Origin of the sequence: Streptomyces sp. NPDC006259, from assembly GCF_042870975.1 — a bacterium.
In the GTDB taxonomy this organism is placed as follows: domain Bacteria; phylum Actinomycetota; class Actinomycetes; order Streptomycetales; family Streptomycetaceae; genus Streptomyces.
Map to the genome: position 1 here is coordinate 275,423 of NZ_JBIAHY010000005.1, position 228,009 is coordinate 503,431.

A 228,009-nucleotide genomic window follows, 5' to 3' on the forward strand; every position below is an offset into this window, starting at 1 on the left:
CGCGATCTCCTCGTTGGCGAGGCCCTCGGCGACGAACCCGAGCACTTCGGTCTCACGGCCGGTGAGGACGCTCGTGGCGTCGGCATCGGCCCGGGACCGCTGTCCGTGAGGGAGGGCGTGCCTCTCGACGAGCTTGCGGACCCGGGCCGGAGCGACGAGGAGGTCGGCGGAGAGGGTGGCCGTGACGGCGCTGAGGAGTTGCTGCGGCGGCATGTCCTTGAGCAGGAAGCCGTTGCAGCCGGCGCGCAGGGCCGCGTAGACGAACTCGTCGTCGTCGAAGGTGGTGAGGACGACGATGCGCGGCGCCGGGTCGAGACCGAGGGCGAGAATGCGCTCCGCCGCCGCGAGGCCGCTGAGCCGGGGCATCTTGATGTCCATCAGAATCAGGTCGGGGCGGTGCTCGCGGGCCGCGGCGACGGCCTCCTCGCCGTCCGAGGCCTCCATGACCGGGCCCAGACCCTGCACCGTACGCAGCAGGGTGACGATGCCGGAGCGGATGAGGTGCTGGTCGTCCACGACCAGGATGCGGGCCACAGCACTCCTCGCGGATGGTCACGTCAGGGATCGGCCGCTGTCGCGGTCCCGTCCAGGGGAAGACGGAGTTCGATCCGAAATCCGCCCTCCGGGCGCGCACCGGCCGTCAGCGATCCGTGCCAAATCTTGGCCCGTTCCCGCATCCCGATCAAGCCGTGTCCGGATCCGTCGGTGGACGTGGCCGAAAGCGGACCGCCCTCGTCGACGACGGTTACGCGCAGTTCGTCGTCCAGGTAGCGGACGGTCACCTCGGCCGTGACCGAGCCGGAGTGTTTGGCGATGTTGGTCAGGGCCTCCTGGACGACGCGGTAGGCGCACAGCTCGATCCCCGGGGACAGGGGCCTGCGCTCTCCCCGGAACCGGACCTCGACGTGCACGCCGGCCGCCTCCAACCGCTCGGCGAGCGCGGGGATCCGGCCGATGTCGGCCAGCAGGTGGTCGGGGACCGGGCCGGCCGGATCGTCCGGGCCGGGCGCGCCGCCGGGATCGTAGGCGCGCAGGACGACGAGCAGCCGGCGAAGCTCCTCCAGCGACTCCCGTCCGGCCGCGGCAGCGGTGCCGAGCGCCTCACGGGCGGTCGGGGGGTCGGAGAAGAACACGAACTCGGCGAGCCCGGTCTGCAGGGTGACGATCGTCATCTGCTGCGAGATCGTGTCGTGCAGTTCGCGCGCGATGCGGAAACGTTCGTCGAGCACGGCGCGGCGCGCCTCCTGGCGCTGCTGCTCGTCCAGCAGGGCGGTCAGCCGTCGCAGCTCGGCGTTGCGTTCGGTGAGACGGCGCTGGGTGAGCCCGACGGCGAAGGCGACGGCCGGCACGATCAGGGCCTGCACGGCCACGACGGGCCGGGGCAGCCGACCACAGAACCCGCTGAGGGCGATGACCGATGCGAGCAGCACGGCACCGCACACGACGCGAGCACGTGCCTCCCGGGCGGCGACGGAGAGGAACGCGACTGCCGGCACCCAGAAGTTGAGGGAGGGCTGATAGCCGAGCAGCAGATATCCGGCGAAGCCGGCCACCGTGACCACGAGCACGCCGAACGGCCGCTTGTCCCACAGTGCGAGGGGCAGGGCGATCAGCAGGGTGAGCAGATGGGCCCACAGGTCGAACGGCCGCCAGGGCGCCGGATGGTAGAAGGCACCGGCCAGGCAGCCGGCGGCGGCGAAACCGGTGGCGAGGGCGACGCCCGCCGGGCGCGGGGCCGGCAGCGCGGGCATCCGGACATGGTAGACGACACGTCTCAACTGGTCCGCCCCCGGGGGGAGTCGGGGATGGCCGCCCGCCCCGCCGGTGGTGTCCGGCAGGGCAGGCGGGAGCTGGTGACAGGAACGGACGCGGTCCCGGTCGGGGCCGGTTCAGGAATCCATGACGAAGTCCAGGGCGGAGCCGGAAGCGGTCGTCCAGTAGGTGACGCGGGCACCGTCGTCGAAGGCCACCTTGCGCGGCAGGTCCACGCCGATCGGCCCGCTCCCGTCGCTGCCCAGGTCGCGGCCGTGCAGGAGGAGGGTGACGGTGTCCGTCTCGTACTGATCCATGGGGACACCGGAGGCGAGCAGGGCGGCGTACGCCTCGTCGCCCGGAGCGAGCGTGAGGGGGCCCGTCTTCGGGTCGCTGTCCTCGTACACGTCCACCGGGTACCGGGCCTGGGCGTAGTCGCCGAGGAAGATGTACGGGTAGTGGTGGATGGCGCACTTCCCGTCACCGGTGTTGGTGGCGGTGATGAGGAGATGCTTGGGGACCTCGCCCCGCTCGTCCTGGAGCGTGGTGCCGAAGGTGAGGTCCTTCGCGGCGCAGGCGGGGACGCTGCGGCTCCCGCCACCGGAGCCGCTCCCGGAACTGCCGGAACCGCTGCCCGAGTTGCCGGTGCCGGAGCCGGTGCCCGAGTTGCCGGTGCCGTTGGTGCCCTGACCGCGGTCGGGCGTGGCCGAACCGGTCCCACCCGGCCTCGGCGTGCCGACTTCGCCGCCCGTTCCGGTCGGGCTCGGCCGGTCCGAGGCGGTGGATCGCGCGCCGGCGGGCTCGCTCGGCTCACACGCCGTGCAGGCGAGCACCGAGGCGGCGACCGCGGCGCCGGCGGCATACGTCTTCCAGCCCTTTGGACCTCTGGACCTTGTGCGGTGCATGCGGACAACGGTGTTCATGATGTTCCCCCGTGGCCGGTCGTGTCCGGCCGTTCTCGACTCCCGGTCTCCCCGGCGGGGGAAGTCCCGGAAGCATGTCGTGGCTCTCCTGAACGGATCGCGCACCGGCAGGTCGTGCCGGTGACGCCGAGGTTAGGAGAGCGAGGGTGCCGACGGCGTCCGGCAGAGGGCCGGCGTTGCGTCGACTTCGGGCGTCCAGCGGCTCCTGGAGGTAAACCGTGGGCCGACGGCCGGGTCAACCTCCGGTCGACCCGGCGCACGAGCCTGCCTCCGGAACTTCCTCGGCCGAGGCCGCCACCAGGTGCCGACGGGTGCCATCGGATGCCACCGGGCCACTGGTGATTCGGCCGATGGCGCCCGGGTTCCGCCCCATGACTCTGGACGGGTCAGGCACCCGCACCCCGCATCCTCGTCAGGAGTGTTCCATGCGTCGTCGTTCCCCTCGCCGGCTTTTCGGCGTTCTCGCGGCCGCAACGGCCGCGTTCACCCTGCTCTCCTCGGCGTCGACGGCGGGCGCGGCCGACGTCGCGGCCCCGGCCGCCTCCGCGCCGCGTTCGGCGGACGCGGCCGTCCAACCGCTGTCGACCAGTACGCCGGTCGTCTTCGTCCACGGTTACACCGGAGACGCGTCCAACTGGGTCACCGCCATGAGCGTCTTCCGGCTGAACGGCTGGTCCAGCAGCGATCTCTTCGCCTACGAGTACAACTCCTACGGCAACAACGTCACCAACGCCCAGGGCCTCGCCGCCTTCGTCGCCAACGTGAAGGCGCGCACCGGAGCGAGCAAGGTCGCGATCGTCAACCACTCGATGGGCGGCCTGGTCAGCCAGTACTACCTGAAGGTGCTGGGCGGCAACACCAGCGTCAGCCACCTCGCCTCGATCGCGGGCGCGAACCACGGCACCACGTTCGCCGGCGCCTGCCTGATCTACACGACGTGCCAGCAGATGTATCCGGGCTCGTCCTTCATCTCCCAGATCACCTCGGGCGACGAGACACCGGGGACCACCAGGTACGCCACGTGGTACTCGGCGTGCGACGGCATCATCCTGCCGTACACCAGCACCCGGCTGACCGGCGCCACGAACAACAACGTGCTCTGCCAGACCCACATCGGGTACCTGGCGGACACGGTCGTGCTGGGTCAGGTCGCCCGGTTCGTCGCATCCTGACCTGTCGCGCGGCGGTTGACCGCCGGCGCTGTCGCCGGGTACCGGGCACCCCCGGAGCGGCATGCCTCGTCCCCGGCGACCACCGGGGACGAGGCATTTCTCCCCTGCATCCTGAATCCTGGTGCGGGCTGCGGGCTGCGGGCTGCGGGCTGCGGGCTGCCGACCCTGCGGTGGCGCGGGGCGGCCGTCGGAAGGCGCCAGCCCGCGCACCGGGCAGGGTGGACGGTGCGTGGGCGGAGACGGCGGTCGGTCAGCGGTGGGGTACGGCGTCGTGCAGCCGTGCGCGGAGTTCGAGGGCTGCCGGGAGCGGGGTGGCGGGCAGGGCCACCTGGACGGTGCGGCACAGGGCCGGGTCGGAGAGGCGGCGCAGGACGAGGCTGTCGGGGACAGCCGGGGCGGCCAGCGACGGGACCAGCGCGACGCCCAGGCCGGCGGCGGCGTAGCCGAACTTCCCGGCCCATTCCGCGATGCGAATGATCTTCCGCGGGGTGAAGCCGGCGCGGGCGCAGGCGTCGTCGAGCATCGTGGGGCGGTCGCCGTAGGCGCTCTGGAGCCATGCCTCGTCGCGGAGTTCTCGCAGGTCGAGGGTGGTCGCCCCGGCGAGACGGTGGGCGCGGGGGAGGACGACGAGCAGTTCGTCCTCGCACAGGACGGTGGTGGTCACGCCGTCGGCGGAGGGCAGCCCGGACGGGTAGTCGCTGACGACGGCGATGTCCAGGGTCGCGTCCACGAGGCGTCGCAGCAGGGCGTCGGTCGGGCCTTCGACGGCGACGACCTCCACCTGCGGCCTGGCGTCCTCGAGGGCGCGCAGCGCTGTGGGCAGCAGGGAGATGTTGGCGGTGGCGAACGCGCCCACGTGCAGCAGCCCGCCCTGGCCGGCGTGCAGGACGGCCAGCTCGTGCCCGGCCCGTGACAGCCGGTCGAGGACCTCCACGGCGTGCCGGTGCAGCGCACGGCCCGCGGGAGTGAGCCGTACGCCTCGCGGGAGCCGTTCGAACAGCGCGCCGCCCGCCCGCTGTTCCAGCGTGGCGATCCTCCGGGACACCGCCGACTGCGTGTAACTGAGCCGGGCCGCCGCAGCCGTGAACGACCCGGTCTCCGCCACCGTCACGAGCAGTCGCAACGCGTCGACCTCGAACACCGTGCTCCACCCATTCCTGCCGCTCATTGATCCCATGCAATCTAGTCGCTGGTGGAATGCGTCGTGCGCTTCTAACGTCGACCGCACGGCGGCGCCCGGCAGCGGGGGACCGGACGCCGTCGTGCCGATGGCCCGTCACATCCGAGGGGGAAGTGTGCTGTCGACGACGACGATGCTGGCCGATCTGGAGGGACTCGTACGCTGCGAGTCCTTCTCGGCCGACCACGGCGCGGTGGCGCGCAGCGCCGAGGTGGTCGGCGCCCTCGGCGCGAGACTGCTGGGAGCCGAACCGGAGACGATCGTGATCGAGGGTGTGACCCATCTGCGGTGGGCCTTCGGCACGCCGCGGGTCTTGTTGGTGGGACACCACGACACGGTGTGGCCGATGGGCTCGCTGCGGACCCACCCCTGGTCGGTGGCCGACGGGATCGCCCGCGGTCCCGGGGTCCTGGACATGAAGGCGGGCGTGGTGCAGATGTTCCACGCCCTGGCCTCGCTGCCCTCCCCGGACGGGGTGGGCGTGCTGGTCACCGGGGACGAGGAGGTCGGCTCCCCGACCTCCCGGCGGTTGGTCGAGGAAAGCGCGCGGCGGTGTGCGGCGGCCCTGGTGCTGGAGGCGTCAGGGGACGAGACGGGTGCGCTCAAGACGGCCCGCAAGGGCACGTCGCGGTACGAGGTGGTCGTGCACGGCAGGGCGGCGCACGCGGGCCTGGAACCCCACCAGGGGGTCAACGCCGCGGTCGAGGCGGCCCATCAGGTGCTGTCGCTCGCGGCGTGGGGAGCCGCGACGGGTGCCGGGGACGCCGGCACCGCCGTCGACGCCGGTCCGGCCGGTGCCGCCCCTGCCGTCCTGGGTGCCGCGACCGTCACACCCACTCTGCTGTCGGCGGGCAGTGCGCCCAACACGGTGCCCGCGCTGGCCCGGGTGTCGGTGGACGTGCGCGCGCCGACAGCGGCGGCGCAGGACCGGATCGACGAACGCATGCGGGGCCTGACCGCCCGTACGCCCGGAGCCCGGCTGGAGGTGCGGGGCGGCAGGCGACGGCCGCCCATGGAACCGCGGTCCACCGCCGCACTCTTCGCCCTGGCGTGCCGGGTCGCCGCGGAACTGGGCCAGGAGCCGTTGCGGGGGATCGCCGTCGGCGGCGCCTCGGACGGCAACCACACGGCGGCCGTGGGCTGCCCGACGCTGGACGGCCTGGGCGCCGTGGGCGGTGGCGCGCACGCCGACAGCGAGTACGTCGAGGTCGCGCACATGGTCCCGCGCACCCGACTGCTCGCCGAACTCATCACCCGCGCCCGGCGATGGCCGGAGCGTGCCCCCAGCGAAGGCGGTGTCTCGTGAGACAGGACGCGCACGGCCCCGGACCGGACCCGGGTTCCGGTCCGCGCCTCGGACGTGGACCCGGATCCGGCCCCGGCATCGGACGCAGCCTCGGCCTCGGCCAGATGCGCGGAAGCTACCCCGTCGCGGGGCTGATGGGCGGTCTCGCGCAGCTGGCGCGGCGGGCCTGCGTCGCCCTGGCCCTCGTCCTGCTCGGCGCGCAGGCCTACCTCCGGCCACCGGGCGCCTTCCGCACGAGCGCCGTCACGGTGGCCGTGGTCCTCACCCTGTTCGGCCTCAAGGCGGTATGGGCCGGCGCGAGCGCGAGGCTCGGGATCAACCGGTGCTACCTCTACACCGGCGGTCTGGTCCTCACCAACATCTTCGGCATGGTCCGGGAGGCGGTGGCGTGGGACGACGTGCGGGAGGTGAACGCGCTCACCAACCGTTCCGTGCTCCTCGCCTTCCACCGGATCGAGATCGTGCGGAGCCGCTCCGCGACGGCGACGTTCCTGGCCCTGGGGCTCCAACCCGCCCTGGTGGAGGCCCTGATGGGAGAGGTGGCCAGAAACGCTCCCGGACGAGGAGCCCGCCCGCCCGGTCGATGAGCCGGTCCACCGCGCTGCTGCGCCTCAGCGGCAGGCGGCTGACCTGACCCGCGGATCGACCGCGAACCCGGCGTCCGGCCGCCGCAGCCATCCGCCGCCGTCGACGGTCAGCCCCACGGCGGCGGACCCGACGGCGGCCGGGCGGCACCCCAGGGGCCCGGCGCCGCGGCGACGGACCCGGCCCGGAGGTCACCGGAGACCGGGCCGACGTGACGGCGGACGAGACGCCCGGGAAAGGCCAGGGCGCGGGCGTCAGTACCCGCACTCGATCAACTCGGCCAGGGCGCGTCGGTGACGCGCTCCACCATGCTCCCGCGTCGAAAACCCGGCAGGAAGTGCTCGAGTACGTCCGCGTTGACGGTCCCGTAAGTGGTGTCCGGACGATCCTTGAGCCCGTCGACGAACGCCTGGAGGAACGCCTTCTTGAACGCGCCGCGCGGATGGGCGGCGAGGATGTCGTCCACCTGGCCGCCGTCGAGTCCGTCCAGGTTCCATCCGATGGCGTCGGTCAGAACGCCGTAGTTCGTGGCAGCCGTCTCCGGGCCCATGCGGCCGGGAATCCCTGGCGTCGTGTGCAGCGCGATCGCCGTCCAGACCACCTCGGCGGCGCTCGTCGGGAACCCTCGGTCGAGCAGGAACCGCCGCGCGTGATCGGCCCCGTCGAGTTCGAAGCGCTGCTCCTTGTCGGAGAACGGGGTCAGAAGTCCGGTGTCGTGGAACATGGCGGACAGGTACAGAAGCTCCGGATCCGGCCGCAGTCCCAGCTTGCGCGCGTGCAGGGAACCGAAGAGGAAGACCCTCCGGGAGTGATGGAAGAGGAGCGGGCCGGTCGTTTCCCGAAGAAGACCGGTGGCCTCCCCGATCGCCGCGGTGTCGGGAATCTCCACGCCCGCGATGATGTGAGTCATGAGGATCGCGCCTTTCCGAGGTGATGGGGGGCGAACGACAGGGCGTCCGCCCTCCATGCTGCCGACCCCGGAGCCCTCCGCGCCCCATAGGTCCGGCCGTGAACCACTCGAATCCGGACGCGGCCGAGGCCGGGGCCGCCCGTCCCGCGGCCTGGTCGAGGCGCCGCGAGGGTCCCGGCCGCGGCGGGAGGAAGATGAGAGGGCGGGGAGACTCCCGCGTCGGGCGGACCACGCGAGGATGAGAGCACATGGCACCGAAGGCACACACTCTCGGCGTACTCGTCTTCGACGGCATGAAGATGCTGGACCTCAGCGGGCCCGCGGAGGTCTTCAGCGAAGCAAATCGGTACGGCGCGGACTACCGGCTGACCGTGGTCTCGGTCGGCGGGAAGCCCGTGTCCTCGTCGATCGGCATGCTGGTACCGGTGGACGGTGACGTGGCCGACGCGCCCCCCTTCGACACCCTCCTGGTGATCGGCGGCGACCGGCTGCCGGAGGCGCCGATCGATCCTGACCTGAGCGCGGCCACGGGCGCGCTGGCGGCCCGCGCCGACCGGGTCGCCGCGATCTGCACCGGCGCCTTCCTCCTGGCCTCGGCAGGACTGCTGGACGGCAGGCGGGCGACGACGCACTGGCAGCACACCGACGCCCTGGCCCGGCGCCATCCGCAGACGCGCGTCGAAGCCGACGCCATCTTCGTCAAGGACGGCGCCACCTACACCTCCGCCGGTGTCACCGCGGGAATCGATCTCGCGCTCGCCCTGCTGGAGAGCGACCACGGACCCGACCTGGCCCGCCGAGTCGCCCGGTCACTGGTGGTGTACCTGCGGCGTTCCGGCGGGCAGTCGCAGTTCTCCCCCTCACTGCGGGGACCGGCCCCGCGGACGCCGGTACTGCGCTCGGTGCAGGACGCCGTCCAGGCGGACCCGACAGCGGATCACAGCCTCGAAAAGCTTGCCGCGCGGGTCCGGGTCAGCCCCAGGCACCTGTCGCGCATGTTCCGCACCGAACTGAGCACCACGCCGATGAAGTACGTGGAACTCATCCGCTTCGACATGGCGAAGGCCCTGCTGGATTCCGGTCACAACGCCACCGAGGCCGCCACCCTCTCGGGTTTCCCCAGCTATGAGAGCCTGCGCCGTGCCTTCGCACGCCACCTGGGAGTCTCGCCGACCCACTACCAACGCCGCTTCGCCGGCACCGGCTCCGGCTCCCGTTCGCCGGCCCCCTCACCATGACCCTCGTCCGACGGGAACAGCAACGGCCGCGGCCGCGGCACGCATGACCGTTTTCGAGGGCTTGTCGGCCATCGGACAGCGGCGCCGGGGCCCCGGCACGCGGATCGTGGAGGGAGACCACGCCGGCCCCCGCACGAGGAGACCATCATGAGCGAGAAGATCGCCGGTGTCGCGATTCCGGACAGCACACTGGCCCGGGCCGCGACCGAACTGATCCACTCCACCACTCCCGCGTTGATCTTCCACCACTCCCGCCGCGTCTATCTGTTCGGCAGCCTCCAGGCCGAGGCACTGGGACTGCGGCCCGACCCCGAACTGCTCTACGTGGCCGCGCTGTTCCACGACACCGGTCTGGTGGCCCCGTACCGCGGCGACGACCAGCGCTTCGAGATGGACGGCGCCGACCAGGCCCGCGCCTTCCTGCTGAGCCATGGCTGCTCGGAGGGCGACGCGGACACGGTGTGGACGGCCGTCGCCCTGCACACGACCCCCGAGGTGCCGTACGGGATGGCACCCGAGGTCGCCGCCACGACGGCGGGCGTCGAGACCGACGTGCTGGGCCTGCACCTGGACAGGATCACGCGGGCCCGGATCGGCGAGGTCACCGCCGCACATCCACGCCCGGACTTCAAGCGGCAGATCCTCCAGGCATTCGCCGACGGGTTCGGGCACCGCCCGAACACCACCTTCGGCACGGTCAACGCGGACGTCCTGGAGCACTTCGCCCCGGGGTTCCGGCGTACCGACTTCGTCGATGTGATCCAGAACTCCGACTGGCCGGAATAGGGCCTGACCACGGCCCGCGACCCACGCCGTCCCACGACACGGCCCCGCCGATCGCGCGGTACCACCACACAGCGCGGACCGGCGTCTCGGGTGGGCCCGTGGGGGGAACAGCCGACGCGGGGACCGGCTCGGGGTCGCTGCCGGGAGGCGTGCGGCCGGTGAGCGTGGGTACTGCGTAGGCCTGGAAGGGGCCGCGAAATGGTGATTCTGCCCGTGGTGTGCTCGGCGGGGCCGGTGCGTGGTGGCGCTCTGCCGCGGTTCTGCCCGGTGAGGGGTGGGGGGCGTGGTTGAGAGGGTCGCGGCGGCGCCGCTGGTGGGGCTGATGCAGGCCAGCCACACCGTCAACCTGGAGCAGCTACCGGCGTTGATCGCCGAGCACGCCGCCATGGTCGGCATCCACGAGACCGCTGTCTTCGTCGTGGACCTCCGGGAGACGGTACTGCGTCAGCTCACCGGTGAGGGGCTGGGTGCCGATGACGGCGGTGAGGAGTTCACCGTCGAGGGCAGTCTGCCCGGGCAGGCCTATCAGCGCGTGGGCCTGCTCGCCGAGCCGGGCGGAACGGGCGAGGGCCGCGGACGGCGACGGTGGTGGGTGGCGATCACCGACGGCGTGGAGCGTCTGGGTGTGATGCGGGGCGACACGGACACCGACGACGAGGTCGTGCGTCAGGCGCTGCGCGACCTGGCGTCCATGATCGCTCTGCTGGTGCTCAGCAAGCGTTCCTTCAGCGACTCCTTCGCCCGCCTGGTGCGGACCGAGCGGATGAACGTGGCGGCGGAGATGCAGTGGAACCTCACCCCGCCGCCCGCCTACGCCGGTCACGACGCGATCGTGGGCGCGGTGGTGGAGCCCGCCTACCAGATCGGTGGGGACGCCTTCGACTACGCCGTGGCCGGCGACACGCTCCACCTGAGCGTCTTCGACGCCATGGGCCACGACACCACCGCCGGGATCACGGCCAACGTCGCCGTGGCCGCGTGCCGCAACGCCCGCCGCCAGGGCGCGTCCCTCACCGAGACCAGCGAGCACGTGGAGACCACCCTGATCCGGCAGTTCGGCACCAGCCGCTATGTCACCGGCATCCTGGCCGACCTCGACCTCGTCACCGGTCGGCTGACGTGGATCAACCGCGGCCACCCCCTGCCGATCCTGGTCCGCGGCAATCGGTGGACCAGCGAGCTGGCCTGCCCGCCGGCCGGCCCGATGGGTGCCGACCTCGGTCTGCCGGTGACGCAGTCCAGCGACCAGTTGCAGCCCGGTGACCGTCTGCTGCTGTACACCGACGGCGTCATCGAGGCCCGCGACGCCAAGGGCGAGCAGTTCGGCCATGACCGGTTCATCGACTTCGTCCGTCGGCACCACTCCGGCGAGCGCACCCTGCACGAGACCTTGCGCCGGCTGATGGCCGCCGTGCTGAACCATCACGACGGCAGACTGGATGACGACGCCACCGTCCTGCTCACCGAGTGGCACGGCGGCCACCAGCACAGACTGACCCCGTGAAGCGTGGTCCGCCTGGACAGGAGGGGCGATGAGTACCGACCAGCCCGCCCGCGGAAGGGAGCAGGCCAGCCTGGAGGTGCGGGTGCGCACCGTGGCCGCGGGGCGCCATCTCGTGACCGCCGCGGGCACCCTCGACATCCGCACCGCGCCCCAGCTCTCCGAGGTTTTGCAGCCGCTCCTGGAGGCGGACGGGCACACCGTGCTCGCCGACCTGTCGGGCGTCACGTTCCTGGATTCCACCGGCCTCACCTGCCTGATCGCCGGCTATCGCACGACCAGGATCACCGGCGCCCGCCTGGCGCTGATCGCGCCCAGTGAACGGGTGCGCCACATGTTGGCCCTGACAGGGACCGACCAGGTACTGCGCAGCTACCCCACCACGGAGGCGGCCCCCGACTGACGTGTCGGCGGCCGACGGCACCCGACTGACCGGTATCGGCGGCCCGCGGCACCCGTCCCGCGACGGCGGCCCTCAGCGGGCCGGGGCGTCGGGGAGCGGATGAAACAGCGTCCAGGCGCCCTCCTGATCAGCCCTCGTGATCAGACCGGTCGATGCCCACCCGCCCGCCTGGCGGGCAGCAGGCGCACGCGTCGACCGGCGCTCCCGGCGCGGTCCCCCCGGACCGCTCACCCGTCCTGCCGAACGACGGTGGGGATCTCGGCCGGCCAAGCGCCCCGCCGCGGATTCGGGAACACTGAATCCGCCCATCGGGGGTAGCCGGTTCCGGCAACGTCCCTCGCACGAAAGTGATGCCTGTTCCATGACCGAGACCCGAGACGTCGTCGAACTCATTCTCCGGGATCACCGCAGAATGGAGGACCTCTTCCGTCTGATGCGCAGCGTCGAGGCCGACCGGGGCGCCGCCCTGCGGGAGTTCGCCGATCTGCTGATCGCGCACGCGCTGGCCGAGGAGGCCAAGGTGTACCCCGCCCTCAAGCGCTACAAGAACATCGACGACGACGAGGTCGAGCACGGCGAGGAGGAGCACGAGGAGGGCAACGAGGCGCTCCTCGCTCTCCTGGAGGTCGACGAGGTCGGCTCCGAGGAGTGGGACGAGAAGCTGGAAGAACTGGTGCAGGCCGTCACCCACCACGCCGACGAGGAGGAGCGGACCATCCTCAACGGCGCCCGCGAGAACGTCGCCATGGAGCGTCGGGAAGAGCTGGGGGAGGCCTTCCTGGCGGAGCGCGAGCGCCAGTTGAAGGCGGGGCGCGGCACGGTGGACGAGGTGCGCCGCATCGTCGGATCCTGACCGCCCGGTACCCGCGGAGCGATCGGGTCGGGCCGCCGGCCCGTCGGCAGGGCGGTCCCGGTCCTGCCCTGGTGGACCGTGTCCGGACGTGTGCCGATGGACGCCGGCCGCCGCGATCCGCGAACTGGTCAGGCGGGGCGCGGACGACGGCACCGCGGTGGTGCTGCCGGCCGCCGTCCCGCTGGGGACGGACATGATGCGGCCGGGACCGCGCCCATGCCGGCGAGCGCGGGCGGCCCTGTCGTACGCCGCCCAGGACGTCGACCCCAGGAGACCAGGAGACCAGGAGATCAGGAGATCAGGAGACCAGGAGCGGTGAAGGCGTCCACGCCGATCTGGTGACCGGAGTGGCCGGGAAAACTCGTGGGCCGTCCGGCGGCCGGCGCCGTAGCCTCCCCGGATGACTACCGTTTCCGTGACAGATCTCGCCCGTGCGTACGGGGCCGTCGGCGACCTCATCGCCGCGATCCAGCCCGAGCAGTGGACGGCGCCGACCCCCTGCACGGAGTGGGACGTGCGCGACGTGGTCCGCCATTTGGTCGGCATGGACCTCGTGTTCGCCGCCATGATCGAGGGCGGTCCCGTGCCCGAACGCGAGGCGGACCCCCTCGGTGACGATCCGGTCCGCGCCTATCGGGCCTCCAGCGCCGCGCTACTGGCCGCCTTCGCCGGTCCCGGCGTTCTCGAGCGGACCTTCCGCAGTCCCATGGGCAGTGCCACGGGCGCCGAGCGCCTCCAGATCCGCCTGTGCGACCTGCTCGCCCACGGATGGGATCTCTCCCAGGCCACCGGCGTCCCTGCCCGTCTGCCCGAAGACCTCGCCGAGCAGGCACTGGCGTTCGCCGAACCGCAGCTCTCCTCCCAGCGCCGCACCGGACGGTTCGCCGAGTCGCGACCCGTCGAGGAGACCGCTCCGGCCATCGACCGGCTCGTCGCCTTCCTGGGCCGGCCGGTGCCATGGCGGCGGTGAGACCGGTCGGGGGGCCCCGCCGGACCGACGTCGTCCCCAGGAGCCCCGCTCGGGTGAGGGCGCTCGCTCCCGGCGCCGGTGACCTGGGCCGGTCGCGGCGAGGCGCCTTCCCCGCAACGGTGTGCTCCGGGAGGCGCACGTCGCTACCGGGCCACCGTGGGCCGGGAACCGGCTCCGCGGGGGCGGTGGGTTCGCGCCAGATTGGAAGGAGACTGTTTCCGGCCGGTTCTCCGGCCGGTGTCGGACCGCGGTTCCTTACCTCTCGTTCGGCGGGGTAGGGCCCCTTCCGAGGGAGCGCCGGCCTCCTGGCCAGGGGCCGGGGACGACGACGTGGACGCGACGCCGGGCCGTCGGGTCGGCCGTGGGGCGGTCCCGGTCGGCGGCTGGCGTGTGTCTCCGCCGTTTTCGCCCGCGCGGGCATCGGCTTTTCACCGTCTTCCGGGCGCTGGAGGCGGCGGATTGATTCCGGTGCCCCGGCACCGTGCTCCGGTGCCGTGTTCCCCCGCGACGGATCAGGGCACATGGCCCTGGTGCGCGGGGAGCGTAGTCGGCTGCGCTTTGAAACAGCCGCTGACAAGGGTGGGGAAGATGGTTCGCATTCTCGTGGTGCACGAAGAGGCACTGCTGCGTTCGGCGTTGGTGCAGCTGCTCAGATCCGACGACACGCTGGAGGTGTCGTCCATGTGTCCCCGTGCCGACGCGATCGATCACGACGCGTTACCCACGGACGTGTGTGTCGTGGACGGCGAGTGTCTCCAGGGAACGGGGGAGGGGGAGGGGGAAGCGCATCACACGCCGTTCTGGGCGCGGTGCGGAGACCCGCTCGTCGTGCTGACGACGCCCAAGCGACCGGGCGTTCTCCGCAGGGCGTTCGACGCTGGCGCGCTCGGGCTGGTCGACAAGAACGCCCCGGCCCAGCGGCTGATCACGGCGGTGCACACCGTGGCCAAGGGGGAGCGCTTCCTCGACGCCGCCCTCACCGTGCCGCTGCTCGAAGGCTCGGTCATGCCCCTGACCGCGCGCGAGCTGAGTGTGCTGTCCCTGGCCGCCGAGGGGACGCCGATGGCCGAGATCGCGGCCCGTCTCCACCTGTCCCGGGGAACCGTCCGCAACTACATGGCCACGGCGGTCCGCAAGGTGGGTGCCCGCAACCGGGTCGACGCGATCCGCATCCTGCAGGACGCCGGGTGGACCTGACGGGTCGTACGGTCGGTGACCGTCCCCGCGCCGCGTGTCGTCTTCAGGCCTCCCGGCGGGCCTCACCGTTCCAGTGGCCCGTCAGATCACGGTAGAGGGACGAACGGGCCAGCACCTCCTCGTGCCTGCCGCACACCGCCTCCACGCCGTCCAGCACCAGCACCCGATCGGCCCGCACGGCCGACGACAGGCGATGCGCCACGACCAGCAGCGTCCCCGGCCGCCGCGCCAGGGCCTCCTCCGCCTGCGCCTCGGAGGCCGGATCCAGATGGCAGGTTGCCTCGTCGAGCAGCAGCAGGGGGGCGGGTGACAGATACGCGCGCGCCAGCGCGACCAACTGTCGTTCGCCGGGGGACAGTTCGTCGGGCCGGACCGGGCCGTCGAGCCCGCCCAGCCGGTCGACCAGTGACCGCAGACCGAGTGCCCGGACGGTCGCGTCGACATCCTCTCGTCCCGCGTCCGGACGCAGATACGTGAGGTTGTCCCCCACGGTGCCGGAGAAGACGTACGCCTCCTGGGGCACCAGCACGCGCAGCGCGGCGAGTTCGCAGGCGGCGCGCCCGGTCACCTCCCGCCCGGCCACGCGCACCTCGCCGCCGCTGGGCGCGAGCGTCCCGGCGACCAGGCGGGTGAGCGTCGACTTGCCGATGCCGCTCGGTCCGACGACGGCGAGGTGTTCACCCGGAGCGACGCGCAGGTCCAGCGAGTCCAGGACCGGCTCGGCGCGGACGCCGTAGGACAGTGTCACGGACCGCAACTCCACCGCCGCGGCAGGCCCTTCGCCCGCGGGTGGCCGGGAGCGACGGGTGGAGGCGGGGCGCGGCGGGTCCGCCGCCGCGAGAGACGCGCCGCAGCCTCCGGCAACCGGGGGAGCGCGGTGGGCCGGCGGTCTCACGGCGGCACCGTCGCCGCCATGGCCGCCATCGCTGCTGTGGTCGCCGTGGCGCCGAGCGGTGGTGGCCGAGTCGGCCGGCTGTGCGGGCCTGGTCCCCGTGGGGGCCGTGACCGGCGGCGATGCTCCGGGGCCGAGAATGCGGTCCAGGACCACCAGCAGCCGGGCGCCGGCCGCACCGAGGGCGGTCATCAGTGTGTGCAGGGCGGGCAGCAGCGACTGGACGAGGTAGGTGAAGGCGCCCAGGAGCGCGCCCGCCGTCACGCCCCGACCGCGCAGCCACGGCACCGCCGCCAGCAGCGTCAGGACGGGCAGGTGACCCGCCACGCCGAGCGCCGCAGTGCGCACTGCCGCCCAGGCGGCCAGGGTGCGGGATGCGGCGGCGGCGTCGGCGACCAGGTCCGCGCCGCGTCGCGCCGTCTGCGGACCGGTCCCGCAGGCTGTGATGTCGCGCAACGCGGCCCGGGCCCGGGCCGCGTGGTCGCCCAGCGCCTCGTCGGCCGCCAGGGCGCGCCGCTGGGCCGCCGCCATGGGCCGTAGCGTCGCCAGGAACAGGACCAGGCCGCCGCAGAGCGGGGGCAGGACCACCACGACCAGAGCGGGGTGCAGGGACAACAGTCCGAGCAGTGCTCCGGCGGCGGTGAAGAGGAACGAACGCAGGGTGAGGACCAGACCGGCGAAGCTGTCCCGGGCGATCTCGACCTGGTTCGTCAGCCGGGAGACGGCCGCCCGGTCCGTCGCGCCGGGCCTGTCCAGGGCCTGGGCCATGGACCGGTCGACGGCGCGCCTCACCAGGCCGTCGCGCAGTGGCTCGGTCAGCCCCGCCAACTGGGCGAAGACGCCCCGGATCACCGGAGCGCCCAGCAGCACCGCGACCAGGGCGACGGCGAGCCACAGCAGGCCCGTGCGGGTGTCACCGGCGAGGAAACCCTCGTCGACGGAGTGGGCGACGCCGTATCCCACCAGGAAGGCCTGCCCCGCCTCCGCCAGCGACCAGAGGGCGAGCCGCGCCAGCACCCCCCTGTGACGGGCGAGGAAGCGCCGGGCCGGCGGCGCGATCCGGCGCACCGCACCGGACCCGTCCTCCGCGGGCCGCGCACGGTCGTCCACGGCGCTGTTCACGGCCGCGCCTCCTCGGGTTCGGGCAGCCGCGCGGGCCCTCGGCCGGCAGGCGGGGGCCCGGGGCCGTCGACGCCGAAGACCGCCCGGTAGTCGGTCACGTTCCACAGTTCGCGGTGCGACCCGACGGCCCGCACCTCTCCGCCGTCCAGCCAGATCACCGTGTCCGCCCGGCCGGCGACCGACGGGCGGTGCGCGACGACCAGCCGGGTTCCGGGGCGCGGCGATCGGCGCAGCGCCCGGTCGACCTCGTGCTCCGTGGCCGTGTCCAGGCTGGACGTCGCGTCGTCCATGATCAGTAGCCGTCCGGCGTGCGCGAAGGCCCGCGCCAGTCCGAGGCGTTGGTGTTCCCCGCCCGAGAGCGGCGCGGCGGGCAACGGGGTGTCGTAACCCTGCGGCAGCCGGCGGACGAAGCCGTCGGCGCCCGCCGCGTGGGCGGCCTGCCGGATCCGCTCGCGCGAGACCGGCCGCACTCCGGTGGCGACCGCTTCGGCGACCGTCCCCTCGCCCAGCGCGGGACGCTCGAAGGCGAAGGCGACCTCGGTGCGCAACGCCTCGCGGGTCAGGCGGTCGAGGCGCACGCCGTCCAGCAGTACATGTCCCTCGTCGGGGTCGATCAGCCGTCCCGCCACGGCCGCCAGGACGGATTTCCCCGCTCCGCTGCGGCCGACCACCGCGGCGGTGGTGCCGCCCGGTATCCGCACGTCGTCGGCGCGCAGCACCTGCCTGCCGTCGCGCACCACCCGTACGCCGCGCAGTTCGAGAGCGCCCGTGCCGTCCGGCGGCACGTGCCGTGTTCCGTAGGTCAACGCGGGCAGCCGTTCCAGCGCGAGCGTCCGGGCCCGCGCCTCACGGCCCCGTACGACCGTGCCCAGCAACGACGCGGCGCCGCCGACGCCGGCCGTCAGCTGGGCGTACCGGCAGGCGGCGAGCAGGCCGCCGACGGTCAGGGCGCCGGAGGCGAGGCGCAGACCTCCGACGGCCGTGGCGGCCAGGATCAGCAGGGGCACCAGGACGCCGCTCCTGCCCAGGGCCCGTCCGTGCAGCGTCCACATACGACGGCCCAGGACCGCGAGTTCCGGCAACGGCGCGAGCACGCGGTCGCGTTCGCGGGCGCTCGTCCCCGCGGCGGCGATCGTGGCGGTGCCGTCGAGCGCCTCCAGCAGGCGGGACGCGATCTGCGACTGGGTGTGCTGGTAGGCGGCCACCGACGCACCGCTGTCGCGGGCGAACGACCTCAGCACCAGTGCCAGCGCGGGCAGCCCGGCCAGCACACACAACGCCACCCATACGTCGACGAGGGCCAGCGCGGCCAGCGCGCCCATCGGGGTGACCAGCGAGGCCGCCAGCGCCGCCCGGGCCGCGGGGGCGCCCCCGGCGTCGGCGGCGTTGAGGGTCAGCCGGGTCCCGACGTCCCCCGGGGCGTGGGGTCGCGCGCGGTCCGGTGCGGTGCCCAGCAGCCCGGCGAAGGCGCGGGAGCGGATGGCAGCCGTCCACATGGCGTTGCAGCGACCGGTGAACAGGGCGGTGAGGCTGTCGAGCAGCATTTCGCCGACGAGCAGTCCGGCGCTGAGCGCCAGCCAGCCTCCCGCGTCACCGTCGCGCAGCAGGAGATCGAACGTGCGGCCGAGCACGAAGGGCTGGGCCACCGCCGCCACCGCCGCCCCGGCCGAGCAGAGGAGCACCAGCAGTTCGGGCGTACGCCCTGGTCGCGCGCCGTCGGCTCGGTCACCCGCCGCGGGCACCTGCCGTGTCCGTGGCTCGCTCGTCACCATCGCGCGCATCCCCCTCCGTCCGTCCGGCCGTGCCAGGACACCGCCGCGCACCGAGCGGGGCGCGTGGCCGAGGTGTCCGTGCGCGCGGGCACCGGTGCCCCGGGCGAAGGCCCGGGGCACCGGTGCCGAGCAGCGTCGCTCACCGCGTCGCCGCGGCGGTCGGCTCAGGCGTCAGTTACAGGTCGTGACGCTGAGGCTGCTGTCGCCGCAGAGCAGCAGGCTCGCGCGGCTGCCGGTCTCGACGTCGCCCATGGCCTCGTCCTTGGGGGTCTCCAGCGACTGCAGGTCGAGCAGGTTCATGACAGTTTCCCTTCGTGTGGCAACGGGTTCTGTTCTTTCATCACGACCCCGGGTGGGGCCGAGTCCGAGGGCCGCCGCCCGGTGGACAGCGGCGGAAGGAACGGCAGCGAGGCGGGCGGGTCGCCGTGGACGGAGGCGACAGCCAGCAGGCACCCGGCCGTTCCAGTGGAGAGGTCCATGGACAGGCGCATCATCTGCTCACCGGGAAAGGCGAGCCGGCCGCGGTAGGACATGGCGTGCCAGGACAGCGCGTCGAGCTGGCGTCGCAGTGCCTCGGGCCCGGTGCCGGGCACCTCGGCCGTCGTCCGGCCGAGGTACAGCACCATCCCGGACACGCCACGGTAGAGGCCCGGCTGGGCGTAGAACATGGCCTGTGCGGCGGCCACGATCTCGTTCCTGGCCCGCGCGAACCCGTCGTCGTACCGGTGCGCCAGGTAGTCGTCGAGCACCATGCCGATGCCCACGCTGCCCGCGCCCAGGTAGGGCATGGTGCGCCAGCCCTCGTCCACCTGCAACGCGCCGCCCGCGCCCCGGACACAACGGGCCAGGTCCCGGCGGAGCGCGTCGCGCGCCAGGTCGAGCAGCGCGGAGTCCCGGGTGCGTTCGTACAGCCGCAGGAAGAGCAGGGCGCTGCCCGCCGCGCCGTGCAGCAGGCCCGCGCGGCGTCGGCCGGAGTCCTCGCTCCCGGCCGGCGTGCCGCGGGCGGTGAGCTCGGCACAGCGCAGGGCCGCCGAGTGCAGCGCGGCGTCCTGGGTGGCGACGGCCAGCGAGTCCAGGGCGAGGCCCAGTCCGGCCGTGCCGCTGTGCAGGTCCGGGGACAGGTGGTCGAAGGACTGGTCGAGGAGAAGGTCGGCGAGGTCGAGGGCGCGGTCGCGATGGCCGAGGTACTCCAGCGTCCAGACGATGCCGGCGAGCCCGTCGTGGAAACCGAGCGGCATGCCCGACGGCGGTTGCTTCGTCCGCTCCAGCAGCCACTGTTCCTCGTCCTCGTCGCGGTCCGCGCCGCTCTCGGCGAGGGCGTACAGCACGCCCGCCGCGCCGTGGCCGAAGGCCAGCCCGCCGCCGGCGGTGGCGAACTGCGCGATGTCGCCGGGGAAGAGGCGGTCCGTGCGGGACGGTGTCGCGGACGCGTGGATCGCCGCGGCCATGGACTCCCGGCTGCGCGGCCAGTCGCCCGGGAGGATCGCCACCGGCGGATCGCCCGCCCCCCGCGCCGCCGGCACACCGGCGGCGTCGGCCGTGATCTCGTCGACCGCCGCGTCCAGGAAGGCACGGTCCACCGGGAACTGGCTCGCCACCACCTCGGCGAGATGCGCCGCCTTGCGTCGGTCCAGCACGAGGAGACTGGTGAGCGGAAGGAACAGCGCCAGCCGCAGACAGGCCAGTGCGTACCGGTCCACCGCCACCCCCCGCCGGTCGGAGGGCGCCACGAACGCCGGGTTGGCGACCGTCTGCCGACCGGGTTCGTCGATCCGGTGCGCCGCCTCGAAGTCCAGCAGGGCCACGCTGCCGTCGTCCCGGAGCATGATGTTGAACAGATGCAGGTCGTTGAAGACCACGCCCCGGGCGTGGACGGCCTCGACGGCCTGTTCCACCCTGGCGTGGACGTCGAGGGCCCAGGCGGTGTACTCGGCCAGCCGCTGTTCACCGGGCGCGGCCTCGATGAGCGGGTGACGGCGAGCGAAGAACGTGTTCAGCGGCTTGCCGTCGATGTACTCCAGTACCAGGAAATGGTGTTCTCCCACCGTCAGGTGATCGAGCACCTCGGGTGTGCAGTCGAGACCCGACAGGGCTTCGAGTGCCCGGCGTTCGCGGTGCAGCCGGGTCACGGCGTCGGCGCCGTCGGCCGCCAGCCCGGCGTGCGGACGTGCCTCCTTGAGGACGACCCGCTCTCCGGTGCGGGTGTCGTGGGCGAGGTAGACACCGCCGCCGTTCGAGAAGTGCAGCGCCGACTCGATGGTGTAGGGGATGTCGGCGACGGTCACCGCGGAGCGGGCGTCCAGGTGCGGGCGCAGGAAGTCGGGCACCTTCACCCAGTCCGGCACCCGGAAGACGGGGCCGCGGAGGTCGGGCACCAGCACCCCGTCGGGACCGGTCACGGCGGGCCGCAGCTCGCCGTTCGAGTCGTAGCAGTTGCGACGGGTGAAGCCGCCGTAGCGCACGTGCACGGGGCCGTCGCCGAGCCGCAGGTCGCTCAGGATGTGCGGCCCGGGCTCACCGGCCAGCAGGTCCGACAACTCGGCCGCCAGGTGCTCGAACCGCGCCTCGTCCGCCGGGTACACGGTGATGAACTTCCCGCTGCCGGCCCGGTCCGCGTACTTGGCGTTGCGCTGGTGCAGCAGATAGCGGCTCGGAACGAACTTGAAGGCGGTGCCACCGGCGACGCAGTGCCGCCACACGCGCTCCAGCACGGACTCGGCGTTGTCGAGACAGGCGGAGACGTGGATCTTCCAGCCCTGGTCGGGCAGGTCCGCGTCCACCGGGCGCAGGGCGAGCCAGTCCCCGCTCTCGTTGCGCTGCCATCCGTCGGGGACGGGCAACGAGGCCGCGGCGTACCGGGACCGTGCTGAGCCGGTCCGGACGTCCCTGCGGTGCGGAGCGTCGTAGAAGTACGGATCCGCGTCGCAGTACACGGCGTAGCCCTTGTTCACGCCTTCTCCCTCCCACCGATCGCTGACGGGTAAGACGCTGTCACGCGGCTCACGGGCCTGCACAGTTGCCGCTGTCATCAATCCGACGTGCGGAACGCACGGGTAACTTCACGGGGCGGGCGGCCACCTTCCGGCAGGACGCCGAGGCGCGGCAGGCCGGCACCGAACTTCCAGGTACTTCCAGAAACGCTGCACTTGAAGTGAATCAATATCTGTGCCCGCGAGATGAGAGTTTGACTAACCAGCCGGTGAGAGATTGTGTAGCGATGAGCGGAGTGGGATAATTCAACGCGCACAGGCCGTCCCGGCGTGCTACTGTCTATCTCAGTTGCAGTTGTGGTTCCCAAAAACTTCAAGTGCCCCCATCCGGATACTGCCGGGTGGGAGCGCTTTTGTATGCCGGTCGTCTGCCGGGCGGGGTAATCATCACGGCGACACGGTATCCGCGCAGTGCGGATCCCGATGTATTGCCCCAAAGGAGATATGACATGGCTGCTGGTACCGTGAAGTGGTTCAACGCGGAAAAGGGCTTCGGCTTCATCGAGCAGGACGGTGGCGGCGCTGACGTGTTCGCCCACTACTCGAACATCGCCGCCCAGGGCTTCCGCGAGCTGCTCGAAGGCCAGAAGGTCACCTTCGACATCGCGCAGGGCCAGAAGGGCCCGACGGCCGAGAACATCGTTCCGGCCTGACGTCGGCGCACATTCTGCAGCTGGGGCCCGCATCCTTCGGGGTGCGGGCCCCAGCTGCACGCGTCTCCCGCGGCGGTTCCCCGCGCGGGACGACTCGGCGAAACCTCCTGAGTCCCACCCTGCGCGGCTCCTCCCTCCGGGTGCGGACGCCTCCCGAAAGGGAATTCCCGGAGTGGACGCCCAGACTGACGCCCTCATCGCGTCACCCATTTAAGTAATTCCGCCCGCATGCATTTCAGCCGGCCGGATCTGCTCTCTTTTACCATCGGTCCATACTGGTGAATCTCCATGCCGCTCATCGCTGCGGGAATTCCTTGATATGCGCCGCATCGAGGAAGGTTCCCCATGGACCGCACACGTACGTACGACCGTTCGTCCCGCACTCGGCACGGCAGTGCCGACGCCGGAAAGCGCGGCAGCCGCTTCGACTCGGCGGCACCGCGCCGTTCCGGCGGTTACGGCCGCCGACCCGCCGCCGTGCAGGGTGAGTTCGCGCTCCCCGAGACGATCACCCCCGCGCTGCCCGCCGTCGCGGCGTTCGCCGATCTGGCCATGCCCGAGCAGCTGCTGGCCGAACTCGGCAGGCAGGGCGTGACCGCACCGTTCCCGATCCAGGGCGCGACGCTGCCGAACACCCTGGCGGGCCGTGACGTCCTCGGCCGCGGACGCACCGGCTCCGGCAAGACCCTCGCCTTCGGCCTCGCCCTGCTGGCCCGCACCGTCGGACAGCGTGCCGAGCCCAGGCAGCCGCTGGGGCTGATCCTCGTACCGACGCGCGAACTGGCGCAGCAGGTGACCGACGCGCTCACCCCGTACGCCCGCTCGGTCAGGCTGCGACTGGCCACGGTCGTGGGCGGGATGTCGATCGGCAGGCAGGCCGGCGCGCTGCGCACCGGCGCCGAGATCGTCGTCGCGACCCCGGGCCGGCTCAAGGACCTCATCGACCGTGGCGACTGCCGGCTGAACCACGTGGGCATCACGGTGCTGGACGAGGCCGACCAGATGGCCGACATGGGGTTCATGCCGCAGGTCACCGCGCTGCTCGACCAGGTGCGTCCGGAAGGACAGCGGATGTTGTTCTCCGCCACCCTGGACCGCAATGTCGACCTGCTGGTGCGCCGCTATCTCACCGACCCGGTCGTGCATTCGGTCGACCCGTCGGCCGGCGCGGTCACCACGATGGAGCACCACGTCCTGCACGTCCACGGCGCCGACAAGCACGCCACCACGACGGAGATCGCCGCCCGCGACGGCCGCGTCATCATGTTCCTGGACACCAAGCACGCCGTCGACCGGCTCACCCAGGACCTGCTCAACAGCGGAGTCCGCGCCGCCGCGCTGCACGGCGGCAAGTCACAGCCGCAGCGCACGCGCACGCTGGCGCAGTTCAAGACGGGCCACGTCAGCGTGTTGGTGGCCACCAACGTCGCGGCGCGCGGCATCCACGTCGACAACCTCGACCTGGTCGTCAACGTGGATCCGCCGACCGACCACAAGGACTACCTCCACCGCGGCGGCCGTACCGCCCGTGCCGGCGAGTCCGGCAGCGTCGTCACCCTCGTCACCCCCAGCCAGCGGCGCGGCATGGCCCGCCTCATGTCGGACGCCGGAATCCAGCCGCAGACCACCCAGATCCGCTCGGGCGACGAGGCCCTGAACCGCATCACGGGCGCCCAGACGCCTTCGGGCATCCCGGTCGTCATCACCGCACCGGTGGTCGAACGCGCCAGGCGCGGCGACTCCTCCCGCGGCCGACGCCGCCCCGCCTCCGCGACCCGGCGCGCGCCCGTACGCCGGCCCGTCGCCGGCGCGGCCGCCTGACGCCTCGTGATCAGGAAGCCGACCCCACTCCGCAGGAGGCACCCTTGACGCTGCTCGAGACCCAGCCCCACCCGGCGAGCGCCAACCCCCTGTCCGGGACGGTGGCCGAGATCCTGAGCGCGGCCGACCCGCAGGTCTGTGACGACATGAGCGTCGAGGTGGCGCTTGCCGTCATGGCCGCCGCCCGCACGGACCGACTGGTCGTCGGTGACCAGGACGGCCAGGGCACCGGTGTGGTGACCAGGGACCAACTCACCGCCGCCCGCGACGACTTCGCGTACACGGACCGGGTGCGTCTGCGCGACATCCTCGGCGAGCACGGAGCTTCCACGCCGGTCGTGACCACCGCGACCACGACCGACCGCGCGTCGCGCGTCCGTCGGCTCGGTGTCCCGCCGCTGGTCGACGAGCAGGGCGGCGTCCTTGGCGTCCTCGCCCCTCCCCGCTGAACGGCCTCACCTCCGGTCGGACCGTTCTCCCCCCTTTCTCTGTGAGGTCTCATGCGCTGTGTCATCGCCCGCTTCCCCTTCGAACTCACCAAGAACGGCGTGCTGGAGACCATGAAGGGCGTCAAGCCCGAAGCGGTCACGGGCGAATCCGTGATCATCGGTCGCCGCCACTACCCCGTCAAGCAGGTCGGGCAGGTCATCACCCGCCAGGACCGCCGTGACTTCAGTGCCGCCGAAGTCCTCCGGGCCATGGCGCGGCTCGGCTTCACGTGCCGTACCCTCCCCGCGGCCGAGCCCGTGCGCGTCCTCAGCCCGCTCCAGGAGGCTTCCGCGATGCTGGGCACCCCCATGGCCGTCTGACCCGGGGACGGAGCAGCTGACAACCGACCCGCGATGTGGGCCCGACCGGTGCGCCGGTCGGGCCCACATCGCGTGCTGCACTCCTGACGGGCAGGGCAGTAGGCCGTCGCGCGCACAGCCACAGCCATAGCCACATTCACGGCCACAGCCACGGCGCCCAGCGCCGCTGCCCACCCCGTATCGCGCTGACGTGCGGCTCGCCGCCTCTTCCCGCACCAGGGGTGGGGGAGAGGCGGCGGCGCCGACGGCCGGCTCGCCTCAGCCCAGGAGGTCCGGTGGGGCTGAGGAGCGGTTGCCACCGGCGGGGGAGGGGCGTCGTGTCGGCAGGCCGGGCAGGGGCGGAACCGAAGCGGCCGGCGTCAGCCCGGAGGGCTTCCGGAGCGATGCGCGCCGGTCGTCCCGCAGGCTCACGGTGTCGGCATCCTCCGGGACCACGTATCCCGCTGCCGGCTCCTCGGGGTAGCGGGACTCAGCTCGAACCGGAACCGGGCCGTGCCTCGTCCGCGAGCTGTCGGCCGGAGTCACGTGCCTGCTCCGTGACCTGGCCGGCCTGGCCGCGGGCCTCCTCCTGTGTGGAGCGGGCGGCTTGCGCGGCACTGTCCTTGACCTCGGCGGCCGCACTCTGCGTCACCTCCCTGGCGCCTTCCTTCAGGTGCTGCGCGGACTCGCCGGCCGCCTGCTTGACGGGCTCCAGTGCCTCGCTGTCCATGAGGGCGGCGGCCTTCTGCTGCTCGGCCTCGGAGGCGGGAAGCAAGGAGGAGGCCAGCACGCCGACGCCGAAGGCGACCAGGCCGGCGGCCAACGGGTTGCCGCGGGTCTGACGACGGGCCAGGTCGGGCGCCTGCTGGACGGCTTGGCCCGCCTGGCCGGCGGTGTCCCGCACCGAGTCGGCCGCCCGTGCGGTGCCGTCCTGGAGGGAACCGGCGGCGGACTGCGCGGTGTTGGTCACACCGTGTGCCGTGTCCGACGCCGTGCCCATGACTCGCTCACGGAGGCCCGACATGGTGCCGCGCATCCTCTCCTTGCGGCGGCGTACCGCCCGTCGAGGACTGGTGTGATCGGCGAGCTGGTCCACGTCCGCGGACAGCCGGCCGCGCGTGGCCTCGATCTCGGCCCTCATTTGGTCGGGTGACGTGCCCATTCCGCGTTCTCCTTCATGGTCTCGACGGTGCGCTCGGGTTTCGGGGAGACGGTGTTCATCCGTTCGCGGCCCTTCTGGTACAGAACGGCCGCGACGACCGCCCACACGGCGGTGACGATCAGGGCGGCCCAGCCCCCGTCCATGACGTTGGCCAGGCCGAGCACAGCGGCCAGCGACAGGAACAACAGGACCATGTAGCCGGCGAATCCGGCACCGCCGAACATCCCGGCGGCCTTGCCCGCCTTGGTCGCTTCTTCCCTGATCTCCGTCTTGGCCAGTTCGACCTCCTGACGGAAGAGGGTCTGGAGGTCAGCGGTCACCACGGAAAGCAGCTGCCCCACGGACCGGTCCTGCTCCCGCGGTTCGGCCGGGCCGGGCCTGGGGGAGATCGAAGCCATCTCACACCTCCGGCAGCGGACGACCCGTTGTTCCCGCCGGCGGCGTACCGGTCATCGGGGGGAGCGGCGGAACGGGAGGCGCCTCGGGAGGTGCGCTGGGGACGCTCTCCGTCGGGGAACCGGTCGGCAGAGCCGGGGAGGCCGGGGCGTTCAGCGTGCCCTGGTCCGGCGCGGCGGTGGTCTGCTGGCGGCCGTCTCCACCCGACCGGGCGGATCCTGCCGCCCGCGCCAGGCGTCCGACCGCCAGGCCGGCCAGCACAGCGCCCCCGAGGAACGCGCCCGGTCGACGGCGGGCGAAGCCCTGCAGGTCGGAGACGAGGCCGTCGACGCCCTGCTTGTCCAGGTAGTCGGCCGCCCGGTGGCCCTTGTCGGCCGCCTGGGCCGCGAGGCTGCGGGCCGGGGAGTCGCTCTGGGCGTTCTCGGCCAGGCCGGAGAGGTCGCTCGCCCACTGCCGGAGCGTGTCGGCGGCCCGCTTGGTCTGGCCCTCGGCCTCGTTCATCGCACGGTGCCGCAGCTCCTCGATGACAGTGCCCGCCTGCTGCCGTGCTTCACCTACCACGCTCTGTGCCTGCTCCGCCGCGGTTCCCGCCACCTGGGTCGCGGCCTCCTTGGCCCGGCCGGCCGTGGCCGAGGTCTCCGCCTTGGCCTTCTCTCGGGTGGTCCCGGTTCCGGTTCCGGATCCGGTCTGTATGGACTCAGTCATCGGCGGCTTCTCCTCATCGGATGTGCTGCGGATACGGGAGGCGGTACGCCGGACATCACGTAACCGTCCGTTCTCACCCCGAGTGGCCCTTTATCCATGTCTGACACATCTTGAGGACGTCAAGGAAGAATGCGTCCCGGCTCCTCCCCGCGCCCATCGACCGGGCGCCGTACGCCGGACGGCCGTCCGCGGTGCCCGGCGGCCCCGCTTCTTCCGCATCGCGGCGGATGCCTGTTCCGTGAACGTCGAACGTCGAGAACGTCACCGGGCGGTGGAACGCGGAGCGCTCTGGTCATGGACGGGGAGACGCCGACGGCGAGGGCCGACGGAAAAGCCCCTCCGGGCCGATGCTGACCTCGGTGTCGGACGTCTCGCAGCGCGACGCGGCCGTGACTCCCACGCCTGCTCGGCCGCTCGTGACGGCGGTGGTGCGGAGGCGGGTGCGCCACCCGCTACGCGTCGGCGGGGCCGAGCTGGACGCAGCACTCCCCCGGGCGGGGTGCGAGGACGGCCGTCACGCCGGTGATGCCCATCGCCTGGAGGTAGCCCGTGATGAAGGCGTGGTTCATGCCGCACACCAGGTCGGGGGCCTGGGCCGCCAAGGGGTGGAAGGGGCAGTTGTGGAGGCGCAGCCGGCCGGGGGATTCGCGGTAGGGCTCGAAGCCGTGCTGGTCGAGCATGCGCTCGCAGGAGGTGAGACCGCGCTCGGCGCCGATCCGGCCGGGGCGAGTCCGCTCGAGTTCGGCCTCGCCCCGTTCCCGGCCGCGCTGCCCGGCGGTGCGTACGGCCGCCTGCGCGGCGGTCTCGTCGTCGCCTTCGGTCAGGACGGCCTCGAGGAGCAGGTCGGCCAGCAGTTCGTGGCGTCGGTCGGGGATGCTCACGCGGACTTCGGTGTCGGTGGGCTCGTAGACCTTGGGCTGCCGTCCGACTTTGCGGATCGCACCCGGCGCTCCGTAGCGGGCGCGCAGCAGGCCGACGTCGACGAGCTTGTCGAGGTGGAAGGCGGCGAGCTTGCGGGATATGCCGACGCTCTCGGCCGCCTCGTCCCGGGTCACGGGCCGGCGGGCGCGACGGATGAAGGCGTACATCTGCCGTCGGGAGTCCTCACCGAGGGCGCTGAGGGAGTCGATCGCCGCGTCACCCGTGGAGGGCGGCTCAGTCATGTCGGAAGCCACCTTCCCAAAGTAACCCCCGGACCGGTGGGTGGAGGGGTTTCGCCGGCAGGCTCATCAGGCCTACTTGACCACCGCGCCGAATAACGGAAAGATTCATTGGTGAAACTGGAGGTGGTTCGGCATGGATGATCCCCTGCACCAGCAGTCGAAACGGTCGGTGAGCGCGCCGTTCTTCCCCGTACCGGTGGTCGCCGGACACGGCCTGTTCGCCGTCGTCACCGTCGTCCTGGTCCTGCCGACCGCTCTCGGGATCGGCGGCAGCTGACATGACCCAGTCCGCCCGCACCCCCGTACCCGTCCCTTCGGACGCTTCGCCGATACCGACTCCGGCGGCCACGCCGCTGCACGTCGTCCACGAAACGGACGGCGTCGACCTGGCCGCCGCCGAACACGCGGCGGGTCAGTTCCTGCGGGCTCTCGGCATCAGCACGACCTCCGAGAGCCTGCGCGGCACCCCGGGCCGGATGGCCCGCGCCTACGCCGAACTGTTCAGCCCCCGCCCGTTCGAGCTGACCACCTTCCCCAACGACGAGGACTACGACGAACTCGTACTGGCCCGCAGCATCCCGCTGCGGTCGGTGTGCGAACACCACCTGCTGCCCTTCGTCGGCACCGCCCACGTCGGCTACCTGCCCGGCCGGCGCATCCTGGGCCTGTCGAAACTGGCCCGCGTCGTCGAGCACTTCGCCTGCCGCCCCCAGGTCCAGGAGCGCCTGACCAAGCAGGTCGCCGACTGGTTGCAGACGCATCTGGAACCCAAGGGCGTCGGTGTCGTCATCGAAGCCGAACACACCTGCATGACGCTGCGCGGTGTGCGGGCCACCGGTGCCAGCACCCTCACCTCCACCCTCCTCGGCACCCTGCGCAGCGACGCCCGCTCCCGCAGTGAGTTCCTCGCCCTGACCGGACTGCGTTCCTGAGCCACCCGCGCCTCCGCGCGTACGCCACCTCGCACGGACGAAAGGCTCGGCACCCCCGCGGACAGGGGCCCTCCCACCCTTGCCGCTGTGCCGCTGTGCCGCCGCGGAGTGGGCAGCGGCTCAGCGGTGCTCGAACAGGGCGACGGTGTCCGCGTCGGCGCGCTGCGGCGTTTCCGCTTCCGCGACCATGAGGGCGGCGATTCCCGCGCGCGGTGCCATGGGCGGGATCATTCGAGGCCTGAACTCCTGGGCGGGGACGAGGCGTCCGTCGTCCCGGTACGGCCTGCCGGTCAGCGGCCCGGCATGGACGGTGGTTCCGCCCGCGTCGCGGACCGCACGGCCGGCGAGGCCCTTGGCCTTCCATTCGTGGCGCAGAATGCGCCTGAGGAGGGCGCCGTTGACGACACCGAGTGCTCCTTGGGTGGCGCCCATGCCGAGGGACGTGAGCCAGATGACGCGCGGTGCGGCCGAGGCGATCTGACGAGCGCCTTCCACGAGGACGGCGGGGTCCTGTCTCTTGGTGATGCCCAGGGCGCTCACGACGACGTCAGCGCCCTCGACAGCGGTGGCGACACTGCCCGGAACGGTCACGTCCGCCCTGACCACTCGAAGGTTTCCGGAGGCAGGCGCCTCGACCTGCTCCGGTCGGCGGGCCAGGGCTATGACGTCGTGCCCGCGTGCCAAGGCGCGCGCGAGCACCAGGCGGCCGGTCTGTCCGGTCGAACCGAGTACGGCGATCTTCACGGTCATCTCCAGTTGTGGCGCGGGGGAGGGGGGCGCGGGGAAGGGCGACGGGGAGGCACGCACGATGGAGTGCCTGGCGGCCCGGGCCGGCCCGGGGTGGACGCGGGCGGGGCGGCGCAGGTCAGTCCACGTCGGACAGGATGCCGACGACCCGCGTGTGCACGCCGGGAGCGGAGGCCAGGAAGTCCGCGCCGGCCAGACTCCACGGTTCCCCCCGTGTGTCCGTGACGGTGCCGCCGGCCTCCGAGACCAGCAGCGCACCGGGCAGGAGGCCGGAGCGCACGTCGGAGAACTGCCAGAAGGCGTCCATGCGGCCGGAGGCGACGTGGATGAGCTGCATCGTGGCCGGCACCGAGACCCGCACGACCAAGGCGTTGATCAGCATGGCGGTGACCGAGGCGCCCATGCGGCGCAGGGCCTGCTCATCCTCTCCGGGCTTGGCCTGGCCGGTGCCCACCAGCGCCGCCCCCAGGTCGGTCTTGGCGGACGCGCGCAGCACCTCACCGTTGAGACGAGCGCCCCTGCCCCTCACGGCGGTGTAGGTGTCGCCCGTGAGCGGGAGGTGCACCACGCTCAGCACCGGAGCGTTGTCCCGCACCAGGGCGGCGGTCACCGCCCATTCGTCCATGCCGTGGATGTGGTTGATGTTGCCCTCGGCCGTGTCCACCACCCACCAGTCGCCCTCGGGCAGCACGCCACCGGCCAGTTCGTCGTCCACCCACCGGGAGCCGGGCAGCGCCTCGAGCAGCGGCTGCCTGACGAGTGGCAGGACCGCCTCGTCATTGGCGTGGATGGCGCGGACGATCTCGTCGAGGTCACCGGGGCGCGCGCCGACGTCGTAACGCTCGAGCAGATGGGCCGCGGCGGTCTTCACGATCGTCACGGCCCGCTCCAGAACCGCTTCGAGCCGCGCCGTAGCAGAAGAAGCCTCGGCGGACTCGGCGGGCGCGGCGGACTCAGGGATCTCGGCGGAGACGGTGCGGGCGGCGGATATGGCGTTCATGAGCGCTCCTGACGGAGGAAGGGAGTTGCACGGCCTCGGACCGTTCGCCTTCGACGTTAGGACCAGGCATCATTAACTTCAAATGCAATCTAGTTACGACTGGATTTACCCATATGCAATTGGACTTGAATCTGCTCACCGCCCTCGACGCCCTGCTGGAGGAGGGCAGCGTGACGGACGCCGCCGCCCGCCTCCATGTCTCGGCCCCCGCGATGAGCCGCACCCTGGGCCGGATCCGCCGGATCACCGGGGACCAGATCCTCGTGCGCACCGGCCGAACCATGACCCCCACGCCCCACGCCCTCGCTCTGCGCGCCACCGTGCACGACCTGGTTCAGCAGGCCCAGAGGGTCCTCTCCCCCCAGGCGGAGGTCGACCTGGCAGCCCTGAAGCGGACCTTCATCCTGAAATGGCACGACGCCCTGTCGGCGGCAGCCGGCCCCGCCCTCCTCCACTCCTTGCGCGCCGAGGCACCCGGAGTGCGGCTGCGCATCCTGGCCGAAGCCGGCACCGACACCCATGACCCGCGACGAGGGGACGTCGACCTCGAAGCCGGATCCAGCGAACCGTCCTCTCCGGAGATCCGCCACGAGACCGTGAGCCACGACCGGCTCGTCCTCGCCCTGCGCCCCGCCCACCCGCTGTGCCGCGGACCGCTCACGCTCCAGGACTACGCGGCCGCCGACCACGTGACCGTCTCCCGCAGGGGTCGGCTGCGCGACCCCATCGACGACGCGCTGGAGGCCCAGGGCATGAGCCGACAGGTGGTGGCCGCCACCCCCACCAACGCCACAGCCCTGCAGTTCGTCCGCCACCACGACCTCGTCGCCGCGGTCCCCGAACTCATCAGCCGTCCCCTCCTGGAGGCTTTCGGTCTCCGCACCCGACCCCTGCCGCTGACCATGCCCGCCGTCCCCATCCACCTCGCCTGGCATCAGCGCTACGACAACGATCCTGCCCACGCGTGGCTGCGCGGGCAGGTCCGCACCGCCCTGCGCCTGGCGTGCGGCGTCACCGACGAACAACCGACGGGCGCCGCACTCCTGTGACGTGTCGGAGGGCGCCTGACCCAGGGGCCGGCTGCCAGAGGTCGGTTCGCGCGTGGCCGCGCGGTCGGCGAAGCTCGTCGACCGCGGGTTGTTCGTCAACTCGGACCCTGTGCCCCTGGCGGGACGGAGGCTCCTCTTCTGGACGCTTCGGCGTATACCGGTACGTCAACTCCCTCGCGCGGGGCAGTCGGATATCGCCGACCGCGGGAGAGGGCGCCGATAAACCCCGTCGCCGCGGAAAAGAGCGCGATGAGCCCCGTCGGCCGCGGAAAAGAGCGCCGGAAATCGCCTTCTCGTCTCCGTCGGATGCGGAACGTGCGGGGTTGACCGACTGGTACTGCACGCACGCGTCGATTCCCCGCCCGGCAAGGGAAAGGGACTTCTCAGGGGACTGCGGGATCGGCGCCTCGCGCACCCCGATTCAGCTCGATTTCATGGCGGCGGATGACATGGATGTTCCGGTGTGGAATCCTGGGCATTGACAGCGGCGGCCGTGCGGGTGGCCGTGAGGCTGTGCGGCGTATGACGCATGTGACGAACCTGTCGGGGTAACCGGGAGAATTCCGATTCATCCGGCCGAAGGAGTGCCATGGACGTCGCTGACCCCGGTACGGGCTGCTCCGTGCCAGGCCACCAGGCGCGGCCTGGCACGCTCCTCGACAGGATGCTGGAGGACATCGACACGTGCGCCATCGCGGTCAACGACGACGGCGTCATCGTCGCGGTCAATAGCGCGGCCCAGACCTTGCTGGCCAGAGACGCCAAGGACCTTCTCGGGCAGGACTCCCACGATCTGCTGCACCGGGACAGTCACGGCAATACCGTGCCCCGGACAAGCTGCCGGATGAGAAGGGCACTTCTCACAAGGAGCACCGCGCACGACGACATCGGATGGTTCTCCTGCGGGGACGGCGCCCTCATCCGGTTGTCATGGCTGGTCACGCCCTATGCACTCACTCCAGGGGTGAATGGCGCGCTGGTACTGATGTACGAGTTCAGACCCGAGGAAACGCACCACAGCGGCGAGGCGACGACCACGGCGCTGACCGAACTCGATCGCCTGGCCCTGTTGGCGGAGACGACCACACGGCTCACGTCGACCCTGGACGTGAACGAGGCGCTGCACCGGCTGGCAGCCCTGACCGTGCCGCGGCTGGCGGACTGGGCGGTGTTCGACCTGCTGACCGAGAGGGACGAGGTACGACGGGTCCTGGTGATGGAGCACAAGGACGGCACTCTGGTCGAGCGGGGCGACCTTCAGGGCCCCATGCCGCCCGTGGCGGAGGAGTCGCCGATGCCCCTGTCGCGTGCTCTGCGCGGTGCCGCCTCCTCCCTCGCCGGCCCTTCCACGTATCAGGGCCCGCCAGATTCGGGTATCGCGGTCGAGCAACGTCGTCTCTTCACCGAGACGGGCATGCACTCCGCCGCCATCGCGCCCATCCGCGGTCTGCGCGACGTCCTGGGCGCCCTGACCCTGGGCCGCTCACAGCGCCAGGACGCCTTCACCGGCGCCGACCTGCCACTGCTGGAGGACCTCACCCGCCGCGCGGGTCTGGCGCTGGACAACGCGCGCCTCTACCAGCGTCAGCGCAAAGTCGCCGAAACCATGCAGCGCCACCTGCTGCCCCAGCTCCCCATGGTCCCCGGCCTGGAGATGACGGCGCGGTACGTGCCCGCCCCGCACGCCTCCTCGGTCGGTGGGGACTGGTACGACGCGTTCGCCCTGGCCCCCGACGCCCACGCACTGGTCATCGGTGACGTCGTCGGACATGATCTCGACGCCGCGGCGGGCATGGCGCAGGTCCGCAACATGCTGCGTGCCTTCGCGTGGTCCCGGCCGGAGGCCGCCCCCAGCGCTGTCGTCACGCAGCTCGACGAGGCCGTGAGGCACATAGTCGAGGTGCCCATGGCGACCATGATTCTGGCCAGACTCGCACTCGGCGACGACAAGCTGTGGCGACTGTGCTGGACGAACGCCGGCCACCCACCCCCGCTGCTGATCACCCACGACGGGCGGGCCCACTACCTCGACGACGCCTCGGGCATTCTGCTCGGGACCGGAGTCACCCGTCCTCGTCCCGACACCGACATCGTGCTGCCTCCCGAGGCCACGCTCGTGCTCTACACCGACGGCCTGATAGAGGCTCCCCGCCGCTCCATCGACCACGGACTGAGCCGGCTGCGCCGGCACGCGGCCTCCCTCGCGCACCGCCCCCTCGAATCCTTCTGCGACTCCCTGCTGGACGAGGTCCGCCCCAGGGACAACGACGACGACGTGGCCATGCTCGCGGTGCGCATACCCCGCCCCGCATGAGGAGGGCGGCGCCGGAAGTCCTCGCACCGCGCGGTTCCGCCGCCCTAGCGGTACGTCGACCGGGACGGAGCACCAGGGTGGGCGACGGCCACCGGTAGGCGCGGCGGCAGCACCCCGGTCGTCGGCGGGGAGAGCACCGGCCACGGAGCACGCGCGGTGAGCGAACACCTTCCGGCTTCCCCCCTCGCCTCGCGGTGCCGTGAAGGGCCGCCCCCGCGACGGCCCCCTCGTGCACGGCGCCTTGCCCGTCCCGTGCCCTGGTGGCGTTACGCGGCCTCGGTGCGGGAACGCCGTGCGGCGCGTCGCCGCAGGCGCAGGGGCAGCACGTACCAGCAGAGGCCGAACCACAGCATGACCCCGGCGACGAGCACCTCGGCGAGGACGCCGGGCACCACGACGCGAAGAATCAGCAGGAGGGTGCAGCCGATGGTGAGCGCGAGGAGGACCATGCCGCAGATCATCAAGCGGCCGGCGGCTTCCACCACCTCGTCCTTCAAGCGCTGACCGGACAGGAACCGGTGGATGGAGACAGGTGCTATCAGCGATCCGGTGGCCGCCGCGCCGAGCACCACGGTGATCACGTAGATGACGCGGTCGAACGTCTCCAACTCCCGGAACAGGGGGGTGAAGGCCACACTCAGCAGGAACCCGAAAAGGATCTGCACGCCCGTCTGGGTGACCCGCGTCTCCTGCAGGATCTCGTGCCAGCGCCGGTTGACCCGCTCGCGCGCTGATTCCGGCGCTTCCGCTTCGGGCCCCGGACGGTGGCCGTCGTGCCGTATGCAGCAAGCGGTGTCCTCCCCCGCGAGCTCGACCGGCTGCTCCATCATGGTCATGACTTCCTCCAAATCCCAGGGAGACCGTTTGCCCCGCTCAGGCTCCTTCCATGCAGGTCCCAGGCCTATTGATCACGAGCGTCGCCGACGCTGAACGAGCGGCGAACTGGCGCGGATCGCGGGCGTGGTGGGAGGTGTCGAGCCACTCGCCGCTCGGCGGTCCTCGTGTCCCACCGTGATGCCCGGCCGACCGTCTTCGGGAGGGACTTATGCATCGAGTGTGTCGTATCCGGCCGTCCGATGGCTCACGGGACCGCCGAACGGGTGCCTCCCGAGCCGCGGCCCACGGTGACACGGACACAGACATCGACACGGAGACTGACTGAGGTTCGGACTCCGACTGCGGCCGGGCGGTGCGGCGGTACGGCGCTCCGCGCGCCGGTGTCGGCGTCGTTGACGCCGGTGGCCCATGGGTGGCGCCGCTTCGGGGCAAGTCCTCGACGCCGCGTACCCGTGGCACGCGCAGCGGGGACAACGCAAGCCTCGTCGGCATCCGCGGTGGAGGATCGCGGCGGCGGGACGGCGGCAGAGGTGAGTGCCTGTCAGTCAACTCCCGTCCGGCGGGGCCGGGTTGGCCAGCCGTCGACCGGTGGCGACGCCGGTCCCGCGGCAGTGGTCCGGGGGAACCCGCTCACCCGGAAGGTGCTGCCTCGGCCCGCACAGCAGGCAGAACGCCTCGGTGAGCGGCATGTCCCGCGCGCGCCGCTCGGTGCGGGCATGACGCCGCATGCCGGCCCGGCGGGTCCTGTGGACTCCGTTGGGCGTGTCCGTGTCCGTGGCCGTGTCCGTGCCCGTCGCGCACGGGCCGACCGTCTCGCGCCCCGTCGAGACGCTCACCCCGACCGGTCCCCGCCCGCTCGCGGCCGTGTGCCGGACCCGGGCGTCGTCGCCATGCTCACAACCGTCGGACGCGCAGCACGCCGGTCAGCATCGGGAGTGTGAACGCCCCGCGGGCGGTCTCCGGCCTGCCGGAGAGGTAGGCGCGGATCCGGTCCAGCGTGGCCTGCCGTTCCTGTTCAGGCATGACCAGCATGCCCGCGCGGGTGGCCAGGGTCGCGACGAGGGAGTCGGCGGTGCGGCGCTGCCCGTGCGGGAACTCGGCCTGCCGCGGCGAGGCGAACCGGGCGGCCGCGCCGGTGCGTGGAAGGTGTGCGTCGGCCGTTTCGGCACGCCAGCTGGTGGGCGTGTCACGCGGGCCGATGGCAGCGCTCCCGCTGACCTGCGCGAGCCCGGCCACCCACTCCACTCTGTCGTCCATGACGTTCCACAGGCCGGCCAGAATGCCGCTGGGCGTGAGGACCCTGGCGATCTCGGGTCCCGCGACGGCCATGTCGAACCAGTGCATGGCGTTGCCGGCCAGCACGGCATCGACGGACGCGTCAGGCAGCGGGATCGCTTCGGCACTACCGGGCAGGGCACGGACAGCCGGCAGCGAGCGGCGTAGCTCGGTCAGCATCGCCGGGTCGGGCTCGACCGCGACGACCTCGGCACCGAGCGCGACCAGCGTGCCGGTCAGTTTGCCGGTTCCGGCCCCGAGGTCGAGCACGCGGGGGCCGGGCGCGGGCTCGAGCGCCCAGCGCACCGCGTCCCGTGCGTAGCCCGGACGGTGCTCGGCGTACGCGACCGCCGCCGCGCCGAACGACGAGGCGTGGAGCAGCCGTTGGCCCTTGTCCATCCGCTGACGATACCGGGGTCGCCGCCGGTCGACCAGGACACTGTGCCCCTCCGGCCCGCCGGGGCGGCTCCCACGAACGGCCCGCCCGGAACCTGATCGCTGCCGGACGGTTCTGGCTCAGGAGCCGGGAAACCGTGTCGAGGCGTGCGGTGGACGGGGTCGCGGACCGCCGGGTGACCTCTTGCGGCGGTCGGGACCGGTGGGGGAGTACGTCGGCGACGGTGGCGCCCGGCGGACCGTCCAAGCCTGCCTGCGGTCCCACCCGTCCGCGTCGACGGCTGCTCGAACGTCTTCGACGGCGGTTCACGTGCTCACCGGAGGTCACGCGGACCGGATCGGTGGTGTCGAACGGCCGTAGCGGTCCGCGAGTCGGCGCAGGTGGGCGACGAGTTCCGGCGGCTCGGTGACGTCGAAGTCGAAGTCGAGCATGCCGAGATGGACGGCGAGGGTCTGCACGGTGTCGGCACCGGTGACCAGGACACAGCTGTCGGCGTCGATCGCCTCGACCGCGCCGACCGCGGAGGTGATCCGTTCGGCCACCGCCGTTGCCGGGGCGTGCACGGTCACCCGTGCGTGGTACCGCCAGGCGGCGCTCGACACGCGTGTGGAGACGTACGCGGCGATGTCGCCGTCGGGTGGTTCGCGGGGCGTGAAGCGCGGCCCGGTCGGGGTGCGGGGCCGCATCCGGTCGACCCTGAACGTCCGCCAGTCCTCGCGCTCGACGTCCCATGCGACCAGATACCAGCGCCGCCCCCAGTTGACCGCCCGATGCGGCTCCACGACCCTGCGGGTGGGCGATCCCGCATGGTCCAGATAGTCGAAGCGCAGCTGTTCCCGGTCACGGCAGGCGGACGCGACGATGCTCAGGACGTCCGCGGAGACGCTCGCGGCCGGACGGTCGGCCGGCACGGTGACGGTGTACGCCTGGAGCGCCCGGACCCGTCGGCGCAGCCGCGAGGGCAGCACACACTCCAGCTTGGCCAGCGCCTGGAGCGATGTTTCCTCTGTGCCGGGAACGGTGCCCTGTGCGGCGGTGCGCAGGGCGATCGTCACCGCGACGGCCTCGTCGTCATCGAGGAGCAGCGGCGGCATGGCCGCCCCGGCGCCCAGCCGGTAGCCACCGGTGGCTCCGCGGGTGGCGTCCACGGGATAACCGAGTTCGCGGAGCCGGTCGATGTCGTTGCGGACGGTGCGCCCGGTGACGCCCAAGCGCTCGGCCAGTTCCGATCCGGACCAGCTCCTGGGCGTCTGCAACAGGGACAGGAGGCGCAGCAGTCGCGCCGAAGTGGCAAGCATGGAAAGGAGCCTGACGTGTCATTAGGAACGTACCGCACCTATAGAGGAACTACTGTCCTACTCATGGAGAGCAAGAGCAACACCGAGGCCCTGATCCACCCGTTCCGCATCGACATCGCGCAGGACGCCCTCGACGATCTCCGTGATCGTCTGGTGCGGACCCGCTGGGGCAGCGAGATCCCCGGTGCCGGCTGGAGCCGGGGTGTGCCGACCGACTACCTCAAGGCGCTCGCCGAGTACTGGGCCGACGGTTTCGACTGGCGCAAGGCGGAGGCGGAGCTGAACGAGTTCCCCCAGTTCACCACCGAGATCGACGGCCAGAACGTGCACTTCATGCACATACGTTCGGAGAATCCGGCGGCCTCCCCACTTCTCCTGGTGCATGACTGGCCCTGCTCGTTCGTGCAGTTCGCCGACGTCATCAGGCCGCTGGCGCAGGACTTCCATGTCGTGGTGACCTCCACCCCCGGCACCGGCTTCTCCGGCCCGCTCGGCGCCCCCGGCTGGAACACCGGACGCATCGCGGGGGCGTTCGTCGAGCTGATGGAACGGCTCGACTACGGCGCCTACGGCGTTCAGGGCACGGGCGGCGGCGCCTGGATCGTCGCCGAGATGGGGCGGCAGGCGCCGGACCGGGTGCGCGGCATCCACGTCAACGGCCTGGTCACCTTCCCCTCCGGTGACCCCGCCGAATTCGAAGGACTGACCGAGGCCGAACAGGAGCGCCTGTCCCGACTGGAGACCTTCCAGCAGGACAAGATGGGGTTCAACGCCATCCAGTCGACCCGGCCCCAGACCCTCGCCTACGGGCTGCACGACTCGCCGGTCGGCCAACTCGCCTGGATCGTCGAGAAGTTCAAGGAGTGGACGGATCCCGCCGCCGAGCTTCCCGAGGACGCCGTGGGCCGTGACCGCCTGCTGACCAACGTCAGCGTCTACTGGTTCAGCGGTACGGCAGGCTCATCGGCGAACCTCTACTACGAGGCGGGTCACGACGCCGGCGCCTGGGCCCCGAAGCCGCGCGGCACCGTCCCGACCGGAGTCGCCGTCGCCCGCGACACCGATGTGGCGATCCGTCGCTTCGCCGAACGGGATCACCACATCACCCACTGGAGCGAGTTCGAGCGCGGAGGCAACTTCCTCTCGATGGAACAGCCGGAAGCGTTCGTCAGCGACGTCCGTGCCTTCTTCACCACCCTTGAGGCCTGACAGCCGCACCTGGACGCCTGACAGCCGCTTCCGACCGCGCGCGGCGTCGGTCGTAGCGGCCGGGGGGCCGTTCTCCGGACCGCGCGGGCCGGTCGCGGCCACCCGCCACGGACGCCCGATGTGGAGTCCGGGGCAGGTGGCCGCGGGCAAACGCCAGTGACGTCGACGGATTCCAAGCGGAACGGGGAGACCTTCCCTTTCCGCGGGCGTGCACGCCGATGCCGTGTCAGTTCTCACCACCCGCAGTCGATGTCGGCCGATCCCCCCTGGAGGACCGGATCGGTGCTCGTACCGCTGATCCGCAGGAGACCACCGTCCCGCGCCCAGTCCAACTCGTAGGTCCCTGCTTCTACGGGCCGATAACCATCGTCGACCGTCCAGGACCCCGACTCGGCCAGGGCAAGACCCGTGCGCCCCACCGCGTACGCCTCGCCGTTGCCGATCACGAGGAAGGACGTCTCGCGCACCACGACCGTGCAACCGCCTGGCCCGGAAGGGCGCAGCACGTGGTAGGCGGCGCCCGAGACCAGGTCGCTCACCGCTCCCCACACAGTGCCGAGCAGCGCCGCGACGATCAGCAGGACGCTCGCCCGCCGCGGCCAACCGGATCGCTTTCGCGTGAGCCCCGGAGCATCCGCCGGGCGGACGACCCGGTTGAGGGCCCATCGGGGAACCAGCGACAGGACGAGCAGAACAGCACTCACCCCCCAGCCGGGCACCACCCGCCCGTGCACGACCAGCAAGAGGCTGCTCCAGCTCGCCAAGGCGGCGAGCGCCTGACTCCCGAGGCCCGCCGCCACGGGGACGGCGGGCGACAACCTCACTCCGTGATGCGTACGTGTTTCGATCACGGCGGGTACGACTCCCCGAACGCGCCGACGGTTGCGGTGTGGGGCGCTGAGCGAGGTGTGGGGCCCCGAGGTGCGGTGTGGGGCGCCGGGCAGGTCGCGGAAGTCGCCTCACTGCGCCACGACGAGTGCGCACAGTCCCAGGACCGCGCACAGCGGCGAGTAGGCGATGAGGTTCCATCGGGCGAACCGGCGGCCCGCGCCCCTGTTGAGGAGCGGACCCGCGATGCCGCGCAGGAGGAGGGCCGAGGCCAGGACCCAGATCCCGACGTGATAGAGCCAGTTCGGCCCGACCCGCGGCCAGAGGTCCGCGACGGCGAGGACGCCGTAGGCCGCGATCAGCAGAGCGCCTCCGACGGCCAGGCACGGGGTCCGGGACGGCATCTCCGGCCCGCTGAAGACGAAGCTCGCCAGTTCGTCGCGGTCCCGTGCCGGCCAGGGGCTGAACCCCCAGACCACGTGCAACACCCCGATCGCGGCCAGGACCACCGCGCAGATCGTACCCACCGCCTCATGCCACATACGTCTTCTCCCCACTCCGCCGAGCCGCGACCAGCGCGAGCCCGCCGATCCCGATGACGAGCCATCCGCCGGACACCGGTTGGAGCGCGACGATCAGCGCGCCGATGGCCGGCAGCCAGAAACCGAGTGGCGGCGGGAGACGGTCGACGGTCCGCACGATCCACTGGGTGAGCGCGCCCAACGCGGCGAGCGCCAGGCCGCAGACCGTGAGCCACAGCACGGAGGCCCGGTCGTCGTGGGAGCCGACCGCGCCGATGACGCCGGCCTTCATGATGTCGCCCCAACGCTGAGGGCGCCGACCACGGCGATGATCGAGTGCATCCCGGCGACGAGCAGGAGTCTCGGCACCCACCTCAGCATGCCGTTCGCAGCCGGGTCCGGGGATTCCGGGTAGAGCGGAGGAGGCATGGTGCTGATCCTTCCAAGGGGGCCGGCGGATCAGCCGATTTCCGGCCGGCCGGACGACAACAAGAGTTCGTACATGCCGACGACCTCGGCCGACGGGAGCGGCGGTGTCAGGTGCCCGGCCCCGATGAGGACCACGTACAGCAACTTCGCCATGCGGTCCGGATCGGCGAAGCCGGCCTGCTCGCACAAGGTCCGCAGGTACGCGGTCCTGGTCGCGTCGACGCGCGCCTGGACGGCTTTGGCCTCAGGGTCCTGCTTGGCCCAGGCCCGCATGGCGATCTCCAGCTCCGGGCCGTCCCGCAAGGCCACCTTGAGCAGGAGTCGTTCCAGCTTCTCCCGGCCGGATCCGGAGCCGGACCGCTCGACGGCATCGATGATCGCGGCGGTGTACCCGGCTTCGAAGTGCGCGAGCAGGCTCGTCCGGTACTTCGGCACCGAGCCGAAGTGGTGGTAGAAGGAGCCTTTGGTCTTGCCCAGGCGCTCGCAGAGCCGCTCGAGCGTCAGTGCTTGGGCGCCCTGCTCCGCGAGCAGGGCGAGCCCCTCCGCCAGCCAGGGTTCCTTACCGGTGTCCGTCATCGCCCACTCCATACCATACCGTTTGGTATGGAGACTCTAGCAGGCCTCGGCGTCCTACCAAGGGGGTCCCCGACTACAAGCTGCTGCGCGGGTGTGGGAGGCGTACGCCTTCTCCGCGCGGACCCGACGGGGGTGGACGCCTGGCCGAGCCGGCCGCACGCGGGGCACGCGGACCTTCGCCGGCATGGCCTGCCACGTCAGGCGCACGGCCGACAGGGCAGCCCCTCGACAACATCCCTGCCCACGCCGGGTCTTGAACGACGAGTTGCGTTTGCTAGGGTGCGCCGATGTCATCGGTCAAGCAGGTTCAGATCACCTTCGACTGCGCGGAACCCGAGCGCGTCGCTCGTTTCTGGTGCGAGGTGTTGGGATACGTCGTACCGCCACCACCGGCGGGTTTCGCCACGTGGGACGAGTTCAACCGGTCCCTGCCGCCTGAGCGGCAGGGCGCGGACTTCGCCTGCGGCGACCCCTCGGGCGTGGGCCCGCGGCTGTTCTTCCAGCGCGTCCCCGAGGGCAAGGCCGTCAAGAACCGGGTACATCTCGACGTGCGGGTCGGCACCGGCCTCGTGGGTGAGGAGCGCCTGGCCACGCTCGAGGCCGAGTGCGCACGACTGGTCGCCCTCGGCGCGGTACGCGTGCGTCTACTGGCTGCCGACGGCATCGAGGAGTCCTGCATCGTGATGCAGGACATCGAGGGCAACGAGTTCTGTCTCGACTGAGCACTCCACCACGCCGGGCGCGGGTATCGCCCGCCCGCACAACCTCGCCTCGCCTCGCCGGGTGATCGGAACACCGGCAGGCGGCCGGTCGGCACCCCACACACCATTGACGTCGTCAGTGCGGTCGGTGCGACGGGGCGGGGTCTCCGTCGTCAGTGGGGCCAGTCCGGGGCGGGGTCCTCGTCGAGGAGCGGTCGGACAGCGCCCAGCACGGCGCCGATGCACACGTCACGCAGTTCGGCGGCGGTGCAGGTCTCCTCGGTGAGCCAGTCCACGCAGAGGACTTGGACGAACACCAACCAGCTCTTGAGCACCCCCGACACGGCCTCGCGGGTCCTGTCGTCGTCGAGTGGCAGCACGCCGAGCAACCGCTCGCGCAGGGAGTCGAGTTCACCGGCGATGATCGTCTGGATCACGCGGTCGCCGGCCAGTACCCGGTTGGCCGCCAGGACGGTGTTGCGGTTCTGCGCGAAGTACTCGATATGGGCGTCCAGACCCTCGGTGAGCTGCTCGACCAGCGAGTCGGCGGGGTCGAGCCGGGTCTGGGCGAGCAACTGCTCGGCAACCTGTCCGTAGAGGGCGGCGAACAGGTCCCGCTTGTTGGGGAAGTGCCGGTAGAGCAACGCGCGGGAGACTCCCGCGTGATCGGCGATGTCCTCCATCAGCACCTCGTCATAGGGGTGCGCGGCGAAGAGTTGCGCGGCGACGGCGAGGAGCTGGGCGCGGCGTTCGGCGGGTTGCAGTCGCTGACGCGGGGACATGGGTCCATCTTACTTGACACATGTCTACTAGTCGGGAGTAGCTTAGTCGACACGCGTCTACTAGGGGGGTGGCCGATGGTGGGCAAGGCCAAGGTGCTGCGGGGGTTAGCGTGCGCGACGGGCTACGCGTGCGTGGCGATCGGGCTCTTTCACGTACTGCTCGGGAACGCCGCCATCCCGGGTGCGGGCTCGGCGGGCGCGACGGTCGACAGTCTCGGACGGTTCTTCGGCGCGACCTTCGCCGGGTACGGCCTCGGTTGGCTCTGGGCGGCCCGTCGGTCGCCGATTCCCGCGACGGCCGTGCGGTGGCTGGCCGGGGTGCTCCTCCTGGGGGCGGTCGGGCGGCTGCTGTCACTTGCGGTGGACGGGTGGCCGCACGCGTTCCAGGTGGTGCTGACCGTCGTCGAACTCGTCCTGCCGCCGTTGTTCTTCTGGCTGGCCGACTCGGAGGAGAAGGCCCTCCGCGGCCAGGCCCAGCGACCTGCCGCTTCGTGAGGTCAAGGGCGCGAGCATGCGGGCGCGCGCCGAACCGCACCGTCCGAGGAGGTCGCCGGCTCTTGCCGAGGGCCTCCTCGGGGGATCCCACCGACGCGGGCCACCGGCATGGCCGAACCTCCGGCCCCAGCCGGAGGGGAAGTCACCGTCCGGGCCGTGGCGATTCCTCGAGCGGCTCGGACCGAGGCACCTCCGGCCACCGGCGTGGGTCTCTCAGTTCCCGCTCCCGTCGCCGCCGTCGCCCCTGTCCGTCGGCTCGCGGAACTCGGGCGTGAGCGGGCCGTCGTCGTCCGCCTCCTCTCGGACGAAGGCCGGGGCGCTCGTGTCGTCCTCCATTGCCTTGCGGACGGAAGGGTCCTCTTCGAGGGCGTCGGAGGTTCCTTCCGGCACCGCATCGCCTTCTGTCCCGGTGTGCTGTGGCCACCCGGCGTCGGGTTCGGTGAGGTGATCCTGGTGATCTGCGCGCATGCCGGACGCCGGCGCCTGCTGGTGATCATCACGGTCGGTCATGAGGTTCTCCCGGGTAGAGGTGGGCTCGGCGTCCCGGCGCGGGGGCTCGCCCGCGGTCGCGGCCGACGTTCACCACACCAGCGAACGCGGCGGCTCAGCGCCGCCTGCGGAGCACGGCGACGGCAACGGCCGCGGCCGCGGAAACGAGCAGTGCGGCCAGTCCGGCCAGTCTCTTCTTCACCGTCCCCGCGGCACTGCCCAGCCCGAGCGCGTCACGTGCGCGGTCGTAGAGACTCAGAGGTACGCCCAGGATCGCGTTGCCGGGCGGACGCCGTGGAATGACCGGGTGGGGATGGGTGGGCGCGGTCCTGCGCACCGTCTCCCAGGCCGTGCCGAGCTGCCGCAGCCGGGAGGTGTCCAGCGCCTCCTGCAACCGGGGCAGGAGGAGATCCTCCTCATCCCTGATGTCCTGCCGTATCAGCGCGAAGGCTCGCCGCACCTTCTCCTCGCGTTCCGGATCGCCGGGAGCGAGCCGCTCGATGTCGGCGACGAGATCGTTGATCTGCTGATGTTCCTCCTCGACACGGGCGGTCAGCTCCTCCCCTTCCGGGACCGAGCGCCGTACGGCGGGCCACAGCACGCTCTCCTCGGCGAAGGCGTGGCTGAAGACGAGCTGGACCGTTTCCTTCAAGGCGCGTTCTCGGTCCTCCCCGTCGCCCAGAGTCTGGTACCGGCTCATCAGCCGGTCCATCTCGGCATGGTCGCGGCGCTGGCGCGCCAGGACACTGTCCGTACCGCCCAGCTGGTCGACGGTCTGTTCCGCGATGGTCCGTGGCATGACGGCTCCTTCCCTGCGAACGGGCGACGAGGCCGACCGGAACCCCGTCCCCCGGGTGCGCGGCTGCACCGGGTACCCGCCTGGGGCCCGTCCCACCGGCAGGAAGTGCTCACAGTAGGAAATGCTCACCGGGCCGACGGCGTGCTGGGTGGTTCACCGCGTGCTCCGGCCCGGCACCGTGCGCACTGCGGCGGTACGTCCCCCCGGCGCTCGACGCGACTCCCGGCACCAGGGAGGTGCCCGCCTCCTGGTCAACCGGGCTGGCGGAGGACGGTGCGGGAGCGCACCGACAGCAGGCGGGAGGGCGGCACGCCGGGGCACCGGGGGTCCGCCGGCGTGCGAGGCGGTTCCCGGTTCTCCGCTCAGTCCGCGCCGGCGGGCAGATAGTAGGTCTGCCTCAAGAAGGCGGCCACGTCGCCGAGTGCCTGCACGTATCCGGCCTTGTAGTGGCGACCGGTGTCGGTACGTCCGTTCTCGGCCTTGGCCCACTGGTCCAGGAGGAGGGCCATCCGCAGGTGATTGCGGTACAGGGCGCCGTCCGCACCGTCGAGGGCGACCCGGGCCCGCTCCGCGTCCCAGTCCTCGAGCGCACTGGTGTCGAAATCCAGCAGTTCCTCATCACCCTGCCGCACAGGTGCCCTCCTTACCTGGACGCACTGCCTGACACGGACAACCGAGGACGCCCGCGGCCTCGGGGCGCACGGTCCCGGTTGCCGTTGCGCCCGGAGCCGCCTGGTGTGTCCCTGAGCACCCCCTAACCGCAACCGTCAGCCGGTGGGCCGAGGCTGGGCAGGGTTCTCGGGCGCGCCATGCGACGGCGGGTTCATCGGTGGTCCCGTGGTCTCCGGCGAGACGGGCGATCCGCCCGTGGGGGGAGGGGCGTGCTCCGGTGCGGGGGCCAGAGGCGACCCACCCGAAGGTTCGGCGCCGTTCTCGAGTTCTCGCAGCCTGGCGCGCATCATCTCGATGACGGGAAGACGCTGACCGTGTGCCTCCTCGTAGGAGAGGAGTTGCGCGAGATCCGCCTGCGCCAGCGTCCGAACGCGGTGTTGCAGACTGCCCAGCGGCAGGTGGTCGTAGTCGGGCAGTGGCAGATCAGCGTGGTCCGGAGTGGCTCGTGACCCGGTGTTGTCGCTCATCGTCGTACCCCTTGCTTCCGTTCTGGTTCCTGTTCCCGTTCCTGTTTCCGTGAAGGTGAGCGTTGCCGAAAGGCGGGCTGTCGGCGGGCCACGGGTACCCGTCTGCAGGTCCGGCACACGAGCCCCTCAAGTAGCGGAGGTGACGGACGGGCGGTCGCCGGGGCGGCGGGGCAGCGAGGCCATGACGACCGGCGGGCGCCGTCTCGGACCGGCCTCCGCCCTGGTCCGTGGGCTCAGCGCTCGCCCCCGTCCCGGTGGGCTCGGCTTCCTCGCCGTACGGCGCGTGGCTGCCGTCGTGGGCGTGGACGAACGGCTCGGTGCGTCGCGGCGGCGCTCATGACGGCAGTAGGGAGGGCGCCGCGATCGAGCCTGCCGGGCCGGCGGGCGGCAGGCCGGTGGAAGGCCGCTGAAAACCACCGCAGCGTCGGCCGCACCGCAGCGTCGGCCGGTGCCGCGGTGCCGCGGTGCCGCGGTGGCGACGCGCACACGGGCGCCGGGCACCGGACGCCTTCTTCGCCTGTCGCCGCCCCCGCGGACCTCCTGTCCGCCCTGCCCGACGGTCCGCGATGCGTCCGCCGCCGCGTCCGCCAGGCCGCGCGGATCACCTGGGAGTCCTCATCCGGTTCGGCCGACGACCGCGACTGCGGACGGCGATGCAGGACTCGGGCGCCTCGACCGGTGCCTGCTGTGACAAGCTGTGCTTTCCACCGCCGAGTTCCAGGAGGTCCCCATGACCGCAGAGTCTCCGTCGCCCGAAAACGCCGAGCCGGTTGACGGCGAGAACCCCGCCCTCACGCCCGACGCTGACGGCCAGTACGACCTGAAGCGCAAGTTCCGGGAGGCTCTGGAGCGCAAGCGGGGTAAGCAGGCGGACGCCGCCGACTCCACCACGAGCACCGACCCGTCGAAGATCCACGGCGCGCACGGCCCGGCCGCGAGTCAGCGGTCGTTCCGCCGGAAGAGCGGCGGCTGAGTCCCGCTGAGTCCCACGGTCTCCAGTCGGAACTCGGCAGGTGCGGAACGCGAGAGCCGGTGCCAGGTTTCATGAACCCTGGCAGCTCGGCGACCGAATGAACGGTTGCTTGTCGGCGGTGGTGGAGGCAATGTCCGGCATGGTCACCCGGGTGCGCGCGTCACGGCGAGATGAGATGAACGCGTACTGCCGGGCGGCCTCGCCGCGCTGCGATCCCGGCGGCCTGCGGCCGAGCCGTCACTCGGGAGACGCCGACGCATGAACACGCCACCATCGCTGTGGGGAACAGACCGGACGGACGGGTCGTCCGTCCGGATCGGCGCCCTCGTTCCGCTGACGCGGCCCGGCTGGGTCGAAGCGGGCCGACACCTGCTCGCCGGACTCCGGCTGGGGGTTCGCGACGCCAATGACGTCGGCGGGATCGGCGGAAGACCACTTGAGCTGGCGGTCCGAGACACCGCGGCTGATCCGGAGAAGGCCGCGACGGCCGTGGACGAATTGGCCGGCCTCGGTGTGGCCGCCCTGGCGGGGGAGTATCACAGCGTCGTCGCTCGTGCCGCTGCCGCTCGGGCCGACGCCCTCGGCCTGCCCTTCCTCTGCTCGTCAGCGGTGCTCGACGCGCTCACCGAACAGCCCACGGAATGGGTCGCACGCCTCTCCCCGCCGCAGTCCCGCGGCTGGCGGGCCTACGCGGACCACCTCCTCGGCGCGGGCCACCGTCGCGTCGCCGTCGCGACCCAGACGAGTGTCTACTGGGCTGCCGGGACCCGCATCCTGCGGGACTGTCTCGCTCCACGCGGCGGCACCGTCATCGAACTCGACATGAGCGTGCTCACCCCCGCGGCCGTGTGCGACGAGCTGGCCGGCAACGGGGCGACAGCCCTCCTTCTTCTGGTCGGCCACCCGGATCCGGCCGTGTCGATCGTCAAGGCCGTCCGCCGCGACGCGCGCCTCGCCGACGTCCTGATCGGTGCTCCGGCCGGGCAGCCGGAGTTCGCTGCATGGGCGACGTCGCTGGGTGACGACGGCGCCGCGATCCCGTTCCTGCGTTACCTGCCCGAGCGCTTGAGCCCGCTCGGCGCGCGAGTCGGGACGGAGCTGCGCGAGCGGTTGGCCGGAGCGCCCTCCTTCGTCGCCTTCGAGGGCTACGACACCGTCGTCGTTCTCGCCGAGGCGCTGCGTTCTCACGGCGTGGACCGGGCGCGCACGGCCGGATCCTGGCCGCACGTCGCGGTCGAGGGCACCCGTGGACGGATCCGGTTCTCCCGCATGCCAGGCATCAGCGTCCGGCAGTGGGCATCGCCGCCGATCCAGGTCGTCGATCGGGATCCGGCGGCGCCCGACCGCTTCCGCGTCCTCCACACCGGCTGACGGAAGGCAGGTGGCCGACCGCTTCGAGGACCACGTGCGTGCCATGGCCGCCGGTGGGTCCGGACACCTGGGCGACTACTCTCCGACTGGCCAGCCACCGTTCACGACCTCCGGCACCGGCGAACTGAGCGCCACAGTCATGGCGACCGCTGACGGTTACCACGGCAGTGCGTCCATACTCACAGGAGGAGCGGTGCGGGGCGGAGTTGTGGGTAGGCGCGCAACTGTGCTCGTCGAACGGCATGGCTAAGCAGTCGAAACAAGGCAGGAGCGCATTTCCAATGCTCACGGTGCGGATGCGGCACGGGGACACAGCGGTTGCCCAACTGCCGGAGCAGGTGGACTACGACAACGCCATCCTGGTGGGCGCGCAGTGTGAGGACCTGGTCAGACAGGGCTGCGGCACCCTGGTGCTGGACGCCTCGCAGGTGGAGTACCTCGACTCCTCGGGCATCAGCATGATCATCAAGCTGTCCCACATCCTCGATGATCATGCCGGCACCCTGCGCGTCGCCGCTCTCAACGCCCACTACCGGCAGGTGTGGCACATTCTCGGCCTGGACTTCCTGTTCCCCGCGTTCCCCACCGTGTACGCCGCCCTCGACGCCGCCGCCCGTGCGAGTCGTCCGCCGGCGCCCGACCACACCCATGTGCCCGGCACATGAGCGACGCGACTGCCCCCGCACGCGGTGCCGGTGTCCGAGAAGGAGGCCGGTTCCGACCCGGCCGCCGCGCGTCCACCGACCACGGCCGGCCACCAGTCGTGAGGCCGTAACGGGCGCAGCGGCCGTACCGCCGGGTGGGGAGGAGGCCCGCGTCGGAGGACAGCGAGACGGCCGGAAACCACCGGGGTGAGAACTCCCAGAGGTGGCCGGCTCGCAACCGGATGGCGGGCGACGTGTCGGTCGACGGTGTCCGTCGACCGACGCGGCCGGCCCGCGAGCACGCCCCGGCCGTCGGACGCCTCCTCTCCGTCGGCCGGCACTCGCCCCCGACGACCACGAGTCCGTCCGCCTCCCGGACTCCGGAGTCGGAGCCGGGGCGCCTCACTTCGTCGGCCGTTGTCAGCCGGAACGCGACATCACCGTGAAGGGCAAGGGTGCCGTCGCAGACGTGCCAGCCACCTCGCGATGGCACCTGCTGAACTGATCACGAGACGCGCTGCCTTCCACAGGACGGAACGCCATGTCGGCAACCACCACAGCTTCGGTCAACGGCACCCCCTTACCCCCTCGGTCCCCGCTGACGGGATGGCCGGCCGTGGTCTCGGTGATGCTGGGAATCTTCGCCGTCGTCACCACGGAGATCCTGCCGATCGGTCTGCTGACCTCGATCGGCTCCAGCTTCGCCGTCTCGGACGGGATGGCTGGACTGGTGATGACCATGCCGGGCTTCCTGGCGGCGATCGCCGCTCCACTGGTCACCGTGGCCACGGCACGCCTCGATCGCCGACTGATGCTGTGTGCCTTCATGCTCTTGCTGGCACTGGCGAACTTTCTTGCCGCCGCGGCACCCGCCTACTGGCTCGTGCTGATCTCCCGAATCATGGTCGGGATCACGATTGGCGGCTTCTGGTCGATCGGAGCCGGGTTGGCCGGACGACTGGTGCCCCCTGCCTCGGTCGGCAGGGCAACTGCTGTCATCTTCTCCGCCGTCCCGCTGGGATCCGTCCTCGGCGTACCGGCCGGCACCCTCATCGGCAACTACGCCGGATGGCGAACGGCCTTCACCGTCATGGGAGTTCTGACGCTCGGCGTACTGGTCATGCTGCTCCTGTGCGTCCCGCCGCTTCCTCCGGTGCGGGCCACACGACTGAGGGTTCTGGGCGGCATGCTCCGCGGCGTCGACACACGCTTCGCACTCCTGCTGACGTTCCTCGTCGTGCTGGCCCACTTCGGCACCTACACCTACGTGACGCCCTTCCTTGAACAGGTCACCCACGCCGACGCCGGTCTGATCACCACGTTCTTGCTGCTCTACGGCGCCGCCGGCATCCTCGGCAACTTCCTCGGCGGCGCCTGGACGGCCCGGTATCCGCGCAGCGTCTTCGGGCTCGCGGCCGCCCTGATCTCCACAGCGACGCTCCTGCTTCCGGCGTTGGGCCGCTGGGAGACCGGCGCGGTGATGCTGCTGATCGTGTGGGGCATCGCGTACGGCGCCGTGCCAGTCGCGTCGCAGACCTGGTTCTCCAAGGCTGCCCCGCACGCCCCTGAGGCGGCATCGGTCCTGTTCACGGCTTCTTTTCAGGCGACGATCTCGGTCGGTGCACTCGTAGGAGGAATCGTCCTTGACCGCACCTCTCCGTCTGCGGTCATGCTGCTGGGAGGGTGCACCGCAGTGCTCATGGTCCTGGCAGTAGGGGCGCACCGGGTGGGGCAGGGCCGCGACGAGCGGTCCTGAACACACGGGGGATCGTCCTGGCCTACGCGGGCGTGATCGTGATCGTCATAACGGCCTCCCGCGATGCCGACGGCCTGCCCAGGGCCACGTCGGAACCGTGGTGGGGGCGGCGGCGGGGTGTGCTCCCCCGTCGCCCCCACCCGTCCACGACCGACTGGTCAGGCCTGCTGGCTCGTGCGGCCCGTCGCGGAGGCGAAGCCCAGCCAGGTGTGCCGGTTGCCCGCCCAACACCAGCCGACCTTGGGCGCGTTGCGGCGCTCGCGGCCGTCCCGCCCGGTGCCGTTGCTGATCCAGATCGCCGGTGTGCGGGCGTCCAGGGAGTCGTTGGCCTTGCGCAGCCGGGAGCCGATGGTCATGAAACAGCGGTTGCGTTCCAGGACGGCGGGCAGTTGCAGCACCCAGTGGACGCCCTCGGTGAGCAGCAACGGCGTGCGACCCTCGGTCGTGAGGGCGGGCAGAGCCTCGTCCGGGCTCCAGTTGGCCATGTGGTCGCCGCGATCGATGCCGGTGACCAGGTAGAGCGGGGTACCGGGCAGCACGACGGTGTCGAGCGGAGCGAAGAGGTCGACATCGGGCATGTCGGTGACGACGAAACCCGGCTTGTCTTCGCGGCGGAGCAGCGGTGCGAGGGCGGAGGCAGGGGCCAGATCCGGGTGAACGGCGAGCAGAGCGCCATCGTCGGCCGAAGAGGCCTCGGCGGACCGGGCGAACGAACGCAGCCCGTCCGCGGACAGGCCCGCGATCTCGTGCACCCCCAGCTCGATCAGCCGCTCGGCCTGCATGCTCAGGGCCGGAAGTGCGGGGAGAGCGGTGGAGGTGGTCTGCGTGGTTTCGGGCACGAAGCTCCTAAGAGTTGATGTGGAGGTCCCGCGGGGCCCGCGGAGACGGCGAAGCCGGCCGCCGGACCATGCCGCCGTGCTCCCTCGCCACCGGCTGTGGCATGCGGGTGCTCCGGGTCCGTGGGCCGGGCTGCGAGTCGGTGAGGAGGGTTCCTGGCTCAGTCGCGGTGCGTCGGACCGTCGAGGATCTGCTCCCGAAGAATGTCCGCGTGGCCGCAGTGCTGGGCCAGTTCACGCACCGTGTGGAGGTAGACCCAGCGCAGCGGCAGCGGGCCCCGGCGGTTGCCCGGCAGGAGGTCGTCGAGCGTCAACTCCGCCGTCGCTCGGCGGGATTCCTCGCAGGCCTGCCGGTAGTCACGCTGGACGGAGGCGATCGTGTCGCCGTCGTGAAGATCGAACGACTCGTCGGGGGAGGCGGCGATGCCGATCTCGGCACGGGACCGGCAGGTGATCGCCTCGTCGAACCAGACCTTCTCGACGAACGCGGCATGCTTGACCAGGCCCAGCAGAGTGGTCTTGGACGGGACGAGCGACCGGCGTGCCTGCTCCTCGGTCAGTCCGTTCAGGCTGTCGTGCAGCGCTGATCGATGCTCGTCCAGGAACGCCTCGAACTGCTCGCGGATCGCTGCGTGGAACACGTCGGGTTGCACTGACGGATGGGAGACCATGACGGTAACGATAATCTGCCGGGCCCGTTTCATGACGCCATATCGGTGGGGGCAGTTGAGCACCTCAGCGGCGGACTGCTCCGGCGCGTCGAGGACGCGTCCGCTCGCCGCGTCCGGGCGGTGGCCGCGAGCCGGCGCTCACCGCTGGGGCCGGTAGTGGTCCTCGATGGGCGTGCGTGCCTCCTCGAACAGCGCGGGGCCGTCCTGCGTCACGGTCGGCCACGTGCCCGACTCCGGGTTCAGGGCGACGAGTTGCTCGGTGGAGAGCGCGTAGACGACACGGCCGAGTCCGGATCGGACGATGCCGCCCGCGCACATGCCGCACGGCTGGCAGCTGGTGTACATGGTGGTGCGGGCGGCCGTGGCGGGGTCGAGTTCACGGGCCGCCCAGCGGGCGAGTTTCAGCTCCGGGTGGGCGCTGATGTCGTTGTCGCGGCGCACCGTGTTGTGCGCTTCACGGAGGATCGTTCCGTCCGGCCCGGCGAGCAGGGAGCCGTACGGCGCGTCGCCCAGAGCCGTGGCGTGGGCTGCGATGGCGATCGCCCGTCGCAGGAGCTTCTCGTCGGCAGTCGTGATCACGATGATGTCCTCCAGTGTGCGGCCACGGCGGTGAGCGCCTCCCACGCCGCGTGGGGTCGGCGGGTGTCCTCCGGGTCTCCGTGGTAGGGGTCGAGCACGACGGTGCCGGCGCCGAGACGGTGCAGTTGCCGGAGGTCGTCGAGGACCTGATCGAGCGTACCGGTGCCCGCGAGCCGTTCGGGATCGTCGATCGGCGCGGGGGTCAGCCGTAGGGCGATGCGGGGCGCGAACCCCGGCAGCGAGTGGCCCGTCACGACCGCGCGCATCCAGGGAAGGGTGCCCCGCAGCGGATGCCAGGCGTCGCCGAAGCCGATGGCGCGGCGGATCCCCGCCTCGCTGTTCCCGCCGACCCAGACGGGGATCGGAGGGTTGTGCTCAGGGCCTTCCTCACGCCACGCCCGCCGCAGGGCGACGAGGTACTCGTCGGTCAGCTTGCCGCGCGAGGTGAACGGCACACCGAGCGCGTCGAACTCCTGTCGTGCCCAGCCGACGCCCACTCCGAGCACGAGCCGGCCCCCGCTGAGCTGGTGGAGGTTGGTGGCCATGCGGGCCACCAACAGCGGATGCCGGTAGGGCAGTACGAGCACGGTGGTACCGAGCCGAACCCTGGTGGTGACGCCGGCCAGCCATGACAGTGTGGTGAACGGCTCGTAGAACGGCGCCGGATAGCGCTCGGCCACGTCCGCGGTGACGGCCACGTGATCCGACACCATGAGGAGGTCGAAGCCGAGCCCTTCCACGACCCGCGCCCAGTCGCGCAACACGCCCGGGTCGGTCCCGGGGCCGAAGTTCGGTACGTTCACACCAAGTTGCATGGGCGGAGGCTATCCCGATCACCAATCGGCCTGGAAGAAGTTTCTCCCGGTCAACGGCGTAATCTGCCGTCGTTTTCCCGCTACGATCGCGATATGACCGGGAAGCTGGACGACATCGACTGGGCGATCATCGACGAGCTGCAACAGGACGCGCGGATCAGCCTCAGTGAGTTGGGGCGGCGCGTGGGTCTCGGTTCGTCCGCCACCACGGAGCGGGTGCGGCATCTGGAGACGCTGGGCGTCATCACCGGCTACCGCGCCGTGGTCGACCTCGCCAAGGTCGGCTACCCCGTGCTCGCGGTCGTCCGGCTGAAGTACCCGGGCAACCGTCACCAGCCCCTGCGCCGGCTGCTCGCCGAGCGACGGGAGATCCTGGAGTGCCTGCGTACCACTGGCGACGACTGCTACACCCTCAAGGTGGCCGCGACCTCGATGGAGCACCTGGAGACGCTGATGGACGAGTTGGCCGGCTTCGGCACCACCACCACCAGCGTCGTCTACAGCCGGACGCTGCCCTACCGCGGGCCCGTCCGGCCCTGACGAGCAGCGGACCGGCGTTCCCGTAGGTTGGCGCGAAAGGAACGGTGATCGCGGCGGGACCGGCCGCCGTGCCCCCACTCGCCGGGGCATCGGTCCCCTCCGACGATTCGCTCCTGCCGCCCTCCGTCCGGGAGTCGGGCGGTCCGCCCGCTCAGCGCAGCAGCGCGTCGAGGAACGGGCTGGACAGGACGTGGTGGGGGTCGAGCCGGTCGAGGATCGCGACCGCCTCGTCCCAGCCCGGACCGCCCCCGGCACGCTGGCTGGCGGGGATGGCGCGGGTGAGGACGTCCGGGTCGGACCACGCGGCGGTGTCGCTGTAGGCCCAGCCCTTGGACCACTCCACGCGGACGGTCGCCCGGTCCCCGTCCAGGGCCAGGAGGAACCGCTCGATGTCGCGGTAGAAGCGGTGCAGGGTGGGAGTGGTGGGCAGGGAGAGGATGTCGATCCACACGGCGGTGTCGACGTCCGGCCGGTCGGGACGCGGGCGTAGGGCGGACAGCAGCGGGGGCCGGGCGCCGGGGACCCCGCACACGGACGGGTCCTCCAGGCCGGTCACCCGGATCTCCACCTGGCCGTTGACCGGGTATTCGCCGCGTGCCGCGTACTGCGCGAGCAGCTTGCGGTAGAAGTCCGCGAACTGGCTGACCACCCACTGAAGATCGGCGCGGCGGGTGAGGACGGCGTAGCCGTTGGCGGTCTCGCGCAGCGTGGTCGGCCGCACGTACTCCAGCAGATTGCGGGAGGCGCCCCACAGGTCCGACCGCAGGCCGCCCGCCAGCAGGTGGGTGAGGACTTCACCGGTCAGCACGTCCCGCACGAGGGGCCCCGAGAGCAGGACGTCGGTGATGTCACCGGTCAACGCGACCTTGGCCAGCAGGTACTGGACCCGCCCGAAGAGCGGCGCGCTCGCCCAGGCGCCGGAGACCAGGTCCCCGGCGAGCCGGGCCACCGGCTCGGGGAGGGAGTCGGAGAACGGGTAGTTGTACGGCTCGGCGACCGCGCGGGCGGCCAACGGCCGCTGGGGGGTGACGCTCCAGGTCTTCAGCCAGGGGTTGTCGGTGAAGGCGAACCAGATCGCCTCCACGCGGCCCGTGCGGTCCACGAAGCCGGCCAGGGTCCGCGTGCCCGCCGGAGCGCCGGGGGCGGCGAACAGCTCGGTGGCCGGGATGTCCAGGAAGGACTGGCAGCGCAGGTTGTGGTCGGCGCCCACCCGCAGGACGGCCTCGGTGACGAACGAGCGGCCGACGTGGGTGAGGAGCGCGTCGCAGTCGGGCTCGGCCCGGCTGACGGTCCGCAGGACGTAACGGCCGGCGGTGTCGTCCCAGACGACGGCGGTCAGCTCGGTGACCAGGTTGCTCAACGAGCCGTAACCGTGGCCGGGCGACGGCCTTTCCCCGACGGCGGGGGTGGCCGTGCCGTGCGCGCCGATGGCGAGCGCGCCGCCGACCGACAGGTCACCGGGTGCCGGCGCGGAGGTGACCCCGTACCCGCCCGCGCCGGCGAACGCCAGCAGCGTCTCCAGCGAGGCGCCGGCCTGGACCCGGACCGCGGCCGACCCGTCGGCGGCCCGGCGCTCCAGCGACATCGCGGTGAGATGCGCGGTGGTGTCCACCAGAACGACCCGGGTCGCGGCGGGTGTGCCGTCGGCCACCGTGAGAGGGGCCCAGCCATGCCGCATGCCCTGCGCGCGAGCCGTCCAGCCGGCGCGGTGCGCCCAGTTGACGACGTCGAGCACCTCCTGAGGGCTGCGCGGCGCGCACGTCCACAGCTGGTCGGTGTGAATCTCGCCGACCCAGTTCTCGTAGACGCGCTGATAGACGTCGAGCCCGGCCGGGAACCCCGACGGAGGTGGCGACGCGGCGTAGGCGCTGCCCGGCCGGACCAGCCCGCGCAGCAGCCAGACCCCGCCGCCCGCGGCGGCCGACGACGCGAGCAGCCGGCGCCGCGACAGCCCACCGCCCTGGTGCGAAGGATCGTCCGTCATCCCTGTAGCCCTCCCCGTCGCCCGCTGTGAACCGGCCCCGCCAGGCCGGTCGAGCACGCACGTTACCCGGCGGGGGAGACCCGCGGTCATATGTTCGTCGATTCACGTGACCGACGGCCTCGGGGACCTGTACGGCAATGCGCCCGAGGGGGAGGTGATGCGCGCGGCGGGCGAGGAAGCCGCAGACCAGGGCCCCGGACTCGTCCCAGCCGGTGCCGGTCTCGTGCGGTGCCGTCCTACGAGTCGCCGTTGCCCGCCAGCGGATCGTGGCCCCAGTTCATCAGCGAGTGCCGCCACCGCGTATCGCGTACGTCTCCGTCCGGGCGCTGCGCCAGATGTCGGCGGAGGTAACCGACGACCTTGCGCATGTGCTGATGGTCGGCGTCCGTCAGGTCGTCCTTGCGCGTACGGAGGATGCCGAGGATGCGGCGGCCCGAGGAGTGCCCGGTGGACTCGCCGCCGTCCTTGTGCTGCCCCGCGCTGAGGGACTCCTCCGTCTCCAGCCACTTGGCGAGTTCCGACGGCCTCATGGTGACCAGCTCGCGGAACTCCTGCCACGTCTGCTCCTGCTGCTCGTCCATCCGCGGCTCACTTCTTGCGCTTCTTGAGAGCGGACGGCTTGTGGACGGCGGAGCGTCCCGACTTGTCGCTGCGTACCTCGTACTGCGGCTCCTCGGGAGAGGCGTCCACCGTGCGGCCCGCGGCCTTCGTCCGCTCGGTGATCTTCTTCTCGACCCGTCCCGTCGTCTCGCTGCCATGGCTCTTCCAGGCCACGTGATCGCCCTCGCGAGGGGCCTTGTCCCGGCTGTCGTCCTTGGTCATGGCGTACGCCTCCCGGTGTCGCGGCACGGCCCCGAACGTCTCGCGTCGGGGTTGCGGCCCGTGCCTTCCACCTTGGCGGGCGGTCGGGGGGACCGCATCCCGGACACCGGGATCATGGCCGCCCCCGTACTCCTGTCCGGCCTCCTGCCCGGCCCGAACGCGACGCGGACACAGCCACGCCGTAGCCGGCACGCCGAATGCCGGGCCGTTCGGGGCTCCCGCGCCCCCGGCCGGCCCTGGGGCCCGGCCGGCCCCGCAACAAGCCGGACAGCGTCGCAGCCGATAAGGCCTACAGCAACGGGCCTTGGCGTCAGTATTTGCGGCAGCGCGGCATCCGGCACACCGTCCCGGAGAAGGCCGACAGCCAGGCCGCCCGCCTGCGCAAAGGATCGCGCGGCGGGCGACCACCGGGCTTCGAAGAGGACCGGTACAAGAAGCGCAACACGGTCGAACGGGCCATCAACAGGCTGAAGAACTACCGCGCAGTGGCCACGCGCTACGACAAGCGCGGCTACGTCTTCCTCGGCACCGTCACCGCAGCCGCACTCGTCATCTGGATCCGGTCGTGACCACAGCGCCTGCCCGAGCCGTCAACATTGCCTGTGCTTCGCTTTCTCAGTCTGGATGAACGCCCTTGCCCGCTCACGCACCATGTGGAGCCAGCCCTGCGGATCAGCATCGTAGAGAGCGCAGTTCTCCTGCCACCGGATGAGGCCGCCGGTGATGTCATCGAGCGAGTGGTACCACGAGCCCTCACCCGACGTGCCGTGCCAGACGACACCGGGACGGTCTGGATCCTGGCAAAGGTCGAAACCGTGCAGGTGCTGAAGAGCCGTTCCGACCAAGGGGTCCTCGAAGTCAGCGAGCGCTCCTTCTCCCTCCACCCATAGAACCGCCCACGCATGCATCGCTTCGCGGGTCACCTCCCCCTGCGCCAGGGCATGCCACTGAGCAGCCACCTCCACACGGCCGGGCGGAGCTGACGTCACATCCAGATCGCTCATGCACCCACCCTCCCAGCCGAGCTGTCCAACGGGCCACACCGATTCGCCTCTAGATCGGCCGGACAGCTCCTACTGCTGTGACACACAGACTCGTTGAGGATCCAGGGGCACGGGCAACCCACCGCGACGATCCCGTTCGGGGCACCGGCGGCGCGGGTATGCCTGCTCTGCCGCGCACATGGCAGGGGCGCGGATCCGGCTTCGACCGAGGGACGTCAGTGCGCAGCAGAGTGGCTGGTCCGGGGCTCGGTGACATCCGCGGCGACTACGCCGTCATCAACCCGTCGATGGGCGCGATGACGCAGGTGCTGCGGGGGTTCCTGCTCCTGCTGTGGATCGCCCTGCTCGTCACGACCGTCGTCAACCCGTCCGCGGTCGACGACAATGCCGCTGTCATGACGGGGGTGGTGGCCGCGGTGTACGGGCTGAAGTTCGGATGGCGTCGGCTGACCGCCCGGCTCGGTGTGAACCGGTGCTACCTGTGCGCGGACGGCGTGGCCGTCACCGACCGGTTCGGCCGGATACGCGACTCCGTGATGTGGAACGAGGTGACCGGGGTGCGGGACATGGCCGTGGTGAGCCTCGTCCTGGGCTGCCACCGCATCGAGATCTCCAGAAGCCGTACCCCCGTGCCCCTGTGGTTCGTGGCCCCCGGAGCGAAGTCCGCCCTGGTGCAGGCCCTGCTCGACGAGGGCAGGCGCGCCGGCGCCCTCCAGTGACCGCGCGCAGGGCATCGACGGCGACTCCCACGGTAACGACGACACGTCCGGGGGCCGAAACCGTCGACGCCGGGCGGGAGGCGTGGTGACGGTCGGCGTCCGACCCGTGCCGTACACGTCGGGACCGCCGCGCGGTCGCTCCGGCGCCGTGGTGACGGCGGGACCACGTGTCTCCGTTCCCCGTGGGGCGGCCCGTCACCCCACGGGAAACGGGCGCCCGCCCGGCGTCGGAGCCGGGACGAACGACGTCCTCGTGGCAGCGCGTCGGCTCCGCTCGGCGCCTTACCGTTCCAGCGCCCGTCGGATGTCCGGTCCGAGGACGGGGCTCGTACGCCCGATCAAAGCCGGCCGCGTCATTGCTGATCGAGGGACGCCTGCCGGGCAAGGAACTCCTCGAACGCCGCCTTCTGCTTCGGATCCATGAAACCCTGGCGGACATTGCGGGCCTTCTCCTGGAGCCAGTGCGCCTCGTCGGGATGCAGTAGTTCGGCGACCACCACGCCCTGGCGAGCCACCGCCGTACGCCCCCCTACTCGGCGGCGGAAGAGCGTGAACGGGCCGAATTCCGCTGGGTGGGCCAGTTCCGGCGCCTCCGCCACAGCCTGGTCCTGTTCCCCGGCGTCAGGCGCCGGGTAGGCGGTGGGCGCCCAATGCTCCCAGAGTGCCAGCGTGGCCGCGGGCACCAGCACGGCGCGTTCCGCCTCTTCGCGTCCCTCCCACAGGAACGCGACAGTGACGGGCTCGCCGACCGCCTCGGCCAGCCCGAGGACTCTCTCCACCTCATCGTTGATCGGGTAATCCACCACTACTTTGATCTCAATGCCCATGGTCCCCGAGGCTACTGGTCGACTCGGGACGGTCCCCCCGCGCGATGGACGCCGCCGTAGGGCTCCGCGACGACCGGCCGCGCGCGCATACTCGCTCCCCGTCGTGCGCACGAAGCGCGTTCCTGCGCCGTCGCGCCACCACCGCTCCGGCTCGCTCCCCGCAGGTGCGCGGGAAGCGGGAACCGCCCATGCGTCGGGGGGAGTCACGCCGACGGCGACGTGCGCGCGAAGCGCGAACCGCCCACGCGTCAGGGGGAGTCACGCCGACGGGCGACTTCCCGCGGCACCCGGCCGACACGCCGGCCGTATCGGCGGGCCGGCGTGTGCAAGGCCTCCTTCGGCACCCGCTTCCACTCCGAGAGCGGGTCGTCCGGGCGGTCCCTTGCGGTCCTGGCGTGCCGTCCGAAGGAACACCCCTTCGCGGTCGGTCCTCGTCTCCGCGACGACCGGCCGCGGACGTCCGCCGGGCCGCGTGGCCCGGCGGACGCGCGGTCCGTCCAGGTCAGTTACGGCGCTCCGCCGCATCGGGCGCGGCCGTCGCCGTACCGCCGTCCGAGTCCGCCGGTGCGAGGCCGGGCGCTGCGGCGCCTGCCTCGGCCGTCGTTTCCGCGGCCCGGTCACCGTGGCCGGGCCACCAGGCCGCGTGGCCGATCAGCGCGGTGAGACTCGGGGTGAAGAACATGGCCATCACGAAGGCCGCGACGGCGATGCCGAAGGAGACCGCGAACCCCATCTCCGTGAGCAGCGAGTTGCCCGCCAGCATCATGGTGGCGAAGGTCGCCGCCAGGATGAAGCCGGCCGCGGCCACGGTCGGCCCCGCGTGCCGGACCGCCATTCCGGCCGCCTCCCGTGGTGACCGGCCCGCGCGGGCCTCCTCGCGGAGCCGGGCGATCATGAGGATGTTGTAGTCGGTGCCGATGGCGACCACGAAGAGATACATGATCACCGGGAGCATGAACATCAGGCCCGGGTGTCCCTGTCCCTCCTGGAAGATCCACACCGTGGCGCCGAGGGTGGCGCTGAAACCGAGCCCGACGGAAGCCATCAGGTACCAGGGGGCGACGACGCTGCGCAGCAACAGCCCGAGAATGACCATGATCAGGGCCGCGGCGACGGGGAAGACCGTCCGGTAGTCGTGGTTGACCGCGGTGTCGATGTCCTTGAAGATCGAGGACATGCCGCCGACGAGGGCCTCGGTGTGCTCCGGGGCGTTGGTGTGCGCGACGTCGCGCACCCGGCCCACGGCCTCGATCGCCTCGTCCGTCGACGCCTCGTGGGCGAGGGTGACGGTGAAGTCGGCGGTGGTGCCCTCCTTGTTCACCTGGGTGAGGCGGGCGCTCGCCACCCCGTCCACGGCGCCCAGTCGCTCGGCGTACGGGGCGAGGGCGGACCGGTCGAGCCGTCGGCCGTCGGTGCTGGAGAGGTAGACGTCGGTGGGGGCGGCAGCGCCGGCCGAGTACGCCTTCTGCATCTCGTCCTGGACGACCATGGACTCCTTCGTCTTGGGCATGGAGCCCGACGCCAGGTCGAAGGTGGCGTGGTAGCCAAGAGTCCCGAGCGACAGCACGACCAGGACGAGGCCGGACAGCGCGGCGGTCAGTGCCGGGCGGCGACGCACGCCACGGCCCAGAGCCGCGAAGCGGGCGTTCTCCGGCTCCTTGCGCCAGGACTTGGAGGGCCAGAAGACCTTCGGTCCGATGAGCGAGACGACGGCCGGAATGAGCGTCAGACCCGCGACCAGGGTGACGGCGACCGCGATGGCGAGGGCGGGCCCCATCTGCTTGAGGAAGCCCAGCGTGGACAGCACCAGCGCGAGGAAGGCGATGATGACCGCTCCGGCCGCCGAGGCGATGGCCTCGCCGACCCGGTCGACCGCGTTGACCATGGCCTGCTTCGGGTCGTCACCGAGGCGCAGGCGTTCGCGGTAACGGAAGATCAGGAACAGGAAGTAGTCCGTGCCCACGCCGAAGAGCACGACGATCAGGATCGAGGAGACGGAACTGTTGGCCTGGAGGTCGAACAGTTCGGTGGCGAACGCGATCAGCCCGTTGGCGATGACGGAGACCACGCCGATCAGCAGCAGGGGCAGGATCGCGAGGATCGGCGCCCGGAAGATGATCAGCAGGGTCACCAGGATGATGACGAAGGTGCCGATGCCGATCAGCGCCTCCCCGCGTTTGGAGGAGTCCTGCTGGTCGAGGGCCTGCGCGGCGGAACCCCCGAGCTTGACGTCGAGATCCGTTCCCTTCGCCAGCTCCTTGACGCTCTCGCGCAACTCCTTCGCCGCGTCCGCCTGCTTGGGCTGACCGGCGTTCTTGCTGTCCATCTGGACCAGGGTCAGGGCGTACCTGCCGTCCTCGGACGGCTGGCCGGCAACGACGTTCTGCACCTCGTCGATGTGCCGCTTGCCCAGCTCGCCGGTGATCCGTGCGACGTCCCGCTGGTCGGCGGCGGTCAGCCTGCCGCCGTCCGTGCGCTTGTACAGCGCGATCGCGGACGGGGTGAAGGTGCCCGGGAACGCCTTCTGCTGGAGTTCCGCCGCTTTGATGGACTCGTAGGATCGAGGGAGGAAACTGCTCTCGTCACTGCTCGAGGGCAGGCTCGGAGCGGTGGCCACGATCGCCACCGCCGCGATCAGCCATGCCACGATCGTCCAGACGGGATGTCGGACGACGCTGTTGCCAATACGTCGGAACATGCGGGGGAGTCCTCCTATACAAGGAAGATCACCGCAGCCCGGGGAGCGGACCCTGGCATCGGCGACCCTGACCGGCCCTCGGGGACGAGCCGGCCGCACAGTTGTCTTGAGCTCCTATCGTATTGACTACGGCAGTTCGATCCACCGCCGCGGTGTCGCCCCGCGTGTCTCCTCGCCTGTCACCGGCTCCGCGGCACGGGGGACCGACGCACCGTGGGCGCCGGGGAGTTGACCACCGACCGCTCGCGACGGAGCGCCCGGCCCGGTTGCCCGGCCACGACACCCCGGTGCCCTCGTCGCACGGTGGCGGCGGGGCACGGGTCGGGCCACCGTCACACGGTGGCGGCGGGGCAACCGGGCCGGGCCGCCGTCACGGCTGTGCGGTCGGTTCCCGCTTCCGAGGAACTGGTTGTGGTACCACGGCCGGTCGTCGGCCTCGGTCGTGAAGGCGGCGACATGAAACCCCAGTCACCGCGGAGCACGTCATCGAGGCACCCAACACCGCGAACGTCCACTTCAGATACATGGTGACCGTGTCCCCGGGCGGCACCTTGTCGAAGGGTCGGACGCGTGTCCCACCCGCTGCCGCCGCAGGGGCGAGCCAGCGGTGAGCCCTGTGAATCCGTGGCGGTCCGTCACCTCGTCGTGCCTCGGTCAGGCGTGCGAGAGAGCGAAGGAGACCAGGAATCCGCACACCGTGATCAGCCCGATCGCCAGGTGGGCGTCCTGGAACGCCTCCGGGATCATCGTGTCGGCGACCATGGCGAGGATCGCCCCCGCGGCCAGGGCGGTGACAGCCGCGATCACGGCAGGGGAGAACGCTCCGACGACGGTGTAGCCGAGAACGGCGGAGACGGTGCTCGCCGCGGCGATCGCCGTCCACACCCCGAAGACGTACTCCTTGCCACGCCCGGCCCGCTTCATGCCCGCCGAGCTGGACAGTCCTTCCGGGACGTTGCTGATGAACACCGCCGCCACGGTCACCAGGCTGACCGCCCCGCCCTCGAGCAGGCTGACCCCGATGACCGCCGACTCCGGGATGCCGTCCAGAAGCGCTCCCAGCGCCAGCGCCATGCCGGATCCGCCCTGCTGGTCCTCCGACGGCTGCGACTGCGTCGGATGACCGCCCGAGCGCTTGCGGTGGCGGGCACCGCGGCCGGCCAGCCAGAGGTTGCCCGCGGTGTAGGCCATCGCGCCGACGAGCGTCCCGATCGCCGCCGGGACGATGCCGGCCTCGTCGTACGCCTCACCGACCAGTTCGAAGGAGACCGCCGACAGCAACACCCCTGCGCCGAAGGCCATCACGGTGGCGATCACCTTCTGTGGCACGCGCAGCCCGTAGCCGAGCCCGGCGCCCAGGAGCAGGGCCGAGCCCGCCAGTAGTCCCCACAGTCCCGCCTGTACCACTTCGCTCATGCGCTACCGGTACCCGGAGCAGGGGGGACGTCACTCCGCGAGGCATCCCAGATGCGCCCGCCGGCCGCTGACGGCCCCGGTAGGAGGTGCGCCCGTCGGCCGCCTGGCGGCACCGACAGCCGCGGATGCCGCGCACCATCGCGCGTATTCCCGAAGCGGCCTCCGTGCGGCACCACCTCGACGCGGGAACTGCTTCCCTCAGTGGCTTGGGCACTCAGTCACTCCGGATGGGCCACTGCCTCCCTCTGTAGTTGCACCGCCGCCAGCAGGCTCAGTTTCGGCTCCGCCTGACGCAGCGCTCTCACCGCCGAGACCGAGGCGACGTCCCCCGTGAAGCCGACGGTGTCCAGCCGGGAGCGGACCCAGCGGGCGCGCAGTCCGGCTTCGGAGGCGGCGGCGGTGGACTCGACGAGGGCGGCGGCGCGCTCCAGACCCGGACGCTCCTCCGGCGAGGCATCGGCCAGCGCCTGACGCAGGGCAGCCTGGATCAGGTCGGCGTCCCGGAGAAGCAGCACGAAGTTGTTCTTCTTGTTCAGTTCCGCGAAACCTTTCATATGGATCACCGTCGCTGCCATACCCGTGCGCCACAAGGCACTTGAGCGTTTCCAGAGACTCCGCACCCGGCGGATCGAGCATGCCTGCCGCGAGAGGGAACGGGTGAGGCCGTTCGCCTCGCCGTCCGCACCGGTGTCTGCGCCGCCTGTGACCGGCATGTACGCAGGTCGACACCCACCTGCCGGTCCGCCGTTCGGCACATTGACAGGCGACGGTCGGCATGTTGCTATGAGGCGCTGCTCAGCCGGACCTGCGTCGTGTCGCATACCGCTCGGGCACGGATTGACGGCCACTTGACCGGGGGCGGCGCCCCCGAACGCGAAGCGAGGACCAATGCCGCAGCGCGCCGCGACCATCGTCGGCGGCGGAATCGGCGGGATCGCGGCAGCCGTCGCCCTGCACCGCCGGGGCTGGCGCGTCGAGGTGCTGGAACAGGCCCCGGAGTTCACCGAGATCGGCGCCGGGATCTCCCTGTGGCCGAACGCCCTGCACTCGCTCGAGCGGCTCGGCCTGGCCGACGCCGTCCGGGCACTCGGCGCCGTCGAGACCGCGGGCGGCGTACGCGACCGCCAGGGCCGCTGGCTGTCCCGTACGGAGAACGGGGAGCTGGCGCGCCGCTTCGGCCATCCCCTGGTGGTCCTGCACCGCGCCGACCTGTTGCGGGCGCTCACCGAGGCACTGCCCGCTGACAGCCTGCGGTCGGGCAGTGAGGTGTCCGCGGTCCGCGACGAAGGACACCGCCCGGTGGTCGATCATCGTGGGGGCGAGTCCCGGCCCGACCTGGTGATCGGCGCCGACGGGCTGCGCAGTGTGGTCCGCCGCGCCCTGTGGCCGCACGCGGCCGGGCCCCGGTACGCCGGCTACACCGCTTGGCGGACGGTCACCGAGCCCCTCGCCGAACCTCCCTCCGAGGGTGCGGCGACCTGGGGCCGCGGGGCGAGGTTCGGCTACACGGCGCTGCCCGGCGGGCGGATGTACTGCTTCGCGACCGCGTCGCTGCCGGCGGGAGCCGCCTTCGACTCGTCCGAGCACACGGAACTGCTGCGCCGGTTCGGGTCGTGGCCGGATCCCATCCCCGCCCTGCTGGCCGCCGTACCCGCGGACGCGGTGCTCCGGCACGACCTGTACGACCTGCCGCCGCTGCCCTCCTTCGTCCGCGGCCGGGTCGCGCTGCTGGGCGACGCGGCTCACGCCATGACCCCCAACCTGGGCCAGGGCGCGTGCCAGGCGCTGGAGGACGCGGTCACGCTCGCCCACTGCCTCGACGGCACCCCGGACGTGGCCGCCGCGCTGCGCACGTACGACCTGCTGCGCCGCCCGAGGACCCAGGCCATCACGCGCCGCTCCGCCCGGCTGGGAGCGATCGGCCAGTTGTCGTGGCCGCCCGCGGTGCTGCTGCGCGACACGGCCGCGCGGCTGATGCCGGCGCGGGCGACGCTGCGTTCCATGACACCGGTGCTCGGCTGGACCGCGCCCGGTGACCGGTGACCCGGTGACCGCGACGAAGATCGAGAGACCCTGATGCCGGACTGGACGTATCACCCGCTGCGCGGCCCTGCCGCCGCCGTGCTCGGCCGGCGCCGCTCGCAGCGAACCGCACTGCGGCTGCTGGCCTCGATCGGTTCCCGTCCCGCCGGCGCCCGGCTGATCTCCCGGGGGTTCGGCCACCGCCACCCGCCCGAGGACCTCGCCGGCGAGATCGCCGGTGTGCCCGTGACCGTGCGCCTCGGCATATCCGTCCCGCCCGCACTCGCCCGCGAAGCGGTACACGCGCTGCCCCCGCTCGGGGCCGGTGTCGTCGAGGTGTCGCCCGTCTCCGCGGCCGACGCGGAGACCGTGCGCGAGGCCGCCGCCGGGCGCTCGATCCCGCTGGTCGTCCGCGCCCGGGACCCGGAGACCGAGGCTGCCCTCAAGCCCCATGTCGACGGCTTCACGAGCAGCGACGACCCACACGTGATCCATGTGTCCGACGCGTCGGTCACCGCCGCGGCCGCCGCGCTCGAGGAACCGGGCGTCGTCGTGCTCGCCCGGCCCGGTGTGCTGGTCGAGGCCGGACCCGGCTGGTTCCAACGGGTCACCGAGGCGGCCACGCCCACCGCGCCCGCTCCGGTACTGCGGGACGTCGGGCGCGACCCCCGCCGCTGGCCCGCCTGGTGGTGGGCGCTACTCGTCGGACTCGGTATGACGGGCGCCGGACTCGGCGCCGCGGCCATCACGCTGGGGCCGGTGCTGCTCTGGTACGACCGCGACTACCTCGGCATGACGCTGCACGAACTGCACGCCGCCAATCACCACCTCGTGCACTTCCTCCAGCACGACCGGATCACCATGGCCGGCACGATGGTGGCGATCGGCGCCCTCTACACCGGCCTCGCCGTGGGAGGGATCAGACGCGGCTGGCCCTGGGCCCGCGAGGTGTATCTGCTCTCCGGGGCGATCGGCTTCCCCACCTTGTTCTACTTCCTGGCCACCGGCTTCGTCGAACCCCTGCACACGGCCACCGCCGTCGTGCTGTTCCCGATGTTCGTGGCCGCGGTCCGTGGGGCCCCGCACACACCGCGATGGCGCCTGGCGCCCGAAGGGCCGGAGCCGGAGCGTCGACGGGCGCTGCTCGGCCAGTTGCTGCTGATCGTCACGGGAGCGGGGCTGTTCGTCGGCGGAGCGGTGATCTCCATGGTCGGCCTGACCGGCGTCTTCGTGCCGACCGACCTGACCTTCCTGGGGGCCGACGCGCAGACGCTGGAAACCGTCAACCCCCGGCTTGTGCCGTTCGTCGCCCACGACCGGGCCGGGTTCGGCGGTGCCCTGATGGCCGCCGCGGTGGCCATCACCCTGCTCAGCGCGTGGGGCTGGCGCCGGGGCGAGGCCTGGGTGTTCTGGACCCTGACCGCGGCGGCGGCCGCCGGCTTCCTCCCGGCTGCGGTGGTGCACGGCGCGATCCACTACACCGACTTCATCCACCTCGCGCCGGTCTACTTCGGCATCGCCACGACCGGCACCGGCCTGCTGCTCGCGCGCCCGTACCTCTGCGCCAAGACGTCGACGGAGCCGAGCAGCTGACCCGGCCGACGGTCCTGGCGAGGCAGAGGAACCGACTCGGCCGACGGTCCCGGCGAGGTCGAGGAGCTGACCTCCCTGAGGCCCCGACGAGGCCACGGGACCGACCTGGCCGACGGCCCTGGCGAGGTCGAGGAGCTGACCTCCCTGAGGCCCCGACGAGATCGAGGAATCGACCTGGCCGACGGCCCCGGCCAGCGCGCCACCGTACGCGACGACGCCAGCGGCGGCCGGCCGCGCGCGGCGACAGGCGGCAGACTCATCCCCACGGCCTTCGGCCCGGTCGGTCACGTGCACCTTGGTCGGAGCACGTGATCTGACGAAGGCTGCCCCGGCGTCCGGCGAGCACCCGGCAAAGCAACCCAGTTCGAGACGCTGTTGGGGGCCTGGTGGAGAGCGGACTCCATCAGATAGCGCCACGGCACGGGCGCTGATCGATGCCTCAGCCGGCGAGCAGGGCCTGCATCCACTGGTCCTCGCGTCGCTCGATGTATTCGGCGTCGTTTCGCCAGGCGTCACCGTGGCCTTCAGCCCACAGCCTTGCCCAGGGCTGGGCTCCTCGGGTCGCCTGGTCGCGCAGGAAGTCGTGCATGGAACGCGTACGGCGCCCCAGTAGAGGGACCACACGACGACGTTCGGGCTCAGCGAGACCGTAGGCGTCGGCGAAGACTCGCAGTCGGTCCGCCGCGTCCGGACTCTGCCAGTCCGGATGCGCGGACAGCGGGATGAACCCGTGCATCGCGTAGGCGACATCCCACAGACGCGAACCGGGACCCGCAGCGTCCCAGTCGATGAAGGCCCACCGCGCCTCGTCTGCCACCACGAGGTTCCAGGGGGCCAGGTCGTTATGGGCGATGATGTCACTGCCCTCGGCGGGGATCAGCGTCTGCCACCGCGCATCGGACGGCGGCGTGAAGTCCTGCACGGCGTCGTGGAAGTCCCGGATCAGCCGTGCCACGCGAGCCAGTTTTCGAGCGGGTTCCATCAGAGAGAACCGGTCGGGCCAGACCACATCACCCGCCATGAAGGTCAGGACCTCACGCCCCTGTTCGTCAATGCCGAGCGGACGAGGCGCCGCGCCGAATCCCACCTCGTGCAGGTGGGCAAGCAGAGCGTGCACAGCGGGAGTCCATGGTCCGGCCGGACGGCGAACGGTGTCCCCGACGCGAACGACACCATCACTGACGTTGCCACCGGACAGAGGCTGTTCATCTTCGTGCCGCATCGAACCAGTGTGTCGGATCAGCTCGTCGTGATCATTCCATTAAGGAGGAAGGTCCGAGTGGAGACTTGACCTCAACTTGAGTTGAGTTCCTACGGTGCTCGCATCAGCGATCATTCACAGGGAGCGCCGCACATGACGAGCCAGCACATCTCCGACACCGATCTCGCCGCACAACCGGCCGCGTACTGGACCGGAGTGGCCTACGAGGCCCTCATCGCGTTCACCCGGGCCCGGCAGGCCGAACTTGGCTTCACCCAGCCCCAGTACTGGCTCTTGCGCAACCTGTCGAGGAACGACATCTCACCCGACGGCCACGGCATGACCCTCCTCGAACTCCAGCAGGCCATGCACTCCTACCTCAGGCCCGAGGACGATCTGAAGGCCGAGGCGGAGGTCCTGGTGGGGCGCGGCTGGCTCACCCGCGACGGCGAGGGACGGCTGTGGATCACCGAGGTGGGAGACGAAGCTCGGGCCGGCCTCAAACAGCACGCCCCGGCCATCCGGAACCGTATTCATCAAAGTATCGACGACGCTGACTACGTCACCGCCCTGAAGGTGCTCCAGCAGATGATCCGGAACACCGGCGGTGCTGTGGACTGACAACCGACGTGGTGCCGTCGCCGTCCGGAACGGCGACCCTCGACGCCCGACGGCGCGGCGGGCCGGAGTCGTGCCGCCCGGCCCGCCGCGCCCGCAACGCCGGAGCGGACTTACGGGTAGAGCCTGATGCTGTTGATCGGCGTGATGTCCGCCACGCCGACCGTGAAGCTGTTGATGACCAGGCCGGTGCAGTTGGCACCGCTGTACCCGTAGCAGAGCTGGGCCTTCGCGCCGGAGTGCTGGTTGTTGAACACCCACTTGGTGCCGTACTGGTTGCTCAGGTTGTGGGCGCCGTACTGGGACCAGCGGTGGCTGGGCCGACCGGCGTTCCAGTCGGCCTCGTTCTGGTACATGCAGACGTAGCCGAGCTGACAGCCCGCGTAGTCCCCCTGCTGCGCACCCTGTTCACCGGCCTGCGCGGTCGCGGCGGTCGCGGCGAGAGTGCCGGTGGCCAGTGCCAGTGCCACGGCGGTCCTCTTGATCTTGTCGAGCATTGGTTTCCCCTCGTGTACGAGTACCCGGCGGCGCGGTGTCGCGTTTCGGCGCGCCGGTTGCGTAAGCCACATCCTCACAAGCGGTCCGTGTCCCGTGAACCTGACATGTGTGAGGTTGACGAGCGCGCTCCACGGCGATCCTCTGGTGGCAGACAACGCCATCGAGGCACCGCATCCCCTCACCCGACGTACGGCAGCCGCCCAGGGCAAAGGCGTGCCGCACCACGGCTGGGGATCCACGGTGCGACTGCGCCCGCTCGGCAGCGACCCCTGTCCCGGCAGGCACCCGGCCCGGATCCGGCAGCTTCACGAGCGCGAGCGACCACGGCCGTGATGCCGGTGATCCGGCCGTCGACGACGGTGTTCCGGCCGTCGACGACGGTGAACGGCGACGCCGGCACCGGCGTCAGCGATCTCGGGGACCAGTACTCGCTCGGCCACCGGCACAGCATCCCCGCCGCCCGCTGCCGCCGAGTGTCACTCCGCCGGCATGTCGATCCGTACCCGGTTGCCGTCGGGGCCGCACGGTTTCGAACCCGCCGTGGGCAGCGCGCGGACCCGGGAGTCAGCGCCGGCGGTGCCGACCAGCGGGTCACACGTCGCACCGCTTGCTGCACCTTGACCATCTGTTCAGCTGGCAGGAGTGGCGGTGACCAGCCATCAAGGACAACGATGTGTCATCCACATCTGCACCAGGAGCAACAAGTGAACGTCTCGCTGACCGTTTGGCTGCTGACCGTGGCGGCCCTGTGCGTGCTCGTCGCCGTCGACTTCTTCATCGGCCGCAAGCCCCACGACGTGTCCCTCAAAGAAGCCGGCACGTGGACCGTGGTGTGGGTCTTCCTGGCCGTGCTGTTCGGGGTGGGCCTGTGGTACTTCGGCGGGAGCGGGTCAGCCGGCGAGTTCTTCGCCGGATACATCACCGAGAAGTCGCTCAGCGTCGACAACCTGTTCGTCTTCGTCCTGATCATGGCGAAGTTCGCGGTGCCGTCGCAGTACCAACAGCGCGTGCTGATGGTCGGCGTGGTGATGGCCCTGGTGCTGCGCACCGTCTTCATCGCGGTCGGCGCGGCGGTCATCTCGACCTTCTCCTGGATTTTCTACGTCTTCGGCGCGTTCCTGATCTGGACCGCCTGGAAGCTGGTGCAGGACGCCCGCAAGGAGGCCCACGAGGACGAGTACCAGGAGAACAAGCTGCTGAAGATGGCGGAGCGGCGCTTCGGCGTGGCCGACCGCTACCACGGCACGAAACTCTTCGTCGTCGAGAACGGCAAGCGGATCATGACCCCGATGCTGGTCGTGATGCTCGCGATCGGCTCCACCGACGTGCTGTTCGCGCTCGACTCCATCCCCGCGATCTACGGCCTGACCCAGGACCCGTACATCGTGTTCACCGCGAACGCCTTCGCCCTGATGGGCCTGCGCCAGCTCTACTTCCTCATCGGTGGCCTGCTGAGGAAGCTGGTGCACCTCTCCTACGGCCTGTCGATCATCCTGGGCTTCATCGGCGTGAAGCTGGTGCTGCACGCCCTGCACGAGTCGGGCGTCCACGTCCCGGAGATCAGTATCCCGTTCTCGCTGGGGTTCATCGTGCTGGTCCTGGCGGTGACCACCTTCACCAGCCTGCGCGTCTCGAAGAAGCAGGAGACCGAGGAGGCGGCACGGCGCGCCACCGGGTCCCGGTAGCCCCCGCGGCACCGCTGACCGACGACCGGCGGACGATGCCGTCCGCATCCTGCGCCGTCACCTCCGCGCCCTGACCGGTCATCACCGCGTCGGCGCCCATGGCGTGACGGTCGCGGGGATCGTCGACCGGACCACGAGCAGCGGTCCCACCCGTCCTGGCGGAGCCGGGTGGCTCCGCCAGGACGGGTGGGACCGTACGGCCGTCCGCGTGTCCCGCATCCCGACGCCTTCCGGCCGCCCCGGCGGCGTCCGGCCCGACGGCCGGCGGCGCCGCGGTCGGGAGTCGCGAGGCGAGGGATGGCGGTTCCTCAGGAGCGGTAGGCGGGTGGGTCAGCGGGTCTGCGTGGTCCGGTGCTCCTTGAGCGAGGCGCAGTTGGAGCCGGTCACCTGCACGGAGACGTTGGCGATGGCGCCGCCCCAGTCGACGCAGAAACCCTTGCCGATGACGTACGAGGGTCCTGCGTACGAGGTGTAGCGCCCGTAGTCGCTGTCGCCTTCGTTGGTGGCGGGTACATAGATCCACGCGGACATGTCCACGGCGGTGCCGGGGTTGTTGCGGATGGTGACGACGCAGTTGTTGCCGTTGACGGCGTTGTAGGCGAGGTAGACGGTGCCCAGTGTGCCGACGGCAGCGGAGTTCACGGTCTTGTAGCCGCTTCCGCAGACCTTCTGCGCAGTGGTGTTGGGTGCGGCGGAAGCGGGTGCCGCCAGTGCGGTGGTGGCCCCCACCGACAGCGCGGCCAGTGCGGCAGCGCCCAACATGGAATGACTGAATCGCATATTTCCCCCTTGTGTGTTTAGGAGTTGGTTGCTCCTGCCTTATGTGACGGGCGGGGCCTTCGGATGGTTGTGCCTGAGTTACTGGCATTTTCGGTCATAACCGAGCGCCCGATTGGCTGAGTTGGTACGCAACCAGGAGGCCTGGGCGGTGCGGTGCCCGGCGGCCGTCGTTCAGAGGATGACGCGGGGCCGGTGGGCGGGGGTGCCGTGCCGCTCGTCCGAGCTCCCCGGAGTCCGCAGGTGACCGAACCCGGCCGACCCGGGCGCGCGGAGGCACGTCGACGCCGTGGGTCGACTCGGGGGTGGTTCAGTTCCCGGCCGGCGGGGCGGTCGAGTTGCGCACCACGAGCTGGGTGGCCACCTCCATGTGGTCCATGAGGAGGTGCTGTCCCTCGATCAGGGACAGCAGGGCGCGGGCTGCCTTCTGGCCCATGTCGTGCAGCGGCTGGCGCACGGTGGTGAGGCCGGGGAAGCTCTGCGCCGCTTGCGGAAGGTCGTCGAAGCCGACGACCGAGAAGTCGGTGGGCACGGTGAGTCCGCACGACCTCGCGGCGTCGATGGCGCCGAGCGCCATCAGATCGGCCCCGGCGACGATCGCGGTCGGGCGCTGCTCGGTGATGAGCTGCGAGGCGGCGCGGAAGCCGCTGGCGTAGGAGAAGTCGCAGGAGGCGACCAGTTGTTCGTCCACTTTCAGTCCGGCGAGTCGCATGGCGTCCTCGAAGCCCTGGAAGCGGATGGAGGTGCTTTCGAGGTCCTCCTCGCCGCGTAGGTAGGCGATCCGGGAGTGGCCCAGGTCGATCAGGTGCTGGGTGCCCTGGCGCATGCCGTGGTAGTTGTCGACGCTCAGCCGGGGGAGGGGTACGTCCAGGCGCCGGGGGTCGATGATGACGCACGGCAGTTTCTGCCGGCGCAGCAGCTCGGCCGTCTCGTCCTCCAGGACGGGCGCGATCATGAGGACGCCGTCGACCAGGCCGCGTCCCAGGAACTCGATGCGGTCCTTCTCCCGCGCCGCGTCGTGGTACGAGGCGTTGACGAGGAGTTCCTGCTCGGCGCTGGCCAGTTCGTCGGCGACACCGCGCAGGATCTCCAGGCCGTACTGGCTGGTCAGGTCCAGCGCGATGAGGCCGACGAGGCCGCTGCGGCCGGCCTTGAGGTTGCGGGCCGAGATGTTCGGCCGGTAGCCCAGTCGCCCGGCCACCTCCAGGACGCGGCGACGGGTCTCCTCCGATGCCCCCGGCTTGCCGTTCATGACGTTGGACACGGTCATCGCGGAGACGCCGGCCTCCTCGGCCACCTGCGCGATGGTCACCCGCCCTGCCACTCGAACTCCTTCTGCCTGACGGCGCCCGTCGAACCGGACCCGCTCCCGGACCCGCTCGTCGGATCGCCGGGTGAGTACCCCCTCGGGCCGCGCCCGGCCTGGCCGGCCCGCGAAGCCTTCTGGAGCCCACCCCTGCTCACCGCACCGCACATCCAAGAAAACTTTATCGATAAGTTGCGTGGGGCGTCAATCGCTGCGACGGCGGGCGTTGCCCGGTTCCGCGCCGGTCTCCCCGTGCTGTCGCGGGGCGGAGGGGCGGTGGCCTGGCCGCGGCTCCCTGACGGGCCGGGGCCGGTTCGGTGGTAGCGGGCGACCACGGAAAGTTACGTATAGATGTCCACTAAGTTTTGCGTTACAGTCCCGGCCATCGGCAGGAGACGTTCGCCGCAACTCGGGTTGACCAGGCCCTTTCCATACGAATCAGCGCTGCACCCACCCGGCACAGGCTGTTCGATCAGAAACCCCTTCAGACATGACAAGTCGGTCCCTACCGACGGGTGAGGTGTGCAATGAAGCGCTCTGGGAGATGTCTCGCGGTCGCCACCACGGTCGCCGCCATGGCGATGTCGCTGGCCGCGTGCGGCGGCGAGTCGTCGGGCGCGGCCGCCGACGGCACGGTGACCATCCACGTACAGGCTTGGAAGGGCGGCGGCGCGGAGCCCGCCAACGTCGCCGAGATCAACAAGGAGTTCGAGAAGACCCACCCGAAGATCAAGGTCGACTTCGAGTACATCACCGCGAACGACACCTACACGCAGAAGCTCCAGCCCGAGCTGCTGGGCGGCAAGGCCGGCGACGTGATCATGGTCGACACGGACCGGATGAAGAAGTGGGGCGCCTCCGGCTACCTCGCCGACCTGTCCGGGGAGTCGTGGGCGAGCCGCATCACCCCGGACGCCCAGCAGTTCGCGCAGTCCGACGGCAAGACCCTGGCGATGCCGATGGAGCTGATCGGTATAGGCCTGTACGCCAACATGGACCTGCTGAAGAAGGCCGGCATCACCGAAGTGCCCGCCGACTGGCCGACGTTCCTCGCCGACCTCGCCAAGGTGAAGAAGGCCGGCATCGATCCCCTCGCGCTGCCCGACAAGGCCGGATGGACGGGCAGCTCGGTCCTCCAGGCCGCCGGATCGACCCTGGTCTACCAGAAGAACAAGCAGTGGGACGCCGACTTCCTGGACGGCAAGGCGTCCTTCGACCCGGACTGGAAGGAACCCCTGCGGCAGCTCAAGTCGCTGGAGGACCAGGGATACGTCGACTGGAAGAACGAACTCGGAGTCGACGAGTGGTCCCAGGGCCCGCAGGACTTCAGCGCCGGCAAGAGCGCCTTCTGGTACCAGGGCGCCTGGCAGGTCTCCAACGTGAAGAAGGCCGGCTTCCCGGTCTCCTTCGCCCCCTGGCCGGGCGGCGCGGCGGGCACCAAGCCCAACGGGATGCTGTTCTCCGGCACCATGTGGGGCGTCAACTCCCAGTCCCAGCAAGGTGACGCGGCGCGCGAGTACGTCAAGTTCTGGTCGCAGAACAACAACCTCTCCAAGTACCTCGAGGCCGAGCACGCGGAATCCCCGTTCATCAGCGGCCTGACTCCGGAGAGCCCCGAGACCACCGCGTTCACCACGGCCTTCCAGGAAGGCCGTTACCGGATCCTGCCCTCCGACTCCTGGTACGCCGCCGCGGCCGAGACCACCACCGGCTCCAAGATCCAGGCGTACCTGCTGGGCAAGGCGTCCGCCGCGCAGACCCTCAAGGACATCCAGACCGCGGCGTCCGCCAAGTAACCCGGCCACCCCTGGTCAGCCGTGGCGGGGGCGTGGGTCAGCAGCTCACTGACCGCCCCCGCCACGGCCCTTCCGGGCAAGAGGAGGATCCCCGTGTTCCACCGACGGCGCGCCACCATGGCCGCCTTCCTGCTTCCGGCGATCGTCGTGTACGGCGTGTTCATGCTGTATCCGCTGGCCCGAGGCGTCTATCTGAGCATGACCGACAGCCTCGGCGGCCCGATCGCCCACTTCGTCGGCACACAGCAGTACCGGGCCATGGCCGACGACCCGGCCGTCACCGACGCCATCTGGCACACCGTGCTCTACGCGGCGGTCGTCGTGGTCGTGCAGAACGGCCTCGGTCTGCTCTTCGCGAGCATGCTGTTCCGCCGCCCGAAGGTCCGCAAGACACTCAACGTCGTGCTCCTCACGCCGACGCTGATCTCCCCGGTGATGGCCGCCTTCATCTGGTCGTACCTGTTCGCGCCGACCGGCGGCATCAACGCGCTCCTGGACCTGGTCGGCCTGCACGGCCTGGGCCACGTGTGGCTCGGCGACACCTCCACCGCGCTGTACTCGGTGGCCGCCGTCAACATCTGGATGTTCACCGGCTACTCCTGCGCGATCTTCCTCGCCAGCTACATGAGCATGCCGACCGAACTGCTGGAAGCGGCCGCGCTGGACGGCGCGAACGGCTGGCGGCGCTTCCGCAGCATCGAATGGCCCCTGCTGGCCCCGGCGCTCACCGTCAACGTGACGCTCAGCCTGATCGGCTCGCTGAAGGTCTTCGAGTTCCCCCTGGTCCTGACCAACGGCGGCCCCGCGGGAGCCACCGACACACTGACGCTGATGGTGTACCGCAACGTCTTCGGCGGCGGGAAGTTCGCCTACGGCGTCGCGCTGTCGGTCGTCCTGCTGGTGACCGTGGTCGTCCTGTCCAGCGCCACCTCCTCCCTGCTCCGGCTGCGCGAGCGACGAATCTGACGGAAGCTGACGGATCGCCACCATGACTTCACACATCACTTCGCCGCCGGTCGAGGCCCGTCCGGCCCACGACGACCCGCGCCGGACACCCACCCGGCCCCGCGCGACGTCCCCGACCTCGCGCAACCCGCTGCGCCGGCTGGCCGGCGGCCTCGGCACCGCCCTGCTCTGCCTGGGCACGCTGCTGTTCGTCCTGCCGTTCCTCTTCACGGTCATCACCTCGCTGCGTACCGCGGCCGACGTGGCCCGCTCGCCGCTGGGCATCCCGCACTCACTGACCCTGAAGAACTTCACCGACGCCTTCAGCCAGATCCACTACGGGCGAAGCACCCTCAACACCCTCCTCATCACCGGCCTTTCGTGCGTGGTCATCACCGTGATCGGCTCGCTCGCCGCCTATCCGCTCGCCCGGATCACCCAACACTGGTCCACCGCGGTGTACCGGCTGTTCATCCTCGGCACGTCGGTCCCCGTGTTCGTCGTGGTGGCGCCGCTCTACCTGCTGATGCGCGACCTGAACCTGCTGGACAGCTACGCGGGGATCGTCCTCATCTACACGGCCCTCAACCTCCCGGTCGCCGTGTTCTTCTACACCAGCTTCATCCGTTCCATCCCGGCCGACCTGGAGGAGGCGGCGGCACTCGACGGCTGCGGCGCCTTCCGTACCTTCTTCACGATCATCCTGCCGTTGCTGCGCCCGGTCACCAGCACGCTGCTCACTTTCATCTCCCTGCAGATCTGGAACGACCTGCTGGTTCCCCTGGTGTTCCTCCAGGACCCCGGCAAGCGGACCGTCATGGTGAACGCGTACTCCTTCATCGACCCGCACACCGTGCAGCCGACCACGCTGTTCCCCGCCGCACTGCTCGGTGTGCTCCCGCTGCTGCTGATCTTCATCTTCCTCCAGCGCCAGGTGGTCGCCGGCATGTCGGCCGGGGCGGTCAAGTCCTGAGCCCGGACGCGCCGGACCTGCCCAACACCTCGTGAACCGCCTGCCCGGGCGTCCGCGCACGCGCCCGCCACCCGCGGTCGAGACGCCGCACGACCCACACGACCCACACGACGACCCCACCGTCCAGGGGCACCCGCGCCCCGACGTCCCGGAAGGACCATCCCAGCGATGTACGTGGTCTCATACTTCACCGACGCCGACGAGGCGCTGCACCTGGCCTACAGCCATGACGGCGAGGAGTTCGCCGCGGTGAACGAGGGGCGGCCCGTCCTGCGGGGCACGGTCGGCACCGGCAGACTGCGCGACCCGTTCATCGGGGTGGGCCCCGACGGCCTCTTCCACCTGCTCGCCACCGACGGCTGGACGAGCCCCTTCATCGTCCACGCCACCTCCGGCGACCTTCACACCTGGTCCGAGCAGGAACTCATCCCGGTCATGGCCGGGGTGGAGGGAGCCCACAACGCCTGGGCCCCCGAGTTCTTCCTGGACCGCGGCACCGGGCTGTACCACCTCATCTGGTCCTCGGTCGTGGACTCCGGGACCACGGCCGAGGGCCGCGACTACGAGCACATCGGCCAGGACCACCGCATCTGGCACTGCACCACCGAGGACTTCACCACCTTCTCGGCCCCCGGTCTCTTCTTCGACCCCGGCCACTCGGTCATCGACGCCACCGTGCGGGAGGTGGACGGCGGCGGATTCCTCATGGCCTTCAAGGACGAACGCGGCACCAACGACCTCGCCACCGCTCACAAGGACATCCACCTGGTCGCCTTCGACACTCCCGGCGGTCCGTACACCCGCGGCACCGGACCGGTCACTCCTCCGGTGGTGGAGGGCCCCTCGATCTTCCGCCGCGGAGACGAATGGATCATGATCTTCGATCATTTCCTCGAAGGCAGGTACGGAGCGGCTCGCAGCAAGGACGGCCGGGACTGGGAGCCCGTCTCCCTGGCCCTTCCGCCGAGGATGCGACACGCCTCCGTCCTGGAGCTGTCCCCGCCCGCGTCGCTCCCACCACGGTGAGGCACCGGCTCGCCGAAGCGGTCCCGTCCGGCAGGTGCCACCGGGTCCGCGACCGCGCACAGCGCTCACGAGCCGCTCGCGCAGGGGCGGGTGCCACGGTCCCGCCACAGACTCCGGGCGAATCCGTCGGATCCGCCCGGCGCAGGAAGCCCCGGGTCGCAGCCCGCGACCCGGAGGACACATCCACCCAGCAAGGAGCGCCGCAATGAAGCGTCGCAGATCGACGAGCCCGGCCCGCCGGGCACCTCGCGTCCTGGCCCTGCTCGCCACGCTGGCGGGCGCACTCCTGGTCCCGGCCCACACCGCCATGGCGGCAGGCACCTCCTACTACGTCGACTGCTCGGCGTCCGGCAACGGCAGCGGCACCCAGAGCAGCCCCTGGAACTCCCTCGCGGGCGTCAACAACACCACCTTCGGTGCGGGCGACACCATCCTCTTCGCCGCCGGCACCACGTGCTCCGGCCAGCTCGCTCCGCGGGGGTCGGGTGCCCCGGGCAGCCCCGTCACCATCGGTTCCTACGGCACCGGCGCCAAGCCGGTCATCAACGCGGGCGGCGCCACCGGTCCCGTCATCCACCTGCTCAACCAGCAGTACTGGGACATCGGCGGCCTGGAACTCACCAACCCGGCCGCCTCACCCGCCTACCGCTCCGGTGTGCTCGCCGAGAACAGCTCCGGCGGCGTCCTGCACCACATCCGGGTGCACGACATGAACATCCACCACATCAGCGGCTGGTCGGGCGGCTGGTACTCCACCAACGCGGGTGTCGGCGTCCAGACCGACCACACCACCCCCGTCTCCACCTTCGACGACGTGGTGATCGAGAACAACACCTTCGACCACGTCGACCGCATCGCCGTCGCCGTCACTCCGGACGGGGACGGCCAGGGCACCGGCCAGACCACGGGCACGGTCATCCGCGACAACACGATGACCTACGACGGCGCGGACGACATCCTCGTCGTCAAGAACGACGGCGCCCTCATCGACGGCAACAAGGCCGGCTACGGCGGCGCCAAGGCCACCTGCCCGCCCTCCGGCCAGTACTGCAACGGCGCCTCCGCCGGCATCTGGATGTCCGGCAGCAACGACACCGTCGTCCAGAACAACGAGGTGTACTGCCACGTCAACGGCGCCGACGGCACCGGCTACGACGTCGACTGGGGCAACCACAACACCACGTTCCAGTACAACTACAGCCACCAGAACCTCGGCGGCTTCATGCTGATCATGCCGCCCTTCTCGATCGCCAACGAGCCCACCTCGACCGTCCCCAGTGACGGCACGGTGATCCGCTACAACATCAGCGAGAACGACGGCACCAACGCAGGCTGCCCCGCCGCGGGCACCCCGACCCACGGCACGGGCGTCTTCCACCTGGTCGGCAACGTCCCCAACAAGAGCGGCAGTTCGGTCGCCGTCCCGCAGATCTACAACAACAGCATCTACGTCAACAAGAGCGGCCTGAACACCCCGATCCTGTACTCGCGCCGGGGCACCAGCATCACCGGGACCCTGTCCTTCCGCAACAACGCCGTGTTCAACTACGGCACCGGCGGCTACTTCACCACCAGCGCCGGATCCGTCTACTCCAACAACCTGTTCTACGGCACCCACCCGTCCTCCGAGCCCGCAGACTCGGCGAAGGTCGTCACCGACCCCGAGTTCCGCAACCCGGGCAACGCGGGCACGTCCTCCTCGTACACCGGCACCGGCGCCTACCAGGTGCACCCCTCCTCCCCCGTGATCCGGGCCGGGGCGGTCATCAGCGGCAACGGCGGCAAGGACGCCTTCGGCAACACCGTCTCCGCGACGGCCGCGCCCAACATCGGCGCCGACAACGGCACCGGCGGCAACCTCGTCTCCAATGCCGGCTTCGAGTCGGGCGCGATGAGCCCCTGGACCAACAGCGGCGCCGCCCCCTCCGCCACCTCCTCGGGCGCCCGCACCGGCACCTACGCGCTGACCACCCAGGCCAGCGGCAGCGGCGCCAACCAGAACATCACCGGCCTCAGCCCCAACACCACGTACCTGCTGACCGGTTGGGCCAAGGTCGCGAACGCCGGGGAGACCCTCGCCATCGGCGTCAAGAACTACGGCGGCACGGAGACGTTCACCAACATCGCCACGACGTCGTACTCCCAGGCGGCGGTCCTGTTCACCACCGGCGGCTCCAACACCTCCGCGCTGGTCTACTGCTGGAAGAACACGGGCGGCACCGGTGCCGGCACCTGTGACGACCTCGCGGTGGAACGCGTCTCCACCGCGGCCAACGCCCTGACCAACGCCGGCTTCGAGTCGGGCTCCCTGAGCCCCTGGACCCGCAGCGGCAGCGGCGCCCAGTCCAACGCCGTCGCCTCCAACGCCCGCACCGGCACCTACTCGCTGCAGACCGGTGCCGCCACCAGCGGCGTCGAGCAGTCCGCCACGGGCCTCGCCTCCAGCGGCACCTACCTCCTCACAGGCTGGGCCAAGGTCGCGAGCGGCGGCGAGCAGGTCTCCGTCGGTGTCAAGAGCTTCGGCGGCACCGAGACCTACCTGCGCACCTCCACGACCGCCTACTCCCAGCAGCCCGTCTTCTTCACCACCGGGAGCACCAACACCTCGGCCGCGGCCTACTGCTACAAGGACGCCGGTTCCTCCGCCGGTTACTGCGACGACTACACCCTGATCAAGCTCTCCTGACGACGTCCCACCCCAAGGAGAAACCTTCCTGCACGGCGGGCGGGCCGGACTCACCGGGCCCGCCCGCCGTGTCCCCGATGTCTCACAGCAGGAACGTGAGCGCGGTGACGCCGAACGCGAGGAAGGCGAGCGTCGGCCAGTACAGAAGCTTGGGCGCCAGGTTGTCCCGCCATTCGACCAGCCCGAGGTGTGGACCGCGGGACAGAAGGAGGGCGTTCCACACCACGGCGATGATCATGAAGTAGAGACAGAAGTAGAGGTAGTCGATGTACGCGATGCCGTGCGAACCGGTCTCCTGCCGCGTCGTGTTGTGGTCGACCGTCAGCACCAGCAGGAGCGCGGCCGCGAGTTCGACGACCGTCAGCCCGTCGAACCCGGCCAGTGGATGGCGTTGCGTGTTCTTCGTGGTGACGAAGAGCGAGGCGAACACGAGGATCGCGATGAAGGCCAGTGGGATGATCCTGCCGAACAGCGGCGAGACGAACTCCCGGGCCATGTGCATGTTGAAGTACAGCTCGGGAAAGGCCTCCTCCCGGTACTGCCGACCCTGTCCGAAGTTGGCCGAGTAGGGCGGGGTGTCGTAACTGAAGGCCGTCGCCTTGACGTCCCAGTTGCCGGGGACGAAGCCGGAGTCGAGACCGTACGCGGCCTGAGGGTGCCACGGCGGATAGGCGGTGAGGTCGGGCACGAGCACCGCGCGCTGGCGGAAGTCGGGATGCCACAGGCGCAGCCAGACATCCTGCTCGTCGAGGGGATAGGTTCGGTAGTCGAAGATCTGGCGCAAGGTCACGTGGAAGTACCAGCCGACGATCTGCTCACCGTCGCGGCGGAAGTCGTACACCTTCTCCGGCTGGTAGGAATCGTCTGCTTCCGGCAGTACGACCCCGCGCTCCAGGTCGTCCGGGAGTGAGTCGGCGTAGCGCTGCCACAGGTATCCGCTCACCTCGACGTCGTAGGCGGCGGTGAAGCGCAGTGCCTGGACGAACACCCCGGTGGGAACCGTGAGAACCGGGGCGCCGGCGGGCATGTGCCGGGCCAGGTAGGCCTGGGCCGAGCGGGGACTGGTGACCGCGGTGCCGCGGGTCAGCGTGTGCGAGACGTCGGCGATCTGGATGTGCCAGACGGCCCCGGTGCCGGTCAGCAGAACGGCGCTGGCCCAGGCGCTCGCCAACCACAGCCGGTGGACGGGCAGTCGCCGGATGGCGGCCAGCCCGCCGAGCAGGAGCAGCAGCAGACCGAGGGCCGTGACGAGCCCGAGCCGTGCGCTCGGATGGCGCACGTCCAGTCCGTGGGGGTGGCGCAGGGCCACGAGCACGACGACGGTGAACACCACGGCCGTAGCGAGGGCGAAGACGTCGACGATCCTCGTGGCCTGCCGCAGATGCCGCTGCGTGAAGGGGGCGTTGTCGTCGGTTGTCACGGCGCGGTCCTGAGGGGGGGCTCAGCCGAAGTGGAGGACGTAGACGAGCAGCACGGCCGAGCAGAACAACGGATAGTAGACGCGGGAGACGCGCGCGAGCCGGTTCCAGGCCCGGATGTTGTCGTGTTCCTGGAGCCATGCTCCGGCCAGGGAGATGAACACGCAGGTGCCGACCAGGAACATGAAGGCGTAGTAGGCCCACTCCAGGGCCACCGAGTAGCCGATGTCCGGCAGGGATCCGGTCACGTTGGTGAGCAGGACGGCCGCGCTGAGCATGGCGGTCACCTCCAGGGAGACGCGGGTACTGGTGTAGCGGGGATCGCGGGGGAAGAAGAGCGTGGCGTAGGTGACGGCGACGCTGAGCAGCAGCGGCAGGAGGTTCTTGACCAGGAACGGACCGACGTCGCGGTCCACGGTGACGTCGGCGACGTACTGGGCGAAGTGGACACCGGTCTGCCCCCGGGTGAGGTCGGGGTCGCCGAGACGGGCGGTCGAGCCGACGGCCGCCGTGTACAGGGCGAGATCGTGCACGGCCCAATTCGGCAGTCCGTCGATGGAGTCCTCCACGTTCCGGCCGCTGCGCAGTGCCTCTGCCCGGTCCTGCGTGACGAGGGGGCGGTCGACGACATAGACGACACGGGACGAGGGGTGCGTTCGGTTCTGGACGACGATCGCGAGGTGCTGTCGGTCGAACGGGAAGCGATGGAAGTCGAGTGGGGCGCTGAACGTGGTGACGATCTGGTAGAGGCGGTACTTGACGCCGTCCTTGACCGACTGGCGCACAGGTTCGGGAAGCGTGAACCTGTCGTCGGCGAGGTTGGCGAAGTCGACGGCCGAGGCGTCGTCGCTGCCGGTGTAGCGCAGCCAGAGGAAGAAGTCGGCCTTGAAGGTGCCTTCACGGGTGTCCAGGGCGCTGATCCGGTTGACGTTGATGCCGGTGTGAACGACCTGCTGGCGGGCGAGCACCTTGTCCCGGTAGCGCACGGCGTTGCCCGCGGCCAGTTCCTCGTCGACGTCGAGCCCCTCCGCGGGCCTGTACTCGGTCAGCTGGACGGGAGCGGAGACGACCCTGCCCTCCCGCACGAGACCGAGAGTGACCGGCTGGTGCAGGGACCGAGTGGCATCGAAGTAGACCCGTCCGTACAGGCCCGGGATGCTGCGCTCCGGGGTGTTCAGGGCGGCCAGGGCCTCGCGTACGGCCGTATGCTGCCGGGCTGTGACGCGGCCGTGGGGTGCCTCGGCGGCGCGCAGGGCGTGCACGGCGAGGTCGGCGGCCGTCTGCCCGGACATGGCCTTCCAGGAGGGAGGAACGCCGTAGTGGTCGCGGTAGTCGGCCGCCCACTGCAGCCCCTCACCGCTCAGGCTGTCGGCCAGCTGCGGAGAGGCCGTGTAGAAACGGCCGGTCATCGAGCCGGGCTTGGCCCGTTCCTGGGACGAGCCGGCCAGCGCCGAGGCGAAGCGGTCGTTGGACAGGTCGTCACCGCCGATGACCACGTTGGTCACGCCGTGCGAGCGCAGGTACGTCAGGGTGTCCAGCGCCGGATCCTCGGGCATGGCCAGGATCACCGGCCCCTTGGCCTCGTCCAGGCGCACGGCCTTCAGCGCCTCCTCCAGTTGCCCGGAGGAACGAGGGCCGACGACACCGTCGAGGGAAACCGACCGGTGGACCCGTCCCCCCGTCGCGAACGCTTGGCCGAAACCGTCCGCGAGCGACCGACCGTAGGCGGTGGCGGAGTGCAGCACCGTGGCGCTGCGCGCCCCGAGCACCTCATGGGCGTACGCGGCCATGAAGCCACCCTGGTACGAGTTGGTGTAGGTGGCGCGGAAGCACCAGGGACTGGCGGTGATGCCGTCGGCCGTGGCGGTCGGAGTGATGAAGGGGAGGTGCGCGGCGGTGTAGACGGGCGCCGCCGACATGGCCGTCGGACTGGTGGTGTTGCCGATGACCAGCGCCACCCGTTCGTCGCGGACGACGCGTTCGGCCGCGCGCCGTGCCGCCTGCGGGTCGGCGCGGTCGTCGTAGAGCAGCAGACGCACCGGGTGGCCCCGCACACCTCCGGTGCGGTTGATCCGGTCGAGGTGGAAGCGGACCCCGCGGGTGATCTCCTTGCCGCGCGGGGCGCCGGGGCCGGTGTGGCTGGTCACCAGGGCCAGGTACACGGGTGCCGGGGACGGGCGCAGCAGAGGGGGCAGGACCGCCGTCACCGCGACGACGACCGCCAGGACGAGGACAGCGAGAACACGGCGCCTGACGGGCGGGCCCCAGTGCGGGCGGAGCCCGGCCGCGGTGGCCCCGGTGGGTGACAGGCCGTACCCGGGTGCCGTCTTCGCGGCACGGCTCGGACCCTCATCGGGTCCGCCGGTCTGATCCTCGTCCGTCACCTGGTTGCTCCCTTCGGTGGCGTCATGGCGCACGGGCGGCCCGCACCGGACAGCCCGTCCCCGTCGGCGAGGGCTGTCCGGTGCGGTCGCTCCGTCTCAGGCGGACTCGGTCAGGTCCGTCTCGTTGCGGAAGAGGGACAGCTTCGCGTCCTGGGCGACGAAGTACTTGTCGACCTTGTACGCGATGGTCGCGAAGTCGAGTCGGCCGTCTCCGTTGAAGTCCCCCACCGCGATGCGCGCGGTGGAGTCGGAGGACACCCGCCACTTGGCGAAGACGCCGGCCCGGATGTCGAGCGCCTTGTAGTAGAAGACGCCCTGCCAGGGCCACGGCCCGCGCAGGGCGACGAGGAACTCGTCGTCACCGTCGTTGTCGAAGTCCGCGCAGACGATCTGGTGTCCGGGCCCCTCACCGAGTTCGTTCGGGTCGCCGAACACGTCGAGAACGACGCGGCGCCAGGTCGCCTCGTGGACCGGGGTGCCCGGCTCCTCCTTGACGTACACGGCGACCGTGTTGCCGTGGAACGGCTCCGTGGCCGCCACATAGGCGTGCGGGTCGTCGCCGATACGGCCGGCACCCACGTCCCCGCTGCCCTTGAAGCCGGTCTGCTCGTACTGGGAGTGCTCACCGGAGCCGATGTGGGTGGTGGTGAACCGGCCCTCGCGCTCGTCGTAGTGCAGCCAGTTCACCCCCTCCTCCGAAGCGAGGAGGATGGAGTCCAGGTGCTCGCAGCCGGGCAGCGGGTTCTGCCGCTTCTCCGCGCCGTGGATCATGCGGAAGTGGCTGTCGTCCACGACGCGCTTCTCCCACGGCTTGCGGACGTCGTTGTTGGGGCTGAACAACACGACCGGGATGAGGCCGTGGACGTGCTTGGGCCCCACGCACGGGACACCCATGATCTCGGGTTTGCGGGTCTGGGTGAAGTGGCCGACGCGCAGGCGGTGCATGCCCGTCTCACGGCCGACGTAGTGACGCTCCCAGCGCACGTCGGCGTCGGATTTCCCGGTGTTCTCGATCCAGTCGATCTTGCCGCCGTCGAGGTCCGGGTCGTCGATGCGGCCTCCGGAGCCATAGAGCTCATAGCAGACGACGATGTCGGGATGGCCGTTGCCGGAGATGTCGGCGCAGTGGGCACCGATGGGCATGTGGAAGCCGTCGGCCACCAGCTGCCGCTGCCATCCGGGATTGCGGTACCAGTAGATCTCCCCGAGGGACAGGCCGTAGCCGAACAGGTCGGGACGGGTGTCCCCGTCGATGTCGGGTGCCTCCACCCAGTAGCCGTCGTTGAGCTGGTCGGCCACAACCTCGCGGGTGAAGCGGGGGGTGCGGATGTTCAGGGGCGTGTCTGCCGCCATGGGGTCGCCTTCCGTCGGTGGTGGGGCGGGTCAGCCCAGGGCCTGCGTGAGGTAGGCGTGAGCCGTCTGGGCGTGGTAGAGCGGCGGGTGACCGCCGCTCGGATCCTGCTCGGCCTCCACGACCAGCCAGCCGCGGTAGGCGTCACCCGGGCGCAGTGCCTTGAGGAGGGTGTCGAAGTCGATGTCGCCGTCGGTGTCGCCGGGGACGGTGAAGATGCCCGACTCGATGTACTCGCGGAAGCTGCCGGCGGCCAGGGTCCGGTCGGCGCGCACGCTGCTGCGGACGTTCTTCAGGTGCACGTGGGCGATGCGGTCGCGGTGGCGCTCGATGATGCCGGTCACGTCGGCACCCGCCCAGGTGAGGTGGCCGGTGTCCAGCAGCAGGCTGACCCGCTTCGGATCGGTGTGCGCCATGAGCCGGTCGACGTCCTCCTCGGTCTGCACGCCGGTGCCCATGTGCGGGTGGTAGGCCAGGGTGAAGCCCTGGCCGGCGGTGATCTTCCCGATCTCGTTCAGGCCGCGGCACAGGTCGTCCCACTGCGCGTCGGTGAACTCGGGCTTGTTGCTGCGCAGGCTCAGCGACTGGAGGTGGACGGAGTGCCCGAACTCGGCGACGCCGATCGTGGTGGTCTTCACCGGCGGGTCACCAGCGTTGAACTCCTTCAGGAACTCCAGCACCCTCAGCAGGTCGGAGGCGGTGCGTTCGGCGCCGTCGGGCACGGTGAAGAACGTGCTCACCCAGGGTTCGCTCACGCTGAGGTCACGCAGGTGCATGGCGGCGATGAGCGCGTCGACGTCAGTGGTGAAGTTGTGGCCGATGCTGCATCCGTCGAAGCCCGCGAGCGCGATCTCGCTGAGGCACTGCTCCATCGGGATGTCGTGCCCGATCAGCGGGAAGTCGTCGTTGGTCCAGCACGTGGGCGTGATGCCCAGGTGGACGCCGTCCGGGCGGGGGGCGGTGTGTTCCCTCATGTGGCGGTCCCGCATTTCTGGTCGGAGGAGGGCGGTCAGTGACCGGGGTGGCCGCTGATGATGGTCTTGGCCGCGTGCACGGCCATGGCGACGCTGGTGAGAGTGGGGTTGGAGGCGTTGCCGAAGGGGTGCAGGCCGTTGCCGCCGAGGTAGAGGTTGTCGATGTTCCACACCTTGGAGTACTCGTCGACCACGCTGTCCAGCTCGCTGGTGCCCATCCGGGTGGTGCCGGCGATGTGCAGGGGCAGGCCGGGGGTGAGGAAGACCGGTTCCGAGCCGGGCATGAACCCGCCGAGCGCGGTGGCGGTGCGCAGCATGTGCTCGTTCATGCGGTCGGTCGCCTTCCGTTCGGCCTCGTCGAGGCGGAAGTGGAAGGTGGGCTGCGGCAGGTCGAAGGTGTCGCGGATCTTGCGGGAGAAGGTGAGCTTGTTCTCCGGACGGGGTCGGGAGATGCCGAACCAGCGCAGGTCCACGATGAGGCGGGGGTCGACGTTGGGCGGCACGGCGCCGTAGGTGAAGGCGTCGCGGTGGATCTGGCAGTGCCAGGGCCGCTCCTCGGTCACCAGCAGCGCCAGGTTCGGATCGCGCTCGCCGGGCGGGAAGGGCACCGGGTCGGCGGTCTTGTCGCCGCCGTGGAGCCGCTTGAGCTGGGCGGCGCGGTAGTCGGCGACACGGTCCGCGGCGGCCGCGGACCGCTTGTCCTCGTCCTGGTCGGTGCCGCACGTCTCGCGCAGGACGGTCTCGATGCCGTCCATGTGATCCTGCTGGAGCACCACCTGGCAGAACGACATGGGCTGCTCGGTCAGGTACCGCCCCAGTGCGGGCAGTGTGACCCCGGAGTTGAACAGCAACTGCGGTGTCGGTACGGCACCGCACGCGACGATGTAGTTGCGGGCACGCAGGTGGATGTCCTGGCGGAGGTCGCGCAGGTTGCGTACGACGGCGTACTCGACCTTCTGGCGCCGGCCCGCACCGGTGATCTCCAGCCGCAGGCACTGGTGCTCCGCCAGCAGCGTGAACGAGCCGGCCGAGGGCCGGTGCTGCGGTTCGGCGAGGTCACCGAGGACCGTGTCGGACGCGGCCCACTCGACGGCGGACGTCCGCTCGGCGTCGACGCGTTCGCGCACCGCGAGCGGCAGTTCGGTCACGTCGTCGTACTCCTGCCCCGACCGCTGCAACAGCCGCTTGACCAGCAGGTGCCGGGCGGAGGAGGCGAAGACCGACGTGCGCCGGTCGAGCAGCGCCTCCGCCTCGTCGTACAGCTCGTCCATCTTCTTGTCGTCGATGGGGTATTCCTCGTCACCGTTGCGCCGTTCGACCTGGGCGTGGAAGCGGGGCACCGCACATGTCCAGTGCGTCGCCATTCCGCCCACCGCGTACGTGGCCGCCGCGGCGGGGAGGTTGAGGTGCTTCTTCTGCTCCGGGTTCTGGTTGCGCATCGAGAAGCCGGCGTACTTGTCCGGATCGTAGGAGAACGCCGAGGGGTCCAGGGTGAGGACCGGCTCCTTGTTGGTCGCCGTCGACAGGGGCAGCAGGTGGCCCTTGATGACGGAGACGAACAGGTCGATGTTCTTCTGGTACAGGTAGCTGTTCTTGAGGTGCTCGCCGTAACGGCGGGACAACTGCGCGCCGGCGTCGATCATCAGCACGTGCTGGCCCGCGTCGACGAGTTTGCGGGCGAAGGTGCAGCCGACCGGGCCGCTGCCGATGATGAGGGCGTCGTACTCGGTGTTGAGCACGTCGTTGTCGGTCATGGGAGTCCTTTCGCGGACGGGTGGGAGGGGAGGCGGCGGTCGGGCGGGAGGGGTCAACTGCCCGGCCTGCGGCCTGGACCGTCGGCGTCGACACGTACGCCCGAGTGGGCTGACCGGCCGTCGACGGAGGTGATGTCGCTGGAGCCGCTGAGCCACAGCGCGGAGTTGACGAGGCCGACCATGCTGAACGCCTGGGGGGTGTTGCCGAGGTGGCGGCCCGTGGCGGGGTCGTACTCCTCACTGAGCAGGCCCACGTCGTTGCGCAGGTCCAGCAGCCGCTCGAACAGCTCCAGGGCCTCACGACCGCGGCCCGTGCCGTGCAGGGCGTCGGCCAGCCAGAAGGTGCAGACCAGGAAGGTGGCCTCGGAGCCCGGCAGGCCGTCCACGCCGCCGTCGGCCTCGGGCCGGTAGCGCAGCAGGAAGCCGTCCTCGCTCAGTTCGCGCCGGACGGCGTCGACGGTGCCCCGCACGCGTGGGTCGTCCCAGGGCAGGAAGCCGACTCGGGGCAGCAGCAACAGGGCCGCGTCCACGCCCTTCGATCCGTAGAACTGAGTGAACGTGTTGCGTTCGGCGTCGTAGCCCTGCGCACAGATCTCGGCGTGCAGGCGGTCGCGCAGGTCCTCCCAGCGGTCGAGGGGGCCCCAGCGACCGTGGTGCAGCACCGAGCGCACCGCCCGGTCGAGGCCGGTCCACGCCATCACCTTGGAGTGCACGAAGTGGCGTGAGTCACCGCGGACTTCCCACAGGCTGGCGTCCGGCTCACGCCAGTTGCCCTCCAGGAAGTCCAGCAGCGCGGTCTGGACGTTCCACGCGGCGTCGCTCGCGGGCAGCCCCGCCTCGCGGGCCACGTAGAAGCATTCCAGGACCTCACCCCAGACATCCAGCTGGAACTGTCCGGCGGCCGCGTTGCCGACCAGGACGGGGCGCGAGTTCTCGTACCCGTTCAGCCAGTCCAGTTCGTACTCGGGCAGCCGCCAGGTCCCGTCCAGCCCATACATGATCTGCAAATCGGCGGGGTTGCCGGCGACCGCCCGCAGCAGCCATTCGCGCCAGGCCGAGGCTTCTTCCAGATAGCCGGTGCCGATCAGCGCCTGAAGGGTGAAGGTGGCGTCACGGAGCCAGCAGAAGCGGTAGTCCCAGTTGCGGGGACCGCCGATCTGCTCGGGCAGCGCGGTGGTGGCGGCCGCGAGGATGCCTCCGGTGGGCTGGTAGGTCAGACCCTTGAGGGTGAGCAGGGAGCGTCGAACCGCGTCGTTCCACCGCCCCTGATAGGTGCAGCGGCTCATCCAGCTGCGCCAGAACCGCTCGGTGTCCGCCACGGCTGGCCCGGCCTCGACGGGCTTGGGACGACTGGCCAGATGGGAGGCCCTGTGGGTGAGGACGAACGGCACCTGCTGGCCGGCCTCGACGGTGAACTCCGCCCGCGTCGACATGTTCTCGCCGTACACCTTCACCGGCGTGTGCAGCCAGAACGCGTCGGGGCCTGCCACGGCTCGCAGACCGCCGCCGGTGTGGGTGACCCATGGGATGATCCGCCCGTAATCGGGGCGCAGTCGAAGGTCCATCCGCATGGTGACGCGGCCGCTCAGACCCTCCACGATCCGCACGATGTCCGCTGCCTCGCCGCGCAGGGGCATGCAGTCGACGACACGGACACTGCCGTCGGCGGTGTGCCACTCGCTCTCCAGGATCAGGGTGTCCTCGCGGTAGCGGCGACGCGTCGCGGGCCCGGCGCCCGCCGGCGCCAGCAGCCAACGGCCGGCACTGTCGTCGTGCAACAGCGCGGCGAAGCACGCGGGTGAGTCGAAACGGGGCAGACAGAGCCAGTCGATCGATCCGTCTCGGCCCACCAGCGCACCGGAGTGCAGGTCACCGATGAAGGCGTAGTCCTCGATGGCACCGGCCATTGCGTCACTCCCTCGCCCGATGTGGGCACACCGTTGCGCCCGGACCGCGTCTGGCGAACGGTCCGGACCGGCATGCACCACTACCGGAATAGGCGCACCGCGCCCAGGTGGGCTTCCGGCCCGACGAGTATCTGCGGGCACCCCGGACACCGGGTCGGCACGTCACACGGATGGATGTCGCCCGGCATGCGCACGACGGTGCGCTTGCGGGCAGCCGCCGACCAGATGCGCTCTCAGCTTCGGCGTGCCGAGGCGGAGCGCGGTGGGCGGGCCGTTCTGCGGAGCACGAGCCCTTCCGTCCTCAACCCTCACGGCGGGGTCTTGGGACGCGGCAGCAGTCTGACGTGTCCGGCTGAGCGGCACTTCCAAATTCGCACGGTTCATGCACACACGCCAGTTGGCATATGTAGCCGGCATGACGTGCGTGGAAGATTGCCTCTTGAACTGCTAAAACGATGGGTGTGGAGGGGAGGCAGGCCCTGCAAATATGCGAAAGGCAAATTTTCAATCATCGGCGCATCGGCTCGCGGTGTCCCCAGGCCCGTACGTCACGGGACCAGTCGACCCAGGCCGCACCGAGCCCGTTACCGCCCACCGCCGCGCGCCCCACCCTCGCTACGCGTCGCTCCAGTTCACCGTGGCTGCACGGGCGATGAGCCGGAGGTCCGAGCGGTCTGCGCATCGGAGCAGTGTTCCGGTCCGCTCGCGTCAGAGCGGTGTTCACCGACCTCACTGCCGCCGGGGGGAGTGTGCTGCGTGCTCCACCCCGAGAGCGACACCTCGCACCGTCGCCGGCTGAACGGTCTGCCTCTCCAGGAGCCGGTTCCCGGCCCTCGTTTCGCGAGCTACCGCGACCTCGTGGCGACTTGGCCCGGTGGAGACCGGTGACGACGCCGGGGGCAACGGTCGGAGGGCCGCCCGGCCGCGGCTTCGACCCACTCGGTGGCCTGTGGGGGGTGGACCGGTTCCCGGGCACGTGAAGGGGCTTGTCGGAACGTCGCGATGGCGGTGGCGGGCCGCGGTTCAGCGCGCCCAGGAGATCCGACCCGTGCCCGTAGCAGACAGCGATGGCCTGCCGCCGTATCGCCGGGCCGCCGTACCACCGGGCCGCTGGAGCCCGTCGCCGGACGGCCGCGGCCGTAGCGCGAGCCGGGAACTCGGCCGTGCCGTCCAAGGCGCCTCGCTCGCCCGGGAGTTGCGGCAGGTGCTCGGTCACCCAGGTGAAGTGACGTGCTCGGTCACCAAGGTGAAGTGACGTGCTCGGTCACCAAGGTGAAGCGGCGTGCTCGGTCACCCACGTGAAGCGGCGCTGCCGAGGTGGGCCGTCCCCGGCACCGGTTCGCCGGAGTGAGACCGGCCGCCGGTCGTGGGCTTGCCGGATCACTCGCAGGCCCGAGCGTTCACGGTGGGGCGCGTGTCAGCGCTGTCCGTACCCAGGCCGGCGAGCAGGCGCAAGCCGTCCTCGGCGGGGCTGCCGGGCGCCGCGGACAGCACCAGCAGTTCCCTGCCCGACTCATCCGGCAGGGCGAAGTTCTCCTGGTGCAGTTCCAGCAGTCCGACCAGCGGGTGCCGGTACGCCTTGCGTCCATGCCCGCGGGCGCGCACGTCCGCACGGGCCCAGAGACGCCGAAAGCGTTCGCTGCCCATCGCCAACTCGCCGATGAGCGAGGCCAGGCGGGGGTCCTCGGGGTACTTGCCGGCGGCCAGGCGCAGGTGCCCGACCACGTCGAGGGTGCAGGTCTCCCAGTCCGCGTACAGGCCGCGCTCGGTCTCCTCCAGGAAGATGTGCCGGGCGGTGTTCAGGCCCGGCACCGGCCGGCCGTAGAGGAGTCCGGCGAGGCGGTTTCCGGCGATCACGTCCAGACGGTGGTCCATGATCAGTGCGGGTGCGTCGACGACCAGGTCGAGAACGCGCAGCAACTCCGGCCGGACCCGCCCGCCGGGTGCCTTCGCACGGCGGCGGCGCTGCCGGGCGAGCCGGTGGAGATGCCCGCGTTCGATCTCGTCCAGGCCGAGGACGCGGGCGAGCGCGTCGAGGACCTGTTCGGAGGGCTGGGTCGCGCGGCCCTGCTCCAGACGTACGTAGTAGTCGACGCTGACTCCGGACAGGTGCGCGACCTCTTCGCGGCGCAGCCCCTCCACCCGGCGGCGGCTGTCGGTGGGGATGCCGACGGCCGCCGGGTCGACCCGGGAACGCCGGGTCCGCAGGAACCCCGCGAGATCGTCCATGCCCCCAGTATGGCCTCGGTGCCGCCCGCGAAGGTGGTCCTGTCATTACCAGGAAGTCCCGTCCGACGGAAGTGAAGCCCCTGAACACCGGGCGCCGCGACGCCCAGGATCGAAGGCATCCGATCCGAAGGAGTTCCCGTGAAGACGCTGATCGTCCACGCCCACCCGGAGCCGAGGTCGCTGAACGGCTCGCTGAAGGACCTCGCGGTGTCCACGTTGGAGAACGCCGGGCACGAGGTGCAGGTGAGTGATCTGTACGCGATGAAATGGAAGGCGGTTGTGGACGCCGCGGACTACGGCCCGCACGCCTCGAGTCCCCTGAAGGTCGCCCGGGACTCGGGCAGGGCCTTCGACGCCGGCACGCTCACCCCGGACGTCCGCGCCGAGCAGGCGAAGCTGCTGTGGGCCGACACGATCATCTTCCAGTTCCCGCTGTGGTGGTACACGATGCCCGCGATCCTCAAAGGCTGGGTGGACCGGGTGTTCACGTACCACTTCGCGTACGGCGTCGGCGAGCACAGCGACACCAAGTACGGCGAGCGCTTCGGCGAGGGCACCCTCGCGGGCAGGAAGGCCCTGCTGTCGGTGACCGTGGGCGGACCGGAGCCGCACTACGCGGCTCGCGGGATCAACGGCCCCATCGACGACCTGCTGTTCCCGATCCACCACGGCATCCTGTACTACCCGGGCATCGAGGCGCTGCCTCCGTTCGTGCTGTACGGCAGCGACCGGGTGACCCGCGAGGACTATCCGGACGTCGCCAAGGCGTGGGAGCAGCGCCTGCTCACCCTGGAGTCGACCGAACCGATCGCGTTCCGGCGGCAGAACGCCGGTGACTACGAGATCCCCTCGCTGCACCTGAAGGAGGGACTGGAGCCCGCCGGGCGCACGGGTTTCGGGCTGCACGTGCGCGACTGACCGCCGTCCGCCCGGCGATGGACGAGGCGAGCTGAAAGACACGCCCCAGAGAAGCAGCTGGCGGCCGTGGCAGCGGCCGGTTCCCGCGAGGGATCCGATCGCGGCCAAGTGCGCCGGCCAGCTCCCACGGCGGCCCGACCGCGGCAAGGTGCGTCCGGCGGCTCCCCATAGCGGGCTCGAAGGCCGGGGCCAGGCGTGGCAGTCGGCTCAGACGGTCGACCCGAACGCGGCCAGGCGCGGCGGTCGGCTCCCACGGCGGCCGAACGCGGCAGGGTGCGTCCGGCGGCTCCCACGGTGGGCCCGAACGCCGGGGCCAGGTGCGGCAGTCGGCTCCCCGCGGTGGAACCCGACCACTGGCACCTGGCCGCGGTCCCGCAACCCGGTCCGGGCGCGGGACCGCGGGCTGCGGTCCGGTCACGGCTGGCTGGGCCGGGTCGGGGGAAGTGCGCGCCGACGATTGATTACGGGTGTCACGCCTTCTGCGGCGCGGGGAGGGGGAGTTCGCCCGAGCCCCGGACGATCAGCCGGGTGGGAACGGTGATGGTGCGGGCGCGGGTGCGGTCTCCGTCGAGTCGGGTCAGGGCGGTGGTGGCCGCCGTCCTGCCGAGTTCTTCCGCGTCCTGGGCGACGACGGTCAGGGCCGGTTCGAGCGCCTCGGCGAGCGCCACCTCGTCGAAGGCGACGACGGCGACGTCCTTGCGCCTGCTGCGGGCCAGTTCGGCGACTATGCCCAGCGCCATGATGTTGTTGCCGGCGAACAGGGCGGTGGGGGGATCGGCCAGGCCGAGGAGCCCGGTGGTCGCGGTCTCGGCGCCCTGCTGGTCGTGGGCGTTGGTGACGAGTGAGCGGTCGTAGGGGATGTCCGCTTCGCTCAGCGCCGAGCGGTAGCCGGCCAGACGTTCGCGCCGGGTGTACAGCTTCGGCGGCAGGTCGCCGACGAAGCCGATGCGCCGGTGTCCGTGGGCGATGAGGTGGGCGACGCCGTCGTGGGCTCCGGCACGGTTGGAACTGACGATGCTGTCCGTGGCGAGACCGACTCCGGGTCGGTCGAGGAAGATCACGGGCAGTCCCGCCGTGCGGTGCGACTTGAGGTGCGAGTGGTCGGCGCCGACGGACGGAACGACCATCAGGATGCTGACGCGTCGGGCGAGGAACTTGTCCGTCAGGGCGCGTTCGCGCGCGGGGTCGTCCGCTGAGGAGCCCATGAGCAGCGTCAGACCGCGTTCGCGGACGGTGTCCTCGATGGCGCGGGCGACGGCTCCGAAGAAGGGGTTGGCGAGGTCGGGGATGACCAGGCCGATGGTGGTGTCCGGGCCGCCGACGCGGATGTTGCGGGCCATGAGGTTCGGCTGGAAGCCGAGCTTGGCCACTGCGGCGAGAACCTGTTCCCTGGTCTGCGCGGAGGCGGGTCCGTCCTCGTTGAGGACTCGGGAGACCGTCTTGGCGCTGACGCCGACTTCTCGGGCGACGTCGGCCAGGGTGGGGCGGCGGTGCGCTGCCATGGAGGAAACCGTCTCCTGAGGGCGCTCGGGTTCCGGCCGCGGCCTCGGCCGGAAACCGCGAGAGCGGGGTTGTGCTGTCAAGTGGCCTGGACTCCGGCGGCCTTCGCGGCCTCCGAGTCCGCTACGACAGTATCTCCGGCCTCGTCGATGCTGAGCGCGCCGGTCATGATGGCCACGACCTCCGCCATGGAGTAGTCGGAGGGCTTGATCAGGGCGGCACGCCTGCCCAGCCGGTGGACGTGGATCCGGTCGGCGATCTCGAAGACGTGGGGCATGTTGTGACTGATCAGGACGACCGGCATGCCCTTGTCGCGGACGCGGCGGATGAGGTCCAGGACCTGGCCCGACTCCTTGACGCCGAGGGCGGCGGTGGGTTCGTCCATGACGACCACGCTGCGGGCCCAGGCGACGGAACGGGCGACCGCGACGGCCTGCCGCTGTCCGCCGGAGAGCGTCTCCACCGACTGGGTCAGCGAGCGCAGGCCGATCTTCAGGTCGGCCATGTGCTCGGCGGCCTCCTGACGCATCCGCTTCTTGTCCAGCATGCGGAAGGCGCTGCCGAGGATGCCGGGGCGACGCAGCTCGCGGCCGAGGAACATGTTCGAGGCGATGTCCATGGAGGCGGCCACGGCGAGGTCCTGGTAGACCGTCTCGATGCCGTGGGCGCGCGCGCTCTGCGGACCCGAGAAGGTGAGGGGTTCGCCGTTGAGGCGTATCTCGCCCGCGTCGGGGACCACCGCGCCGGTGAGGGCCTTGATCAGGCTGGTCTTGCCGGCGCCGTTGTCGCCGATGACGGCGAGGACCTCACCGGGCAGCAGGTCGAAGTCGGCGCCGTCGATCGCGGTGACCTGGCCGTACCGCTTGACCAGGCCGCGGGCCTGCAGAACGGGCGGGAGGGCGCTGGTGTCGGTCATCGGGCCTTCCTCCGGGAGATCTGGTCGACGGTGACCGCGAGGATCACCAGGACGCCGGTGATCAGGGTCTGGTAGATGGACGCGACGCCCATCAGCTGGAGGCCGTTGCGGAACACCCCGACGATGAGGACGCCGATGAAGGTGCCCAGGACCGAGCCGCGCCCGCCGAAGAGGCTGGTGCCGCCGAGGACCACGGCGGTGATGCTGTCGAGGTTGTCGGTCTGTCCGGCCTGCGGGTCGCCGACTCCGGTGCGGGAGATGAGCAGCACGGCGGCGATGCCGTACAGCAGGCCGGCCACCGTGTAGATGCCGATGGTCAGGCGGGAGGTGCGGATGCCGTTGAGCCGGGCGGCCTCGGCGCTGTTGCCCAGGGCGTAGACGTGCCGGCCCCAGCCGGTGCTGCTGAGCGCGTAGGCGAGGAGGAGGAAGAGGGCGATGGTGACCAGCGAGCCGTAGGTGATGTCCGTGTGGCCGAGCGGGAACGTCTGCCCGAGGGCCGTCAGCGGGCCGGGCAGGCTGGTGACCGTCTGCTCCTCCGAGTAGATGTGGGTCAGCGCGAACGCCACGTTGAGCATGCCGAGGGTCACGATGAACGGCGGCAGCGGGATCTTCTGCACCAACAGGCCGTTGAGCAGACCGAAACCACCGCAGACGGCCAGACCCAGCGCGATCGCGACGAGCGGGGGTAGCGAGCCCTCGGCCGCCGTCTTGGCGATCACGATGCTGCCGAACGCCATGACCGCCCCGCACGACAGGTCGATGCCCGCCGTGAGGATGATCAGGGTCTGCCCGATGGCGAGGGTGCCCACGACCATGACCTGCTGCACGATCAGCGAGAAGTTCCCGCCGGTCAGGAACTGTTCGGACGAGAAGGAGAAGAAGGCGCAGGCCAGGAGGAGGGCGGCCAGCGGGCCCGTGGTCGGCGCCGTCAGCAGTCTGCGGGCCGTGCTGGGTGCTTTCAGCTCGGCGTACGGCGTGGTCGTGGCTGTCATGCGGAATCCTTGTCGGAAGACAGATGTCCTTGTCGGAGAACGAGGGCACGAGCCCCGTCACCGGGACAAGGGGGCGGTCGTCCCCGGCCGGGGAGGCGGGCCGACCGCCCGCTGACGGGAGTGGCGGTTCGTACGGTGTGCCGTACGGTCCCGGGGCGCGGCTCAGCCCCAGCAGTTGTCCAGGCCGTAGGCGGTGTCCTTCGACGTGACCCCGTCCTGGGCCTTGTCGGTGATCAGCGTGACGCCGGTGTCGGTGTAGCCGGACGCCTTCTTGCCGTCCTTGGCGTACGACACGACGGCCTTGACACCCTCGGCGGCCATCTTCAGCGGGTACTGCTGCGAAGTGGCGGCGATCTTGCCGTCCTTGACGGCCTGGGTGCCGGTGCAGCCGCCGTCGACGGAGACGATCAGTACGTCCTTCTCCCGGCCCTTGGCCTTCAGCGCGGTGTACGCGCCCAGGGCCGCCGGTTCGTTGATGGTGTAGACGACGTTGATGTCGGGCGCCTTCTGCAGGCAGTTCTCCATCGCGGTCTGACCCTTGGCCTGGTCGCCGCCGGTGTCCTGGGCGCACACGACGTCCTTGTCGGTGGCGCCGAAGCCCTTGAGGAAGCCGTTGTGGCGCTGGACGCCGACGGAGACGCCCGGGGCGAGGTCGAGGGCGGCTATCTTCGCCGTCCTGCCCTTCATGGCGGCCTTGGCGTACTCGCCGATCAGCTGGCCGGCCTTGAGGTTGTCCGTGGCGAAGAGGGCGTCGACCGCGCTCTCCGGGTCGGTCGGGGTGTCCAGGGCGATGACCACGACACCCTTGGCGCGGGCCTTCTCGAGCGCGGGCACGATCGCCTTGGAGTCGCTGGGGGTGATCAGGATGCCCTTCACCCCGGCGGCGACCATGTTCTCGACGGCGGTGACCTGGCCGGCGTTGTCCCCGTCGAACTTCCCGGCCGCGGTGGACAGTTCGGCGCCGTTCTCCTTGGCCGCCCGCTCCGCGCCCTCCTTCATCTTCACGAAGAACGGGTTGGTGTCGGTTTTGGTGATCAGGCCGACCTTGACACCGCCCGAGCCGGAGCCCGAGCCGGTGGAACCGGAGCCGGAACCGCAGGCCGTCAGGGTGAGGGCCGCGACGCCCGTGACCGCGGCGGCTCTGAGGAGGGAGGAGGACAGACGAGTGGTGCGAGACATGAACGACTCCTGTGGGATAGCGAGCGGCAGGGGTGGTGAGCGGAGCACGCCGCCCGGGAGTGTCATCGTTGACTTATGTCATCGTTGACACCGCCTGGCGAGGATGATGGACTCCGCGTCCCGGCAACGTCAATGCCTTCTACCTGTCACGAATCGGCAACGTCCGTGGCGGTCGTCGCCGCGCGGCTGCTCAGCGGCCGTGCCGACGCGGCGGCCCTGCCCGAACTTCCCGAGCCTTTCCGAAGCCTGTCCGAGCCCGTCAGAGCCTTTCCGAAGCCTTTCCGAGGGAGAGCAGCCCATGAGCCCGCGCCAGATCACCGTGTTGGGAGAGTGCGTCGCGGACGCCTTCACCGAACCGGCGAACGCACCGAACGAACTCGCCCTGCGGGTGCTGCCGGGCGGCGGACCTGCCAATACGGCGGTGGCCCTGGCCAGACTCGGTACCTCGGCCCGTTTCCTGGCCCGGCTCTCCGGCGACGTGTTCGGCCGCCTGTTCCGGGCCCACCTGGAAGCATCCGGCGTCGACCTGGCGGACGTCGTGTCCGCCGCCGAGCCCAGCACCCTGGCCGTGGCGGAGCTGGACGCCGCCGGGCAGGCCGCGTTCTCCTTCCACGCGCAGAACACGGCCGACTGGCAGTGGACTTCGGCCGAACTGGCAGGGGTGGATCTCTCCGGGACGGTCTGTGTGCACACCGGGTCGCTGGCGCTGGTCCGTGAGCCCGGCGGGGCGGTGGTGGAGGAGTTCCTGGCGGGAGCGGCCCCGCGGGCCACCATCAGCATCGATCCCAACGTCCGGCCGCTGCTGGTGCACCCCGACGCCTACCGCTCCAGGCTGGCGTCCTGGTGCGGTCTCGCCGACATCCTGCGCCTCAGCGCGGACGACCTGGAACTGTTGCTCCCGGGCACCCCGCCCGAGCAGGCGTGCGACATCTGGCACGCCGCGGGGGTGCGGCTCGTCGTGATCACGCTCGGCGCCGGCGGTGCCCTGGCCTCACTCGACGGCGAACGGCTGCGCGTGCCCGCGGCGGCCACGCGGGTGGTCGACACGGTCGGCGCGGGCGATTCCTTCACGGCCGGCCTGTTGCATCACCTGGGCGCCCGCGGCCTCCTGGGCGGCCGGCTGACCGACCTGGGTCCCGACGACGTCGCGGAAGCCTGCCGGTTCGCCGCGCGGGTCGCGGCGCTGACCTGCTCGGTCGCCGGTCCCAATCCGCCGTGGCAGGACCAGCTGGCACGGCTCACGACCGCCGCCGGCGCCTGACGGACGGGCGGGCGGGCGGACGGGCGGGCCCTTGAGGCGGGCGCTTCCGCCCGAACCGTTGACGCTTGCGCCGCGTCGCGCTCATTATCGGGCCCAGAGGATGTCATCGATGACACAGGTCGACGATGACACCCGAGGGAAGCTGTACGTCGACGCACCCACTCCGGCGCCGTCGACTTCGACAGCACGTTCCCTGGCGTCCAGGCGCTCCGGAACGCCGGGAACGGCAAGGTGAGTTCAGGAGCCTCGTCGACCGGCAGTCCGCCGAGGCCTTCGGCGGCAGCGGCGAGGCCGCGATCACCGACCACATCTTCCCCGGCGCCCCAGCCGGAGAGCGCAGGTCTGCGCCGAGAACGACTCGGTGAGGCCGGACGAGGTCGTCGTCCGGCACCTCGGCTCGGCTCACAACTGACGCGCACCACCGCCACCCATGACTGACAAGGACACGAGAACGTGAAGAAGACCCTGCTCGCCGAGTTCACCGCCCGCGAGGGAACGCGGGACGAGGTCGCCCGCCTGATCGGCGACTACGCCCTGAAAGTGCGTCAGGAGGAAGGCAACATCACCTTCGACGTCTACACCAAGGCGGCCCACCCGCGGTCCTTCTGGATCTTCGAGGTGTACCGGGACGAGGACGCCTTCCAGGCACACCTGAACGCTCCGTACGGCGGCCCGTTCAACGCCGCCCTCGCCCCGCTGATCGAAGAGGACGCCTCCGTACTGACGTTCCTGAGCGCGGTCGCCGTGCGTCCGTAGCTGGCCGCCGGCACGGGCCCCTCTCACCGCCGCGGGAGTCGAGGAGGAGGGAAGCGCCCCGTCCGGCTGCGGACGGGGCATCACGGGGCCGGCTATTACCCACATCGATACTGCGTTCACGGGTCTCACCTCCTCGGGGATGCGCGGACTGCCGAATCGCATCCTCGAACACGGAAGGCGGCCTCCGGCCGGCGGATTCTTCGCCGATATCGACAAACCCCGCTTGCTGGAGGAGTACGCGACCACCTGGGGGCGCGGCGCCGAGGTCGCCCCGGGGGGAGGAACGGAACCCGACCTCCGAGTGGCGACCGGAGGCGGCGCGGGAGCACCGGGGAGCGGATCGGCGCAGGTGGCCGTCGGTTCGTCCGACGACCGGGGAGATAGGCGTGCGGCGGGGCGGAGAGGGCGTCGCCGGACCCGATTGACAAAGCGGAGCGCTGTTCCGGATACTAAACGGAACGTCGCTCCGCTTCGGGTCGATCGCAGCGGGACGTCCACCCGCCATGCCCCTCGCCAATCGCCGGTCGCAGCAGACCGGCGGACGGCAGGTGCCGCCGAAAGGGAACGCACATCGTGAGCACTTCCACCATCACCAGCGCCGACGCCTCGGGGACGCCCGTCCCGGTCCTGTCCTTCAGCCCCGTCGTCCTTCCCGTGCCGGGACGTCCCGTCGACCTCCAGGTGCGCGTCACCGCACCCGCGACCGGAACCGGTCTTGCCGTCATCCTCCTTTCGCACGGTCAAGGCCCCTCGCACCACCTCTCCTCGCTCAACGGCTACGCGCCGCTCGTCGACCTCTGGGCCGCCCAGGGATTCGTCGTCATCCAGCCCACCCACCTCACCTCCAGGACGCTGAGCCACCTGGTCGCGGACGCCCCCGGGGCACCCTTCTTCTGGCGCTCGCGCTCCGAGGACATGTCGCACATCCTCGACCGACTCGACATGATCGAGAAGGCCGTGCCGCTGCTCGCTGGGCGGATCGACCATGCCAAGGTGGCCGTCGCCGGGCACTCGTTCGGCGGCTTCACCTCCAGCCTGCTGCTCGGTGCCCGGGTCACCGATGCCGACGAAGGGGGAGTCGTGAGCCTTCTCGAGCCCCGGATCAAGGCCGGGGTGCTGCTCGCCGCGCCCGGCAGGGGCGACGTCCTCAACGGACCGATGGCTGACGCGCTGCCGGTCTTCCGGACCATCGACTTCTCCACGATGGCCGCACCCGCGCTGGTCGTCGTCGGCGACGAGGACGACTCCCGGCACTTCACGGACATGGGGCCGGACTGGCACGCCGACCCCTACACACTCGCCCCCGGGCCGAAGGCCCTGCTCACCCTGTTCGGCGCGGGCCACGGACTCGGCGGCATCGCCGGATACGACGCCGCCGAGACCACCGACGAGAACCCCGAACGAGTGGCCGTTCTGGCCCGGCTCACCGCGGCCTACCTCCGCACCCGGCTTCAGGCCGGTGCCCCCACGTGGCAGGCCGCGTGCGAGGCACTGACGGCCGACGCCCATCCGATGGGACGAGTCGAGTCCAAGTGAGCCATTCCCCGCCCGGCAGGTCCCACATCGGGACGGTCGACGCGGTCGGCGCACGGGGTCGGCCGGCAGGTTGGTGGCCGACGGCGGTAGGTGTACGGCAGCGGTAGGTGTACGGCGGCGCGACTCGGGCCGGTCGACAACACGTCGGCCTGGAGGCGCGGAGGTCCGGAGGCGTTGGAGCGGGCGGCGTGGCGTGGCGTGTAGGGACGGTGCCGCGTCGGCTGGGCCCGGTCAACTCTCATGCAGGGTGGTATGAGTGGTGCGTACCCTCAGTGGCATCGCCCCCACCTCACGCGGGGGCACGCGACATCGAGGATTGTCTTGTGACTCCGCACTCTCTGGCGTTCTACGTGGACGTCGTCACCGCCGGCGCCGTGCTCGGCGTACGCCCTGGGGACTCGCCCGAGCACGCCACCGAGGTCTTCGGACCGGACTTCGCCGAGAACAGTCACAGCGGCCACACCATGTGCCGTGACTACGGCCTCGTCGAGTTCTACTGGGACCGAGCCCGCGCCGACCACCCGTGGTCGGGTCATCATTTCTCCCTGCAGGTGCACCGGCTCGCGTATCGGGACCGCACCCTCGTCGACGGCGTGCTCCGCGCCCGGTACGGGCGGTTCACGCCCAGGCTGCGATTCGAGAAGCTGCAACGCCTGCTCGTGCGGCGCGGCGTTCCCCTTCGGGAGGTTCCCGAACTCCGGGCGAACGCCCCGTACTTCCGTACGTTCTGGCAGCCGGGTTCCCTCGTGGCCATCTCCGTCATAGGTACCTATGGCGAGTACAGCACGCCGGAACGCCTGAGGGTCGGCGACGTATACAGGATCCATGCCCCGATGACCGCCGAGGAAGTGGAGTGGCGCCGGGCACAAGTCGGGTAGGCCTCCAGTCCGCCCGCCGTACGCCGAGTCGACCCGGGCATCGACTCGGCGAAGTCCGTCGGCCGACAGCACCGTCACGTCCCAGCCGGACGGGATCGGCACGTCCTGCCGCCGGCCGGCCTTCTCAGGCCGCCGAGCAGGTGGCCGTCACCGAGGGCGTGCCCGGCGCGGTCGGCGTACTCGCGAGGAAGCCGAAGGTGGTGCTCGCCCCCGCCGCCACCGTGCCGTTCCACCCGGTGTTGCGCACCGTCGTCCCGGTCGGCGCGCCGTTCCAGACCTGGGTGAGCTGGGTGCCCGTCGGGAGTGTGAGGGTCACGGCCCAGGAACGGATCGCCGCTGTGGAGGAGGTGTTGGTGACCTTGACCTCGCCCTGGTAGCCGCCCTGCCACACCGACACCGCCCGGAAGGACGCCGAGCAGCCACCGCTTCCGGGGTCTCCGGGGTCCCCCGGAGTGCCCGGGGTGAGCAGGGCGGACAGCGCCGGGTACCAGCGGGCCGCCATCTTGGCGTCGCCGGAGGCGTTGGGGTGGACGCCGTCGTAGGTGTCGGTGGCCGTGTCGAAGCCCGTCCACTGGTCGACGACGGTCACCGGCGACTGCGCCGTGCTGATGCCGCGGGCCCAGGCCGGAATGCGCTGGTTGAGGGTTGCCGTACGAGTGGCGCACTCGGCGCAGTTGCTCGGGTTCATCGGGATGAGCTGAGCGACCAGCACCTTCATGGCCGGGTTGCTGGCGCGCATCTGGCCGACCAGCTTCGTGTACGCGGCGAGGATGGTGTCCGGTGCGATGTTGCTCCAGACGTCGTTGGTGCCGAAGTGCATGACAACGATGTCCGGCGCCGTTGTCGCCAGCCATCCGGGCAGCAGGTTCTGGTCGGCGGTGGCGGTGGCCTGGAAGCCGCCATGGCCCTCGTTGTCGGCGTCGTGCGTGAGGGCGCAGCTCTGGGCGTTCAGGGTGCCGACGAAGTCGATGTCGGTGTAACCGGCGTCGTGCAGCCGGTTCCAGAGGACGGAGCGCCAACAGCCCGGGGAGCCGGTGATGGAGTCGCCGAGCGGCATGATGCGTACCGGGGACTCGGCGGCGGCGGCGACGGGCGGGGCGGCGGCCAGGCCTGAACCGGCGGCGAGGGCGAGCAGGCAGGTCAGGAATGCGGCGACGAGGGAGTGGTGTCTGCTGCGCACGGTGTGTCCTTCCTGAAGGGGGAGCAGGAGTGCGGTCCACCTTGTGGGAGCGCTCCCACAAGGTCTGCCGGTCCATCAAGCCACCGTTGACGGTGACCCGTCAATATGCCGGACGGACTCGGACCCGTCCCGGACCCGGACGGACTTGGACCCGTCCCGGACCCGGACGGACTTGGACCCGTCCCGGACCCGGACGGACTTGGACCCGTCCCGGACGGACCCGGCCCTCGGTGCCTGTGCTGCCGGCGCCCGACCCGAGCGCCGGAACCCAGGCGTGCCGTCCGCCTGCGTTCCCGGCACGCCCACCCCGCCGCCGAAAGCCACGGCTCACCGCAGGAGATCAGCCGGGCCAACCCGACTCGAACGGGAGCCGGGTACCTCTCTGTCCCGGGTTGACGGGCCAGGAAGGGCGCCGACGACGCGACAGCCTATGCGCGCGCCGGGCCCGGCACGCGCATAGGCCTCGGCACGCGCACCGGCCTCGGCTCGGTGTTCCGGCCCGTCGACCGATTACGCGTCGACCGTCGGCCGGAAGGCCGCCCTATGCGCCGGTCGCCGATGAGCCGGCCGCCTACGGGTCGCGCCTACTCCTTGTCCGGTCGTGCCGGACCGAAGACGGGATCCGGGTTGTGGAAGCGGTGGTAGCTCTCCGGCGGGGCGAGGTAACTGACCGGCAGGCCACCGGTGTTGACGACGATCTGGTCCACGGCGATCGCGGGGTCTCCCATGAACAGGCGCAGGACGTGCTCACCGGGCTGGGTCACGGTCACCGTTCCGGTCAGCTTCTCGATGCCCTCCTCCACGTTGCGGGCCCAGGCGTCGCCCCGGTTGCCGGTGGCCACGGCCTGACCCGTCAGGACGGTGACCGGACCGTCGTCGAGGCCGACGGCCACCCGGCGCTGTCCTCGTTCGTCCAGGGACGGCAGACGGAAGACGGTCACCGGGAACGTGCCGGTTCCGGTGAACCGCACCCGGTACCGCAACTCCGGTGCCCGCGTGGGGTGGTCCGAGGTGACGGGGGGCGCGGTCGACGGCACCGCCTCCACCGCGGCCGCGTGCCGGCCCAGCCCCCGCACGGTCCGCCAATGCGCGCCGCCGCGCGCCACCCGGCCGTCGAAGTGGGCGGCGACGATCGAGACGTACCCGTGCGACTCGACGTATCCCCGAGCCCGTCGGCGCGCCCGCTCCCCGTCGGCCCGCACCCGCAGCGGTACGTCGACGCTGCCGCCGGCACCGGTGAACGTCACCGTCGCCTCGTGCGAGCCCTCCGGCATCCGCTCCCAGTCGATCTCCACCCACACCCGTTTCTGGTCGGTGATCGTGCCGCCCGAAGCGCTCAGCCGGACCCACGGACTGCTTGTCGTCGCGCTCCAGTCGAACGGCAGGAAACCGGTGTTGAAGACGTCGGCGAAGCGCCGGTCGCGGGTGTAGGAGGAGAAGGAGAGCGGTAGGTCGGCCCCGGTGTCGTTCCCTTCGGCGGCCACGCCCAGCCCCGACGTGTCCTGCGCCGCGACCCGGGACACGCCGGGGCGGCCGGGTGCCTTGGGGATCTGCGAGGGGTAGGGGTTGACGATGCCGTCCCATTTGCCGTCGGCGATCTCGGTGTTGTAGCGCCTCGTGATCGCCTGTTCATCGGCGTGGGCGGCCTCGGCGAGATCCGCGAAGCGGTTCGTCCCGGCTCCCCGCCCCTGCCGGACGGCGAGCGCGTTGCGGTCCGCCCAGTAGTACTTCAGATTCATCAAGTACGCGCCGTGGACGGGGTATTCGACCAGCTCGTAGAAGGCGTCCCGGTAGGCGCCGGGCAGCTTGGCGCCGAGCGTCCGGGTCCGCTCCAACAGGCTCTCGTAGGCGGCCAGCCGCCGCCCCGCCTCATCACCGTGCTGGACCGTCGAGAAGACGCCCCGGTCGATGAATTCCGGACGCCGCTCCGCCGCGAGACGGTAGTACTCCGTACGGATCGCGGCGATCTCCCTGCCGTGGCGCCGGCCGAACTGCCGCCCGGTCCACTCGACCAGGAACTCCTCGACGTTGTCAGGCCCCCAGCGGTCCACGTCCCAGGCCATGTCGAGACAGAACGACAGCCCGTGCTCGATGGACTTGATGTCACCGACGTTGAAGATCCACATCCGGTCGGCCCGATGGTCGTACACCCGGCGCAGTTCCTGCCACACCTTGCTCAACTGCGTGGTGTCCAGCCAGAGATAGCTTCTGGGGCGGCCCCAGTAGGACAGGTGGTAGTAGATGCCGTTGCCGCCCGGGCGCCGTCGCTCCGCCTCGTCGGGCAGCTGGCGCATGTTGCCGTGGTTGTCGTCCGGCCAGATCAGGGTGACGTCGTCGGGGACCCGGACCCCCGCGTTGTACAGCTCCAGGACCTCCTTGTACGGGATGAAGATCTGCGGCGTGACGGCGGCGCCGACCTCCTCGGCGAGGATCCGGCGCTGGTCCGCGATGATGTCGTTCATGACCACGACCTTCTCCGGGATCGTGGTGGCGTGGCGGGTCTCCAGCGCGCTGTCGTGCAGACCGCGCATACCGAGCGTCCAGCTGCTCTCGTACGCGGCGTTCTCCCGTGCCCGCGCCCGCCAGTACGCGGAGATGACGCCGGGGTTCACCGTGTAGTCGTACACCGGCGGACCGCCGTCCGTGCCCCGGTGCTCCTCGGCCCAGGGCTCCCACTCGTGGACGCCGTTGCGCAGTACGGCCTCCGGGTGGCTGGAGCCGACCACGATGCCGTACTGGTGGGCCAGCTCGGGATTCTCGCGGTGCTTGTTGAAGAAGTCGGAGTAGGGGTGCATGGCCGGCCACAGGTAGTTGGCCTTGAGGCGGAGGAGCAGCTCGAAGACGTGCTTGTACGTCTCGGGGCCGATGTTCTTGTCGGGCTCCTGGGTGCGGCGGGACCAAGTGGTCAGGTTCTGCTCGTCGTTGATGAAGATGCCCCGATATCGGACCGACGGCTCGTATCGCTTGAGAGGGCCGGCTGGGACCGTCACCGTGTCGCGGTGCTCGACGGGCACGTCGGCCCACCAGTACCAGGGCGAGACGCCGATCCGTTCCGAGGTGTCGTAGATGCCGTACACGGTGCCACGCCGGTCGCTCCCGGCGATCACCAGGGCGCGTTCCACCCCCGGCAGCGGTCGGTCCACGACCTGGGTCACCGACGCCTCCCAGCGGCCCTTCACCCGGGAGGTGTCCAGGCGGCCCTCCTCGACGAGCCGGTCGATGACCGGGCTCACGCCGATGGTGCCCATGAGAACCAGGTGCTCGGTCTTCTTCGGCAGGGTGTGCAGCAGCCGGGGCTTCGCCCCGCTGACCCGTTCCACGTCCGCCCGCAGATCGCCGGCCGTGCGGATGACGGCCGGGTCGTCCGCCGGGTCCACGAACAGGTCGACGGCGACACCGCCGTGCACCAGGGGGAAGGCGGACCGGTCCGAGGAGGGTGCGGCATGCGCGGCGGCGGGAAGCGCGCCGGGGAGCAAGGGGGCCACTCCGGCGGCCGCCACGCCCCGGAGGAACGACTTTCGGGTCCACGACCGCGGTTGTTCGCCCCGCGACCGGCCGTATGGCTCGTCGTGCGTCGGCCTGTCGGGCTCGTCGTGCGTCAGCCCGTCAGGCCTGTCGTGCGCCGGCCTGTGCGGTTCGTCGGGGGACTCGTTGTGCGGCACGAGGCACTACCTTTCCGATGCGCTGGCATGAGCAGGACAGAAAGCGCTTACCGTGCGGCACCCTAGGGCAGGCCCGACCGGGCGTCCAGACGACCGCGCTCTCCCCGCACCCATCCGGCGCGCTGTCCGAACGGCCCGCGCGGAAGGGGGCCTGCCGTGGCCCGGCTACAGCCGGAAGGCACCGCCCTCGACGAGGATGAGCAGTCCGAGGGCGATCAGAACCACGGGCAGCAGGATGTGGCCCCAGCGACTGAGTGCCTTGGCGACGACAGGGCGGGTGGCGAAGAACTTCCCCGCGAAACACCACACCGCCACCAGGACGAGGAAGACGACCGCGTACGCGCTCATGCCGCCGACGCCGGCCGTCGCGAAGACGGGGACATAGACGCCGATGTTGTCGCCTCCGTTGGCGAAGGTGACCGCCGCCACCTCCAACGGACCGGGGCCGCCTCCCTCGGCCACGGACCCCTCGTCGTCCTCGTCGCCGCGGTGTTTCCACCCCTGCCAGGCGGCCTTGAGACCGAGGGCGAGCGGCAGGAGACCGAGGTAGGGGATCGCGGACTCGGGCAGGAAGGTCGCACCGAAAGCGGCAGCGACGGCAACGACCAGGATCGCGGCGAACCCGAGGTACTGCCCGCACACGATGCGCCGAGTGGAACCACGGTTCCCCGCGCCCTGGGAGAAGAACAGGGCCAGAATCAGGATGTCGTCGATGTTGGTGACGGCGAACAGGCCTGCCGCCCGGCCGATGATGCCCAGATCCACAGCAGCGAGGTCCTCTCAGTCGACGCGACCCGGCGACCGTATCCCGGCGCCGACCCAGCCCCGCGCGCGGCCGTCGAGAACCGCGCGCCGACCGACACGGCAGGCGGCTCGATGAGAGCCGTGCCGTACGCGTGCGAGCCCGCCCGTCCACAGTGACGAGACCGGACACCTGACGAACGACGCACGCCCGCGCCGGTACCCCGCCTGCGGACCGGGGACGAACCAGGACGGCAGGTTCGCGTCGGTCGATCCTGGAGAGCCGGTGCCGCGCCTCTCGCCGGCGGATGCGTGGGCGGTACGGGTCCCGGACGTCGCACCGTCGCGGAAATCCGTTCGGCAGCAGGTCACAGCGCAAGGCACAGTAACCGCATGGATGAACGAGGACTGGACCCCGACGGGACGATCGCCCGCGAAGGCGCACTGGACCGGGTGCCGGCGGGGTTCGTTCCCGTCGTCGAGGCCGCCCGCGCTCGTATCACCGAGACGTTCGACGGTACCCGCCTGCACAGCGCCTACCTCTACGGCAGCATCCCTCGTGGCACGGCCACCCCCGGAGTCTCCGACCTCGACCTTCAGCTCGCCCTTCACGGGGAGCCCACCGAAGGCGACCGCGCTGACGCCAGAGCCGTCGAGGCCGCGCTCGACCGCGCGTTCCCGCAGATCGACGGCGTCGGGATCCTGCTGACCAGTGCGCGGTTCCTGCTCAGCGAGGTCGACCGGCACGACGGCGGGTTCTTCATCGCGTGTCTCTGTACTCCGTTGCTGGGTCCTGACCTCGCGGAACAACTGCCCCGGTACCGCCCCACAGCCCTGCTCGCGCGGGAGACCAACGGCGACCTTGCCCGCGTGCTGCCACGCTGGCGAGCCAAAGCGGACGAGGCGGAGACGGACGCCGATCGCCGGACCCTCAGCCGGTTCGTCGGTCGTCGCCTCGTCCGCACCGGCTTCACCCTGATCATGCCCCGTTGGGGTGGCTGGACCAGCGACCTTGAGCAGTCCGCCGAACTCTTCGGCCGTTACTACCCCGAGCGCGGCGAGCAGATGCGTCTCGCCGCGTCCACCGGACGTGTGCCCTCACCCGATCCGGCAGTGCTGGAGCGGCTCATCGAGGACCTCGGCCCTTGGCTCGCGGCCGAGTACACGGCCGTGCATGGCGAGAAGGCTCCGCGTCCCTGACAGGCGTCCCACACCGTGATCGCCCTTCTCACCACCACGCGGATGTGCCCGGCGGCCGTGTCCACCGCGGGCTTGCGGCCGTCGCGTGACGCGGCACGGTAGTGAGCCCCAGCCCCAGCCCGGTGCCGGGCGACGGCCCTGCGTGAGTGGCCTGTTAGCGTACGCGGATGGAAGGTCTGCGAGCCGTGGCCTGGCCGCCTGAGCCGATCCGGACCGAGAGGCTCGTGCTTCGCGAGTCCGAGGCCCGGGACCGTGCGACGTTCATCGAGCTGCTGGCGTCGCCGGAGGTGCACACCTACCTCGGTGGTCCCCGGCCACGAGACGAACTCGAGCGCGAGATGCCCGGAACTCCCGAACGGTGGCCCGGGAGCTTCGTCGTCGATCTCGACGGGTCGATGATCGGCCAGATCCTGCTGAGGAGAACGACGGGGCACCGTCGCCCGGCTGCCGTGGGGAAAGCCGATCTCGGCTACCTGTTCCTGCCGCGGGCGTGGGGACGCGGGTACGCCGCCGAGGCGTGCGCGGCGGCACTCGGCTGGCTCGCCGGAGCGCTTCCCGGCGAGCCGGTGGTGCTCACCACCCAGACCGCCAACGTCGGCTCCATGCGTCTCGCGGCGAAACTGGGCTTCACCGAGGTGGAGCGGTTCGAGGCTTGGGGCGCCGAGCAGTGGCTCGGCATGTGGTTCCCGGTCGCTCCCTCAAGTTGACTTCGCGACGGGACCGCCGGCGACGACGGAACCGCCGTGGAGCACTCGCCCGTCCGCGCACGAGCGGCCCGCAATCCCGGCTTCCGCCTCGGTCATGCGGGTGTCACCTTCAGGCCTGGAGTGGATCGGACCGCTTCGGAGCAGAAGGGTTCAGTGCTCGCAGAGGGAGAATTCCCGTTCGTAGAGCTGCTCGTTGTGTTCGTCGACGAAGAACTTGCGTTCCCGCATGAGTTGTTCGCGGTAGTTCCTGGCCTGTTCGAGTGTCATGGTCGAGGTGTCGGACCAGGGTTGTTGCGGTGGCACGTCGGAGGTCGAGACGATCGTCTCCGACGGGTCGACCAGGAAGAACGCGAGAATTTTGCGATGTCCCGGACGGGTGGGGTCCGTCAGGCGGAATGAGCTGACGCGGTGTTGCAGGATGTTCGGGAAGGCCAGGCAGCGGCCCGCCGGGGTCGATGTCGAACCCAGCATCTGGTTCAGTGCGTCTTCGTTCTCCAGGCCGTAGACCTCGCGCAGGCCGTTGTCGTCGTTCTGTTCGTAGGACGGGTCGTCGAGTGCGGCACGGAAACTCAGGCGGCTCTCGGTGATGTTCTCGCTGTCCCAGTAATAGAGGCCCGTCGAGACGATCCGCTCGTTCATCATCCCCTCGACATGCCAGGAACCCCCGGGGTACTCGGGCTTGTCCGGAGTGAGGTGAATGGTGGCGAGCTTGACGATGACCTGGAGGCGGCGGCCCCGGAGGTCGACTCGGGCGGACTCATCGGGCGACTCGGGCCGGGTGAAGGCCGGGGCGTCCGGGATGACCGGGCGGCGGTTCTCCCACCAGTCGTCCTGTTCCTCCTCCCATTTACGGACGGCCTCAGCGTGTGCCCCGTCATCACCGTAGGAGGCTCTGTCCGGATACTCGGGCTGCGACGCGTACCACCCGTAGGGATCTGCCTCGATCCGCAAAGGCCGCGGGTGGCGCAGATCGGTGAGCACGTTCTCCAGCAGCGGGCGCATGGAGGCGAACAAGTCCGGCAGTACGGAGACCAGTTCGCGATGAGTTTCGGGATGGACGTTGTTGACGTACGAACGGAAGGTGACCTCGCCGTCGTCACTGATGTCGACGTCCGTGGGAAGCCACTGGAACTGCTCGGAGAATTCGTACTTCGAGTAGCGGTTGGTCGGGTTCTGCCAAGCCCTCTCGGGCGCACCGCTCACCTCTCTCACCAGACAGAACAGTGAGGGATGAACCAGATCCAGTACCTGGCCGTCGGATCCGGGATGCCAGTCCTGTTCGGCTACGGGGACCTGCTCCAGAACCCGGACCGCCTCGCGCAGCCGGGATCTGAGCGCGTCGTCGACCAGTGTGTCCGACTGCCACACCCCGTCGACGGCGGACACCTCGACGCCGGTTCGTTCGTCCCGCAGCGCGGCGTAGTAGCGGAGTTCGGCAAGCACGTAGGTAATCTGCGCTTCGGTGAGGCCCTGGGCGGCGGCTTCTCGCGTCCACCTGGCGACGATGTCCGCATCGTTCATCTTGTCGAACCACCGCGGCTTCGCCCGAATGAGCGAGCTGCACTGCATCATTTCAAGTTCCCGCAGGGTTCGGGGTGTTGCGAACGATATGAACCCGGAAGCGTGAAACGGCAGCGGGAAAGCGGACAGGCCAGTCAATTTTCTTGGTCCTCCCAGTCGATGTGCGGTGGCGGGAAGGATACTTCAGCGGACTGACACCGCCGCCGTGGTCCGTGTCCTCACCGGCTCGGCAACCGCTCCGCTGAGCGCACCAGTTCCTCACGGACCAGGCCCGGGGCGGCCGGACGCGCCCCTTCGACGACCAGGACCCGCACGCGGCCGGATCTGTCCCTCCCTACCGAAGATTCAGCCCGCCGTCCGCCGGGCCGGTATGTCACGCCGCGCGGGGGATGATGGACCTGAAATGACGGAATGCGAGGTCAGGATCTTCTATGGCGAAGCTGCTTCATCAACCCCGTGAGGACGCGGAGTTCGATTTCATCCTGGGGATGAGCGGAGTGCCGATCCTCGCCTACTTCACCGGGACTTGGCCCAAGGCGATCGAGCCGTGCCGGGCGATGGACGTCGTCGTGAGTGCCGTCGCCGAGGACTACGCGGGCCGCCTCACGGCCGTCCGCACCGACATCACGCGCTGTCCGGCCGCGACCGAGCGATACGGCGTCACCGGCGCCCCGTCCTACGTCCTGCTGAAGGAGGGGGAGGTGGTGGCGCACGGCACGGGGCCTATGACCATCTCCGAGGTACGGGAGTTCCTGGACGGCCACCTCTGAGCGGCACGGTCGGCTGTCGGCGGCCGAGTCGGGTTCGGCGCCATCGGTGCAGGCCCCGCAGGTGAGTGGGGACCCGGCCACCGTCACCACCTGCGGCCGCTTGGCGGACGGACGCCGTGCACCAAGAGCGACCGCGAGCGGGCCCAGCGGTCGGCGCCGCTGGGCAAGGTGAGACAGACCCAGGGGTAGAGGAAAGACCCGGTCCGCAATGCTCATCGGAGGCTGCGGGCGACGCTGAACACGCGAGCCGGGAGTGGCGCGCGCACCCCCAGCCGCACTGTTGAACACGTTCAATAGATCTGGCAGGGTGTCCCTCCGCGGCCCACTCCTACCGGTTGGGCGAGGTGGGCTGAGGGCGGGAGGCCCGGGTGGCGGGCGAAAGTGGGCTGCGTGCGCGCGGGGCGGTCTTCGGCGTGCTCATGGTGGTGTGGGCTGTTCTGACGGCGTGTGCCAATCCCTATCAGTACTACGAGGGAACAGGGCTTCATGACGCCACGAAGGCCGAAATCGCCGGGGGCTGGGAGAACGTCGAGGGGACCCGGGTGGTGCTTCGCGACGATGGAACGGCGATTTTCGAGAAGCTCGACGGGCAGGACTTCGACTTCGAGGACGGTTGGCGTCTTTCCGGTACGGGAACCTGGCAACTGACCGACGCCGACGGGGGACAGGTCGTCCGGCTCGCGCTGACAGCCCGGACACGAGTGGAGAGACGTATCCCTGCGACGGCCACTGCCACCTCGACCCCTGAACCCTCATCGACCTACGCGTGGTCGTTCTACGTGGACCGCGATCAGCAGGACGGGTTGAAGCTGTTCTTCTTCTACGGAGATCCCGACATCGGGAACACCTACGTGATGACGCGCGAGACAGGGTCATAGCCATGCGCTGATGGCCGCGACCAGCACGGTTGCCTCGTAGCGGACCTCCAGTTCGCCGTACCGGAAGGCCACGGCGCGGTGCCGCCTGAGCGGTCGATCCCGCACTCGACCGCATGCCGCTCCGGGTGGTCGACCGGGGCGAAAGGCCAAGGACGGGAACCGGGGGAGGAGCCAGTGCCGGGCGCCGTTCCGCTGCCACCGGAGAAGCCGGTCATGGATCCGACTCGACGGACCGTGCTCGACGGGCAGATGAGCCACTGGCGGAAACCCGCGTGGCCTCCGCGCGTGATCCGGGTAGGGTCGGGCGATGTCCGAGCTGAAGCCGCTGCACGCCTGCCACGCCCCGGCGGTCCTGGCCTTCGAGCTGGCGAACCGCACCTACTTCGCTGCCTCGGTCCCCGACCGCGGCGACGACTTCTTCGACCGGTTCACCGACGTGTACAGCGCCGCCCTGGCCGAGCAGGAGGCCGGCGTCTGCGCTTTCTACGTGCTCGTCGCCGAGGACGGCTCGGTACACGGCAGATTCAACCTGTACGACTTGGAGGACGGCACTGCCAGACTCGGTTACCGGGTCGCGGAGCGCGTCGCCGGCCGCGGCGTGGCCACCGCGACCGTCCGGGAGCTGTGCCGCACGGCGACAGTGATGCACGGCCTGCGCACACTGCGGGCGGCCACCTCCCACGCCAACGCCGCTTCCCAGAAGGTCCTGACCAAGGCCGGGTTCGTCCCGGTCGGCCCGGCGGACCCGGCCGATCTCGGCGGCACGTCGGGCACCTGGTACCAGCGTGACCTCCAGCCATAGGCCTTGATCTTGTTCGTGGGTCGGCTGCGGGAAGGCTGAGGCCACCGCTGGTCATCAGACCACGACCTTCTGATCGCCCCTCTGTTGGCGGCGTCGGAAGGGACTACGGCAGAGTCTTCAGCTTGAGGGCGCACCTGCGCCGTACGCCTGCGCGGACCGGTTCCGCCGCTCCAAGTAACGTCAGGACGTCCAAGTGTCCCTTCTCGCGTTCTTCGGCCCGCCCGCGATCACACTCCTCCTGTTCGCCGTCGGGGCGTTCCCGTACGCCTTGTGGGTGACCAGGCGGAGGCCCTCGCAGCCGGCCCGCTGGGCTGTGATCGGCATCGCAGCAGCGATCGCCGCATATGGGGCCGGAACCGTCTACGGGCTCGCCTTCACCAACCCGCTCGACGTGTGCGGGGACAAGACCGGCGACGGCGTGTACATGGATGCCGGCCGGGACTTCGGCCTGACACGGGTGAGCGTGGACAGCTTCCCCCCGTCCATCACCTGTCACTGGACCGGTGGCCACGACACCGAAGCGGTGTGGTTCTGGACTTCGCCCCTGCTCTTCGCAGGAGTGGCCTGCTCCACCGTCTGCTTGGCCCTCATGTACCGAACACGAAGAAGCTGAGCGCTTCCCCCATGCGTCCGGTCATCCTCGTGGGCAGGGTGTCCGGGTGCGTGCTGACTAGGGTGGACCTCGACGCGGACCATCAAGGGAGGGGCCCATAGGTGTGCCCGTAGCGCGGAGCGGGGGCAGGGCGCGCCCGTGGTGCGGAACAGGCCAAGGTCTCCGCGGTCACCGGCGTGCTGGGCGCCCGGCTTGATGGCGGGGCGTGCTCAACAGGGCTCGCCAGCGGGGTAGTTCGGTGAACGGCACGACCAGGCACAGGACAGTCACCGTGGCGCCGATCCACGTCCCCCACAGCGCCCACGCGGAGGCTGCCGCCGCCACCAGGTGAAGCACGACCAGCAGGACGGTGACGATGCCCGGCACCGCAACGGGCGCGTCTGCACCGGGCCGGTCGCCCGGGGTGCTGAAGACGGCAGGCAGCCCGATCAGCAGCAGGACGGCGCCGATCGCCAGCGGGACGGAGTGCGGCCACAGGGCCCAGGGGGTGCACACCCAAGCGGTCACCTCCCCGGCGACGCGTATGCCGCCTCGGACGTAGTCGTGTCCCGGCGGCCGTTGCGTCCTGGTCCTCACGGTGCTCACGGCGGCCTCCTGACCTCGATCGGCGAAGGGCGCCTCGAGCAGCGGCTCGGCCGGAGTCTTCCCGTTCACAGGCTGTCGGGTGGACGGGGAGGGATCGGGGGCGGTCATCTCATCCTTCGGAGGCATGATCAGGAAAGTCGGCCTGGAAACCGGCGATCAGGGTGTCGATGAGGAAGTGGAAACTCCGTGTGACGTCGTGGGGCATCCCGAAGGCGCCGGAGCCCTCAAGGGTGACGAACCCGTGAAGTGCTGATCGCAGTACCCGTGCGGAGTCGACCACGCGCGCGTCGGGCAGGCCGAAACCCGCGAGGACGTCGAGCAGGACCTGCAACGCCTCTTCGCTGACGCGGCGGTCCTCCTCGTCACCGGCCGCCGGCACGGGGACGGTGGCGGCGTAGCGTCCGGGATGCTCCAGAGCCCAGCGGCGGTAGCTGTCGGCGAACGCCCGGACCGCGTCCGGACCGGAACGGCCGACGGACTCCCGGGCCAGCCGATGGGCGAATTCGCGCTTGGCCCGGACGGAGATGCCGTGCCGCAGTTCGTGCAGGGAGCCGACGTGCTTGTACAGGGACGGCGGCCGTACGCCGAGCCTGTCGGCCAGCAGACCCATGGTCAGGCCCGCCAGACCGACCTCGTCGGCGAGCGCCGCTCCCGCCGCGACGACGGCGCTCGTGTCGAGGCCCGCCCTAGGCACGGGCGTGTGCTTCCAGGAAGGCCAGCATGAGGGAGACCGTCTCCTCGGGGTACTGGTCGTGCGGGTAGTGGCCGGCACCCTCGACCACCGCGAGCTTTCCGACACCGGCCGGCATCGCGGCCACGATCGCCGCGCCCTCGGCGCGCGGATCGACCCAGTCGGGGTCGAGCGAGCCCTGCACGATCAGGGCAGGGCACCGTACGTTGCCCAACTGGGCGCCGGCGTCGGTCGGCGCCGTCTGCCCCATCTTCTGCATCGCCCGCATCCGGCCGGGCTCGCCCAGCATCGCCTTGATGCCGGCCAGCCGGTCGGTCCAGTCGGCCGGCTTGCGGCCCGGGTAGGCGTGGTCGAGATAGCGGGACCACAGTCCCACGCTGCCGAACAGGCTGGAGCCGAGCAGCCGGAAGGCACCCTTGCGGTAGCTCTGCGAGCGGAAGTCGCCGAGCTTGATCGACTGCGCGCGCGTGAAGGGGCCCAGCTCGATGATGCCCTTGACCAGGCCTGGATCCTGGGCGGCCGCTATGGTGGCGGCGCCGCCGGAGATCGAGTGGCCGACCAGGACGGCCGGGCCGCCTCCTATGTGGCGGATCACCGCGAGCAGATCGCCCGCGATGTCGGTGCGCGAGTAGGAGGGCCATTGCGCGCTCGACTCGCCACAGCCCCGCAGGTCGACCGCGGCCACTCGGTACCCCGCCGCCACCAGACGCGGCAGGACGAACCTGTACGCCGTGCGGCTGTCCCCCATGCCGTGGGCCAGGACGACCAGCGGGCCTTCTCCAGCGGTTTCGTAGGCGATGGTGCCGCCCGGGACGGAGACGAACTCAGCCATGACATCTCCTGCTCGTTAAGTGCAGTAGCTACAAGCTAATGCGACTAGCCAAAAGCTAAGGGGAATAGCCAAGGGTGTCAACTCCGGCCGGGCGCAAGGTGAGGGCGCGGGGGGAAGGGTCAGCTCGGTTCGGGGTGGAGTGACAGGGAATGGGCTGACGCGCGGCTCGACCGGCTCTGCGTCGTCGTCGCTCCCGTGATGGTGGGAACGGCGCAGGGGCGGTCAGCTCTGAGCGGCCCACTGCTTCGGCCGGGACATCACGTCACGCAACTCCGGTTCGTCGTACATACGTTGATCCGGCCTCGGCGCCGTAGCGACGGCTGTGGCTGGGATCAGCAGGGGTGTCAGGGATCGCCAAGTAGGCTCGCGGCCATGGGTGCGCTCCTACCGTTCCTGATCCTGATCGGTGTCCTGGGCGCCTTCGGGTGGCTGGCATCACGTATGCGTCGCCGAGGTCCGGCCGGCGGAGCTGTGAGTGCGGCCCTGGCCTCCTACGAGGAGGCGTTCCGTGTCACCTCTCACGAATCTCACGTCGAGATCCAAGCTCAAGCGGAACGCAAGGCGCCGATGCTGTCGCCTGACGATGACTGGAGGCGGAGCGTCGGCGAAGCCGGCCAGGCGGGCGCGGAGAATCGTCAGCCGCTTCAGCCGCGTCCTGGACGCTCACGACGAGGTCTTGGCCGCTGGGTCGATCGACTGAGGCGCGGTCGCTGACCGGTGGGCACCCCTTGCCGACCGGGGGAGTAGTCGTTGCGCGGAGCGGCGCCCGTTCCTGGCGAGTCGGGTACCCGGTGGCGATGGCCGCGCGGGGCTGCATCCGCCGGCGCGCGACCACGGGCCTGTCGTCCATCGGCGTCGGCCTCATCCGGGAAGGCGACCTTGAGGCCCAGGCCGTCGATCGCGGGAGGGAGAGGGAACAGGACGCGTGCGCGAGAACGCCGGCCGAACAGAAGGCCCGCCCGGCAGAGAACGTGCCCGGTCCTTCGACTCGTGCAACAGGCGCGGCGCGCGACCGACGGCCCGCTGAGCGAGCCGGCCTCACGGGAGTCTGGGGGGGAAAGGCACGTGGCGCGGCTCGCGCCGGCGGCCGGTACGACCTCCCGGGTAACCGCGATGCGCGCTCGCCGTGGACGGAGGGGCGTCGAGCGGTGCCGGCGTCGGACGTCGGTCCGGCGTCATCGGTTCGGTTCCGGCAGCCGGCCGCCGGACACCGACGCGTTCACGCCTGGATCGCCGACCGATCGGATGATGACCGCTTCCCGGGCAACCCGTCACGTGGGCGACGCGCGTTGAACCAGCCTGGTCAGGGGGTTCGGACGGAGACCAGGCTGGCTCGGTGCTCGGTGCTCGGTGCTCGGTGCTCGGCGCGTGGGCGGGGAGTGGTCGCGGCCGCATCAGGAGCCCGGTGCGTCTCGTCGCGAGCCCGTACCCGTCATCGACGCCTACCCGACACCTCTGACTGACTCATGCACGCTACTGGTTGGACTTGGCCGCGCTGATGTCGCCGAGTGCGGACTCGGCGTCCCGCTCGATCGCCATGTCGCCGAGGGAGACGATGCCCACGGGGTGACCGTCCTCAACGACCGGCAGGCGGCGAACGGAGTGCTCACGCATCAGCTCCACCGCACGGTCGAGGTCTTCATCGGGAGTCACGGTGACGAGGTCGTCGCTACAGGCGGAGGAAACGGCCTTCTGCTCCGGATCGCCACCCTCCGCCAGGGCCCGCACCACAAGGTCCCGGTCGCTGACCAGACCACGCAACCGGTCGCCCTCGGTCACCAGGACGGCTCCGATGTCCTCGTCACGCATCTTCTGAGCCACCGCCGTCACCGACGTCTGGGGTTCGACCGTCACCAGCCGGCTGGTCATGATGTCACGTACATGCTGACTCATGGCGCCTCCCTTCTCGTTCCTGTGCTGAGGCCCTCCTGGGCTGCGTCGGCCGAGTACCCGACGGGCAGGGTCTCGCACCCGTTTCCGATCCGCAGCACGTCGACCGCATTCGCTCCAGCCCGCCGGCGACGAGGCACCCGCAGGAATGCCGCGCGCTCGGCACGGGCGTCCGCCGCGGAGGCGATGGAGGTCGACCCAAGCCGGTCGCACCGCCTCCGGGGCGCGAGATGTCGGGTGTGAGCGACGGTTCAAGGTGGGTGAGCAGCGGCGCCTCCAGCTCGGCGGGGGCCACCTGGAAGCCCTTGTACTTGATGAGTTCCTTGACCCGGTCGACGACGAAGCGACCGGCTGATCAAGCAAGCGGCTTGCGGTAGCGGACGTACTCGTTCTGCCGCCGGAACCCCACACTCTCGTAGAGATCGTAGGACCGGTGCGGATTCGCCGTGCCCGTGAACAGCCGCGCAGTCGTCGCCCCCTGCTCCCGAAGACTCCGCAGCCCGTCCAGCAGCAGGACCCGGCCGATTCCTAGGCGTCGTCGGTCCGTCCGGACACTCAGCTCCGCGACCTCGCCCACAGTGCGGTGGGGACGGCGGATGGAGCAGAGGGCGACGCCGACCATGTCCTGCCCGTCCCACGCAGCTCTCCAGCATGCCGGGTCAGCGGTCGAGACGAAGTCCTGAAAAGTCCACCTCTGAGTGAAACTGGTGTCCGCATACGAATCGACGACCGTTCTCCAGGCCGCACGGTAGTGGCTTGTTCCGATCGGCCCCGTCCGTATCCCGGCCGGCGGTTCGCCGCCCAGCTCGGGCAGCTGCCGGAGATCGCCCAGTTCCAGCTCGACCAGGCTGAAGACACGTCGGTAGCCGGCTGCGAGCAGGAGCGCCGTGGCGTCCTCTTCGGAGGCCGTGGCGTTCGCGCCGATCACTGCCGATCGGGCCGTTCCATGCTCTTCGACGAGCCGGCGGATCCGCTGCTCGGCCCAGCACAACATGGCTGAGCCGATGCCCTGACGGCGCTGTCCGGGCAGGAGGAAGCCGCGGTGCAGGTACAGCCATGTGTCGTCCCGCTCCTGCCACCACCGGATCGTCGAGTAGCCGACGACGCTCCCGTCGTGCACCACCAGGATCTGGTTCAGGAACGGCTCCTCCAGCTTGGCGGAGGCTTCGGCGATCTCGGCCGCCGTCGGGACCCCTTCCACAACCGAGTGGGCGTCGATCCGGTCCCGTTCGGCACAACCCAGCCGCACCGCGGCCATGGGACCGTGGTCCTCGTCGCCGCGATACGGCCGGAAACCGAAGCCGACCGGAAGCATGTGTCCTGGAGCGTCATCCGACATGGTCGGATGATCTCGAACTTCCGGCGAGGCCCGCCACCCTGTTCAGGCCGCAGTCGTCATGCCACGGTCAGTGAGGTTGAGCCGATGCCGTCGAGGGGCGCGAGCGTGAGCCAGGAAACCGGGTCGACGTCAGTCGGTGCGGTACTTGATCATGTGTTCATGTCCCGCCTTGAAGCCCTTGCCCGAGTCGACGCCGACCTGTCCGCCGGCCGGGTTCCCGTCGCGCGCCAGCGCCTGCGCGGTCTCGTCTCGTCCTTCCCGCAGGACCTGACGCTCCGCCGTCGTCTGGCCGAGGTGTACCGGCTCTACGGCGACGCCGCCGAGGCCGGACGCTGGATGTACCTCGAAGAGGACCGGAACGCCGATGAGACCACTGCCTTCGAGGCGCGTTACGCGTCTCCCGGACGGCGGATGAAGGCCCTCGCCTGGCACGGCTCCGAGGCGAACGCCGCCACTCCCTTCGCGGAGAGGCAGCTGCTCGCGGTGCGGACCGCCTGCGCCGATGAGCTGGGGCACCCCGTCGACCGGGACGACCCCGCCTCCTACCGGGACGGCCTGGAGGAGAAGGACGAGAGGGTGCCCTTCGAGCCGTGGACGCTCGGCGGTGTCCTGGCGGGCGTCGGCTGCCTGGCGGCGGTCCTTGTCTTCCTCGGAATCTGGATCTACGGGCTCGTTGCCCTCTTCGACTGAATCAGGTCACCGGAGCATCGAGGGGCGTCGCTCAAAGCTCGGTGAGACCGTCCGGGATCCCGGTCGCGTCGTTGTCATGCGCCGACTACGCCTTGTGTCTCCAGTGTTCTGCGCAGGGCGCGTATGGCGTAGAAGGCGCGGCTCTTGACGGTGCCGGGTGGGATGCCGAGGTACTCGGCCGCCTGGGCCACGCTGCATTCCAGGTAGTACATGAGCTGGATGACGGTCCGCTGCTGCTCGTTCAGCTCCCGCAGCGCGTCCAGCACGACCTGGGAGGTGAGGGTGGAGTCCGCGCCGTCGCAGACGGCGTCCAGTTCCTCGGCCGGCACCAGCTCCAGGGGGCGGACCTGACGGGCTCTGTGTTGGTCGATGACCAGGTTCCTGACCACGGTGAACAGCCACGGTCGGATGTGTTCGCCGCGAGGGCCCAGGAACCGGGCGTGCTTCCAGGCGCGGGCCGCCGTCTCCTGGAGCACGTCCTCCGCCTTGTGCCAGTCGCCGTCCAGCAGTCGCGCGGCGTACCGGACGAGCAAGGGCCCGTACTGGTCGTAGAGGTCTCGGATGAAGGCGTCGCAGTCGGTGTCCGACGCGGCGTGCCGGGCATGCGCCCGGGCTGGACCGGGGGTGGCGGTTCTCGCGTCCAGGGTCCCGTTCATAGGTGGCGCTCAGTCCTCTTCAGTGTTGGTGGCATGTCTCCCGCACGGGCGGGAGCGTGGGGCCAACACTGTCCGGCTTGCCTTGGCCAAACCTTGTCGTCTTCTTGTCGTGCCGGTCCGGCGCTCCTTGTCGCCGTCCTTGCCGCGTCGTCGTGCTGCTCCGGCCGGAGCCGAACCTCGGCGGGGGAGAGGACCGAGCGGATCGTGGGGGTCCCCGCCTGACGAGCGGATCGTGGGCGTCGCCGGCGCGGCTGACCGGAGCGGTGAGCGCACCGTCGTCCACGTCCCGCACACAAGGTGTCCCCGCGGGAAGGGGTGCGCGACGCCCCGACGTGGAGAAAGTCGACCGCACGGTGAACCGGAGGCCGTCGGGCCCCGTTGAACCGATCGGACGCACGTGCTTCCGGTCGACGGGGCAGGACGAATCCGGTCGACGGGGCAGGACGACGACTTCCTCATCCCGCCGCTCCGTGCCTCGGGGCGCGACGGCGGCCACGGACCGGGGCGCCACCCGTTCGCTCCCTTCGCATCATCCGGCTGTCCCCGCGCGTGAACGACGGGGACGCCGGTCGTCAACCCCGCTGCTCCGCAGCACAACGGAAGGAAAGTCTCAGTGAAGCGCACCATCTCGCGTATCGCGCTCGTCGTGGCGGCGGGAGCCATGACGGCTCTGTTGCCCGCCCTCCCGGCCGCCGCGATCAACCAGACGGGCTGCGGCGACCGGACGGACTTCGTCAAGGTCTGGTACGACGGCGGCCGGACCGCGTGCTTCGCCAACGCGGGAGTCATGGCCCCTCAGCTTCCCCACGTCATGAGGGTCACCTCCGGGAACAACAACGTCGAGCTGATGCTGGGCGACAAGGTGAGGACCATGCCCAAGTGGTCGAGCATCGTGGATGTCGAAGGGCTCGACGCGACGCTGTACATCCTGCAGATCCGCTGACCCGTCGCGTCCGGTGCGGACAGCGCTGCCGGGACCGCCGCCCGCGGTGCACGGGCGGCTCGCCCCGCGCGCGCCTCGGGAGAGCCGGTGGCTCCGTTCCCGGTGGTGCCTCGCCCGTTTCGCCGGCCCTCGACGACTGAACTCACACCAACACCCCAAAGCAAAAAGGGACTTCACCATGCGCATCACTCGCCTGACCCGCCCGAGCCGTCGGCTCGCCCTGCTCGGTGCCGCCGCGGCCGCCGGCCTGTCCGTCACGGCCATCACCCTTCCCGGTGCGGCCGGCGCCGCGCCCCGGCAGCAGGAACGGCCGACGATCGTGCTGGAGCACGGGGCGTTCGCCGACGCCTCCAGCTGGGACGGCGTCGTCCAGCGGTTGCAGCGCGCCGGCTATCCGGTGGTGGCCGCCGCCAACCCGCTCCGCGGCCCCGCCACCGATGCCGCCTACCTCCGCAGCGTCGTCGAGAACATCGACGGACCGGTGGTCCTGGTGGGCCACTCCTACGGCGGCACCGTCATCAGCCAGGCCGCCGCCGGCCTCGAGGACAAGGTCAAGGCGCTCGTCTACATCGCGGCGTTCCTGCCCGAAGCGGGCGAGAGTTCGCTGGGGCTGACGAACAAGTTCCCCGGCAGCACCCTCGGCCAGGCGATCGAACCGGTGACCTACGCGCTGCCGGACGGCAGCCAGGGAGCCGACGTCTACATCAAGCCGGACAAGTTCCACCAGCAGTTCGCCGCGGACGTGCCGAAGGACAAGGCGCGGCTCATGGCCACCGGACAGCGTCCGGTCGCCGCGGCCGCGCTGGAGGAGAAGTCCACGCAGGCCGCCTGGAAGACGATCCCTTCCTGGTCGCTGGTCACCACCGAGGACCTCAACATCCCCGTGGCCGCCCAGCGGTTCATGTCGGCCCGGGCGCACGCGCACACGACCGAGATCGACGCGTCACACGCGGTGTCCGTCTCCCGCCCCGACGCCGTCACCCGCATCGTGGAGAAGGCCGCCCGCACGGTCCGCCGACCGGCGTGACCAGCAGCCCGCCCCACCCCCGTACCGCCATCTTCCGTCACCCTTGACGTCACCTTCACCCACCACTGTCACCACCAGTCGCGTACTTACCGAAAGGCAGCAACCACCATGGCGTTCATCACCGTCGGCCAGGAGAACTCCACCTCCATCGACCTCTACTACGAGGACCACGGCAGCGGACAGCCGGTCGTGCTCATCCACGGCTACCCGCTCGACGGCCACTCCTGGGAGAAGCAGTCCGCCGCCCTCCTCGAGGCCGGCTACCGCGTCATCACCTACGACCGGCGTGGTTTCGGCCGCTCCAGCCAGCCCACCACCGGCTACGACTACGACACTTTCGCCGCCGACCTGAACACGGTGCTGGAGACCCTGGACCTGCGCGAAGCGGTCCTCGTCGGATTCTCCATGGGCACCGGTGAAGTCGGCCGTTACCTGGGCACCTACGGCTCCGCCCGGATCGCCAAGGCCGCCTTCCTGGCCTCCCTGGAGCCGTTCCTGCTCAAGACCGACGACAACCCCGAGGGCGTCGACGGCGGCATCTTCGAGGGCATCAAGCAGGCCGTCACCGCCGACCGCTACGCCTACTTCACCGCGTTCTACCAGGACTTCTACAACCTGGACGAGAACCTCGGCACCCGCATCAGCGAGGAGGCCGTCCGCAACAGCTGGAACGTGGCCGCCGGTGCCTCCTGGTACGCCTCCCTGGCCTGCGTGGCGACCTGGACGACCGACTTCCGCGCCGACCTTCCCAAGATCGACGTACCGACGCTGATCCTGCACGGCACCGCCGACCGCATCCTGCCGATCGAGGCCACCGCCGAGCCGTTCCGCCGGGCGCTTCCGCAGGCCGAGTACGTCGTCGTCGAGGGCGCCCCGCACGGCCTGCTGTGGACCCACGCGCAGGAGGTCACCGACGCCCTGCTCGCCTTCCTGGCCAAGTGAGCTGCGGCGGCCGGTCGCTTCCCGCGGTGACGTGAGCGGCGGCCGGTCGCTTCCCGCAGGACGGATGTGGCGGGCCCGACGGCGACCGTCGCCCGCACCCGCGCCGCGAGCGCGCGGTCGGCCGCCGAACGGGCCCCCGATGGTGCCCGCCATGCGTATCGGGGACGGGGAGCGGGCGGAGACGGTCACCGGAGCCCGTACCCGGCCGGTGACCGGGCGCCGCCCGGCGACGTGCTAACCCCGTGTCGGGACGCGGACCTTGCCGGCGGGATCGCCCTTCGCCGGAGTCGGCATCCGGTGGTTTCCGACGGCCCTCTCCGGCGCCACGGGCGCGGGGCCCGCTTCGGTGTCCAGGGCGGTGAGCCGGTCCCGGGCCTCCTGGGCGCTGCGGGACAGCGCCTGCCGTTCGGCGTCGGCGAGCGCGCGGACCCAGTGCGCCCGGGCGGCCTCCCGGTCCCCCATGGCCAGCAGGGTGTCGCCCAGGCGCATCAGCGCGCCGACGGCGTTCCGGTGGTCGCCCAGCTCCCCGAACGCCTCCACCGCCCGCCGGTAGGTCGCCACCGCCTCCCCGTACCGGCCGAGCATACGGAGGGTGAAGCCCAGGACGTCCCAGCCCTGGGCCTGCTGCCACGGCGCGTCCAGGCGCTGGTAGAGGGCGAGGGCCTCCTCCCCGTACAGGAGGCTCTTCTCGAGCTGTCCCAGGTTGGAGTGGAACCAGGCGAGTTCGACGAGGCATTCGGCCGTCCACAGTTCGTCACCCGTCGCCCGGGACAGCGCGAGTCCTCGCTCGGAGAACGCCACGGCCTCCGGGATCCGGCCGAAGAGATACAGCGCGCACGCCGTGCCGTAGTGGGCGCGGGCCTGTTCGGCGACCGCGTCGAGTTCCTCGAAGATGCTGGTGGCGTGCCGCAGGTGCTCCAGGGCCTGGTCCTGGTGGCCGAGGTAGCCGTGGACGCTGCCGATGTGGCGCAGGCAGCGGCCTTCCTCGAGGCGGTCGCCCCGGCGCCGGGCCACCTCCAGGGCGGGAACCAGTGCGGTGATCGCCTCCGGCCAGTACTCCTGGCGGTTCAGGTATTCCTTCAGCGACCAGGCCAGCCCGGTGACGTGGCGGTCCAGCTCGTGGCTGACGGCGGTGTGCAGCAGGGCGGCCAGTACGCGGTGTTCGGCCGCGAGCCACCGGTTGGCCTGATCCGCGGTGGTGAGGTCTTCCGGAGTGACGGCCGGGCTCGGGGAGCCCAGGTCGAGCTCGGGCAGTGAGTCCTGTTTGAACAACCGGTTGGCTTCGTACGCGGTGAACATGTAGTGGTCGAGGACGCGGAGAGTGGCGCGGTGGCGTTCGTCGGCGTCGTCGTGGGTCTGGACGAGTTCGCCGGCGTAGACGCGCAGCAGGTCGTGGAGGGTGAACCGGCCGGGCAGGGGCTGCTCGACGAGGCAGGAACGGGTCAGCCGGGCGAGCAGCCGGCGAGTCAGGGGGAGGGGAAGTCCGGCGAGGCCGGCGGCGGCCGGAGCGGTGATGTGGGGTCCCGGGTGCAGGGCGAGGAGTCGGAAGAGGCGGGCCGCGGGCTCGTCCAGGGACCGGTAGGACCAGGAGAACACGGACCGGACGTCGGTGACGGCGTCGAAGCCGCTGAACGCCTCCAGGCCGCCCTGGGCATCACGCAGATCGTCGGCGATGGCTCGGAGGGGGAAGGCGGGGTCGAGTTCGGCGCGGGCGGCGACGACGGCGAGGGCCAGGGGCAGCCGTCCGCACAGCCGGATGATGTCGGCCGCGGCGGCGGGCTCGGCGGCCAGGCGCTCCGGTCCCAGCCGCCGCGCCAGCGTCTCGTGGGCCTCGGCCTGCGAGGGCAGCGGGAGGGCGAGAGGTCTGGCCGCGTCCGTCGCGATCAGGCCCGGCAGCTGGTTGCGGCTGGTGACCAGGGTGAGGCACCCGGTCCCCGCGGGCAGCAGGGGACGGACCTGTTGCTCGTCGCGGGCGTTGTCCAGGACGAGCAGGACACGTCGGTCGGCCAGGAGGCTGCGGAACAGCGTGCTGCGGGCGGTGGTGTCCTCGGGAATGTGCGGGGCGGGGACGCCGAGAGCGGTGAGGAAGCCGTGCAGGGCGTCGCCGGGTTCCACCGCGGGCGCGTGCGGGTGGTATCCGCACAGATTGACGAAGAGCTGTCCGTCGGGGAAGGACGACGCGATGTGGTGGGCGTGGTGGACGGCGAAGGTGGTCTTGCCGACACCCGGAGCGCCGCAGATGACGACGACGGGAGCACCCGCCGGTCCCGGACGCCCCGGCGCGCCGCGCGCCGCGGACAGCCACGCGCCTTCGGCCGCCCGCCCCGCGAACACCGGCAGATCACCTGGCAGCTGCGCCGGGCGCGCCACCCGTGCGGACCCGCTTCCGGCACCGCCCGCGACCAGGTCGTCGTGCGCGCCGGACGGGCTCACCGAGCCGGCGGGCGTGCCGGACCGGGGCGCGTCGGCGGTCGGCTCGCCGGACCTGGCACCGGGGACCGCCACCACAGGACGTACGCCCGGGGCCGCGGTGTCGCCTCGACCCTCCAGGACCTCGGGTCGGCCTTCCACCGCCTCGACCTCAGCCGGTCGGCTCGGATCGCGGCTGTCCACGGTGGCGGCCGCCGGGCCCGTCGCCGGTGCCGTGCCCGGCAGCGGGAGGGACAGGGGTGGCAGATCGTGGCGCAGGATGCCTTCGTGCAGGGCACGCAGATGCGGGCTGGGTTCGAGGCCGAGTTCGTCGGCGAGGTGCCGGCGCAGGTCCGCGTAGCGCTGCAGGGCCTCGGGGTGCCGGCCGGCCAGATACAGCGCGCGCAGCAGCAGGGCCCAGCCCGTCTCCCGCAGCGGGTGCTGCGCCGTCAGCTCCTGCGCCGACGCCACGGCTTGCGGTATCCGTCCGCCCAGAAGCAGGGCGGTGGCACGGATCTCCCGGGTGGTCTGGCGCAGTTCCTCCAGGCGTGCGGCTTCGTGGACGGCGAACAGGTGGTGCGCGGCGTCGGCGAGCGCGGCACCGCGCCACATGCCCAGGGCCCGCTCGGCCTCCCGCACCACGTCCGAGGGCCGCCCCTGCTCCAGGAACCGGTGCGCCAGGGCCACGGCCCGCTCGAAGCGCACGGTGTCCCGGCACTCGGACGGGACCCGCAGGGCATAGCCACCGGGCTTCGTCACCAGTACCTCGAACGTCCCGCGCCCGCGCAGGCGCTGGGGCTCCAGGACCGCGCGGACCTTACTGACGTGGGCGTGCAGAGAGGCCATCGCCCCGCCCGGTCCCCGCCCCGGCTGCTCCGACCACAGCTCCTCGCACAGCGTCTGGGCGGCGACCGCCCGCCCGTCGGCCAGCAGCAGCCGGACCAACAGCACACGCTGCTTGCGCCGCCCCGGATCCAGCACCGCACCCGCCCGCCGCACCACCAGCGGACCCAGCACCCCGAAGTCGAACTCATGCTCCACAGTCATCACCATTTTCCCCCGACACCCCGTACGACAGTCCTATCACCCGCACCCGCCGGGCTCAGAGCGGGCGAACCGCCGGTGGAACCGTTGGCCGGTCGCTTTCCGATGTGTTCGAGACTATGGCCGGGGTACGGCGCGGTCCTCGGGCCGCCGGATGATTGCCACGTCTAACCAGAGATGGAGAACGACTGCGGGCATCCGCCGGCCGGACACTGCCGCGTGTGCGCCCCAGGGAGGAGCGCCGGATCCACCCGACGATCCTCACGTACGGCGCGGGGCCCTCTCGCGCACCGGACCACCAGCTCCCACCCCGCCCCGTCGTCGGGACAGTGACCACCATCACGACCGCCATGACCGCCACCACCATCAAAACTGGCCTGACCGCCACCGCCACCGCCATCACGACCACTGCGACCGCCACCACCGCCACGACTGCCACGATTCAGGAGCCCACCCCGCCGTGACCCAGATCAGTCGATTCCTCTCCCGCCGCCTGCGCCAGACCTTCGGCAGCGTCTCCGCCCTCGTCTACCTCGCGCTCTGCGCCGCCCTGTTCGTGTGGGCGATCGTGGTGAGCGTCGGCGACGACTCGGGAGAATCCATGGCGATCATCTTCCCGCTGCTCGCCACCGCTCCGACCAGCCTCGTGCTGCTCGTGCTGCCGGGTGGCCTCGCGATGGTCACCGTCGTCGTCGTCCTCGCGGCACTGGTCAACGCCGCGATCATCGGCTGGTGCGCCCGCGTACTCCGTCGCGGCGGCCGCCCCGACCCGGCTTCCTGACGTCCGGTCACACCGGACGAACGGTCACTCGGCGGCCTCCGCGAACGGCCGGTGCCGGAACGCGGACCGTACGGCAGGCCCGCCGCCGCACGGCCGGGGGAGAAGGCGTCCGGCACGCGCTCCCGCCGGTCGGCGCGCGACGCGGGGCCGTCCGTGGACCGCCCCAGTCATCACTGCGGGCGATCCGGCGCAGGAGAATCCTCCCTGGAGCACCCCTTTGAGCTGCCACGACGTGAACCGAGGCGCCGGTCGTCCCGTTGAGTCATCGAACGATGCCGTCCAGAGTGGGGAAAACCATGGTCACCGTCGAAGGAACCAGTACCGCCCGGTTCGAACCGGTTCGAGCAGCACTGGAAGCACACCTGGAATCCGGCGAGGAGCTGGGAGCGTCCATCGCCATCGACGTCGACGGCGTACTGGAAGTCGACCTGTGGGGCGGACACGCTGACGCGGCACGGACCCTGCCGTGGCACCGGGACACCGTGGTCAACCTGTGGTCGACCACCAAGACCCTCGCCAGCCTGGCGGCGCTGGTCCTCGTCGACCGCGGAGCGCTGGACCTCCACCGTCCCGTCGCCCACTACTGGCCCGAATTCGCCGCCCGGGGCAAGCAGGACATCGAGGTGCGGCACATCCTGGCCCACACCTCGGGGCTCTCCGGCTGGCAGCAGCCCTTCACCATGGACGACCTGTACGACCGGCCGACGGCGAGCGCCCGACTGGCCGCACAGGCACCCTGGTGGGAGCCGGGGAGCGCCTCGGGCTACCACATGCAGACCCAGGGACAGCTGGTGGGAGAACTCGTCCGGCGGGTCAGTGGCCGCACCCTGACCGAGTTCGTCGACACCGAGATCGCCAAGCCGCTGGAGGCCGACGTCCAGATCGGCGCGCGGGAAGCGGACTGGCAGCGCATCGCTCCGTTGGTGTCGTCGCCGCAGCTCTCCGGAGTACCGGCCGGTCTCGATCCCGAGGCGGTCTTCACCAAGACCCTGCTCGGCAGCCCCGCCCGGGACGAGCACGTCGACACCCCGCAGTGGCGCCGTGCCGAACTCCCGGCCGTCAACGGGCACGGCAACGCCCGGGGCATGGCCCGCGCCCTCTCCGTGATCTCGCGACGCGGTGAGGCGAACGGCCTGCGGCTGCTGTCCCCGGAGACGGTGGACCAGATCTTCGACGTACAGGCCGACGGGATCGACCTGTTCCTGGGCGTTCCCGTGCGGTGGGGCATCGGCTATGCGCTCGCCGATCCCAGGACGATGCCGCACATGCCCACCGGAACGATCTGCTTCTGGGTCGGCTGGGGCGGTTCGATCGTCATGATGGACCTCGACCGGCGCATCACGTTCGCGTACACGATGAACCGGATGGGCGAGGGGATGCTCGGCTCGGAGCGTACGCACAGTTACGTCCGACACGTCTACGAAGCGCTCGACGCCACAAACTGAAGCCGTCCCCTGAGGGTCCGTCAGATCCCGAAGGGTGGGCGGTCGGTGAGGAGAGCGCGGACCTCGCCCTCCAGGGGGAGGCCTCTGCCCCGACGCCTGGGCGCACACCGCCGCCGGACTGCCTCGGCGACACAGGTACCGCCACCGGGCGCACCCCGACAGGGCTGACGGGAACCCGCCTACGGTTCGACGATGTGCCGCAGGTAGCTGTGCGGATCGGTGAGATAGCGGCGCCAGTGATCCACGATGCCGAGTTCCCGCCAGGTCACCCTCCGCATGCCGTGCTCACCGACCTCGATGATGTCCGCGCCCGGCAGGGCGGTCAGCAGCGGAGAGTGCGTGGCGCAGACGACCTGGCCGCCCTCCTTGGCCAACCTGTCGATGTGCCCGATCAGTTCGAGGCAGGAGGAGAAGGAGAGCGCCGCCTCCGGCTCGTCGAGAACATAGAGTCCGGCGTGCAGGAACTTGCCGCGGAACGCCGCGAGGAAGCCCTCACCATGGCTGACACGATCCGGCGAGAACCCCTCCCTGTTCAGGGCGTCCAGCGCGGTCTCGGCACGCAGGAAGAAGCCCTTACGGGCCGACCAACTGGTGGCCATACGACGCCCACGCCCCGGGGAGGCGTCGAACCGCATCCGCTCGCCGAGGGTCGACTTGGCGCGCGGGGAAGCGTAGCGCCAGTCGTGGGAGCCACCGTAGGAGTCCAGACCGAACCCCTCCGCCAGCGCCTCGACCAGGGTCGACTTCCCCGAGCCGTTCTCACCCACCAGGAAGGTCACCGGCGCGGTGAACCGCAGCCCTTCATCGAGCAACTGCCGGACGCAGGGCACGGACCACGGCCAGGTTTCCTCGTCGTACGAAGAGAGATGGACATACGCGCGCTCGATCATCACGCGACCAGTGTCGCCTGTGGTCGGGAGGCGCACGTGCTCCGTGCGGCCGGCGTCAGTACCGCGTGCTCGTCGCGGCCGGGGATCCGGTCGGTCGTGCCCTCGTCGCGACCCGCCGACCGCGCAGTGGAGACCGCCGTCGTGCATCGGCCTCCCAGCGGGTGAGGCCGAGCGGGCTGTACCCCCATCAGCCGCGACCGCGCCCTCTGCGACAGAGGGACGACGACCGGCCCCGGCGCACCGCAGACCGCTTGGAGCGCCGAAGCCGGCGATCGAGATCCAGCGGGACCGGAGTGATCGGCACAGCTCGGCGACCGTCGTCGCCGACCGGCGGGCAGCTGCCTCGGCCGGGTCGGGCGAGGAGCGTCCGGCCGACGCACGGGGTCGCCGGGCGTGCACGAGCCCTGTTCACCCCACGGTCTCGTCCACATCATCCGCATCGTCCGCATCATTCTGGGACTCGTCCGGGAAGATCATCCGCACCCCGCCGCCGATCACCGGGAAGCAGGACAGCAGGAGGGCGAAGCGCATGATCCTCGCGGCGCCCTCCCAGTCGGACGAAGGCCCCAGAGCCAACCAGAAGGCGAGAGCCATCCCCGCCATCACCATCGTCACGCCGAACAACCGACGCACCCCACGATCCCTTCTCCTCGTGATCTTCAGGCATCCGTCTTACTCTACGCACCGGTAACTACGGTTCGCCGCAGGGCAGATGGTCGGCCGGCCACATCAAGCCGCAGGCGCGGCGCCACTCGCCCGAAGGCCTCGCAGAGAGGCAGACCTCGGAAACCGACCTCGGAAACCGACGTCGATGAACGGTCGTCGGAGTGGCTGTCGACGATGTTCCTCGGTTACTGCCGCACCTCGACCGATGCCTCTTGGCTACTGCGGCCTTCGACGGCCGAGCGGGTGGAGGCGTGGTGGCAGAGCCCGTGTGAGTCCGCGGGATGACCGATCAGAAAGGGGAGTGGTGTCAGCAGATCGTGCGCGGGGGCAGTACCGACTCAGGGTGACCTCAGGAGGCGGACGGCTCGATCTCCCCGGCGAAGACGATGACCTGGTCGATGAGGTTGCGTCGCAGATGGACGACGTCCGTTCCCGCCAGGCGGGGGCCTCCGTCCGGCGTGGTGAAGACCCACTGGTACCGGGCCCACTCGTCAGGCATGTCCACCGCCGAGCAGCGCACCATCGTGCCGGTCCCCGCCGGGTGGCGCCGGATGTCGAGCACGAACCGCTCGACTGCCCCGATTCCTTCGCTGCGGCCCAACGGCCCCCAGAAGACGACGTCCGAGGTCAGGGACTGGGAGAGGAGTGCGGTCACATAGCTGTCGTCCGAGGCGTTGAACGCGGAGATGAACGTGTCGATCGCGGACCGCGCGGTGTCTTCCTGCATGCACCAGTAATAGCAGTCGTTCCGCGGAACGCGCTCGTCCCGTGAGCCGTCTTCCGATCACGGTGAACGGTCCCGGTCCCGGTCCCGGTCCCGGTCATGGCCCTGGGCGGTGGGCTACGTCTGCTGGGAGGGCGCGGGCTGGGTGTGGGGTCGGACGAGGAGGAGGGCGCGATCGTCCGGGTAGTGGGCGCCGGGCTGGTGGTTGAGGAAAAGCCTGCACAGGTCGGGCACGTTCAGGCCGGTACCGAGGCGGGCTGTCTCGGTGAGCCGTTGCAGGCCTGTGTCCAGGGGTTCTCTGCGGCGTTCGATCAGGCCGTCGGTGTACAGCAGGACCGCGTCGCCTTCGCCCAGGATGGTTCGGCTCTGGCGGTAACGGGTGCCGGGGACGGGGCCCACGGGTGGGGAGATGAGGCCCTGGAGGTAGCGGCTGGAGCCGTCGGGGTGGATCACGAGGGGTGGGGGGTGCCCGGCTTTGACGTAGGTCAGGGTGCGGGTGGGCCGGTGGTAGAGGAGGTAGGCGGCGGTGGCCATCTGGCCGTGGTGGTAGAGGTGCAGGTATCTGTTCAGTTCGTCGAGCACCGCTTCCGGGCGGGTGCCCAGGCGCAGGACGATGCCGCGCAGGGCTGCGATGACCTGGGCCATGACGGCGGCCTGGGGGAGGCCGTGGCCGGCGACGTCGCCGATCGACAGGCCGATGTGGTCGTCGTCGAGGTCGTACACGTCGTACCAGTCGCCGCCGACCATGACCAGGTCGCTGCCGGGGGCGTAGCAGACTGCGGTCTCCAGGTCGGCGATGTCCGGCAGTTGGGGCAGGAGGCTGAGCTGGAGGCGTTCGGCGACGCGGTGTTCGTGCTCGTACAGCCCGGCGCGGCGCACCGCCTGGGCGATCTGCTGGGCCACGGCGGTCAGGTGTTCCGGATCGGGTACACCCTCCGTCCGGGGACTGACGCTGAGAGCGCCCACCACGACACCGTCGGCCTCCAGCGCGACCCGTAGCACTCCGGGAGCCGTGGGGAGCGCGTCATCGCGAGGCTGGTCCAGGTCCTTCCAGTGGGTTTCCGTCAAATCCCGTAGGTCTTCGCCCGGTTCGAGGGTGGGGACCAGGCGCCGGGAGTGCAGCTCCAGGGTCACGCCGTCGACGTCCAGCACCCGGGCCGCCGTGGCGGCGACGGCCTCCACGACCTGCGCGAGGGTCGCCGACGAGGCCAGCGCGCCGGTCAGTTCGTACAGGTGTTGGAGGCGGGCGCGGGCGGCCTGCTCGGCGAGCAGGAGTTCCTCACGCTGGGCTTCCGCGGTACGCCGGATGGCGATTTCCCGGTTCAGGGAACTGACCTGTCGGCTGAGGACGGCGAAGCGGTCACTCTGGTCGAGGCGGTGCAGGTTCAGCTGCACCACCGCCTGCGGCCCCTGCCACCAGGTGGCGCGCACGCCATGGCAGCGGAACCGCACCTGGTGGCCGTCGCCGTCCTTGAGGACGAGCGCTCCCGGCAGCGGACTGCCGCTGCGCAGCCAGTTGCGCAGATGGGTTCCCAGGACGCTGGCGTCGTCCTGGGTGAGGGCGTACAGGCTGGCGCCCGCGCACAGTTGGGGGATCGAGGCGGTGGCGGCCGGGTTGGCCGCCAGGATGGCGCCGTCGGCCGTGCACAGGAGGACGGGATGGGGCAGGGTGCGGATGACGGCCTCGAACAGGCCAAGACTCATGCAGGCACCGTACCCGTGCCCGGACCGGTGGCGGGCAGTTCCGCGTCGGCGAAGTACTCCCGCCCGCTCGCCGGACCGGCACCGGGCACCAGGTGCACGACGACGCGGCAGCCGGCGTCGCCGCGGGCGATGGTCTCCTGCAGTTCCACGCTGGCGTACCCGAGGTTACGGGCGGCGATGGTCCCGAACACGTTCGACGTCATCATGCACATCGACTCACGGCCCAGCACCTTCTCCGCGAACGGACAGGCCCGGTTGCCCAGGACGATCTTCGTGTCGTCCTGCTCGATGACATAGAAGTCGCCCTTGATCCGCCGCTTCAGATCGACCAGGGCCTCCGCCACCTGCTCCGGTGACAGACGGTCGGTGTCCAGCGCCTTGAGGTACATGTCGTCGATCTGCGTGCCCACCGCCTGGCCCACCAGGCTGATGTAGCCCGACGCCTCCTCCAGACCGATCACCGACTCCAACGACGTGGCCAACTCCCGCACCAGCGTGCGCAGGAACACGTCACGATCGAGATCGATCCTCACATCCCCCGGGTGGCTCATGGCGGACTCCTCTTCTCCACGTTTCGCGGACCGCGCAGGCGCCCGGCACACACCCAGACTAGAGACTGCGTGGAACTCGCAACCACCTGCCCGACGGATACCTGTCATCAGGACAGGCGAAGGCAGAATGAGGCCGCTGCCGAAGCAGAAGGGCGACGGTTGCCGACGTCGGAGCCGGTGCCCTGGCCACCGCGGCCGAGAGCGGCCCGTCCCGCGGCCTTGGTGGTGGAAGCAGTGCGGGGGGAGAGAAAGGGCGGCGTCGATATCACCCGCCCCGGCCGGCCGCGGGCGCCGTCCTGCCTTCCCCGCCGTCACGTGGCGTTGCTGGTGGCGGACGACATCCAGGCGGCTGCGGACGCACCGGATTCCTCTTCTCATCCGAGGACATCGACACCGTCCCGGAACATCGTGTGCCTGTCGACCCCAGGGGCGGGTACCGGACGCCCATGGTTCTCACGCTGACGCGCCCCGAGTGTTCGACGTCTGCAAGCCGGATGAGCACAACGGAACGCTTCCGCGGGTACGGCCCGGCGTTCGTGACCGCCGACCGCAACCCACCATCCGCGCCCTGGAACCAGTCTCGTCCGACGGAGGCCTGGAGGCCTGGAGGCCCGGACGACTGCGATGGGGGAGAAGGCCCGCGCGCTCACCGACACCGCCCGGCAGCCACGGGCGCCGGTGTCGCGAGGCCGCTGCCTGGCGTGGGTGCTGCCCTTCGACCGTCCGGGCGCGGCAGAAGGCGCGTGCGAGGCGGGCTTACCGGCGCGGCCCGCCGGTGGAGACGGCCGGTGCCGACGACGAGGTGGCCGAGATCCTTCCTCCGCTGACCGTGGCTGAGGCGAGGCGAGGCGAGGCGGAGGCGCAGGCGGAACAGGAACGGGGGCCTCGGCATCCTCGACGAGGCAGTGGCGCCGGTGCGCCAGGTCCTCCCCTGGCAGCCTGACCGGGTCTGGGCGCTCCGCGCGCCCGGACCGCAAGACCAACGGGTCCCGGCCGCGCAGGCCTCCGGGACGGACGAGCGGAGAGCTGATGTCGGTCGACCTGGTCGGATTCCTCGGTGTGGTCCTGGTGGCGTACGTGGTGCCCGGCCCGGACTTCCTGGTGGTGGTGAGGTCCGCCGCCGAACATCCGTCCAAGGGGCGGGCGGCGGCGCTGGGAGCGCAGACGGGGTTGTGCGTGCACATGCTGGCGGCGGCCGTGGGGCTCTCGGTGGTCGCGACCCGCTCGCCCGTGGTGTACCAGGCGATCAAACTGGCGGGTGCGGCCTACCTGCTTTACCTCGGGGCACGCGCGGTGTTCGCCGCCCGCCGGGCCGCCCGGGAGCGTAAGGCGGACGGCGAGGAGGCCCGCGCATCCGACGGCTGGTCCCACGACCCGGCCGGAGAGCCCGTGGGGGAAGCCGGGCGGACCCGGGCCCGCTGGCGGTCCGGCTTCACCCAGGGGCTGCTCACCAACGTCCTCAACCCCAAGGCGGCTTTGTTCTTCCTCAGCATCCTGCCGCAGTTCGTCGACGGCGGCGGATCCATGACCCGTCAGATCTTCCTTCTCGGCATCCTCGACATCCTCGTCGGCGTGGTCTACTGGTTCGCCCTGGTCGTCGTGGCCGCGCGACTGGGCTCCCTGCTCGCCCGGCCCAAGATCCGCCATCGCTGGGAACTGACCACCGGCTGGCTGTTCATCGTCATCGGCCTCTCGGTCGCCGCTGTGGCGTGAACCGGGACTGTCCCGCTCGCTTCGGGGGCCACAACCCCTCTCCCTCTCCGTGGACGCTTCGCTGACGAGCCGTCGAAATCCATGTGGGCCCTGCGGAAATGCGGCCCTCGCGGCCTGAACCGGTCCGCGAGGCGTCCCCATGTTCCGTAGTCGAGCAACAACCACCGCAACAGGATCCCGCCCAGGCCCGAGCGTCGTGGCGCTTTCCGCGGCCACACAAGTTCTGTCAGCGGATCGGTCAGTTCCATTGACGTGCTGGTGGCCGAAATCTATCTTCCTGTCGAAGTTACGCACGGTGTTCGAAATTTCGACGCCATGGCCGTTACCGCTCGATCCCGATCGTGGCACCCGTAGTACGACAGGAGACGCACATGGCCAGGCTCCTCGGCCGGCTGGCGGCGATATTGGTCGCCGCCTGCCTCCTCTTCACGTCCCAAGCCTTGACCACACCGGAGCGGGCGGCTGCCGCAGACCCGGGCTACCTGATGGTGCACTTCACGGGGGAGGGGTCGACCAATCAGCAGATGTACCTCTCGCACAGCACCGACGGCGTGCACTGGAACGACCTCAACGGTGGAGGCATGGTCCTGCGCTCCACGGTCGGCACCAAGGGGGTGCGCGACCCCGCGCTGGTGAGGTCCCCCGACGGCAGCAAGTACTGGATCATCGCGACCGACCTGTGCATCGGCTGCGGGCAGGGATGGGGTGACTCCCAGACCAACGGCAGCCGAAACCTGGTGGTGTGGGAGTCGACGGACCTGATCACCTGGTCGCAGCCGTGGCTGCTCAACGTCGCCGGCGCGATCCCCGACGGCCGCAACGCGTGGGCACCGGAGGCGATCTGGGACCCGGCCACCAACGACTACGTCCTGTACTGGGCGACGAACGCGACGCTGAACGGCGTGCTGAAGCACCGCATCTACTACGCCCGCACCTCGGACTTCCGCACCATCACCACCCCCCAGCTCTACATCGACCGCCCCGGCACCCAGGGCATCATCGACACCCAGATCATCGAGGTGCCGTCCGGAGTCGGTAATTACCGTTACGTGCGGGCCTCCGGCGACGGCCAGATCACGCTCGAAGGCAGCAACTCGATCCTGGGAACGTGGACCAACCTCGGCGATCTCTCCGGCATCGGCCTCACCGGCGCCATGGTCGAGGGCCCGATGTGGATGAAGTTCAACGGCAGCGACAAGTGGGCCCTCTACCTCGACCAGTACGCCTCCGGCGGCGGATACATGCCGGTCCTGACGACCGACCCCTCCGACCCCGCCGCCTACCAGAAGCAGGCGTCCGCGAGCTACAACATGGGCGGCACGAAGAAACGCCACGGCTGGATCCTGAACATGACGGCCGCCGAGGAGAGCCGTGTGCTCGAACGCTGGCCCAACACCACGATCAACCGGCTCCAGTCGTTCAACTTCCAGGACCGGTACGTGCGCCACACCAACTTCGACGTGCGCATCGACCCGAACGTCAGCCCCGTCGACGACTCCCAGTTCCGGCTGCGGACCGGCCTGGCCGGCACCGGCACCGTCTCCTTCGAGTCGGTGAACTTCCCCGGATACTTCCTGCGGCATTCCGCGTTCGACTTCCAGCTGGCCTACAACGACGGCACCACCGGGTTCGCCCAGGACGCCACCTTCCGTAAGGTCGCCGGACTCGCCGACTCCACATGGTCGTCGTTCCAGTCCTACAACTATCCCGACCGGTACATCCGCCACTACGCCTACCAACTCAGGCTCGACCCGATCACCACGGCGACGGCGCGCGGCGACGCCACCTTCCGCGTGACGAGCTGACCCGACAGGGATGCCGGCGCCCTCAGGGTGACCTCCGACCCGCCCGCCCTCGGCGGGGGAGGCGCCGGCATCCCGCTCACGGGTGGTGTCGTGAGCGAAGGATCGGCGCCCGGCGACCGCCGTGACAGCCCGGTGGTGGTCGCCCGGGCGAGCCGGCCCACGTGGCCTGCCGGCGTTCTCGCTCGGGCTTGGTCGTCATGGGGCCGGCGGCCCTGCCGACCGGCGAGGCACCGCCGACGCGGATGCAGCTCATCCTCGGGGACCGAGCGCGGCACCCCATCGGCCAACGGTGAACCGCTACCCAGCAGCACCAACCGGAATGGTCGCGCGCCGCATTGGTCAAGGTCTGGACGAGCACGCCCAGGAAGGCGCGAGGCCGGCCGAGTCGCACCGCGGAGTCGCGGACCGGGGCGGACCAGCCCCTCCGCCCGGGGTCAGCCCAGGCCGCAGCGGTCGAGCGACGCACGGACCCGGTCGAGCCCCTCCGTTCTCCAGTGGTCCCGGTCGGGCATCTGGTCCGCCCGCCGCCAGCGCCAGGCCGAGAACATGGCCCAGCCCACGGCGCGGCACCGGTGAACCAGGTCCGGGTCAGCGCCCGCGTAGTGCTGTGCCACTGCGTCCGGCGCATGGGCCAGGTCGAACTCGACCGGCCCACGGCAGCACGTGGCGAGGTCCACGAAGAGCGGCCCTTTCGTGGTGTTGAGGAGGTTGCCCGGATGCGGCTCGCCGTGCAGCAGCTGGTCGCCGACCTTGTTCGCGCTGATCGCGGCGCTCAGGTCCCTCAGGGTGCGGCTGAGGAGTTCCCGGTCGGCATCGGGCAGTTCGGGGGACCGCTCCCGGTCGTTCACCTCTCTCAGTGCCCCGGCGACTCGGTCGGTGAAATGCGGGGCGTCCAGATCGACCTGGCGCAGGGCGGCATGGTGCCGCAGGAGCGCGTCCGCGTAGGCGGCGGGAGCGATCTCCGTTTCCACCGGTTCGTAGTACGTCCACAGCGAGATGGCGAAGACATCCCGCACATGGACGCGGCGGTCGAGGCGAGGGTCCAGTTCGGCCAGCGGAGCGTGGACAGCCGCGAGACGGCGAGCGACCTCCACTTCGAACTCGGAGTCGGCCAGATGCGCCGCAGGCGCGACCCGGGCCAGCACATCGCAGGGGACCAGGCGCAGCACGACGCGGTCCGAGTTGTTGACGACGACCACGTCGTCGACCCGAAGTCCCAGCTCCGAAGCGGTCGCCCGGCCCGCCTCGACTGCGCGACGGAGTTCCGAAGGCTCCATGTCGTTCTCCTCATGGTGACGATCCTGGGTCCGGGGAGTGCCCCCGGCCGGTGAGCTGCTTGCCGTACTGCGGAGGGGAGAGCGACGGCCGTCCACGCGGAGCGACGCGCCGACCCGCGAGCCGAGCAGCGCGTCGACGACCTGCTGCCGGCGGGGTCGGAGAGAGCGGACCGCCCGTCACGCATCCGCAGCCCGGCCGCCTCATCCGCCTACGCGCTCCAACTCCCGCTGCAAAACCCTCTTGTCCAGCGTATTGACTTCTTTTCGGGCCTGTCATTACTGTCTCGCAGCATTTCGAACACCGTTCGCCATTTCGAACTGTCGAACCGCCGCATGAGTGCCCAATGGAGGACACCTCTATGCGTTACCGCCTCAGACGTAGCAGCCGCGCGCTGGCCGCCCTGTGCGGCTCGGTGTTGTCCGTCAGCCTCCTGTCGGCAGGGCCGGGGGCGACCGAGGCCCTGGCCGCCGACGACCCCAACGCGGTCGCACTGGACAAGGACGCGATCCTCGCCGCCAACCAGCTCGACGAACGCAAGTGGTACAAGGACAACATCCCGTTCCTCGACACCCCCGACAACGACATCGACGACGTCTACTACTACCGGTGGAGCACCTTCAAGCGCGCGCTCCGCTACACGGTGCCGGGCACCGGGTACGTGTCGACCGAGTACGACGTGCCGATCGGCTATGCCGGCAACCCGTACACCGCGCTCCCGGACGCCACCGGCTACCACCTGCTGGACGGACGCTGGCTGCACAACCGCGACTACGCGGGCGACTACCTGGACTTCTGGCTGCGCGGGGCGGGCACTTCGGGCGCGCGGAACTTCAGTGAGTGGATCACGAGCGCCGCGTACCAGCGCTACCTCGTCACCGGTGACGCCGCCCAGATCAGGTCCGCGCTTCCCCACCTCATCGCGCTGTACAAGAAGTGGGACTCCAACTTCACGAACGACATCACGGTCAACGGCACGCAGTCCACCGACGACCTGTACCACCAGACGCCGCTCTCCGACGCCACGGAGTACACCGAGACGTCGATGAAGAGCAGCAACTGGTTCAGCGGCGGTGCCGGCTACCGGCCCACGATCAACGCGTACATGTTCGGTGCCGCCCAGGCGATCAGCCGGATCGCCACGATGGACGGCGACACGGCGACCGCGAACGAGTACGGCGCCAAGGCCGCTCAGCTCAAGGCGGCCGTACAGAACTCGCTCTGGGACCCCCAGCGCAACTTCTTCATGCAGGTCTACAACACGGACGGCACCAACGGCGCGCTGAAGCAGACCAGGACGACCTGGCGCGAACTCATGGGCTACGCCCCCTGGGCGTTCAACCTGCCCGACGCGCAGTACTCGACGGCATGGAAGTACCTGACGGACGCGAAGCGGTTCAAGGCGCCGTTCGGGCCGACGACGCTGGAGAGGGTGCACGACTTCGAGGCCGAGCAGGCCACCCGCAACCACGCCGACCTCTTCAGCTCGTCGACCGCCTCCAACGGGCAGTACATCGGCAAGATCGACTTCGACGACAGCTACGTCACCTTCACCGTGGACGCGCCCGGCGCCGGGACGTACCCGGTGACCGTGCACTACGCCAACGGCACCAGCGGTACGTCGACCCACAAGCTCATCGTGAACGACGACACCGCCAACCCGATCACCGTCGGATACGCCCCCACCGGCGCCTGGCAGAAGTTCTCGGAGTCCCAGGCCGTCACCGTGCAGGTCCCGATGAAGGCCGGGGCCAACACGCTGAAGTTCGCCAAGGGCACCGGTTTCGCCGAACTCGACCGCATCACGGCGAATCCGTACTTCAACTACCAGGCGATACCCGCCGTACAGCAGCGCGACGACGCCAACTGCTGCCACTGGAACGGCCCGAGCTGGCCCTACCAGACGAGCCAGGTCCTCACCGGCATGGCCAACCTGCTCCAGGACTACCCCGCGCAGAGCTACGTCACCAAGGCCGACTACGCGACCATGCTCGCCCAGTTCGCCGACCTCCAGCACAAGGACGGCAAGCCCTACATCGCCGAGGCCGCCAACGGTGACACCGGTGACTGGATCTACGACGGCTTCAACTTCAGCGAGAACTACAACCACTCCAGCTTCAACGACCTGGTGCTCACCGGCCTGCTGGGCATCAAACCGCAGGCGGACAACACGCTGGCGCTGAAGCCCCTGGTGCCGTCCGGCTGGGACTACTTCGCGGTGGAGAGCGTGCCCTACCACGGGCACAACCTCTCGATCCGCTGGGACCGGGACGGCACCCACTACGGCAAGGGCAGCGGCCTGCAGATCTTCCAGGACGGCCTGCGCATCCACCAGTCCCCGACGCTCGGCGACACCACCGTGAACGTGGCCGCCCCGGTCACCCCGGCGCAGCCGGCGCGGATGGCGAACGTGGCGGCCAACCCGCTCACCGCCGAGCAGGACTGGCTCGGCCGGACCATCACCCAGCCCTACCCGAAGGCCTTCGCCTCCTACACCAACACCGTCTCCAACGGCCCGCACTGCCACAGCGGCCAGACCTGCAAACCGACCACGTTCGACGCCCCGCTCCGGGCGACCGACGGCTGGATCCGCTACGACAAGATCCCCGACGACCGGTGGACCAACTCCGGCTCGCCGAACGGCACCGACCACCTCGGCGTCGACTTCGGGGCGCCGCGCAAGATCAACGAGGTGAAGTTCTACACCTACGACGACGGCGCCGACATCCGGGTCCCGGCCGGCTACACCGTCCAGTACCTCAAGGACGGCTCGTGGCTGAGCGTCCCGGGCCAGACGAGGAGTCCGGCCACGCCGGTGGCCGACAACGCCAACGAGGTGACGTTCCCGACGATCACGACCGCGCAGTTCCGGGTCGTCTTCACCCCGCAGGCGGGCAAGTTCGTCGGCGTCACCGAGCTGGAGTCCTGGTACCCGGAGACACCACAGGTGAAGATCACCAACAAGAACAGCGGCCTCGAACTGGGTGTCGCCGGCTCCTCGATCGCCCCAGGAGGCGCCGTACAGCAGCAGACCGCCAACAGCACCGCCAACCACTGGTGGAAGATCGTCCCCGCCGAGAACGGCTACTACAAGATCTTCAACACCAACAGCGGCCAGGTGCTCGGCATCACGGGCGCCTCCACGACGGCCGGTGCGACGGCGGTGCAGTGGGGTGACACGCTCACCGCCGATCATCTGTGGTCCGTGGTGGACGCCGGGGGCGGCTACGCCAAGCTCGTGAACAAGAGGAGCGGGATGGTGCTGGGGATCGACGGGATGTCCAAGTCGTCCGGCGCACAGGCCCTGCAATGGGACGACAACGGCACCGCCGACCATCTGTGGAGCATCGTCGCGCAGGACGGGTCCACACCGTTCACCACCTGACCGCTCGTCCGCCGCGGTCCGCCCCGAGGACCGCGGCGGACGCCTTCCGACGTCGATGAAGGATCGTTGCCGGCGAGGCTTGAGGCGCACGCTCCTGAGACCCCCGGCTCCGCGGCCACGTGGGCGATCGGGCGGGACCCGCAGCGTTCGACGAGGCGGAGTCGGCCTTCGACGGACGGCGGGGCGTTGCGGTGGGGCGACGGTCTCTTCACGGTGCTACCGGAGCGCACACCCCCGCACCCATCGCATGAGCGTCGACCACTCATGACCCGCGACAGCTAGTCGCTGAGCGTGCCGGCACTCAGGCGAGACCTCGCTGCTCCCTGGGACAGGCGCCCGAGCAGCTGAGCCGCACCGACGCCGACGTAGAGGACGACCAGAACCCCGAGTGCCAGATCGACCCAGTCATAGGTCGTGCCCCTGAAGAGCGCGCCCCACGCCCGGACACCCGCGACGGATCCGGCGACCACCAGCAGCACCGACGTCACGGCCTGCAAGGCCTTCGCGGCCGTGGGCCGCCGCTCCTTGAGCAGCTCACCACCCGCACCGAGCGCGACCAGCGCGACGAAGGCGTCGTGGGGCTCCAGGCGCCCCGTCCCGATCGCGTCCACGACGTTGATCAGGACTCCGATCGATCCGACGACCAGTGCACCCTGAGTCATACGGCGGCCCATCAAACCCTCGCTTGCAGTCAAAATTCGGCGGCGATGGATCAAACTACGCCAATGACCGCGCATGACAGGCAGGGGTGGGCTCACCCGGTGGACCGGGCGAGCTTCCACGCGCCATCCGGTCCGAGCCGGGACCGGCCGGCAGCTCAGGGGGGCGTGGTGGCCGGTTGGCCGGCGATGGCGGCGAGCCGGAGCTTGGTCTCGTCCTCGCCGCCGGGCGCGGCAGTCATGATCACGATCTTGAGGTCGGAGTCGCCGTCGGTCAGGACGTCGCAGTCCACGGTGACAGGGCCCACCGTGGGATGAGCGATCGTCTTCTGGTCCTCACGGTGTGCGGCCACTCTTCCGGTCGCCCACAACTCGGCGAACCGTGTGTTGTCGCTCAGTTCACGGATCAGCGTGGCAAGACGCTTGTCCTCGGGGTAGCGGCCGGTCGCGCGGCGCAGGTCGGAGACGACGGCGGCGTCGGTGGCTTCCCGGTCGGCCTCGGTCACCGGCCACAGTGCGAGGCGGGCGGGCCCGTCGTCCACCGGGAACCTGTCGCGGGCGAAGTTGCGCAGTCGTGTCGGCGACGCGGAAGGGGAGCCCAGAAGGCCCGCCCATCCGCGGTTCCACCACACCAGCTGCCAGTCCGCCGCGAAGACGGCGACCGCGACGTCCCCGAGCCGGGCGAGTACCCGTTGCACTCCGGGCGGAAGGTGGTCGGAGATCGTGTCGTCCGCCGGAGGGGCGAGGCGCGCCAGCCGGAACAGGTGGTCCCGTTCGGCGGTGGACAGCTGCAAGGCGCGTGCCAGGGACGCCACCACCGGCGCCGAGGGCGTGGTGGCCCTTCCCTGCTCCAGACGCACGATGTAGTCGACCGACATTCCGGCGAGGTCGGCCAGCTCCTCGCGCCGCAGTCCGGTGGTGCGGCGCCCCGAGGTCGCCGTCAGCCCGAGGGCCGACGGCGGCAGGCGGTCGCGCCACGTGCGGATCATCGCGCCGAGGCCGGTGCCGGGTGTTGTGCTCATGATGGCCATTCTTCCCGCACTGCCGGTCGGCCGTGCGGTGCGAGGGTGGTACGGCTCTTCCTACCGTCGAAGCGTCTCTGGCCGGTACGCCACGGCAGCGTCAGCATGGATGACGTGACGAACACCGGACGGGCCTTCTCGGACCGCCCGGCCGGACCAGCCATTCACCATGCGGGAGAAACCCATGACCACGGCCCATGTCGAGAACGCCCTGTCCCGCCTGGTGGACGAAGCGTCGGTTCGGGACACCGTCGCTCGTTTCGCCGACGCCGCGACCCGAGGCGACGTCGCCCGTTTCCGCGCGACCTGGGCCGAGGACGCGGAGTGGACGATCGGTGAGCGGGTGCACGCCGTCGGCGTGGACGACATCGTCTCCACGTTCCGGCGCCTGCGAGACGAGCGGGACTTCTTCGTGCAGTTCGCCGTGCAGGGCCCGATCGAAATCTCCGGTGACGAGGCGACCACCAGCATCCTCTGCCACGAGGCCGCGCGCGGACCGGGCGAGACGTACTACCGGAACCACAGCGTCACCGCGGATCGCCTGAGGCGCTCGGAGAAGGAATGGGTGTTCACCAGCCGCTCGTTCCAGTACCTCTGGCTCGACACGTCTCCCTTCACCGGCGACGCCTTCAAGCTGCCCGCCGGCTTCTGATTCCGGTCGGCATCCGCCGTTCGACCAGCGGACCACGGTCTCCGAGCGAGCCGGCCCCGCTCCTGCGCGCGCGGACACCACCGGCCGGACGACCGGATGGGCTCCCAGCTCCCCGGCCGGAGCAGATGGGCTCCCAGCTCCCCGGCCGGAGCGGATGGGCTCCCAGCTCCCCGGCCGGAGCGGCGTCGGGCGGGCCCGCCACACTGGTGAGCCTCCCGCCCGGCTTGGCGCGTCCAGGGACTTCACCGGCGTCTCGCCGCCGAGCGAGTCGAGGGCGACGTCGTAGTCGCGCGGGATCGTCTCGAACGCCTGCCGGCGGAATGCGCGCCCGCCCCACCGGCACCGGCCACGAGGTCAGGGCGAGGAGGGGAAAGGATGCTGCCTCCTCCTTGGTCGGCTCGGCCGGCTTGATCGCTGTCGCAGGGCGCGGCGTAGACCGGGCTCGACCGGACCAACTTGCGAGGGAGGTCGGCCGAGACCACCCGGCGGATGGGGTCGTGAGGTCCGGGTACTCGTGGAGCCCTGCGCACGGGTTTTCTGGAAGGAGCACCCGCGCGGAGTGGAGAGGTGACGTAGTCACTGCCTTCGGACGAGAGTGGGAGATGCACCAGATGAACGAGCAGACGCCTTCCGCCGAAGAGCCGGACAGGTATGCCCGGGCGCGGAGCGACGAGGAGCCGGGGGCTCATTCCGGTGGGGAGAGCCAGGCACGGGACCGGGTCGTGCGTGGCACGGCGAGTGCGGCGGAGGGCTACTCGACGCAGGGCGGAACGGCGCAGGGCGATCCCCCCGCGGGAGTCGAGAAGCCCGCGCAGGAGGGCGAAGCGCCCGGGCCGGTCACGCGGCAACATGTGCGGGAGTTGCTCGAAGCGCGGGACGACGGGCCCACTCTCGTCGTTGTGGAGGGCCGGGCCCAGGTGGTGTCCGCCGACGACCTCCGGTCCGACCGCTACGCCGGGGCCCTCGAGGTGGCCTCCGGGGAGGAACTCACCCGCCGGGCGACGCCCAGTCCCGACTCGGAAGGGGAACTCGACGCCCTGGCCGCCACTTTGAACACCATGGTGGCGAAGCTCGGGGCGTGACACCCGGCGTCTCAACCCCTCCGGTCCTCGGTGCTCGGTGCCGAGCAGGTCGATGATCCGGGGCACCTTCCGACGGGGCATCCCCATCGGGAGGCATGAGTATCGCCTTCGGGCGCTCGGGCGACCGGAGCCATGAACGGAGCGGGGCGGCCGAGGGCATGCCCGGTGCGCAGTCTCGCGGCCTGAGAGAAGACCTCGCTCCGACTCATGGCCACCCTCAGTATCGAAGGCACCGGGCCGGGCCTGGACCTGGACATGCCCGGGCCGGGCCGGGCCGGGCCCGGGGCGCGGCTCCGGTCACCGCCGTCGGCGAAGGCCGGGTGGCGGAGAAGAGCGTCGACGACGAGGTGCTGCGCCTGGCCGCCCGGCTGCCGGCGCCCTGGCCGCCGAGTATCACGGGGACCTCTGCTCCATCTGGTGGAGCATGCGTTGGCAGAGGTGGGCGAGGGTGTCCAGTTCTTCGGTGGTGAGGGGGTCGATCACCACGCTGCGTACGGTCGCCACGTGGTGCGGGGCGGCGGCTTCGATGGCCTGGCGGCCGGCGGGGGTGACGACCACGTAGACCCCGCGTCCGTCGTCGGGGCAGTCCTCGCGGGTGACCAGACCGCGTTTGGCCATGCGGGCGATGTGGTGAGACGCCCGGCTCTGCGACCACTCGACCGCCCTGAGCAGCGCCTGGAAGCGCAACCGGCCGTCGGGGGTGCCGGTGAGGGCGACGAGGACGGCGTAGTCGGCGCTGGACAGGTTCGCGGTGGCCTGCAACTCGCGCTCGATCCTGCTGAGGAGTTTCTGATGCACGCCGACGAAGGAGCGCCAGGCGTGTTGTTCCTTCGGGGCCAGCCAGTGAGGTTTCTCGTTCATGATGCACCAGCCTACCGGGTAGTTGACACGTCATGGATAGATGATGTGTCATGTTCCTCGGCGGGGGCTTCCCCGCAGAATTGAAGGAGATCCCCATGAGCACGTTCGCGAAGACCGGCCTCGCCGCGCTGCTGACCCCGCAGGAGAGCGTGCTGGTGTTGATCGACCACCAGCCGTTCCAGTTCGCCAACCTGCACAGCCACGAGCCGACGATGATCGTCAACAACGTGGTGGGACTGGCCAAGGCCGCCAAGGCGTTCGAGGTCCCGACGATCCTGACGACGGTCATCGAGGAGCGCGGCGGCAACATCCTCCAGCCGCTCCAGGAGGTCTTCGCGGACCAGAAGCCGATCAACAGGACCACCATCAACACCTGGGAGGACCCGCGGGTGGTGGACGCGGTGAAGGCCACCGGCCGCAAGAAGCTGATCATCGCCGGTCTGTACACGGAGATCTGCGTGGCGATGCCCGCCCTGCAGGCGGCCGGCGAGGGCTTCGACGTCTACGTCGTCACCGACGCCTCCGGCGGCGTGTCCGCCGAGGCCCACGACATGGCCGTGCGCCGCATGGTCCAGGCAGGCATCACCCCCATCACCTGGATGGCCGTCATCGCCGAATGGCAGCGCGACTGGGCCCGCGAAGAGACGGCCGCCGCCATGGGTGCGGCCGTGGCACCCCACGGCGGCGCCAGTTCCGTCGCCCTCGCCTGGGAACTGCAACTCCTCGCCACCCCCACCTCCGCGTAGAAGCACGGCAACGCCACGGGGCGGCACCGGGACCGGTGCCGCCCCGTGGCGAGGCGACGACGACCAGCCGGCGCGTTCGACAGGATCCACGGCATCAGGTCGCGATCCAGGGCATCGGGTCGCGACCGGCGGGAGGGCCGGACCGGCGCGGACCCGGGAGCCGCCGCCGAACACCGCGGAGCCGTCCTGGGCCCGTTGCTCTCCTCTCTGATCGCCGTACCAGTCGACCACTCACGCTGACGTGGGGAAGGGCGCCCGGTGACGCCGGCCGTCGGCCGCCGCGGCACAGCTGCTCATCGACTGTCGTCCGGGTGGTAGACGCTGAGGTTGCCGTAGGGCGACAGAACGCCGGCCAGGTCACCGGGTGTGTGCCGCAGGGTGGAGTCAAGGAAGGCGAGCGTGGTCGCGGCGACGACCCGGGGGCTCTCGGTGCGGCCCAAGGAGCCGACGATCGAGGGCACGGGCGGCAGGTACAAGGGGCCGTCCGTGAAGGTGAGGTGTGCGGCGCCGGGGATGGTGAGCCGATAGCTCGTCAGGGTGTTGAGCTTGAGGGCCGCCGTGAGGCGGGGGAGGTAGCGCGGGTCGGTTCCGGGGGTGATGGCCTGGGTGAGCGCGAGCGCCGGCTGGTGGAGGGAGGGGGAGAGGGGACCGTGGGGATAGCCGTCGAGATCTATGACGGCGTCGAACCGACGGTCCTGCCGGGCGGCCCGCAGAGCGGCGGCACCACCCATGGAATGGCCGGTGACCGCCACCCGACCGGCGTCCAGGCGCCCGGTCAGCGGGTCGGCGATCTCACCTCCGCCCAGACGGTCGAGCTGGGTGAGGACGAAGCTGAGGTCGGCTGCCCGAACAGCCGTCCAGCCGGCCGACAGAGCGGTGTCCTTGTCCCGGTCACCGGTGGACGCGGTTCTGGTGCGAATCGCCCGGCCGTCGGTGAGAACGACGGCGGCGGAGTCGTACGGGTGGTCGAGGGCGGCGACCACATAGCCGTGGCTGGCCAGTTCCTCCGCCCAGGCGGTGTTCTGGGTGCGCACTCCGCCCGATCCGGGAGAGAACAGCACGACCGGGAACCGTCCGCCCCTGTCGGACACCGGGGCGTTGAAGACCGCATGGGTGTGCGCACGCGGAACGCCGTCGACCAGGAAGCCGGGCAGGCCGACCTGGCGGGCGAGGGCGTCGGAAACGGTGCGTGCCTCGTCCTGCGTGCGTCCGAGGTACTGGGCCCGCCGCGTGCCTGCGGGGCTCTTCCGCGCGGGATACCAGAGCTGGACCACGACCGTGCGCCGGTCGTGCGGATCGGCGGTGAAGGACTCGGGGCGGCGTGGGTCGGTCCACTGCGCCACGCGGGTGCCGACCGGGAAACCGCCTGACGGCTCGGGGAACACGGGTACGGGAAAGGCCCAGGCGGCCCCCGGACCCGTGGCGATCAGGCCCGCGCAGGCCACCGACCCCGGCAACGCCAGCCACCATCGGGCCCGCCGCGCCGGCCGGCCGGTACGGCTTCGCAGCAGGGGACAGAGCGCGAACGGCAACGCGACGGCACCGCCCGCCAGTACGGGCAGCATCTGCCACCGGAGTCCCACCACACCGAGCACGATCGCGGACAGGGCGAGAACCCCCGCCGCCGCGATCGTGACGGGTGGGCGGGCAGCGGGCGCAAGCCAGCGCGCCACCACGAGCGCGGCGGCAGCCGACAGGGCAAGAACTTCCGGAGGGGACATGTACAGCCCCGCGATGATCTCGGTCATCCGGCCATCCTCGGGGCGTGGCAGGTGAGGGCACATCGTTCCCGGCTCGCCGACGTATACGACGGGAGTGGCAATCCGCGGCAGGTCCCCTGTGCTACCGGAGTCTCATCCAGGCAGCTGGCCCGTGCGACCTGAGTCGCAATCGAGCACGCCGGACGAACGGCCGCTCTGCGACCGCGGAAGACGGGCGACTCCTCCTGCGGTCGTACTCGGGCGCTCTGACATCAGACGTTGGACTCATGTGCTTCGCGGGCCCGCGGCCTACCGTGACAGAGCCGCGTGTACGCCGGGGAGTTCCGGGTGCGCTCCTCGGTCCGACGCGGTTCGGGCCGTACGCGGTGGTGGCCCCGGCCGGGGCCACCACGATGCCGAATCGACAGGGATGCGGGATGACCGAGGCGGCCGCAGAGCCGGTCGATGACCACCCGGTGCGCCGCCGGTACCGCGTACGGCGGACGAGGGAAGCCGTACGTCTGACGGACCACGCCGACCTGGCCTTCGTGCGAGCGGCCCGACTCGGGAGAGCCGCCCGGCGCAGCGGCCTCCGGCTGCCTCCCATGGTGGGGGACTCGCTGTTGCCGGCGCTGCTCCTGCTCAACATCACGACCACGCGCCCTCTGTCGGAGCTGCCGGTGGCCCTGGCCCTCACCGCCGCCCTTGCGCTGCCCCTCGTGTGGCGGCGCCGGGCCCCGCTCACGGTGTTCGGCACCGTAGCCGTCGCGGCCTTCGTCCAGTGGCTGATGGACGTCCCGCTGCCGGCGGACATCGCCTTGCTCGTGGCTCTCTACACGGCCGCCGCGAACTCGGGCCTGCGCGCCACCTTTGCCGCCGGTGCCGCCGTGGAGGGCGGGGCCCTGCTGGCGTGTCTGCGCTGGGCCACGGAAGGCGCGTTCCTGACCCCCTTCGTCGCGGTGACCGCGATGGTCGTCGCTGCCGCGGTCCTCGGGGTGAACGTGCGCACCAGGGGCGACTACCTCGCGGTCCTGGAGGAACGGGCGGCACGCCTGGAGCAGGAGCGGGACCAGCAGGCCCGGTTGGCCGTCGCCGAGGAGAGGACACGTATCACCCGGGAGATGCACGACATCGTCACCCACAACCTGTCCGTCATGGTCGCGCTCACCGACGCCGCCGTCTACGCGCAGCACCGCTCGCCCGACAGAGCGACCACCGCGATGCAGCAGATCTCCGAGACGGGCCGGCAGGCCCTGACCGACATGCGGCGCTCGTTGGGCATCCTGCGGACCGACGAACCGGAGGCGGAGCGCCACCCGTTGCCCGGCATCGCGCAACTGGAGCCCCTCGCCGACCAGATGTGCGCCGCCGGGCTGCCGACCCGCGTCGAGGTCCACGGCGGATACCCCCACATACCCGCCACCGCGCAACTGACCGTCTACCGCCTGGTACAGGAAGCCCTGACCAACACCCTCAAGCACACCCCCACCGGCACGCGGGCGAAGGTCCGGATACGGTGCTCGACCGACACCGTCACCGTGGACGTCACCGACAACGGCCCTTGCGCGCCACCTCCCGACGCCGCACCTTCCGGCCACGGCATCACCGGCATGCGCGAGCGCGCTGCCACCTACGGGGCGAAGCTGCTGGCCGGACCGCTTCCGGGCGGCGGCTGGGGAGTCCACACCCGCCTCGTGCTCGGCACCAGCGGTCCGGCGTCCGCATGACGATCCGCATCCTGATCGCCGACGACGAAGCACTGCTCCGCATGGCCTTCGGCACGGTCCTGGAGGCCCAGCCCGACATGGCACCGGTCGGGGAGGCCGCGGACGGAACGCAGGCCGTACGCCTCGCCCGGGAACTGCGCCCCGATGTCGTCCTCATGGACGTGCGGATGCCCGGGACCGACGGGATCGAGGCGACCCGTGAGGTCATCCGGATCTCCCCGCGGAGCAGAGTGCTGCTCCTCACCACCTTCGACCTGGACGAGTACGCCTTCGCCGGACTCAACGCCGGAGCCTCGGGTTTCCTGCTGAAGAACACCAGGCCCGAGGAACTGCTCACCGCGATACGCAGCGTGGCCGCGGGCGACGCGGTGGTCTCTCCGCGTATCACCCGCCGCCTGCTGGAGAGCCTCCGCCCACACCTCCCCGACGGCGGCAGCACCGACCGCGACGAGCGGCTGAGCCGACTCAGCGCCCGCGAGCACGAGGTGCTCATCCAGGTGGCCCGCGGCCTGTCCAACACCGAGATCGCGGCCGCCCTGTACCTCGCGGAGGGCACCGTCAAGTCCCACCTGGGGAGGATCCTGCACAAGCTCGAACTCCGCGACCGGATCCAGGCCGTGGTCTTCGCCTACGAAAGCCGCCTCATCCACCCGGCATGACGCTGCCGCCCGGAGCCCACGGCGACGTCCTCGGCGCCGGGCGTCACCGGCGCGTGAGACCCCGGGGAACCTCACCCGGTGACACCCTGTACACCGGGCGACGCCCGACCCGCCGCGCGGACGCACGGCTGACCGCGGGACGGCCCCGTGTCCCTCCCTCACCCACGAGTCCCACGGCGGCACCGACCGCGCCGCTGTCGGCGCTCATGAACACGTTCGTCCGGCGGCAGCGGGCACCGCTTGTCGGCGGTTCCGGGACAGCGCTCGGCGATCGGCCGGCTCGACGATGTCGACGAGAACGGACCACGACGGGAGGGCGCGGGCCCTCGGTGTCGCGCGCTGTTCAGCCGATGTCGGAGCCGCGGTACTCCCGCACCGACTCCAAGTACCCGGCCACCGCGTCCCGGTTGCGGGTCAGGCACTCGATGCGCCGGTTCATCTGCTCCAGCTCCGTCTCCAGGGTGGTGAGCATCTCCGGGGTGGCGTCGGGGAAGTAGATCACTCGTGGCTTGTCCAAGCACGGCAGGATCTGCTTGATGATCCGCGTCGGCAGCCCGGCGTCGAGCAGACCCCGGATCTGCAGTACCCGATCGACGAAGCGCTCGTCGTATGCGCGGTAGCCGTTGGGACAGCGCTCTGCGACGATGAGGCCCTGCTCCTCGTAGTAACGCAGCAGCCTGCGGCTGGTGTTCGTGCGATCCGACAGCTCGCCAATGCGCATGTGCCCCACCCCCACGACATGTCAGCTTGACCTTCACATCTATGTGAGGGTTCGAGCATATCGGCATGACGACACAACAGACGCCGGTCGGCTCCGACGCGCAGGACCGGGGACAGAAACAGAAACTGCCGCTGGCGGCGCTGCTCGCGTTGGCGACAGCGGTCTTCGTCACCAGCCTGACGGAGACGCTTCCCGCCGGACTCCTGCCCGAGATGAGCGCCGACCTGCACGTCGGCGAGTCCGCCACAGGACAGACCGTCACGATCTACGCCCTCGGCACCGCGCTCACCGCCATTCCGCTCACCGCGGCCACCGCCGGGTGGCGCCGCAGGCACCTGCTGCTGACCGCCATCGCGGGGTTCGCCGTCGCCAACACCGTCACGGCCCTGTCGGCCTCCTACCCCCTCACGATGATCGCCCGCTTCGTGGCCGGTGTGGCCGCCGGCCTCGCCTGGGCCTTGCTGGCCGGCTACGCCCGCCGCATGGTCCCGCCCGGCCTCGAGGGCAAGGCCATCGCCATCGCCATGGCCGGCATCCCGGTCGCCCTCTCCTTCGGCGTCCCCGCAGGCACCTTCCTGGGAAAGGTGGTCACCTGGCAGGCGGCCTTCCTGGCCATGAGCGCTCTCGCTGTCGCCCTGATCGCGTGGATCGCGGCTGTCGTGCCTGACTACCCCGGGCAGCGCCAGGAGCACCGCGCCCCGATGCGGCACGCGCTGCGCCTCCCCGGTGTCGCTCCGGTGCTCTTCGTGACGTTGGTCTTCGTCCTGGCCCACACCGTCCTTTACGCCTACATCGCCGCCTTCCTCGCCCACGTCCGCATGGCCGACAGCACCGACCTGGTGCTGCTGGTCTTCGGCGGCGCCTCACTGCTGAGCATCTGGGTCACCGGCGCCCTCATCAACCGCTGGTTGCGCGGCCTGGCGATCGCCAGCACGCTCCTGGTCGGTGCGGCCGCCGCCGTTCTGGCGGCCCTGGCCGGCAGCCCTGCCCTGGTCTACCTCGCCGTGCTGCTGTGGGGCCTTGGGTGGGGCGGCGTGCCGACGCTCCTGCAGACGGCTGCCGGGCAGGCCGGCCGTGACCAGGCCGACTCGGCGCAGGCGATGCTCGTCACCCTGTGGAACGTGGCCATGGCCGGTGGCGGTGTCGCAGGCGGTGTCCTGCTCGACACGTTCGGCGCCGCTTCGTTCCCGTGGGCCGTCCTGGCCCTTCTCGTGCCGGCACTGATCGTCGTCGGCACCCGCACCCATGCCTTCCCGGCCGAGCGACCGAGCTGAGCCGTAGGAAACCCCCGGCCCGGCCCGGTCCGGTCCGGTCCGTCGATGCTGACCGCCGTCCGCACCGCCTCGGTGCGGACCGCGGTCCCCATGCGCCGACTGCGAGCCTGGCCCTTGCCGCCCGGCGGGCCGCAGCGCTTCCGCAGGCGGGGTGTTGTCGATTAGGTGAGCTTCTCGCCGAAGCCTCCCGCGCCAGAACGGCTGTCCCTCACACCACGCTCACCGGATGCCGCACCACCCCGTCGAACAGATAGCCCTGCGTGTTCGGCACAGCGGCATCCGGCTGAGTGCGGTCCGCCGTGTCCGTGGCGCGGGCCAGCAGATGGGTGACGCCGAGCGCGTCGGGCCGCCAGCCCAGGGACCAGCGGGTCCAGGTTCCGGCGCGGGGACGGTCGTGCAGGTGGGCGGGCAGCCAGTTCGCCCCTCCGTCGGTGCTGACGTCGACCCGGGTGACGGCTCCCGCGCCCGACCATGACCGACCGTGCAGCACGTGCCTCCGGCCTGCGGTGAACGTGGCCCCGGCCGCCATCTCGAAGGCGCTCTTGACGGCCTGACGGGTGAGCGGGGCACTGCCGCCCTCCGGATGGGCGGAACCGAACAGCCGGTAGAAGGTGGTGTTCCAGGGCGAGTACAGCGGCTGCGCGGACACCTCGATGTCGCCGACCCACTTGACCGACGCGATCCCTATCCAGGAGGGAACCAGCACCCGCACCGGATAGCCGTGGTCGTAGGGCAGCGGCTCACCGTTCATCTCGTAGGCGAGCAGTACGTCGTCCAGCGCCTTGGCCAGCGGCAGCGGCCGGCGTACCCGCCCCAGGCTCTCGCCGCCGCTGACGTACTCGGCGTCCAGGCCGCGTGGCTGCACGTCCACGGCGTGCGGGGACAACCCTGCCCTGCGCAGTACGTCGGCCAGGCGCACCCCGCGCCAGCGTGCGACACCGATCGCTCCCAGGGTCCAGGAAGTGCCGGTGACCGTCTGGCCCTGCTGGGTCGTGAAGTAGGAGCGCCCGTTGCCGGCGCACTCGACGAAGGCGGTGCGGGTGACGGCCGGCAGGGCCCGTAGATCGTCGTATCCGAACTCCCGCGGCCGGTCCTCGCCGGGGGAGCCGCGCAGTCCGCTTCCCCACAGCCGCAGCCGCCAGGCGTCGGCGTCCAGGACGGGAGTGGCCGTGTGGTTGCGCACGAAGAACAGCTCGTTGGGGGTGTGGTGGCCCGTGCCGCGCAGCGCTTCCCAGCGGGTCTCGGCGTTGGTGCCGCGCTCGATGAACCACTGGGGTGGCAGGGGCTTGACGATCGGCCGGTCGGCCGCGTGGGCCGACCGAGGGGTACCGATCGCGGTCCCGGCGGCCGTGGCGGCCAGCAGCGTGAGCAGCCGACGGCGGGTGACTCCGTCGGCCCTGGCCTCACCGGTGAGCCATTGGCGCAGCCTGCGACGGTCGTAGTCGCTTTCGTAGTGGTGGCCTGCGGGAGTGGACGAAGGCATGACGGTCCTCGCTATGAGAGGTGAAAGCACGGAAGAGGTCTGCGCGGGCGCGGGTGCGGGTGCGGGTGCGGGTGCGGGCACGGGTCCGCACGGGCATCCCGTCGGTGCGGTCGCCGCGCGAGGGAAGGGGCCTGCCGCGAAAGGCAGTTGGCAGAGGCTTCAGGAAGTGCCTGATCAGCCGGACGTCCGACACAGCGCTGCGGCCACGCGGACGAGGTCCACGCTGCGGCGGCGGGTCAGAGGCTCAGTCAACGGCATGGCGGGATGCAAACACGCGGGGAGGACGGTGTCAACGGAGCCCCCGGCAGGCGGCCCGGGTCTCGATGCCGACCTTCGTCTCGCGGCCGACCCGGTGCTCGATCCAGGCGCATCGTGAACCACCCTGCCCGCGTCGTGCTCCGCGAGATGGTGGTGGCTGCACGCTCGGGTCTTCCTGGGCGGCGACCAACGCGACAGCGCCGTCCCGTGCAAGCAGCGCGCCCGTTCGAGCGCAAGACCGACGGTCTCGCGCGGGCTCTGATCCGCCCGTCCCATGACGGTGGGCCGACCGGGCCGCGGACAACGATGTCAGCGTCGGCGGGTCGGCATTCCGGTGATTCGAGGACCCTGGGAGGGGCACTCGGGGGCGGTGGTGAAGAAGACGCGACGTTACGCGGTGGCGGCATCGAGTCGCTGGTGGGACGAGGAGGACGGCCGCTGGTTGCCCGGCGGTGAGGTGCATGCCTGGGAGCAAAGCACCAACCAGTCGGTGTGCGGACTGTCCCTGCACCGCTCGCAACTGGCCCGCTTCGCCGGTGTGGCCTGGCCGGACATCCTTCCCGAGTCCGGGGGCGCGGCCGACGCGGTGCGCCGTGTCTGCCCGCGATGCGCGTCCGCCGCGGGAGGGCGCGGTTCGGACGCTCGCCGAGACCGGCGAAGGGTGAACCACCGGCCGTAGCGCGGCACACCCCCGGCGCGACTCCTCGCTCGAGCCCGCCCGGAGGTGAGGATGTGAGAGGGCGGGAGGGGCGGCGCGGACGCAGCCGGATCGCGGCGCGCTCACCGGTGTCGCGCGTCGGCCGAGGCCTCCCGCGCTGCCGGGTCGTGACTGCGGCGGCGACGTCAGGGGAACGTCGGCGGGCGAGGGCGGGGCGGGCATGGTGCGGATGTGTGGGGTGGCCGGCCGAGATCGACGCCGACCTCGTTTCCGGGTGCCCCACCCGTCGCAGAACGATCTCCCTGTCCACGATGGGCTACACCGGCCCGGGGCGAGCGGGCCGGGGCGGGGCGAGTGAACCGCCGACCGCCTGAGAGCCGCCTCCACCACACGGCGAAGCGCATGTGAGGGTTTCTTGGCCCAATGGTGACGTTGACGATGCGATACCGGGGCACATGGACCCGGCACGGTTCGTACGGGTGTCCGGCAGGAGGAGCCAGTGGCCGGTCATGAGGTCTATGCCGCCAGCGCATTGTCAGCGGTGGCGGCGATACTGTTCGCGCGCTGGTGCCTGACCGGCCGAAGGGGCAGGCCGCGCATTGCTGCGGTCTCCCGCTGGACGGCGCTGAGGGGTGTCCGGCGCACGGGCTCCACCACGGTCCGGGCCGAACGACGCCTGCCGACGGACGCGGCATGCGCTCAGCGGGCGGTGCGGGAGGCCGAAGACCTCGTGCACGGCTACTGGCGCCGGCTCGATCCCCTCTACCTGTCCACACACGACCCGCATCAACACTGAGCCGATCGGCCAAGGCGTAGCCGGTACGGGAAATCGCTCAGTCGCCGGGTGCTCGGCGAAGGGCTTCACGGCAGGCGATCACCGCGTCGACGCCGAAGATCCGCAGGGTGTGCGTCACGGCTGCGCCTGGTGCGGCCAGACGTATCCGGTCACCGGCCTCGGCGAAGGTGCGAGGGGCCGCGACGAAGTCGTCGATGCCGGTGGAGTCCATGGAAGTGACCGTCCCGGATCGACCACGACGGCCGTGCCGATACCGACCGGCTGCGGCAGGCGCTGGCCGGTCCGCCCCAGCCCCGGTTCCCCGACGGGCGGCTGATGCGGTGCCACGCCGTCGGTGGAGGGGGAAGCCCCGCCGGGCCGTGTCAGCACTCGTGCCAGAGGGCATGGTGGTGGAGACAGGAGCGGGGAGGGAGCGGCCGTGGCGGGGGCGGAGAAGAGGGGGAGCGGGGCGCTTCCAGGGCGTGTGCTGTTCATGCTGTTCCGTTGTGTGATGGTGCTCCTCGTCGCCTTCTTCGCCGTGCGGACGTATGAGGAGACCGCGATCGCCGTGGCCCGCACCACCGGAAAGCTGCACACCGTGCAGGCGACCGTGGCGGAGATACGGCACATCTCCCACGAGCACTGCTCCGGAACCGGCCAGGCGACGGACTGCGGTGAGAAGGTCACCTCGTTCGGCGAAGACGTGATCGTGCGGGGGCAGGGGGCCACCAGGACGGTGTCGGTGGACGATGACGGTCCCTCCTTGAGCGAGGGGCAGCAGGTGCGGCTTGGACTCTGGCATGACGAGGTCGTGGAGATCGACGGATACGCCGCCCACAGCGCCTGGACCGGCGACGGCTTCTTCTTCGTCGCGCCCTTGCTGCTGTACCCCGTCGCCATGGGCTACGTCATCGCCGTGGCCACGGCGATGCTGGCGCGGGTACTCAACCGGGGCGGACGAGCCCGCTTCGACGTGGGGGAGCGTCTGGCGGCCGACAGCTACGGTGTCCTGATCGGTCTGGCCGTCTGCCTGTTCCTCGTCCTCCTCACGGCGGTCCGCGACGTCGGCTCCCCGCCGTGGTGGCCGATCGCCCCGGTCGGCGCCGGAACCGCCGTCGCCGCACTGGCGCTCCTGCGCGGCGCGCGAGCCGCCGCCGAGCCGGACACGGCGGCGACCTGAACTCGTCAGCCCGCCGGCCAACGCCACCACGGCTCCGAGGACATCGCCGACGCGCTGCGCAACAGCCCGCACTTCCTCGGCGCCGACGGCCGTCCAGACGCGGGGCCGCAGTCCGCTACCAGCTGGTCCTGGACTACGGCCCGTCGCCCCACAGCATCGGCGGGTCGAACGACAGCGAGCCCTTCCCCATGGTGCGTCGACCCCGGCGCCGAGGAGGTGCCGACCCCGGCGTTGTGGGCGGACAGTCCGAGGGACAAGGCGAGTGAGGCCTTCGAGCGAAGCGACCACCTGGAGAAGACGTCCCACCACGGCCGCTGTGTCTCGTTCCTGAAGGAGTCACATGGACAGCAGTAGCTACCCGCAGGTCCTCGCAGGGATGGACAACGGTGCCCTGCGCGGCTGGTGGTTCGGCGTAGTCGTGATCGCGGTCTTCGTGATCGCGGCGTTCGTCTGGAGAGTCCGCGACAGGCGAGCTGCCTAGTTCCGCGGTGCCAGGGTGCGAAGAACGCAGAACTCGTTGCCCTCCGGGTCTTCCATGACTACCCAGCTCCGGCCTGAGCCTTGGCCCACATCCGTCGTGGTGGCGCCGAGGCTGAGCAATCTGGCCACCTCGTCCTCGGTGCTGCTGTCGATCGGACTGACGTCGAGGTGAAGGCGGTTCTTCACGGTCTTGCCCTCGGGCACCTGGACGAACAGCAGGGTGGGCGCCATCTGACGGGCCCGAACATCCTCGACGGTCGGCACCCAGGAGCCGATCTCGACCTTGCCCTCGCTCCGGTCGATCACCTCGAAGTCCAGGACCTCGCACCAGAAGGCCGCGAGTCTCTCCGGATCGTGGCAGTCAACGGCCAACTCGGTGAACCTGCTTGTCATGACTCTCCCCGATAGTACGGACGGAACCCAGCGTATTGACCCGTGCCGACCTCGTTGTCCACGCGAGGCGGAACTCGTGCCCGTGCTTCCGCACGCCCCGGTTCCGCCCGCCGACCCGGAGGGCGAAGGAGTCGTGGACGAGCGGTGGCGGAGCCGGTCCCAGCCGACTCGCCGCGCTCGTCCGCACCGGCCTTCATGCGCCGCTCATCCATGGGCTGCACCGCAGGCGTGATTCCCCGGGGCGTTCCAGGTGTGCGCCGACCACCCTCATCGTGCGGAAGATGCCGGTTCTCAAGGTCGAGTTGCCGCAGGACGAAGGAAGAAGCATGACGTCAACGTGCTCGACCCCCTCGAATCTCCTGGCAGGGCTTCTGCCTCCCGACCGCCGGGACAGGTCACGTACCACCTCGGTCACCCCCGTGCGGCTGGCCGTATTGCTCGTACCCACGCTGGCCCTGCTTCTCCTCGGATATCGCCGACGATGGATGTCCGACGACGCCTACATCTATGTACGGACAGTGCGCCAAGTCCTCGCAGGCAATGGGCCGGTGTTCAACGTCGGGGAGCGTGTGGAGTCGTCGACCGGCACGCTGTGGCAGTGGTTGCTGGTGAGTGCGGGGCTGAGCGGTGCTGACGTCGCATCCGCCGCGGTGTACGGCGGTCTGCTGCTGACCGCGGGCGGGTTCGCTCTGGCAGGGATCGGGGCCATGCGGCTGTACGGGGGGCGACGGGTCCTGCCGCTGGGGTCGCTCGTGCTGCTGGGCCTGCCGCCGGTATGGGACTTCGCCACCTCCGGTCTGGAGACCGGGCTCAGCACCTGCTGGATCGCGGGGGCGTGGCTGGCTCTGACGATGCGGCCCGCATCACCGTGGACTTCGATGCTGCTCGGTCTGGGGCCGCTGGTCCGGCCTGACCTGGGACTGGTCTCCGTGGTGTTCCTCGGCGCGCAGTGGCTTGTCGCACGTCCGTCGCTGCGCTGCCTGGCCGGCAGGGTCGCAGCCGCGGGGGCACTGCCGACCGCGTACGAGATCTTCCGTGCGGGCTACTACGGGCATCTCGTCCCGCTTCCCGCTGTCACCAAGGAAGCGTCGGACAGCTTGTGGGGGCGTGGACTGGTCTATCTGGGCGACTTCGTGCACCCCTACGTTCTGTGGGTGCCCGCGCTCCTCGTGGTCGCCGCTGTGCTCTCCCAGCGATCCGCGCGATCCCTGCGATCCCTGCGATCCCTGCGATCCGTGCAGGCGGTGGTTCTCGTTCCGGCGCTGGCACCGGTGGTGGCCGGGCTGCTGTCCTGGGCGTTCGTGATCAGAGTCGGCGGCGACTTCATGCACGGACGCATGATGCTGCCGGGCCTCCTGCTGGTGCTGCTGCCTGTGTTCGTCGTGCCGGTCACACGGGTGTGGGCACTCACCGCGGCCGGGGTGGGGGTATGGGCCGTGGTGTGCGCGGCGGTCCTGCGGGTTCCCTATCCGGGGCAGATCGGGCCGGCTGGCATTGCCGACGAGCGGGGCGTCTACGCCCGGTGGAACGCCAGTGCCCATCCGGTGCACCATCACTACAACTGGGAGTACGTGCGCAGGGTGCGGGATGCCGCGCACTCGACAGCGCCGACACTTCTGCTGGGCAGTTACGCTCGTACGACCGCAGGCTCAGGTTCGATCACGGGCAGTTACACGGTCCTCGGTCTGAACGGCTCGGTGGTTCCCTTGGATGGAGTCGCGCTCGACCCGATCGGACTGGCCTATCCGGTCGCGGCACACTCCGAGCGGAGCAGTGGTGGGCGGCCGGGACACGACAAGCGTCTCCCGGCCGCATGGCTCGTTGCTGACAGGGGCGATGGCGAGCATGTGCCACAGGGAGTCGATTCCTCCGAGGTGACAGCGGCCCGGCGAGCCCTGCGGTGCGGAGCACTCGCCGAACTGCGTCACGCGACGCGGGACCCGCTCACCCCGAACCGATTCCTGCGAAACCTGTCCGGGGCTTGGCGACGCACCTCATTTCGATTCCCGGCCGATCCGGCACAGGCGCGGCGAGAGCTGTGCCGACCGAGTGGGAACAGAGAAAAGTCGCGGTCAGAGGTCACGCACGCCCTGGTCCGGCCCGCATCTGCGGGGCTCACTCCGTCCACCGATTGAATGGCGAAGGCACCCCCGGTTCGCCGCGACACCGGCTGGATGCTCGTCCGTGGGTCCGTGGGTCCGTGGGTCCGTGACTCCGTCGTCCGCTTCCTCGCTTCCACGCTTCCCCGGTTCACCGTGAGTCGTGGGAGTGGCGACACGTGGTTGGCACGCTGGAGGGCGGGGTGGCAGTCGGCCGCAGCATCTGGCCGGCGGCCAGTTCGCGGTAGGGGCTGATGGTGAGCAGCTCCTCGTGACGACCGCAGGCGACGACAGCGCCCTCGTCCAGGACGACGATCCTGTCGGCGTTCTGGACCGTGGACAGGCGGTGCGCGATGACCAGGACGGCGCATTCCCGGGCCACGTCACGCAACACGGTGGTGAGCGCTGTTTCGTTGACGGCGTCCAGGTGTGACGTCGGCTCGTCGAGCAGCAGGAGGGAGGGGCGGGCGAGCAGAGCGCGGGCCAGGGCCACCCGCTGCCGCTCGCCTCCGGAAAGGGTGCCGCCGCGTTCGCCGAGCATGCCCGAGAGGCCGCCGGGCAGCCGTTCCACGACGTCCGTGAGCTGGGCGAGTTCGACTACCCGACGGACTTCGGCCTCGGAGGCGTCGGGCTCGGCATAGGTGATGTTGTGCAGCAGCGTTCCGTGGACGACGTGGGTGTCCTGGTCGACGACGGCGATGCGTGAGCGGCACTCCGCGCGGCTCAGCTCGGTGGCGGGACGGCCGTCGAACAGCAGGGTGCCGGAGTCCGGTTCGTAGAACCTGGCCACGAGGGCGAAGACGGTGCTCTTGCCCGCACCCGAGCGGCCGACCAGGGCGGTCTGGCACTGCTGAGGGACGGTGAAGGAGACACCGCGCAGCACAGGCCGGCTCGGGTCGTAGCCGAACGTCAGGTCCCGCAGGGCAAGGGCGGGCTTCTCGTACGAGCGCGTCCGCTGGGCCGGTTCACGCAGGCCTACCCGGGCTGTCGGCGTACGGATTTCCGAGGGTTCCGCCGGTAGGGACAGTGCCTGTTCGATGCGCTGATAGGCGCCCATGCCGCGCTGGATCAGGCCGACGGCGCGGAACACCGAGGACAGCGGCAGGACCAGGTAGGAGGCGTAGAGCAGGAAGGCCACCAGGTCGCCGAGGGAGTTGGCGTGGCCGTTGACGCGCAGGCCGCCGATGACCAGGACGATCAGGAAGGAGCCCTGGACGGCGAGTTCGACGGCCGGGCTCATCACGGAGGCGAGTTTCGCGGTCCGTACGCCGGCGTCGTACGCCGATTCGACGCATCCGCCGATGCGGGCCGCCTCACGGTCCTCCGCGCGGTGCACCCGGACCATCGGCAGGGCGCCGAGCGCGCGTTCCAGGTCGGCGGCGATGGCGCCGATGGAGGTCTGCATACGTTCGGAGGCGGCCCGGATCCCCTTGAGCAGCGAGGCGACGATCACGGCGGCGGCGGCCACGGTCGCGGTGACGAGGAGCAGCAGGAGCGGGTCGATCCACAGCATCAGGACGATCGCCCCGGCGGCGACGAGAGCGCCGGTCACCAGGTCGACCAGTGCCTGGGACACCACCTCCCGCAGCAAGGTGGTGTCGGCGGTGACCCGGGAGATCAGGTCGCCGCCGCGGTGCTTGTCGTACTCCCGCATCTCCAGTCGCAGCAGCCGTCCGACCAGGCTGTGGCGCAGCCCTCGTACGACGCGTTCGCCCATACGTTCCAGGACGAAGCGGCCCACCGCGCCCGTCGCCGCCTCGGTGACGAACAGCGCGGCCAGGAGCAGGAGCAGCGGCCCCAGTACCTGTCCGCGTCCGCTCGCGTCCACGACGTGTTTGGCGACGAGCGGCTGGGCCAGGCCCAGGGCGGAGCCGACCAGCGTGAGTACGGTGGCGACGAGGACGGAGGCACGGTGACCGGTGGTGAGCCGGTACATCGTGGCGACCGCGGCTCGGGTGGAGCGGTCGTCCTCGGCGGCAGGCTGGGGCCGATCCACGACGGTGTCGGTCATCGGCCAGTTCGGCTCGCGGCGGCGACCGTGATGAGCCGGGTGAAGTAGTCGTCGGGTACGCCTTCGTCGACGGGGCGGCCGTCCGCCTCGATCCAGGCGTGTGCCGTGAACGGCGGCACCACCCGCACGCCGGTGCACCAGGTCGGCCAGCTCCCCGTCAGTCGGCACAGCAGTGCGGCTCCCAGGGAACGGGGCAGGCAGCCCTTCGGGCCGGCGCAGCGCAGGCTCACCGCGCACATGGCGTTCCGCGCGTCGACGGCCTGTGCGGCCGTGGCCGGCCCGGCGCCGCGCCGGACGCGGTCGAGGACCGCGCGGATGCGGCGAGGCGGCAACAGGGACAGCATCAGAGCGGGCAGCAGGACGAGGCGGGCGGCCATGCGGCGTGCGAAGGGGACGCCCGTGGGCCGCTCCAGCGCGCTGGGTGTCGTCATCGGGCCAGCCCCGAGGTCCGCAGCTGCCGCACGAGGGCATCGACATCCTGCCTCGCCCGGGCGGGGTCGATGTCGAACTCGTCGGTGAGGGCGGCGACCGCGTCCGCTTCGTCATGGCCCGCCATCAGCGTGCCGACCACCAGGGTGGCAGTGGGATTCAATTCCCAGTATTCGCCGGCGTCTTCGTCGAGGAGGACCGTGCCGTAATCGGTCTGGGCAGTGGAGACGTGGGCGCCGAACCGCAATGCCATCCTGTGTGCCTTTCCTGTAGTCGAGTTCAGGGCTCGGTCTAGTGACTGGCCCGCGCGTTGGGCTCGGGCTTCCGGTCGAGGCCGCGCAGCCAGACTTCGGCGGCGATGGTCGAGTAGAGGATCGCGTCGCGCAGTTCGGGTGTGCCCGGCCGCTGAGCGAGCCGGCGCAACGCGTTCCCGTCGACCAGGCCCAACCGCTCCAGCCGGGAGTCCGTCCACAGCGCCAGCAGATCGGCGCGGTGTTCGCGCAGCCCGTCGGACGCGTCCATGGAGGCGGCGGCCTTGTTGGTGCGCCGCAGGCACGCATCGGGCACGATCCCGCTCATCGCGGCGGTCAGGAGGGGTTTGTACCGCCAGGGTGTGACCCGCTCGCTCGGGCGCACCGCCAGGCACGCCTCGATGACGCGGTCGTCGAGGAACGGTGATGCCATCGGCACGCCTGCGCGTGCGGCCATCCGGTCCCACTGGCGGATGATGCGAGTGCAGGAGCGGATCTGGTCGAGGTCGGCGTGCAGACCGCGGTCGGGGTGCAGCGGGACGGCGTCCGCCACCGCGCGCAGCGCCCGCCGCGCCGCCCGTTCGGCATCGGGGGTGACCCAGTCGAAGAGGCGTGGCGGCATGCCCCAGCCGAGGCTGGTGCTGACGGTGGCGGGCAGTGGGTCGCGCAGGCGACCGCTGGAATCCGCCAGCCACCTGCCGTACGGCCGCGAGTCGGCCAGCGCCCGTGCCGTACCTCCCAACGGCCACTGCCACAGCGCCCTGAATCCGCGGAGTTGGCGCAGGGCGAACAGCGGGCGGGTGCGCAGCAGTCGGTGGTAGTACGCCTCGGAGCACCAGGCCACATGGTCGCCGCCGATGCCGGTCAGATGCAGCCTGCTGCCGCGCGCGGCCATGGCGGGCAGGTGGTGCAGGACCCGGGAGCGGTCCATGACGCCGATGGTCGGCTCGTCCAGCAGGTCGTCGATGGTGAGCAGGTCGTCGTAGACCAGCGGCGAGGCGTGGGCATCCCAGACCACATGGTCGATGTCCGGCAACGAACGGGCCGCCTGCTCGGCCCAGTACAGATCCGTGTCGGCGGGATCGCGTCCCGGCCAGGTGCTGGCCACGACACGGGCCGGTGAACGGTCGGCCAGAAAGCAGATGGAGGTGGAGTCCAGGCCGCCGGACAGGTCACTGCTGACCACACCTCCCTGCCGGGTACGGGCATCGACGGCCGTGGCCAGTGCTTCACGGACCAGGGGTGCGCCCTCGGCGAGCGTGCGTACCGGATCCGGCGGTGTCCACCAGCGCGAGTGGCGCGCTGTCCGGCCGTCTGCCGCGACGGTCAGCGCGTCCTGGGGGGAGACGGCGGTGATGCCCCGCCACATGGGTGCTTCGGCGAGCGGATGCGGAACGGGCCACAGCAGCCGGACGGCCAGTTGCTCCTCGTCCGGTTCGCCGCCGAGCGCGGCCGCCAGTACGTCGGCGCGGCTGGCGGCCACCCGCACGCCGTCGACGGGTGCGTGAAACACCAGCCGGAGCCCGGAGGCCGTGCCCTGCACTCGGAGCCGTCCGTCGAGAGCGGCGAGGAGATGGAAGCTGCCGGGAAGGCGGAGGGCCAGTGCGTCGAGTTCGGCGAGGTCGCGCAACCGCCCGGCGCGGCGCTCCAGTTCGGCTGCGTCGATCGGACAGCAGCCGATGAGAGCGAGACCGGCGTGGCCGGCGTGTGCGGTGACGATCTCGTCGTCCTGCCAGTGGCCGACGATCCAGGGACGGCCTGAGGCGTGGGTGAGGGTTCGGGTGCCCGGGCGGGAGAAGGAGCGGGCCACGGCGGCCGCGTCCTCGCGGTCGGTGAAGACCGTGAAGTGCGCGTCGCCGGGGCCCGTCCCCACACTCTCGTGCAGTTCAGTCATGACGTCGAGTCAGAACCGTCCCTCGTCAGTTCTTGCTCAGGATGAGCCGGTCGTTGCCGGACTGCTGGAGGAGACCGGTCTTCTTCCGGAACGTCCCCAGCTTGGCGAGCGTCGGCGCTTCGTAGGCCTTCTTCATGATGTCTCCCTCATGTGCAGGATTCACGACGCCTCCCTGAGCGGCTGCACACCGGAGGCCGACTCGCAGGCGCTCTGTCCGGGACTCGTCGGGAGCCCGGAACGAGGAAGCGGGTGCATGTCAGAGATACCTGCATCACCGGGTGCCGCGGCAAGACGGCCAAAGAAAGTAGGACTGTAGACAAAAAGCGCATGCGGCTGAAAGGTCCCACTGCCGGTTGGGAGCCTCACCGAAAGGACGACATCAGATCAGCGCGAGGTCTTCCGAAGCGGAGGAACGTTTCGACCTGCGCCTGCGAAAGCCCACTGCGGGCTTGTCGACGAGGGCGAGCCGGCGAGGAGGGGTCGGAGCCGCCGGAGCGCACCCCGCTGTCGCGGCCGCGCTTCCTCGCCTCGAAAACGACCGCAGGGCATCCTGTCGGCCGGCCCGATCAACAACCGCTGCGGAGACGACCAGTGGCAGGAAGGCCCGCGAGCGATTTCACGGCCCGCGAACCGCAAGCCCGCGGGGCGCCTGAGAGGGGGCGCGGGAGAGAGGCGCAGGTGGCGGGGCCGGCCGTCGGGCCGGGGCCGCGTGGTGGCGCCGTCAGCGCGCCTGCGGAGCGGCGCGGATCAGCGGACGGGAGCCGGGACGGCTCTACATCGTTCCGGGCCGGGCTCAGGGCGCCGAGCGCGGCCGTTGCCGCGAGCTGCGACGAACTCCTGGATGTGCCGACGGAGTTGCCGCAGATGTGGGGTGCGCAGGACGCCGAAGTGGTCGGTGTCCAGGGAGTGGACCGAGACGTCCGCGAGGTGCGGCGACCAGCGCAGGGCCTGCCGCGGGTCGTCACTTCCGGTGCAGATCAGCAGAGTACGGCCGGGATGCCGCCCCTGCGCGCGGTGGCGGATGCGGGCCCCGAGGTGGGCGTCGACGGTGCGCTCCGTGCGGACGAGAGCGTCCGCGTCCATGTGGTCGGCCGCCTCGCTCAGCACCTGGCGGCGGGCGTACGGCATCGTGAGCCTCGGGTTCCTCGCCGATCGGTGCCGGACTGCTGTCGACGAGCACCAGGTCGGGCGGGTGTCCGCCGGACAGGCGGCGCGCCGTCTCGAAGGCCAGCAGCTCGCCGAGGGACCAGCCCACGAACAGGTCGGCCGGAGGATGCCCGGCCGACCGGACATGAATTCCGCTCAGTGGGAACACCTGTCATGTCCGACGCCATCCCGTATCCGTTCGGATCTGTCTCCCGCCGCCGCGCGGCGAGGAAGGGCCGCAATGTCTCACCTCCTCTTCGTGGAGACCACAGGCCTGGGTGTTGAGGCACTCGCCCATGCGAAGCGAAGCGGTCACACCGTGGCCTACCTGCACTGCCCCCTCTACGACTTCACCGCGACCCCGGCCCAGCGCGGCCGAGCCGTTCAACTCCCCGACCACGCCGCCCCGTTCGCCGCCGCTCTGAACGGCGACGCGGTGTACGCGGCACCGCTCGCCTCCGGCGCGGACCCCACAGGCGTCGACGACGGCTTCCCGCTGCTGGCCGAGCGGACCCCGGCTCCGGCCGGGTGAGGCGCGACGGCGGCCGGCGGACCACCGCGGGCACGAACAGCGACAGTGCGTCCGGACACCGCGGCCGGACCTCACCGAACGGAGAAGACGTGCCCCACCGCCGCAAGCGCGCCGACGACGACGCCACGTCCGGCACCCTGCGGACACCACACCCGACCGCCGTACCGACGGAACAGGGACCGACCGCAGCCCCGCAGGCGCCGGACCCGGCAGACGGCCCGCCGACGCCGGAACCACAGCACGCACCGGGACGGTCACGGCAGCGGCGAGGTCTCTCGCTCGCGGTGTACCTCACCTCGGCGACGCTCGTACGCTCGGCGAGCGGCGGCGCTCCCGTCGCCCTCGTCGCGCTGACGCTGGCCCGGCCCGGCCACGGCGGGGCGGCGCTCGGCGGCCTCCTGGCGGCCCTGCTCACCCTGCCCAACGTCGCCGGGCCGTGGATGGCACGCTGGCTGGAGGAGGCCCGCGACCCGAGATTCCGGCTGGCGGCCGCATTCATCGTCTTCGGACTGATGCTCGCCGCGACCGGTCTGACGCTGAGCCGTCTGCCCGTCGCCCTCGTGGGTCTGCTCGTCGTCATCGGCGGTCTCTGCGATCCGCTGATGACGGGAGGGCTCAGCAGCCGGCTCGCCCTCATCGTCGGCGAGGACACCCGCGCCCAGCGCCGGGCCGAGGGCTGGGACTCGGCCACCTACGGCACCAGCAACATCCTCGGTCCGGCCGCGGTCGCCGCGATCACCGCCCTGAGCGGAGCCCTGACCGCGGTCGTCGCGCTGGGCGCGGCCGGCGTGGTGGCCGGCCTGCTGATGCTCGCGCTGCCGAAGGAGCACCGGACCGCCGCCACGAGGCAGCGCTCGATGCCCGTACGGGACGCCCTCGCAGTGATCGTCCGGCGGGGTCCGCTGCGGCGCGTCATGATCGCCACGATGATCACCTCGGTCAGTACCGGCGGCGTGATGGTGATCGCGGTGGTCTTCGGCCGCAACCTCCAGGGCTCGGCAGGCGCGGGCGCCGCCCTTGGCGCCGCCTACGGCGTCGGCAACCTCTGCGGAGCACTGCTGACCGGCGCGTTCCCGCTCACCGGAGAACCGGAGCGCTGGGTGCTGCGGCTGATCGCCGCGAACGCCGTGGCCGTCGGCCTCTGCGCGCTCGCACCCGGCTATGTCCTCGCCCTGGCGACCTTCGCCCTGGCCGGAGCGACGAGCGCGGTCCTGTTCACCGCGTCCCTGGCCGTTCGGTCGGTGTACTCCCCGCCCAACGCCCGAGCGCAGGTGTTCGTGACGATGGCCGGGCTGAAGATGGCCGCCGGTTCGGCCGGCACGGCACTGGCGGGCACGCTGGTCGGCATCGGCCCGCGCCTCGCCCTGTGCCTGAATGCCGTCGTGGTCGCCTCCGCCGTCACCGTCGCCCTGACCGACCTCCGCCTGACCCGCCCTCGATCAGCCGCCGCGGATCAGCAGGACACCTCATCGCCGGCGAAATGACGAGGACGGGGAGTGGACGGCCCGCGTCGGCGCCCCTGACGCCGGCCGAGGGTCCGCCTGGCTCTGGACACGCGGCACCCTGGTGAGCTGGTCGCGGTCCTCTCGTAGCGGGTGGTGAGGCCGCGCGACTGCTTCAGGTGGTTGACGCGTCGCTCCGACGGTGTGGCGTGTGACGTGGCGTTGCCTGTATGCCTCGCGGTCGAAGGCGGGCGGTCTGCGGCCGGCCTGTCGGCGCCGCTTCCGGTCGGTCCGCCGGCCGGCGGTGAGAACGAAGTCCAATGGCCGGCATCGGCCGTCGGCCGCGAGGTGGATCCTCGTGGCCGGTCCGCCGCGGGAGCGGCCGACAGTGTGGTCGTACGGCTTCGCGGCCGGGCCCTTCTCCGCGAGCCCCCGGCCGCAGGGTGGTGAGCCCGCACGATCGTGGAGTCCACCGACGCGGCCCAGCCGACGTCCTCGAACGCGTCGGCCCACGTCACCAGGGTGGTGAACACCGAAGTCGGGCGGCGGTCGCAGACCCTTGATCATTCGCACGTTGTTCCGGAACAACACGGACCACGGCTCACCCGGTTGTCGAGGCCCTGGTGCGCGGGGTGGCGGCCCGGCAGGCTAGTTTGCTCGGGTGAGTCTTCTTGATGATGTGGCTGAGCGCGACGGCTGGCGATGCTGGGTGTGCGACGAACCGGTCGATCCCGACAAGTCGGTGAACGACCCGCAGGGGCCCAGCGTTGACAGCCGGACCGCCGACCGGAAGGCCAAGGTCGCCGAGCGGCTCGCGCACCGCGGCTGCAACTCCCGCAAGGGGGCGGTGAAGGTCGTCATCGCCTGGCCGGATCGCCTGTACGTGGTCGAACCAGCGCCGCTGCTCACCGTTGCCGCGAGGCTGGAGCGCAAGGGCGGCCGCGAGATGGTGGGCCGTTGCCCGACCAGGAAGGACGCGCAGGAAGCGGCGGATTGGCTGGTGGACAGGTTCTCCCGCCTGGTACCGGGTCTGCCGGTGACCGCCGACGTCGAGGCGGGCGGCGGCCAGTTCCTCGTCGTCCTGGCCACCGGCCGCCGCTGACCGGGGATGACCAGCACGCATTGGCGCCGGTGAACCGCCGGCCCACCTCGACCTGCCCTGGCGCGAGCCGGCCCACAGGCGCGTAGCGGGGTGCGGCCGGGTGACCGGAGGGGCGGCCGGGCCGGTCATCAGGGGCCGGCGGCCGGGCAGCCGAAGCCCGAGGTGCCTGGGACATCAGCACGGCACGCGGGCGAGGAACGGTGGCGACACCCACCCACAGCGGTCGCCGTGACGCTCCCACACCGGTCGAGGAATCCGATCGACCGAAGGAGGCGGCGGGGGAGTTCGCTCCGACTGACCCGTCTGTCGGCCGGCCGCCACCCAAGGACGGCCACCCGCAAGTGAGGCAGCTGGGCAGGCAGGACACGGGGGAGTTCGGTCGGCCGCTGTCGGCGGCGGGTCCTACCGTGTGCGCACCTTGTTTCTGCCTTGATCTGTCGCCAGGATCGCGGATTCGTCGGGCGGGAGCCGGCGGAGCGTCGGGACGGGGCGGCGGGCTCGGGCTTGGTGGCGGTGAACCTCCAGGTGTGCAGCTGCGCGTCGAGCGGCTTGCCCGAGGCCGGCGAAGGCCCGACCGGCCGACCGGCCGACCGCGAGAGTGGTGAGGAGCTGCCCCGGGGCGGCGGTGCCGCACGGCTGCACGATCGAGGACGGGCGACGGTCAGCATGATGGCGCGTGCGCCCGGGCCCGCGGAGGGCAGCCGCCGGACTGCTGGCCGGGATGGCCGCCCCGGGGCTCAATGGCGCGCGGGTGGGCGCCGGTTCGCTGAGGGCGGCCGGCGCGGTGGTGCCGCCGGAGACGGACATGCCGCCCGCTTCGCTGATGCCGGGCATCCCGGCCGAGGCCAGGCGCGAGCTGGACGGAGGCGGAGCGTCTGGGGCATCAACGCCGACGACGAGGGCCGATTGCTGCCCGCCCGGGCCCACTCGGAGCTGTTCCAGCGCGGCGAAGCGAATCTCGACCGAGCGGGCTCTTTTCGGATCAATGCCAATAGGAGGGCGAAGACGATCCGGAGTCGTTCCAGGAGAGGACCAGGAAAATGACGATGACCGCCAACGGGATGGCGATGAGCAGGGCGCACCCGATGGCACCGGGCAGGTTCTCCCTGCGGAGGCGCCGATCGAGCAACTTGGCCTCGGGGGTGTCGTTCCGCCAGTGCGGCTGGAGTTCCGCGGTGCCGTCGGCGATCGCCCCGGCCACCCGGGCGACGTCTCCGGGGTGGAACAAGCTCCACCTGCTCTCGCCCCAAGTGGAGTTCGCTGTGAGGAGGGTGTTGCGGACCCCGTTGGCGTTCGCGGTGGCGTTCAGACAGGTCGCCCGGATGGTCGGCCAGGCTCGGGCCACCTGAATCTCGGTCAACCAGGCGACGTGCTCCGGTTCGGCTGCTGCCATGGGCGCACCTGCTTTCGGCTCGCAACCAGTTTCTCCCCGTTCCGGCCGGATGGGCAACACCCTTCTCGCGTAACCGACTTGTGTCCTCGTGCTGCCAGTCTGCGGTGCGGTGGGGAGTGTTGGGCGGCTGACGCCGGATGAGTTGTGGGGGTGGTTCCAGCGGGTGGTGCCGGAGGCGCCGTCACGGCCTTGAGGCGGAGGTCGCCAGGGGACGGCGAGGAACTGCGCACGGCGTGAACCGGGCGGGCGCGGACGCCGTTGACAGGACAGGCGCGCCCGCGCACCGAACGGCAGGGCGCGACCTGTACATCCTTTCCACCCCAAGGGGACCCAATGCCTCACTTCCGTCAACTCTCCAGGCTCCGCAGAAGGACGGTGACCACCGCCGCCCTCACCGCCGCCACGGCCTCGCTGTTGGTCTCCGGGACCGGTCCGGCCGGAGCGGTCACCGCCTCCGGGCAGGGAGCCGTCAAGCAGTACGTCGCCCTCGGTGACTCCTACGCCGCGGGCACGGGTCTGTCCCCGCAGACAGACGCGGCGTGCAAGCGGTCCGCGGGCAGCTACCCGTCGTGGATCGCCCAGACCTACAAGCCGGCCGTGTTCAAGGACGTCACCTGCAGCGGCGCCACCACGCGTTCGCTGTGGAACAAGGAGGGATCGTCCGCCCCGCAGGTCAATGCGCTCAGCAAGGACACCGACCTGGTGACCGTCACGCTCGGCGGCAACGACCTCGGCTTCTCCAACGTGCTCACCACGTGCGTACTGGCCGGATTGACGACCAGGGAAGGCACTCCCTGCCGCGACGAGCTGCTCCGCAGCGGCAAGAACCTGGACGCGGACTTCGCGAAGCTGAGCACCCGCGTGCCCGACATGCTCACCGACATCAAGCAGCGCAGCCCCAAGGCGCGTGTCGTCGTGGTCGGCTACCCGAACCTGTTCCCCGCCGACGGGAGCACCTGCGGTTCCTCCGTGCCCCTGGCCAAGGGCGACGTCACCTGGCTCAACCAGGTGACGAACCGGCTGAACCTCCTGCTGGAGACGGCGGCTTACCTCAAGCAGGCCGAGTTCGTCGACACCAGCTCCGTGTTCCGCGGCAAGGACATGTGCCGGCCCGCGTCCGAGCAGTGGATCAATCCGCTGCTGCCGCAGACGCCCGGCTCCGCCCACCCCAACGCCGTCGGACACCTGATGATGGCCTTCGAGGTGTACGGCCGACTCGGCACGTAGTCACCCTTGGCCCCGTTCCGCCGGGTCGCACCCATACGCGACCCGGCGGAACGGGGCGCGGTCCTGCTGCCCGAGCCGCCGGGGGATCACCGGGACCAACCGCTTGGCTGCCACCGCCCGCGCGTCACCGGCCGGATTGCCGTCGGGGTCGCTGTCGCCCTGCGCCGCGCGCGAGGCCGCGATGCCGGGCACGTTCCGCAGGCGGTAGATCATTGTGGAGGTCGAAGCACCACAAGCGTAGGAACAGGCGTACGTAGAAGGGATGTACCTTTGCGGCACGGCGTGGGATCCCGGCGAGATCCTCATCGGGGCGGAGGGCAGATGACGAGCAGGCCGCCTTTCCGCGGCCCGGCCGGCACGGTGGGCACGTTCACCGTCGACGCCGACTCCACCGGTACAGGTCGGGGAACGTGGGAGCCGTTCATCGACACCTGGAACGACCGCATGGGAGACCTGTACCCGCTGCCGGAGTTCAGCGCATCCACGGTCGACGGCTTCCAGGGGACGATGCGCTCGGTGGCCCTGCACGACACCGCCGTCAACGAGCTGTGGGCATCCTCGTCCGTGAGCACCCGGGCAGTCGGGACGTACGAGCACGATCAGATCAGGCTGTACGTCGGACTGCGTGGCGCGGTGGCCCTGCGGGACCCGCACGATCAGGGCGGTGACGCGTACGTCTCGGCCGGCACCTACTTCATGCACCACGTCGTGACGGAGAATCACTTCCACACCACCCCCGTGATCGGTACCCGCATCTTCATCTTCCCCGGCGACACCCTGCGGCCCCTGATCGCCGGGAAACCGCGCACCGGCCAGGCCACCTCGCCCGCGGCACAGATCCTCATGGCACACACCAGCATGGTGCAGCGGACCGTTGGCGACCTCGGCCCGGCGGGGGCACACGCGTCCCGCAACGCCCTGCTCGAACTCACCAAAGGGCTGATCCTCGACCACTTCGACGACCGCGAGCCCACCTTCACCCCGGCGCTGGCGCAAGCGGCCAAGGACCTCGCCGACGCCCGGCTCAGCGATGCCGAGTTGTCGCCGGCCACGATCGCCGCACGACTGCACGTCTCCGTACGCACCCTGCAGCGGGCCTTCGCGAGTCTGGACGAGTCGTGCAGCGCCTACATCCGCCGCCGACGCCTGGAGGAAGCGGCCGAGGCGCTCACCACCTCCGGATCACGGCTCAGCGTCTCCGAGGCCGCCGCACGCTGGCATTTCACCGACAGCAGCCACTTCATCCGCGCCTTCAAGAAGCAATACCACGCGACACCAGCACAATTCGCACGCCGCCGGACGTGACGCCTCACGCGGCCGCCCGCGGAGCAGCGCCGGGAAGGCCGTGACGCTGTCCACCACGTGCTCCGGTGTGACCACGCGGCCACCCGTCAAGTGCCGGCCGGCGGGCCGTGCCGGTGACCGAGGCCGGCCCATCCGCGCGATCACCGACCAGTCGGCTGCGGCGCGGCGTGGGTGGGACCCCCCGGTTCGAAGGCTGTCGCGAGCTGGTCCAGCAGGGCCGCTGAGGACGGGTGCGGGTCGCGACGCGGTGTGATCGTGTAGATGCCCCGGGTCGGGGGATCGATGAGAGCCAGTGTGGCGAGGTCGGTCCGCAGCGCACACGTCAGCACACCGGGTATGAGCGCGATGGCGTGGCCGGTGGCGACCAGGGCCATCTTGCCGGGCAGATCGGCTGCGGTGAGGTCGATGCGGGCGGTGACCCCGGCGCGGGCGGCGTGCCGGCGCAGCAGCGCTGCCGAGCCGTCGTTGTCCTCGACCCAGGTCTGGTCGGCCAGCGTCCGGATGTGCACCGGGCCGTGTCCGGCCCGCGGATGGTCGACGGGCAGCACGACGACCATGTCGTCCGTCCCCAGGAAACGTCGTTCGACACGCGGGTCATCGGGCAGTCCTGGTGGCGCATCGGTGACGACCGCGATGTCGAGATCGCCCGCGATCACGCGGTCGTGCAGGTGTGAGCTGAGCCCGGGCACCAGGCTCCACCGCAGGGTGGCGTCCTCGTCCAGCAGGCGGCGGATGGCCGCGGGCATGATTCCGGCGGCCAGAGACGGCGTCGCGCCGATGGCCAGGGGCCGGCCGAGCGACCCGTCACGGGCGTCCTGTACGGCACGCAGGGCACGGTCGGCGTCGTTGAGCGTGGCCAGGGCGTGGTGACGGAACACCTACCAGGTGCTGGACGTCCTCGAACTCGGCCAGCTCGGCGGGCTCGTCGCCCGCAAGCGAACCTTCCTCGACGACGAGCCGACCGCTGTCACGGCCGACTTCACGATCGGTGCACTCGCCAAGGACATGGCGCTGCTGGCCGCCGCGTCGAACTCGCCCCTGCGCAGCGCAGCCGGGGTGGCCGACACCCCTTCCGTCCCTGAGGCGGACATCGCCGTCGCCGCCACGGTCCCCGCCGTGGCGGACGCCGTGCTGGAACCACTTTGTGCCTACATCCGCGGACACGCCACGGGCGACGCCTCCCACTTCCGCGACGCGTTCCTGCCCACTGCCCATATCGAGGGCATACGGGACGGCGCGTTCGTCTCGTGGTGCCTGGACGAATACCGCGCCCTCTTCCACGGCCGGCCGGCCCCGGACGAACCCACCCGCTCCCGCAGCATCGACGCCATGGACGTCCACGGCACCGTCGCGACCGCGACCATGACGCTCCGGCACGGCGAGGACACCTTCACCGACGTCTTCCTGCTGGTCCACGACGACGGCCGCTGGCGCATTGCCAACAAGGCCTATCACCGGCACACCTGAGAGGGCGGAAAGCGATCCGGTGGACGAAGGTACGGGGATGGAGGTCCAGTCACAGCGAGCGGACGTCCGCCCCGCGTCGAAGCCGGAGGAGACGTGGTGTGCTGGTGGCAGCGGTCACCGGGCGCTTTCCGTCCTGGACGTGTCGAGGGCGCGCATCGTGGCGAACTCGACGACCTGCGCCGCTATTTCCTCCAGCTGTCCTTGGATCTGGGCGTCCTTGCAGCCTCCGGCGGGTGAGAATCCTGTTGCCGAGGTGTTGATCGCGGCGCCCAGCGGTGTGGGCCAGCCGCGCAGCGCGTGGGTCACGTCGCGCAGCGCGGCCAGGGTGGAGACGGCACCCTGCCAGCCTTGGGCGACCGCCACGCACCCGACGGCCCGATCGCTGAAGTAGGGCCGTGCGTCCTCGCGCAGTTCCTCGACGTGGTCCAGGGCGTTCTTCACCAGACCGGAGATCCCGCCGTGGTAGGCGGGGCTGGCGAGTACGAGGGCGTCAGCGCCGGCTATGGCGGACAGGAGCCGTCGGGCCTGCGGTGCGGTGGCGCCGTGCCGGGGGTCGTACAGGGGCATGGCCAGTGAGGGCCCGCTGATCAGTTGTACTGACGCGCCGCGTTCCTGCGCCGCGTCCAGTACCGTCCGCAAGGCCTGCTCGGCGGTTGATCCGGGCCGGCTCGAACCGCCGACACCGACCACCTTCACGATCCGGTGCACTGGGGTTGCGCCTCCTTCTCTTTCGGGTATCCGGGGGGTGTTTGCGGTGCGGGCTTCGGGGTGGCCCGGTCCGTGCCCTGGGGGTGCGGGGTCGGAGGTACGCCCCTGTCCGGGCTGTCGGTGAGCACGGTGTGACGGCGGTGGTGAACAGGCGCTGTCGACATCGGTGTGGGCCCAGCGCCTCAGTGATTACGTGTCCCTCGACCTCTCGTCGAGCCTTCATGGGGGAGAGGGCTGCGGATGAGTGAAAGTTGATCCCACCCGTGCGTGGTGAACACGAAGTGGAATCAACTTCTCGGCACTCATGTCAGGTCAGACGGCGGACGTCACACCGTCCTGTCGTTTGGGCTCCTCGACAGCCGGAGCCGCGGGGGTGCGCCTGAAGTTCAGCGCGGTCAGCATGATCAGTACGATGCCGGCCACGGTGGCCCACATGGCGGCGCGCACACCGTCGGCGGTGGCGACGCGCAGCGCCTCACCGGTCAGTCCCTCGTGACCGGAGTTGGCGAACGCCACTAGAACGGCGAGGCCGACCGCGGCACCGACCTGCTGGCCGGTCGAGGCGACACCCGAGGCGATGCCCTGGTCCTCGGCCGCGACCCCGGTGGTCGCCGCCGCGTACATCGCGGTGAAGATGGTGCCCTGACCGAGGCTCAGGATGAGCACACCTGGCACCAACTCCCAGTACGAACCGTTCGGCGAGACGGAGAAGGCGAAGGCCACGGTGCCGGCCACACCCATGAGGAGCGCGCCGAGCAGCGTGGCACGCACCCCGAAGCGGGTGGCCAGCTTCCCGCCGGACAGGTTGCCGATCAACACACCCACGCACGGCAGGAGGAAGGCGAGACCACTCTTCGTCGCGGAGTAGCCGTGCACGGTCTGGAAGTAGACGGTGAAGAAGTAGGGCAGCGCGCCGAACGTCCCCATGAAGATGAAGGTGACGACGGTTCCGGTGCTCAGGTTGCGGTTACGGAACAGGCGAAGCGGCAGCAGCGGGTCGCGGCCTCGGCCCTCGATGACGATGAACGCGGCAAGCACGGCCAACGCGATGGCCGCGGTGATCAGGATCGTCGGCGAAGTCCAGCCCGACACCGGCCCCTGGACGAGGGCGAACACCAGCAGCGTCGCACCGACGGTCGCGGTCAGCGCACCGGGCAGGTCGAACTTGCGCCCGGAGGCCTTCTGGTCGGTGTCCTTCGGGATGACGGCGAACGCGAGCAGCATGGCGCCACCGGCGAGCGGGACGTTGGCGAAGAAGATCGATGCCCAGCCGAACGCGCCCGTCAGCACGCCGCCGAGCAGCGAACCGAGGATCATGCCGCTGCCGCCGGCACCGCCCCAGATCGCCAGTGCGCGGTTGCGCTCAGGGCCTTCGGCGAAGGTCGTGGTGACCAGGGAAAGCGTGGCGGGGGCGAGGAAGGCGCCGCCGATACCCTGCACCGCACGCGCGATGATCAGGGTCGTCGGGTCTCCCGCGAGTGCTCCGGCGAGCGAGGAGACCGCGTACAGGAACAGACCGAAGGTGAACATCCGGCGGCGTCCGAACAGGTCTGCCGCACGGCCGCCGAGCAGCAGGAAGCCGCCGAAGGCGACGGCGTAGGCGCTGACGACCCACTGGAGGGTCTGGGCGGAGAAGCCGAGGTCGGTACGGATCTCGGGCAGTGCCACGAAGACGATGCTGTAGTCGATGGCGTAGATGCACTGGGCAAAAGCCAGCAGTGCGAGGATTAAGCCGAGGCGTCGGCGGGGCGGCGCCTCGGCGCCGGCGACTGCAGAAGGCATTTTCTGTGCCGTCCCTTCTGGGTTTTTCGTGTCCTGGTCGGTAACGCAGGGTGTAGGACGGGCCGGTGGCGATCGACAGCGCCTGGGCGGTCGTGGTCCTGCCGCCCGCATGTTCTGGCTATCGGTGTTCGGTAGCCGTTCTCGCGCCGTTCGGGCACGGTTCGAGGTGATCGCGGAACCACTGCACGACAGCGGCGTCGAGTTCCTCGCGTTCCTTTCGGTCGTCCGGGAGATGACCGCGGGAGAGGCGGATGAACCGCACGGTCTTGCCCAGTTCGGTGAGCGTCTCGTACAACTGCTCGGTGCCGTTGATGACGACCGTGGTGTCGCCTTCCGCGTGTGCCAGCAGCAGCGGCGCCCGGACGTCGGCCGCGTGGGTCAGCGGACTCGCCGCTTTCAGCCTCGCCAGATCCTCCGGGTCGTCGACGTCCCCGATCCACTCCACGACCCGCCGGCTCCACGTCGGCGGCAGGGCCCGGACGTCCATTTCGAGATCGGCCGGCCCGCAGATCGCGACACCGGCCCGCCAGTGGCGCGGGAGCCTCGTCAGGCAGCTGAGCGCCGCGAACCCCCCGTAGGACATCCCGTGGACGCCGAGCCGGTCGCCGTCCACCCAGTCCAGGCTTCGGAGGAACCATGCGGCGGCTTCGAAGTCGGCCAGGTCGCCGCCTCCCCAGTCCCGATAGATCAGCCGCTGATAGGCCAGCCCCCGTCCGGTCGACCCGCGCACGTTCGGCGCCAGTACGGCGATGCCGGCTCGCACCAAGCGCTGGATCAACGGGTCGTGGACCGGCAGCGCGGCCCACTCAGGACCGCCGTGGATGGTCAGCACCGCGGGGACGGGGCCGGCCGTCGAAGGCGGGCGGTACAGCAGCCCGGATATCTCCAGCCCGTCCGCTCCGGTGAACCAGACCGTTTCCGGCACGACGAGGTCGTCCGGCATCCCGTCGCTGAAGTCGGTGAGCCGGTGCGACTCGCCGGATGCCAGGTCCACCAGGTGGAACTCGGTCGCCCGATCGCCGGCGCCGACCTGCACGAGCAGACGGTCTCCGGCGAACCGCGGCACGAAGCCGTCGTAACCGAACGGTTGGGAGGCGAATCCGGGCAGTTCGACCGCGGTCTGCGAGGTGCACAGCATGGTGCGCTGGTCGTGGGGCGAGGCCCATACGACCTGCGGACCCACGATCACGTTCTCCACGTCGGCATCCGGCGTGGCGATCCACTCCAGCGGCCGGCCGGGCACGAGCAGGGCGACACCGAGGAAGTCACGGCCCTCGGTGGTACACACGTAGATCCCGTCCTCGGTCCACCCACCCGGCTGGTACTTCGCCGGGCCCTCGTGCGGGGTGAGGTGCCGAGTGCGGCCGGTCTCGAGATCGCAGGCGAACAGATCCTGGTCGGTGTTCTGATGGAACTTCAGGACGAGCAGGTACCTGGAGTCCGGTGAGAAACATATCGGCACGTACCGGTCGTCGCCCTCCATGACCATCCTGGACGCACCGGTCGTCAGGTCGCGCACGTGGACGTCGAGGCAGGTGACGTCGCGGGCGCTGGTCGCGTACGCGAGCAGACGGCCGTCCGGGCTGTACGGTTGGCTCCCGCTCGAATACGGCACGCCTATCTCGCGCCGGACGCCGGGTTCGGCCGCCAGCCACTCCACCTCGCCGGTGACCGGATCGAGTTCGGCCAGCCGGTAGTCCTGGCCGCCGCTCACGTCCGTCACGACGAGGAGACGTGTCTCGTCGGGCCGCCACGCCAGCCGGGTGACCGCACCGTCGATCGGGAACATCCGCCGCTCGCCTGCCCAGGTCTGGAACCACGGCTGCGGCCGGCCGGACTCGTCACCGACGTACGCGAAGCCCTCCTTCACGGGCCAAGCGCCCCAGACGGTCATGAGTGCGCCGCCAAGGCGAGCTGGATCGTCGCCGCGGCGACGATCCCGCGGCGGAACCGGTCGAGGTCGAGATTCTCGTCGGGGGCGTGGTTGGCCTCGTCGGCGTTGGCCAACGGCACGCCGTAACAGGGGCACGAGAGCCCATCGCTGAGCACGGCCATCGGCAGGCTTCCGCCGAGCGAGGGAACCAGCAGCGGCCGTTGCCCGAGTTCGTCCTCGACCGCCTGGAGAATCGTCGCGGTATAAGGGGTCTCGGGCAATGTGGTGGACGGTGCCATCGCCGCGCCGGGAAGGAACTCGACATCGGGGGCGAACCTCGCGACGTGCCGCCGGATGGCGTCGGCGACCTGGTCCGGTGTCTGGCCGCCGACCAGCCGGGCCTCGCATCGGGCGACGGCGACGTCGGGGATCACCGCGCGGTGGTCGCCGGCGTCCTCGCAGCTCAACGAGTTCACGGTCAGGGTGGGCGTGGCCAGGCGTTCATGGAACCCCAGCCCGGCCGGCGGCTCCATGCCGGCCGCCCCGATCGCTTCGAGCGTTCCGGCCACGTCCACCGGGAGATCCTCCAGTGCGGCACGCTGACCGTCGGTCAGCGGCGCCACATCGTCGGCGAAGCCGGACACGGTCACGGTCCCGTCCGCCGACCGCATGGTGGCCAGCAGCTGCACCAACGCCCACGCCGGATTCGGCGCGACCCCGCCCCAGTTCCCCGAGTGCAACGGCCGGTTCGCGCCTCGCGCCCGCAGTTCGAACATCAGGATTCCGCGCACGCCGAGGACCACACACGCCCGGCCCGACTCGTGCACGGGGCCGTCGCTCCAGATCACCAGGTCCGGCTGTTCGACCTGGCGTACCGCCGCGGCCAGGTTGGGGCTGCCGATCTCCTCCTCGCCGTCGAGCAACACCGTGACCCGGCAGGGGAATCCGCCTGTCAGATCCCGCAGGGCACGCAGTCCCAGCAGTTGCGCGAGATGCTGCCCCTTGTTGTCGCCCGTGCCGCGCCCGTACATCCGGCCGTTACGGATCGAGGGCACGAACGGCGGCGTCGTCCACAGTTCGAGCGGCCCGGCCGGTTGCACGTCGTAGTGACCGTAGATCAGCACGTGCGGCCCGGCCCCGTCCGCCGTCCCCACCAGCGCGGGCCAGCCACCGGTCTCCACTTCGCGCGCCTGCAGGCCCGAGGCCCGTAATAGCCGAAGACCGTGGGCGGCGGCCTCGGCCATGCCCTCGCCGGTCCGGCTCACGCTCGGCCGGGAGATCCAGTCCGCCAGCTCACCATCCAGGTCCTGGGCATCAACCCAGTCCCGGAGCTGCTTGATCACAGACCCTCCAACCGATTGCACAGAATGAAATCGATAGCAGTTAAGCAAACCGGCACCGGCTTCGCAAGGTACAGTCACGGACGTGGAAGCGACGATCGAAGACCTCAAAGCACTCGGGCACCCGGTCCGCTGGCGCATCCTGCGGCTGTGCCTGGACCGGGCATTCACCAACAAGGAGCTGTCGGTCGAACTCGACCTCGCTCCCGCGACGACCCTGCGCCACGTCCGCGCCCTGGTGAAGACCGGCTTCCTGGTCGCCGAACCGGTGTGCACCGGTGAGCACGGTGCTCTGCAACGGCCCTATCGCGCGACCGCACGGACCCGGGGCCTGATCATCCCGCCCGACGACTCCGGCCTGGCGCAGCAGGTCGACCTTGCCGTGCTCGGCGCCCACCGCACCGAACTGATAGCTGCGGGCAAGGACTCGGGGCGTGGCGCCAAGCGGGGCGTCCTGCGGTTGCGACCCGAGTCCGTGAAGTCGCTCCACCGCCGGATTCAGGACCTGATCGCCGAGTACCCCGACGAACCCGATGGCGAGCCGCTGAGCTACCTGTGGTCACTCGCCGCCCGGCCCCCGCTCGACCTCGGCCCCCGGGAGGACGACGGAGGCACGATTGACCAATAGGTGCGACCGATGCTTGACTCATCAGCCATTCGATTGATGCCCCTGAGACCGCCATGGCGGTCGACAGGACGATGGCATCAGTTGCTTGTCGGTAAAATCTTCGTCAATGAATGGGCCGGACCTCTCCGGTACTGAATCATTCGGCACGGCGCAGGCAGAGCGGGACAGATCCGCACGCCTGCAGCACCGACTCCAGGTACACCCGAAGGACCGAATCCGGGGAAACCCGAAGTACCGAATCCGGAAAATGGGTATCGAATGAAGATTGTCATTGCCGGCGGCCACGGCAAGATCGCCCTGCGGTTGACCCGGCGCCTCGCCGAACGCGGCGACTCCGTCGTGGGCATCGTGCGCAACCCTCGCTACGTCGACGACATCAGGAAGGCGGGCGGGGAGGCCGCCGTGCTCGATCTCGAGCGCGCAACGGTGGACGAGGTGGCCGCGGCCCTGGTCGGCGCGGACGCTGTCGTCTTCTCGGCCGGCTCGGGCGACAGCGCCACCGCCGCACGCCGGGACGCGATGGACCGGGCCGCTGTCGTACTCGTCATGGACGCGGCGGAACAGGCCGGTGTGCGACGGTTCCTGCACGTCAGCTCCATCAACGTGGGCTGTGCCGACGAGCCCGGCATCGGTGAGGGGTACTCCGTCTACCTGCGGGCCAAGCACGCCGCCGAACAGCACATCTTCGCCCGGACCAAGCTCGACTGGACGGTGCTGCGGCCCGGCGTGCTCACCGACGGAGGAGGCGACGGCACCGTCGAACTCACCGCCGGCAACAGGGTGGGGCCGAAGCGCGCCCGGTTCGACCAAGTCGCCAGGGAGGACGTGGCCGCCGTGCTCGTGGCGCTCATCGACCGGCCCGACACCGCCGGCCGCGTCTACGTGGTGGTCGGCGGCAGGACTCCCGTCGAAAAGGCCATCGACGTCTAGAACGTGTTCCATGAATCACGGTTGTGCGACCCGGGACGGGTACGGATTTCTGACGGCACCGCAGGAATTCCGCCGATAACGGTCGTAGTTCGGGCGTCCCGAGTCGGATGCGGATCTCGAGAGAGCGATTCGGGACGCCGCCAAGAATAGTGACGTCACGTCTTTCCGCCCGGGCGACCGGGTGGGGGGGACGTCATTCAGTCACGCACGGTCCGATTCCGGACAGTGGGCTCAGCACGAAGGGTCTCCTTTTACTAAACGGGGGTTACTTGTTGTGCAGTCAATTGCCAAGGTAAGGCCGGCGGCTCGAGCCGGCGCCGTGATAGTCGGCAAGTTACCGGCGAACGAATCGGCCGAATACCGATTAGATTCCGTCACGGTGGCCGATCCGCCGCCCCACCAGCCACCGGGCAACACCCCGACAGCGCGCTGCACCCACTGGGCGGTGACCGCGGCGTCCATCCCCTACTGGGCAGCGGGCAACGCCGAGGCCGCGCACCGGGGGCCGGGCAACGTCGGCAGTCCGCTGGCCGAGGCACACTGGGCCGACCTGCTGCTGGACGGCTGTACCCGCGCGACCCCGGCCGGACGCGAGAAGGTGCTGCGCGACCGGCAGGCGCCCGACGGGGCGATACGTCCGGCGGTGACCACCGTGGTCGTCGCCGCCAGCCCGGCCGGCTGGTTCGACCAGGCATCGGCGGCCGTCGACCGGCGCGAGCCGGGCCGGCCCTGGTTCGCCGAGATCGGCTACGCGTACCGCTTCGTGCTGCTGATGGCGGGTCACGTACGGCACGCGTGCCGGATCGCCGAGGACGGGTACGGGTACGAGGCGGCCGCCGGGAACTTCGCGGTGGCCGACGGCTGGCTGGCGCTGCGCGGCCAGGTCGCCAACGTGGCCACCGCCACCGCCATCGCCGACGCGGAGACCGCTTCGCGCCTGTTCGACGGCGGCACCTCGCGTCTCATGCTGGCGCCGCGTCTGGCGGAACTCGCCGTGTTCGGCGATCGGGCCGACACGCAACAGACCCGGCAGCCCACCGACCGGGCATCCGAGAGTCGCCTGTTCGTCCCGTGGTCGACCCTGAGCCAGGCGTGGACCACGGCGGCCGACGGGAACACCACTCTCGCCGCCAGGCAGGCAATCTCCGCGGCCGACACCGCCATGGCCCTCGGCCAGTACGCCGTCGAAGCAACGGCAAGCTACGATGCGGCCCGTCTCGGCAATCCCCACGCCGTACGCCATCGCCTCGCCGCGCTCACCGACCTGGTGCCGGGACCGGTCGTGCCCGCCATGGCCGGCGCCGCGGCCGCGTTGGCCCGCTCCGATCCCGCGAACCTGGACGTCGCCACGGCGACGTTCACGGAACTCGGGATGGACCTGCTCGCCGCGGAGACCGCCACCGCAGCGGCCGCGTTACGGCGCACCTCCACGCCCCCCGGCACCATCGCGTGCCCGACCGCGACCACCCCGCTGTTACAGCTCACCGCCCCGCTGGTCGATCTCACCAGCCGCGAGCGGGACGTCGCGCTGCTGGCCGCCAACGGATTCACCAGCCCTGCCATCGGACACCGGCTGGGACTGTCCGCCCGGACTGTCGACAACCACCTGGGCCGCGCCTACCAGAAGCTTGGGGTGACCAGTCGGCGCGATCTGGCCCCGCTCGTCGTCGGCGACCGTCCGCAACCGCCCATCTCCACCGAAGGGAAACAGCGATGACCTCCATGAGCGACCTCGACAAGATATCGGCCAACCGAGAAGGCTTCAACCTGCGAGCACGCGCACATATGCAGTCCTCGTACTACGACGTCGAACGGTTCAAGCAGGGACACAACATGCTGCGCAACCTGGAACAGGAGGAGTTGGGCGACGTCCGCGGCCGGTCCCTGCTGGAACTGCAGTGCCACATCGGCGTCAACTCGCTCTCGCTCGCCCGCATGGGCGCACAGGTCACCGGCACCGACATCTCGGACGAGGCGATCGACATCGCTCGCGAACTCGCCGAGGAGCTGAGTCTCGACGCGAGTTTCGTCCAGGCGAACCTCTACGACTTACCGAAGGTGCTCGAGGGCGAGTTCGACATGGTGTTCACCGGATACGGCACCCTCTCGTTCCTGCCCGACATCACCGGCTGGGCCAAGGTGGCGGCGCAGTACGTCAAGCCGGGCGGCACCCTCACGGTCGTGGAGATCCACCCGATGCTCACCCTCTTCAGCGACGTCGACGGCGAACTGAGGGTGACCCGCTCGCTGTTCCAGTCCCGCCAGGTGCACCACGAGATGTCCAAGAGCTACGCCGACCGCATCGCCGACGAGGTGGAGGTGGAGAAGCACAGCCTCTACGGCTGGCGGTGGAGCGTGGAGGAGGTGGTGAACGCCCTCATAGGCGCCGGCCTGACCATCGAGCGCGTCCGCGAGGTCCCCTACGACGCGCGGCAGCGGCTCCCGTTGATGGTGCCCGACGGAGACCACAACTGGCGGATCCCCGGCGACCCGATCCCGCTGTCGTTCTCCTGCACCGCCAGGCGTCGGTGAGCCCCGGCATGGCAGACCAGATCGTGGCGACACCGGAAATCCGCGAGTACGTTCGCGCCGTGTCCCTGCGGGAGGACCCGATCCTGGCCGAACTCCGGGAGCAGACAGCAGGGTTACCGGGCGGCTCGGCCATGCAGGTGATGGCCGAGGAGGGCCAGCTGCTGGCGCTTCTCGTCGGCCTGTCCGGTGCCGGATCGGTGTTGGAGATCGGCACCTTCACCGGCTACAGCACGCTGTGCATGGCGCGTGCGCTGCCACCGGACGGCACCGTGGTCACCCTCGACCTCAGTGGGCGGTGGCCCGCGATCGGCGCCGATTACTGGAAGCGCGCCGGGGTCGCCGAACGCATAGACGTGCGCATCGGTGACGCGACGCGGACGCTCGCCGCCCTCGCGGAAGAGCGGGGCGGCGGCAGTTTCGACCTCGTGTTCATCGACGCGGACAAAGCCAACTACGGGACGTACTACGAGGCCGCGCTCCACCTCACGCGGCCGGAGGGGCTGATAGTCATAGACAACACGCTCTTCTTCGGCCGAGTGGTCGACCCGGACAGCCATGACCCGGACACCGCCGCGGTCCGGGAGCTCAACGCGTCCCTGCGCGACGATCCGCGCGTGGACGTCTCGATGCTCACGATGGCCGACGGGATCACACTCGCCCGGAAGAGGTGACGTACCCGGTCGTGGCCAGGGGAGCGGCGGTGGGACGCATCGTGCCGGCCACCGGCCGTCGCCGCCTCGTTCTCACCGACCGGTCCACCGGGACAGCTCACCGGCGATGGCCCGGCTGATCTCCATCATGGGATCCGACGAGCGCAGGGGTCCTCCGACGATCCGTCGGAGGACTCCTGCGCGGCGGGGACCACAACCGGCGGATCCCGGGGACCCGGCCCCTCTGCCGTTCTCCCGCGCCGCCGGGCGCTGAGCCGCGGGATGGCGGATCCGAGCGTGGCGACGCCGGAATCTCGCGGGTACGTCCGCCCCGTGTCCCCGGGAGGACCCGGTACCGGGCGAACTCCGGTCACCCGCCGCGGTGTTGCCGAGCGGCTGTCGTCCTCGACCTCGACGGGCGGTGGCCGGCGAACGGCGCCCCGGCGGCGCGCCGAAGTCGCCGAACGCAGGGGAGTTCCGCATCGGTGACCCTACGCGGACGCTCGCCGCCCTCGCGAACGAGCGGGGCGGCGAGCGTGTGGGTCCTCGGGTGCACCGACGCGGGCACAGCCGGCCACGGGACGTGCGGCGAGGCCGACGTCCCGATGCGTACGACGGCCGACGCCGTCACACATGGCCGACGGGAACGACGTGTCAGGTCGTGGCCAGTTCGACGGTGGTGAGACGGATCGTGCAGGGTGCCGGTCTCGGTGCCGGTGTGATGTGCAGCCGTTGCGTCTGCCCGCCGTCCGGCGGCGGCAGCTCGGCAAGGCATGCGCAGAGTTCGTCGGTGAAGCCGGCGAACCGGTAGGCGACTTCCATGACCCGGTTGCGCGCGGTCGGACGGAAGTCCGCGACCAGATGGGCTCCGGCCGTCGCCGCCTGGCCGACCAGCCAGTTCAGCACGGTGGCGCCGGCGCCGAACGAGACGACCCGGCACGAGGTGGCCAGGAGCTTCAGGTGCCACACCGCCGGGCCGGTCTCCACGAGGGCGACACCGACCGCGCCGTGCGACCCGAAGCGGTCGCTCATCGTCACCGCGAGGACCTCGTGGCGTGCGTCGTCCAGGAGCGCGCGCAGGTCGGCGTCGGAGTAGTGCACACCGGTCGCGTTCATCTGGCTGGTGCGCAGTGTCAGCTCTTCCATCCGGGACAGGTCGTCGGCGGTGGCCCGGCGGATCTCCATCGCGAGGTCCAGCGAGCGCAGGAACTCCTCCGACGGGCCGTCGAACGACTCCTGCTCGGCCTGGCGCTGTGCGTTCGCCTGGTACATCTGGCGGCGGCGGCGCGAGTCGACGGTCACCGATGCCGGGGTGAACTCGGGCAGTCTCAGCAGTTCGAGGGCCGACTCGGCCGGATAGCAGCGCACCTCCGGCAGGTGGAACGCCACCTCGGCACGTTCGGCCGGCTGGTCGTCGACGAAGGCGATCGTGTCGTGGGCGAACTTCAGTTCGTCGGCGATCTCCCGTACCGACGACGACTTCGGGCCCCACCCGATCTTGGCGAGGACGAAGTACTCGGCGATGCCGAGGTCCTCGAGGCGCTGCCAGGCGGGGCCGTGGTCGTTCTTGCTGGCGACGGCCTGCAGGATGCCGCGGGAGTCGAGGCCCACGATGGTCGCGTGGATCTGGTCGTCGACGGCCACGTCGTCGCCCTCGAGGAGGGTGCCCTTCCACAGGGTGTTGTCCAGGTCCCAGACGACACATTTGACGGTGGCGATCGGTTCGTTCGGCGATAATGGTCCGCTCACTGCGCCTCCTCCTGCCGCACTGTGCTGTTCCCGGTCGCCAGGGCGTGTCTGGCGAGTTCGAGCTGGCATATCTCGCTGCTGCCCTCGATGATCTCCATCAGCTTCGCGTCCCGGTAGGCGCGGGCGACCACGTGGCCGTCCGACGCGCCCGCCGAGGCCATGATCTGCATGGCCGAAGCGCTCCCGTGCACGGCCTGGGTCGCGCTGACGTGCTTGGCGAGGACGGTGGCGATCACGAGGTCCGGCGAACCCGACTCCCAGCGCTCGCTGGCGTGCCGGCACACCGCGGTGGCGACCTGCTCGGCGGCGTAGAGTTCGGCGATCCTGCGGGAGACCAGCTGGTGCTCCGCGATCGGTTTGCCGAACTGCCGCCGCGATCTCGCGTGTTCGGTCACCGCGCCGAGGCAGCCGCGCAGGATGCCGACGCAGCCCCATGCCACCGACATCCGGCCGTAGGCCAGGGCCGTCGTCACCAGGAACGGCAGCGACAGTCCGGTGCCGCCGAGGACGTTGGCGGCCGGCAGGCGTACGCCGTCCAGCCGCACCTGCGCGTGGCCTGCCGCACGGCAGCCGATCGGGTGCGGGATCTTCTCGATCGTGACGCCCTCGGCGTTCGTGGGCACGACGACCGCTGCCGCGTTGTCGCCCGCCCTTCCGACGACGACGATCAGGTCGGCGTAGGCCGCGGCGGTGATCCACGTCTTGCTGCCGTCCACGATCACCGTGTCACCGGCGAAACTCAGCTCGGTCGTCATCGCGCCGAGGTCGCTGCCGGCGTCCGGCTCGCTGAAGGCGACGGCCGCGAGCCGGCCGCTGGTCAGTTGCGGCAGGAACACGGCCCGCTGGTCACGGGTGCCGAGGCGTTGCACGGTCCACGCCGCCATGCCCTGCGAGGTCATCACACTGCGCAGAGAGCTGCACAAGCTCCCGGCGTGGGCGGTGAGCGTCCCGCTCTCCTGGCTGCCCAGGCCGAGTCCGCCGTACTGTTTGCGCACTTCCGCGCAGAGCACGCCGGCGGCACCGAGTTCGCTCAGAACCCTTCGTGGGATCTCCCCGGCGACGTCCCACGCGCCGGCGTGGTCCCCGACAAAGCGCCAGATGTCCTCGTGCCCCGGGGAGAGTGCGTCAGACATCGCTGTCTGCGGCAGACTCTGCCTGGAGTCGGCCGACGAGCGCGGCCATGCTCTTGACCGTGCGGAAGTTGGACAGCTGCAAGTCAGGTCCGGCGACCGTCACGGAGTAGGTCTGCTCCAGGAAGACGACCAACTGCATGGCGAACATGGAGTTGGCGACCCCGGTGGTGAAGAGGTCCTGGTCCGCCTCGGGACTGGTCCGGGTCTGCTCGGCCACGAACCTGGTGATCTCGTCGACGACGGCGTCCACGTCGAAGGGCGCCTTGTGGGTCTGCTGTTCCCGGGTCATGACTGTGCCTCACTGTAGTTGTAGAAGCCACGGCCGCTCTTACGGCCGAGTTCGCCCCGCCGGACCTTCTCGAGGAGAAGGTCGCTGGGACGGCACCGCTCGTCCCCGGTCCGGGCGTACAGCGCCTCCAGAGCGTCGACGAGGTTGTCGATGCCGATCAGGTCCGCGGTGCGCAGCGGGCCCGTCGGATGGCCGAGGCAGCCCTGCATCAGGGTGTCCACGTCCTCGACGGTGGCGGTGCCGGCGCTGACCACCTGGGCGGCGTCGTTGATCATCGGGTGCAGGAGCCGGCTGGTCACGAAACCGGGGGCGTCACGGACCACCACCGCACGCCGGCCGACCCGGGCGAGCAGCGAGAGCACCGACTCGACGGTCTCGTCCGCGGTCTGTGGGCCGCGGATCACCTCGACCATCGAGATCAGGTACGCGGGGTTCATGAAGTGCGTTCCGATGAGGTCGCCCGGGTTCTTCACCCACGCGGCCATTTCGTCGATGGGTATGCCGGAGGTGTTGGAGATCAGGGGGGTTCCGGGGCGGACCAGCGCCGATACGCCGGCGAGGACTTCCGCCTTCTTGTCGGGCAGTTCGGTGACCGCCTCGATGACCACCGCGGCGTCCGCGACGTCGTTCAGCGAGAGTGTGGTGCGCAGTTTCGCCGGGGTGCGCCCCGTCGGCAGGGCGCCCGCCAGCTGTGCGTGCCGCAGGCCGTTGGCGGCCGCGGCGGCGGCACGGTCCAGGACGCCTTCGTCGACGTCCACCAGCACGACGGGCAGTCCGTGTCCTAGGGCGAGCGTCGAGATTCCGGTGCCCATGACGCCCGCGCCCACGATGACTACGAGTGGCTCGTCCATGACGCCTCCTCCAAACCCAGTGGTGCGTAACTGCCGGAGTCGGGACCGATCCAGTACCGGCTGCGCTGGAACGGATAGCCCGGCAGGGACACACGCCGCGGTAGCGATCCACCGCGGAAGGTGTCCCAGTCGATGTCGACGGTGGACTGCCAGAGCGCGCCGACGGTGTCGAGCAGGGCGGCGAGGTCGGATCCGCTCCCGTCCGCCGGTGTCAGCGACGGCAGCGCCGTCAGCCGCTTCGCCGTCTCCTGCCGGACGACGGTTTCGGTCAGTACGCTGCCCGGTCCCACCTCCAGCAGGATCCGGCCGTCGTCGCCCGCCAGTTCTCGCAGGCCGTCGACGAAGGGGACCGGTTCGCGGAGGTGGCGGGCCCAGTGGGCCGGCTCCGTGGCGTCCTGGGGGGTGATCCAGGTTCCGGTCGCTCCGGAGATGTACGGCACCTGCGGCGGTTTCAGCTCGTGGCGTGCCACCTCGGCGGCGAACCGGGACGCGTGCGCGTCGGGCACCCCGCCCGTCCCGGCGTGGCGGCGGGACTCGGCGCCGACGGCCGTGATGGTGAGGGCGTCCGCCAGGTCGACCACGCCGGCCAGGCAGGCTGCCACGTACTCTCCGTCGCCTTCGCCGATCGTCGCGGCGGGGTGCACTCCCCACGACTGCCACAGCCGTGCGAGGGCCCACTGCAGGCTGAAGGCCGCGGTCGGCACGCCGCGCGGGTCGTCGTGCCCGGTCTGCGGGCCGTCCCAGGTGGAGGGGAGGAGCAGCCCGCGCAGGTCGTAGCCGAGCAGCGGTCGTGCCAGTTCGGCGCAGCGGTCCACTTCCTGGGCGAAGACCGGTTCGCTGCGGTAGATCGCCGTGGCGGCGTCCGGCCGGTGGGAGGCGCTGCCGGGGAACATGAAGACCACCTGGCGGGCTTTCACGTCGTCAGCGGTATCCACGGTGCCGGGCTGTGCCAGTGCCCGCAGGGCGGCTGTCGCCTCGGCCCGGTCGCGGCACACCAGGTGCCGGCGGAGCGGGAACGCACGGCGGCCGACCTGAAGGGTGTAGGCGACGTCGGCGAGGTCGAGGTCGTCCTGGAGGTCCAGGCGGTCGGCGAGGTTCGTCGCGGCGTCCGCCAGGGCCTTTCCGCTGCGTGCGGACAGCACGAGCAGGTGCCGGTCGCGTGCGTTCGCCTCGGCGGCCGGCGGTGTCGGGGCTTCCTGGACCACCAGGTGGGCGTTGGTGCCCCCGACGGCGAAGGCGCTGACTCCGGCGCGTCGCGGCGTCGCGCCCCGTGGCCAGGGGCGGGCGGTGGTCGGGACGTAGAACGGGGTGCGGTCCAGCAGCAGGGCAGGGTTGGGCGCGTCGAAGTTGATGCTCGGCGGGATCTCGCCGTGTTCCAGGGCCAGTACCGCCCTGGCGAAGCCCGCCGCTCCCGCGGCCGCGTCCAGGTGGCCGATGTTGGCCTTCGTCGAGCCGATCGCGCAGAACCCGCGTTCGCTGGTGTTGAAGGCCTTGGTGAGGCCGGCCACCTCGATCGGGTCGCCGAGCGGGGTGCCTGTGCCGTGTGCCTCGATGTAGCCGATGGTCTCCGGCTCCACGCCGGCGACGGCCTGCGCGGTGGCGATCACCTCGGCCTGTGCCTGCATGCTCGGCGCGTTGAATCCGAACTTCGCCGAGCCGTCGTTGTTGACCGCGCTGCCGAGGACGAGTGCGCGGATGTGGTCGTTGTCCGCGAGCGCGTCGCTGAGCCTGCGCAGTGCCACGACCGTGACGCCGTATCCGGGGACGGTTCCGCTGGAGGCGGCGTCGAAGGGCCGGCAGTGGCCGTCACGCGCGAAGATGCCACCTGCGACGACGGGGTAGCCGCCGATCAGCGGGACGGGCAGAGCCACTCCTCCTGCCAGTGCCATGTCGCACTCGTGGCCCAGCAGTGCCTGGCAGGCGAGGTGAATGGCGACGAGCGACGTGGAGCATGCCGATTGCACGGTGATTGCCGGGCCGCGGAGGTCGCACAGGTATGCCGCCCTGGTCGCGAGGAAGTCCTTGTCGTTGTAGGGGCGTGCGGAGAAGGCCGACAGCGATCCGCGGAACCGCGCGTTCGCCAGGAGGTTCAGTGGCAGGTACTTGTTGGCGAAGCAGCCGGCGTAGACGCCCACGGCGCCGTCGAACCGCGACGGGTCGTGTCCGGTGTCCTCCAGCGCGTGCCAGACGCATTCGGCGAAGATCCGCTGTTGTGGGTCGCTGATCCGCGCCTGTTCCTCGGTGTATCCGAAGAACTCGGCGTCGAAGTGGTCGGCGTCCTCGATGACCGCGGCGGCGGGCACGTAGTCGGGGTGGGCGACCATTTCCTTCGGCCACCCCGCGTCGGCCAGTTGCTGGGTGCTGAACCTGGAGACCGATTCGACGCCGTCGCGCTGGTTGCGCCAGAACGCCTCGATGGTGGGGGCTCCCGGCAGCCGTCCGGCGAGGCCGACGACCGCGATCGGCTCCATTGCGTCTTCCATCCCGGTACTCACCCAAGGCCCCTCTCGGCTCGATGCCGTGTCGAAAAGTTCGCTGGCACGCTCACGCCCCCGTCCTGCCTGTGCGGCGCGCGGCGCCCTGTCCTGCGACACGGCGGGCGGCGGCCCGTGCGGCGCCCGCGCTGACCGCCTCGTCGGGCCCTTCGTCCGGCTTGCGGTCGATGGCCTGGGCCAGTGCGCGTGCGGACGGGTAGCGGAACATGTCCACCAACGTGAGCCCGCTGTCACGGTGTTCGAGCAGGCGGGCCCTGGCCACGACGACGAGCAGTGAGTTCCCGCCGAGGGCGAAGAAGCTGTCGTCGAGGCCCACCCGGTCCACGCCGAGTACCTCCCGCCACACGTCGGTGACCAGCCGTTCGGTCGCGTTCGTCGGCGACGCGTACGCGGTCGTGCCCTCGGATGGTGCGTCGGACAGGTCGGGCAGCGCCCTGCGGTCGACCTTCTTGTTCGGGGTCAACGGCATCGCGTCGACGGGATGGAGGGCGCTGGGCAGCATGTAGCCGGGCAGCCGGGTGGCGAGGAAGGCGCGCAGTTCGGTGCCGGTCGTGGGCCGGTCGGTCGCCGGAACGTAGTAGCCGGTGATCCGTCGATCCGCGCCGGTGCCCCGGACGACGGCGACTGCCGAACGGACTCCCGCGTGTTCGGCGAGCGCCGTCTCGATCTCGCCGAGTTCGATCCGGTGGCCGTGCAGCTTGACCTGGTCGTCGAGCCGACCGAGGAATTCGAGTGTCCCGCCGGACGTCCAGCGGGCCAGGTCGCCTGTCCGGTAGACGCGTGCGCCGGGCCGGCCGGCGAACGGGTCGGGCTGGAAGCGTTCCGCGGTCACCTCGGTGCGGTTGAGGTATCCGCGGACCACGCCGTCCCCGCCGAGCAGCAGTTCTCCGGGTACGCCCGTGGGGCACAGCCGCGTGTCGCGGTCGACGACGTAGGCCCGGACGTTCGCCAGCGGCCGCCCGATGGTCACCGGGCCGCCGTCGGCCGGGATGTGGGACGTCGTCGCCCAGACCGCGGCCTCCGTCGGCCCGTACATGTTGTGGACCGTGCCTGCGACCGTGTCGGCGAGTTCGCGGGCCAGGTCGGCGGGGAGCGCCTCGCCGCCCACCAGCAGCCGGTCGAGCCGGGGCAGTCGGGCCCGCGCGTCCTGGTCGGCCAGCAGGGCGCGGGCCAGTGAGGGCGTGCACTGCAGGTGCGTGACCGCGTGCTCGCGCAGTTGTTCGGCGATCGGTTCCTCGGCCTTTGTCAGCGCGGCGGTTCTGCGCTCGTCGCTGATCTCCCGGACGGTGGTCAGGTGGGTGAGCGCGTCGAGCGCCGCCTTCTCCTCGACGCCGAAGTCGATCAGGCAGGCGACCTCGTCGACGTCGGCGGCCTTCATCCGGTCCACCATGTCGGCGCAGACCTCGGGTGTGCCGAGCAGGCTGGCGGTGGCGAAGAACCGGTCGAATGCCCGGTCGACCAGTTCCCGCAGTTCCTCGGGGGGCAGCGCCTTGAAGTCCTCGGCGCTTCCGGTGGTGGTGCCGAGCGAGGCGATCAGGTCGAAGGAGGTTTCCAGATACCGGCTCATCGGTTCCCGGACCAGCTCGCGGACCTCGTCGAGATCCGTGCCGACGAACGTGTGGACCATGACCACCACGTGGCCGTCCCCGGGTCCGTGCCCGTGCTCGCGCCAGGTCCTGCGGTACAGCGCGATCTTCTCGGCCAGTTCCTCCAGGCTGTGCCCGAGGAGGTGGGTGAGCACTCCGGTGCCGGCCTCGCCTGCCATCCGGAAGGTTTCCGGGTGCCTGGCGCTGGTCAGCCACACCGGCAGCTCCGGCTGGACGGGCCGGGGGAAGACGCCGACCTCCACCTCGGCGCCGACGCCGTTATGCCGTGGCACCTTCTCGCCGCGCCACAGCTTCCGGACCTCGGCGAGGCCGTCCATCATCAGCTGCTTGCGCTTGTCGTACCGGTCCGGTGCGAGCGTGAAGTCGTTGGCGTGCCAGCCGGACGCGAGGGAGATGCCGACCCGGCCGGCCGAGATGTTGTCCACGGCGGACCACTCCTCGGCCACTCGCAGCGGGTCGTGCAACGGCATGACCACGCTGCCCGCGCGCACCTGGACGCGCTCGGTGACCGCGGCGACGGCCGCCGCCATCACCGAGGGGTTCGGGTACAGCCCGCCGAACCGGTGGAAGTGGCGTTCGGGGGTCCACACGGCCGTGAAACCGTTGCGGTCGGCGAACTTCGCGCCTTCGAGCAGCAGGCGGTAGCGGTCGTCCGAGCTGGCCTCGGAGTCGCTGCCGAAGTACAGCAGGCTGAAGTCCATGTGGCGGGCGCGGGCCTGGAGCACCGCGGCCGACTGCGCGGCGGCCGGGGCCGAGGGCAGCGGCGGATCACGGCGCAGCACGATCCGGTGCCCGTGTGTCAGCGCCCACAGCAGCTCGACCACGGAGATGTCGAAGGAGACGCTGGTCACCGCGAGCCAGGTGCTGGGCTCGTCGGCGCCGAAGACGTCGTTCATCCCGGCGAAGAGGTTGGCCACGTTGCGGTGGGTGACCATGACGCCCTTGGGCTGTCCGGTGGATCCGGAGGTGTAGATCACGTACGCCAGGTTGTCGGCGGTGACGGCCGGGGGCGGGCTGTCGGCCCGGCCGTCCGGTGTTCCGGCCAGGTCGGGGACCACGACGTGGGCGGCGCCGAGGCGGCCGGCGGCCGCGGCGGAGCCGGAGTCCGCGACGACCAGCCGCACACCGGCGTCGCCGACCATGAACGCCAGTCGGTCGCGCGGGTAGTCGGGATCCAGCGGGAGGTAGGCCGCGCCGGCTTTGAGGATCCCCAGCAGGGTGACCATCAGCAGGGACGTGCGGCCGAGGTGGACGCCTACCGGCTCGTCCGGTGCCACGCCGAGTCGGCGCAGCTGGCCGGCGAGCCGGTCGGCGAGCCGGTCGAGTTCGCGGTAGGTCAAGGTGGCGTCGGCCGCGACCACGGCGACCGCGTCGGGTGTCGCCGCCACTCGCCGCGCGAGCAGTTGGTGCACCAGGGCGTCGGGGGTCTCGGCCCGGGCGCCGGTCTGCCAGTCGGCCAGGGTGGTGAGTTCGCCCGCCGGCAGCACCGCCAGTTCGTCGACGGGGCGGTCCGGGGCGTGCGCGGCGGCGGTGATGACGTTGACGTACCGTTCGGCGATCCGCTGGGCGGTCGAGGCTTCGAACAGGTCCGTGCTGTACTCCAGCCGGCCGGTCACGCCGGCCGGGGTCCGCGTGAGGCTCAGTGTGAGGTCGAACCTCGCCGCGCCGGTGTCGCCCAGCACCGGGTGCACCTGGCAGCCGTCCAGGCGCAGCCCCGCTCCTTCCTCTTGGTACCGGTAACTGAACAGCACCTGGAACAGCGGGTTCTGGGCGAGGTCGCGGTCGGGGTGCAGTTCTTCGACGAGTTTCTCGAACGGCAGGTCCTGGTGGGCGAGGGCTCCCTTGACTTCCGCCCACAGCCGCTGGATCAGCTCCCGGAACGTCGGGCCGGAGCCGAGGTCGCAGCGGAGCACCAGGGTGTTGGTGAAGAATCCGATGAGGCGGGCCAGTTCGGGCCGTTCCCTTCCGGAGACCGGGGTGCCGACGACGACCTCGTCCTGGCCGACGTGTGCCCGCAGCAGTACCGCGAAAGCGGCGAGCAGGACGCTGTAGAGCGTGACGCCTTCGCTCCTGCCCAGCTCCTCGAGCCGCTGGACCGATGCCGGCGGCAGCTCGAAGGTGACCGCGGCGCCGCGGTAGCTCTGCACCAGCGGGCGGGTGTGGTCGGTGGGCAGCTGCTGGGCGGGCAGGCCGGCCAGCCGGTCCCTCCAGTACGTCAGCAGCCGGTCGAGTTCGGGTCCGGCCAGCGTGCTCTGCTGCCACTCGGCGAAGTCGGCGTACTGCATGGGCAGATCGGGCTCGCGGCGTTCCTGGCCGGTCAGGGCGGCCCGGTAGTGGACTTCGAGTTCCCTGCCGAGGGTGCCGACCGATGCGGCGTCGCAGGCGAGGTGGTGCACGGTGAGCAGCAGCCGGTGGTGCTGCTCACCCAGGCGCAGCAGGCGGGCGCGGATGACCCGGCCGGCCACCAGGTCGAACGGGGCGCCGGCCTCCTCGTCCGCGAGCCGCGGCGCCTCGTCCGGCGTCCGGCCGGGTGCGGTCAGGTCGATGACGGGTAGGGACACGGCGGCGGGCGGCAGGACCACCTGGTGCGGGGTCCCGCCGGTGGAGCGGAACGCGGTGCGCAGGATCTCGTGGCGCCGTACGACTTCGGTCAGCGCCTGTTCCAGCGCGGGGCGGTGCACCGGGCCGGTGATGTCGTAGCCGAGCGGGACGTTGTAGACCGAGCTGCCCGGCTGTAGCTGGTCGAGGAACCACAGCCGCTGTTGTGCGTACGACAGCGGAGCCGAACCGCTCTCTTCCCCGGCTTCCGGTTCGATGGCGCCGCTCACTGCTGCACCTCGGTTTCCTGCGCGTCGCCCGGGAGCGACTCGCCCGTCTCGCCACTGGGCTGGTCGAACTCGGACACCGGCCGTACGGCGGTGCGGCGGCTGCGCGGCGTGATCGGGGCGGGGCCTGTTCTCGTTCCGGTCATGGCGGCGGTCACGGCGTCCGCCAGGCTCGCCACGGTGGGTTGCTGGAGGAACGTGGAGATCGGGACATCGACGCCGAAGGCCTCGTTGACCTGGGCCACCAGCCGGGCCGCCAGCAGGGAGTGGCCGCCGGCGCGGAAGAAGTCGTCCGCGCGCCCCACCGGCTGGTCGTGGAGCAGCGCCGAGGTGAGCTGGGCGACGCGTTCCTCCGTCGGTGTCCGCGGCGCCTGCTGCGCCTGGGGCTCGGCCGGGGTGCTCGGTGTCAGGGCGGCCAGCGCGTCGTGGTCCACCTTGCCGTGTTCGGTGAGCGGCAGGGCGGGGAGCAGCACGATCCTGTCCGGGACCATGTACGCGGGCAGCCGGTCCCGCAGGAACGCCAGCAGCTTCTCCTCGGGCGTGCTCTCGCCGTGGCCGTCGGTGCAGGCATAGGCCGTGAGCGAGGCCTCGGCTCCCGGCGCGAACGCGCGGGCGACGACGACGGCGTCCCGTACGTCCGGGTGCTCCCGGAGGGTTGCCGCCACTTCTTCGGGCTCGATCCGGAACCCTCGGATCTTCACCTGCTCGTCCGCGCGGCCGAGGAACTCCAACTGGCCGTCGGGGCGCCAGCGGACCAGGTCGCCGGTGCGGTACAGGCGTGCGCCGGGTCGGGCGGGGAGCGGGTCGGTGGGGAAGCTCTCGGTGGTGAGTTCGGGGCGGTTGACGTAGCCGCGGGCCACTGCCGTGCCGCCGAGGTACAGCTCGCCGCGGACACCGGTGGGCACGGGCTGTCCTTCGGCGTCCAGCACGTGGGCGTCGACCCCGCTGATCGGCCTGCCGATGGGCGGGCGCAGTCCTGCCGGGTCCGGTGGGACGAGGCCCGCGGTCGCCACCACGGTGTTCTCCGTCGGCCCGTAGTGGTTGAACAGCTGGAACGGCAGGCCGTTGGAGGGCGCTGCCGGCAGCACGTCGCCGCCGGTCAGCAGCGTGCGCAGCGCGGTGTCGGCCGGCCACGGTTCGGGCAGTACCGCTGCGGCGACGGGGGTGGGCAGGAAGGCCGAGGTGATCTTCTCGTCGCCGAGCCAGCGCACCAGTTCCGCCGGCGCGGCCCGCACGTGCGGCGGAACGACGTTCAGCGTGGCGCCTGCCGCGAGGGTGGGCCAGATCTCCCACGTGGACGCGTCGAATCCCGGGCTGGCGAACAGTGTGGTGCGGTCCTCCGAATCGAGCGCGTACTCGGCTATGTGCCAGGCGACCAGGTTCGCGAGCCCCCGGTGCTCCAGTGCGACGCCCTTGGGCCGGCCGGTGGATCCCGAGGTGTAGATGAGGTAGGCCAGCCGCTCGGGGGTGAGCGGGTCCGCGTGGACCGGCTCGTCGGCGGTGTCGGCGTCCAGGTCGAAGACGTGGAGGTCCTGCGTGGAGGCCGGCAGTCGCAGCCGCGTCCGGGCCGTGGTGAGGATCCTGCGTGCGCCGGCGTCCTGGAGGATGAACGCGATGCGCTCGGCCGGGTAGCTCGGGTCGATGGGCAGGTAGCATCCGCCGGCCATGATCACCGCGAGTTCGCCGATCACCAGCTCGGGGGAGCGGTCGGCGTACACCGCCACCGGTTCCTCGGCGGAGATGCCGGATTCGCGGAGCCGGTGGGCCAGTGCTCCGGCGCGCTGCCACAGCTGTCCGTAGCTGAGCTGCCCCTCGGGCCAGCGCACCGCGGCGGCGTCCGGTCGCGTCCGCACCTGTCGTGCGATCAGCTCGGTCACCGGCTGGGTGTCGGCCGCGGCGGGCCCGTGGGCCCAGCGGTCGAGCTGGTCGGCTTCCGCGTCCGGGAGCAGGCGCAGGGTGCCCACGCGCGTCTGCGGCCGGGCCACCGCGTCGGAGAGCAGGGTCAGGTAGTGCGTGACCATCCGCTCCATGGTGGCTTCGTCGAACAGGTCGGCCGAGTGCTCCCAGATCATGGCGAGGTCGTCGTCCTCGGGGCGGGGCGCTCGGCCCAGGCGCTGCTCGGCCCGCGGGATCACGATCACGTTGAGGTCGGCCTTGGCCGAGTTGTTCGAGCGTTCGGTGACCCTGCCGGTGAGCCCGCCGAAGTCGATGTCGGGCACCGCGGAGTCGTGGAAGCTGAACATGACCTGGAACAGGGGGGTGCGCGAGGGGTCGCGGGCCGGGTCGATCGCGTCGATCACCGCGTCGACGGGGGTGTCCGACCAGGCCAGTGTCTCGGCGACGCTCTGGCGCACCTGCGCCAGCAGGTCGCTGAACGACTGGTCGGCCGACACCTCGGTGCGCATGACCAGCGTGTTGACGAGCATGCCGAGGAGCGGCTCCAGCTCGGGCACGTTCCGGTTCGCCGCGCCGGTCCCGACGAGCATGTCGCGCTGCCCGGTGTAGCGGTACAGCAGTGCGGCGAAGCCGGCGTACATGGTGGAGAACAGCGACACCCGGTTCTCGCGGCTGAAGGCGCGCAGTCGCCGGGCCAGTTCGGCGGGGATCCGGATCCGCGGCGCCCGGCCGCGGAAGGTCATCACCGGCGGCCGCGGCCGGTCGGCGGGCAGCTCCAGCGTGTCCGGGGCGCCGGCCAGGCGGGCGGTCCAGTGGTCGACGTGCGTGCGCAGCACTTCGCCGCGCATCCAGTCCCGCTGCCAGATGGCGTAGTCCGCGTACTGGACGGCGAGTTCGGGCAGCGGTGAGGGCTGTCCGGCGGCGAAGGCCGGGTAGAGGGCGCGGACCTCGGACAGGAACACCGAGAGCGACCAGCCGTCGTGGACGAAGTGGTGCTCCACGTGGAGGAAGGTGTTCTGCCCGTTCCCGTGCCGCAGCAGTACCCAGCGGGCCAGGGGCGGTTCGGTCAGGTCGAACGGCTCGCGCAGTTGCGCGGCGACGACCTCGTCGGCCTGTTCGGCCGGGACGTCGAGCACCCGCAGCGACGCCTTGGCCTCTGCGAGCGGGCGCTGGTAGCCCACTCCGTCGACGGAGACGAAGGCGGTGCGCAGGACCTCGTGGCGGCGGACGATCTCGTCGAGCGTCGCGCGCAGGGCGTCGACGTCCACGTCGCCCTGCAAGGACACCGTGGCCTGGAAGTTGTACGCCAGGTTGCCGGGCGAGAGCTGTTCGAAGAACCAGACCCTCTCCTGCGGCAGGGACAGCGGGATCGGCCGGTTCCGGTCGGCTCGGCGCACCGGCGGCGCGGTCGGTGCGATCACCGGGGCCGCGGGTTCGGAACCGTCGCCTTCGGTCGCTGCGGCCCGCTGGTCGATGATCGCCGCGAGGTCGGCGACGGTGGGCGCGCCGAACAGCTCGGGCACGCTCACCACGGCGTGCAGCTCCGCGGTGATACGGGCCGCGAGCCCGGCGACGAGCAGTGAGTTCCCGCCGAGGGCGAAGAAGTCGTCGTGGACGCCGACTTCCGTGCCGCCGAGCAGCCCGGCCACGATCCTCGCCAGTGCCGCCTCGGTCGGGGTGCGGGGCGGGACGGCGATGTCGGCCAGGCCGGCCGCTGTGCGGTCGGGGGCGGGCAGCGCGGCGCGGTCGACTTTGCCGTTGGGGGTCAGCGGCAGCGCGGGCAGCGCGACGACCGCCGCCGGCACCATGTAGCCGGGCAGCCGGGCCGCGACGAACTCGACCAACTCGGCCGTGGGCACGCCGGTGACCGCGTAACCGACCAGGCGCGCGTCCGGGCGGCCGGAGTGTTCGACCGCCACGAAGGCGTCCCGGACGCCGGGGTGCTGCTTGAGGACCGTGGCCACCTCGCCGGGTTCGATCCGGAACCCGCGGATCTTGGCCTGGTCGTCGTAGCGGCCGATGTACTCGAAGACCCCGTCGGGGCGGCGGCGGACCTTGTCGCCCGTGCGGTACATGCGCTGTCCGGGGGCGCCGATGTCCGGTACGAACGCCGCCGCGGTGCTCACCGGGTCGTGCAGGTATCCGCGTGCCACGCATGCGCCGGCCAGGCACAGCTCGCCGGCCTCGCCGTCGGGCACCGGGTCGAGCCCGTCGAGCACGTAGCAGCGCACGCCGTCGACGGGCACGCCTATCGTCGGCGGCACGGGTCCCTCGGGCGGGACTTCGCCGGCCGTCACCTTCACCGTGCCCTCGGTCGGCCCGTAGAGGTTGATCACGGTGAACGGCAGCCCCTCGGGCACGCCGCGCTGCATGGCGGAGCCGCCGGTGTGCAGGTACCGGAGCGCGGTGTGCGCGGGCCAGGTCTCGTCAAGGACGGCCTCGGCCAGCGGGGTGGGCAGGAAGGTGACGGTGATCTGCTCGTCGGCCAGCCAGGCCGTGAGCGCGGACGGCGAGGTGCGCACCTCGGCGGGCGGCACCACCAGTGTGGCGCCGGCGGTCAGGGTGAACCAGATGTCCTGGACGGACACGTCGAATCCGGGACTGGCCAGCAGGGTCGAGCGGTCCTGGCGCCGCGTGCGGTAGGTCTTGTGGTGCCAGTGCATCAAGTTGGCCAGGCTCGCGTGGGTCACCGCGACGCCCTTGGGCCGGCCGGTGGAACCCGATGTGTAGATCACGTAGGCCAGTGCGGCGCCGTTCGGGCGGGGCGGTGTGAAGGCGGTCGCCTCGGACGGTTCCTTGGTCAGATCGACCAGCAGGACGTCGTCGCCCAGCGGTGCCCCGGCGGACACCAGGGGCGCGGTGCTGAGGACCGCGGCGGCGCCGGAGGCCTCCAGCAGTTGGCGGATCCGCGCGGCCGGGTGGGCGGGGTCCAGCGGCAGGTAGGCCGCGCCCGCCAGCAGGACGGCCAGCTCGGCGACCACCAGTTCCGCTGACCGGTCGGCGTAGACGGCCACGACGCTGTCCTCGCCCACCCCCCGCCCGGTGAGTTCGATCGCCAGAGCGGACGCGTGCGCGGCAAGGCTTCGGTAGGTCAGTTCCAGGTCACCGTCCTGCACCGCGACCGCATCCGGTGCCTCGGCTACCCGGGCGTGTAATTCGGAGAGCACCATCTCGAACGTCATCCTTCACTGCTGAGAGTGGGTGGCTTAAACAGCTTCCTGCGCGGCTCGGCGCAGACTCAGCGGGCGCATGTCCGTCCAGGCCTCGTTGATGTGGGCCAGGCATTCCGCCTTGGAACCGCTGACGCCGCCGCTGCGCCAGCCGAGGGGCAGGTCGCGGTCGGCGGGCCAGATCGAGTACTGCTCCTCGTCGTTGAGTACGACCACATAGGACTGGGTGTCGCCGTCCATGGGTTCCTCCGGTTCGGCGGGATACGGGGGTGGTTCGCTGCTGGTCGTGCCCCTGCGGTCGTCATGCCGGGCGTCGCGGCCGTGGACGCGGGGAGACGGGTGCGGGGGAGACGGGTACGGGGGAGACGGGTACGGGGGAGACGGGCGCCGGGTAGACGGCTACGGGGGCGACGGGTACGGCGGGCGCTCGCGCCGCGGGAGGCCGTGAAGACGGAACTCTCGTGCGGATCCTCACCACCGAGTTATCCTTCGCGTGAGGCCCGGAAGCGGCCGGCCGCCTCGGCACCGTCAAGGCAACCGGGCCGCTCCCGCACTCGGAGACCGGCGAGCACCGGATACGTGCGGACCCCGAGACCACGGCCGAACTACCGCCCCCCATGCGTTCCATTCCGACAGCATGGGTCGCATTGGTTCGCGCCGATAGAGTATGGCAATTACTCCGGTAGTCCGTTGAATCAAGGATTGGGCGGATAGGAGGCATTCGCCGGCGGGGCCCATAAGAGGTCGGTGACAGCCGGAGCGAAGCTGCCCCCCCGGGCGCGTCGGTGCCCTCGGCGCCGGCTCCTGCTAGGCGTGAAGTCCTTGCCGTCAGCGGCCCGCCACTCGATGCGTCCCGTACCGGGTGAGCCTTCGCACGCGCTGCGGGACGCCACCCTTCCACGGGCCCGAGGACAGGGGGGCGCCTTCCTTCCGTGTCCTCGGGCGGCGTGGCGACCGTCGAGCGGGAACCTGGAGTTCGGCGGCGTGCCGCCCCGCGAAGGTGGGCGAGAAGGGCCGGGCCCGGTCCAGGCGCGGGGTGCGCCGACGGGCCCCGCACACGCTGACGAGCGGCCTCCGGCACCCCGCACACACGCCGACAGATGGGCGGCCGACCTCCGGGCCGCGGAGCGGTACCGTGCCCGACGGCGGCCGGGAGCGGTACCGTGCCCGAGGGCGGTCGGGAGGGGTTCTGTGGGACGGTCCGGCCGTGCGTAGAAGGCCCGCACGAGACGGAGGCGGCTCTGAGCGCAGCGGCCGTTCTGGGCGGGCGTCCTGGAGTCTCAGGCCGGAGCATCCTGCCGTTGACGACACGAACGGTGCTCGGGCCTGCCTTGCCCGCGACCTGGCCGCCTACCCCGAAATCCTCGCCCTCGCCCTCTTTCACGACGGTGCGACCCGGCAGGCCCTCGTCGTCCTAGTCCGGATCGCGTACGTCGGGGGCCGGGGTGCGCATGACGCGCCAGCTGGTGCGCGACGTAGGGGCACCCGTCACCCGGCACGGTGGATGGGCATCCATTGCCAAACCATGAGTCCTGCATTGCCAACGGCGACCCAGGCGTCCTGCGGTGACGGGCGGGCGTTGCCTGTCAGGTGCCGACGGCGGTAACACCGAACATCAAGGTCCGGCGGCTGACGTCATAGTGCACGGTCGGTGTGCTGCGCAGGAGGTCCTGCAGCACGTCGGCGTCGTCGGCATCGACGGTCAGCACCTCCTCCCAGGCACCTTCGTCCAGCACGAGTTGCAGGGTGAGCGTGCCCCGGGCAGCGGGCTCACCGGCGACCCAGCTGAACTGGTAGTGACTGAGCTGGCGCACCTTGATGCTGTCGTCCGTAACGGGTTGCGTCACCTTGGTCGTAGCAGCTCTGGGCATGACGGCTCTTCTCGCGTCGGGGGATGCGGGTGCGGGCAGCCGACGGCTGGAGGACAGGACACGGATGTCTCCGCGGCCGCGGGCTACCGAACTCAGACTGAAGGTGACCGGCGGCGCCCGCCAGGCGAGGTGCCCACTTGGCCGAGTCCCGTCCCCCCGAGCTGCTGACAACAGCACCGGTCCCGTTCTCGAGCCCCTCGTGAGCGGCGCGGCGCCGCGTGCCAGGCCGTCACCGCCGCCGGCGCCGGGTCGAGGAAGCGCTTCGGGGCGTCCAGCAGTCCAAGTGGCGTATCACGGCATGCGGGTGGAGGCGGACGCTGGTGGAGTTTGCTGTGTCCCTGACCTCCACTTCCTGGAGATACACCATGCTGTCCTTCCGTAAGACCTTCGCGGGCGTTGCTCTTGCCGCTGCCGCGGTGATGGCCGGTCCCGGCATCGCCTCGGCCAACGACCACTCCGAGCGGGGCGAAGGGCCGGCGCCCTACGGGCAGTGCAACGACTTCACCACGCAGCTCGGAGCGGTGAACGTCAACCAGGGCCCGGTCTGCATCGACTTCGGCCCTCTCGACGAGGCCGGTGAGACCAAGGGCGGTGGCGACGACGTGAGCTTCGACTGCAACGCCGCCGTCACCCAGGTCGGCCTGGTCAACGTCAACCAGGGCCCGGTCTGTATCGACTTCTGAACCGCACGCTGAGCAGCGGGCTGCCCCCAACCGTCGTCGACATGCTCGTGTCGACAACGGTTCGGGGCAGCCGCATGCGGTCGGGAAGGCGACGTGCGCCCAGTTGATCCTCAGGGCGAGATCTGGATGCGTTGTGTCGCCACCTGGAAGACGGCACCGGTCTCCAGATTCTTCAAAAGGGCCTTCACGTAGATCTCCTCGCCGCCCAACTCGGTGTCCAATTGATCGCTTGTTTTCCTGAACGTGGCAGTCAGCGTGGTACCGGAAACGGGCGAAACGTTGGAGGCGCGAGTACGGCCGATGAAGTCGTCATCGGAATCGTCCTGCTCCCACAGTTCGGCCCATGCCTGGAAGGGGAACTGATTGCTGATCTCGAACGAGGAGAAGTTGAGGGTACGTGAGAACTTGATGGTCCAGTTGTCCCCTGACTGCTGCGCTGTGAAACTGCCGGGGACGATCGACGCGGCGGGGAGGGGCAGGCCAGGCGCCGTACGACTGAGGGTTCCGATCTCGGAAGGCGGCGTGGCTGTGGCCGCTGAAGACGCAGGAATGCTCCCGGCCAGAGCCGCTATCACTGCTGCGGATGCTAGTGCCATTCGATTACGCATGATGACCTTCCAACCCGTACAGGGGTGAACAAAGCCGATCAGTTCGCCAGTCTGCCAACTTGCGATGCGTGACCATGCGGTCCGAAAGTGTGGCCGGCACATGCCTTGAGGAATCCCGCGTGCGGCCCGTTCGTCACGTCCATGAACGCCGGGTGAATTCGCGGGTCGTTGGCCGACTGTGATGGGCCGTTTTCGAGGACTCCGGCTCAGGGAGTTCTCTGTGAAATCATACTTCCAGGGCCGGTCCGTGTCCCTTTGAGGGGTCGGTCAGTCGATCGGATGTATCCGTCCGATCAGTGATCGCTCCGATCTCCGGGAACGAAGGCGCCGGGCCCGTGCCCCGCCGTGAGTGCCGCACTGTTCGGCCCGCGTCGACGAGCACCAGGCCCCGCCACCCGTCCCCCTTGGGCCGTGCGCTGTCGAACCGTCCGTGGGATACGGTCCGCGCCATGTCGATCACGGGATGGCGGGTGCACTTCCCTCGCAGGGAGCGCGGCGACCAGGCGAAGTGACGCCGTTCCTGCGAGAGTTCGCCTCGCTGTTCGCCGGACTCGATGAGTGGCTGGACGAGGGGGAGCACCGGAGGGGCAGCCGTTCCCGCCCAGGCCGAAGGGCGAGTACGACGTCGAGCTGAACCGGTACTCCTCGGTGTGGCCGGTGTCGTCGTCGTGGAACAACGCAGGCTGCCCACCTCGTGATCTGCGCACGTTCTTCGACTCGTCGTGGTGCGCGCGAGCGAGTGCAGTTGGCGTGACGCGACCGCGAACGACCGCGCGGCGTACCCGTGGTGGCGCCGGCGGGACGAACACGGGCCGCACGGTGAAGACGGCGCCTGGGGCCGGGAGGTGTCCACGGTCACCCAGTTCCGTCTGTGGGCGATCGAGCACCCTCTTGTACGGGCGAACCCGATCCGACGGCGCGCCGCGGCCGCGTGGTCGCCGTGGACCGCCGGCGCCGGGCCGGGGAGCCGTGCGACAGGTCCCGGCCGAGGCGTCGCACCGGTACGGCAGAGAGCGCTGAACCGATGGTGAGAGTCAGGCGGCGACGAGTTCCCGCTCGCGGTCCGGGGTCTCGACCTTGGGCTTCTTGTTCGGCAGCGAGAGCCGGAAGACCTTGTGCCAGGCGGAGAACACCTGCTTGGGCAGCGGGCCGGTGACGTACTCCAGCTCGTACTTCTCGAACAGCGCGCGCACCTTGACCGCGACCTCGGCGTACCGGTTGCTCGGCAGGTCCGGGAAAAGGTGGTGCTCGATCTGGTGGGACAGGTTGCCGGTCATGAAGTGCATGGCCTTGCTGCCGCTGATGTTCGCCGAGCCCATCATCTGGCGCAGGTACCACTGGCCGCGCGTCTCGCCCTTGATCGACCGGCGCTCGAAGACCTGCACGCCCTCCGGGAAGTGCCCGCACATGATCACCGAGTGGGTCCACAGGTTGCGGACCAGGTTGGCGGTGAACGTGGCGCCGAGCGTGGTGAGGAAGGACGGGCCCGACAGCAGCGGGTGGATCACGTAGTCCTTGAGCACCTGCTTGCGGATCTTGCGGCCCACGGCCCTGGCCCGCGCGCGGAACTCCGGATTCTTGCGGCGGCGCTTGTTCAGGTTCTTGCCGAGTTCCAGGTCGTACGCCGCGATGCCGTACTCGAAGAAGCAGGCGTTGAGGAAGTTCCACAGCGGCTGGCCGAGGTGGAACGGGTGCCACTTCTGGTCCTCGTCGACGCGCATGATGCCGTAGCCGAGGTCGTTGTCCTTGCCGATCACGTTGGTGTACGTGTGGTGCAGCTCGTTGTGCGAGTGCTTCCACTGCTCGGCCGGCGAGACGTGATCCCAGTCCCAGGTCGTGGAGTGGATCTTCGGGTCCCGCATCCAGTCCCACTGGCCGTGCAGGATGTTGTGGCCGATCTCCATGTTGTCCATGATCTTCGCCACGGACAGACCGGCGGTGCCGATCAGCCACGCTGGCGGGAAGATCGAGAACAGCAGCACGCCCCTGCTGACCAGCTCGAGCTTGCGCTGCGCCGAGATGACCTTGCGGATGTAGGCGGCGTCCTTCTCGCCGCGGCCGGCGATCACCTCGTCGCGGATCGCGTCCAGCTCGCGGCCGAGCTCCTCGATCTGCTCCGCGGTCAGGTGGGCGGTGGGGTCGATGGCGGTCAAGTTGCTCCTACCGTTCGATGTCGCAGGGGCCCGCCGCGGCGGACACACAGGTCTGGATGAGGACGCCCGGCTCGGCCTCGGTGATCTCGCCGGTGCGCAGGTCGCGGACGGCGCCCGCCTTGAGCGGCGAGACGCAGCCGAAGCAGATGCCCATGCGGCACCCGGACGGCATGAGCACGCCGGCCTCCTCGCCGACGTCCAGCAACGGCGTGGCGCCGTCCGCGTCGACGGTCTTGCCGGTGGCGCTGAACGTCACCTCGCCGCCGTCGCCGGCGACGACGATGCTGGGGCGGAAGCGTTCGGTGTGCAGGCGCTCTTGGACGCCATGCTCGGTCCAGTGCTTCTCGGCGGCGTCGAGCAGGCCCGCGGGCCCGCAGGCCCAGGTCTCACGCTCGGCCCAGTCGGGCACGAGTTCGTCGAGACGGGCGATGTCGAGCATGCCGTCCGTGTCGGTGTGCACCTCGGTCAGACGCAGCTTCTTGTCCGCGACCAGGTCGTGCAGCTCGTCGCGGAAGATCACGTCCTGCGGCTGGGGCGCGCAGTGGACCATGACGACGTCGTCGAACTCGATGTCGCGCAGCATGCCCATCACGGGCGTGATGCCGCTGCCGGCCGTCAGGTAGAGCACCTTGGCGGGCCTGGCCTCCGGCAGCACGAAGTCACCGGCCGCCTGGTCGAGCTGGATCAGCGTGCCCGGTTTCACCCTGCGGACCAGGTGGTTGCTGACCTTGCCGTCCGGGATGGCCTTCACGGTGATCGTGACGCGGCCGTCCCGGCGGTTCGTCGGCGAGGTGACCGAGTAGGCACGCCACAGGCGCACCCCGTCGACGTCGACCCCGATCCGCACGTACTGACCGGCCGTGTGGCCGCGCCAGCCCCGTCCCGGCCTGATCACGACGGTCGCGGCGTCACTCGTCTCGGGGAGCACGGCCTCGATGCGCCCACGCAGGTCGGCGCCCGCGCGCAGCGGGCTGACCAGGTCGAGGTAGTCCGACGGCAGCAGCGGCGTCGTGACCATCTCCAGCAGTTTCCACGCCCTGCTGCGGAGGGCTGTACTCGTCATGACTCCAGCTTGCTGCGCCTCAAGGCGTAAAGTCCTGACCGTAGGACGTGAATCTGGCTGGCTGAATTGTTCGCAGGGAATAGAAACGTGAGCCATGCAATCCAGAGGGCCAGCGAACTGGCCCTGGATGAGACGACGGTCACCGCACTTCGGGCGGCGCTGAAGACGACCGCCGACGAGGTCGTCCAGGCGATCATCGACGAGGTCCCTCCCTACGCCAACGCCCTTTCGGGCAACATGGGCGGCACCATCCGTCGAGCCGTCCGCACCGCCCTGGGCCACTACCTGGATCTCGCGAGCGGAAAGACCCGAGGCGTCGACGCCGGTGACGCAGCCTACGAGCTGGGCCGGGGCGAGGTGCGCGACGGCCGTTCGATGGACGCCCTGCTCAGCGCCTACCGCGTGGGCGCCCGCGTGGCCTGGCGATGTCTGGCGGCGGGCGCCGTACCCGCAGGTCTGCCCGCCGCCGAGGTCGCCAAGTTCGCCGAGCTGACGTTCGCCTACATCGACGAGCTCTCCGCCGCGAGCGCCGCGGGCCACGCCGACGAACTGGCCGCGCGCGGCAGGGACCACGAGCGCCACCTGGAACACCTGGCCCGCGACCTCCTCGCCGGCGCGAGCCCGGACGTGCTGCTGGCCTCCGCTCAACGGGCCGGGTGGCAGCCTCCGGTTTCGCTGACCGCGGTCCTGCTGCCCGCCGCCCAGGCCCGGCCTGCCTACCGCGCGCTCGACCCGAGCAGCCTCGTCCTCGACGATCTGCCGGACGCCTTCGGCGTGCTGCTCGTCCCCGATGCCGACCGATCACATCTCTTGAGGCAGCTGACCGACCGCACCGCAGTGGTCGGCCCGGCCCGGCCATGGACTCGTGCGTCCGACTCGTACGCCCGAGCGGTACGCGCGCGCTCCCTCTCCTCCGATATTCGCGACACCGAGGAACACCTGCCCGAGCTGGTGCTGAGCGCCGACGTGGACGCGTTCGCAGACCTGCGTGACCGAGCCCTCGCACCGTTGCGGACCGTGCCCGCCGCGACCGCGCGGCGGCTGGAGGAGACGTTGCGGGCGTGGCTGCTGCACCAGGGCAGGCGGGACGAGGTGGCGGCGGCCTTGTTCGTCCATCCCCAGACCGTCCGGTACCGGATGTCCCAGCTGCGGGGGCTGTTTCCGGATCTCGCATCGCCACAGCGGGTCCTCGAACTGACGCTGGCGGTCGGGCTCCGGGTCGGCTGACGCGTACTTCGACAGGCGTACTTCGACAGTCGCGCTTCGACGGTCGTACGTCGACCGTCCACGACCGCGCCGGCGAGCGGTCCGGGGCAGGGCCGGCTGCGCCTCAGCGGCATCCCTGACACATCTCCGCTGACCATGAAACTCGTCGGGTCGGACCAGGTCATCGACCTGTGGCCCACCCTGGTAGCCGCGCTCCGGACGTAGAGGGCTCCGCGACCCGCACGGGCCGGGTCGACCGGCGGCGCCCAGGCTGCGACGGCTCGGACAGTCCCGCCCCGCTCACCTCACCGAGGCGTCCGGACCGTGCCACTCGCAGAACAGCACGGTGGCGTCGTCCTCCAGCTGTCCCTGGTGGTAGTCCATGACGGCGTGCATGAGACGGCGCAGGGTCTCGTCGACGGGGAGGCTGTCGGCGTGGTGGCGGATGATGAAGTCCGTGAAGCGCTCCACGCCGAACTCCCGGCCGTCGCTGTCGCGGGCTTCGGTGATGCCGTCGGTGAACATCAGCAGCCGGTCGCCGGGCTCCAGCTGCTCCGTGCACTGTCTGATCGGCAGGTCGAGCCCGCTGCCCATCGGCCCGGCCGGCGGGCAGTGCAGCGTGCTGGCCCAGCGGCCGCCGCGGATGAGCACCGGCAGCGGGTGGCCGCGGTTGACCCAGCTGAACTTGCCGGTGTTCAGTTCCAGGTCGGCGAGGATGCCGGTGGTGTAGCGGCTGTGCCCGAACTGCTCGACCAGGGTGCTCTCGATGGCCTCGCTGGCCTGGGGGATGGTGGCGCCGGCGCGGCGGTGGCTGCGGCAGGTGGACATCGACAGGGCCGCGGTCAGGCCGGCGGAGGTGTCGTGGCCCATCGCGTCGAAGACCGCCAGGTGCAGGGTGTCATCAGCCATCGCGTACTCGAAGGCGTCCCCGGCCACCTGGTAGGCCGGTTCCATGAAGGCGCTCACCGTGACCCGCTGGTCGGAGAAGGTCCTCGGCGGCATCAGCGTCCACTGCAGCTCCGCCGACACCCCCATCGGCCGGGTGCGGATCAGCCGGGCGTGGGAGTCGCTGTTGGCCCGTTTGGAGACCAGCAGCAGCCCGGCCACCGACGCCAGCGCCCGCACCACGTCCTCATCGGGCTTGTCCCCGTCGCCGGGGCCGGACTCGACGAGCAGGACACCCAGGCGCTCGGCGCCGTCGCGCACCGGCACCCAGCACACCCCGCCGCGCGCCGGCACCTTGATCTCGGTGAGCTGGTAGGCACGGCCCGGCAGCGTGCCCTCGATCCGGTACTCCTCGCCGCCTTCGCCCGCGCTCAGGCCGATGCCGGTGACCTCGCGCAGCACTTCCTCCTGAAGGTCCGCCACGAACAGCCGCGCACCGCCCACGCCGGCCTCCTTCGCCGCGGTGTCGAGCAGGCGCGGCAGCTGCTCGAAGGGCGCCGCGTGACTGGCCTCCAACAGCCCGGCCAGCGCCCGTGCCAAGTCCTGCGCCGTCATACCCGCCTCCGCAACCCAGGACCCGTCAAGCCGACATCCCGCCCTTCCACCCTTCCGCACTCCGCACTTCCGCACTTCCGCTATGACCCATTCCCCATAAGCGCGAGATCACAGGGGGTTCGTTCGTGAGCCGACGAAACATGCGCGACCGGCACCTACAGGAGCCCGAAGGAGGAACCATCGGCGCGACCAGCCGGCCCCGGCCCCTTTGGCGGGTGCAGTCATGTCGACGGTCTTCATCGGCAACCTACTACGTGCGCCCAGCACACATCGTGGGGTCGCCGGAGGCCGGTGCGCTCCGGCGGGCACCACCTGGTGCTCGAGCTGGACGGCGTGGCCCCGTCCGGTGGGACAGCTACGGCGAGCCCGGCCCGGTCGCCGTGGTCCACGTGGCGCCGCAGACCTCGCCCGTCGGCAGTCCTCGACGCCACCGGCCTGACCGACGCCGACGGCTGCCCCCTCGACCGTCACCGCTACGGGGCCGAGGGCAGCCGGCGCAGGGACTTCCGACCCCGCTTGCTCAGGTTCGGGTCCTGGACCAGCTCGTCGCGGACCGGCCCTGCCGACGGATGGCCGACCTTGGCCAGCGTGTGCACCGTCGCCACGCGCAGGCGCTCTTCCACGTCAGGATCGCGGGCGAAGCGCAGGAGGTCCTCCGCGCCCCGGGGATCACGGTGGAGCGTCATCACGTAGGCCGCGTTGATCCGCGTCCGGGTAGGGCAGGCGGGATCGTCGGCGATGGCCTTCATCCGCGCCACGCCGTACGCCTCCTCGATCTCGACCGCCATGAGCGCCGCCTTGAACCACAACTCGCCTCCGGCCCGGGCGTCGATCCAGCTGTCGAGAAGGGTGAGGCCGAGTGGCCGGTGCAGATGGGTGAGCTGCCGAACGATGCTCAGCCGGACGTCGTCGTCCCGCCCCGGATCGGACGCCAGGTCCACGATCAGGTCGAGGCCGCTCTCGTCGTCGGCGCGGACCATCGCCGTCGCGGCCGCCACCCGGCCCTGCAGACTGGTCAGCCGCGGCGAGCGGGCCAGTTCCCGCAGCGCCGCCAGGCCCTCGGACCTGCTCTCGGCGAAGGCGAGCAGCGCGTCGGCCGCGTCGACCCGGGAATCGTCGATCGCCAGAGCGGCGAGGGTCTCGGCCAGCGGTACGGAGCCCGGATCCAGCTCGTTCACCGTGTCGATGTCGATCGAGGCCCCGAACCGGGCCCGTCCGCCGACCTTGATGGCCCGCTTGAGCTTCTCCACCGCCGGCGCCTGCACCGAGGCCGGGAGGTAGGTGCCGAGCCGTTTCTGTGCGGCGAGGAATGTGCAGCCGCTGATGCCGGCGGACGACGGCAGCTCGTCGAGATCCGCCGCAGCGGCATCGGTGAGCCGGTCGATGAGGAAACCGAGGTAGGACATGTTCTCGCCATCGGCGACGGCGGCCGACCAGATCCGCCGGCCCCAGCCGCCCCCTGGCTGGTAGCCGGGAACCGGCCGCCACGGCCAGTGCCGCCGCCGGTGAGTGCGGAGGACGCGGCGCAGCTCCGCCACGCCGTCCTCCCGGGCATCACAGACAGCACAGGCGGCCAGGAACTCCTCGTACGTGCGGTGCGCGAACTCCAACTCCTCGCCCCGCTGCTGAAGAACCCCGCTGCGCCGGAGGCACGCGACGAGCTGTTTTTTCCACCGCCCGTCCGGCACTCCGGCCGGCGACTCGGTGAGTGGTTCCTCCAGCAGGACGTCCGTGACCGAACAGGCAGGGCTGCTCCTCCGCCGACGGTCGGCCACCCGCGTCAGCAACGTACGAAGTTTTGCGGGTGACATCGTGGACAGGGCGACGACGCGCTCCGCGACCGAGGGGTCGAACCAGGCCGGTGCCCAGGTCTCGCCCGGTGTGCCCGCATGATGCTCCGGCCGGGTGCCGGTGGACGGCGTGGGCGTCATCAGCAGGGTGACGACGTCGTCGTACACGGCCCCACGGGTGCTGCCCAGAGGCCGGTCCGGATGGGCCTTGTACAGCTGGCAGACGAGGGCACCGATCATGGGCAGCTCGACCAGGTCGGCGAGACCGGCCTCGTCGATCGCAGCCATGAGGCCGTCGACCTTGTCCGGGCCGAGCCGCGCCGCGGCCAGTTCCCGGACGTCACCCGCTTCGAACCGCAGAAGTTGGAAGCAGACGGGCGCCGCCTCCTCCAGATCACTCCGCTCCTGCTCGGACAGCTGCCGCGTGGCGACCACAAGGCGGTGGGTGTCCGGCCGTTCCGCGACCCATCGGACCGCGTCCCGCAGCACGTTCCGGCGTGCTTGGGCGTTGGTGATCTCGTCGAGGCCGTCGAGCAGGACCAGCCAGTGGGCGCCGGGCGCCGGCGCGTGGGCGAGGAACGGTTGCGCGAGGTGCTCGTCACCGAACGACGGGGCCGGGACACGGACCGGCAGCGCACCGGACCGGACTCCGGCCTCCCACTGGCGGCAGACGTCGAGCTGGTGACGTCGTAGCAGCTCGGTCTTGCCGCCACCGGGATCGCCGAGCAGCACCACGAGCGGTCCGGCGGTGAAGACGGCGGCGCTCGCCGGCCGGGCCGTCGAACGGTCGGCAGGACGCCCGTCCTGCCAGCTCACCACGGACTGGGCGACGTAAGGCGCGGAGGGTTCTGCGTGGCGGCAGACATCGGCGAGGTAGTCCCCCAGCGGGGAGCGCTCCTCCTCCACGAGGACTGCCTCGCGATCCCGCCCGACCGTCCGGCTCGGGGGCCGATCCGCAGCCGCACGCTCGGCGTACTCGTACGCTTTCCGCCGGACATCGGCCTTGGCCTCCAATGCCCGTGCGATCGCCTGCGCCGTCTCCGGGCTGGGGAGTTTGCTCCCGCTGAAGATGCCGCTCAGATGCGCGGGCGACACTCCCGCCCTCTTCCCGATCGTCCGCAACGACGGCTCACCCGCGTCATGACGTAACCGCTTCAGCAGGGCCACAAGGTCGCCGTGGCACCCTGCTGGGCCCTCCGATGCACTCATCCGAGCCCCCTCGCATCCTCGCGGGCAGCGTATCGGTGGCAACCGCGCTGTTCACCCAGTTCACTGAACACGGCGTGGTCCTCGTCCGTTCGGCCAGGTCAACCGCCCTGATGCGCATACGGCGTTCGATGTTCTGCCGTGCACACCGCAGGTTCGCCTTGGCTGGAGCCGCGGCAGATCAGCCGTTCCCTCAAGGCCTCAGGAGACGCCATGAGCCGTAAACCGTTCACCCTGCGCCAAGCCGTCCTGTGCGGCGGCGCCGCGGCGGCCGGCACGAGCGCCGGAACCGTCGCCGAAACCATCGCGAGCCATGCTCCGGGCGTCGGTCCGCTCGCCACCGCCGTCGTGGCGCTGTGGGTTCTCGACAAGCTGAACGCGCTCATCGACGACACGAAGCCGTAGACGATCGGTCCGGCGCCGGGGCCTGAAGGGCGGGTTGGCTCCGCGCGATCTGCGTTGGCCGCCCGGAGGAGACGTCGCAGACGACGATCGCCGCGTCGAGGATGAGCCGTCGGCGACACGGCCGGCTCACAGAGGTACGGCCCAGCCCCGGGGGAGGGGAGCGGACCGCAGTTGATCTCCACGGTATCCATACCGGCTCGGACCCACCGACCGGGCGGGCACTCATCGGCTGCACGACCGCATGCCGCGCACCCCGCCGAAAGTTTTTCGGACAACTCCGTCCGATGGCGATGAGTTTCGTAGATCCGACCCGTCTGACCTGGTGAAGCAACCACGAGTCCGGAGGAACCTCAGATGCGTACCTTGATCAGCACTGCCTTCATCTCCCTCGACGGCGTCGTGGAGGCCCCGGGCGGCGAGCCCGGTTACCGGAACTCCGGGTGGACCTTCAAGGACGTCGAGTTCCTTCCCGAGGCGTTCGACATCAAGGGCCGGGAGCAGAAGGAGGCCACCGCGATGATGCTCGGACGCGCCAGCTATGAGGCGTTCAGCCCGGTATGGCCCGACATGGAGGATTTCGCCGACTACAAGGTGATGCCGAAGTACGTCGTCTCCACCACCCTCACCGAGGACGACCTGGTGTCGAACTGGGGCGAGACGAAGATCCTGCGCTCGCTCGACGAGGTGGCCGCACTGAAGGAGACCGAGGGCGGCCCGATCATCGTTCACGGCAGCGCCGCCCTGAACCACAGCCTTTCCGACGCCGGCCTGATCGACCGTTACCACCTGCTCGTCTTTCCGCTTCTGCTCGGTGCGGGGAAGCGTCTGTTCAGCGCCACGGACAAGGACACCCAGAAGCTGAAGCTGGTCGAGCATGAGGCGTACGCCAACGGCCTGCAGAAGAACGTGTTCGATGTCGTCCGCTGACAGGGCGCCCGCACTCGCCCTGCCGTCACGTCTGCGGACGTGGCACCCGCCGGAATCGGGCAAGAGGATCACTACGACATGACAGGCAGGACATCGCACAAGACCGCACCAACGAAGGGCCCCGCCGGCTGGTTTCGTCGATCGAGAGGAAGCGCGGCCGGCGGATCGCGAAGTGGAAGGACCCTGTCCACACCTCGGCCCTGACCAAGCACAGGAAACTGGTCACCCGGCTGACGGCCGAGCACGGACTCGGTCATGGACGCGCCAAGAGGTACGGGATCGAGGGCGAGGCAGGGGTGGACGGGCGGCAGCTGAGTGCAGGGTTCCCGGTGCTCAGCTGTAGTAGGCGATCTTCTCGTCGAGTACTTCCATGGCCCGGGAGAGCGCTGCCGCCCGCTGTTGCAGGGTGGCGCGGCGCTCGCGGAGGAAGGCGACCCGGTCCTGCGGAGAGTGCTCGGCGCGAAGAATGGCGACGAACTCCCGTAGGTCCGCAATGCCGAGGCCGGCCTCGCGGAAGCACGTGACCAGGCCGATCCAGAAAAGGTCGTCCTCGGTGTACTCCCTGCGCCCGCCGGCGGAGCGACGGATCGGGCCGATCAGCCCTTCGCGCTCGTAGTAGCGCAGCGTGTCGATGGAGACACCCGTACGGTCGGCGGCCGTTGCCGGGGGGACGGTGGTCATGAGGCTCCTTCGGCAGGTGCTACCGCGCTTCGTCGAAGCGCGTCAGGTGCTCGTCGCTGAGCCGCACATGTCGTGCGGCGAGGGCCTCCTCGATCTGCTCCACCCTGCTGACGCCGACGATGGGATCGATGCCCTGCCGCATCAGCCACGCCAGGACGACCTGGTTCCTTGTGGCCGACAGCTCGGCGGCGACGTCGGCCAGGACCGCGAGCGCCTGGACGGTGCCGGGATGATCATAGGTTCGCGGAAGCGGCTTGTCCGCGCGCACGTAGGAACCCCACATCAGTGCGCTGTACGACCACACGGCGAGCCCGTCGGACCGCCCGAGGTCCAAGTCCTCGGCGGTGAGCATGCGGTGGCCGGCCTCCGCGACGGGGGTGAGCGGGCGCGGCTGGACGAGTGAGTGACGCAGTTGCAGGGCCGTCCACGGCTCAACGCGCTGCTCCCGCGCCAGTGACCGGGCGCGCTCGACGCGCCAGGCGGCATGGTTCGCCGCCCCGACCCGCAGGGCCAGCCCTTTCGCGACCAGCTCGCCGAAGGCGCCGACCGTCTCCTCCAGCGGCACGGTGCGGTCCTCGGCGTGGGCCCACAGCAGATCGATGTGATCGACTCCCAGACGTTCCAGGCTCCCCTCCACACCGGCGTGGACGGCGCGGGCGGAGAGTCCCTCCGCGCTGTTCGGCCACGAGTGCGGGACGAGTGGGTTCTGCCGGACCTTCGTCGCGATCCGTACCGCTTCGCGCGCGCCCGGGCGGGCCCGGAGCCAGGCGCCGATCAGACGTTCACTGGCGCCGCCGACGCCACTGGGGTCGGCCCAGAAGGCATAGCAGTTCGCGGTGTCGAGCCAGCCACCGCCGCCGGCGACGAAGGAGTCGAGGATCGCGAAGGCCCGGTCGGGTTCTACCCGGGTGCCGAAGTCCATTGTTCCGAGGACGATTTGGGGGTCGGTGGTGTTCATGCGGCCCATGCTCGTACCTGGAGCGCGCTCCAGGTCAAGAGAGGGGTTGGCCGGACGGTCCGGGGAACGGGCCCCCGGGGCGATCCGGGTGATCCGGTGGTACTCGGCGTACTGGTTCGCGGTGCTGCTCACGACGGGCGCGCCGGCGACGGTGCCGGGAGTGCGGGAGCGGCTGCGGTCCCGGGACGTCCCGCCGAACCTGACGAAGCGAGGTAGAGGGCGAGGAGGGCGACCTCACTGCTTCGGCCGGGGCCTGCTCCTCCGGGGCATCCTCTCGCTATGGCCTGCGGCGTTCCCATGGGGGCTCGGGACGGGGGAGACAGCGCGTGGACGGATCTCCCGCCCTCCACGTCAGGCGGAGACCAACACGATGACCACCATCAGGAACGCCACCGGAAGCACCGTGACCACCAGTGCCGCGCAGGCCGCCACAACGCGCAGCGTCCGCAGAGACCGACGGTGGGGCAATGCCCAGGCCAGGGCCAACAGGGCCAGGGGCGTATGGATCCAGCCTCCGTACTGCCCCATGGCCCCGTGGGACCGGACCGCGCCGTACTCCAGCCAGAGCAGTGGCAGACCGAGCAGGGAAGCGATGAGCGGGGCCTTCCACCAGGTCTGGTGAGTGCTGTGAAGGCGGTTGGCTTCGGTCTCGTTCGTCATGGGATCCACTGCAGCAGGGGCCGGCAGTGTGGAGCATCGGGGCGCGTACTCATGTGCGCTGTCGACCGTGCCTGAGTAGCACGTGCCGTGGAGGAGGGATGCGAGCCGGGCCCGTATGCGGCGGGTTGACGGGAGCGGCGCTCGCCGTGCCGTCCTGGCCGGCCGACAGAGTCCGACCACACCAGGAAGGGGCCGCCCGGCCCCCCTGCCGGGCACGCACGCAGCGCGCCCGGGCGCGACCTGCGACGCGTTCTGCGCCCACGCCCCTACGCACGTACGACCCGGCGGCCGAGGTTGCCCGTGAGTCCGAGCGCGCTTCCGCACCCGCCTGAGGTAGACGGTCGCCGCGGCGGGGAGCGCGAGTCAGTAGACGACTCCTGGAGTGCCGCGCCTCGTGGTGGAGTGGGCTGGCGGACGCTGCTGTCGAAAAGGCGTGGCTGCCCGTCAGCCGTGATGCGAAAATCAGTCCGCGTCTTGATCCAAATCCGCGTCCCGGAGGTCCGCATGGACATCGCCTCGCTGCTGCCGATGACCACGCCTCGGTTGTCGCTGCGTCTGTTCACTCCCGGTGACGCCGACGACCTGTACGCCTACCAGAGCCTGCCGAGCGTGGCGCGCTACCTGTACCGGCCGGCGCACACGCGGGAGCGCAGCGAGCAGCTTGCGGCCGAGCGCGCGGCGCACTCGGTCTGGTGCGCCGACGGGGACAAGCTGGCGCTCGCTGTGTGCCGACGGGATGAACCCGGCGTCCTTGGCGAGGTGACGCTCACCCTGGCCGATGCCCGCGCCGCCCAGGCCGAGATCGGCTGGACTCTCGACCCACGTCACCAGGGGCACGGCTATGCGACCGAGGCGGCCGGGGCGCTGGCCGGGTTCGCCTTCGACACGCTGGGCGTGCACCGGCTCTACGCACGGCTGGATGTGGAGAACACCGGGTCTGTGCGGGTCTGTGAGCGCCTCGGGATGCGTCGGGAAGCGCACCTGGTCGAGAACGACCTCGACGGGGATCGCTGGGGCAGCGAGTACATCTACGCGGCGCTGGCCGCGGACATGGGCGGCCAGTCCGGCAGTTGAGGCCGACGCCGCCTTCTGTCCGTGATCTCGGAGCCCGCGCAAGCGCCCTCTTGACCAGGCCGGACAGCGAAACACTGCTGGGGTATTAGGCTGTGCGCCGGTCGGGCCCAGGTGCAGGGTCCCAGGGGCGGGGAACAGGATGTCCGTAGAACGTCACATAGCGGGGATGCTCCGGCAGATCGCCCGTCAGCAGGCCATCGTGGAGATCGCCCCCCAGGGCTCCACGCGGAAGGCGGCCGCCCTGGCGCACGTGGCGGAGCAGTACGGCTACACGTACGGCATGGCGTACAGGACCGGGTTCAAGAACTCGCTCGTGCAGGTCCGGATGTACCGGGACCCGCGACCCGGCGCGCGCGTCCGCGAGGCGGCCACCATCGCCACCCATCCGCAGGCGGGCAACGGCGGGACAGTGCCGGGCCTGGGGCAGGGATCGCTGAAGCCGCTCCCCGAAGCGGTCGGCTCCGTGGCCGTGCTGAAGGACCTCATCACCTTCGACGTCATGGCCCTGTACGTCGCCGACCGGGCCCAGAAGGTGCTGGGTTACCTCGCCTGCGCGGTCCTGACCGTCCTCCTGCTCATCGACAGTTCGCCGGTCGAAGCGGTCGCCTCCGGCGGGGCGGTCGCGCTGCTCATCACCGTGGCGTTCGAGGTGGGCGCGTTCCGCCGCGGGAAGATCGCACAGCGGCTGACGGACGCCGGGTTCCTCGCGGTACGCGACGAACAGGGCGCCCAGCGGTTCCTGCGTCCGGGGCAGCAGTTGCCCGGCCACACCGGCCCGTTCGCCGCCTGAGGCCCTGCCTGCGGCGCAGGCAGGACTGGGACACGGCGCCCCGCCGGAAGCTGCTGCCGGCCGAGCCCGCCCCGGCTGCTCGGCCCCGCGCACCGAGTTCCTGTCGCCGAAGTGTCACCTGATGACCACCGGGTGACTGCTGTCCGCTCGGCCATTCACCGGAGTCCGGGGAATGCTTGAGGAGCGTCACCGCGAGCGATCAGCCGCCGACACGCCGACCCAGGAATGAGAGTACCGAAAACGGCTAGTCGGCCAGGAGGCCGTACGGCCCCGCCGCCGATGCCGGCGACGGTGGCGTCCGCAACGGGCGCCTTCGCACGCGACCGGTAGGAGGAGACAGTGAGCCAGCCCGCACAGCAGCAGTCGCCGCCCGGAACCACCGAACGGATGCGTCCCCGGCCGGACCACGGTGAGGAGAGCTACGCCGGATCCGGACGCCTGTCAGGCAAGACCGCGGTGATCACCGGCGGTGACAGCGGCATCGGCCGCGCCGTCGCGATCGCCTTCGCCCGCGAGGGCGCCGACGTCCTGATCTCCTACCTCGACGAGCACGAGGACGCACGCGAGACGGCTCGATGGGTCGAGGAGGCGGGGCGCAAGGCACTCCTGGTCCCCGGCGACCTCGCCGACCCCGCGCACTGCCGGGCGGTGGTGGACCGGGCGGTTGCCGACTTCGGCCACATCGACGTGCTGGTGTCCAATGCCGCCTACCAGATGACCCGTGAGGCGCTGGAGGACATCCCCGACGACGAGTGGGACCACACACTGGCGGTCAACCTCAGCGCGCTGTTCCACCTGTGCAAAGCGGCGGTCCCGCACATGCCGCGCGGGGCGTCGGTCATCGCCACCACCTCCGTCAACTCCGACATGCCTCCCGCGCAGCTCCTGCCCTACGACGTCACCAAGGCGGGGATCGCCAATTTCGTGGGCGCCGCGGCGCAACTGCTCGCGGACAGGGGCATCCGCATCAACAGCGTGGCCCCCGGCCCGATCTGGACGCCGCTGATTCCGGCGACCATGCCGGAGGAGCAGGTGGAGAGCTTCGGGCAGGATGTGCCGCTGGGCCGTCCGGGACAGCCCGCGGAAGTCGCCCCGGTCTATGTCCTGCTCGCCTCCGACGAGGGCAGCTACGTATCCGGAGCCCGCATCGCGGTCACCGGTGGACAGCCCGTCCTCTAGGGGCGTTCGATGGACTGGTATCCACTGCGGCTGACCACCCCCGTCAGGCAGCACGTCTTCGGCGGCCGGGCCATCGCCGACCGGCTGGGGCGCACCGGGCTGCCGCCGGGCCGGATCGCCGAGACCTGGGAGGTCAGCGACGTCGACGGCGAAGGCGCCCGGGTGCGCGAGGGCCCGCTGGCCGGGCTGTCACTGCGTGAGCTGACCGAGAGAGATCCCCAAGGGCTGGTAGGCCGGGACTGGCGAGGCCCGCGGTTTCCGCTGCTGACGAAGTTCATCGATGCAGCCGGCCCTCTGCCGGTGCACCTGCACGCCGACGACGAGTGCGCGCGCAGGCAGGGAGAACCCAACGGCAAGACCGAGGCGTGGCACATCCTGGAGGCCGAGCCGGGGGCCACCGCGCTGGCAGGTGTGAAGCCCGGAGTGGACCGCGCAGGACTGCGGCGTGCGTTGCTGGCGCAGGACTTCGACGCCGTGATGCGCCGCGTGCCGGTCCGCGCCGGTCAGACCCTGTACGTGCCGGCAGGTACCTTGCACAGTTTCGGACCCGGCACGCTCGTCTACGAGATCGAGCAGACCTCCGATGTGCAGGAGCACGCCATGCGTCACCGGATGGAAGACGGGTCCGCGCTCGACGACGAGCAGTGGCACACCAACATCGAGGCACTTCTCGATCAGTGGAAACCCCACTCACGGCCCGACTTCGTCCCCGGACTGCGCCTACCGGTCGAGGAGGGTGTCGACCGGGTGATCCTGTGCGCCGGGCCCTACTTCGCCCTGGAACGCTGGCATGTACGGGCCGGCGCGGCGCTCGGCCAGGTCTTCGGCACGGCTCAGGTCGTGAGCAATGCGGGGGGACCGGTCCGCTTCGCCTGCGGGGATGAGCAGGCGGAACTCGGCCGGGCCGAAACCGTCGTGCTGCCGGCCGCCCTGGGCCAGGCACGGTTCCACGGTCCCGCCGACCTCCTGGTCGGCTACCTGCCCGACCTCGAACACGACATCCGCCGACCGCTGACGGACGCCGGCTACGGCCCGCTCGCCATCTCGGCGCTCGGCGAGTGCCTTTCCTGATCCCCGCAGCTAGACCGGCCTGGCTCCGCGACATGGTTTCGCTGTCGATGGCGGCCCGCCCTGTCCGCCATGTCCACCATGCGTTCCGACCATGCCCGCGGACCCATGGCCTCCGCGGCACAAAGAACGGGGCCCGGTCGACCGCCCCTGCCCCTGCCCCTGCCCCTGCCCCCGCTCCGGCCGCGACCAGCGCGGCCCGGCCGGCGGCCTCCGGCTCGGGACGCGCGGTACTCGTTGCCTTCAGCTGTCCGCCGGCGAGGGGATTGCGGGACGTCCATCTGGGTGGTGGTGGAGGAACACGCTCAAGCACCGGTGCACGCAGGCGCGAGTATGCGGACATGCCTACATCGAGTGACCAATTCGGCGTTGCCCGGCGCCCGTTCGTTCGGGCCGGGCACCACAGCCGGGACGGCACTGGGTCGCTGAGCCGCACCCGGTGACCCTTCCGGAACGCCACCGTTCTCAGGAAATCCCGATGACCGAGCACTCCCCGACTGCCTCCCCTTGGTCTGCGATCCTCCCCACCCCCCGGACCACGAGCGCTGTTCCGCGGAGCATCTGACGATCCTGTCCGCCGACGGCCTCGTGGACCACAGCGCCATCGTCGCGCTGCGCCGCCGTCACGACATCGAGCAGCTCACACCGCTACGCCAGGACCAGCCAGCGAGGAGCCAGTAATGCAGGACGTACCCGCCCCCTTGTACGAGGTGTCAGACCTGCCTGCCCTCGAATTCGACCCCTTCCTCCGCGAGGCGCTGGCCGAACCGGTCATCCGGATCCGGCTGCCGCACGGAGCTCCCGGCGAATGCTGGCTGGCGACACGGCACGACACCGTCCGGTTCGTCACCTCCGATCCACGGTTCAGCCGCGACATCGTCGGTCGGCCGCTGCCCAGCATGAACAGATACCTCATCCCGCTCGACCGTGCGGTCAGCTTCGTCGACCCGCCCGGCCACAACCGGATCCGCACCGTGGTCTCCTCGGCCTTCAACCGCTTCGCCATGGCTGCCCTGCGTCCCCGCGCCCAAGCCGTTCTCGACGAACACATCTCCTCCATGGTCGCAGCCGGACCGCCCGCCGACCTCGTTCAGTACGTGACCTCGCCCTTCCCCATGCACGTCATCGGAACTCTGCTGGGCGTGTCGGAAGCCGACCGGCCACGGCTGTGCGCATGGGCGGACGCCATCCTGACCCGGGCGAAGGACGAAACGGAGGTCGAACGCGCACGGCAGGCCAAAGAGGAAGCCCGCGCCTTCTTCCGCGAACTGGCCCGCGAGCGCCGGCTCCAGCCGCAGGACGACCTCATCAGCGAACTGGGAGCCGCAGTCGACAGCGACAGGATCGAGGAGGAGGAACTCCTCGCCATGGCCACGCTGATGGCGCTCAACGGCTGGCACGCGGTACGCAACCACACCTCCAACATGGTGTACCTCCTGCTCACCGACGACAGCCTGAGGAGTCGGCTGCACTCCGATCCGCATGCCGTACCGGCGGCCGTGGAGGAACTGCTGCGCTGGATTCCGCACAAGCACGGCCTGGGTCAGGCCCGCATCGCCACCGAGGACGTCGAGGTGGGAGGTGTCCTGATCCGCCGTGACGAGGTCGTCTACGTCTCGTACGTGGCAGCGAACTGGGACGAACGGTGCTACCCCGCACCGCACCGGATCGACATCGACCGCAAGGGCCCGCCCCACCTGGCCTTCGGCCACGGCCCCCACCATTGCCTGGCACCGCTGCTGGCCCGCATGGAAGCCGAACTGCTGCTGACCACCCTCATCACACGCCTCCCCGACCTGCGGTTGGCCATCGATCCCGGAGACGTTCCCTGGCAGAAGGACGTACTCATCCGAGGACCGGTGGCACTGCCGGTCGCCTGGTAGCGCTGGCCGTCCGCGACACGTGCGGCAGACAATCGTACGAGGACTCGGCGCGTCAACCATGCAGGGACCGGTCCCGTCCGGCACCACCGGTCATGGCGAGCACGCTCGTGCGGGCGCCGTGCAGGTACCGGTCCCTTCTGGCGCCACGGTCATGGCGAGCACGCCCGAGCGGGGCACCCGCGACTGTGTCCGCGGTCGTTGCTCTGCCCGAAGTCGCCGAGGGGGGGGCCGGGGCGTACCGCTCGATCGGCAGGGCGAGAGGGTGCGTGCGCACACGGCGCAGGCGCGGAGCCCCATGCCTGCGCCGCACATGGCGCACGCGCGGAGCCCCACGCCTGGGGGCTGGAACGGCGCCGCACCGTCCCTCCGGCGCAGGAGGCAGCACGGCGGAGCCCGGGCCGACGTTCACGAGTGAGTAAAAAACATACCCTCCCGGAGGTATGAACAAGTACTGTGCTCATGCTGGATCCGCGTGTCGACGCAGACGTGCGCCAGCGCTCTGGACCTCGTGTCCGATACAAAATCCATGGGGGATGGAAATATGAGCAACCGGACCGTATCGGCGCGGTTGAGTACAAGACAACGAAGCGTGGCGGACGCGCTGCACGAGGGGGACCTGACCCGCCTCTCGCCGGTGCAGAGCGTTCCGGTGAAATCCCTGCTACCGGCGGATTCTCCCCGTACGGCGGGCGAGAACGCCGAACACGTCCAACTCCTCGCCCAGTCCGCGGCCTTGTTGCCGCCGATCACCGTCCACCGGGCCTCGATGCGGGTCGTGGACGGCGCGCATCGTCTGCGGGCCGCCGTGGAGCGGGGCGAGGAGTTCATCCAGGTCCGCTTCTTCGGAGGCTCCGAGCACGACGCCTTCCTCGTCGCTGTACGGGAGAACACCGCACACGGGTTGCCGCTGTCCATGCAGGACCGGCTGGCGGCCGCCGCACGCATCCTCAGGACCCACCCGCACTGGTCCGACCGGGCGATCGCCGAACTCGCGGGCCTGTCGCCGAAGACCATGGGCGAAATCCGGCGATCCGCGCCGGACGCGGACGCGCAACCGACGGCACGCCTGGGACGCGACGGCAAGGTCAGGCCGGTGGACAGTTCCGCCGGCCGGCTTCTCGCGGCCCGTCTCGTCAGGGAACTGCCGGACGCCTCGCTGCGGGACATCGCCAAGAAGGCCGGCATCTCTCCCGGCACGGTGCGGGACGTCCGCGCTCGGATCGGTCGCGGCGAGGATCCGGTGCCCAACTCGGCCGGGCGCAACCACGCCGTCGCGACGTCCGCGTCGTTGGCGGCCGCGGCTCCGGGAAGCGCCGCACCCGACGGATCCTCCTCGCTGGTCACCGTGGAGGAGCCGGCCGCGCCCGGCGGTTCGCCGCGGCGCACCGCCGCGTTGGCGCACCAGCGGTGTGTCGTCGTGGGAAAGGCGACGCGGACCGCCGCGCGTCCCGCGGCCTCCCGGGAGGATGCCGCCGGGCTGCTGGCCGCGCTGGGCAAGGATCCGTTGCTCAAATACGCCGAACAGGGCCGGCTCATGCTGCGCCTGCTCAGCGCGGGGGCTCTGCCCGCCCGCCTGTGGAACGACTTGGACGACGCCGTTCCCGACTACTCCGTCAGCTCGGTCAGTCGGCTCGCCCGCGCCTCCGCCGAAGCGCTGACGCAGTTCGCCGACCGCCTCGAACTCAGGTCGGACCGGAGTGAGGCGTGACGGGCGTCGGCCCCGCGCCTGTGCAACCGGTGCCCGGTCCGCGGTTGCCCACCTCGCCTTCGGGGCGGCAGGGCGATGCCCTCACCCGGGGCGGCCGGGCGCGGTCCCACCCGCCGGGTTGTGATCCGCGGCCGTTGCGGCTGTTCACCTTCCACCATGCCGGGGGAAGCCCGTCGGCCTTCTCCGGCTGGCGGAAGCGACTGGCCCCGGAGACGGAGGTCGTACCGGTGAGTCTGCCGGGACGGGGACGGGACGGGCGCAGTCCGCGCTACCACGACATGACGTCCCTGGTCGAGGCGCTCGCCGAGGATCTCGGCCCCGACCTCGAGGGACCGCACGCGTTCTACGGACACAGCATGGGCGCGCTCGTCGCCTACCGGTTGACGCGGCTGCGGGCCGGGAGCGGGCGGCGACTCCCGGCCCGGCTGATGGTCGGGGCGTTCGCGGCGCCACACCTGTTCCACGGGTTCCACCACACCCGGCAGCCCGACGACGACGAGTTGAGGGACTGGCTGGTCGCGGTGTCGGGGAGATCCACCGCCCTCGCCGCCCTCATCGACGACGGTGACGACCTGGGCGACTCCATCCTCACGCGCCTCAGGGAGGATCTCAGGCTGTGCGCGGGCGCGTGGGAGGGCGATGCGCCGTCACCGCTGGCCTGCCCCGTGGACGTCTTCACCGGCATCGACGACCCGCTGGTCCCCGTGGCGGACGCCGCACGCTGGAGCTTCTATTCCAGCGCCGGCACGACCGTGTACGAAATACCGGGCGGACATTTCTTCCCAAGAGAATCAAAGGCGGATTTCTTCCGCGCGCTCCGTTCCGCGCTCCGCCCCGTGTGCAACTGCTGAACTTCCCTGGCTGCACACTCGATTGAAGGTTTTCCGATCGCCGAAACGTCGGTACTGTTCCAACCCGGCTGCCGAAGCGGCCGATTGCCGCGAGGAATGCGACCGCGGCGACGAAAGCGAAACGGGAAATTTCAGCCGGATGACGGGCGGGGAAAGTGTCTGCGAAGGATGCGGGAACGAAACGGGCCGGGAACCCCCGGCCCACGCGACCGGAACCGGTCCAGCTGCTGACCCCCGGGGGTGAGCGTGTGCACCACCCGGACTACGACATCGACGTGACCCCCGGCGAACTGCGGGACCTGTACCGGGCCATGGCCCGGGCCCGGCGCGTGGACGCCGAGGGCGTCACCCTCCAGCGCCAGGGTGAACTGGGCCTGTGGCCCTCCCTGTTGGGCCAGGAGGCGGCGCAGATCGGCTCCGGGCACGCCGTCGGCGACCAGGATCACGTGTTCCCGAGCTACCGCGACCACGGGGTCGCCCTCTCCCGCGGCCTCGACCCGCTGGACATCTTCCGTATGTTCCGGGGCGTCACCCACGGCGGCTGGGACCCGGCGGAGAAGAGATTCCATCTCTACACCCTGGTCATCGGTTCCCAGGTTCTGCATGCCACCGGATATGCCATGGGCGCGGCGCAGGACGGCGAGAACGCCGCCGTCATCGCCTATTTCGGTGACGGTGCCACGAGCCAGGGCGACGTGAGCGAGGCCTTCAATTTCGCGGCGGTATACCAGGCGCCCGTCGTCTTCTTCTGCCAGAACAATCAGTGGGCGATATCCGAACCGACGGAACGGCAGAGCCGTGTACCGCTTCACCGGCGGGCGGACGGTTTCGGTTTTCCCGGCATACGAGTCGACGGCAACGACGTCCTGGCCTGCCTCGCGGTGACCCGCACCGCGCTCGACCGCGCCAGGCAGGGTCAGGGCCCCACCCTCATCGAGGCGTTCACCTACCGCATGGGCGCCCACACCACGTCGGACGACCCGACCAGGTACCGGGACGCCGGCGAGGTCGCGGAATGGGCGCGCAAGGACCCGATCGCCCGGCTCCGCAGCCACCTTGCCGCCCACGACTGGGCCGACGACACCTTCTTCGCCGCGGTCGACGAGGAGAACGAGCAGTTCGCCACGGAGATCCGGGCGGACGTCCGGGCCATGCCCGAGCCCGACCTCGACGAGATCTTCGGCCTGACCTACGGGGACGCCCATTCCCTGGTGGCGGAGGAACGCGCGGAGTTCCGCGCCTACCGGTCGACCTTCGCCGACGCGGCGAACACGGAGAGCTGAGATGACGATCCTCGACCAGTCCCGCTCCACGGTGCGCACCCTCACCCTCGGGCGGGCGATCAACGAGTCCCTCCGCGGCGCGATGGCGGACGACCCCAAAGTCGTGTTGATGGGGGAGGACATCGGCCGGCTGGGCGGTGTCTTCCGGATCACCGACGGCCTTCAGAAGGACTTCGGCGAGCACCGGGTGCTGGACACGCCGCTGGCCGAGTCGGGCATCGTCGGCACGGCCATCGGTCTGGCCCTGCGCGGCTACCGACCCGTGGTGGAGATCCAGTTCGACGGCTTCGTCTTCCCCGCCTACGACCAGATCGTCACCCAGCTGGCCAAGATGCGCGCCCGGTCCGGCAACCGCTTCGGTCTGCCGGTGGTGATACGGATCCCCTACGGCGGCGGGATCGGCGCGGTGGAACACCACAGCGAGTCGCCCGAGGCGCTGTTCGCCCACGTCGCCGGATTGCGGGTGGTCAGCCCGTCCACCCCGGGCGATGCCTACGGCCTGCTGCGGGCGGCCATCGACTGCG

General features: G+C 70.7%; 201 protein-coding genes and 6 pseudogenes (2 of these 207 only partly in view). 96 read left to right on the forward strand and 111 right to left on the reverse strand.

The genetic code is table 11. The annotated features are described in order from the left end of the window. From ACFYO5_RS21900 to ACFYO5_RS21910, 3 genes are all read right to left on the reverse strand, one after another. A protein-coding gene (locus ACFYO5_RS21900) for a response regulator (RefSeq protein ID WP_388710998.1) crosses the window boundary here: on the reverse strand, positions 1–534 show its 5' portion. 153 nt of this gene lie to the left of the window's left edge; 534 of the gene's 687 nt are visible here — the first part of the coding sequence; it begins with the start codon at positions 532–534; the stop codon falls past the left edge of the window. Positions 535–557: 23 nt separating this feature from the next. Further along, positions 558–1,751, reverse strand: coding sequence for a sensor histidine kinase (locus ACFYO5_RS21905; protein ID WP_388711001.1), 1,194 nt, complete (start codon positions 1,749–1,751; stop codon positions 558–560). A 138-nt stretch (positions 1,752–1,889) separates the two neighbouring features. Then, a complete protein-coding gene (locus ACFYO5_RS21910; protein WP_388711004.1) occupies positions 1,890–2,657 on the reverse strand; it encodes a DUF4232 domain-containing protein in 768 nt (255 codons plus the stop codon). A 443-nt stretch (positions 2,658–3,100) separates the two neighbouring features. Between ACFYO5_RS21910 and ACFYO5_RS21915 the strand changes: the two genes are divergently transcribed. Further along, a complete protein-coding gene (locus ACFYO5_RS21915; protein WP_388711007.1) occupies positions 3,101–3,847 on the forward strand; it encodes an esterase/lipase family protein in 747 nt (248 codons plus the stop codon). 250 nt (positions 3,848–4,097) lie between these two features. Here the strand turns inward: ACFYO5_RS21915 and ACFYO5_RS21920 are convergent, their stop codons facing one another. Beyond that, positions 4,098–5,015, reverse strand: coding sequence for a LysR family transcriptional regulator (locus ACFYO5_RS21920; protein ID WP_388711010.1), 918 nt, complete (start codon positions 5,013–5,015; stop codon positions 4,098–4,100). A gap of 145 nt (positions 5,016–5,160) precedes the next feature. On the opposite strand from ACFYO5_RS21920, the gene ACFYO5_RS21925 reads away from it, so the two are divergent. Both ACFYO5_RS21925 and ACFYO5_RS21930 read left to right on the forward strand, forming a co-directional pair. Next, a complete protein-coding gene (locus ACFYO5_RS21925) occupies positions 5,161–6,333 on the forward strand; it encodes a M20 family metallopeptidase (protein WP_356568007.1) in 1,173 nt (390 codons plus the stop codon). A gap of 104 nt (positions 6,334–6,437) precedes the next feature. Further along, a complete protein-coding gene (locus ACFYO5_RS21930) occupies positions 6,438–6,920 on the forward strand; it encodes a hypothetical protein (protein ID WP_388711013.1) in 483 nt (160 codons plus the stop codon). 269 nt (positions 6,921–7,189) lie between these two features. Here the strand turns inward: ACFYO5_RS21930 and ACFYO5_RS21935 are convergent, their stop codons facing one another. After that, entirely contained in the window at positions 7,190–7,828 is a 639-nt protein-coding gene (locus tag ACFYO5_RS21935; RefSeq protein WP_388711016.1) for an HD domain-containing protein, read from the reverse strand. Between the two features lie 248 nt (positions 7,829–8,076). Between ACFYO5_RS21935 and ACFYO5_RS21940 the strand changes: the two genes are divergently transcribed. The 8 genes and pseudogenes from ACFYO5_RS21940 (at position 8,077) to ACFYO5_RS21975 (ending at position 14,776) form a co-directional block, all read left to right on the forward strand. After that, on the forward strand, positions 8,077–9,066 hold the full coding sequence (locus ACFYO5_RS21940; RefSeq protein WP_388711019.1) for a GlxA family transcriptional regulator: 990 nt from the start codon (positions 8,077–8,079) through the stop codon (positions 9,064–9,066). A 147-nt stretch (positions 9,067–9,213) separates the two neighbouring features. Continuing rightward, the gene (locus ACFYO5_RS21945) at positions 9,214–9,852 is read left to right on the forward strand and encodes an HD domain-containing protein (RefSeq protein ID WP_388711022.1); all 639 of its coding nucleotides are present in this window, start codon (positions 9,214–9,216) and stop codon (positions 9,850–9,852) included. A 322-nt stretch (positions 9,853–10,174) separates the two neighbouring features. Continuing rightward, positions 10,175–11,356 carry a PP2C family protein-serine/threonine phosphatase gene (locus ACFYO5_RS21950; RefSeq protein ID WP_388712284.1) on the forward strand — a complete coding sequence of 394 codons (1,182 nt, stop codon included), beginning with the start codon at positions 10,175–10,177 and terminating at the stop codon, positions 11,354–11,356. A gap of 28 nt (positions 11,357–11,384) precedes the next feature. Continuing rightward, positions 11,385–11,756, forward strand: coding sequence for an STAS domain-containing protein (locus ACFYO5_RS21955; RefSeq protein ID WP_388711025.1), 372 nt, complete (start codon positions 11,385–11,387; stop codon positions 11,754–11,756). Positions 11,757–12,117: 361 nt separating this feature from the next. Then, positions 12,118–12,609, forward strand: coding sequence for a hemerythrin domain-containing protein (locus ACFYO5_RS21960; protein ID WP_356567848.1), 492 nt, complete (start codon positions 12,118–12,120; stop codon positions 12,607–12,609). Positions 12,610–12,709: 100 nt separating this feature from the next. Beyond that, positions 12,710–12,808, forward strand: a pseudogene (locus ACFYO5_RS21965) (uracil phosphoribosyltransferase); the annotation flags it as partial. 201 nt (positions 12,809–13,009) lie between these two features. After that, positions 13,010–13,579 carry a TIGR03086 family metal-binding protein gene (locus ACFYO5_RS21970; RefSeq protein WP_388711029.1) on the forward strand — a complete coding sequence of 190 codons (570 nt, stop codon included), beginning with the start codon at positions 13,010–13,012 and terminating at the stop codon, positions 13,577–13,579. A gap of 588 nt (positions 13,580–14,167) precedes the next feature. Then, a complete protein-coding gene (locus ACFYO5_RS21975; RefSeq protein ID WP_356567844.1) occupies positions 14,168–14,776 on the forward strand; it encodes a response regulator transcription factor in 609 nt (202 codons plus the stop codon). Positions 14,777–14,819: 43 nt separating this feature from the next. Here ACFYO5_RS21975 and ACFYO5_RS21980 read toward each other — a convergent pair whose 3' ends face one another. From ACFYO5_RS21980 to lanKC, 4 genes are all read right to left on the reverse strand, one after another. Continuing rightward, a complete protein-coding gene (locus ACFYO5_RS21980) occupies positions 14,820–16,790 on the reverse strand; it encodes an ATP-binding cassette domain-containing protein (protein ID WP_388711033.1) in 1,971 nt (656 codons plus the stop codon). Then, on the reverse strand, positions 16,787–18,562 hold the full coding sequence (locus ACFYO5_RS21985; RefSeq protein ID WP_388711036.1) for an ABC transporter ATP-binding protein: 1,776 nt from the start codon (positions 18,560–18,562) through the stop codon (positions 16,787–16,789). Before ACFYO5_RS21985 ends, ACFYO5_RS21980 begins: the two co-directional genes overlap by 4 nt. A gap of 171 nt (positions 18,563–18,733) precedes the next feature. Beyond that, a complete protein-coding gene (locus ACFYO5_RS21990) occupies positions 18,734–18,862 on the reverse strand; it encodes a SapB/AmfS family lanthipeptide (RefSeq protein WP_356567838.1) in 129 nt (42 codons plus the stop codon). Beyond that, positions 18,859–21,513, reverse strand: a complete 2,655-nt coding sequence (gene lanKC, locus ACFYO5_RS21995) for a class III lanthionine synthetase LanKC (RefSeq protein WP_388711039.1) — start codon at positions 21,511–21,513, stop codon at positions 18,859–18,861. Before lanKC ends, ACFYO5_RS21990 begins: the two co-directional genes overlap by 4 nt. 488 nt (positions 21,514–22,001) lie before the next feature. Here lanKC and ACFYO5_RS22000 point away from each other — a divergent pair, with 488 nt between their 5' ends. The 4 genes from ACFYO5_RS22000 (at position 22,002) to ACFYO5_RS22015 (ending at position 24,835) form a co-directional block, all read left to right on the forward strand. Continuing rightward, complete coding sequence (locus tag ACFYO5_RS22000) at positions 22,002–22,205, forward strand: cold-shock protein (protein WP_023586116.1); 204 nt, start codon at positions 22,002–22,004, stop codon at positions 22,203–22,205. 345 nt (positions 22,206–22,550) lie between these two features. Beyond that, positions 22,551–24,026, forward strand: coding sequence for a DEAD/DEAH box helicase (locus ACFYO5_RS22005; RefSeq protein WP_388711042.1), 1,476 nt, complete (start codon positions 22,551–22,553; stop codon positions 24,024–24,026). Positions 24,027–24,070: 44 nt separating this feature from the next. Continuing rightward, positions 24,071–24,475 (forward strand): CBS domain-containing protein, encoded by a 405-nt coding sequence (locus ACFYO5_RS22010; protein ID WP_388711045.1) that lies wholly within the window; start codon positions 24,071–24,073, stop codon positions 24,473–24,475. 51 nt (positions 24,476–24,526) lie between these two features. Beyond that, on the forward strand, positions 24,527–24,835 hold the full coding sequence (locus ACFYO5_RS22015; RefSeq protein ID WP_388711048.1) for an SCO5918 family protein: 309 nt from the start codon (positions 24,527–24,529) through the stop codon (positions 24,833–24,835). Positions 24,836–25,304: 469 nt separating this feature from the next. Here the strand turns inward: ACFYO5_RS22015 and ACFYO5_RS22020 are convergent, their stop codons facing one another. From ACFYO5_RS22020 to ACFYO5_RS22035, 4 genes are all read right to left on the reverse strand, one after another. Further along, the gene (locus tag ACFYO5_RS22020) at positions 25,305–25,976 is read right to left on the reverse strand and encodes a DUF3618 domain-containing protein (protein WP_388711051.1); all 672 of its coding nucleotides are present in this window, start codon (positions 25,974–25,976) and stop codon (positions 25,305–25,307) included. Continuing rightward, on the reverse strand, positions 25,952–26,374 hold the full coding sequence (locus tag ACFYO5_RS22025; RefSeq protein WP_356567826.1) for a phage holin family protein: 423 nt from the start codon (positions 26,372–26,374) through the stop codon (positions 25,952–25,954). Before ACFYO5_RS22025 ends, ACFYO5_RS22020 begins: the two co-directional genes overlap by 25 nt. Position 26,375: 1 nt before the next feature. Next, positions 26,376–27,077, reverse strand: coding sequence for a hypothetical protein (locus ACFYO5_RS22030; RefSeq protein WP_356567824.1), 702 nt, complete (start codon positions 27,075–27,077; stop codon positions 26,376–26,378). A 452-nt stretch (positions 27,078–27,529) separates the two neighbouring features. Then, entirely contained in the window at positions 27,530–28,240 is a 711-nt protein-coding gene (locus ACFYO5_RS22035; protein WP_388711055.1) for a helix-turn-helix transcriptional regulator, read from the reverse strand. A gap of 133 nt (positions 28,241–28,373) precedes the next feature. On the opposite strand from ACFYO5_RS22035, the gene ACFYO5_RS22040 reads away from it, so the two are divergent. Then, positions 28,374–28,517: a hypothetical protein gene (locus ACFYO5_RS22040; protein ID WP_388711058.1), complete on the forward strand. Its 144-nt coding sequence runs from the start codon at positions 28,374–28,376 to the stop codon at positions 28,515–28,517. Between the two features lies 1 nt (position 28,518). Beyond that, positions 28,519–29,172, forward strand: coding sequence for a GTP cyclohydrolase I FolE (folE, locus tag ACFYO5_RS22045; RefSeq protein WP_388711061.1), 654 nt, complete (start codon positions 28,519–28,521; stop codon positions 29,170–29,172). A gap of 120 nt (positions 29,173–29,292) precedes the next feature. On the opposite strand, the gene ACFYO5_RS22050 is transcribed toward folE, so the two are convergent. After that, a complete protein-coding gene (locus tag ACFYO5_RS22050; protein ID WP_388711064.1) occupies positions 29,293–29,916 on the reverse strand; it encodes an NAD(P)-dependent oxidoreductase in 624 nt (207 codons plus the stop codon). Positions 29,917–30,037: 121 nt separating this feature from the next. Further along, positions 30,038–30,919, reverse strand: coding sequence for an inositol monophosphatase family protein (locus ACFYO5_RS22055; RefSeq protein ID WP_388711068.1), 882 nt, complete (start codon positions 30,917–30,919; stop codon positions 30,038–30,040). Between the two features lie 113 nt (positions 30,920–31,032). Between ACFYO5_RS22055 and ACFYO5_RS22060 the strand changes: the two genes are divergently transcribed. Together ACFYO5_RS22060 and ACFYO5_RS22065 are read left to right on the forward strand one after the other, a co-directional pair. Next, positions 31,033–31,968: a LysR family transcriptional regulator gene (locus ACFYO5_RS22060; RefSeq protein WP_388711071.1), complete on the forward strand. Its 936-nt coding sequence runs from the start codon at positions 31,033–31,035 to the stop codon at positions 31,966–31,968. Between the two features lie 589 nt (positions 31,969–32,557). Then, on the forward strand, positions 32,558–34,282 hold the full coding sequence (locus ACFYO5_RS22065; protein ID WP_388711074.1) for a SpoIIE family protein phosphatase: 1,725 nt from the start codon (positions 32,558–32,560) through the stop codon (positions 34,280–34,282). A 266-nt stretch (positions 34,283–34,548) separates the two neighbouring features. On the opposite strand, the gene ACFYO5_RS22070 is transcribed toward ACFYO5_RS22065, so the two are convergent. The 3 genes from ACFYO5_RS22070 to ACFYO5_RS22080 all read right to left on the reverse strand — a co-directional run bounded on the left by ACFYO5_RS22070 (position 34,549) and on the right by ACFYO5_RS22080 (position 38,089). Beyond that, positions 34,549–35,118, reverse strand: coding sequence for a DUF6328 family protein (locus ACFYO5_RS22070; protein ID WP_356567813.1), 570 nt, complete (start codon positions 35,116–35,118; stop codon positions 34,549–34,551). A gap of 895 nt (positions 35,119–36,013) precedes the next feature. Then, the gene (locus tag ACFYO5_RS22075) at positions 36,014–36,793 is read right to left on the reverse strand and encodes a class I SAM-dependent methyltransferase (RefSeq protein ID WP_388711078.1); all 780 of its coding nucleotides are present in this window, start codon (positions 36,791–36,793) and stop codon (positions 36,014–36,016) included. A 321-nt stretch (positions 36,794–37,114) separates the two neighbouring features. Beyond that, positions 37,115–38,089 (reverse strand): helix-turn-helix transcriptional regulator, encoded by a 975-nt coding sequence (locus ACFYO5_RS22080; protein ID WP_388711081.1) that lies wholly within the window; start codon positions 38,087–38,089, stop codon positions 37,115–37,117. Between the two features lie 63 nt (positions 38,090–38,152). Here ACFYO5_RS22080 and ACFYO5_RS22085 point away from each other — a divergent pair, with 63 nt between their 5' ends. Continuing rightward, positions 38,153–39,298 (forward strand): epoxide hydrolase family protein, encoded by a 1,146-nt coding sequence (locus tag ACFYO5_RS22085; RefSeq protein ID WP_388711084.1) that lies wholly within the window; start codon positions 38,153–38,155, stop codon positions 39,296–39,298. 233 nt (positions 39,299–39,531) lie between these two features. Here the strand turns inward: ACFYO5_RS22085 and ACFYO5_RS22090 are convergent, their stop codons facing one another. From ACFYO5_RS22090 to ACFYO5_RS22110, 5 genes are all read right to left on the reverse strand, one after another. Continuing rightward, positions 39,532–40,122 (reverse strand): hypothetical protein, encoded by a 591-nt coding sequence (locus ACFYO5_RS22090; protein ID WP_388711087.1) that lies wholly within the window; start codon positions 40,120–40,122, stop codon positions 39,532–39,534. Between the two features lie 135 nt (positions 40,123–40,257). Beyond that, positions 40,258–40,653 (reverse strand): DUF3995 domain-containing protein, encoded by a 396-nt coding sequence (locus tag ACFYO5_RS22095; protein WP_388711090.1) that lies wholly within the window; start codon positions 40,651–40,653, stop codon positions 40,258–40,260. Positions 40,654–40,657: 4 nt separating this feature from the next. Then, positions 40,658–40,939, reverse strand: a complete 282-nt coding sequence (locus tag ACFYO5_RS22100; RefSeq protein ID WP_388711093.1) for a DUF6463 family protein — start codon at positions 40,937–40,939, stop codon at positions 40,658–40,660. Next, positions 40,936–41,076: a hypothetical protein gene (locus ACFYO5_RS22105; RefSeq protein WP_388711096.1), complete on the reverse strand. Its 141-nt coding sequence runs from the start codon at positions 41,074–41,076 to the stop codon at positions 40,936–40,938. Before ACFYO5_RS22105 ends, ACFYO5_RS22100 begins: the two co-directional genes overlap by 4 nt. 30 nt (positions 41,077–41,106) lie before the next feature. Beyond that, positions 41,107–41,652 (reverse strand): helix-turn-helix domain-containing protein, encoded by a 546-nt coding sequence (locus ACFYO5_RS22110; protein ID WP_356567800.1) that lies wholly within the window; start codon positions 41,650–41,652, stop codon positions 41,107–41,109. Positions 41,653–41,939: 287 nt separating this feature from the next. Between ACFYO5_RS22110 and ACFYO5_RS22115 the strand changes: the two genes are divergently transcribed. Then, on the forward strand, positions 41,940–42,374 hold the full coding sequence (locus ACFYO5_RS22115) for a VOC family protein (RefSeq protein WP_356567798.1): 435 nt from the start codon (positions 41,940–41,942) through the stop codon (positions 42,372–42,374). Between the two features lie 152 nt (positions 42,375–42,526). Here ACFYO5_RS22115 and ACFYO5_RS22120 read toward each other — a convergent pair whose 3' ends face one another. Then, on the reverse strand, positions 42,527–43,135 hold the full coding sequence (locus ACFYO5_RS22120; protein WP_388711101.1) for a TetR/AcrR family transcriptional regulator: 609 nt from the start codon (positions 43,133–43,135) through the stop codon (positions 42,527–42,529). A 75-nt stretch (positions 43,136–43,210) separates the two neighbouring features. On the opposite strand from ACFYO5_RS22120, the gene ACFYO5_RS22125 reads away from it, so the two are divergent. Next, positions 43,211–43,630 (forward strand): DUF4345 domain-containing protein, encoded by a 420-nt coding sequence (locus ACFYO5_RS22125; RefSeq protein ID WP_388711104.1) that lies wholly within the window; start codon positions 43,211–43,213, stop codon positions 43,628–43,630. Between the two features lie 213 nt (positions 43,631–43,843). Here ACFYO5_RS22125 and ACFYO5_RS22130 read toward each other — a convergent pair whose 3' ends face one another. The 4 genes from ACFYO5_RS22130 to ACFYO5_RS22145 form a co-directional block, all read right to left on the reverse strand. After that, positions 43,844–44,140, reverse strand: a complete 297-nt coding sequence (locus tag ACFYO5_RS22130; RefSeq protein ID WP_388711107.1) for a hypothetical protein — start codon at positions 44,138–44,140, stop codon at positions 43,844–43,846. A gap of 94 nt (positions 44,141–44,234) precedes the next feature. Next, positions 44,235–44,918, reverse strand: coding sequence for a hemerythrin domain-containing protein (locus tag ACFYO5_RS22135; RefSeq protein ID WP_388711109.1), 684 nt, complete (start codon positions 44,916–44,918; stop codon positions 44,235–44,237). 362 nt (positions 44,919–45,280) lie between these two features. Further along, positions 45,281–45,550, reverse strand: coding sequence for a hypothetical protein (locus tag ACFYO5_RS22140; RefSeq protein ID WP_388711112.1), 270 nt, complete (start codon positions 45,548–45,550; stop codon positions 45,281–45,283). Between the two features lie 135 nt (positions 45,551–45,685). Further along, positions 45,686–46,057 (reverse strand): hypothetical protein, encoded by a 372-nt coding sequence (locus ACFYO5_RS22145; protein ID WP_388711115.1) that lies wholly within the window; start codon positions 46,055–46,057, stop codon positions 45,686–45,688. Positions 46,058–46,787: 730 nt separating this feature from the next. On the opposite strand from ACFYO5_RS22145, the gene ACFYO5_RS22150 reads away from it, so the two are divergent. The 4 genes and pseudogenes from ACFYO5_RS22150 to ACFYO5_RS22165 all read left to right on the forward strand — a co-directional run bounded on the left by ACFYO5_RS22150 (position 46,788) and on the right by ACFYO5_RS22165 (position 50,801). Continuing rightward, positions 46,788–47,030, forward strand: coding sequence for a DUF5302 domain-containing protein (locus tag ACFYO5_RS22150; protein WP_388711118.1), 243 nt, complete (start codon positions 46,788–46,790; stop codon positions 47,028–47,030). A gap of 130 nt (positions 47,031–47,160) precedes the next feature. Further along, positions 47,161–48,401 (forward strand): annotated as a pseudogene (locus tag ACFYO5_RS22155) (ABC transporter substrate-binding protein). Between the two features lie 281 nt (positions 48,402–48,682). Continuing rightward, positions 48,683–49,066, forward strand: a complete 384-nt coding sequence (locus ACFYO5_RS22160) for an STAS domain-containing protein (RefSeq protein WP_356567780.1) — start codon at positions 48,683–48,685, stop codon at positions 49,064–49,066. Between the two features lie 520 nt (positions 49,067–49,586). After that, entirely contained in the window at positions 49,587–50,801 is a 1,215-nt protein-coding gene (locus tag ACFYO5_RS22165) for an MFS transporter (RefSeq protein ID WP_388711122.1), read from the forward strand. Positions 50,802–50,959: 158 nt separating this feature from the next. Here the strand turns inward: ACFYO5_RS22165 and ACFYO5_RS22170 are convergent, their stop codons facing one another. From ACFYO5_RS22170 to ACFYO5_RS22185, 4 genes are all read right to left on the reverse strand, one after another. Further along, positions 50,960–51,640, reverse strand: coding sequence for a DUF5701 family protein (locus tag ACFYO5_RS22170; protein ID WP_388711125.1), 681 nt, complete (start codon positions 51,638–51,640; stop codon positions 50,960–50,962). Positions 51,641–51,798: 158 nt separating this feature from the next. Beyond that, positions 51,799–52,308 (reverse strand): DinB family protein, encoded by a 510-nt coding sequence (locus ACFYO5_RS22175; protein WP_388711128.1) that lies wholly within the window; start codon positions 52,306–52,308, stop codon positions 51,799–51,801. A gap of 138 nt (positions 52,309–52,446) precedes the next feature. Continuing rightward, the gene (locus ACFYO5_RS22180) at positions 52,447–52,887 is read right to left on the reverse strand and encodes a nucleoside deaminase (protein WP_388711131.1); all 441 of its coding nucleotides are present in this window, start codon (positions 52,885–52,887) and stop codon (positions 52,447–52,449) included. Then, positions 52,884–53,702 carry an LLM class flavin-dependent oxidoreductase gene (locus tag ACFYO5_RS22185; RefSeq protein ID WP_388711134.1) on the reverse strand — a complete coding sequence of 273 codons (819 nt, stop codon included), beginning with the start codon at positions 53,700–53,702 and terminating at the stop codon, positions 52,884–52,886. The genes ACFYO5_RS22180 and ACFYO5_RS22185 overlap by 4 nt, the downstream gene beginning before the upstream one ends. A 93-nt stretch (positions 53,703–53,795) precedes the next feature. Between ACFYO5_RS22185 and ACFYO5_RS22190 the strand changes: the two genes are divergently transcribed. Next, positions 53,796–54,242 (forward strand): Lrp/AsnC family transcriptional regulator, encoded by a 447-nt coding sequence (locus ACFYO5_RS22190; protein ID WP_388711137.1) that lies wholly within the window; start codon positions 53,796–53,798, stop codon positions 54,240–54,242. Positions 54,243–54,393: 151 nt separating this feature from the next. On the opposite strand, the gene ACFYO5_RS22195 is transcribed toward ACFYO5_RS22190, so the two are convergent. The 3 genes from ACFYO5_RS22195 to ACFYO5_RS22205 all read right to left on the reverse strand — a co-directional run bounded on the left by ACFYO5_RS22195 (position 54,394) and on the right by ACFYO5_RS22205 (position 57,048). Next, complete coding sequence (locus ACFYO5_RS22195) at positions 54,394–56,226, reverse strand: cholesterol oxidase substrate-binding domain-containing protein (RefSeq protein ID WP_388711140.1); 1,833 nt, start codon at positions 56,224–56,226, stop codon at positions 54,394–54,396. 236 nt (positions 56,227–56,462) lie between these two features. Beyond that, on the reverse strand, positions 56,463–56,807 hold the full coding sequence (locus ACFYO5_RS22200) for a DUF3140 domain-containing protein (RefSeq protein WP_388711143.1): 345 nt from the start codon (positions 56,805–56,807) through the stop codon (positions 56,463–56,465). Between the two features lie 7 nt (positions 56,808–56,814). Next, positions 56,815–57,048: a DUF2945 domain-containing protein gene (locus tag ACFYO5_RS22205; RefSeq protein ID WP_388711146.1), complete on the reverse strand. Its 234-nt coding sequence runs from the start codon at positions 57,046–57,048 to the stop codon at positions 56,815–56,817. Positions 57,049–57,272: 224 nt separating this feature from the next. Here ACFYO5_RS22205 and ACFYO5_RS22210 point away from each other — a divergent pair. Next, positions 57,273–57,617, forward strand: a pseudogene (locus ACFYO5_RS22210) (transposase); the annotation flags it as partial. 21 nt (positions 57,618–57,638) lie between these two features. Here the strand turns inward: ACFYO5_RS22210 and ACFYO5_RS22215 are convergent. Continuing rightward, entirely contained in the window at positions 57,639–58,052 is a 414-nt protein-coding gene (locus ACFYO5_RS22215) for a hypothetical protein (protein ID WP_388711149.1), read from the reverse strand. Positions 58,053–58,270: 218 nt separating this feature from the next. On the opposite strand from ACFYO5_RS22215, the gene ACFYO5_RS22220 reads away from it, so the two are divergent. After that, entirely contained in the window at positions 58,271–58,771 is a 501-nt protein-coding gene (locus ACFYO5_RS22220; protein ID WP_388711152.1) for a hypothetical protein, read from the forward strand. 353 nt (positions 58,772–59,124) lie between these two features. Here ACFYO5_RS22220 and ACFYO5_RS22225 read toward each other — a convergent pair whose 3' ends face one another. The 4 genes from ACFYO5_RS22225 to ACFYO5_RS22240 form a co-directional block, all read right to left on the reverse strand. Further along, a complete protein-coding gene (locus tag ACFYO5_RS22225) occupies positions 59,125–59,598 on the reverse strand; it encodes a hypothetical protein (protein WP_388711155.1) in 474 nt (157 codons plus the stop codon). A gap of 502 nt (positions 59,599–60,100) precedes the next feature. Beyond that, positions 60,101–62,296 carry an MMPL family transporter gene (locus ACFYO5_RS22230; protein ID WP_388711158.1) on the reverse strand — a complete coding sequence of 732 codons (2,196 nt, stop codon included), beginning with the start codon at positions 62,294–62,296 and terminating at the stop codon, positions 60,101–60,103. Positions 62,297–62,950: 654 nt separating this feature from the next. Further along, positions 62,951–63,712: a ZIP family metal transporter gene (locus tag ACFYO5_RS22235; protein WP_388711161.1), complete on the reverse strand. Its 762-nt coding sequence runs from the start codon at positions 63,710–63,712 to the stop codon at positions 62,951–62,953. 218 nt (positions 63,713–63,930) lie between these two features. Further along, entirely contained in the window at positions 63,931–64,266 is a 336-nt protein-coding gene (locus ACFYO5_RS22240) for a hypothetical protein (protein WP_356567756.1), read from the reverse strand. Positions 64,267–64,600: 334 nt separating this feature from the next. Here ACFYO5_RS22240 and ACFYO5_RS22245 point away from each other — a divergent pair, with 334 nt between their 5' ends. Both ACFYO5_RS22245 and ACFYO5_RS22250 read left to right on the forward strand, forming a co-directional pair. Then, the gene (locus tag ACFYO5_RS22245; protein ID WP_388711166.1) at positions 64,601–65,755 is read left to right on the forward strand and encodes an FAD-dependent monooxygenase; all 1,155 of its coding nucleotides are present in this window, start codon (positions 64,601–64,603) and stop codon (positions 65,753–65,755) included. A gap of 33 nt (positions 65,756–65,788) precedes the next feature. Next, entirely contained in the window at positions 65,789–67,327 is a 1,539-nt protein-coding gene (locus tag ACFYO5_RS22250) for a hypothetical protein (RefSeq protein ID WP_388711169.1), read from the forward strand. 439 nt (positions 67,328–67,766) lie between these two features. Here the strand turns inward: ACFYO5_RS22250 and ACFYO5_RS22255 are convergent, their stop codons facing one another. After that, the gene (locus ACFYO5_RS22255) at positions 67,767–68,549 is read right to left on the reverse strand and encodes a phosphotransferase enzyme family protein (protein WP_388711172.1); all 783 of its coding nucleotides are present in this window, start codon (positions 68,547–68,549) and stop codon (positions 67,767–67,769) included. Between the two features lie 132 nt (positions 68,550–68,681). Here ACFYO5_RS22255 and ACFYO5_RS22260 point away from each other — a divergent pair, with 132 nt between their 5' ends. Beyond that, positions 68,682–69,149: a MarR family transcriptional regulator gene (locus tag ACFYO5_RS22260; protein WP_388711175.1), complete on the forward strand. Its 468-nt coding sequence runs from the start codon at positions 68,682–68,684 to the stop codon at positions 69,147–69,149. Positions 69,150–69,259: 110 nt separating this feature from the next. Here the strand turns inward: ACFYO5_RS22260 and ACFYO5_RS22265 are convergent, their stop codons facing one another. Beyond that, a complete protein-coding gene (locus ACFYO5_RS22265; protein WP_388711178.1) occupies positions 69,260–69,643 on the reverse strand; it encodes a hypothetical protein in 384 nt (127 codons plus the stop codon). Between the two features lie 705 nt (positions 69,644–70,348). On the opposite strand from ACFYO5_RS22265, the gene ACFYO5_RS22270 reads away from it, so the two are divergent. Then, positions 70,349–71,329: a TerC family protein gene (locus ACFYO5_RS22270; RefSeq protein ID WP_388711182.1), complete on the forward strand. Its 981-nt coding sequence runs from the start codon at positions 70,349–70,351 to the stop codon at positions 71,327–71,329. A 330-nt stretch (positions 71,330–71,659) separates the two neighbouring features. Here the strand turns inward: ACFYO5_RS22270 and ACFYO5_RS22275 are convergent, their stop codons facing one another. Further along, positions 71,660–72,109 carry a spore-associated protein gene (locus tag ACFYO5_RS22275; RefSeq protein ID WP_388711185.1) on the reverse strand — a complete coding sequence of 150 codons (450 nt, stop codon included), beginning with the start codon at positions 72,107–72,109 and terminating at the stop codon, positions 71,660–71,662. Positions 72,110–72,416: 307 nt separating this feature from the next. Beyond that, positions 72,417–73,430 carry a LacI family DNA-binding transcriptional regulator gene (locus ACFYO5_RS22280; RefSeq protein ID WP_388711188.1) on the reverse strand — a complete coding sequence of 338 codons (1,014 nt, stop codon included), beginning with the start codon at positions 73,428–73,430 and terminating at the stop codon, positions 72,417–72,419. Between the two features lie 509 nt (positions 73,431–73,939). On the opposite strand from ACFYO5_RS22280, the gene ACFYO5_RS22285 reads away from it, so the two are divergent. From ACFYO5_RS22285 to ACFYO5_RS22305, 5 genes are all read left to right on the forward strand, one after another. Beyond that, positions 73,940–75,208 (forward strand): ABC transporter substrate-binding protein, encoded by a 1,269-nt coding sequence (locus ACFYO5_RS22285; RefSeq protein ID WP_388711191.1) that lies wholly within the window; start codon positions 73,940–73,942, stop codon positions 75,206–75,208. 93 nt (positions 75,209–75,301) lie between these two features. After that, positions 75,302–76,174 (forward strand): carbohydrate ABC transporter permease, encoded by an 873-nt coding sequence (locus tag ACFYO5_RS22290; protein WP_388711194.1) that lies wholly within the window; start codon positions 75,302–75,304, stop codon positions 76,172–76,174. A gap of 22 nt (positions 76,175–76,196) precedes the next feature. Continuing rightward, complete coding sequence (locus tag ACFYO5_RS22295; protein WP_388711197.1) at positions 76,197–77,126, forward strand: carbohydrate ABC transporter permease; 930 nt, start codon at positions 76,197–76,199, stop codon at positions 77,124–77,126. A gap of 168 nt (positions 77,127–77,294) precedes the next feature. Then, positions 77,295–78,152 (forward strand): glycoside hydrolase family 43 protein, encoded by an 858-nt coding sequence (locus tag ACFYO5_RS22300; protein WP_388711200.1) that lies wholly within the window; start codon positions 77,295–77,297, stop codon positions 78,150–78,152. Positions 78,153–78,357: 205 nt separating this feature from the next. Continuing rightward, positions 78,358–80,838 (forward strand): carbohydrate binding domain-containing protein, encoded by a 2,481-nt coding sequence (locus ACFYO5_RS22305; RefSeq protein ID WP_388711203.1) that lies wholly within the window; start codon positions 78,358–78,360, stop codon positions 80,836–80,838. Positions 80,839–80,920: 82 nt separating this feature from the next. On the opposite strand, the gene ACFYO5_RS22310 is transcribed toward ACFYO5_RS22305, so the two are convergent. The 7 genes from ACFYO5_RS22310 to ACFYO5_RS22340 form a co-directional block, all read right to left on the reverse strand. Then, positions 80,921–82,258, reverse strand: a complete 1,338-nt coding sequence (locus ACFYO5_RS22310; RefSeq protein WP_388711206.1) for a hypothetical protein — start codon at positions 82,256–82,258, stop codon at positions 80,921–80,923. Between the two features lie 21 nt (positions 82,259–82,279). Next, positions 82,280–84,640, reverse strand: coding sequence for an ABC transporter substrate-binding protein (locus tag ACFYO5_RS22315; RefSeq protein ID WP_388711209.1), 2,361 nt, complete (start codon positions 84,638–84,640; stop codon positions 82,280–82,282). Between the two features lie 96 nt (positions 84,641–84,736). After that, a complete protein-coding gene (locus ACFYO5_RS22320) occupies positions 84,737–85,993 on the reverse strand; it encodes a VCBS repeat-containing protein (protein ID WP_356570048.1) in 1,257 nt (418 codons plus the stop codon). 30 nt (positions 85,994–86,023) lie between these two features. Beyond that, on the reverse strand, positions 86,024–86,965 hold the full coding sequence (gene iolE / locus ACFYO5_RS22325; protein WP_388711213.1) for a myo-inosose-2 dehydratase: 942 nt from the start codon (positions 86,963–86,965) through the stop codon (positions 86,024–86,026). A 35-nt stretch (positions 86,966–87,000) separates the two neighbouring features. Further along, positions 87,001–88,719: a pyranose oxidase gene (locus ACFYO5_RS22330; RefSeq protein ID WP_388711216.1), complete on the reverse strand. Its 1,719-nt coding sequence runs from the start codon at positions 88,717–88,719 to the stop codon at positions 87,001–87,003. A 53-nt stretch (positions 88,720–88,772) separates the two neighbouring features. Next, positions 88,773–90,626: a glycoside hydrolase family 15 protein gene (locus ACFYO5_RS22335; RefSeq protein WP_388711219.1), complete on the reverse strand. Its 1,854-nt coding sequence runs from the start codon at positions 90,624–90,626 to the stop codon at positions 88,773–88,775. A 1,380-nt stretch (positions 90,627–92,006) separates the two neighbouring features. Then, positions 92,007–92,855 carry a helix-turn-helix transcriptional regulator gene (locus ACFYO5_RS22340; RefSeq protein WP_388711222.1) on the reverse strand — a complete coding sequence of 283 codons (849 nt, stop codon included), beginning with the start codon at positions 92,853–92,855 and terminating at the stop codon, positions 92,007–92,009. A gap of 138 nt (positions 92,856–92,993) precedes the next feature. Between ACFYO5_RS22340 and ACFYO5_RS22345 the strand changes: the two genes are divergently transcribed. Then, entirely contained in the window at positions 92,994–93,773 is a 780-nt protein-coding gene (locus ACFYO5_RS22345) for an NAD(P)H-dependent oxidoreductase (protein ID WP_388711225.1), read from the forward strand. Between the two features lie 470 nt (positions 93,774–94,243). On the opposite strand, the gene ACFYO5_RS22350 is transcribed toward ACFYO5_RS22345, so the two are convergent. From ACFYO5_RS22350 to ACFYO5_RS22365, 4 genes are all read right to left on the reverse strand, one after another. Next, the gene (locus ACFYO5_RS22350; protein ID WP_356570042.1) at positions 94,244–95,275 is read right to left on the reverse strand and encodes a LacI family DNA-binding transcriptional regulator; all 1,032 of its coding nucleotides are present in this window, start codon (positions 95,273–95,275) and stop codon (positions 94,244–94,246) included. Between the two features lie 77 nt (positions 95,276–95,352). Continuing rightward, positions 95,353–96,189 carry an ATP-binding cassette domain-containing protein gene (locus tag ACFYO5_RS22355; RefSeq protein ID WP_388711229.1) on the reverse strand — a complete coding sequence of 279 codons (837 nt, stop codon included), beginning with the start codon at positions 96,187–96,189 and terminating at the stop codon, positions 95,353–95,355. Continuing rightward, on the reverse strand, positions 96,186–97,181 hold the full coding sequence (locus ACFYO5_RS22360) for an ABC transporter permease (RefSeq protein ID WP_356570040.1): 996 nt from the start codon (positions 97,179–97,181) through the stop codon (positions 96,186–96,188). Before ACFYO5_RS22360 ends, ACFYO5_RS22355 begins: the two co-directional genes overlap by 4 nt. Positions 97,182–97,343: 162 nt before the next feature. Then, the gene (locus tag ACFYO5_RS22365) at positions 97,344–98,360 is read right to left on the reverse strand and encodes a sugar ABC transporter substrate-binding protein (RefSeq protein WP_388711234.1); all 1,017 of its coding nucleotides are present in this window, start codon (positions 98,358–98,360) and stop codon (positions 97,344–97,346) included. 298 nt (positions 98,361–98,658) lie between these two features. Between ACFYO5_RS22365 and ACFYO5_RS22370 the strand changes: the two genes are divergently transcribed. The 5 genes from ACFYO5_RS22370 to ACFYO5_RS22390 all read left to right on the forward strand — a co-directional run bounded on the left by ACFYO5_RS22370 (position 98,659) and on the right by ACFYO5_RS22390 (position 102,791). Then, complete coding sequence (locus tag ACFYO5_RS22370) at positions 98,659–99,621, forward strand: carbohydrate kinase (RefSeq protein WP_388711237.1); 963 nt, start codon at positions 98,659–98,661, stop codon at positions 99,619–99,621. Positions 99,622–99,746: 125 nt separating this feature from the next. Beyond that, positions 99,747–99,986 carry a GH32 C-terminal domain-containing protein gene (locus tag ACFYO5_RS22375; protein ID WP_388711240.1) on the forward strand — a complete coding sequence of 80 codons (240 nt, stop codon included), beginning with the start codon at positions 99,747–99,749 and terminating at the stop codon, positions 99,984–99,986. An 88-nt stretch (positions 99,987–100,074) separates the two neighbouring features. After that, positions 100,075–100,377 (forward strand): putative quinol monooxygenase, encoded by a 303-nt coding sequence (locus tag ACFYO5_RS22380; RefSeq protein ID WP_388711243.1) that lies wholly within the window; start codon positions 100,075–100,077, stop codon positions 100,375–100,377. 573 nt (positions 100,378–100,950) lie between these two features. Continuing rightward, the gene (locus tag ACFYO5_RS22385; protein ID WP_388711246.1) at positions 100,951–101,913 is read left to right on the forward strand and encodes an alpha/beta hydrolase family protein; all 963 of its coding nucleotides are present in this window, start codon (positions 100,951–100,953) and stop codon (positions 101,911–101,913) included. A gap of 323 nt (positions 101,914–102,236) precedes the next feature. Further along, the gene (locus tag ACFYO5_RS22390) at positions 102,237–102,791 is read left to right on the forward strand and encodes a hypothetical protein (RefSeq protein WP_388711248.1); all 555 of its coding nucleotides are present in this window, start codon (positions 102,237–102,239) and stop codon (positions 102,789–102,791) included. Positions 102,792–102,915: 124 nt separating this feature from the next. On the opposite strand, the gene ACFYO5_RS22395 is transcribed toward ACFYO5_RS22390, so the two are convergent. From ACFYO5_RS22395 to ACFYO5_RS22405, 3 genes are all read right to left on the reverse strand, one after another. Further along, a complete protein-coding gene (locus tag ACFYO5_RS22395; protein ID WP_388711251.1) occupies positions 102,916–103,971 on the reverse strand; it encodes a GDSL-type esterase/lipase family protein in 1,056 nt (351 codons plus the stop codon). A 584-nt stretch (positions 103,972–104,555) separates the two neighbouring features. Continuing rightward, positions 104,556–107,471 (reverse strand): glycosyl hydrolase 115 family protein, encoded by a 2,916-nt coding sequence (locus ACFYO5_RS22400; RefSeq protein ID WP_388711253.1) that lies wholly within the window; start codon positions 107,469–107,471, stop codon positions 104,556–104,558. Between the two features lie 327 nt (positions 107,472–107,798). After that, positions 107,799–108,398: a cadmium resistance transporter gene (locus ACFYO5_RS22405; RefSeq protein WP_388711255.1), complete on the reverse strand. Its 600-nt coding sequence runs from the start codon at positions 108,396–108,398 to the stop codon at positions 107,799–107,801. A 369-nt stretch (positions 108,399–108,767) separates the two neighbouring features. On the opposite strand from ACFYO5_RS22405, the gene ACFYO5_RS22410 reads away from it, so the two are divergent. Both ACFYO5_RS22410 and ACFYO5_RS22415 read left to right on the forward strand, forming a co-directional pair. Continuing rightward, positions 108,768–109,574, forward strand: a complete 807-nt coding sequence (locus ACFYO5_RS22410) for a nucleotidyltransferase (RefSeq protein ID WP_388711258.1) — start codon at positions 108,768–108,770, stop codon at positions 109,572–109,574. A gap of 167 nt (positions 109,575–109,741) precedes the next feature. Further along, positions 109,742–110,281 (forward strand): GNAT family N-acetyltransferase, encoded by a 540-nt coding sequence (locus tag ACFYO5_RS22415; protein ID WP_388711261.1) that lies wholly within the window; start codon positions 109,742–109,744, stop codon positions 110,279–110,281. Between the two features lie 150 nt (positions 110,282–110,431). On the opposite strand, the gene ACFYO5_RS22420 is transcribed toward ACFYO5_RS22415, so the two are convergent. After that, a complete protein-coding gene (locus ACFYO5_RS22420) occupies positions 110,432–111,940 on the reverse strand; it encodes a DUF4246 domain-containing protein (protein ID WP_388711264.1) in 1,509 nt (502 codons plus the stop codon). 293 nt (positions 111,941–112,233) lie between these two features. On the opposite strand from ACFYO5_RS22420, the gene ACFYO5_RS22425 reads away from it, so the two are divergent. The 4 genes from ACFYO5_RS22425 to ACFYO5_RS22440 all read left to right on the forward strand — a co-directional run bounded on the left by ACFYO5_RS22425 (position 112,234) and on the right by ACFYO5_RS22440 (position 114,865). After that, positions 112,234–112,572, forward strand: a complete 339-nt coding sequence (locus ACFYO5_RS22425; RefSeq protein WP_388711267.1) for a thioredoxin family protein — start codon at positions 112,234–112,236, stop codon at positions 112,570–112,572. Between the two features lie 368 nt (positions 112,573–112,940). Then, a complete protein-coding gene (locus tag ACFYO5_RS22430; protein ID WP_388711270.1) occupies positions 112,941–113,450 on the forward strand; it encodes a hypothetical protein in 510 nt (169 codons plus the stop codon). A 307-nt stretch (positions 113,451–113,757) separates the two neighbouring features. Beyond that, positions 113,758–114,252 carry a GNAT family N-acetyltransferase gene (locus ACFYO5_RS22435; protein WP_388711273.1) on the forward strand — a complete coding sequence of 165 codons (495 nt, stop codon included), beginning with the start codon at positions 113,758–113,760 and terminating at the stop codon, positions 114,250–114,252. Positions 114,253–114,445: 193 nt separating this feature from the next. After that, a complete protein-coding gene (locus ACFYO5_RS22440; RefSeq protein ID WP_388711276.1) occupies positions 114,446–114,865 on the forward strand; it encodes a hypothetical protein in 420 nt (139 codons plus the stop codon). Positions 114,866–115,033: 168 nt separating this feature from the next. Here ACFYO5_RS22440 and ACFYO5_RS22445 read toward each other — a convergent pair whose 3' ends face one another. From ACFYO5_RS22445 to ACFYO5_RS22465, 5 genes are all read right to left on the reverse strand, one after another. Continuing rightward, on the reverse strand, positions 115,034–115,450 hold the full coding sequence (locus ACFYO5_RS22445; RefSeq protein ID WP_388711279.1) for a hypothetical protein: 417 nt from the start codon (positions 115,448–115,450) through the stop codon (positions 115,034–115,036). Between the two features lie 109 nt (positions 115,451–115,559). Next, positions 115,560–116,144 carry a WHG domain-containing protein gene (locus ACFYO5_RS22450; RefSeq protein WP_388711282.1) on the reverse strand — a complete coding sequence of 195 codons (585 nt, stop codon included), beginning with the start codon at positions 116,142–116,144 and terminating at the stop codon, positions 115,560–115,562. After that, the gene (locus ACFYO5_RS22455) at positions 116,137–116,973 is read right to left on the reverse strand and encodes an alpha/beta fold hydrolase (RefSeq protein ID WP_388711285.1); all 837 of its coding nucleotides are present in this window, start codon (positions 116,971–116,973) and stop codon (positions 116,137–116,139) included. Before ACFYO5_RS22455 ends, ACFYO5_RS22450 begins: the two co-directional genes overlap by 8 nt. 1,473 nt (positions 116,974–118,446) lie before the next feature. Continuing rightward, on the reverse strand, positions 118,447–118,866 hold the full coding sequence (locus tag ACFYO5_RS22460; RefSeq protein WP_388711288.1) for a CBS domain-containing protein: 420 nt from the start codon (positions 118,864–118,866) through the stop codon (positions 118,447–118,449). 352 nt (positions 118,867–119,218) lie between these two features. Continuing rightward, positions 119,219–120,202, reverse strand: a complete 984-nt coding sequence (locus tag ACFYO5_RS22465) for a GNAT family N-acetyltransferase (protein ID WP_388711290.1) — start codon at positions 120,200–120,202, stop codon at positions 119,219–119,221. Between the two features lie 159 nt (positions 120,203–120,361). Here ACFYO5_RS22465 and ACFYO5_RS22470 point away from each other — a divergent pair, with 159 nt between their 5' ends. After that, a complete protein-coding gene (locus ACFYO5_RS22470; RefSeq protein ID WP_388711293.1) occupies positions 120,362–120,892 on the forward strand; it encodes a DUF6584 family protein in 531 nt (176 codons plus the stop codon). Between the two features lie 74 nt (positions 120,893–120,966). Here ACFYO5_RS22470 and ACFYO5_RS22475 read toward each other — a convergent pair whose 3' ends face one another. After that, on the reverse strand, positions 120,967–121,548 hold the full coding sequence (locus tag ACFYO5_RS22475) for a sigma-70 family RNA polymerase sigma factor (protein ID WP_388711296.1): 582 nt from the start codon (positions 121,546–121,548) through the stop codon (positions 120,967–120,969). A 613-nt stretch (positions 121,549–122,161) separates the two neighbouring features. Here ACFYO5_RS22475 and ACFYO5_RS22480 point away from each other — a divergent pair. From ACFYO5_RS22480 to ACFYO5_RS22490, 3 genes are all read left to right on the forward strand, one after another. Continuing rightward, positions 122,162–122,491, forward strand: a complete 330-nt coding sequence (locus ACFYO5_RS22480) for a beta/gamma crystallin domain-containing protein (protein WP_388711299.1) — start codon at positions 122,162–122,164, stop codon at positions 122,489–122,491. Positions 122,492–122,669: 178 nt separating this feature from the next. After that, positions 122,670–123,518 carry an alpha/beta fold hydrolase gene (locus tag ACFYO5_RS22485; protein ID WP_388711302.1) on the forward strand — a complete coding sequence of 283 codons (849 nt, stop codon included), beginning with the start codon at positions 122,670–122,672 and terminating at the stop codon, positions 123,516–123,518. A 108-nt stretch (positions 123,519–123,626) separates the two neighbouring features. Then, positions 123,627–124,460 (forward strand): alpha/beta hydrolase, encoded by an 834-nt coding sequence (locus ACFYO5_RS22490; protein ID WP_356565683.1) that lies wholly within the window; start codon positions 123,627–123,629, stop codon positions 124,458–124,460. 234 nt (positions 124,461–124,694) lie between these two features. Here ACFYO5_RS22490 and ACFYO5_RS22495 read toward each other — a convergent pair whose 3' ends face one another. Continuing rightward, the gene (locus ACFYO5_RS22495) at positions 124,695–127,916 is read right to left on the reverse strand and encodes a BTAD domain-containing putative transcriptional regulator (RefSeq protein ID WP_388711305.1); all 3,222 of its coding nucleotides are present in this window, start codon (positions 127,914–127,916) and stop codon (positions 124,695–124,697) included. 326 nt (positions 127,917–128,242) lie between these two features. Between ACFYO5_RS22495 and ACFYO5_RS22500 the strand changes: the two genes are divergently transcribed. The 3 genes from ACFYO5_RS22500 (at position 128,243) to ACFYO5_RS22510 (ending at position 130,139) form a co-directional block, all read left to right on the forward strand. Continuing rightward, positions 128,243–128,377, forward strand: coding sequence for a hypothetical protein (locus tag ACFYO5_RS22500; protein ID WP_388711308.1), 135 nt, complete (start codon positions 128,243–128,245; stop codon positions 128,375–128,377). Then, positions 128,374–128,694: an SCO4225 family membrane protein gene (locus tag ACFYO5_RS22505; RefSeq protein ID WP_388711311.1), complete on the forward strand. Its 321-nt coding sequence runs from the start codon at positions 128,374–128,376 to the stop codon at positions 128,692–128,694. The genes ACFYO5_RS22500 and ACFYO5_RS22505 overlap by 4 nt, the downstream gene beginning before the upstream one ends. 296 nt (positions 128,695–128,990) lie before the next feature. After that, positions 128,991–130,139 carry a serine hydrolase domain-containing protein gene (locus tag ACFYO5_RS22510; RefSeq protein ID WP_388711314.1) on the forward strand — a complete coding sequence of 383 codons (1,149 nt, stop codon included), beginning with the start codon at positions 128,991–128,993 and terminating at the stop codon, positions 130,137–130,139. Positions 130,140–130,318: 179 nt separating this feature from the next. On the opposite strand, the gene ACFYO5_RS22515 is transcribed toward ACFYO5_RS22510, so the two are convergent. From ACFYO5_RS22515 to ACFYO5_RS22535, 5 genes are all read right to left on the reverse strand, one after another. Continuing rightward, the gene (locus ACFYO5_RS22515; protein WP_388711317.1) at positions 130,319–131,032 is read right to left on the reverse strand and encodes an AAA family ATPase; all 714 of its coding nucleotides are present in this window, start codon (positions 131,030–131,032) and stop codon (positions 130,319–130,321) included. Between the two features lie 405 nt (positions 131,033–131,437). Then, positions 131,438–131,662 (reverse strand): hypothetical protein, encoded by a 225-nt coding sequence (locus tag ACFYO5_RS22520; RefSeq protein ID WP_388711320.1) that lies wholly within the window; start codon positions 131,660–131,662, stop codon positions 131,438–131,440. Between the two features lie 382 nt (positions 131,663–132,044). Continuing rightward, positions 132,045–132,422, reverse strand: a complete 378-nt coding sequence (locus tag ACFYO5_RS22525; protein ID WP_388711323.1) for a nuclear transport factor 2 family protein — start codon at positions 132,420–132,422, stop codon at positions 132,045–132,047. Between the two features lie 114 nt (positions 132,423–132,536). Then, the gene (locus tag ACFYO5_RS22530; RefSeq protein WP_388711326.1) at positions 132,537–134,123 is read right to left on the reverse strand and encodes a SpoIIE family protein phosphatase; all 1,587 of its coding nucleotides are present in this window, start codon (positions 134,121–134,123) and stop codon (positions 132,537–132,539) included. Further along, positions 134,120–134,674 (reverse strand): methanogen output domain 1-containing protein, encoded by a 555-nt coding sequence (locus tag ACFYO5_RS22535; protein WP_388711330.1) that lies wholly within the window; start codon positions 134,672–134,674, stop codon positions 134,120–134,122. The genes ACFYO5_RS22530 and ACFYO5_RS22535 overlap by 4 nt, the downstream gene beginning before the upstream one ends. 1,029 nt (positions 134,675–135,703) lie before the next feature. Between ACFYO5_RS22535 and ACFYO5_RS22540 the strand changes: the two genes are divergently transcribed. Continuing rightward, the gene (locus ACFYO5_RS22540) at positions 135,704–136,387 is read left to right on the forward strand and encodes a LysE family translocator (RefSeq protein ID WP_388711333.1); all 684 of its coding nucleotides are present in this window, start codon (positions 135,704–135,706) and stop codon (positions 136,385–136,387) included. A gap of 371 nt (positions 136,388–136,758) precedes the next feature. Further along, positions 136,759–138,192, forward strand: coding sequence for a glycoside hydrolase family 43 protein (locus tag ACFYO5_RS22545; RefSeq protein ID WP_388711336.1), 1,434 nt, complete (start codon positions 136,759–136,761; stop codon positions 138,190–138,192). 434 nt (positions 138,193–138,626) lie between these two features. Here ACFYO5_RS22545 and ACFYO5_RS22550 read toward each other — a convergent pair whose 3' ends face one another. After that, positions 138,627–139,469: a phosphotransferase family protein gene (locus ACFYO5_RS22550; protein ID WP_388711339.1), complete on the reverse strand. Its 843-nt coding sequence runs from the start codon at positions 139,467–139,469 to the stop codon at positions 138,627–138,629. A 359-nt stretch (positions 139,470–139,828) separates the two neighbouring features. On the opposite strand from ACFYO5_RS22550, the gene ACFYO5_RS22555 reads away from it, so the two are divergent. Next, a complete protein-coding gene (locus ACFYO5_RS22555) occupies positions 139,829–142,852 on the forward strand; it encodes an RICIN domain-containing protein (RefSeq protein ID WP_388711342.1) in 3,024 nt (1,007 codons plus the stop codon). 278 nt (positions 142,853–143,130) lie between these two features. On the opposite strand, the gene ACFYO5_RS22560 is transcribed toward ACFYO5_RS22555, so the two are convergent. Further along, positions 143,131–143,514 (reverse strand): hypothetical protein, encoded by a 384-nt coding sequence (locus ACFYO5_RS22560; protein ID WP_388711345.1) that lies wholly within the window; start codon positions 143,512–143,514, stop codon positions 143,131–143,133. Between the two features lie 155 nt (positions 143,515–143,669). Continuing rightward, positions 143,670–144,533: a helix-turn-helix transcriptional regulator gene (locus tag ACFYO5_RS22565; RefSeq protein WP_356565657.1), complete on the reverse strand. Its 864-nt coding sequence runs from the start codon at positions 144,531–144,533 to the stop codon at positions 143,670–143,672. A 184-nt stretch (positions 144,534–144,717) separates the two neighbouring features. Here ACFYO5_RS22565 and ACFYO5_RS22570 point away from each other — a divergent pair, with 184 nt between their 5' ends. Both ACFYO5_RS22570 and ACFYO5_RS22575 read left to right on the forward strand, forming a co-directional pair. Then, positions 144,718–145,185: a nuclear transport factor 2 family protein gene (locus ACFYO5_RS22570; protein ID WP_388711348.1), complete on the forward strand. Its 468-nt coding sequence runs from the start codon at positions 144,718–144,720 to the stop codon at positions 145,183–145,185. 611 nt (positions 145,186–145,796) lie between these two features. Next, positions 145,797–146,267, forward strand: coding sequence for a hypothetical protein (locus tag ACFYO5_RS22575; protein WP_388711351.1), 471 nt, complete (start codon positions 145,797–145,799; stop codon positions 146,265–146,267). 393 nt (positions 146,268–146,660) lie between these two features. On the opposite strand, the gene ACFYO5_RS22580 is transcribed toward ACFYO5_RS22575, so the two are convergent. Further along, positions 146,661–147,128 carry a MarR family winged helix-turn-helix transcriptional regulator gene (locus ACFYO5_RS22580; protein ID WP_388711354.1) on the reverse strand — a complete coding sequence of 156 codons (468 nt, stop codon included), beginning with the start codon at positions 147,126–147,128 and terminating at the stop codon, positions 146,661–146,663. Positions 147,129–147,223: 95 nt separating this feature from the next. Here ACFYO5_RS22580 and ACFYO5_RS22585 point away from each other — a divergent pair, with 95 nt between their 5' ends. After that, positions 147,224–147,874: a hydrolase gene (locus ACFYO5_RS22585; RefSeq protein ID WP_388711357.1), complete on the forward strand. Its 651-nt coding sequence runs from the start codon at positions 147,224–147,226 to the stop codon at positions 147,872–147,874. A 293-nt stretch (positions 147,875–148,167) separates the two neighbouring features. Here ACFYO5_RS22585 and ACFYO5_RS22590 read toward each other — a convergent pair whose 3' ends face one another. After that, a complete protein-coding gene (locus ACFYO5_RS22590) occupies positions 148,168–149,622 on the reverse strand; it encodes a hypothetical protein (protein WP_388711360.1) in 1,455 nt (484 codons plus the stop codon). A gap of 389 nt (positions 149,623–150,011) precedes the next feature. Between ACFYO5_RS22590 and ACFYO5_RS22595 the strand changes: the two genes are divergently transcribed. Both ACFYO5_RS22595 and ACFYO5_RS22600 read left to right on the forward strand, forming a co-directional pair. Then, complete coding sequence (locus tag ACFYO5_RS22595; RefSeq protein ID WP_388711363.1) at positions 150,012–151,301, forward strand: sensor histidine kinase; 1,290 nt, start codon at positions 150,012–150,014, stop codon at positions 151,299–151,301. Further along, positions 151,298–151,960, forward strand: a complete 663-nt coding sequence (locus ACFYO5_RS22600; RefSeq protein ID WP_388711366.1) for a response regulator — start codon at positions 151,298–151,300, stop codon at positions 151,958–151,960. The genes ACFYO5_RS22595 and ACFYO5_RS22600 overlap by 4 nt, the downstream gene beginning before the upstream one ends. Before the next feature lie 343 nt (positions 151,961–152,303). Here the strand turns inward: ACFYO5_RS22600 and ACFYO5_RS22605 are convergent, their stop codons facing one another. Then, positions 152,304–152,681, reverse strand: coding sequence for a MerR family transcriptional regulator (locus tag ACFYO5_RS22605; RefSeq protein WP_388711369.1), 378 nt, complete (start codon positions 152,679–152,681; stop codon positions 152,304–152,306). 65 nt (positions 152,682–152,746) lie between these two features. On the opposite strand from ACFYO5_RS22605, the gene ACFYO5_RS22610 reads away from it, so the two are divergent. After that, complete coding sequence (locus ACFYO5_RS22610; protein ID WP_388711372.1) at positions 152,747–153,955, forward strand: MFS transporter; 1,209 nt, start codon at positions 152,747–152,749, stop codon at positions 153,953–153,955. A gap of 208 nt (positions 153,956–154,163) precedes the next feature. On the opposite strand, the gene ACFYO5_RS22615 is transcribed toward ACFYO5_RS22610, so the two are convergent. After that, positions 154,164–155,438 (reverse strand): sulfite oxidase, encoded by a 1,275-nt coding sequence (locus ACFYO5_RS22615; protein ID WP_388711375.1) that lies wholly within the window; start codon positions 155,436–155,438, stop codon positions 154,164–154,166. Between the two features lie 631 nt (positions 155,439–156,069). Between ACFYO5_RS22615 and ACFYO5_RS22620 the strand changes: the two genes are divergently transcribed. Beyond that, the gene (locus ACFYO5_RS22620) at positions 156,070–156,375 is read left to right on the forward strand and encodes a hypothetical protein (protein WP_388711377.1); all 306 of its coding nucleotides are present in this window, start codon (positions 156,070–156,072) and stop codon (positions 156,373–156,375) included. A gap of 478 nt (positions 156,376–156,853) precedes the next feature. After that, positions 156,854–157,150, forward strand: a complete 297-nt coding sequence (locus tag ACFYO5_RS22625; protein ID WP_388711380.1) for a hypothetical protein — start codon at positions 156,854–156,856, stop codon at positions 157,148–157,150. A gap of 37 nt (positions 157,151–157,187) precedes the next feature. On the opposite strand, the gene ACFYO5_RS22630 is transcribed toward ACFYO5_RS22625, so the two are convergent. Next, a complete protein-coding gene (locus ACFYO5_RS22630) occupies positions 157,188–157,361 on the reverse strand; it encodes a hypothetical protein (protein ID WP_388711383.1) in 174 nt (57 codons plus the stop codon). Positions 157,362–157,622: 261 nt separating this feature from the next. Here ACFYO5_RS22630 and ACFYO5_RS22635 point away from each other — a divergent pair, with 261 nt between their 5' ends. After that, a complete protein-coding gene (locus ACFYO5_RS22635) occupies positions 157,623–158,309 on the forward strand; it encodes a hypothetical protein (protein ID WP_388711387.1) in 687 nt (228 codons plus the stop codon). A gap of 340 nt (positions 158,310–158,649) precedes the next feature. Then, positions 158,650–158,790, forward strand: a complete 141-nt coding sequence (locus ACFYO5_RS22640) for a hypothetical protein (protein ID WP_388711390.1) — start codon at positions 158,650–158,652, stop codon at positions 158,788–158,790. Here ACFYO5_RS22640 and ACFYO5_RS22645 read toward each other — a convergent pair. Then, positions 158,787–159,182, reverse strand: coding sequence for a VOC family protein (locus tag ACFYO5_RS22645; RefSeq protein ID WP_388711393.1), 396 nt, complete (start codon positions 159,180–159,182; stop codon positions 158,787–158,789). The two genes, ACFYO5_RS22640 and ACFYO5_RS22645, sit on opposite strands and share 4 nt — an antisense overlap. 281 nt (positions 159,183–159,463) lie before the next feature. Here ACFYO5_RS22645 and ACFYO5_RS22650 point away from each other — a divergent pair, with 281 nt between their 5' ends. After that, positions 159,464–161,317, forward strand: coding sequence for a hypothetical protein (locus tag ACFYO5_RS22650; protein WP_388711396.1), 1,854 nt, complete (start codon positions 159,464–159,466; stop codon positions 161,315–161,317). Positions 161,318–161,432: 115 nt separating this feature from the next. Here the strand turns inward: ACFYO5_RS22650 and ACFYO5_RS22655 are convergent, their stop codons facing one another. The 6 genes from ACFYO5_RS22655 to ACFYO5_RS22680 form a co-directional block, all read right to left on the reverse strand. Further along, on the reverse strand, positions 161,433–163,292 hold the full coding sequence (locus ACFYO5_RS22655) for an ABC transporter ATP-binding protein (RefSeq protein WP_388711399.1): 1,860 nt from the start codon (positions 163,290–163,292) through the stop codon (positions 161,433–161,435). Beyond that, a complete protein-coding gene (locus ACFYO5_RS22660) occupies positions 163,289–163,723 on the reverse strand; it encodes a lasso peptide biosynthesis B2 protein (protein ID WP_388711402.1) in 435 nt (144 codons plus the stop codon). Before ACFYO5_RS22660 ends, ACFYO5_RS22655 begins: the two co-directional genes overlap by 4 nt. Next, positions 163,720–163,974 (reverse strand): lasso peptide biosynthesis PqqD family chaperone, encoded by a 255-nt coding sequence (locus tag ACFYO5_RS22665; protein ID WP_356565632.1) that lies wholly within the window; start codon positions 163,972–163,974, stop codon positions 163,720–163,722. Before ACFYO5_RS22665 ends, ACFYO5_RS22660 begins: the two co-directional genes overlap by 4 nt. A gap of 38 nt (positions 163,975–164,012) precedes the next feature. Then, on the reverse strand, positions 164,013–165,866 hold the full coding sequence (locus ACFYO5_RS22670; RefSeq protein ID WP_388711405.1) for a lasso peptide isopeptide bond-forming cyclase: 1,854 nt from the start codon (positions 165,864–165,866) through the stop codon (positions 164,013–164,015). A 25-nt stretch (positions 165,867–165,891) separates the two neighbouring features. Then, a complete protein-coding gene (locus ACFYO5_RS22675; RefSeq protein ID WP_388711408.1) occupies positions 165,892–166,002 on the reverse strand; it encodes a keywimysin-related RiPP in 111 nt (36 codons plus the stop codon). 611 nt (positions 166,003–166,613) lie between these two features. After that, positions 166,614–166,994, reverse strand: coding sequence for a hypothetical protein (locus ACFYO5_RS22680; RefSeq protein WP_388711410.1), 381 nt, complete (start codon positions 166,992–166,994; stop codon positions 166,614–166,616). Positions 166,995–167,253: 259 nt separating this feature from the next. Between ACFYO5_RS22680 and ACFYO5_RS22685 the strand changes: the two genes are divergently transcribed. The 3 genes from ACFYO5_RS22685 (at position 167,254) to ACFYO5_RS22695 (ending at position 170,088) form a co-directional block, all read left to right on the forward strand. Next, entirely contained in the window at positions 167,254–167,544 is a 291-nt protein-coding gene (locus tag ACFYO5_RS22685; RefSeq protein ID WP_388711413.1) for a hypothetical protein, read from the forward strand. A gap of 89 nt (positions 167,545–167,633) precedes the next feature. Next, on the forward strand, positions 167,634–169,028 hold the full coding sequence (locus ACFYO5_RS22690) for an MFS transporter (RefSeq protein WP_388711415.1): 1,395 nt from the start codon (positions 167,634–167,636) through the stop codon (positions 169,026–169,028). Between the two features lie 619 nt (positions 169,029–169,647). Then, positions 169,648–170,088: a hypothetical protein gene (locus ACFYO5_RS22695; protein ID WP_356565621.1), complete on the forward strand. Its 441-nt coding sequence runs from the start codon at positions 169,648–169,650 to the stop codon at positions 170,086–170,088. A gap of 982 nt (positions 170,089–171,070) precedes the next feature. Here ACFYO5_RS22695 and ACFYO5_RS22700 read toward each other — a convergent pair. Then, a complete protein-coding gene (locus ACFYO5_RS22700; RefSeq protein WP_388711418.1) occupies positions 171,071–171,481 on the reverse strand; it encodes a hypothetical protein in 411 nt (136 codons plus the stop codon). 333 nt (positions 171,482–171,814) lie between these two features. On the opposite strand from ACFYO5_RS22700, the gene ACFYO5_RS22705 reads away from it, so the two are divergent. After that, positions 171,815–172,708 (forward strand): SGNH/GDSL hydrolase family protein, encoded by an 894-nt coding sequence (locus ACFYO5_RS22705; protein WP_388711421.1) that lies wholly within the window; start codon positions 171,815–171,817, stop codon positions 172,706–172,708. Here the strand turns inward: ACFYO5_RS22705 and ACFYO5_RS22710 are convergent, their stop codons facing one another. Next, complete coding sequence (locus ACFYO5_RS22710) at positions 172,709–172,921, reverse strand: hypothetical protein (RefSeq protein WP_388711424.1); 213 nt, start codon at positions 172,919–172,921, stop codon at positions 172,709–172,711. It abuts the gene before it with no gap. A 108-nt stretch (positions 172,922–173,029) separates the two neighbouring features. On the opposite strand from ACFYO5_RS22710, the gene ACFYO5_RS22715 reads away from it, so the two are divergent. Beyond that, positions 173,030–174,013, forward strand: a complete 984-nt coding sequence (locus ACFYO5_RS22715; RefSeq protein ID WP_388711426.1) for a helix-turn-helix domain-containing protein — start codon at positions 173,030–173,032, stop codon at positions 174,011–174,013. A gap of 140 nt (positions 174,014–174,153) precedes the next feature. On the opposite strand, the gene ACFYO5_RS22720 is transcribed toward ACFYO5_RS22715, so the two are convergent. Then, positions 174,154–174,891, reverse strand: a complete 738-nt coding sequence (locus ACFYO5_RS22720) for a LysR substrate-binding domain-containing protein (RefSeq protein WP_388711429.1) — start codon at positions 174,889–174,891, stop codon at positions 174,154–174,156. 4 nt (positions 174,892–174,895) lie between these two features. Here ACFYO5_RS22720 and ACFYO5_RS22725 point away from each other — a divergent pair. Then, positions 174,896–175,480, forward strand: a pseudogene (locus ACFYO5_RS22725) (nuclear transport factor 2 family protein); the annotation flags it as partial. Between the two features lie 114 nt (positions 175,481–175,594). Here the strand turns inward: ACFYO5_RS22725 and ACFYO5_RS22730 are convergent. From ACFYO5_RS22730 to ACFYO5_RS22745, 4 genes are all read right to left on the reverse strand, one after another. Next, the gene (locus tag ACFYO5_RS22730; RefSeq protein WP_356565598.1) at positions 175,595–176,188 is read right to left on the reverse strand and encodes an NAD(P)H-dependent oxidoreductase; all 594 of its coding nucleotides are present in this window, start codon (positions 176,186–176,188) and stop codon (positions 175,595–175,597) included. A gap of 312 nt (positions 176,189–176,500) precedes the next feature. Continuing rightward, positions 176,501–177,970 (reverse strand): MFS transporter, encoded by a 1,470-nt coding sequence (locus ACFYO5_RS22735; protein ID WP_356565596.1) that lies wholly within the window; start codon positions 177,968–177,970, stop codon positions 176,501–176,503. A gap of 118 nt (positions 177,971–178,088) precedes the next feature. Beyond that, complete coding sequence (locus tag ACFYO5_RS22740; protein ID WP_388711433.1) at positions 178,089–179,864, reverse strand: S9 family peptidase; 1,776 nt, start codon at positions 179,862–179,864, stop codon at positions 178,089–178,091. Continuing rightward, positions 179,861–181,264, reverse strand: coding sequence for a M20/M25/M40 family metallo-hydrolase (locus ACFYO5_RS22745; protein ID WP_388711436.1), 1,404 nt, complete (start codon positions 181,262–181,264; stop codon positions 179,861–179,863). Before ACFYO5_RS22745 ends, ACFYO5_RS22740 begins: the two co-directional genes overlap by 4 nt. 4 nt (positions 181,265–181,268) lie before the next feature. On the opposite strand from ACFYO5_RS22745, the gene ACFYO5_RS22750 reads away from it, so the two are divergent. From ACFYO5_RS22750 to ACFYO5_RS22770, 5 genes are all read left to right on the forward strand, one after another. Further along, the gene (locus ACFYO5_RS22750) at positions 181,269–181,811 is read left to right on the forward strand and encodes an ArsR/SmtB family transcription factor (protein WP_388711439.1); all 543 of its coding nucleotides are present in this window, start codon (positions 181,269–181,271) and stop codon (positions 181,809–181,811) included. 258 nt (positions 181,812–182,069) lie between these two features. Continuing rightward, positions 182,070–182,741 carry an SDR family oxidoreductase gene (locus ACFYO5_RS22755; protein WP_388711442.1) on the forward strand — a complete coding sequence of 224 codons (672 nt, stop codon included), beginning with the start codon at positions 182,070–182,072 and terminating at the stop codon, positions 182,739–182,741. A 379-nt stretch (positions 182,742–183,120) separates the two neighbouring features. Beyond that, a complete protein-coding gene (locus ACFYO5_RS22760; RefSeq protein ID WP_388711445.1) occupies positions 183,121–184,458 on the forward strand; it encodes a helix-turn-helix transcriptional regulator in 1,338 nt (445 codons plus the stop codon). Beyond that, a complete protein-coding gene (locus tag ACFYO5_RS22765; RefSeq protein ID WP_356565584.1) occupies positions 184,455–185,273 on the forward strand; it encodes a class I SAM-dependent methyltransferase in 819 nt (272 codons plus the stop codon). The genes ACFYO5_RS22760 and ACFYO5_RS22765 overlap by 4 nt, the downstream gene beginning before the upstream one ends. An 8-nt stretch (positions 185,274–185,281) precedes the next feature. Continuing rightward, positions 185,282–185,944 carry an O-methyltransferase gene (locus tag ACFYO5_RS22770; RefSeq protein ID WP_388711449.1) on the forward strand — a complete coding sequence of 221 codons (663 nt, stop codon included), beginning with the start codon at positions 185,282–185,284 and terminating at the stop codon, positions 185,942–185,944. Positions 185,945–186,577: 633 nt separating this feature from the next. Here ACFYO5_RS22770 and ACFYO5_RS22775 read toward each other — a convergent pair. The 9 genes from ACFYO5_RS22775 to ACFYO5_RS22815 form a co-directional block, all read right to left on the reverse strand. Next, positions 186,578–187,672 (reverse strand): HAD-IIIC family phosphatase, encoded by a 1,095-nt coding sequence (locus tag ACFYO5_RS22775; RefSeq protein WP_388711452.1) that lies wholly within the window; start codon positions 187,670–187,672, stop codon positions 186,578–186,580. Further along, the gene (locus tag ACFYO5_RS22780) at positions 187,669–188,805 is read right to left on the reverse strand and encodes an acyl-CoA dehydrogenase family protein (protein ID WP_356565578.1); all 1,137 of its coding nucleotides are present in this window, start codon (positions 188,803–188,805) and stop codon (positions 187,669–187,671) included. The genes ACFYO5_RS22775 and ACFYO5_RS22780 overlap by 4 nt, the downstream gene beginning before the upstream one ends. Then, positions 188,798–189,094, reverse strand: coding sequence for an acyl carrier protein (locus ACFYO5_RS22785; protein WP_388711456.1), 297 nt, complete (start codon positions 189,092–189,094; stop codon positions 188,798–188,800). The genes ACFYO5_RS22780 and ACFYO5_RS22785 overlap by 8 nt, the downstream gene beginning before the upstream one ends. After that, entirely contained in the window at positions 189,091–189,945 is an 855-nt protein-coding gene (locus tag ACFYO5_RS22790) for a 3-hydroxyacyl-CoA dehydrogenase family protein (protein ID WP_388711459.1), read from the reverse strand. Before ACFYO5_RS22790 ends, ACFYO5_RS22785 begins: the two co-directional genes overlap by 4 nt. Further along, on the reverse strand, positions 189,927–192,428 hold the full coding sequence (locus tag ACFYO5_RS22795) for a type I polyketide synthase (RefSeq protein WP_388711462.1): 2,502 nt from the start codon (positions 192,426–192,428) through the stop codon (positions 189,927–189,929). Before ACFYO5_RS22795 ends, ACFYO5_RS22790 begins: the two co-directional genes overlap by 19 nt. Positions 192,429–192,489: 61 nt before the next feature. After that, entirely contained in the window at positions 192,490–196,875 is a 4,386-nt protein-coding gene (locus ACFYO5_RS22800; RefSeq protein WP_388711465.1) for a MupA/Atu3671 family FMN-dependent luciferase-like monooxygenase, read from the reverse strand. Continuing rightward, a complete protein-coding gene (locus ACFYO5_RS22805; protein WP_388711468.1) occupies positions 196,872–201,950 on the reverse strand; it encodes an amino acid adenylation domain-containing protein in 5,079 nt (1,692 codons plus the stop codon). The genes ACFYO5_RS22800 and ACFYO5_RS22805 overlap by 4 nt, the downstream gene beginning before the upstream one ends. A 24-nt stretch (positions 201,951–201,974) precedes the next feature. Beyond that, complete coding sequence (locus tag ACFYO5_RS22810; RefSeq protein WP_356565566.1) at positions 201,975–202,178, reverse strand: MbtH family protein; 204 nt, start codon at positions 202,176–202,178, stop codon at positions 201,975–201,977. A gap of 1,346 nt (positions 202,179–203,524) precedes the next feature. Continuing rightward, positions 203,525–203,809, reverse strand: a complete 285-nt coding sequence (locus ACFYO5_RS22815) for a hypothetical protein (protein WP_351220599.1) — start codon at positions 203,807–203,809, stop codon at positions 203,525–203,527. Between the two features lie 365 nt (positions 203,810–204,174). Between ACFYO5_RS22815 and ACFYO5_RS22820 the strand changes: the two genes are divergently transcribed. Further along, the gene (locus tag ACFYO5_RS22820; RefSeq protein ID WP_356565562.1) at positions 204,175–204,492 is read left to right on the forward strand and encodes a hypothetical protein; all 318 of its coding nucleotides are present in this window, start codon (positions 204,175–204,177) and stop codon (positions 204,490–204,492) included. A gap of 110 nt (positions 204,493–204,602) precedes the next feature. Here ACFYO5_RS22820 and ACFYO5_RS22825 read toward each other — a convergent pair whose 3' ends face one another. The 3 genes from ACFYO5_RS22825 to ACFYO5_RS22835 all read right to left on the reverse strand — a co-directional run bounded on the left by ACFYO5_RS22825 (position 204,603) and on the right by ACFYO5_RS22835 (position 208,316). Continuing rightward, the gene (locus tag ACFYO5_RS22825; protein WP_388711473.1) at positions 204,603–205,067 is read right to left on the reverse strand and encodes a hypothetical protein; all 465 of its coding nucleotides are present in this window, start codon (positions 205,065–205,067) and stop codon (positions 204,603–204,605) included. 1,067 nt (positions 205,068–206,134) lie between these two features. Continuing rightward, positions 206,135–207,253, reverse strand: coding sequence for a fatty acid desaturase family protein (locus tag ACFYO5_RS22830; RefSeq protein WP_388711476.1), 1,119 nt, complete (start codon positions 207,251–207,253; stop codon positions 206,135–206,137). A gap of 7 nt (positions 207,254–207,260) precedes the next feature. After that, positions 207,261–208,316 (reverse strand): ferredoxin reductase, encoded by a 1,056-nt coding sequence (locus ACFYO5_RS22835; protein WP_388711479.1) that lies wholly within the window; start codon positions 208,314–208,316, stop codon positions 207,261–207,263. A gap of 87 nt (positions 208,317–208,403) precedes the next feature. Between ACFYO5_RS22835 and ACFYO5_RS22840 the strand changes: the two genes are divergently transcribed. Continuing rightward, complete coding sequence (locus tag ACFYO5_RS22840) at positions 208,404–209,543, forward strand: PucR family transcriptional regulator (RefSeq protein WP_388711481.1); 1,140 nt, start codon at positions 208,404–208,406, stop codon at positions 209,541–209,543. A 279-nt stretch (positions 209,544–209,822) separates the two neighbouring features. On the opposite strand, the gene ACFYO5_RS22845 is transcribed toward ACFYO5_RS22840, so the two are convergent. From ACFYO5_RS22845 to ACFYO5_RS22855, 3 genes and pseudogenes are all read right to left on the reverse strand, one after another. After that, entirely contained in the window at positions 209,823–211,022 is a 1,200-nt protein-coding gene (locus ACFYO5_RS22845) for a PP2C family protein-serine/threonine phosphatase (RefSeq protein WP_388711484.1), read from the reverse strand. A gap of 473 nt (positions 211,023–211,495) precedes the next feature. After that, a complete protein-coding gene (locus ACFYO5_RS22850) occupies positions 211,496–213,718 on the reverse strand; it encodes a hypothetical protein (RefSeq protein ID WP_388712331.1) in 2,223 nt (740 codons plus the stop codon). Between the two features lie 93 nt (positions 213,719–213,811). After that, positions 213,812–214,021 (reverse strand): annotated as a pseudogene (locus tag ACFYO5_RS22855) (helix-turn-helix domain-containing protein); the annotation flags it as partial. Positions 214,022–214,231: 210 nt separating this feature from the next. Here ACFYO5_RS22855 and ACFYO5_RS22860 point away from each other — a divergent pair. From ACFYO5_RS22860 to ACFYO5_RS22870, 3 genes and pseudogenes are all read left to right on the forward strand, one after another. Continuing rightward, positions 214,232–214,423 (forward strand): hypothetical protein, encoded by a 192-nt coding sequence (locus ACFYO5_RS22860; protein ID WP_388711487.1) that lies wholly within the window; start codon positions 214,232–214,234, stop codon positions 214,421–214,423. Positions 214,424–214,777: 354 nt separating this feature from the next. After that, a complete protein-coding gene (locus ACFYO5_RS22865; protein WP_388711490.1) occupies positions 214,778–215,350 on the forward strand; it encodes a dihydrofolate reductase family protein in 573 nt (190 codons plus the stop codon). A 128-nt stretch (positions 215,351–215,478) separates the two neighbouring features. Continuing rightward, positions 215,479–215,604, forward strand: a pseudogene (locus ACFYO5_RS22870) (DUF4287 domain-containing protein); the annotation flags it as partial. Positions 215,605–215,683: 79 nt separating this feature from the next. Here the strand turns inward: ACFYO5_RS22870 and ACFYO5_RS22875 are convergent. From ACFYO5_RS22875 to ACFYO5_RS22885, 3 genes are all read right to left on the reverse strand, one after another. Continuing rightward, positions 215,684–216,031 carry a MerR family transcriptional regulator gene (locus ACFYO5_RS22875; RefSeq protein ID WP_388711492.1) on the reverse strand — a complete coding sequence of 116 codons (348 nt, stop codon included), beginning with the start codon at positions 216,029–216,031 and terminating at the stop codon, positions 215,684–215,686. Positions 216,032–216,050: 19 nt separating this feature from the next. Further along, positions 216,051–216,989: an aldo/keto reductase gene (locus ACFYO5_RS22880; protein ID WP_388712287.1), complete on the reverse strand. Its 939-nt coding sequence runs from the start codon at positions 216,987–216,989 to the stop codon at positions 216,051–216,053. A 351-nt stretch (positions 216,990–217,340) separates the two neighbouring features. Next, the gene (locus tag ACFYO5_RS22885) at positions 217,341–217,649 is read right to left on the reverse strand and encodes a hypothetical protein (protein WP_388711495.1); all 309 of its coding nucleotides are present in this window, start codon (positions 217,647–217,649) and stop codon (positions 217,341–217,343) included. Between the two features lie 504 nt (positions 217,650–218,153). Here ACFYO5_RS22885 and ACFYO5_RS22890 point away from each other — a divergent pair. The 9 genes from ACFYO5_RS22890 to ACFYO5_RS22930 all read left to right on the forward strand — a co-directional run. Next, entirely contained in the window at positions 218,154–218,723 is a 570-nt protein-coding gene (locus ACFYO5_RS22890; RefSeq protein ID WP_388711498.1) for a GNAT family N-acetyltransferase, read from the forward strand. Positions 218,724–218,862: 139 nt separating this feature from the next. After that, positions 218,863–219,513 (forward strand): hypothetical protein, encoded by a 651-nt coding sequence (locus ACFYO5_RS22895; protein WP_388711501.1) that lies wholly within the window; start codon positions 218,863–218,865, stop codon positions 219,511–219,513. 339 nt (positions 219,514–219,852) lie between these two features. After that, a complete protein-coding gene (locus tag ACFYO5_RS22900) occupies positions 219,853–220,692 on the forward strand; it encodes an SDR family oxidoreductase (RefSeq protein ID WP_388711504.1) in 840 nt (279 codons plus the stop codon). Between the two features lie 9 nt (positions 220,693–220,701). Beyond that, positions 220,702–221,763, forward strand: a complete 1,062-nt coding sequence (locus ACFYO5_RS22905) for a class I mannose-6-phosphate isomerase (protein WP_388711506.1) — start codon at positions 220,702–220,704, stop codon at positions 221,761–221,763. A 677-nt stretch (positions 221,764–222,440) separates the two neighbouring features. Then, positions 222,441–223,643, forward strand: a complete 1,203-nt coding sequence (locus ACFYO5_RS22910; RefSeq protein WP_388711509.1) for a cytochrome P450 — start codon at positions 222,441–222,443, stop codon at positions 223,641–223,643. A 589-nt stretch (positions 223,644–224,232) separates the two neighbouring features. Then, positions 224,233–225,351, forward strand: a complete 1,119-nt coding sequence (locus ACFYO5_RS22915; RefSeq protein ID WP_388711512.1) for a ParB N-terminal domain-containing protein — start codon at positions 224,233–224,235, stop codon at positions 225,349–225,351. A 29-nt stretch (positions 225,352–225,380) separates the two neighbouring features. After that, positions 225,381–226,202, forward strand: a complete 822-nt coding sequence (locus ACFYO5_RS22920; RefSeq protein ID WP_388712290.1) for a thioesterase II family protein — start codon at positions 225,381–225,383, stop codon at positions 226,200–226,202. A 155-nt stretch (positions 226,203–226,357) separates the two neighbouring features. Beyond that, positions 226,358–227,485 carry a pyruvate dehydrogenase (acetyl-transferring) E1 component subunit alpha gene (pdhA, locus tag ACFYO5_RS22925; RefSeq protein ID WP_388711515.1) on the forward strand — a complete coding sequence of 376 codons (1,128 nt, stop codon included), beginning with the start codon at positions 226,358–226,360 and terminating at the stop codon, positions 227,483–227,485. 1 nt (position 227,486) lies between these two features. Beyond that, a protein-coding gene (locus ACFYO5_RS22930) for an alpha-ketoacid dehydrogenase subunit beta (RefSeq protein WP_356565534.1) crosses the window boundary here: on the forward strand, positions 227,487–228,009 show its 5' portion. 482 nt of this gene lie beyond the right edge of the window; 523 of the gene's 1,005 nt are visible here — the first part of the coding sequence; it begins with the start codon at positions 227,487–227,489; its stop codon lies off the right edge, out of view.

Bases quoted from the DNA above. Each gene is read 5' to 3' on its own strand.
- ACFYO5_RS21905 (WP_388711001.1), bottom strand. From the start codon at position 1,751: ATGCCCGCGCTGCCGGCCCCGCGCCCGGCGGGCGTCGCCCTCGCCACC.
- ACFYO5_RS21910 (WP_388711004.1), bottom strand. From the start codon at position 2,657: ATGCACCGCACAAGGTCCAGAGGTCCAAAGGGCTGGAAGACGTATGCC.
- ACFYO5_RS21915 (WP_388711007.1), top strand. From the start codon at position 3,101: ATGCGTCGTCGTTCCCCTCGCCGGCTTTTCGGCGTTCTCGCGGCCGCA.
- ACFYO5_RS21920 (WP_388711010.1), bottom strand. From the start codon at position 5,015: ATGAGCGGCAGGAATGGGTGGAGCACGGTGTTCGAGGTCGACGCGTTG.
- ACFYO5_RS21925 (WP_356568007.1), top strand. From the start codon at position 5,161: ATGCTGGCCGATCTGGAGGGACTCGTACGCTGCGAGTCCTTCTCGGCC.
- ACFYO5_RS21930 (WP_388711013.1), top strand. From the start codon at position 6,438: ATGCGCGGAAGCTACCCCGTCGCGGGGCTGATGGGCGGTCTCGCGCAG.
- ACFYO5_RS21935 (WP_388711016.1), bottom strand. From the start codon at position 7,828: ATGACTCACATCATCGCGGGCGTGGAGATTCCCGACACCGCGGCGATC.
- ACFYO5_RS21940 (WP_388711019.1), top strand. From the start codon at position 8,077: ATGGCACCGAAGGCACACACTCTCGGCGTACTCGTCTTCGACGGCATG.
- ACFYO5_RS21945 (WP_388711022.1), top strand. From the start codon at position 9,214: ATGAGCGAGAAGATCGCCGGTGTCGCGATTCCGGACAGCACACTGGCC.
- ACFYO5_RS21950 (WP_388712284.1), top strand. From the start codon at position 10,175: ATGCAGGCCAGCCACACCGTCAACCTGGAGCAGCTACCGGCGTTGATC.
- ACFYO5_RS21955 (WP_388711025.1), top strand. From the start codon at position 11,385: ATGAGTACCGACCAGCCCGCCCGCGGAAGGGAGCAGGCCAGCCTGGAG.
- ACFYO5_RS21960 (WP_356567848.1), top strand. From the start codon at position 12,118: ATGACCGAGACCCGAGACGTCGTCGAACTCATTCTCCGGGATCACCGC.
- ACFYO5_RS21970 (WP_388711029.1), top strand. From the start codon at position 13,010: ATGACTACCGTTTCCGTGACAGATCTCGCCCGTGCGTACGGGGCCGTC.
- ACFYO5_RS21975 (WP_356567844.1), top strand. From the start codon at position 14,168: ATGGTTCGCATTCTCGTGGTGCACGAAGAGGCACTGCTGCGTTCGGCG.
- ACFYO5_RS21985 (WP_388711036.1), bottom strand. From the start codon at position 18,562: ATGGTGACGAGCGAGCCACGGACACGGCAGGTGCCCGCGGCGGGTGAC.
- ACFYO5_RS21990 (WP_356567838.1), bottom strand. From the start codon at position 18,862: ATGAACCTGCTCGACCTGCAGTCGCTGGAGACCCCCAAGGACGAGGCC.
- ACFYO5_RS22000 (WP_023586116.1), top strand. From the start codon at position 22,002: ATGGCTGCTGGTACCGTGAAGTGGTTCAACGCGGAAAAGGGCTTCGGC.
- ACFYO5_RS22005 (WP_388711042.1), top strand. From the start codon at position 22,551: ATGGACCGCACACGTACGTACGACCGTTCGTCCCGCACTCGGCACGGC.
- ACFYO5_RS22015 (WP_388711048.1), top strand. From the start codon at position 24,527: ATGCGCTGTGTCATCGCCCGCTTCCCCTTCGAACTCACCAAGAACGGC.
- ACFYO5_RS22020 (WP_388711051.1), bottom strand. From the start codon at position 25,976: ATGGGCACGTCACCCGACCAAATGAGGGCCGAGATCGAGGCCACGCGC.
- ACFYO5_RS22025 (WP_356567826.1), bottom strand. From the start codon at position 26,374: ATGGCTTCGATCTCCCCCAGGCCCGGCCCGGCCGAACCGCGGGAGCAG.
- ACFYO5_RS22030 (WP_356567824.1), bottom strand. From the start codon at position 27,077: ATGACTGAGTCCATACAGACCGGATCCGGAACCGGAACCGGGACCACC.
- ACFYO5_RS22035 (WP_388711055.1), bottom strand. From the start codon at position 28,240: ATGACTGAGCCGCCCTCCACGGGTGACGCGGCGATCGACTCCCTCAGC.
- ACFYO5_RS22040 (WP_388711058.1), top strand. From the start codon at position 28,374: ATGGATGATCCCCTGCACCAGCAGTCGAAACGGTCGGTGAGCGCGCCG.
- folE (WP_388711061.1), top strand. From the start codon at position 28,519: ATGACCCAGTCCGCCCGCACCCCCGTACCCGTCCCTTCGGACGCTTCG.
- ACFYO5_RS22055 (WP_388711068.1), bottom strand. From the start codon at position 30,919: ATGAACGCCATATCCGCCGCCCGCACCGTCTCCGCCGAGATCCCTGAG.
- ACFYO5_RS22060 (WP_388711071.1), top strand. From the start codon at position 31,033: ATGCAATTGGACTTGAATCTGCTCACCGCCCTCGACGCCCTGCTGGAG.
- ACFYO5_RS22065 (WP_388711074.1), top strand. From the start codon at position 32,558: ATGGACGTCGCTGACCCCGGTACGGGCTGCTCCGTGCCAGGCCACCAG.
- ACFYO5_RS22070 (WP_356567813.1), bottom strand. From the start codon at position 35,118: ATGACCATGATGGAGCAGCCGGTCGAGCTCGCGGGGGAGGACACCGCT.
- ACFYO5_RS22075 (WP_388711078.1), bottom strand. From the start codon at position 36,793: ATGGACAAGGGCCAACGGCTGCTCCACGCCTCGTCGTTCGGCGCGGCG.
- ACFYO5_RS22080 (WP_388711081.1), bottom strand. From the start codon at position 38,089: ATGCTTGCCACTTCGGCGCGACTGCTGCGCCTCCTGTCCCTGTTGCAG.
- ACFYO5_RS22085 (WP_388711084.1), top strand. From the start codon at position 38,153: ATGGAGAGCAAGAGCAACACCGAGGCCCTGATCCACCCGTTCCGCATC.
- ACFYO5_RS22100 (WP_388711093.1), bottom strand. From the start codon at position 40,939: ATGAAGGCCGGCGTCATCGGCGCGGTCGGCTCCCACGACGACCGGGCC.
- ACFYO5_RS22105 (WP_388711096.1), bottom strand. From the start codon at position 41,076: ATGCCTCCTCCGCTCTACCCGGAATCCCCGGACCCGGCTGCGAACGGC.
- ACFYO5_RS22110 (WP_356567800.1), bottom strand. From the start codon at position 41,652: ATGACGGACACCGGTAAGGAACCCTGGCTGGCGGAGGGGCTCGCCCTG.
- ACFYO5_RS22115 (WP_356567798.1), top strand. From the start codon at position 41,940: ATGTCATCGGTCAAGCAGGTTCAGATCACCTTCGACTGCGCGGAACCC.
- ACFYO5_RS22120 (WP_388711101.1), bottom strand. From the start codon at position 43,135: ATGTCCCCGCGTCAGCGACTGCAACCCGCCGAACGCCGCGCCCAGCTC.
- ACFYO5_RS22125 (WP_388711104.1), top strand. From the start codon at position 43,211: ATGGTGGGCAAGGCCAAGGTGCTGCGGGGGTTAGCGTGCGCGACGGGC.
- ACFYO5_RS22130 (WP_388711107.1), bottom strand. From the start codon at position 44,140: ATGACCGACCGTGATGATCACCAGCAGGCGCCGGCGTCCGGCATGCGC.
- ACFYO5_RS22135 (WP_388711109.1), bottom strand. From the start codon at position 44,918: ATGCCACGGACCATCGCGGAACAGACCGTCGACCAGCTGGGCGGTACG.
- ACFYO5_RS22145 (WP_388711115.1), bottom strand. From the start codon at position 46,057: ATGAGCGACAACACCGGGTCACGAGCCACTCCGGACCACGCTGATCTG.
- ACFYO5_RS22150 (WP_388711118.1), top strand. From the start codon at position 46,788: ATGACCGCAGAGTCTCCGTCGCCCGAAAACGCCGAGCCGGTTGACGGC.
- ACFYO5_RS22160 (WP_356567780.1), top strand. From the start codon at position 48,683: ATGCTCACGGTGCGGATGCGGCACGGGGACACAGCGGTTGCCCAACTG.
- ACFYO5_RS22165 (WP_388711122.1), top strand. From the start codon at position 49,587: ATGTCGGCAACCACCACAGCTTCGGTCAACGGCACCCCCTTACCCCCT.
- ACFYO5_RS22175 (WP_388711128.1), bottom strand. From the start codon at position 52,308: ATGGTCTCCCATCCGTCAGTGCAACCCGACGTGTTCCACGCAGCGATC.
- ACFYO5_RS22185 (WP_388711134.1), bottom strand. From the start codon at position 53,702: ATGCAACTTGGTGTGAACGTACCGAACTTCGGCCCCGGGACCGACCCG.
- ACFYO5_RS22190 (WP_388711137.1), top strand. From the start codon at position 53,796: ATGACCGGGAAGCTGGACGACATCGACTGGGCGATCATCGACGAGCTG.
- ACFYO5_RS22195 (WP_388711140.1), bottom strand. From the start codon at position 56,226: ATGACGGACGATCCTTCGCACCAGGGCGGTGGGCTGTCGCGGCGCCGG.
- ACFYO5_RS22200 (WP_388711143.1), bottom strand. From the start codon at position 56,807: ATGGACGAGCAGCAGGAGCAGACGTGGCAGGAGTTCCGCGAGCTGGTC.
- ACFYO5_RS22205 (WP_388711146.1), bottom strand. From the start codon at position 57,048: ATGACCAAGGACGACAGCCGGGACAAGGCCCCTCGCGAGGGCGATCAC.
- ACFYO5_RS22215 (WP_388711149.1), bottom strand. From the start codon at position 58,052: ATGAGCGATCTGGATGTGACGTCAGCTCCGCCCGGCCGTGTGGAGGTG.
- ACFYO5_RS22225 (WP_388711155.1), bottom strand. From the start codon at position 59,598: ATGGGCATTGAGATCAAAGTAGTGGTGGATTACCCGATCAACGATGAG.
- ACFYO5_RS22230 (WP_388711158.1), bottom strand. From the start codon at position 62,296: ATGTTCCGACGTATTGGCAACAGCGTCGTCCGACATCCCGTCTGGACG.
- ACFYO5_RS22235 (WP_388711161.1), bottom strand. From the start codon at position 63,712: ATGAGCGAAGTGGTACAGGCGGGACTGTGGGGACTACTGGCGGGCTCG.
- ACFYO5_RS22240 (WP_356567756.1), bottom strand. From the start codon at position 64,266: ATGAAAGGTTTCGCGGAACTGAACAAGAAGAACAACTTCGTGCTGCTT.
- ACFYO5_RS22245 (WP_388711166.1), top strand. From the start codon at position 64,601: ATGCCGCAGCGCGCCGCGACCATCGTCGGCGGCGGAATCGGCGGGATC.
- ACFYO5_RS22250 (WP_388711169.1), top strand. From the start codon at position 65,789: ATGCCGGACTGGACGTATCACCCGCTGCGCGGCCCTGCCGCCGCCGTG.
- ACFYO5_RS22255 (WP_388711172.1), bottom strand. From the start codon at position 68,549: ATGCGGCACGAAGATGAACAGCCTCTGTCCGGTGGCAACGTCAGTGAT.
- ACFYO5_RS22260 (WP_388711175.1), top strand. From the start codon at position 68,682: ATGACGAGCCAGCACATCTCCGACACCGATCTCGCCGCACAACCGGCC.
- ACFYO5_RS22265 (WP_388711178.1), bottom strand. From the start codon at position 69,643: ATGCTCGACAAGATCAAGAGGACCGCCGTGGCACTGGCACTGGCCACC.
- ACFYO5_RS22275 (WP_388711185.1), bottom strand. From the start codon at position 72,109: ATGCGATTCAGTCATTCCATGTTGGGCGCTGCCGCACTGGCCGCGCTG.
- ACFYO5_RS22285 (WP_388711191.1), top strand. From the start codon at position 73,940: ATGAAGCGCTCTGGGAGATGTCTCGCGGTCGCCACCACGGTCGCCGCC.
- ACFYO5_RS22295 (WP_388711197.1), top strand. From the start codon at position 76,197: ATGACTTCACACATCACTTCGCCGCCGGTCGAGGCCCGTCCGGCCCAC.
- ACFYO5_RS22300 (WP_388711200.1), top strand. From the start codon at position 77,295: ATGTACGTGGTCTCATACTTCACCGACGCCGACGAGGCGCTGCACCTG.
- ACFYO5_RS22305 (WP_388711203.1), top strand. From the start codon at position 78,358: ATGAAGCGTCGCAGATCGACGAGCCCGGCCCGCCGGGCACCTCGCGTC.
- ACFYO5_RS22320 (WP_356570048.1), bottom strand. From the start codon at position 85,993: ATGGCGGCAGACACGCCCCTGAACATCCGCACCCCCCGCTTCACCCGC.
- iolE (WP_388711213.1), bottom strand. From the start codon at position 86,965: ATGAGGGAACACACCGCCCCCCGCCCGGACGGCGTCCACCTGGGCATC.
- ACFYO5_RS22330 (WP_388711216.1), bottom strand. From the start codon at position 88,719: ATGACCGACAACGACGTGCTCAACACCGAGTACGACGCCCTCATCATC.
- ACFYO5_RS22335 (WP_388711219.1), bottom strand. From the start codon at position 90,626: ATGGCCGGTGCCATCGAGGACTACGCCTTCATCGGTGACCTGCACTCC.
- ACFYO5_RS22340 (WP_388711222.1), bottom strand. From the start codon at position 92,855: ATGGACGATCTCGCGGGGTTCCTGCGGACCCGGCGTTCCCGGGTCGAC.
- ACFYO5_RS22350 (WP_356570042.1), bottom strand. From the start codon at position 95,275: ATGGCAGCGCACCGCCGCCCCACCCTGGCCGACGTCGCCCGAGAAGTC.
- ACFYO5_RS22355 (WP_388711229.1), bottom strand. From the start codon at position 96,189: ATGACCGACACCAGCGCCCTCCCGCCCGTTCTGCAGGCCCGCGGCCTG.
- ACFYO5_RS22360 (WP_356570040.1), bottom strand. From the start codon at position 97,181: ATGACAGCCACGACCACGCCGTACGCCGAGCTGAAAGCACCCAGCACG.
- ACFYO5_RS22365 (WP_388711234.1), bottom strand. From the start codon at position 98,360: ATGTCTCGCACCACTCGTCTGTCCTCCTCCCTCCTCAGAGCCGCCGCG.
- ACFYO5_RS22370 (WP_388711237.1), top strand. From the start codon at position 98,659: ATGAGCCCGCGCCAGATCACCGTGTTGGGAGAGTGCGTCGCGGACGCC.
- ACFYO5_RS22375 (WP_388711240.1), top strand. From the start codon at position 99,747: ATGACACCCGAGGGAAGCTGTACGTCGACGCACCCACTCCGGCGCCGT.
- ACFYO5_RS22410 (WP_388711258.1), top strand. From the start codon at position 108,768: ATGGATGAACGAGGACTGGACCCCGACGGGACGATCGCCCGCGAAGGC.
- ACFYO5_RS22415 (WP_388711261.1), top strand. From the start codon at position 109,742: ATGGAAGGTCTGCGAGCCGTGGCCTGGCCGCCTGAGCCGATCCGGACC.
- ACFYO5_RS22425 (WP_388711267.1), top strand. From the start codon at position 112,234: ATGGCGAAGCTGCTTCATCAACCCCGTGAGGACGCGGAGTTCGATTTC.
- ACFYO5_RS22435 (WP_388711273.1), top strand. From the start codon at position 113,758: ATGTCCGAGCTGAAGCCGCTGCACGCCTGCCACGCCCCGGCGGTCCTG.
- ACFYO5_RS22455 (WP_388711285.1), bottom strand. From the start codon at position 116,973: ATGGCTGAGTTCGTCTCCGTCCCGGGCGGCACCATCGCCTACGAAACC.
- ACFYO5_RS22460 (WP_388711288.1), bottom strand. From the start codon at position 118,866: ATGAGTCAGCATGTACGTGACATCATGACCAGCCGGCTGGTGACGGTC.
- ACFYO5_RS22465 (WP_388711290.1), bottom strand. From the start codon at position 120,202: ATGTCGGATGACGCTCCAGGACACATGCTTCCGGTCGGCTTCGGTTTC.
- ACFYO5_RS22470 (WP_388711293.1), top strand. From the start codon at position 120,362: ATGTCCCGCCTTGAAGCCCTTGCCCGAGTCGACGCCGACCTGTCCGCC.
- ACFYO5_RS22475 (WP_388711296.1), bottom strand. From the start codon at position 121,548: ATGAACGGGACCCTGGACGCGAGAACCGCCACCCCCGGTCCAGCCCGG.
- ACFYO5_RS22485 (WP_388711302.1), top strand. From the start codon at position 122,670: ATGCGCATCACTCGCCTGACCCGCCCGAGCCGTCGGCTCGCCCTGCTC.
- ACFYO5_RS22490 (WP_356565683.1), top strand. From the start codon at position 123,627: ATGGCGTTCATCACCGTCGGCCAGGAGAACTCCACCTCCATCGACCTC.
- ACFYO5_RS22495 (WP_388711305.1), bottom strand. From the start codon at position 127,916: ATGACTGTGGAGCATGAGTTCGACTTCGGGGTGCTGGGTCCGCTGGTG.
- ACFYO5_RS22510 (WP_388711314.1), top strand. From the start codon at position 128,991: ATGGTCACCGTCGAAGGAACCAGTACCGCCCGGTTCGAACCGGTTCGA.
- ACFYO5_RS22525 (WP_388711323.1), bottom strand. From the start codon at position 132,422: ATGCAGGAAGACACCGCGCGGTCCGCGATCGACACGTTCATCTCCGCG.
- ACFYO5_RS22530 (WP_388711326.1), bottom strand. From the start codon at position 134,123: ATGAGTCTTGGCCTGTTCGAGGCCGTCATCCGCACCCTGCCCCATCCC.
- ACFYO5_RS22535 (WP_388711330.1), bottom strand. From the start codon at position 134,674: ATGAGCCACCCGGGGGATGTGAGGATCGATCTCGATCGTGACGTGTTC.
- ACFYO5_RS22540 (WP_388711333.1), top strand. From the start codon at position 135,704: ATGTCGGTCGACCTGGTCGGATTCCTCGGTGTGGTCCTGGTGGCGTAC.
- ACFYO5_RS22545 (WP_388711336.1), top strand. From the start codon at position 136,759: ATGGCCAGGCTCCTCGGCCGGCTGGCGGCGATATTGGTCGCCGCCTGC.
- ACFYO5_RS22550 (WP_388711339.1), bottom strand. From the start codon at position 139,469: ATGGAGCCTTCGGAACTCCGTCGCGCAGTCGAGGCGGGCCGGGCGACC.
- ACFYO5_RS22555 (WP_388711342.1), top strand. From the start codon at position 139,829: ATGCGTTACCGCCTCAGACGTAGCAGCCGCGCGCTGGCCGCCCTGTGC.
- ACFYO5_RS22560 (WP_388711345.1), bottom strand. From the start codon at position 143,514: ATGACTCAGGGTGCACTGGTCGTCGGATCGATCGGAGTCCTGATCAAC.
- ACFYO5_RS22565 (WP_356565657.1), bottom strand. From the start codon at position 144,533: ATGAGCACAACACCCGGCACCGGCCTCGGCGCGATGATCCGCACGTGG.
- ACFYO5_RS22570 (WP_388711348.1), top strand. From the start codon at position 144,718: ATGACCACGGCCCATGTCGAGAACGCCCTGTCCCGCCTGGTGGACGAA.
- ACFYO5_RS22575 (WP_388711351.1), top strand. From the start codon at position 145,797: ATGAACGAGCAGACGCCTTCCGCCGAAGAGCCGGACAGGTATGCCCGG.
- ACFYO5_RS22580 (WP_388711354.1), bottom strand. From the start codon at position 147,128: ATGAACGAGAAACCTCACTGGCTGGCCCCGAAGGAACAACACGCCTGG.
- ACFYO5_RS22585 (WP_388711357.1), top strand. From the start codon at position 147,224: ATGAGCACGTTCGCGAAGACCGGCCTCGCCGCGCTGCTGACCCCGCAG.
- ACFYO5_RS22590 (WP_388711360.1), bottom strand. From the start codon at position 149,622: ATGACCGAGATCATCGCGGGGCTGTACATGTCCCCTCCGGAAGTTCTT.
- ACFYO5_RS22595 (WP_388711363.1), top strand. From the start codon at position 150,012: ATGACCGAGGCGGCCGCAGAGCCGGTCGATGACCACCCGGTGCGCCGC.
- ACFYO5_RS22600 (WP_388711366.1), top strand. From the start codon at position 151,298: ATGACGATCCGCATCCTGATCGCCGACGACGAAGCACTGCTCCGCATG.
- ACFYO5_RS22605 (WP_388711369.1), bottom strand. From the start codon at position 152,681: ATGCGCATTGGCGAGCTGTCGGATCGCACGAACACCAGCCGCAGGCTG.
- ACFYO5_RS22610 (WP_388711372.1), top strand. From the start codon at position 152,747: ATGACGACACAACAGACGCCGGTCGGCTCCGACGCGCAGGACCGGGGA.
- ACFYO5_RS22615 (WP_388711375.1), bottom strand. From the start codon at position 155,438: ATGCCTTCGTCCACTCCCGCAGGCCACCACTACGAAAGCGACTACGAC.
- ACFYO5_RS22630 (WP_388711383.1), bottom strand. From the start codon at position 157,361: ATGGACTCCACCGGCATCGACGACTTCGTCGCGGCCCCTCGCACCTTC.
- ACFYO5_RS22635 (WP_388711387.1), top strand. From the start codon at position 157,623: ATGCTGTTCCGTTGTGTGATGGTGCTCCTCGTCGCCTTCTTCGCCGTG.
- ACFYO5_RS22640 (WP_388711390.1), top strand. From the start codon at position 158,650: ATGGACAGCAGTAGCTACCCGCAGGTCCTCGCAGGGATGGACAACGGT.
- ACFYO5_RS22645 (WP_388711393.1), bottom strand. From the start codon at position 159,182: ATGACAAGCAGGTTCACCGAGTTGGCCGTTGACTGCCACGATCCGGAG.
- ACFYO5_RS22650 (WP_388711396.1), top strand. From the start codon at position 159,464: ATGCCGGTTCTCAAGGTCGAGTTGCCGCAGGACGAAGGAAGAAGCATG.
- ACFYO5_RS22655 (WP_388711399.1), bottom strand. From the start codon at position 163,292: ATGACCGACACCGTCGTGGATCGGCCCCAGCCTGCCGCCGAGGACGAC.
- ACFYO5_RS22660 (WP_388711402.1), bottom strand. From the start codon at position 163,723: ATGACGACACCCAGCGCGCTGGAGCGGCCCACGGGCGTCCCCTTCGCA.
- ACFYO5_RS22665 (WP_356565632.1), bottom strand. From the start codon at position 163,974: ATGGCATTGCGGTTCGGCGCCCACGTCTCCACTGCCCAGACCGATTAC.
- ACFYO5_RS22670 (WP_388711405.1), bottom strand. From the start codon at position 165,866: ATGACTGAACTGCACGAGAGTGTGGGGACGGGCCCCGGCGACGCGCAC.
- ACFYO5_RS22675 (WP_388711408.1), bottom strand. From the start codon at position 166,002: ATGAAGAAGGCCTACGAAGCGCCGACGCTCGCCAAGCTGGGGACGTTC.
- ACFYO5_RS22680 (WP_388711410.1), bottom strand. From the start codon at position 166,994: ATGCCGTACGCCCGCCGCCAGGTGCTGAGCGAGGCGGCCGACCACATG.
- ACFYO5_RS22685 (WP_388711413.1), top strand. From the start codon at position 167,254: ATGTCTCACCTCCTCTTCGTGGAGACCACAGGCCTGGGTGTTGAGGCA.
- ACFYO5_RS22700 (WP_388711418.1), bottom strand. From the start codon at position 171,481: ATGGCAGCAGCCGAACCGGAGCACGTCGCCTGGTTGACCGAGATTCAG.
- ACFYO5_RS22705 (WP_388711421.1), top strand. From the start codon at position 171,815: ATGCCTCACTTCCGTCAACTCTCCAGGCTCCGCAGAAGGACGGTGACC.
- ACFYO5_RS22710 (WP_388711424.1), bottom strand. From the start codon at position 172,921: ATGATCTACCGCCTGCGGAACGTGCCCGGCATCGCGGCCTCGCGCGCG.
- ACFYO5_RS22715 (WP_388711426.1), top strand. From the start codon at position 173,030: ATGACGAGCAGGCCGCCTTTCCGCGGCCCGGCCGGCACGGTGGGCACG.
- ACFYO5_RS22735 (WP_356565596.1), bottom strand. From the start codon at position 177,970: ATGCCTTCTGCAGTCGCCGGCGCCGAGGCGCCGCCCCGCCGACGCCTC.
- ACFYO5_RS22740 (WP_388711433.1), bottom strand. From the start codon at position 179,864: ATGACCGTCTGGGGCGCTTGGCCCGTGAAGGAGGGCTTCGCGTACGTC.
- ACFYO5_RS22755 (WP_388711442.1), top strand. From the start codon at position 182,070: ATGAAGATTGTCATTGCCGGCGGCCACGGCAAGATCGCCCTGCGGTTG.
- ACFYO5_RS22765 (WP_356565584.1), top strand. From the start codon at position 184,455: ATGACCTCCATGAGCGACCTCGACAAGATATCGGCCAACCGAGAAGGC.
- ACFYO5_RS22770 (WP_388711449.1), top strand. From the start codon at position 185,282: ATGGCAGACCAGATCGTGGCGACACCGGAAATCCGCGAGTACGTTCGC.
- ACFYO5_RS22780 (WP_356565578.1), bottom strand. From the start codon at position 188,805: ATGTCTGACGCACTCTCCCCGGGGCACGAGGACATCTGGCGCTTTGTC.
- ACFYO5_RS22785 (WP_388711456.1), bottom strand. From the start codon at position 189,094: ATGACCCGGGAACAGCAGACCCACAAGGCGCCCTTCGACGTGGACGCC.
- ACFYO5_RS22790 (WP_388711459.1), bottom strand. From the start codon at position 189,945: ATGGACGAGCCACTCGTAGTCATCGTGGGCGCGGGCGTCATGGGCACC.
- ACFYO5_RS22795 (WP_388711462.1), bottom strand. From the start codon at position 192,428: ATGGAAGACGCAATGGAGCCGATCGCGGTCGTCGGCCTCGCCGGACGG.
- ACFYO5_RS22805 (WP_388711468.1), bottom strand. From the start codon at position 201,950: ATGACGTTCGAGATGGTGCTCTCCGAATTACACGCCCGGGTAGCCGAG.
- ACFYO5_RS22810 (WP_356565566.1), bottom strand. From the start codon at position 202,178: ATGGACGGCGACACCCAGTCCTATGTGGTCGTACTCAACGACGAGGAG.
- ACFYO5_RS22815 (WP_351220599.1), bottom strand. From the start codon at position 203,809: ATGCCCAGAGCTGCTACGACCAAGGTGACGCAACCCGTTACGGACGAC.
- ACFYO5_RS22820 (WP_356565562.1), top strand. From the start codon at position 204,175: ATGCTGTCCTTCCGTAAGACCTTCGCGGGCGTTGCTCTTGCCGCTGCC.
- ACFYO5_RS22835 (WP_388711479.1), bottom strand. From the start codon at position 208,316: ATGACGAGTACAGCCCTCCGCAGCAGGGCGTGGAAACTGCTGGAGATG.
- ACFYO5_RS22845 (WP_388711484.1), bottom strand. From the start codon at position 211,022: ATGACGGCGCAGGACTTGGCACGGGCGCTGGCCGGGCTGTTGGAGGCC.
- ACFYO5_RS22860 (WP_388711487.1), top strand. From the start codon at position 214,232: ATGAGCCGTAAACCGTTCACCCTGCGCCAAGCCGTCCTGTGCGGCGGC.
- ACFYO5_RS22865 (WP_388711490.1), top strand. From the start codon at position 214,778: ATGCGTACCTTGATCAGCACTGCCTTCATCTCCCTCGACGGCGTCGTG.
- ACFYO5_RS22875 (WP_388711492.1), bottom strand. From the start codon at position 216,031: ATGACCACCGTCCCCCCGGCAACGGCCGCCGACCGTACGGGTGTCTCC.
- ACFYO5_RS22880 (WP_388712287.1), bottom strand. From the start codon at position 216,989: ATGAACACCACCGACCCCCAAATCGTCCTCGGAACAATGGACTTCGGC.
- ACFYO5_RS22885 (WP_388711495.1), bottom strand. From the start codon at position 217,649: ATGACGAACGAGACCGAAGCCAACCGCCTTCACAGCACTCACCAGACC.
- ACFYO5_RS22890 (WP_388711498.1), top strand. From the start codon at position 218,154: ATGGACATCGCCTCGCTGCTGCCGATGACCACGCCTCGGTTGTCGCTG.
- ACFYO5_RS22895 (WP_388711501.1), top strand. From the start codon at position 218,863: ATGTCCGTAGAACGTCACATAGCGGGGATGCTCCGGCAGATCGCCCGT.
- ACFYO5_RS22905 (WP_388711506.1), top strand. From the start codon at position 220,702: ATGGACTGGTATCCACTGCGGCTGACCACCCCCGTCAGGCAGCACGTC.
- ACFYO5_RS22910 (WP_388711509.1), top strand. From the start codon at position 222,441: ATGCAGGACGTACCCGCCCCCTTGTACGAGGTGTCAGACCTGCCTGCC.